Raw genomic sequence first — 230,686 nt, 5'->3', positions numbered from 1 at the left:
TAAAGCGAGCGGCTTAATCGAACGCATCAATGTCGCGATTCATCCGCTGATGCGACCATTCGGCTTAAGCGGCCGAGACGTCGTCCGGGTCATGATGGGTCTGGGTTGCAACGTGCCGGCGGTAATCAGCACCCGTTCGTGCTCCAGTTGTTCGCGTGGCTCCGCGGTTTCGGCGATCGCATTCGGATCGGCGTGCAGTTACCAATTGCCGGCAACCTTGGCCGTTTTGTCGGGTGCTGCGGTCGCGACGGGGACCTCAGCCACGCTGCTGACTGGTGTGCTTCTGACCTACCTTTTGCTGACAACGCTTGTTTATCTGCGTCTGACATCGAGCCCACAATCACGAAATTCTTTGAATGTTTTGATGACGCCTAGCCGACCGTTCATGCAATGGCCGACGCTACCCGCGTTGTGGCGTGAAGCATCCGGAACGGTTCGACAGTTTTTGTATCAAGCGATGCCGGTCTTCGCTGTGATTTGCATCATCGCATCGCTGCTGGCTCATGTCGGTGCATTGGATTTGGCGTCTCGGATCCTGAGCCCGGTAATGAGATTGTTTGACCTTCCATCCCAGGCGGCATTGCCCGTGGTTTTGGCGTCGGTTCGCAAAGACGGCATTTTCTTGCTAGCCGCGGATGACGGATTGTCGTTCCCGATGACGGCTGCTCAAGCATTGACCGCGGTATACCTGGCCGGCGTTTTGCTGCCCTGCTTGGTCACTGCTATGACGATCGGACGTGAAACCGGTTGGAAGCCCACGGTCAAATTGCTCGCTCGTCAGGCCGCCTTTGCAACCCTGTTTGCACTCATTTTGGCTTGGGGCGGACGGTTGCTGCTGTGATCTTCCACCATCAGAATCGGACGCTGTTTTCATGGAGCCATGTTGGCCCGAAGAACGCCCACAGGCTGATCCGCAGGATCAAGATTGGTCGTCAAAAAACGTCCGATCGCAGGCATCAGAGGTCGCAACCGCTGGAACGGGCGGTGGACTTGCTGAGCCAACAGATTTGGTGCTGGGGACAGGACGTCTTGCGTCGTGAAGGCAATTGGTTGTTGGAGCTGGGTTTCAACCGAGCCAAGCCGCCCGCCAGCCGCAAAGACTGCTCGAGCGTCTACACGCTGGAACTGCCAAACCATCGCCGTGTCGTGCTGCGCGGCTTCGGCGTGTTTTTCGGTGACGATCGATGGGGCGGCGTGTTCTTGCCGCGCTACGAGTTTCGGCCCAAGTACACAGATCAGGCGACGCTCCGCTGCCCGCCTTGGTCAGATGATGATTTACCGACACTGCGCCGCCCAAACGCATCTCAACGCCACAGTTGCGTCATGCTGACCTTGCAGCTGATCGATTGGATTCGCGGCTATGAAGTGGACATCGCGGATCGCTTAGGAATCGAATACCGGCGGCGGACGCTTGCGGCATGGGACAACGGCAAACGACGCGTCATTGCCGCCGAAACCATGGCTTCGGCATGGCGTGCGCTTTCCATCCAAGTCGCCGGAAACTTCGACGCCTTTGCGGCCTAGGGTAGATCGCCCCGAAATATTGCCCCCGCAACCATCAGAGAACGCATGAGCCATACGCGTAAATTGCCCGTCACCGTGCTGTCCGGTTTTCTGGGCGCCGGAAAGACAACTTGCTTGAACCACATGCCGAACAGAAGTGCTTCTGGTTCTCGTTGTGTTGATCGAAACAACGGGGCCAATGACCTAGTCCACCAAGCTCTCTTGAATCAATCAATGGTTCACACAAGATTTGTATCAAAGAAACTTGTCTTGCTGATTGCATGCGGTTGCCTGCTGATGGCCGGATGCAATCGCCCGCACCCAACGGCGGCAACAGAAAACTCCGGCGATCTTGACCTGCCGGTCGTCAGTGGAAGTCGCTTGGAACAATACGTGCGTGACAGCATGCAACCCGTTCTGGTTGAATTCGGTGTCGATTACAATTGCCCACGGTGTGCACAAACCAAAGGTGATGTGGTGCGTCTGCGAGAATCGTTGGAAGGACGCGTCGATGTGGTCCGCGTTGATTTCAATGCCAACGTTCAAACCGTGGCAGCGCTGGGCGGAACGATTTGCCCAACTTATGTGCTGTTCGATCGCGGCGAACCCGTGCTTACAGAAAGCTTTCCGGTGGCAATCGACCTGTTGGAGGGACAGATCCTGCGGCAAACCGATGGCCCCACCCATTCGCCAGACAATTGATCGAGAGACGGTCTGCCGTGCCGGCAAAACAATTCAACCGAATCCCCACCAATGTGATCATCGGGTTTCTTGGTTCCGGGAAAACAACGGCCATTGCGAAGCTGGTCGACAAGCGGCCGGCGGGCCAGCGCTGGTCGATCCTGATCAACGAATTTGGAAAGGTTTCGATCGATCACGCGCTGGTCAATTCCAGCCTGGACGGCGTCGCAGTGGAAGAATTGGGCGGCGGTTGTGCCTGTTGCACCCTGGCGTTGGTCTTCAAGCCATTGCTTGCACAATTCATCCGCCGGACCAAGCCCGATCGTTTGATCTTGGAACCATCCGGCGTCAGCCATCCGGCCAATGTGATCGACATCTTACGCAGCCCCAACTTCGCCACCGCGATCGATCTTCGAAACATCATCTGTTTGATCGATCCCAAAGACTTCGATGATGTTCGATGGCGGGAAACCGCAGTTTTTCAGGATCAAGTGCAACTGGCGGACATTGTCATCTTGAACTGGACCGACAGCCGAGACCGCGAATTGATCGATCGCTGTCGCACGTGGATCGAAAGCTTTCGTCCGCCAAAGCAGTTGATCTTGGAAACCAGTTTCGGCGAAATCGATTCAGAACTGCTGGACCGACAATTCGACACCCTGTATTTCCCGATGTTTGCCGACGCCCATCGGTCACCCGAGGATGACAGCACGTCGGCCACCGAGCTTCATCCGGTTTCCGATCCCCATCATCACAACCACGACCACACCGACAAGGAAGCAGCCCCACCCCAACCGGCACCGGGACGCCCCGTCCGGTTTCAAAATAGTGATGCCGACTACGACGCGTGCGGATGGATCTTTCACGTCGATGACATCTTCGATCGTGACGAGCTGCTGGACTTGCTCGGATACGTTCATCCCATCGTGCGACTGAAAGGCGTCTTCCGGTGTGACGACGACTGGTGGACCATCAACCGTGCAAAAGACGGCACCAGTTATGCGACGTCGGCCTATCGCCGTGACAGTCGGCTGGAAATCATCCTGGATCGAAAGACTCCCGGCTGGGATGACTTCGAAGCCAAGCTTTTGGGTTGCCTGCGTCCGGCCGGCGACTGACGCCGACCGTTGTACCGCAAACCTTCCGGTGGGCTGGATGCACCGACCGAAACATCACTGGTCCGATTCTTCGTCCGGTTGATAAGTAACCTCGCTCACATCAACCCGCAATTCTTCCAAGCGGCTGGCCACATCTTCCGGCATCGTTTCTTGATAGCGACCGCCGATCTGGTCGGCCAAAAAGGCTTCAACCTCGGCATACATGGCCATCCGGTTGACGGGCTTGGCAAAACCGTGTCCCTCATCATCGGCCAACAGATAGCTGACCGCGTGACCATGGTCCCGCAAGGCGATCACGATTTGATCCGCTTCGGCCTGTTTGACTCGCGGGTCATTGGCACCTTGAACGATCAACAAAGGTCGTGAGATCTTGTCGGCACTAAACAGCGGGCTTGCTTCGCGGATTCGCTCCTTGCCTTCTTCGGTGGCCGGATCCCCGACCATGCCATACAAAAAGGCTCGCCCAGCTTCCCAGTACGGCGGGATCGAATCCAACAGCGTGAAGATGTTGCTGGGGCCGACGATATCGACACCACACGCATACAGATCGGGCGTAAAGGCCAGGCCGGCCAGCGTCGCGTATCCGCCGTAACTGCCGCCCATGATGGCAACGCGGCTTTTATCGGCAATCCCTTGTTCGATCAAATACTTCACGCCCCACGTGATGTCGTCCTGCATCAGTTTGCCCCACTGTAAATCGCCCGCATTCAAAAACTTCTTGCCATAGCCGCCGCTGGCGCGAAAGTTCGGCTGCAAGACCGCATAGCCTCGGTTGGCCAGAAACTGAACTTGCGCGTTGTATCCCCAACGGTCACGTGGCCCCTTCGGTCCACCATGGACCAGAACAACGACCGGCAAGTTTTTTGGCTCCGCCCCCACGGGCACGGTCAGATAGCCAGGAATCTCCAATCCATCGCTGCTTGGGTAGCGAATCGACGTCATGGGTGCCAGAAACTCCTCGACCTCCTTCAACTCGGGACGAGGCGTGTATTGATGAATCAATTCACGACTTTCAGCATCGAAATACCATGCTTCTGCCGCATAACGGTCACCATGAACGGCGATCAGAAACTTGCGATAGTCATTGGTTGAACTTTGGAATGCGATCTCGCGTCCGGGAAACCGCTGCTGCAAAAACTGATAATTGGCTTCCCAAGTCTTATCACGCCAGTAGTACCGCGTCTTGTCCTCGGTGTAGGACGTCGAGATGATTTCGCGAGTGTTGCGGTCCATTTGCAAACCACCGAAATCGACTCGATTCTGGGGATCACTTTCCAACAACTCCAATTCTTGCGTTTCGGGATTCATCCGAAACAATGTCATTAAATCCAATTCACCTTTGTTGGTGACCAGATAAAAGTTTTCGTTCTTCGCATCCCATCCGGTCACTCCCGCGTTTTCGGTAACGGTGGTTTCATAGATCGGCACCAGGTCTTCGCCGTCTTTTCGTAACAACGTGGTGTTGCCCGCCGGATCGGTCCGGCTGAGCAAACGAAGGTTGTCATCCCAATCGAACTCATAACCCGTGATACGGTCGGTATTCTGATAGACCGGCGTTAGGTTTCCGCTGGAAATCTCCAACCGATAAAGGTCGTGCCACGCCTTGTCACGGTCGTTCAACCCCACCCACAAAAGATCCGGGTTGTTCTGGCTGGCATGCACGATCCGCGCCGTGACCTCTTCCATCGGAGTCAGATTGCGCGCCGCCGGGGTTTCTTTCCCGCTTTCTGGCTCGGCATTCGGGTCCACGGCAAAAAGATTCATGTTTTCGTCGCCGCCGGAATCTTTCACAAACAGGATGTACTTCCCATCCTCGGTCCACGTGTAACCGTACAGCGGTCGTTTGCTATCGGTCAGCGGCCGAGCCTTGTCAAAAGGTTCGGCAAACGGCTTGACCCAAACATTCATGATGCCTTGATAGGGCTTCATGAACGAAATGAACTTTCCGTCCGGACTCAGTTTCCCGCCGGCGATCTGCGGATTGCCAAAAAACAGCTCGCGATCCAACAACGGCGTCACCTTCTTGGTTTCCAATTCATTGACTTGTGAAAATGCCCCGTTCGGATTGAGGCCAACGGACAACAGAACCATCGCCGCAAAAGCGATTAACACGTTTTTCATCAGACAGTCTCGATGGATTCACGGGGTCAAGGTTAAAGTTCCAATGGCAGTCGAAATCGACAAACCATTGTGGCACCATCGCAAATCCCAGGCGACTCGGACACAACAAATGCCGGACGCTGGAGTTCACACGCAACCTTTTTGCATCTAGATTTTAGATCGACCATCGGCTCGTACGCTACGGGTGACCACCGCCGCGCCGACCCGATGTCATTGATTCGGCATCATGGCATCGTGTCACCGCCGAACGATCGCATGTGACCATCCATGTGGCTGGTTTGCAAACGCTGACTAGTTGCCCCGTATCCGCCCCGAAAAACCAAGCGTGGACGCCAGGTGGTCGATCACTTGAAGTCTTCGCCGCTAATCCAAGGAACCGTCGTGAAATCTCGTCGCGAATTTCTCAGTGAATCGTTTTCATCCGTGACCGGATTCGGGGTGGCTTCGGCTCTGGCCGCATTGGGCGGGCGCATCGCACTGGGCGATCACGCCCGGGCCGGACACGCATTGCTGCCGACCAAAGATGAAACCACCGGCTTGGAACTGATTCGATTACCCGAGGGATTCCGGTACGTCAGCCACGGCTGGACCAACGATCCGATGTCCGACGGAACCCCGACACCGGCAGCCCACGACGGGATGGGGGTTGTCGCCGAAAACAATGGCGTCGTCACGCTGGTCCGGAATCATGAAATCAGCGACGACACTGACGCTTTACCCATCACCAACGGGACTCCGTTCGACCGCCGCGCCGGGGGCGGCTGCACCACACTGACGTTTGATACACGTCACGGTCGCTGGCTGGACAGTCGCGTGGCGATCGCCGGGACCAGCCGCAACTGTGCCGGCGGCGTCACCCCGTGGGGCACCTGGCTGACCGCGGAAGAAACTGTCCTGGGTATCGATTCGGTGGATCCCTATCAAAACGATGCCGCACGTTCTTTCAAACGCGATCACGGCTGGGTCTTTGAAGTCGATCCCACCGGCGTGCGTCATCCCGTACCCATCAAAGCGATGGGGCGATTCGTCCATGAAGCTGTGGCGATCGATCGCGAAACCGGCATCGTTTACGAAACCGAAGACCGTGGCACCGCAGGATTCTATCGATTCATTCCCAACCAGAACCGAAAACTGGCTGACGGTGGCAAGCTGCAAATCGCACAAGTGGTCGGTCACGATGACTTACGCGGCCACGTCGAACAGGGCCGTCAGTTCGATGTCCGCTGGCATACGATTCCTGAACCGACGCTGGCCAACACGCCCGGGCTGGATCAACCCGATGAACTGGGCGTGTTTAAACAAGGCAAGCGACTCGGGTGCACCACGTTCGCACGATTGGAAGGCTGTTGGAGCGGAAATGGAATGATTTACTTCGACGCCACCAGTGGCGGCGCCGCCAAAGCAGGTCAGATTTGGCAATACGATCCGGAAGCGGAAAAGTTGACGATGCTTTTCGAAAGTCCCGGCAAACAGATTTTGAACATGCCCGACAACCTTTGTGTCAATCCGCATGGCGGCTTGGCTTTGTGTGAAGACGGCGACTATGGGGACGATGAATACCCGCAACGAATCCATTTGCTTTCGCAAGACGGACATCTGATCCCGTTGGCAGTCAACGACGTTCAGCTGAACGGGCAAAAAGGTTTTCATGGCGACTTTCGAGGGCGGGAATGGGCCGGCGCCACCTTCAGCCCCGACGGGCAATGGCTGTTCGCCAACATCCAAACGCCCGGCATCACCCTTGCGATCACCGGCCCCTGGCAAAACCTGACCGACGACGCCTAAGCGGTCAAAACAAAGGGCGAACGCTTGGGGGACCCATCGTGGCATTGGTGACTTGATTCGCGGGCGATGACCGGTAGTGTCGCCGCGCGCGTCACCTTGGCCTCCCCTGACGCTTCCCGCCCGCTCAACGCTCCCGCGAGCCGAAAAAGACGGCTGCCCCCTAACGCGTCCAAGGTCGACAGCAGGAACGCCACGATGCAGGCCGCGCATGGCATGGGCGAAGCGTGATTGGCTGAGCAGACCGCTTTGCCCCAACTGGGTTCGTATCGACCTGGGGGACTGAGTTACGCCTGGACGGGGCCGGCGTCAGATGAATCCGTTCCGCCCCAGAGAGAGCGGACACTCGCGATGAAGTTGTCTGGCTGACTCGTTGGCAAAGCCTCCTACTTCATCACTTCATCCTTTCGCAACAAGAACTTTCTATTTATCCTGAACCACCCACCCTAACGGACTATCCCGCCCTAGCGATTCAATCCGCAGATTCGAAACGAGCGTTTGATGAAGATTCCTGGTGTATTCCTGTCGCGACTGAGCCGTCGAATCAAAACCAGTGGCCGCGTTTCAAAGTCCAGTCGTCGTCCGGAACCATGGAAGGTCCACTGCCTGGAGGAACGAGTCATGCTAGCGGCGGATTGCGGCGCCGCGGTCGCCGGCCTCTCCGCCAAAGCAGTCACCACGGACGTTTCACCGGCAGGCGACCCGGACGATGCACGTGTTGCGTCCGACCGAGTTTCCAACGGCATCGTTTTCATCGACGCCGCTGTCACCGACTTGGAGATGTTGACCGACGGGATCGAATCGGGGCACGAAGTCGTCTTGCTGCAGCCTGATCAGTCGGGCGTCGATCAAATCAGCCAGATTTTGTCCACGCGTAAGGGCATCACCAGCGTGCACATTGTCGCTCATGGCCAGGCGGGACGATTGCAGCTTGGCAATCAGATGTTGGACTTCGAAACAGTCGAACGTGTTCAGAATCAGGTTTGTTCTTGGTCGAATTCGTTGACCAGCGATGCGGATCTTCTGATCTACGGCTGCGAAACGGGGGCGGGACAGGCCGGTTTGCAACTGATTCAGCGTTTGGCCGAATTGACTGGGGCGGACGTTGCCGCATCGATCGACAAAACGGGGGCCGAATCACAAGATTCCGACTGGGACCTGGAACGTCATGTGGGTGTGATCGAAGCCGGTTTGGCCTTCAACGAATCGACCCGAAAGGTTTATCAAGCACAGTTGCCGATCACCATTCGTGCGGCGGGCAGCACGGGTGAAGAACAAATGCTGTTGCAGATCGACGAGACGACCGTTGCGACGTTCGACTCCGTTTCGACGGAGTTTCAAGACTACACGTTTGATGCCACCGGAATCGACGCCGATCAAGTTCGCGTGGTCTTTACCAATGACCTTTACGAGCCTGAAAACGGTATCGACCGCAACCTGATCGTCGATCGAATCACGATCGATTCGACGGTTTACGAAACCGAGTCGCCGGAGGTCTTTTCGACCGGCACTTGGTTGCCGGCCGACGGAATCGTTCCCGGGTATCGACAATCCGAAACGCTGCATTCCGATGGTTATTTCCAATACGCCGGGACGACGCCACCAGTCCCGACGGGTGATCCCAGCGGATTGGTGATTAACGAAATCCATTACAACCCGGGCCCGGACGCCGTGGTCGACGGCGATGCCGAGTTCATTGAACTGTACAACTCCGGCGACGAAGCGGTCGACTTGGGTGGTTTGTCGTTTACCGGATTCGATTTGACGTTCACCAACGGCACGATCATCGGTGCAGGGCAATACGCGATCGTGTCGCCATCGATCGAATTGGCTGAATCGACTTGGGGCGTCACTCCCATCGCCGAATTCGCGTCGGGTGGCATCTCCGGTGGCGGCGAATTGATCCAGTTGATCGCGGCCGATGGTGTGACAGTCATTGATGAAGTCGAATACCTGGACGAATCGCCTTGGACACCGTTGCCCGATGGTAACGGACCGTCACTGGAACTCCGTGACTGGGCACTGGACAACTCCGTTGCGCAAAACTGGGGGGCATCCGAAGGCGATCCGACCCCAGCGGCTGAAAACTCGATCTTCGGCACCGATGCCCCCGCGCCGATCACCGACATTGTGGTCGCGCCGGGCGAAGTTCTGCCCAACGAAGCGTTTACGATCAGCGGGAATATCGAAGGCGCGACCAGTGCGAATCTGGTCTACAAGGTAATGTTTGGCGAAGAACAAACCGTCGCCATGACCAATGTCGAAGGCAATACATGGCAGGCGACGCTTCCCGGGGCTGATGCGGGAACGCTGATCCGCTATCGCATCGAATCGGATGTTGCGGTGGCGCCGTTCAATGACACGATCAATTACTTCGGTCTGGTCGTGTCGCCGACCGACATCGAAGGCAACGAATTGCCGCTGTTTCAGTTCTTTGTCGACGAAGCCGAGTTCACCGAACTGACGACGACCGAGTTGGCGTTGACCAATGACAAAATCGAAGCGGTCGTCTACTTCGATGGCCAGGTGATCGACAACGCGACCGTTCGAGTCCGCGGTGGTGATTATTCTCGGACCTTCTTTGACAAGAAAAGCCTGAAGTTTGAGTTACCCGATGGCCAGACCATCGATGTGGGCGCCGAAGGTTCGTATCCGATCGATGAATTTGGCATCAATGCGGACTTTGGGGATTGGTCAGTCGCGACCCCCGACATTACGTGGGACGTTTTCAACGCCGAAACGGAATCGTTTGTCAGTTCCTTCTTTGTCCGAGCGGAGATCAACGGCGACTTCCATGGCGTTTTCCGATTCCAAGAACTGTACGACGGTGCGTGGCGTGACGCCAATGACATCAGCGACGACGATGAATTCTATAAGGCCGGTGAAGGTGGATTCGGCACGACTGCTAAGTTCGACAAAAAGTCCCCCGACGACGGTGACTACACCGAAATCGATCAATTGAACGATGTCTTGACGGCACCACCATCGGACGCCAAGACATCATATCTGTATGACCATGTGGACGTCGCAAATGTGGTCAACCATATGGCACTCAGTACCCTGACGCGTCACGACGACCAAGAGGTGCAAAACTTCTATATGTTCCTGGACGCTGACACCGAACGTTGGTCGATCGTCGAATGGGACTTGGACCGTTTGTGGATTGAATCGGGCGATGAAACCGAGGGCCCATTCACGACTCCGGAGCCGATTGATCAAGAATTGCTGAACTCCGTTTGGGAGGTCCCGGAGTTCCAAGAGATGTATTGGCGGCGGATTCAAACGTTGGTGGATACCTACCTGACCGATGATGCTCGCACCCAATTCATGGCCCGGTATGACGAACTGATCGAACAGATCGGTGAAACGAATTCGACACTGGAATTCGAAAAGTGGCAGCGAAACGACATTTATGCCAACCCTTATTGGCGGAACGAGTTGGCCGCTGGATTGGATCAGCGTGCCGCGGCGTTTGAATCGGAAACTCGCATGCCGGGAAGCTTCAGCGGCGTCGCCGATATCGTGATCAACGAATTGCACTACAACCCGCTGGACGGTGACGCGGAATTTATTGAACTGTTCAACCGATCGGAAACGGAATCAATTGATTTGTCCGGCTGGACCGTGGACGGCATCGATTTGACGATTGGCTATGGCACCGTCATTCTTCCGGGGCAAAGCATCGTGTTCACCGATGACTTGACACGTTTTCGCGTCCAGGCACCCGGCGACATCTTCATCGGCGGTCAGTATTCCGGCGGTCTGAAAGGCAGTGGTGAACTGATCACACTGGCCGATGCCGAGGGCAACGTGATCGACCAAGTCGATTATTTGGACGACGATCCATGGCCCAGTGAACCCGACGGTGATGGGTACACGCTGGCATTGATCGATCCCAGTTTGGATAACAGCTTGGCGTCCAGTTGGGTCGCCAGCGATCAAATCAACGGAACGCCGGGATTGCCGAACGATGCGGTGGTGACAGGTTCGACCCTGAAGGTCTACGCGGCCGGATCGACCGGCGATGAAATCATCACGCTGGACGTTGCCGGCGAACAGGTTGCCATTTTCAATTTGGCATCCTACGGCGGTCAGGCCGACGATTTGGCCAATCGTAATTTTGTGGAAATGACTTGGGGATCTAACACGCCGTTCACCGCCGACGACGTGCGAATCAACTTCATCAACGATTTCTATGACCCGGAAGCCGGAATCGATTCCAACGTGGCCATTGACCGTATCGAAATCGACGGCGTGGTCTATGAAACGGAGGCCAGTAACGTGTTCTCCACGGGCACCTATCTGTCCGTCGATGGAATCGTTCCCGGGTACCGTGAAAGCGAAGTCCTGCATACCAACGGCTATTTCCAATATGCCAGTGAATCTTCCAATGAATCACCGGTTGCCGTGGACGACAGCTTTGTCACCACATCGGATCAACCGGTCACCGACAATGTCTTGGCCAACGATTCCGATCCGGAACTGGACCCGCTATCGGTGGCCGAGTACACCGATGCGCAATTCGGTTCGGTGACGATTCAACCCGATGGTGACTTCGTCTACACGCCGGCCGCCGGATTCATTGGCGACGATTCGTTCACCTACACCGTCTCCGATGCAAATGGTGGTTCGGCGATCGGAACGGTCAGCATCCAAGTCGATGCTCCAGTCCTGTTTGCCGATGGCAACCAGATTCAGTTGCTGAACAACTACTACGGATCGTATTTGGTTTCGATCGGTCGTGATGCTGAAACCGCGCCCGAAAGCGATGCAGCCAGCCGGTGGGAATTGATCGCTTCGGCCAACGGCAGCTACTTGTTGCGAAACGCGTCCACCGGTCGATATTTGGATGGTGATCTGTTCGGAATTGACACCAATTCAAATCCATCAGCGCGTGGGACGACCTGGCAGTTCATCGAAGACGTCGACGGACTGTACTATCTGTTCAACCCGACGTATGACACCTATGTCGATGCGAATGGTGTGCGATCCGACGTGGCTTGGGATCCCGGTTCGCTAGATCCCGATGACCTATGGCGGGTGACTCTCGTTTAGCGGTCCCGTGTGGGTTGCAAACGGATTCGATGAACAGACCAGAGAAGACTTGATGATTGCGGTGACGCCATCATCAGACGCCGTTGGACCGGCAGACTATCTAACGGAGGCGAATGTTTTCTCGTGAAGCGCAGGCATCCCGATCCCGAGATTGATTTTAGTCACAGGGAACCATTCCCAATCGACCGAAGTTCGTTCACGGCGAAATCGTTTGATTTTTGATCGGCCGTCATCACGTGGGTGACGCTTCATCATAGGCGGGCGAGCGGCGACAGCCGGTTCGAATTGATCGCCCATTCGGCCCCCAGTGTCCCGACCAATACAGACAAAAAAACCCTCTGAAACACTTGGCTTCAGAGGGTTTTGAATGAGTCGGGGCGACTAGATTCGAACTAGCGACCTCTACGTCCCGAACGTACACGTTTGGCACTTTTCTTTATAAAGGAAACGCAATTCTCTAGGCCCGTTTCTCCGATTTAAGGCCCGAATCGGGCCTACCTGCGCGGGCCTAGGCCGGATATCCTTAGGGGACGCACCTTTAGGCCCTGAGGTAAGACGATGGCGACGAAACGGATATTGAACTGGCGTCCGCACGACCAAGGCGGACGATGGCGAAAGCTCTACAAAGGCAAGTATTTCCAGCGCAACAAGCGACCGGACGAGTCTAGAGAGGAAAGCTACCAGCGGGTGCTGGCCGAGTTTGAAGAATGGAAAGCAAAGGTCGATGAAGCGGAGGCCGCTAACGACCCCAGCCAAAGGGCGTGGAACCTCTTGATCGAGAACGCCGACCGAATCTTGGCTGACCTCGAAAAGCAGGACTCCTTCGATAACCGGCGTGATTGGAAGTACGTCCGGGCCAACCAGATCGCCGCAAAACTTCTCCGCGACCGTGGCGTTAAGTGCCCGTTGAGCCTTCAGGAAATCGAAGCTGATCCGCGTGGTTTGCTAGAGTGCTACTTTCCAGAAAAAGCGGTCCTCGATCGAAGCGACCCGCCATGGGCCACCAAGCCCCAACCTACGGCCTCTGGTACGCTCGGGGCGATTGCCCGGACGTTTTTGAAAGAGAAGAAAGCCGAGGCAGATGCGGGCCAGTTGTCATTCGGCCGCTACAAGCAACTAAAGATCAAGGTTGATCAGTTCGTCTCGTTCGTCGGTGCCAACAAGAAGCCGTCCGAGTTGACGAATGGAGCATTGACCAACTATCGCATCGAACTGCTTGACCAAGTTGCCAGCGACACGTTGAGTGCCAAGACGGCAAAGGACAAGTTGGCCGTTGCGGTTCAATTCGTCCGATGGGCCGTTTCGGAAAGCTTGATAGAACGGCCTGCCATCCTTGATTCCCCCAATAGGCTGTCGATTACGGCATCAGCCGGAAGGATCCAAGTATTCGACGAACTCGAACTACAGACGCTGTACAAAGGAGCAAACGATCGGACCAGGTTGTTTATGTTGCTCTGTTTGAATTGCGGTATGACGCAAGTTGATATCGGCAAGCTTCGCCACGATGAGGTGGACTGGAAAAAGGGACGCATCGCTCGCAAACGATCTAAAACGGCAAAGCACGGCGATGCTATACCGACCGTGAACTACCCGCTGTGGAAAGAAACGTTTCGGCTTTTGAAGAAGTTTCGCTCAGGCCACGATTCGCTGGCCTTGACGAATGAGAATGGCAACCCCTTGTGGGACGATCGATCCGACGTAAACAGCATTGACTCGGTATGGAAACGCCTTCGGACTAAGTTGGCCGAAGACGGAACGCCGATTGACAAACCGATGAAGTTGTTGCGTAAAACGTCTTCAACTCGGCTGGAAACGAAGTATCCGCAATTCGGTGATCTCTTCCTGGGACACGCCGCTGCCTCGATGAAGTCGAAGCACTACGCCAACTATCCTCAAGACCAATTCGATGCCGCCGTTGAGTGGTTGGGTCTTGAGTTGGCGGCGGCGATCGACGGATAGTCTATAGACTCTCTAAACGCTATTTACTGGGCGGAGATCGGTAGTCCACGCACCCTTCGGGTAAAATTGGGATAGCTACGGCGAGGGCTAGGGTCGCTCCCAAACGCCGGATATCCAGGCCGGTTGCCCTCCGCCGCTTTTACCCTGGAACGTTTACTGGAGAACGAAGGATGTTGATCCTTTGTAAGGTCTGCAAGCGGAAATTAAGAAAGATCGTAGACGAGCATGGCCATACCGTCCGGATCGGAAGCCTTGGTATAGGTTACCGGGTTGGCGAGTACTACCACGTTGACGAGGACACGTTGAGTTATCTCCGAAAAATCTTCGTGGTACAAGTCTTCGACATACCAGAAGGGCCTGAAGCTCTCTTCGTGTGGGTCCGCGATTGGAGCGATTGTATCCCATGGAAGGTCATGAAGGATGCCATCGGGCCGAGAATCGAGCTGATGGTTGGTGCTATCCGCCGTGACTTGCGCAGCACTATGCCCGAGGGTGCCGACAGCAAGATTGAATCGGTCGACGATGCTCTTGACGTTTTGCGGGCCTTGGCGAAATCGAAAGCCGAGACGGTCGCTCGAAGGCAAGGCAAGTCGTCGACACGGGGAAAGGGCAAAACCAACCAACGACTAGCGGAAGCCATCCAAAAACATCCCGATCGGATCCACTGGACCGCGAAGATGTGGGGTGAGAAGTTTGGCGTAACGGATGCCGCCGTGAAGCAGACCCCGTGTTGGACGGAAACCATCATGGCCGCTCGGAAACTCTACCAAGCCGACCGCCGGTAACTTACCGCCGGTTCCGATCCACTTACCGCCGAAACACGCCCGTAGGCCGCGAGACACGCCGTTTCGCGGCTTTTTTCGTGCGTGGACGCTTACTTACCGCCGGATTTACGAAGGCTTTGTACTCGCCAATTCGGAGGTGTATTTCATGAAAGCCAAATTACCCGTTGATGCGTCAAGGCTTGTCGCTTTGGCCCGAGTCGCCCATTTGAACGGTGACAAAAAACTTGAACGATCCTGCAATCGTCGATTAGCCGAGCGGTTCGGCATTCGGATTGTCTTTATCTGTCGCGATGCGACCGAACGTGAACTTCGACGCACGGAGGACCGCCGCGATGGTTAAACGGAAAACCAAGAAGCAGCCGGAGGTAAACCCCGCCCCGCCTGGTCCTGAAAGGAAAACTCGGAAACGAAAGCCCAAGCGAACCGCCAAAGGCCGGGTAGGCCGGGTCGGCCGGGTTGCCCGAGGGGGGACGGCCTCGATTGTCCGGACGGTGGCTGATTTCATCGGCACCTATATCGTCATGCCGGATGACGCTCGGATCGTGATGGCGAGCTGGATACTAGCTTCGCACATCATTGATTCGTTTGATCGTTTTCCCCATCTGGCGATCACGAGTCCGGAAAAGCGATGCGGAAAGACTCGGTGCTTGCAACTCATCGAGTTGCTGAGTCGGGAAGCGGTGATGACATCGAACATGTCGCCCGCCGTAGTCTATCGGCTGATCGAAGAGAAAAAGCCGACACTGATCATGGACGAAGCGCAATCGTTAAGTCGTCAGGGTTCCGAAAACTCTATCGCGATTCAAGAGATCTTTTGCGCCGCGATCGACCGGAACGCTGCCGTCCATCGGGTCGGTGGCGACCGGAATGATGAGATCGTCCAGTTCCGCGTGTACTCGCCCAAAGTCGTCGCCCTCATCGGCAACTTGGACGGCGTTCTTGCCGACCGATGCGTGGAGGTTCGCTTGGCCCGTAAGACGGCCGACGATTCGGTCACGAGGTTTCGGTCACGAGTGGTCGAACCGGACGCGGAAAAGGTGCGAGAGAGCATCGTAGCGTGGTGTACGGATCACGCCGGGCGGGTCGCGGAAGCCTATGACACCACCGATGAGTTCGATATCGCGAACGACCGAATGGCCGAGTTGATGTTGCCACTCCAATCCGTGGTGATGGTCGACGACGAAGAATCGTTGCCAGCACTTCGGCGATTTGTGTTCGAGTTGGAAGAGCAGGACCGGCAAGCCGAACTCTCTACACCGGGCGTCAAGTTGCTGATTGCGGCACGCGAAATCTTCGACCGCGTCAAGCCTGATGAGAACGGCGGGAAGTTTTTGCTTACCAAAAACCTAATTCGAAAACTCGTCGCTCGGGAAGAAGAAGAGTGGCAGCGTTTTTCAAGCGGACGGCCAATTTCGGCAGACGCGATCGCACGATTGCTCCGACCCTACGGAATTCGATCCAGCCGGGATCGGACTCGCAGAAAACGGGGCTACTGGGCTCACGATTTTGATTCGACATGGGAACGGTACGCCCCCCGTACCCCTTCTCCGTAACCCGGCCGGGCCGGCCCGGCCGGCCTAGCCGACCTCTTTAGATAACACATCCTATATGGATCAATTAAATGATATTTCTCGAATACGTAGCAACCAAGCTGATAGGAAGACCGACAGCCCGAAAACAATGGGTTTGTCCCTGGTGCAACGAGGCGCAACTCAAAGTGCGTCCACCAAAACGCGATTACGCAATCAAGTTTAAGTGCTGGAACTGCGACAAGTGGGGTGACGCGATGGATCTCGCTACGAAACTCCGACCGGACTTGAACCCGGACGAACGAAAGCAGTTGATCGCCGAATTTCGCAAGGACTTTGACGCAACCACCTCTGGATCTCTTCCTTCAGGACAAAGCGGGGCGGGGTCATACCCGGACCTCTCACCGAACGAGGTCTGGAAGCGATGGTGGCGGGACGTGGGCGACCACGCATCAACGGATGCCCAAGTTCGGAAAGTTACGGATGCAATGGAGCTTTTCGAAAACCTTGCAGTGGTCGGTCTAGTGCCGCCGGAAATCGGTGCCCACTTCCGCCGCCAGTGTCAACGCGAAGCCGCCTTCAAAATGGGGCTGCTCGAAGAACTAGGTATCGCTGACACGTTTGTGGAGACGGATCATGACACCGGAGAATAGTATTCGCCGGGCCTGGTTGCAGATGTGGCTTGACTTCACTCGTGACGCCATCGGCAAGTGCCAAATCTACGTGACGGACGAGATGGACCGTATGGACGCGGGGGGGCCATTGAAGGACATCGAGGAAGTCCGAGTGTATCTGTTCAAACTGCGGGAGGTTGAGGGGGCGATCCTTGAACGACTCGCGGAATTGAACGACTGACCGGCGAAGCGGGAAGAAACCGGGCAATAGTAAAGATCCCCGGTGCCCTTCCGTTTTGGATTGGGCACAAAGGCCTGTCGATCCCACTAAGCGTCGAACGAGGCTAGCAACCACCTAAGATCGAGTGAAATGTAGCCCAAAGAAAAACCGACCGCTCGAAAGCGGTCGGCAACGCAGGTCGATACCAGAAGATACCAGCTAGACGACGGATACCTTGCCGCCGGAATCCACTTCGACCGTCTTGCCAATCAGGCCCTTCAGGCCCTCAAGCGTCTTTTCCGTGACCTCTACCTCGGCTGGGCCACCAAGCGGCGCACCAGCGTCAGGTTCTTTACGCTGAAATCCGAGGTCTTCGAGGGCGGTCACTAGTGTGACCTGAATTGGGGATGCCATGAAAAATTCCTTTACAGGCACTTCTTAAACGAGCCCGCCTAACGTCCTGGCAGGCGACATGCAATAACTGTACGGAAAAATGCTTTCATGTCAACGAAACGGCGCACTCAACACCCCCTAACGACACTCTGGACTCCACGCAGCCATTAACCGCTTTTACGGTTACTATGACCGCCGCTAAAAAACTGACTACAGGTGGGGATCGCATCCGCCTACGGGACACTTGGTTAAGCCTCCACGCTAAAGCGTCTAAAAATCCAACTTGGGTGCGACCAAGGGCGCCTCAACGGCTCGGTGGTTGATCGTGGGACGACCCTCGACACGACAGTCGGAAAAGTCCAACACGGGTGCTACGAGCGGCCCCGATGAGTCGTTGCTGGTCAACTGGGGGTCGCGGTCCGATGCGCTGAAATTCAACGTCGGGGCGACTAGCGGTTGTTCGCTGGGGACGAACGAATTCACGGAAACACCACATCCATCTTTCACGGAACAAGCTCCTTTGGCTTGGGGGAGAATTGCAAAGTGGTCTGCGTCGTAGTCGACAAGTCGGTGGGAAAACGGACGGCCTTTGAACTTGCCAGGACGGTTAACGGCCCTTGTGAATAGGCCGGTAGATAATTCGACGGGCTGGCCGGAGGCGACTCGCTGGTAGACATCGGGGGCTAGACGCTGGGTGCGACGAACATCAAACCACGCCTCGGCCTTGATCGCATTGCCAACGAAACGGGCATTGAAGACGTGCCCTAGGCTGTGTTCTTCGAGAACGTCGGGAGAGCGGGCGGAGACGTAGCCGTGACTGGCTTTGGGGTGGTTGAGTACGAGGGGCACGCCATTCCAACGTTCAACTCGGCTCTGAAGCACTGACGAGGGATAAAACATGGGGCCAGTCGAGCCATGAAGGACTTGTTCGCGGACCATCGTGACAGGCGCAACTAGGTACTCGCGGCCATCTAGGTCTGCCAACGTGACGGAGGCGGCAAGATTGGCGGCGATTTGCGTGGGTCGGGAGTTCGCGACTAGGCTTTCGGCAGCGTCGGTGAATCGGTCGAATTGGTGGTCGAAGGATGATTGAAACGGGAACATGTCTGTCTCTCGCGACGAAGAGGTGGAACGCACTCAAAGAGGGTAAGCGGGACCCTACATTTTCCTTATAACTGCAAGCCCCATACCTGCGCTACTCTTTCGGCCAGTAAATAAACTGAGGGCTATAAGACTGAGACCGGGCTTCCTAGGCCGTAGTTATCAACCCTCGATTCGAGCCGAACCCATAAGGGTGCGATATACGCTATACGGCATTGCCTCAGGCGGAGAGTGCGCCGTAGAGAGATTCCGAGACGGCCTTGATCCGTAAAGCCCGACCTATAAACCGTAGTTTACGGCGCATAGGTTTTACGCTATAAGGAAACGGTTCGTGTTATGAGGTTTCGACTCTTACTATGATAACTGAGATGAGCAAGTTTACTGCGGTCTACTGTCGTGTTTCTTCTAATAACCAGGACACTGCTTCCCAAAAGCCGGACCTAGAGTCCTATATCAAGAGCCTGGATGGTGATGTGAAATGGTTTGAGGATAAGGCGTCTGGGAAGTCAATGAGCCGACCGGAATGGGAACGTTTAGAACGTGATGCCAGGGCAGGGAAAGTCTCACGGATTGTCGTATGGCGATTAGATCGACTAGGGCGAACGGCCTCGGGATTAACGGCACTTTTTGAAGATTTGAATGCCAGAAAGATCAATCTTGTCTCGGTAAGGGACGGCCTTGACCTATCAACACCAGCAGGTCGGCTCATGGCGAACGTGTTAGCATCCGTCGCCCAGTACGAGACCGAAGTTAGGGGCGAGCGTGTCAAAGCTGGGCAGGCAGTAGCTAGGGCAAATGGTAAGCGGTGGGGCGGCTCCAAAAAGGGCGTCCGCCGCACAGTCAACGCCGACACACACAAGGCCATTGTTGAGTTTTACAAATCGGGCCAAACCATAACCGCCGTCGCTCGGGCCGTCCGGGTGAGTCGCCCGACCGTGTATTCGGTGCTCCGGGAGGCCGGGATTCTTGAACCCGCCGGGAATCCATGAGATAAGGCACCTATCGCACCGTCTCGCACGACTTTCCGGGCGTAAAGCACGAGGCGTTGGGGGATCGCCCGAAAGCCTTACCGCACGGCCTAGGGCCTCTAGCAAAGTACCCCCGAAATACCCATAAGATAGCCAGTAAATGCGAGTAGCGCATGAGGCCGATCGGTCTTAGATTCCCTAGGTGTATTCCCAACGCCTATCGAGGAGGCCCGACCGACGATGCCCCGAGTATCTAAAGGCACGCGAAAGAACAAGAGCCATAAGCCAAACAAGCTACCAGCTAAATTCACAACCGGCTTTCTTGAGACTCTTGACGCTCGTTACGCCGTCGCCAAACAGTTGCGATCTAACTATGAGTCGATTGTTCGAGACCTGGGGGGCGAGGGAGCGATTTCCCATGTTCGCAACGCAGTCATCGAGCGATTTGTTTTTCTTGAGGCCCTTCTGCAAGACCTAGAACAAAAGGTCATCTCCGGCGAACTTGAAACAGATGAAGTGATTGGCCGTTGGGTCCAGGCTATGAATTCCCTCTCAGGACTAGCCAAGACCATCGGTCTTGACCGTGCCCCCGCAGACCTCAATTGGTATGCGAAGCTTCCCGCTGACGTCGAGTATGAACCCGCTGATACGCCGGAGGACCGAAGCGATGAACGTTGACAAGCTGAGGCTATATGCCTCGAATCCCGCTGCGTTTCGTGATGAACTTGTTGTTGACGTTGACGGTACGCCTCGACGCCTCGGAGATGTCGCCGACCCGTGGCAGCGTGACGACTACAAGTTGCTTGATCCTCTCGTGATGGCGTGCCTAGGTCGCGGCAAGCGTCCTGAAACAATGCGGGCGTTCTTCGAAAGACCCCGCGGCCACAGCAAAACAACCGACATCGCCGTAGTGGTGACGTACATGCTGGCGTTCGCGACTCGGCCATTGAGGCTTTATGCCTATGCCGCCGACAAAGATCAAGCGATGTTGCTCCGGGATGCGATACTGACGTTGACCCGGTTGAATCCTTGGTTGGGAGCGTGGTTGCAAGTTGATCGCGCCCGAGTAACGAACGTTTCGGATTCGCCTGGCTACGATTCTTACCTGGCCATTGAGACTTCGGACGTTGGGTCTTCTTACGGGATTCTGCCCGATGCGATCGTGTTCGACGAGATAACGCACTGGGGAGATTCATCCGAAGCGTTGTGGGCGTCGCTCATTTCCTCGGCTGCGAAGCGTCGGAATTGCCTGATGTTCGGGATCGCAAATGCCGGGTGGCAAGAAACGTGGCAATGGAAGTTGAGGGAATCAATTCGCTCCGATTCTTCTTGGATCTTCCGCCGTCTTAACGGCCCGGAAGCCTCTTGGATGACGGAGGATCGACTTGACGAACAGCGACGACTGTTGCCGGGTGTGTCTTTCGCTCGGCTGTGGTTGAACGAATGGTCGACCGGCGGCGGCGATGCCCTGACGAGCGAGGATATCGAGGCCGCGTTTGACGGCGCAGCCTTCCCGATCGGGAATCGGCTGAGGGGCTATACGTGCGTTGCCGGTGTTGACCTTGGGGTGAAGCGTGACGCGAGTGCTGTCGCTGTGCTGGGCATCGGTGAAAACGATACGCCGAATGCGAAACGGTTCCGGTTGCTTCACACCAAGCGATGGAAACCGCGACCGGGAAAGACCGTCGATCTGATGGACGTAGAGCAAGAGTTAAGGCGGTGTTGCCAAGTCTATGGTCTCGACACCATCGCCTACGATCCTTGGCAGGCCGAACTACTCGCCCAGCGTCTTTCCTACGATCTCCGGCGAGTTGACTTGTTACCAGTCGTGCCCAGCGGTGCGAATCTCCGTGACATGGCTTCGCGGTTAATCGAAGCCTTTACCGATCGTCGCGTGACGCTCTACGAAGACCGGGTGCTAAGGCATGAGCTGGTTCATCTTCGAATCGAGGAACGTTCGTTTGGATTTCGCCTCGTGAGTCCCCGCGACGAAACGGGGCACGGTGACTTGGCGTCTGCGTTCGTTAATGCGCTGTACGTCGGATTTGATATCGCGGGTCGAAAGGCTCGCCCCACTGTTTCTATGTTTTAGGAGAATGCTGTTATGCCACGAGTAGTCGAAACACAAGAAGAGTTCTTTGCCCGCAACGGCGCGAGACTGTACGACGACACCACCTCCCGAACGCTGTTCGCCAACGGGGCTGTCTTCCACCATGAACATGGCCTAATGCAAGAGGCCCCGAATGATCCCCACGAGCGAAGTCGGGCATTCATTGAGTACGCTTTGCGTAAGATCGAAGAGTACAAGCTGTATTCGCGCAAGGTCCGGCGGGGGCTGCAAGGTCTTGAGGCTATCTATGCGGATTCGCCTGCGTACTACCGGACGCCTGACGAGGCTTATGAGAAGCTCAAGGCTTGGTCCAAGAATATTGAACGACTGGACCGGATGATCATAATCAAGCAGGAGCGATTGCCCGAGTGGCAACAAGCCCGCCACCGGGAGCGCCTTCAACTTGAAGCCCAACAACGTGCCGCCGAAGAACGGGTTGAGATCAACCGCCGGTTGCCCGAGATCCCGGAGTGGAAGTGATGATCCGGGCGAAACCCGTCACCTCTGGGCGGCGGTTTCCCCGTCGCTCGGCACGGCCCATGGCTCCGCCGTTGTGTCCACCCCGAAACGATGCGAGGCACGCTGCTGGGGGGCCTACGCAAGCCGAAATTGACTCGGTGACCTATTGCCCGCCCCCCGAGGAGATTGCGAGGGCGGCGGCGGAGATCCGGGCCGGTTGGTCGGAGGAGACGGAAGCGGCACGACGATTCGGCTTGGATACCGAGGAGTGGCACGTGCCGGAGGTGCCCAGCCCTAAACAAATTTAGGCCCGCCGTACCGAAGGCCCGCGAGGGCCTAGAGAAAGGCCTGGACCAAACCGGCCAATTCGGGCCTGTCTCGGAAGGCCCGTAAGTCGTTGAAGCTAAACGACTTAGAAAGTCGGGGCGACTAGATTCGAACTAGCGACCTCTACGTCCCGAACGGACCATCTTTTCCCTTAGCAAACCCCGGTTTTTCTGCTGAAAACCCGCTGTTCACGCAGCCGAACCTACCAAATTCGCTTGGCATCTGCTGCACCTAATGTCGTTTTTTTGATCTTTCGCCACCCCAATTTTGCCAGTTTTCGACACACCGAGATCTCGCACGTACACAACGCAACGACTGCGACTCGCTAGCGCAAATGCCAGCAAGTCGGCCTGAAGTTCGACATCAATCCCGGCCTCTCTGCCGACTCCTTCTTGGCCATTGCCTCTCCGGGTGCCCCGAGGCGTCTGCGGACGCTAAGATACGGAGGCACTTAGTACGAACTTACTTTCATTGCCGACATTCTTGCCAAACGGCTAATCTCCATGGCCCTGAATGATGATCTGTACCTCGGCGAACTTATCGGCAAGTCGCGAGAGTACAAGTACGTCCACGCAACCCAACATCTTTCCAAGTGGATACGGCTTTACGAGGCAGGCACGCTTGCCGATGTTTACCAGATCGCTTGCGAAGCAGCTGCGCTACTGGCGGCAACTGGCCATGATCCAGCGGTCCGCTTGGCGGTTAACAATACAATTGCAATGGCCGTGACGAAGAAGCGATCGTGGGAAATCCCGTCTGATTCGGGCGACCTGTTTCGGGCATACAACGCGGGAATACGTCGACTTGCCGTCTTTGATCAGTTTGAAATAGACATGGCGTGTGACAGCAAACGCTCGATCGGCTGGCAGATTATGGCGACACTCGCCAAGATTTCCGCACGAAAGGAGCGGCTGGAACTGTTACGTCGAATCGTCGCTGGAAAACTATCGCACGCCAAGTTGCTGGACCTGGTTAAATCCCGCAAACCGAAATTGAAGCGGCCACCGATCCCAGGGAACGTAATTAAAGTCGCTCATCGTGCTTTGGCGGAAAGCAAAGAGCAGCTTGAAATCATTGCCGATCCAAAGTTTATGGAGCGACTTCAACATGTCGTCAATATGGACGAATTCGCTGCCTCTTTGGAATCCGTTGAGAACGACTTACGGGTACTGCGCCCGCTGATCGACGACGCTTACGACCGAATTAAGAAGATGCAACGCATCGTGTCTGGCGAACGCCCATCCTAAGATTGGAAACGTGCCCTAGGGCCAATGGATTTGTTTGCCTAGGACAACACACGGCTCTTGACGAGCTTTTGTCTCGTTCCCCAATTGGAACGAAACACGTGTCGGATATTCGTGCAGCGCTGCCTTTTCATTTCCCCACCTTGAATGATCTGCAAGGTGTCCGAAGCTCTGTGACGACAAGCCTTAATTTTCGCCCCAAAAGCGCTACATAGAGGAGACGGGAGCGATGTAGCTCCTGCGTGGTGGCTCATCTTGCCACACTTTCTTTTATTAATTGGGGAGACTCACGCATGTCACACGTGGTGACAATTGAGACTCAAGTCCGCGACGTCGTCGCGGCAAAGGCCGGCTGCCGCCGTTTGCGTTTACCACAGCCGTTCGTCGGTGATGTCAAGTTGTTTAGCGAAACAGTGCACGGCCTGGCCGTGCGTTTGCAAGACTGGCGGTACCCCGCCGTGTTCGACCTGAAGACCGGCCAAGGCCGCTTCGACAACTACAACGGCAAATGGGGGGCGCCTCAGCGGTTGGACGAATTCCTGCAAGCCTATGCCGTCGAAAAAGCCACATTGGAAGCCAGACGCAGCGGACACGCCGTGCAGGAACAAACGCTGGCAGACGGTTCCATCCGGCTGACGATCGGCGTCGGTACCGCGTCTGAAGGCGGTTCCACATGAAGACGATCGAGATCACGGTCGCGCCGGACGGTTCGGTTCGACTGCAGGCCCACGGCTTTGTCGGCCGGGATTGCCAAGAAGCGAGTCGGTTCCTTCGGCAGACTCTCGGCAAAGCCGTCGACGAAACCAAGACTGCCGAGTTTTTCCAAACGAACGCGACCCAGTCACAGCAAGCCCGGCAACATTGATTTGCTTGCCGGGCTTTTCTTTTGAATTTATCCACCTTGCTACAAAAGGAATCACGATAGATGACACTTACCGACCCCGTTCGTGAAAGGGTCCAGGCGTGCTTTTCCGGCATCTGGATCCGAAGTCACGAACACGACGACGCCATTGCCGAGATGTCCACGCTGTGCCGCGACCAGCAATGGACGTTGGCGATTTGGGACATCGACCGAGGCCTACGCTCGGCTTCGGACTCACCGCTGCAAGCCGAGGCGGCTGACCCACTTTCAGCCGTCCACGTTCTTTCAGCGTTGGCCGATGAGCATTCCGCTTCGCTGCTGATCTTGAAGAACTTTCATCGTTTTCTTCAGTCGCCCGAGATCATCCAAGCGGTCGCCCGCGCGGTCGCCGAAGGTAGGACGCGACGGACGATCCTGGTGATCCTTGCCCCATTGGTTCAATTGCCGATCGAACTGCAGCGATTGTTCGTTGTCATCGATCACGAATTGCCCGATCGGGAACAGTTGCAAGCGATCGCCGCCGGAACGGCCACCGAGTCGGGTGAAATGCCCGCTGGCAATGACTTGCAACGCGTCATCGATGCAGCCGCCGGATTGACCCGATTGGAAGCGGAGAACGCGTTCGCACTCTCGCTGGTCCGTCACGGTCGACTGCAGCCCGATACGTTGTGGGAGCTGAAGACCCAAACACTGCGGGACGGCGGACTTCTGTCGCTGCACCGTGGACAAGAACGCTTCGACCAACTCGGTGGCCTGGATGCATTGAAGTCGTTCACCCGTCGAGCGATCGGCAATGGGGGACCGAGGCAAGTGCCGGCCAAGGGCGTCTTGCTGCTTTCGCCACCGGGATGTGGCAAGTCCGCTTTTTGTAAAACACTGGGTGCCGAGACCGGTCGCCCCGTGTTGATCTTGGACGTCGGCAGTCTGTTGGGGTCCCTTGTCGGACAATCCGAAGAACGTACCCGACAGGCCCTGGCGACCATCGACGCGATGGCACCTTGTGTGGTGATGATCGATGAGGTCGAGAAAGCCTTCGCCGGCATCCAAGGCGGTGTCAACGATGGTGGCGTGGCTTCACGGATGTTCGGCACCTTTCTGACTTGGCTGAACGACCACACATCCGATGCATTCGTCGTGTGCACGGCCAACGATGTTCGCCGCTTGCCGCCGGAATTCAGCCGTGCCGAGCGGTTCGACGGCGTGTTCTTTCTTGACCTTCCCGGCCGGGAGCAGAAGGACGCCATCTGGACACTGTATCGACAGCGATTTGCCATCGACGACGCACAGCCCTGTCCCGAAGACCGGGATTGGACCGGTGCGGAGATCTTGGCTTGTTGTCGCTTGGCGGCGTTGTTGCAACTGACGTTGGTCGAAGCCGCCCGGCACATCGTTCCGATTGCCGCCACCTCAGGCGAAGCGATCGAGTCGCTACGTCAATGGGCCAGCGGACGTTGTTTATCCGCCGATGTCGGTGGCGTCTATCGCCACCCGGCGTCGGCCCAGCCGAAACGCCGTCGGGGTGTTTCTTCCAAGCCTTCGCTGAATTAACGGTCTGCGGATTGGTTCCGTTCGACCTCGATGATAAGCCCTTTTGAAGGAGTCCAAACCTTGCAACTTTCCCTGATCCTGGTGCTGCTGCTGGCCTTCGCGTTAGCAGTCGCCCTGTGGGTCGCGATGACCGAACGTCGGAGACGATTGACGTTGATGAATCTACTTCATCGTGTGATCTCGACCGACTCCCAGCCCCCTTTTCAAGTTGAGGACGATGATGCGAGCGACGATCCTGCTCACGCTTAGTCTGTTAGCGATGGGTTCAATCGGGTGCCTGGACGAACCGTCTGGGCTGACCCAGTCCCAAGTCGACTCTGTGTTGGACGTCCAGGCGTCCGTGGTCGACGAACGACAAACCCTGCTTCGACAGACCGACGACCTGAACGCACGGCGTGACGAACTGGAGGCCGACCGGCGGCGATGGGATGAACGCGAACGCAGCGATCCGATCATCGCTCAGGCGATCGGCGGATCCGTCGCGTTGTTGGCCTGCTGCCTTCCGCTGATTTTGATCGGTGTTCTGCTCTGGCCTAAACCACGCGAACCGGCCGAGGGTGCGATCTGTGACGCACTGATTGATGACCTGTCCAACGATTCGCCCCAACTCTTGGTCGATCCGAAACGGACCCGACGACTGGAATGACTCCGCGTGTGCGGAGTGTTCTTTCTCCCACCTTGTTGCGACGCCCGGTTTGCCTTGTTTTCCAAAGCGAGCCGGGCGTTTCTTATTGCCTTGATGCTTCCACTGGAAATCGAAACATGACCACCACGACCACTTTGACACCGGTCACCCCGACGGAGTCCCCGCAATCGACTCGGACGCCCGCCGATCGATTGCAGGCGGAGACCACCGCGGTACGACTTCGTATCCGCTGGCCGGGAACCCGCAAGACCCTCAGCCGGCACCACCGCCAGCGTGCGGCCGACACCTTCGCCGCCCAAGGTGACTCGGTCAGTGTGTCCAAAAAGCTGATCGACACGGGGCATCCGACGTTCCGAGCGACCACGGCCATTCGGACGCAAGTCGTCGAGTATTGGAAACGCACGACGCTGCCCTACGTCGAACCCGGAACCCGCCTGCTACGCCGCCGTGACCTGACCGACTTCGACACCCGCATGTCGGCCTATCGTGATGAGCTGGCCGCGGCGGTGGGCGAGCTGAATCGACACTACAGCGATCTGATCGAAGGTGCGCGACAAATGCTTGGCGATCTTTTTGACCGATCCGACTACGTGGACGATTTGCGTGAGTCCTTCGCCATCGACTGGGATTTTCCCTCCACCGCTGCTCCCGACTATCTACTGCAGATCAGCCCGGGGCTCTATCAGGCCGAATGCGATCGGATCAAAGACCGTTTCGACGAAGCGGTCCGTTTGACCGAGCAAGCTTTCGCCGAGGAATTGGGACAACTGGTCGGTCATCTGGCCGAACGACTTTCGGGGCAAGGCGATGGTTCCCCCAAAGTCTTTCGCGATTCGGCGGTAACCAACCTACGCGAGTTCTTTGACCGCTTCGAACGGCTCAACATCCGATCAGATGACCAGCTGGACCGATTGGTCGAAGACGCTCGGCGTGTGCTCTCGGGCGTCGGCCCTCAAGAACTACGAGACCAGGCGGGGCTGCGTCAGAATCTATCGCGAGAACTGGCGCGTGTCGAAGCGTCGTTAGACGGTTACCTGACCGACCGTCCGCGGCGTCGGATCCTTCGGCCGGCACGGTGACACGCAATGGGGCCATCCGTCATGCACCTCCGCATCGACTCGCGTGGGACAGCCCACGCGATCTATGACGAAACGATCGATCTCCGTGCGATCGGACGCTTGGCCATCCGCCGGGCGTCCCACGTCGAACCCGAGGACGGTGGAACTTGGCGGGTCGATCTATCGCCCGTTAAAGGCCCCATACTTGGGCCCTTTCAGCGACGCAGCGAAGCCTTGGCTGCGGAAACCGAATGGCTAAGCCGTCATTGGCTGCTGCCGAAACCATTTCACTCACCATCAAACCCAGGAGACCATAATGCCCCGTAAGATCACCGTAGGACTGCAACAGAAGGTCAGCCGTCCCAATTACGGAAGCATCGGAGCCATTTGCCAAATCGAATGGTCGATCGATCACGATCATCCGACCGATGCTCAAACGCTTAAACGTCAGATCAGCCAAGCCTTTGACGATTGCCGTCATCACATCGAATCCCAGATTGGGAAAACCGATGCAGCGGAGACGGACGCGACTACGACAGCGTCGACCAGCACGGATGCTGGCCGCATGCGGCCAGCATCTGATGCCCAAATCCGCGCCCTGCACGCGATCGCCGCCAGTCGCGGCCTTCGCTTGGCAGAGGAAGTGAATGCGAGGTTCGGATTGGACTCGGCCGGACAACTGACCCTGCGTCAGGCCAGTCAGCTAATCGACGCGCTGAAAACAACGGCGGCCTAGCCGCCGACCGTACGATCATCCGCAACGGGTGATCGTTTTTTTAGCTGCCAGAATTCACCAGAATCAATGAAGCAAATTGATCCGTTGCACCTGGGAATATCTCTCACTGATGCAAAATATTCATTTCTGAAATTCATCCGTCACATCACAAAACCAGTTTCAACAACTAGGCACTGTTTACTAAATCAGCTTAAGGGCTCGTCGCAGGGCGGCGAGTTGCACGAATGCAAGGTACGAGCAAGCAAGCTTATCGTATCGCGTTCCAACCCGTCGTGATTCTTTTAACCATCCAATCAAGCGTTCGACGATTTTGCGACGACGATAGGCTTCGCGATCAAATTCCTCTTCACGCGATTCGTTGGACTTTGATCCGATCACTGGCTCGATCCCTAACTCACGAAGTCGATCTCGAATCGCGTGGCTGCTGTATCCTTTGTCGCCAGCGATTGCGTCGGGGCGGGAATCATAGCGATGCAGGCTCAGTTCGCAGTGGTCGATTAGATTCTCCAGTTCGGTGGATTCATGACGTTGCCCACCGGTCGCAGTGATTCCCAGCAGCGTTCCTTGGCCGTCGCAGAGGATATGGATTTTGGTCGAGTAGCCTCCGCGAGAATGTCCCAAAGCGACCAGTTCGTCGTTTTCTTCGCTTTGAGGAATCATTCCTGCGGCACACCGATGTGCGCGGATGACGCTTCCATCGACACACCAGAGCGTTCGATCAATTTTGTCGAGCTTGTCCAGTCGCTTGAGCATTGCGTTGTAGACCCGGTCCCAAAGGCCCTCCAGGTTCCAGCGTCGAAATCTCGCGTAAACGGTTTGCCACTTTCCAAACACCTCGGGCAGATCCCTCCACGGACTGCCGGTTTTTAGAATCCAAAAGATGCCGTCGATCACCGAACCGTGATCGACCCAAGGCCGACCTTTTTTGCCCGTTCGCTGTCTTGGCAGCAAGTAACGGATTGCATTGAACTCTCGATCCGTGAGACGATGTCGGGGCATTGGGCTTCCTCCTTGGAGCACTTTGGTAGGTACTCCGGGAGGCTGTCCGATGCGTTCAAGTTTCGCCAGAGCAGTTTGTTAAACAGTGCCTAGTGTGCCGCGCGGCACAGTTTTCGACCGGGATTCGTCGGTACAAATCGGATGCTAAATCCATAGTCACACTCCAAAGTACCCCCACCGTTAATTTATCTCGTTAAAGAATGTGCGATGCTGAGAGAAGACCGCTGGCTGCCCATCACATTGAAAGGTCCGCAACAGCCCTCATACCAATTATGCCCATACAAGTCGCTTGAAACGAGTATGTATGACCGAGAAAGCGACGCTAACGGAAACACGCCGGTCTCTGAGGACCGAAACGCTGACACCGCGAATATTCCATTAATGAAATTCATTGGAATCCGATGACAGCTCCAAGTTGATTGCACCGTATGGACTGGCGAATCAAACCGGGACCATTCGCCTACACCGTCACCGGGCCGGGACGGTTGATTTTCCATTTGTGAAATCGTACAAGCCCGGCTCCGTTGCATCGCATGGTTCCCCGTGCCCTAGTATCCAACGACCAGCCGATCGCGTGACAGACCATCTCTCCACAAAGGTTTCGTCACGTTTATGCTCTTCACCTCGTACGAGTCCCAAGTAATTGTAGCTGTTTTCGGATCATCACCGTCAAGATCGTATGACCATTCGGAATAGTCGATGAAGTCTGGTGAGCCGAGAATCTTCAGCACATCTTCCGCGGACATCCCATTCTTGACTGAAACGATTTGTTTCGCGCGATCGTTTTGACGTTCGGGGCGAAGATTGCCAGACGCTCTATGTTTCGGAAACTCGAAAACAGGCAGTGTTTTGGGCGATTCACCAAGACGACGAAGTGAAAGCTGTGAAACCTGACGAAGAGTGAATTGTTGGATGAAAAACGGATTGATAGCCCCCGGTTCAATGTCCGTAGCCATTGAACCGCCGTAAAGGCCAACGAATTCTGATTTTTCTAGCTCTCGCAGGTGAGGTATCGCATCGCGAATGTCAAGCTGTCCAGCTAGCAGAGCAGGCGTCAACAGATTGTCGGCCGAATCGTCGTTGATGCCATCAGCTACGGCGTTGGCCAGTACTTTGCGGCAGTGATCAACCTGCAAATCGCGAATTGGCTTTGCGTAGCTCGGAGTCATTTTAAGGCGGTGGCCGTTTTCGGGATCGAAGATCAATTGGTGCCCCCACCAAAGCCGAATTACGAAGATGCGCTTCCCGTCAATAATTGCGAAATGCCAAAGCGAATAAGGCGTCCAGATTACGCCTGCGGTAGACCAGGTGGTAAATTCGCTTCGGTCCTTCTTTGACAGAAGCTCTTTGAGATCATCGATGCGACCACAGTTGCGTCCATTGGCGTCAACGAAAACAAGTTGATCCCAACCGGTATGTATTGCAGTCCAACCATCGTCGGCAACAACGATCCTAGTCGGTGAATACTCCTCGGGCTCTTGTTTGTTCTGTTCGCGTGACCAGACTCGCCTGCCACCCTTGTGCATTGTGTACACGAAATCATCTTGCCACGGGTGGTATCCATCGATGCGGTTGTCGGGCGATTTGGCATCCAGTCGCCATACACCATTTGGTGATTGTGCACTGATGTCATCGAAAGAACGATCGGTGGCATTGCCGTACGAAGCGAGGATACTTGTCGCAATGAGCAGAATCGCGAATCGCATTTTCACTATCTCTTACGGGGAACGACCGGCATCACCGGGCGGGGAGAGTAAAGTTGTCCATCTCAAATTCGGTCGCAAGCCCCGCTCCGTGTGAATGCCATGGTTATCCCACCATCATTCGGTTGATTCAGGGTCGTAGCTCAGCCATGTCTTAATCACATCAAACAGATCGCCAGCAACCGGTTGACCAATCGCGTTGGACATCCCGTCGTTCTCGCTGCTGTAGCGATAGCGGTGCGGATTGTCGCCGACAACGTCAATTGCACCTGTTTGCAATACGTCGCCGATGCGGCCTTCACGCCAAGTGTATGAAAGACCGTCGGTGCTGAATTTCCACGTTCCGTGCTGCTGATCGAACTGGCTGCCGTAAGGCAGAACAATAGATCGACCATCTGCGATCAGAATATGTAACGCCCATTTGCGGTCAGCGTTTGGGCGTTGTTGGGCTATTACAACCGCGGGCTGCGTTGAGTGGAAGCCGTTTGCAGGTCGGCGTATGCCCTTAGGCCTGAACTCGTGTTTGACGACACGTGCGGAATCGGATGAACCTTCGGCTGGCAAGGGGGCAGTTCTCCTGGATTGCAATTCTGCGATGTCAGCCTTGAACTTTGTCAGCAACTTGTTGAGTTCGTTCTTGTATTCAGCGTCAGACAGGGAATCAGTCACGGTGACTTCGGGCGACTCGGCGAGCGTGGTGCGAACGACTAAGGGCAGGGTTAGCACAAAGAGCAATCGCGAGATCGTACAAGTCATCGGCTTGGCCAGTGTGTAGAAGTAATTGGGATAACGACCGCGATCAGCGGGCCGGGAGAGTAGACTTTCCATTTGTGAAACCTTGCAAGCCCGGCTCCGTTGCATCGCATGGTTCGCCGCATTACCAGTAGCCCGCACTGAGGTAAGTGTCACCAGTGGATGGTACATGCCACACAGTGTATCCGCCACCACGCGCCGAGCGGGTCACATGGACCTGAACCATGGTTGGATCGTACACCCAACCGGTATCGGGAAAACGATGGCCGAACACCTGCTGATTGAGCTCAATCATATCCTGCCGTTGTTTGTTGCCGGTCTTTGTCAGCCATTCATCATCGTCGTGATGTTGATTCAAGTCTGGGCGCAATGAGCGCCGGTCGCCGATCCAAGATCGCAAAGATGGTGTGTCGATAGTGAATTTGGCCCAGTGACCCGCGCCATTTCGGTAAAGGGTAATGTCCGTGGCGTCCGCGGGTAGTTCGATGTAACCATCATCGGGGACATCCGACGCCTCGGCGTAGTCGAAGCGACCGTAGCGTTGTGAATCGACGATTGCCATGATGCCAGTGCAAGACGGAATGAAGAGAATCATGGCGGCGAGAGAAAGCCACGTAATGCGCCTTGGTGACCGAAGTGTCATCGCACCCAAGCACCACAGAACCGCGAACACGGCTACCGTAATCTGGAATGGAAGGACAAGTGGTGCAAGCATTCAGTCAGTCGGCGAACGGTAGGGTTCAGCGGGGCCGCGCGAGCGACTCTCCACTTCAAAAACGTCGACTCGCGGCCTCCGTTGCAACCCATGGTTCGTCGCTTCGGTCAACTATTCCGACCGAAATCGTTGAATTGCGTCTTCGAGTTGCATTCGCACGTCGTCGTATCGCGCACAGAAATCCGCCTTTACGGCATCAGCCTCATGGTCACGCCCTTCCGCTCTCAGTGCCGCAAGCAATTCTCCACGAAATGAGATCCAATCACCTGGAGTGCGAAATCCGATGTCATCGAGTCTCCCAATAATTGTAGACAAATCGCGGGGGCCGAAGCCGTTTTCGATCCCGTAGTAATACGCAGCGGTTAAGACCAACCGGTCTCGCCACACAAGATACGCGACATCGTTTCGCTTGGGTGAACGCCGAATCACGTCACCATTGATCTTGTTGAAGAGCTCATTGAAGTCAGAAATGCCCGAATTCTCATCGTTTCGGATGAACCGCAAGAGTGCGTCCTGCAAACGCTGCAAATCGGGATCTTTCTCAATAAGCATTCGCGACACACAAAAACTTTGAGGGTGTATGGCGTCGTCTATAGCCGACGAACGACCGGCATCACCGGGCGGGGAGAGTAAAGTTGTCCATTTCAAATTCGGCCGCAAGCCCCGCTCCGTGTGAATGCCATGGTTACCCGCCGATCTGAATGCCAACTTGCTCATCATTCACTGAACAGTTGTTGATACGGAAATTTGCCAAAAAGTATTCGACCAAGCGAGTCGGCCGCATCCCTGTTCGATAGTCTGCTTTCGCCGTGATCGCCTTTTGGCCAACCACAAACATGTATTGATCGAAAATGATTGACCCTGTGTCAATGAGTTGACGCCTTCCCTCATATCCATCGACAAAGGCGGGAACGCTTCGGATGACATGGCCATCGTATTCGGCTGCTAATTCGACAGCCGAATTCTCGATCAGATCCAATTGTTGCTGCTTGGGCCGCGATTCGACAGGAATGATGGCGATCGAGTAGCTACTCTCTTCTAACCACCCGCTCCATTCGCGGACGGGAGGGCGCGAATCCCCGCTTGGGATTTCCCTGTATTCGATCCTCCGTGGAAGCAATGCCGAGCAAAAACCGTCGTCGACCGCGACAGCATGCCACGTTTCCCCGCCTGGACCAGTTTCAATGCCAAACCATGCGAAGCAGACGGCAATCAGCATTCCAGCAGCCGATGCGGAGAGCACCAGAGCAATTTTCAGCCGGCGTGAACGCAAATGTTTGACTCCAATGACACGCTCTCATTCTGTCGGGTAACGGTAGGGTTCAGCGGGGCCGCGCGAGCGACTCACCACTTCAAAAACGTCAGGTCGCGGCCTCCGTTGCAACCCATGGTTCGTCGCTACTCTGCTCGAAGCCATTTGAGGTCGTCGTGCAACTTCGGATCTTCGGAGCCAGCGGCAAGCCAATGGTCGATTGCGGCAAGATACTCACGAGCCGCCGGCGTGTCAGTGTACCGTGTTGCAAGTGAACGATCGAGTGTCGCCAGAATGCGAAACGCAGTCCCGCGACACGTGATTACTGGCAGGTCGTCTTTGCGTTTCGGACCAACGATCAAATCTTCGAGTCTCTGTTGTACGGCGTGCGGTGGAATGCCCAAGTCGCCGAGGGCGTGAATTGCAAACCCAGCGATTTGCAAATGACGGTTGCTGGTCAGACGGATCAGCCAATCCGCAGTACGCTTGTGGAGGTCGTCTGCGGAATCAAAACCGAAGGCATGGACAATTGTGCCGAGCGAACGCGCCCCGTAAGCAACGAGTCGTTCCTGGGTGGTGGTCAACGATTGATCATCGATCGAAACCTTTTGGCAGCAGTCCAGTAACCCTCGCATGTGGATAGCACCGCGAGGACCTTCTGATCGCAGGAACAGTGCGGCAGCACATTGTGCCTTTGGTGATTCGGAAGCGAGAGCACGCTCAAAGTCCAGGATCAACTCCTTATCGACGAACGTCACGCGTCACCGGGTACGCGCGAAAGATTCTCAATTTCAAAACCGACCGACTCGCGTACTCCGGTGCACGCGATGGTTACCCGCATTTTGGATCTATGGGCGAAGCGATTCTGGAGCCAAGCAATTCGACCAGGGAAGAATACGAATCGCTTGGATCAATGGTAGCACGCGGAACGTAGATTAACACTCCTGTGTCCGGAATAAGGAAGAACCCCTTCGAGGCTTTTGTGAAACCTGTGAATCCCGACAGACGCATTGTTGCGGTACCGTTGGCCGACATCGAAGTGAGCGAATCCGTGTCGAATTGAATATCGACTGATTTGTCATCACGGACGGTCGCAACTCGTGCGTCCACCCATCGTCGCTTGTGAGTGGCAGCCATCACAAACTCGTAAACGCCCGCCGCTGCAAAAAGGGCACCGACAAGCCATTGGTTCTGGAATGCGACTGCCAATGTCACGCCGAATAATGTCAGCGCAATGGCGAACCAGATCTCGTACCGTTTAAACTTCGAACGGTGGCGTAACCATTCGTCGTATTGAAGCTCAAAATAGCTGCGATCAAAAATGACATTAGCAGTGGCGATCATATCCCAAAGTCTGTCGGGTAACGGCACGCGTCACCCGGTACGCGAGAAAGATTTTCCATTTCAAAACCGGCCGGTTCGCGTACTCGGGTGCACGCGATTGTTACCCGCTGTCGGACACATCAAGATCGATTACGTCCTTGGCCCAGAACGTAATTGCGCCGTGTGAGGCCTCGATGTCGATCACGCGAACACCCAATCCGTCAAGCCCGTCACCCGAAGCGTCGATGATCATCATACCATGTGTAGGTTCCGGAAACCCTTCTTCGATCACCAACTGCTGTGGACGCAAGAATCGAAGTCGTCGCACTTCACTGCCACGTGACAAATGCAGATCCAGGTGGGCTTCCTGTTCCGAACTTGCGCACTTGTAGTGCAGCTCGACGATGCGGTAGTCGCCTGCGTGGGCCAGTATGGAGTGTGGAATTCCAAACTCGGTCTGGCAATCATCGATATCCAACTCGTCGTCGGTCACAGGAAATCATCTGTCGGGTAACGCCAGCGATAACCGGGGCACGGGCCAACAGGAAAGGGATTGAATGGCAAACGGCGTTGACAACACGAACCCAGTCGAAACCAACGGGGCTGTAGTGGCTCCGTGTTCATCGCATTGTTAGGCGGCATTGTATGGAAGCGAATGGGAAAACACCGGACTACCTTTGGTCGGTTCAGGGGATGCTGTTTGGCCAGCCAACGGTTGAGGGTTTTGGCGAACCGTCGTTTTATGTCAAGGAAATGAACCGCGATGACGCGAACCGAATCATTGTCGACAACCATTACAGCGGAAAGTTTTATTCAGCGTCATATATTCACCTTGGGCTTTACGTCGATGACTACATTTACGGGGTTCTGCAGTTCGGGTACGCGATGAACCCGCAAAGCATGGCGGGCGTGGTCGAAGGCACGAAAATCGACGAATACCTAGAGTTGAACCGGATGTGGGTTGATGATGCGATGCCGCGAAACAGTGAATCGAAAGCGATCAGTTATGCGACAAAGTTCATTCGCCGCAAGTATCCTAAGGTCGGGTGGATTCAGTCGTTCGCGGATGAACGGTGCGGACGACTGGGCGTCGTGTACCAGGCGTCGTCGTTTCTTTATTGCGGGGAGCATTTGTCGACGTTCTGGTAGCTTGATGGTGTTTGGTATCACAACAGCCTGATGACGCGAAGCCCTGAACTGAGCCGATCAGCCGCGTTGATTCAGGGCCGCCGCGAAGAGTGCACACGTCATGAGTTCCGGCAGTTTCGCTACGTCAAGCCAATGAAGAAATGGGCGAAGCGTCGGCTGCTGCTGCCAGTGTTGCCGTACCCCAAACCCGATGCGGCCAAGTCCGCCTAACGGCCGCGATAACCGAGTCGCGGGAGTTGATTTTCCATTGTCAAAAACGACGACTCCGCGACTTCGGTTCATCGCCTGGTTCGTCGGCTTTTTGGTGCGGGTTCGAGCTTCCGAATACGATCGAGGATCTTCAGCGGGTCGTCGTGTCCGAACTCCCGAGGGGCGTTGAACGCGGCGAATTTGCAGAAACGAACGAACGCAGCACGTTGTTTTGTATTGTATAGCGTCGTGAACGGAATGTCTTCAGGTTTCTTTGCGTGAACGAAGCCAGCCAAGTCGAAGATGAACGCATCGTACATCAAGCCATCACGCATCCCTTCGGTCAGTACCGCGCGCATGATCGCGGGGGAGTAAAATCTCTTGCCGCATGAATTCATGAAGAATATGGCGTCGTTCCGAGAGTATAGATCGTCAAACGGAATCCGTCGCCAATCGATTCTTTCCGCGTTTTCGGAGAGTGCAAGTTCGCGTTGGTCGAAGCCGTAGTCAGCTTGGAACGCTGCCTCATACAGCGTTGTGCCATCACCCAGCGTGACACCAGCGAATGCATGTTCGATGTAACGAATCAGCCAGTCTCGCAAGTGATTGTCTCAGTCCGACGAACGTCACGCGTCACCGGGTACGCGCGAAAGTTTTTCCATTGCAGAACCGGCCGGCTCGCGTACTCCGGTGCACGCGATTGTTACCCGCCGTTTCGATGTTCGGGTTCGTCGTCAACGCGTGCGTACGTACTAGCAAGACCGGCGAGAAACCGTTCATCGATGGGTTCGTTGATGGGGGTGAACGCGTAGTCATCGATGTCGATCGGCGTCTTTGTCCCGTGATAGTATACCGTTCCGCCGTGAACAACAAATGCGCGAAGAGCTTTGCGAACCAATTCGATCGCGAGGCAAATCGCGTGAAAAGAGTCAGTCCCGCGAAAACCACGTTCCGGGAACAGCGGATCAAGCGAGATCAGCAGCTTGGATTCGGCAACACCATCACGAACGACACACGGTTCAAGGTCGCCGATCATAAGATGCGCAGTGAAGTCGTTGCCATCGCGATCACGGCAGTCGAATCGTGTTTCGGCAACGATGTGCTTCATGTCGGTTTCAGTCGGGTAACGGCACGCGTAACCGGGCACGCGCGGAAGATTCTCAACTTCAAACAACGACAAGTCGCGTGCTCCGGTTCACGCGATTGTTCCCCGCCAATGTCCGGTTTCATCCCGCGAGCAATTCCCCGACAGCGTTACCAACGCCTCCGAATCCGATCAGCGACGCGACCAAAGTATAGACTAGCAGAAACGATTCAATGAAACGCCCACCTTTTTGCTTAGTTGGGTATGCCAGCACCGCAACGATCAGAATCACGGCAAGGATCAGTCCAAAGATCCATGCTAAGGCTAGCCAAACCGCGACCATCTGTTCAGTTCCGCTTGCGTGAACGTAATACCCCAGAGATGGTATCGATGCGACGATCGAAGCCAATGGCGACAATGTGATGCGACCAATCGGTGCGCTGGAGCGAGGCTCTTTTAGCCGAATGGTTTCGGAGGGTGGCTCGAATGGATTTGGATTGACCATCTTTCAGTCGGGGAACGTCGGGGATCAGCGGGCGGCGGGAGTCGACTTTGATCTCACGAGAAACCGGGCCACCGCCGCTCCGTTGCATCCCATGGTTCTGTCCGTTTTTGTTATCGCCTGCGATCGCCATTGTGCGATTCGGATCAGTCGATCAAGAGGAAATGATACCACATTGTCACGACGGCTCCAGCGGAAGCGAGTCCGCCAAACACTCGATGTGCAGGAGTCCGAATGAGTACGAGCGTTGCGATCCCCGATGCCAATGTCATTAGCGCGGCAAAGAAGACAAAGTCAACGTATGACAGCATCGTCCGATTGTGATCCCATGGTCCGTTTCCGGTTTCTTCGTAGTGTTTCCACGCTTCAGCAGTGGGGAGCGCGCTAGATCGCCAGGCTTCGATCCATGTTGCAGCCAGGATGATAAATAACGCCGATGACGCCGCGACGAGCGTCACGAAAGCAATGCGTGCCGCAATTCCGTGAGCTGTCTGTTCATTTGGATTGTCGGCCAATCGGTGTGTCATCATTGCCGGACAGAACGGCAATGATCACCGAGCGGCGACAAGTGATCATCCATTTCGAAAACACACTGCTTCGCCGCTTCGTGTGCATCATATTGTTATCCTGCGAGTTCTAATCGCCACGTCGAAAATCGTTCATTATTGTTGAAAATATTCAGATGGAAGGGGTTCTGGTTCTCCTGCCCACAATTTCATATAGCCCTGGAACGCAGGCCGGCAAATTGAAGATCCCGCGATAGGAAAAAGGGGAGAATATGTCCGTTCGACCATCGCAGCTCCAGAATCCGAATTGGCAAAAAGCCAGCTAACTGGCCCTATGCTCGCGATAGCTAGCAACAAGACCGAAAATATCAAAATTGGAACTGCTAAGAGCCTTGTTGCAAATCGCGACTTCCGGTTAAACAGCAAGAACAAACCGACGAAAACAGGCGCAGCGCATAAAACAAAAACAGACCAGCCCGGAAAATTCAAAAAAGCGAATAACGCGACAGCGGTCGCAAACACAAGTCCGAATATCGAGCGAACAGAGAATTGTTTATTGGTTGGTGTCATTTGAAGCAGGATAACGGACATGTTAACGGAGTCGACCGTTTCAGCTCGCAAGTAGTCGAAGCGGATTTACAATTGGCCGGCAGGCCAAATCCGCGAAGACGAAATCATACACCCCAATGCGGCTTCCGTTCAACATATTGTTATCCAGCCGATTCCGCCTCAAAAGCGACAACGTTCTCACCGGAGAAGTATCCAAATCCGTCGATTGTTGCGGCGATCGGTGTGACCAAAGCATTAGTGACCGTTTGATATCGTATTGGAAAAATCTGATCAAGATTTGAATCGGTGATTTTACGCAATTCATGGATGTCGGCATCAAGGAATTCCCGGCCAAATTGATACACTGCGCCGTGCCAGAATGAGATTGTTCCACCAGAAGTAAAAATTGTTGGCTGATGGTTAACGATCGGGTTTCGTGTTTCGTCATCCTGTCCGTCGATATTTGACACATAACCGAAAAGCGAAATGCCATTCTGGGTCGTGAAATCTGCGGCAACCAACCCCGAAAACTCACGACGCGCTGGATAACTCGAATCCCACGGTCGAAATGCCTCGTCATCGACGTCAGCGTATTGTTCGTTCCCGAAATCGTTGAGATGGATGTCAAGCCAGATTTTGTGGTCGTTAAAGTGCCCCTCTGTCAAATCGTCAAACAGAATGAAACCAGAAGGCTGTGAAAACCAGCGGGCTAGGAATTTTCGCATAAGGCATACCCATATCGCTTAGGCTGGATAACGACCGGCATCACCGGGTCGGGAAAGTTGACTGTCCATTGCCAAAACGCGCGCAAGCCCGACTCCGGTGCATGCCATTGTTATCCGCCGGCACTTGTCCAGCGGACGGATGGAGATCGGGCAGTGCCCAGCCACCACAGAATTAAGGGTCCCCAGATCGGAAGTCCGGTGGCAATCACGACAAACCATCCAAAACTTGTAGCTGTGAATGTTGATCGAATCACTGTTGTAAGGACAGGCAGTTTGGAAAGTATGGCGAAGGTGCCAGTGTAGATCCAGATCGCGTTCAGCGTGAAGAACAGCGGGCGATCGTCGCGAACCCAACCTCGAAGGGTAGCGAGGGACGAGTACGCAAGCGAACAAAGCAAGGAAATCGATATCGCGACGGATACAGCAAGTGCGCACCAATAGCTTACCGTTCCCAGCCCGAGTTTTTCAGGTGCGTCAAGAAACGTTTTGCGTGCATTTGGTTGCATCATGAGAAACAACCATGCAGTTTGTGGCACCAGCGCCAGAACGGACGCGATTGCGATGCACCGGGAAGCACGCTTAGGAGGCTGGTGGGTAAACACGAGTCAGATAGTCGGATAACGCCAGCGTTCACCGGGCAGTGGGGCAGAGTGGAGCCACACTGCTCCGGTGCAACGCATTGTTATCCGTCCCGCCCGTGCGTTGCCGTGGTCAGTATCGATCGGACACAACGGGAAGCTTCGACGAAGTCCCCATTTGTTACTTCTTCAAGAGCGATCTTCTCGACGAAGCCCCGCAGCCTGTCATGAGCAGCAGCACGGTGTCGATCTTGGCGACCAGCGTACAACGACGACACGCAAACCTGGTCGTTTGCTTTCAAATGACGCATGACCTCGGCCACCTTGTCGCGGAGCTCGTCTTCGGTGTCCCGATCACGCAGCCGAATCTCCCGGATGCGTTGTACAGATCGGTGTCCAGGAATAGTAGTGAGTTCCCCAGACACACCTTCGGTGGGCCAAGCCAATGCGTTGCAGCGAGGGCAGCAAGTGTCGCCTGCCATTGAGATGCTCAGGCGGAAGTGGTGTCCGCAGACGTTGCACTGGTGATGCTCGCCCTCTGGAGTTCGGGAGGACGTTTCGTTCATAGGCATTCCATGTGTCGATTGAAGTAAAGTTTCAGGAGCGGATAACGTTACGCATCACCGGGTGGCGGCGAGCGATTCTCTATTGTCAAAACCGCCACCACCGCCACTCCGGTGCATGCGATGGTTATCCGCTAGCATCAGTCGGTGTTGGTCCACGTCAAGATCGCACCGAAGTTGCGATTTAACCCTTCGATGATACCACAGGAATCGCTGTCGTAGCTGATTGTGACATGAACCCACGCCTCGAAACAATCAACCAATCGAGATCGGTCTACCTGCAATGTGTTCCAGAGCGGCACATCGCGAAACGCCAGTTCGATGACATCAGCATCCCTTTCGGTAAGCCCATCCATAGCCGAGTGTTCGGCAAAGTGTTTGAATAGAAAATTTTCGGGGCTGCAGAATTCGTGTTTCGGTGGTGCCCCGGCGGCGTTTGCAATGGGAACGAAAAAACCTTCGATTGATACTTGGTGGCAATCGTGACCGCCGACTTGATTGCAGTACCTAACGCCGGTTGGTCGCGGAACGATCAATCCAGTGCCAGCATGCTCCCATAGGCGTACGGTAATCATCAGATGGCCGTTGTAGGCTCAAGTTAAGGTCAGATGCGATTAATTCGGATAACGGTACGCGTCACCCGGCACGCGCGAGAGATTCTCAATTTCAAAACTGCTCGGCTCGCGTGCTCGGGTGCACGCGATGGTTCCCCGCCGGTTTCCGCTCCCAAGTATAACGAGGGCTAACGTCCATAGTCTGACGTATCAACATGTGTCGGCGGTCCCGATGCGTCAGCATTGCGGGCACGAATGAACTGATTCTGAATTACGGCCAATGTCCAGCCAACCACCCCGCCCCACACGGTAGGTGCAATGTCTGGTGGTGATGTCCCTGCGGCAAGAAATGCACAAAGGGCAGCGTAGACATAGCATCGAACAACGCCACGAAGTTGATCATTGCGGACGAGTAGGACGATAAAGAACGACGGGACACCAACCAGAAACCCAATTGTCATTCCGGCAAATGGAAGGTTTTGGTAGTAAGCAAACGCTATCGCAAGAACACCGAATGCTACGGCGGTTCGTCGAAGCGTTAGTTGGGTTTGCTTATTTGGCAAACGCGGCGTTTCTCAGTCGGGGAACGTTACCGATCACCCGGTCGCCGCGAGAGATCTCCCATTGTCAAAAACGCCCGACTCGGCGACTCGGGTGCATCGGATGGTTCGCCGCGCTGACCGTTAAATGTGGACGTGGCATGGGCGACAAATACCCACGCCCCAATTTACATCGGTGTCGAGCGCATCACCACACACCGGACATTCTACAGGTTCGGGATCATCAGCATCGTGGAAATACCAGAGGCGAGTTGGATGGTGAATCGACAGGAAGATGGCAATTTCGCGTCCGCGTTGGTTCACTTGGCCTTGGGGATCGGTAAGCCATCGTTTGGCATCGTCTTCGTACTCTCCGGAATCTAGCCATAGGCGGAAAAGAGAGCTTACAACGCCATGCCAATCGGCAACGGCTTCGGCTTCCCGTTCCGTCAGTCCGATGCGTTCCGGATCAACTTCGCGGCGGCATGATGCACAATGGATCGGGTTGTCGGTAAGCAGATCGACCAGTACGAGTTCCGAAAGGCGATCGCAGTTGCAGGACTCGATAGCGGTTGTCGGTCGCAAACGATCATAGGCGTTCATTGCTTTAGTCGGCCATTGCTTTAGTCGGCGAACGTTGGCGATCACGCGGCCGCCGCGAGTGATCATCCACTTCAAATACCACGACTCGGCGGCTCGTCGTGCATCGAATTGTTCGTCGATTTACGGTTGCCGCCAGCGAGGTGTTGGACGGTCGTGCTTCATTGTAGCGATCGTTGAATGCCGTGGGGCAATCCATCAGTCTGAGGCGGGAACAGCATGGTGTGTGCGAACCGAAGTACCGAAGTCGGCGGTTGACCGATCGTCAGACCGTTATCGAGTGTTGAGGCCAATCGAAGACTCCACCGCAACGACGCAATGGGCGTATAGGATCACGAACCATTGTTGGCGATTGTTGGTTGTTGGAAACGTTTACCAAACCGCGACTTCAAGAGCGATCACCAGGAAACAGAGGTCGCGTCATCATGAGGTGGGCCGACTGCAGTCACCATATCCGGCTTGTGCGTTGAGTCGAATTTAAAGATCGAAGAGCCAACGAACGTGAACAAGCACGACGAACGTTGGTGGTCACCGGGGACGAACGGAAAGGTCACCATCAGGAAAGACGTTTTTGAGTCCTCCGGTGCACCACATGGTTCGCCGCAATTGTATCGGATTATTGCTAACCACCACGGTTGACGTTCAGGACATCATACCAAGCGCAGCAATGAGCGGCAAAGCGAAGCGAGGACTTTGTAATCGCGTCTACGCTTCATTGTTTTCGACAAGTTGAACACGATCATCGTCGGTGAAGACGCGAACATGAGGAAAATCAATGTCGTGTTCTTGCAGAACGGATTGATAGTGAAGTATTCGATCGATCAGCGAGTTGGTTAGGTCCTCAACGTCGCCAAGAAAGTCGTCGGACGACGTATCACCATCGTCTATGCGAGCAACAATGCGAAGAGCATTGCGACAAAGAATGCCTAGCGAATCGCCCTGAATCACCGCTCCTGGATACTGCCGTCCGGGTGGCTTGATAACGGCGTAGTTGCTATCGCGAGAGAAGACCTCAAGTGGTTCGGTATCCATTTGCGGATTGGATTAGTGATGAGTTTGTGATTCACTTCGTCGGCGAACGGTGCGGATCACCCGGTCGGCGCAAGTGATTCTCCATTGTCAAAACGCCCGACTCGCCGACTCGGGTGCATCCGATGGTTCCCCGCTCACATCGCCATCGTGGGGAGTGACAGCGTCGTCCGGATCTCTGGTCCCACGATCCCGCCACGGTCTGTAGACGTTGATGAAAAATCCGGCAACCATCGCCGACCATAGTAGCAGGTTCGCGATGATAAACAGGGAAAATGCCAACCAGTGACCGATCCTTCCGAAAGGCGAAACAGTGATTCCGAGGAACACGATGGGAATTGCGAGCATCACCATCCATTGAAGTCGATTCGGCGGTGGAGCTAATGGTGCAATCACAAACGAGTATTTCGTATAGGTGTGGTGTTTGGCGAGCGAACTAGTCGTCACAGCCCTCGTATGGAATAACTCGGACAAGCCGACGTTTGGCCTCGGCGGCGGAGATGCCTGACACGATCATGTACGGACGAAAAAGGAGAAGGATGCCCAAGCGTTCGTCATTGTGCAATCGCTTGATTGCGGAATCGATGTCCTCACCAGCGTCGACCCGTGAACGCAACTTCGCGATGATTTGCGTCTCGGTCAAAGGTAGAGACATTGTCTGACATATCTGCTTCGTCGGGGAACGACCGGCATCACCGGGCGGGGAGAGTAAAGTTGTCCATTTCAAATTTGGCCGCAAGCCCCGCTCCGTGTGAATGCCATGGTTATCCGCTTACGACGGTTGGGTTGCTAAACGAGCATTTGATGAAGACGCGAAGGGTATCGTAAACGTCAGCGTAAGCCCAGCAGCCAAAATAGCCATCGCAGCATACACAGCACTCGAATTCGACTCCGCCAAGAACAGGAATATGACCGTGGGCACTACGCAAATCAGCCAGAAACCATGACGCAAAAGCAACTGCCTTAACGCGGCTATGGTTTGGCCCCAGACAATCAAGCTGCTAATGAGCATGCCGAGAAAGCAGAAATCCGCCAAGATCCAGTAAAACATCCAGTGTGAAGGCGTCAGGAACTGCCAGTCACCGCTATACCGGAAAACGAACGCAGTAACTATTGCGATGGCATGAAAGACGGCGAAACGCAGCGAATGGCACAGTGACTTATAAACCAGAAGACTCCACACCAAGGATGCTACGGCGGCGTCAGACAGCTCGCTGTTAATTCGCACAAACGCAAACGCGAGCGACACGAGTCCGGTGAAAACAATCAGGTCTCGAATCGCAATCTTCGGCATCGACTTTGTGTTGCTGCACACCCGGTGTCAGGAATGCGGTATTTCAAACGGATAACGGTGCCCGTCACCGGGCCGGGAAAGTTGATTGTCCATTTTTAACCAAAGCCGCAAGCCCGGCTCCGGTGCACGGGATGGTTACCCCGATTCTCCGCTACTCGCTGAGAGCAGGTCGGCCAAGCCACCAAACAGTGTAAAAGCAGCAACTACGCCAGCCCCAATGTAGCAGGTGGTCAGCAATGGAAGGCGGAACCAAAATACGATCTGCGACGCGATCATCATCACGACTGCTGTGGGTATGCCGCTCAATGCAGCCCCAACCAGCACTAAGGACCAGTGTGACGAATCTGAGGCATCACTGTAGTCGGGGCCTGCCAATTCGTGCGTTGGGTGGGCACGCGGTGTTTGGTGCAACGGGATAGGCTTAGACGCGCACGCAGTGCAGAAAGCATCAGCGTTGTCGACTGGAGTTCCGCACTGGTTACATGGTCGCATCGCGATTAACTAATAATGATGCCAAGTGGGGTAACGGCAGTGATCACCGAGCCGGGACGAGTGATCATCCATTTCAAAAGACGCGCAAGACCGGCTTCGCGTGCATCACATTGTTATCCCGCGCCGTTTATGTTCGCCGATCCAATCCCACGTAAGTTTCCAAGCAGCACGATGTATGGTATCGAGTAATTCATGAATTGGCAATTCAGCACAGAAGGCCGTTCCAAGTTCATCGGCATCATGATGTGTTTCTCGCCAAAACGAAAACGGAAGGTATGCGATACCGTTCACGCGAAAAAGATGCATCGAGACATTATCTGCAGTCGGTCCCCAGTCCATGAACCGATGGAACAAGTGAAGTTCGTTGTCATCATTCGCTAATTCAAGCAGCTCTTTGTGATTTTCTAATGGTGTAAGCGCACTGAACGGCAATTTGTCGCGTTTTTGTGCTGCTGGAGTGACGAGCCAGTTGAGGTCGTCATTCAGTGAACCGATGAACTGAGAAAGGAATACGACATTGTCGTCACAGGTCAGCCACCGGCCACCAGCATATACGTCAACAACCCTGAGGTCTGCCGATGCTTCATCTGCTGCACCTAGTTCTAGTGCAAATGTGTTTCGTTCGCCAAAACGTTGTATCAACTATTCCTCACGTAAAGCGGGATAACGTCCGCCGTCACCGGGCGGCGAGAGTAGAACTAACCATCAAGAAACACGCTGCCGCCGCTCCGGTGCACGGCATGGTTCCCCGCATCATCTAGGCGTCTCCGAGACAGGCTGGGCAACGAGTTGGTGGTCATCCTCGTAGATGACATAGCCGGGTTTGTCAGTGCGAATCTCGCGGACCGGAATCCCACATTCCGAAACAAGGTGCACAAGGTATCGCACGTTCCGGATGCAGTCCTCAGATCCAGCTTTGAACCAGCATAACCCGGTATCCGCTCGGTGTGGACGCCGGCCGCGGACGAAACGATCAGGAATGGGGAGCTCCGAGACGAACCAGTCAAGTGTTTTGCGGATTTCGTCTTGGATGTATTTGGGAGCTTGGTCTCGGTGAAGAATATCGTACGCTGCCGCGAAAACGCCTTCAGGACGATCAACCTCGCGATCTGGGTCAGAGGCGACGAAGCGTAGGACGATGTCATGCACGATTCAGTCGGGGAACGGTTGCCATCACCGGGCACGGAGAGACGACTTCCCATTTGTGAAAACGCGCAAGCCGTGCTCCGCGTGAATGGCTTGGTTATCCGTCGTTTGGGTTGGCAATGTCCGTCAAGTCTATCGTTACCGTGCGGCTTGGCGAGCCATCCGAAAACGGGATAGAAATACTGTAAAGATGCGATTCGATGGGATGCAAGATGAGGGTCTTACGGATGGATGAATCTCTCCAACGCACGTCAACGGTGAAAGCACCGTTGGGGCCATCCGGGTTGATGCGAGTGATTGTAACGACACCCGTGTCGTCTCCGAGAGCTTTCGCGATCGTTTCGGCTAACGATTGGTAAAACGAGGACATACGCTCTTCGATAAGTCCTTCGATGTCTGCGTGATAAAGCGGTGCCCTGTGGATCTGCGAAACGTGGCCTCGCGCGATACGGAAGCGTCTGAGCAATCACGGGCGGATCGGAGAGTTCGGTGTGCATTGATTCGAGAACACTCGAAGCCACGAACGCAACGCCAGCGGTCAGCACCAGCAGAGTCGCAATCGCAAATCGGAAGGTAGTCGCAGGCTTCGATTGCATGGCTGCAAAATGCTACTTCGATCGGATAACGGCGGTGGTCACCGGGGACGAACGGAAAAGCCACCATCAAAAAGGACGTTTTTGAGTCCTCCGGTGCACCACATGGTTCGCCGCATAGCAGCGGGTAAAATGATGCCTCCGGTGGAAAACAACCCCATTGTATCATGTCCGGTAAGTCGACATTCATGTTCAAAACAGGGAGGTCGGTGAGACGTGTTGGGATCGTTCAGCGACGCGTTCGGCAATTTCACGCTCGATTCGTCGCAGCATGAACCAACGTTTGACAAGTCCCGACGCGTTCCATTCGTCGGCGTACTTGCTCTCGACTTCGGGACGAACTTCAGCTTCAATCCCTTCGAGTGCGCGTTCGTAGCCATCCGCAACGAAGTCGTTGCTATCGGGTTGGGCATTGCGGTTCATGTGCAATGAGTCAGCGTGCGCCTATTCGATGTTGTAAACGTTGACATTTGGGATCACGACAGCCCAAAACGAGTCGGGAAGCAGGTAAGCGATCGCTCCAAGGGTAACAACATTGAGCGCATACACCACGGTCCGCTTGCGGCGAGTTCGTGACGGATGCGATTCAGGAGTTGGGTCGTACGGCTGCATGGGTCAGATTGAGCAAAGAACGCTCGCCAATGACGAGTGGTCAGTCTCGATCTATGGTCGGCGAACGGGAGCCGTCACCGGGCCGGGAAGGTTGATTGTCCATTGGGGAGGGGCCGCAAGCCCGGCTCCGGTGCACGGCATGGTTCTGGCGTCTCTTCGGCTCCCATCTCGTGCTCGTGCTCAGCGAAGCGGTGCTCGTAATCGTAATCGACTCCAGCCTGGTACCCCGCACTGGTTTCCGCGACACCATCGAACTTCATGGCCATTCGAGTCAACATCGCGACGATCCGATGCAGCATCGCTTTCATCGCAGCATCGTCTTGGACTTTGATCCCTTTGGTTGCGAGAAGCACGTCTTGGATCGCAGCACACTCGAGCGCCGAACCACGTGCGATGTCGAGAAACCGTGCCCGGTCTTTGCGGCTTCGTTTACCGTTGCCTTCGGCGATGTTCAGTGGAATGGACTGGGCCGCACGAAGCCATTGGTCGCGGGCGTGGCGATGCCGACCGGTGAGAGACTCCGAAGCGTCGAATGATGTGGCAACGTATTCGATAGACAACCGGTAGACGTCGAGGCGTTGGTGGTCGAAGGATTGCGTGGTCATCAGGATTGCTTTCGATTACGAGCACGAGCACCGTCGCTGCGCGACTGAGCACGAGCACGAGGCTGGCTCATCGCCAGAACGTCACGCATCAGCGGGCGGCGGGAGTTCGGCTACCATTCGTAAAACCTCTCCACCGCCGCTCCGTTGCATGCGATGGTTATCCGTCTTTGTCCTTGGTTTCCGTGTCGTTCTTTTCAGCTGTGTCGAACGCGTCATAGGCGTCGTCGAAGCTAGAGAGTATCAAACGCCAGTACAGACCATCCGCAACGGGAACGAAAGTATCGGGTTTTGTTGAGTATTTTTCATCCTCGATATATGTCATGTTCGAATCGTCAAGTTCGTATTTCAGCTTGAGTTGGAATGCGTTAGGGCTAAGTTTGGTAACTAGCCCATCGAGCATGACGTAAGGGTCGCGGTTCGAGGGCACGCGCAGATAAAACGCACGGTTATCGTACACCCGGATTGTAGTGACGCACGTCCAGATTGGTGCCCATTTGTCCTTGGATTCCGGTCGGGAGTCCCACGGGTCATGATGTATGGCGCGATTTGTAGCGAACAAGTGCAGGTAGAGCGGCTTAGCGTTCGGTTTTACCGGCAATGGTGTATCGTCTGCGATCGCGACGCCATGGCATGCGATCAAACAGGCCACACCGATGACGGTGATAAAGTGCTGGCGTTTCATTTGCTTGCGCCTAATCGGATAACGGTAGCGATATGCGGGCGGCGGCGAGTGATCAACCACTTCAAAAACCCCGACTCCGCCGCTCCGTATCATCGCATGGTTCCCCGCGTTTGTCTTTGTGTCATTCAAATTGTCGCGGTGGTTCAGGTGGATCACAAGGGCAGTCCGCCGAATCCGCGAGATCGTCCCAGCACCATCGAAAGTCGCAGAACCCAGCATCAGCCAATACGCGTTTCGATTGAGTGGCGACTTCGTGTAGACCATAAGGAGAGCTGGAACTTGTGCGTCCGAGCATACGCCCGAGAACACCGGGTACGTATGAAGGAGCAATCTGCAGTATCCAACGATCGTCAGTGCCATGATACGGCGCGGCAGTGATCTGCACGTTCGTCGAATCACGGCGAATCGTCAGCATATAGCCAGCGTCTCGCCAGCAGTCTGAAGCGCCGATGGTCCAGCCTTCGGTTTCCAGTCCAGTCGCGAGAAATCGGACAATAGATCCGCCGCGAATATGCTCGCCAACGGTATCAGATTCCGCTCCGTAAAATGTGGCGTTTTGAGACCGCGTCATCACGCGCAACCATTAGTCGGGGAACGGCAGGGTTCAGCGGGGCCGCGCGAACGACACTCCACTTCAAAAACGTCAACTCGCGGCCTCCGTTGCAACCCATGGTTCTGTCACTGCAACTCATTTGCATCAAAGTCACGATTCTAACGGTCGTGCCGACGAAAACGTCCTGCAGCAACGAGAAGAAATCCAACCGCAAGTAACGCTGTCGTGGAGGGTTCGGGAATAGCAACAACTCCAAATTGTAGTCCATAGTTCGCGGTGCCTTGCCCGGTCCATGACACAACGAGTTCGTCAACCCCAGCGATTGAAGGCTGCAGTAGCAAACCACCATTATTGCTTCCGTCGCCAGAATCAACTGTGCCGACGATGGTCGCGTTGATGCCATTCCCGTCGTCGTTGAACAAGAGTGACTCGCCAACGGACTCGATGATATTCCAGTTGGCATCAACGTCCGTGTCAGAAATTTGCGATCGAAGCAGTACGTCACGCTCGCCGCCGACGTTCGTTATGAAAAGATAGTCTTGAGGTCCAAAAGTTGCGCTGTCAAACGTGAACGCGACAGCCGCACCGGTCTGACCGATATCGATGATGCTGATGCGGTTTTGGGCTTGAAATGGAAATAGCTCGCTGTTGGGCTGCGGAGCGTTTGCGTTTTCCGAGCCGATGATATTTGCTCCTGTTGCAGTGACTGTGATCTGACCGCCACGAAACGCACCGACAAATGGGCCGGTGCCATCACCTGTGAAGGTAACAATTTCGGCAGACGATGCTGATGTGATTAGCATCGGAAAAAGGACTGCGGCAAGAAAAGCACGAAATAGTTTCATCATGGTGTTTCTCCTGTTGTGCCAGAACGGTTGCCGTCACCTGGGACGGACGATTGATTCTCCATATGTAAAACCGCGCAGGCCGTCCTCAGGTGCACGGCTTGGTTCGCCCCTACGCTGTCTTTCTGGTGTGAAGTAGCTCACCCGCCTTGATGGGCCGAATGTCGTCAGCACTGACGGTTACAAGCGCAACCGTTTGACCACCGCCATCAACAAATTCGACCTCGTATCCCTTGCCGCCTTTGTAGACGTGCACGACGGTACCCACGTCTCCACGAGTGAGACTCGCGTGAGGCGGATCAGCATCAAGAACAACGAGAGAGTGTTCGGCAATCATGTCAGTCACCCGGGATATGCAGTTACTAATCGCGGCGGATCATCGTCCTCGACGATCCATACCGTCACGACGACGCCTGGTCGGGATTCTGGGCGTCCAACAATACCCAAAGCCTTGTATTTTACACCAAACGCAGTGGTTTCAGTATCGAAGGTTGTGCAGTTTCGAGCAATTGCGAGTAGATCGGCGGCCAGATTGTGCCATTCGTCGCGGTCGTAGCCAAGCGAGTGAAACCAGATCGCCTTGGAGCCACCGTCGGGATGTGCGAGATTGAGCAGATAGTCGCGAACCTTCGCATCCTCCACTACGGCTCGTTTGGCATCAGGTATTGGCATAAAGTTCAGTGGGCGAACGGCACACATCACCGAGGACGCGCGAACGACTCACCATCGCCAAACCGCTCGGCTCGCGTCCTTCGGTGCATGTGATGGTTCCCCGCTTCAAGGTGTGTGATTCAGGAACGCAAGAATCGTTGTGCGTCAAAGCCCTCTACGATAGCAGCCAAAGCATTCGCCCAGTCGTTCAGCGAGTCTTTAGTGTAGCCAACCGGGGCAGTGTTGTACGACCAAATGCCACCCCAAAAACCGGTTTGCAGCGGTGGAAAATCGATCAGTATCAGGTCGTGGTTACCAAATGGGAGGAACGGTCGAGCCGAGCGGGCATTGCGTTTCATTTTCCACGGTCGCCCGACCCGGAAGTTGCAATCGGCCGCATCAGCGACGATCAAGGGTGAACCCCAAATAAGGGTCAATTTTCGTCCAGTCAGTTCGACGACAGGAAGGTTGTCTCTGCTCACGAACCGTAGCGGCCCCATGCGCCAGAGTTCGTACAGATCGTCAGGGATGCACTCGGTAAGGCGGTCGATTTGCGCTGTTGGATCGTCCATCGGAAAACAGCAAACAATTCAGTCGGGGAACGTCAGTGGTCACCGCGTCGGCGCGATAGACCTGAACTCAAAAACAAATTGAATTCGCCGACTGCGGTGCACCACATGGTTCACGCGTCCGGCCACGACGACAGCACGAGCCATCGTTTCTTGTGGCCAATGTACCGCATTGGAATCGCCGTGGGAAATCGAGTGCCCTAATCTGCGGTCGGCGTTTCAGGCGTCGGATTGTTTTTGTTCGTGCTCGTGCTCAGCATCGCAGTACTCGTGCTCGTAATCGATCGACCGGCGTCGGCTTCTCTTCGTCAGCCGAGTCGACCGCGCACCAATCAAACCGTGACATCAGAAGCGAATCAAAGGAAACAGAGGCTTGATGAATTCAAGAGGGCACCCTTCAGACGCACCGATCGCTGCTTGACTTTTTGGCAGTGGCGTTGTTCTCGGCAAATCGATTACGAGCACGAGCACCGTTTCACTGAGCACGAGCATGATTCAGCAGCGTGAACGGTAACGATCACGTGGTCGCCGCGAACGACTCACCACTTCAGAAAACTCAGCTCGGCGACTCACGTGCATCGTCTGGTTACCCGAGTTTTGGATCTTGGGATCCGCGTCGGATAGCGTTTGGGCTAACGGGCTGCCTCGTCATGCGAGCTTTCTTTGGAGGCGCTGGATTTCCATCGGGCGAATAGTCCAGCAAGTATACCATTAGGAACCGTGAAGTACGCGATAGCAAACCAAGGGTCTACGGTGACCCAAAAAAAATGCTGGTAAACGACAGGATCTCCTGTCTGAGTTGCGGTTTCCCAAGCAGTCGATAGACGAATGGAAATGTAGATTACGGCGAGGCCGACCAGGGGAACGCTCAGCAGTGTGGCGTTGAGGATGATCGCGCGACGCAGCCATCGGGGATGTCGTTTGGTCGCTAGTGATTGTGCAGTTTCTGGTGAAGCGTATGGATTAGTCACGGCACGTGGAACAATGGCGAAGAGAGCTGTCTAGTCGAGTCTCATCGGGTAACGTACGGCATCACCGGGTCGGGAAGGTGAATTCTCCATTGCCAAAACGCTCGCAAGCCCGACTCCGGTGCATGCCATGGTTATCCAACCGCACTGGATGAAGCAGGGGAAAGGACTGCGACCGAGACCATCCCGGAGCCACGATCATACCCAACCATCGAGGACCGAGGAACGATTGTCCACGCACCCACCAACATCAATCACGAGAATCGGTATTGACATCGAGCAACCAGCTTTGGCACGAAGCCAAAAGGAGACGCAAACATGAAGTATTCAACGATCGTTGTGATCATACTCATTCTTGGAGTCGGCGGATGTGCCGCAGTGCAAAAGACGGGTGAAGTTGCGGTAGGCGCGACAGCGTTTATCGCCGAGGGGATCATTAATGGGATTTTCGACAACGACGAATCGATCCTAGAGCGAGATCATCGCGAACGAAATGAGCGAAGATGGAAGCAGGTTTGGCGTGACAACCCCGACGTGAACCCGGCGATGACTGCGGCTTACAAGGATGACTACGAGTAAGTCGGATAACGTCGGTGGTCACCGGGGACGAACGGAAAGGCCACCATCAGGAAACGTGTTTTTGAGTCCTCCGGTGCACCACATGGTTACCCCATTATTCGTCGGGCAAGCGAAGATGCCAACAGCATCACGCCAACCGGAATCATGGTTTCAACCCAGAATATACCAGACGCGATCAGAAGCATGATTGGCTCTGCGTTGGCCAGCAATGGAAACATGGAATGATTTGCAAGGGTGAACGCGATCAAGAACGGCGTTATACACAGCACGATCGGAGTAAAAACACGGCGTGTCCCAATGATCCCATCGACGAACACGCCGACCGACGCACCAAGAACAAGCCAGCCTAGAAATTCGCCATCATGGAACGTTCGCAACCAGAATTGCCAGACACCGACTACGAGAAGAATTCCCAACAAGTTGGATGCAAAGTTGCGATCACCGCGGGCTTTATCGCCGTCGTGGACTCTGGTTGGGCGATACGGATTGGTGTCCATGGATAGACGCTGGGAAACGTATCAAAATGGAAAAGCGGACGCCGTGCCGTTTTGCGGGGTAACGTCCGGCATCACCGGGCGGGGAGAGAAAAGTTGTCCATTTCAAATTTGGCCGCAAGCCCCGCTCCGTGTGAATGCCGTGGTTATCCGCCGTTTATGAGGTCGTGCGCCCAGTCCCCAATGTACCACTCAAGCCGGTCGCCCGGCAGTTCAAGCAACCATTGCGCTACGGCGTGAATGGGAGTCAGATTGTAAGGGCATGAAATATGCGTCCCATCGCGAGCGTGAACGCGAATGTCGTGAGCACCGCCGTTTACGATCGCAATATCATCACACGCGATACAACGCTGTGGACCAATGAGCGAACCAGTGCAGATTGCAGCCTCGGACAGTGTCACAGTCCGAAACATGGCATCCACCAGGAGGGCACCGTAGAAAACTGAAAGCAGTGTGGCGATCGTGATGTTTCCGAATTCGATCCAGTGGCTATCTGTGAAGCCAGTAATCGCGAACCAAACCCAGAGCAATGCCCACCCCGTTGCGATCGAGAACGCCATGCCGTGTTTGGCACACGCGGAGATCGGAAAGCGAAGCACAGCAGGTTGTTGCATAAATTCAGGAGCAGAGTCCGAAGCGGTTCAGTCGGATAACGACCGGCGTCACCGGGCGGGGAGAGTAACGTTGTCCATTCTAAATCGGGCCGCAAGCCCCGCTCCGTGTGCACGCCATGGTTACCCGAAATCACCACTTGATTCGCACATACAGAGGCGCGGCAAGCAAATTGAGGTGACGTCACCCATGCTTAGATTGGTTTCTAACGGCACGTCCAGTGAAGATCGAAACCGCGGCACCAGACGACGAGAACAAAAGGCCAGCAAGCAGCAATACACTCGAAGCATTTTGAAGCCAAACAATTGGGGCGGCACTACCGGACCGCATCTCCGCAATCGTGGCACCTCGCAAGGGGAAGTCAGCGACGAAGAAACCGACAAAGCCGAGGCAAACCATGACGGCGCCAGTGAGTAACAGCAAGTGATGCAGCAGATTCGACCGACGGTATGCGACGAAAGACGAAGCGAATAGCAGGAATACCGTTATTGGAATCATCCACTCAATCATTAGGTCCGGGAAGTGCCAAGGATCGGGCAAGGCCGCCATATTCCCATCCGGGTCAGCAATAAAAGTGTCCGCAAGCAGCATGAAACAAATGCGAATAGTGGAATTCCAATAATCGAAATCGAATCGGGTAACGACCGCCGTCACCGGGCGGCGAAAGTAAAACTAACCATCAGGAAACGCGCGGACGCCGCTCCGGTGCACGGCATGGTTCCCCGCATTTGTCAGGTGCGTGGCAGGGCAAACGGACAACGGTCGCAGTTTTGAAATCGCGGTCAAACCCGACCAATCTACACCTAACAATACCACAGAAGATAGAACATCGGTACGTGAAGAAGGCCAAGGAGAAGCCAACGGGGATTCGAGATCGCAGCGGGTATCGCCAACAACATCGATAGATACAGTCCCGCGTGAAGAATCAAGGTTACGATCGCCGCGATTCCCAGAGCGGCAAATCCCTTTTGGTTCGTTGACGTCAGCAATGCGAATCCAACGCCAATAGATGATGCGAGAGCGGCAGCGGATAGTATCCCGCATATCCTGCCAACGCGTCGGCGTCGACGTTCGGTCGAGCAGCTGGTTTGCAAATCCTGTACGGCGACGGATGACGTCCGATACGGATCCGATGTACTCAATGTCAATGAATGTGTGTCGGGGAACGGTCGCGTTAACCGAGCGGGGGCGTGGAAACGTGGTCAGCGAAGCGTCCAAGACGGCTCAACCCCGCTTCGGTTGAACGCATTGTTACACATCGAATCAAGCCGGCAACGTCGCACGGCCTGAAGCATCGAGTTTCTTCACTGTGATGTCGGCCAAAGCGTGGCGGGATCGGGGTTGCCGGAGCCGACGGCCAGACACGAAAAGAAGACATCCAGCGGCCGCCGGCGTAGGGAGCCCCGAGACCGCGGTGGAATTCAGGTCGAGTCAGGCAACGTAGCACATTCACCAAATTGACCGCGCGAACAACGCCGGATCCGGCTTGAAGATCGCGACGTTCCGACGCAAACAGACTCACAGCTTGAAGCATCAATCGATTCAAGGCGTCGGTACGTGGTGATCGTCTCCGCATTCAGTCAACATTGCGAAGCGGCTATTGTCCGAGCACGACCAATGTGTTCAGCGACACGGTCAAACATGACACCGCAATCGATCTCGATTCACCATCAAAGCCGGCCGACCGCGCACACGAAAACCAGAGCCTGATGCCGATCAGAGCCGACCCCGTGTAACGTCAGAATTCACCGAGCACGGGCGATAGATCCTGCTACTTCAATCAAACCCGACTCCCGTGCTTCGGTGCAATTCATGGTTCGTCGATGTCTTCCACGACGCTCCCGCTGGACACTGCCGGTGAAGCAGTCCCATCCAGAACAGCCTGAAAGTAGTCAGTCATGTTTGTGTCAGGATCTCTAGCGAGCGCGACCAATCGTATCGGAGAATTAACCTGGCGCCATGCTTGCTCTCGCAGCAAAATCGTTTCGGTAATTGAGAATGCAGCGCTGCTGGGAACGTCCATCCAATCACCAGCACGATGCTCCCGAGCGTGCAGTGGAAAGTTGAAAGTGTCATCATAGACGACGTAGAGCAAACCGAGGCGATTCTCGGATCCAGAGACTCGCTGTGTGGTCTCGCCCGCATTTGATATGGTCGCTGTTATCGCTAGCCTAACGTATCCGTTGGAAAGCACAGTGCAATCCGCCTTTGCTGTCGTGAACGTTAGAGATGTTTGAAATGCGGGCGTACTATCGAAGCTTGGCAATGCAATCCAGAAGGTCAGAGCGCAAAGAACAAGCAGCGTCAGAAGATTTCTAATTTTGAACGCACGCACCTTACTGGTTGTTGCTTTCCGACGAACGTCAGCGTTCACCGGGTCGCGGCGATGGAGCTAAAACTAAAACCCAAACCAGCCCAACTCCGCGACTCCGAGTGCAACGCATGGTTCGTCGGTCTTACGTGCAACGACAGGTTGAAGCCCATCGACCGGTCACCATCGTACTCTGTTTGATGCACCGCGGGAAACGTGCACTGAAAGTCGACAGGCGTCGGTTAATCATAGCCGAGTCGACCACGCACCAGTCAAACGAGTACACCAAGGGCGATTCATAGGAAACGGAGGTCAGATGAGATCAGGTGGGCCGACATGCCGAGTCACTCGCGTTGCATTCAGGCATTGCGTGTGAAGAAAATCTGTGCGAATGCAAAACAACACTCGTCAGGTATTAAAGTCGCAGTTCAGTCCCGAACACTCGACCGCGCACGAATCAAATCGTGACATCAAATGCGAATCACAGGAAACGGAAGTCCGATGAAATTAAATGGGCCAGCCGGTTTTCAAAATGGCAGCTCAATGAATCGTCGCCCAATCGAGTCTCTATGTACGACGAACGACAAAGATCACCGAGCCGGAAGTGTGATCCTTTGATGTACAAATCGCACGCGCAAGTCCGGCTTCGCGTGCATCGTATTGTTATGCGTCGATTTCGGTGTTTGTGTTCGGTTTCAATTTGTTGAATGCAATGAGCGTGTCAGCCCAGAGTTCAGATTTCAATTCTAACGATTTGATTTCGGCAATTCTAGAAATCACTCGATCCGGAGTTTCGGACATGTGATGTGCCAACGCGAATGCAGCAATCGTAGGTGAACGTGACATTCCGGCAGAGCAGGCAACAATTGTTCGAGTTCCGGAAGCGAGAAAATCCGTAATCGTCCGCAAAGTTTGCAGCAGTATTTTGGGGTCGTTCCCACCGCCATCATTGATTGGAAATCGACAGTAAGTTAATTGACGAGGGATTTGGGCAGGCGGTTCTTCGTAGGCGACGTCAATCACAGTCGTGATTCCGGCATCGAATAAGCCCTGTGGTTCTCGAACGTCCAATGCGTGTCCGATCCAGAGTAGCTTGGGATGAATTTCATGCATTCATTTTCGCGTTCGTGTAAGACGCATAACAATTAAATTATCCGGCCTTGGTTCCGGGCATAACACCTGTAGTTATCCCCGGAAAGATCGCCGGCTTCGGGTCATTCCCTTGGGTGTTACCCACGCTAGCGAACTCGCAGGCGGATCTCAACCCCATCATTTGACAACCCCGGTAATAACGACCAGAATCCCGCCAGAGGCTTGAGCACTGGACCATTGTCCATGCTGTCCAAACGTCTCTAAATGGGGTCCGAGTCGCCAGCGCGGAGTCATTTCAGTGAGTTTCGATCAATTCCATTTATACGTCCATAAGCTCCAACCCAACTGGCCAGACTCGCAGTGGTCCTGCATCTGGATGCGGCGTATGTACGAGTTCTGGAAACATCCTGTCGATGAAACCTTGGCGATTGATCGTGAACGCTTGGTGTCATTTCTTCGACACTTGAAGTCCAAGGGCGTACCGCCGTGGCAAAGGCAACAGGCTGCTGTCACCGCCGGTCGATATCAAACCATGATCAGTGGTGAAATCGATCCCGCGATTCAGGAGGTCGTGCGGACGCTTGCTGATCTGGCCGCCGCCCAAAGAAACGGTGACCAAGCGGCAGCAGAGAAAGAAAACCACTTTCCTGACAATGAGCCGGAGGTTGTATCTGAAATGAGGAAAACGCTGCGCCGGCGGCGTTACAAATACGACACTGAAAAGGCTTACGTTGGCTGGGTGATCCGCTTGCTTCATTTCTGTCCAAACACAACGCCCGCAGCGATCACCGAATCCGAGATCCGCAACTTCTTGTCGTCGCTAGTGACCAACGAGTCAGGAGGCGTTTCCGCAAGCACACTAAGACAAGCCAAGTCGGCTTTGTTGTTTTTGTTCCAGCAGGTCCTGGGACGTGAACTTGGTTTCCTCGAACACAGCGAAGCGACCAAGCCCAAGAAGCTCCCCGTCGTGCTGACACGCGGCGAAATCGCCTCTATCCGACAAGGTTTGCCAAAGAATAAGCGTCTGATGCTGGACCTTATGTATGGCGGGGGCCTGCGTCACAAGGAATGCCGGCGGTTGCGGATCAAGGATCTGCAAATCGAAGAAGGCACGATTCTGGTCCGAGACGGGAAGGGTGAAAAAGACCGAATCACCGTGTTACCGCAATCGGCCGTCGCGGACGTGATTAAAAAGATCGAAGAATGCCGCACGCGGCACCAGCGAGACTTGGAAAGAGGAGAGGGCGAAGTTCACATGCCCGATGCATTGGCCAGGAAGTACCCATCGGAATCTCGACGATTCGGTTGGCAGTGGCTATTTGCCTCGCCCAAGACACGCACCGACCCGCGGTCCGGTCGGCATTGGCGGCATCATGTCAGTGAAGACTACTTGGCCAAGCCGTTCACTCGTGCGTTGCAGGAAAGCGGTTGCGTCAAAAACGCGGTTCCCCATTCATTGCGTCATTCATTCGCCACCCACTTGCTTGAAGACGGCGCGGATATCAGAACGGTCCAAGAATTGATGGGGCACGCCGATGTGAAGACGACCATGATCTATTTGCACGTCATGAATCGTCCAGGGCTGAGTGTTCGCAGCCCCCTGGACCGGTTGAACCGCGACAACGAAGAAGCCGAGTGAACCGCCCGCCATGGGATCGGCCATCATCGGTTGCTGCCCCATGATGGTCGCCAAACGCGGGGCGTGCGACGGTGAAAAAGGGGGGTTGGCCTGGCCTTCGGCCCCTTGGGTAGCACGCTTGGTTTTCGCTTGCCCCCTTACGTCGTTGACCTGATCGATGAATCGCCAACGGTTCACGCCAGCCCCTTCGCGCGCGACGTGCGCCAGTTCGAATGCGACGTCCCCGAGAATCGGGAACGTGCCATCAACGCCCCCCAATGTAGCAGACCGGGGGGGGGGCGTAGGTTATGTCTTTCGGAACTTTTACACGGTCGTCACGCCACTGCGTCAATCTCGCCGAATTGGCCGATTCACCGAGAAGGCATCCGGTGGAAGATTCACCACCATGGATTGGTCGACAGCAAGTCGGCTCCGCCGCGATCCGGCCCCACCCGGATTTGAAATTGTGCCGCGCGGCACAAATGCTATCGGCGGAAACAGGGGCTGGTAATGGGCAAATCTGCTCGAACCCCCTGCCGATGCCCCCAGACACAACTCGGTTCGACGAGCACTGGCCGTTCCTTCGTTGTGGGATGACAATGATTCGATGCTACTCAGCCAAGCCCCGAATCGATGTCCACGCATGTTCCGGCATGGCTTGACAGGGCCCAGCCTGAAACAACAGCTTTAGACAACCTGCCGGGCGAGCCAATCGGAACGCGTCTTTCTAGTAGTCAGCGATGACATAGAACTCAAGGTCACGATACGTATCGACATCGGGATAGCCCTCGCATGTCGGGCGAATCGCAAACCTTGCTTCACCTCGCGGAAACGACGACTGCGATGTCAGCAGACCCAATAACACGTGGTCCTTTGGAGGCTTGGCCCCTGAAATCTTGCGGGGCGGCGTCACCCCATTCCCTTCGCGTCGAAGTCCCCAACCGCCGGGATAGTTGTCGGCGTCACCTGCAATGGTCGGGGGATTCGGCAGCGACGCAAGATTGCGATTGGCCAGAGTGAAATTCCGCTCCGGGCCGGGGGCGGTGAATCCGACCATGAACGCGTATTGTTTACCGCGTTTCATGTCCAGCTTTGCGGGTTGACTGAAACTCCATTTCAAGTAGGCCAGTTTGCCATCACCCGAGTCCAACAAGTCGGGCATTGAACCGCCCGCGACGACCTGGATCGGCTGGTACTCGACTCCGTCCACCGTGTCGTCACAACGATGGTTGGTCGAAAATCCGTGCGTCGCATCCGTGCTAGATGGCGTACCGTTATCGTTAATGACCGGCTCGCCAACCACTTCGAACAGCTGAATGAACACGCGGGCTCTGGCGGCCCCCGGTAGAAACGCCAGATGCCCATTGCCGGTACGCAGCACGATCGCATCAAGGGTAAAATCGCGCGGCGCGGTGAAGACCTGACCCAAGTCGCGGGAGCGACGAAAGTAGCCTTTGTCTTTCCAGGTCAGAGGCGAAGAGTTACGCACCGAGGTGTTGCCGCCCAAATTGCATCCGACCTGCTTGACGACGACATGATCGGCCGAGCGCCCCAGCAGTGACCGAACCATTTGCCACTTTGCTTCCGTTCCCGATTCTTCATCCTGCTCAGTCAAGCCGGACGGTAACCGTCCCAACGATGCGACCGTCAGCGGTTCAGCCGCACGCACCGTTACGTTCACCAGTACGGTTGCCACCAAAGCGAACACCAAGCGGCATCCAGTCGCATTGTTCATGACGATCTCCAACAAGTCTTCAGTAATCACGGGGTCGGCGGCGACTTACTATCCGGGAAGACTGGCTAATCTACCAGTTTTTCGTTCGCCAGAGTGAACGGGGAAGCCTGCAGACAGACGGGGATCCGGATCGATGAAGCATCGGGACGTCCGATGACATGCTGATCTGAAATTTAATCCGTTGGGTACGTGAAAAACTATCACGCATCCCCAGTCGTAGTTACCGTCGGTTAACCTGGGCGGCAGTAATTAAGAGGGGAGCTTGACCACGAATGACTTAGAGCCCTACGACGCATGCCTAGCCACTCATTGGCACACTCGTTTTTCCCCGTTTGACGTTTCACTAAAGATGCCAATGCCGCCTGTCTGGTAAGCAGGACGGCTCGCCCCAGGGTTTGCCGTCAGTCCAATCGCGTCCGGACAGAATTGCCCCATTGGCGCAAAGCAGTCCAACCGCCGGCCATGGCCCCAAACGTGGATGCTGCACTCCCTATGAGAACATCGGCCAAACTGTCTTGCAGGGCCAGTCATCTCGCTTGTGAACTACCGGTGTCACCGGACGGCTGCAACTTCCCAGAACCCGGACTTCGGCCTATGGCGACAACGCCAGGCGCGCCTCTGCCTTCTCTGGTCTATCAATGGCCTTTTGGGCGGACCTTGCGAAAGGCCTCGCTGACTTGACGCCAACGCTTATGCGCCCTCTCGGCCGCACGGTCCCAGTACGTCGAGGTCAGGCGGTCGGAGCAAAGCTTGCCCGACTTCGGTGCCAATCGCCCGACACCTGTTCCATGTACTTTGCAACGGTGGGAACGGGACCTTCGGCGAGCGAAACCAAATGGCGATGCACATGTTGCGTCAAAAGCTCCGTGACGGTTTCGACATGGACGGTTCCCTTGAAGCCAAGACCTCCAAATTGCAAAGGCGTTTGGAACCATTTCGTTTCGGACTCGCCGTCCAGAGTCTCGCACAGGATCAACTTACGCAACTGCTCGACCTCCCTCCCTTCATCTGTCGAAAGGTCCATGGGTCCCTGCAGTAGCCCCCAGTAGCGAAACCAATGTTCTTAAACGTGTCGCCCGCCGAAATAGCTAAATCGATACAAGGCCTTCTGTTGCGGTGGTGCGTTTCCCGATCCCCCATCATTTGCGTGAGTGACGCCCCATCGGGGTGCATCAATTAAGGCAGAAACACTAAAGTAGACGTCGTGGTAGTCGCGGATACGATCCGCCGGCACATCCAATTTGGCCGAGAGTTCAATTGCTGTTTGACGGGAAAGCAATCGGGCTTCGATCGACCACCGTAGAAAGTCGTTTTGATGGATCGCCTGCAGCTTGGGCATGTCCGACCGACGTTTTCTGGATCCGCGCCCGTTGCAGTCATGCCCCTGCAGGCAGCCCACGACTTCTGGAATAACAACATCTTCGAGTGGGTGCACCGAAGCGGATCCAGATACAATTTCACAGGCGATTCCCAATCGCTAAGCAGGTCAGCATTTGCGTCTCGTCGTGCCAACGAGCCACGGCATCATTTCGGTGCTGGGCATCGGTTTCACCATGCATCGCGTCGACAAAAAAACTGTGCCGCAAGGCACAATTAAAAAAGCAGTTCCGTCGTGTCTGAGCGGCAACCGTATTTCGAAACCAGTGTGGGGACACTAATCAACTTTAGAAGCTACTGGCTATCAGGATCAAAACCGGGTTCGTCGACCAAGCGTTTCAGCATCGAATTGGCTTGGGCGATCGCATCGTCCCGATTGTTGGCTGAGTAGACTTGGTCCGAAGCCCCGCCGTGGACCGACGCTTCCCACGCACCCTCGAATTGCATGACCACCACGAAGACGTCGCGATACCTCACCACAACCGGCCCACCGTCGAAGACGATCTGAGGCCGACGGTCCGCTGCCACATCTGATTTGCCAGAACTGGGTTCTGCGCGGGTCGCCGCAGGCGATGGACAGTCGGTTGAAGCGGCCACTCCGACCAATTCAGACGCCTTGGTGCCTGAGCGTCGCTCTCCCGAGGACCGCTTAGACGAAACTGGCTGGTACGCTCGCTCGTCGCCATCGTCCGCCGCTATTTCGCTCACTTCCGGCGTGACAGTAGCTCTCACGTGCGATTTCAGCTCAGCCCCGGCTTCAGTGTCAGCGTCCGCTCTGGCCCTGCGGGCAGAATCGGGCTTCCTTTCTACAAGAGACTCGACCAGAGCATCGATCTTTTTGTCGTCGCCATCGACCTTTGAAACAACCCTTGCTGCTTTCGTAAGATCGATCTTACCTTCATGGACAGCCGCGACCAATTTCGCGCTTGATGCGACTTTTCGGTAACGATCGAACGACCGTTTTGAAATCCCAAACATAGCAGCAATCTTCGCCACCGACATCTTTTGTGACCGCGCCTGCTTTTTTTCAAAATTCAATGCTGCGCGACAAAGATCGATGAGACTAGCCTTTCGGCCGATCAATCGGCGCGCCACCACAGCATAGGCGTCAGCTTCCGCTACCGTGGTGAAGTTGACATCGTCCTGACGGCCTGACGCAATCGCAGCAAGGCATCGATGCCGACCATCGACCAAGAGACCAGATTCCGTGATCGTCGCTGGATCAATTGCAGCACCGCTAGCTATCGAAACACACAAGCGATTCCATTCTTCATCACTCAATTCCCGCACGCTCTCGCATGCCGGATGAACCCCCTTGATCTCTTCATAGTGATCCGGAAGCTGTTTGGACTTCGGACGTCGAACTTCGACATCGACTGTCTTCCTATTGCTAGCGCTACAAACGCCCTTCTTTGGGTTGCTCTTATCCAGCGAGCCCTTTGAACGCTTTTTCTTTGCCAGTGGCTTTCCTTCGCTGCTTCTGGGCTTGCGACTACTACTGAGGGGCGAATCCGACTCTTGTTTGACAGAGCCAGAGGGTGTATCAGGCATTGAACGTCGTCCATAGAAGTAGAAACTGCAGTGGCCCGGTGCCGCCGACCGCGTCAACGATGAAGCCAAAATCGGACCACCACAGCGAAAAAGATCAATCACACAAATGGCAACAAGAAGATCATCGCAAAAAACTTGGAATCGAACAAAAGATGCGGGTGAAGCCAAAGGCTATGCTCAATCTTTCTGACAGACGGCAGGACCTGCACTTCAGCGCCAGCACGAACGTTCGCCACCAGGGAGTCAATCGGTGAGTCGCCTCTTGCATGGCATGAAATCTAGCAGTCCACCGTCATCGATCAACACAAGTTTTCGAACCGAATTGCCAAAACGGCGAACCCTTTCGGGGTGTGCCCCGGCAACACATAAAGGCAAACCATTTGAATTCAAACGCGATGCTCTCTTAAGACGCCACCCCCAATGGAAATCACCATCTTTGAACTGAACCCCAGGTCTGCAAACCACAGGACATCTAGGTCGAATTAACGTTCCACTGATAGACTTTTGCATCCGTGAAAAGCTTGCACGGATGCGAACCCAAATTTTTAAATTGGACCGTGACAAGCAGCCCCATACCATCAGAATGCAAAACGGGTCATACAAGAATTTCGGCCTTGCCTTGAAGAATGGCTAAACACACATCAGATGGCCCCCACTCAGTCAAAACGTCCGGAATCTTACGGGCAACCGAAATCGCGCTTAATCGCCGATCGTTGCCCGAGACAGGGGCTTTAGTCGCGTCGTCATAAACGACCGCCGGGCTAATTCCTGCAATAGCATCAAAGCAGTCAATCAGATCCTGTGACGGATTCTTAGCGATGTTGTCCAAAAACTTTGAAAACGTACTGCGTTCAATGCCACACAGTGACGCAAAGTCGGAAATATTCAATACGCCCAGTCGACGGCGTTCAGTGTCGCTAAGCCCGGAAGCCACTTTAGTCACCCCTGCGAACTCTTCTCGCCGAACCCTGTTTTCTTGATCCGGACTGTCAACAATTAACAAGGCTTCTCGTATCTCCCCTTGAACCTTCTTGCGAGTCGACGCATTTTTGTCGAAGTCACGCAATCCCACCCTTCTCCGAAGAGCACTCTTCTGAACACGGGATAGACTGGCATACGAGACGCCACGAATAGCTTCGGGGATCAGCGGATCATCTTCCGGCAACACAAAGTCGTCGCGGAGATGATGCGTTCTTGTGATCATTTCAACCTCACTTTAGCCATAGACCATTAACAAGAAAAATACATTCTGGTTATGTGACAATCGTGCACGGATGCTAGATTATAAGTTTTAATCGGCAAAAATTCGATCAACTACAGAAATCATTGCTCGACATGCCCCAGTTAGCCCACGTTCTTTTTAACGACCGAAAGCTTACTGCTTGCCCCATAAAGACGAAGGCTGCTGCCAAACCTTGCATATTCTTATTGGTGAATGCCAACCGAGTGAGCGACCTTTCATTCCAATCGTTCGCTAAGCTTGCATCCCGATGCTTCCCTGTATTCCCACAAGCTATTTTCGGGTGAAAATTCGCTTGGCGGAACCCCGTATCAACAAACTTCGAAAAAACGCGCCAGAGCGTCACTGCAAAATGCAAGCACACCGGCTGGTCGAGATCATCATCGCAATTTAGCAAACAGCGCCGGGATTGCTCACCGGCCGGTGATTCAATCTTTTCTGGTGTTGTATTTCCCTTACTTTTCTCCTGGCGTCCGGAAACCGGGTTATCGCTGGCGGTTCAATGGATTGGTGTTTACTTAAGTCGGTACCGAAGTAGTCATTTTGGTCGGGATCGATTTGGGAATCGACAATGAGGCTTGCGTCGGCTTCCAGGAACTCGATTGCTTGTTCGAGTTTTTGGGGATCGATTTCGACGGGCGTTCCGCGAAAGGGGAAAAGTAGAAGTTTGCCTGGTTTTGGTTGGAAGCGATTGGTTCTTGTTGGTCGTTTAACGCCGCATCGTGCTGCTGCGGTGGTGACAGTGATTTTGGCATCGCAGAAGGACTGGTGTCGTCGCGGCGGGTCGCCGGGCTTGTCGTGCTTTTCGCTGGTTCGCAGCACGTAGGCGGCGAAGTTCAGGTAGTGTGCTTGGGTGATGCATCGGTAGCCACGTCGTGTTTGGGTGGCCTGGCTACGCGCAGAGTTCACGACGAGTCCTTTGTGCGAGATTTTAATCGCGGCAGGTGTCGGGAGTCCTTTACGGGTCAAATCTCGGGTTAGGGCGTTTTCCCATGCTTCGAGCACTTGGTGGCAGTAGGGGACGTTTTCGTCTTTAAGGACATTAACGGCGAGGTGTACGTGTGGGTTGGCGTAGTTTTGTCGGTTGTTGTAGCTGACGTGGATTCCTGCGAGGTAGTCGACGATTGCGGGTTGTGGTGGTTTAAACTGCCGGCATTTCCAATGGCGTTTAATTCGGGACATTGATCCGGTAACGACTTTAGCGGCCCGCAAATATTTAACTTCTGTTTTTAAGTCGTCGTAGTGGTCGAAGTGCACGACGATTTCGAAACACCGGGTTCCGACGTAGTTGATTGTTTTACATCGGGTTTCGATTTTGTTACGTGCATCGAGTGCCTGGCACACGACGCACTGGTGGATGTCTCTGCAGTACTGGATGGGTTTGTAGGCGGGTTCGCTTGCGGGCATTTGGTGGAGCGAGAACAGGCGACAGCAGGTCATGGCGCGTTTGGCTGAGCGGATGACCTTTGGGTCGTAGTCTGTGGTTGCTCTGAGGCTGTACAGGTCGGCTCTGGAGGCCAGGGCTTGGATGTAGGCGTCGATTGTCGTGTGATAGTAGCCGCAGGCTATACGGGCGTCAGAGAAGCTCTGGTGGCCTTTGATGGTTCCTGGTCGGCGCTTGGTCATTTTGGTCATGACGTGGCTCCCGTGCCGGGAGTGGTGTCATGGTTGGTTGGGGCAGCGCCGGTGTTGGTCTGTGTTTGGGGTGCAGTGGTTGTTTTGAAAACAGAAACTGCTGTCGAAAGGGAAGGTTTGGTAGAGGGAAAGGTGGGCCACAGCCACAAACTAGACAGCAGACTAAGCAGACTAAGGAACCGACTAAGTAGTAGTGGTATAAGTGTATGCGGGTTAGTAGAAGTGGTAGACCACTGTTGATCGGCGTCTGCTTTTGGCCGCAGAAAGTTCTGGGGACGGCTGCCCTTGCCTAACCCGAAGAAATAGTTGATCATTTGAGTGCGCTGGTTGCCCTTTTTGTTGAGTGTCCGCAGCACGTACTTTCGCCCAGACGTGTGCTCCAATGAAGGTCAGTTAGCATCACGCCAGGCCGCAGCGTGCCCTCTGCGGAAGCTCGTTCCAAGGCACACATACCAGTCGTTGCCCTGCCAGTTCGTCATGGGCTGGCCGTTTACGCCCAGATTTGTTTCTTGTGATTCGCCATGCATTGTTTCTAGGCGGCAGTCAGATGGAGCAGTGTCCACCGTAAACGGGTGAGTTAAAAACATGGCATTTCGTTGCGGCTATTGATTTGCTTCCGCTCTTTTCCAGGCGTCAATCGAACGAGATTGATTGGGGCCTATATGCGCATCCCCGGTGTGACCAACTGACTCTATTAACGTCATCCCCCAACGTTGGGTTGTGCTTAGTCACAGGGTGTTTGAACTCGGTTATGGTTCGGTGGGGCGTGCGCATCAGTCTCCCGGGTCGTTATGACCCGATTCGTCTTGCGGCGGTTCATCGTTTCAATATCGACTCAGACCTAAGCCGCGTGGTTTCCCTATCCTGCATGAACTAGATCGCCCAAAAGCAGGACTAACTTCGAGCTTACAACGGGCTCGATCGTTGGGTTTTCTTTATGAACCTTGTGATGGCCTGGCGGCTTGTGCGTCGGCCGTACCCCAACCGAATTGATTCCAGTTTGACACCGACAACGCCTCGATCCGCCCATCGGTAGATCTGACTAACAGACGGCCGAGAGGGGATTTCTTGGGCTGCCTGAGCGAAGGTCAATAGGTCTTCGGTCAGCAGATCCATCGGATTGGGGTTCTCGCTGGTGTTCATGTGGCACTCCCATATGACGTAGCAACTTCGCACGTAAGTGTGCACTTACCCTTATCGCAACCTTCGCTTTCTGCGCAAAGGGGGGGATAGAAGTTTTTTCTTGGCTTCGGGTTCCCGGTGCAACGAGCGGTCACACTTCGCTGGGAAGTCGCGGCGCCTTCTTCGCCGCCTCGATCGCGACCTGTTCGCTTTCGCGGGCGTAATGCTCAGTCATTGCCGCGTTCGTATGCCCCAACAGTGCCTGTGCTGCTTCCAGTCCGATAGCGTTTCGAACCTCAGTCGCCGTGTTGTGGCGTAGCTGGCTCGGAAGCCACTTCGGTACAGCCGCGCGCTCGGCCGCACGTTGGATCGCTCGGCGGTAGCTGTCCTTGGTGTAGCAGTCACCGCGTCGCTGTGCCTTTGCCTTCTTCTGCCTGCTTGATTTCCCGGGACGATTCCCTTGGTTTAGCGGGGTCTTTCGATTGGCACGTCGTTCTGCAAGTCGCCAGGCTTCAGCTTCTGTAGGTGAAAAGCAAAAAGCCTGCGGGTCGCGGTTCATGTAGTTTTCGATCGCTCTTCGTGCTTCGGCGACGATAGGTACCGCCTTGCGGATCTGTCGGTGGGCCGTCTTATGCTTATCGGGTCGATAGATCCACTCCGATCCACTTCGATCGATGTCACACGGGCGGATCCGGCAAACTTCGCTTGGACGCATTCCAGTTGCAAGTTGCACTCGCACCATGTCTGCTACGATCGGCGTCAGTTCCCTTACAGTCGCGGCCACATGATGCAGGTTTGCAGGCTGGCGTCGCTGCTGTTCAGGTGCGTCAGTCCGCCCGTATTTCAAGGGTTCGACGGTCGTCAGCCTGTCGTAGACCTGGTATTCCACCAACTCCTCAGACGCAGCGTGCCTAAAGATTCGACAAACGGTACGGATCTGTTCATTGACGGTTTGACGCGTCATCCGGCCGACAATCAGCAGTTCACGAAATTCCTTTAGCCGCTTGGGGCCGAATTCGTCCGCAGCGAACGCGCCGTACTCGATCTCAAGGAGCGACACCATTGAGTCGTACCGGGCAAGCTGCGGCTGTTCAGCAACGTTTTCTTTCCACGCTTCCAGCACCTGCTTCACTGTGATCGGTGACTGCTTCTGATGGGTCGGAACGTGATCGGGCATGGTTTGCCCGTTGTCGTTGTAGATCTGGACCAACTCCAGGTATCTGGCACGACTTTCGGGTGAATCAAATTCGCCCAAGAAGTACCGCTTGTAGTCCATCCAAACAGTGGCCTGCCCTGACACATGATAGCTGTACGTGGGCAGATTATTGCGAGGGCGTCCCATCGGTGCGTCTCCTGTCTGTCTTGCGGGGTTTTCGACCTAAATTGTCAAAAACCCCTGAACAGCGAGTCGCACGGCGGGATGCCGGTAACGCCCAGCGTGGGCGTTTCGACCGCGATTTGCGGGTAAAAAGAAGATCTTTGCAAGTCGGGGCGACTAGATTCGAACTAGCGACCTCTACGTCCCGAACGTAGCGCTCTACCAGGCTGAGCCACGCCCCGAGGGAAGTCGCCAATGTTGGCGACTGGAGGGCGTCGCGTCAATGCCGGTTTGCGATGGCGGCATAGAAATTGCCCGCAGGTGGCGGCAACGTCCCGGCGTCCACCGCCCACGCGGACGCCTCCGACACCGCTCGCATTGGTCTTTCGCCGACGCGATCACTTTCACGACAATCCGCGCCGGGGATTCGTCCATTTTGGGGCATCCCTCATGTATGCCCGTCGAATGCTCGCTTGGCTCCTTCCCTGAAATTTTGTCGCTAGCGTTGATGCCCAAATTCCGACCGAATCCGCGATCGTTCGCCCTTCGTCGGCGGGTCGTCTTGGCCTTGGCCGCATCGTTGATGGCGGTTCTGTGTGCGTCGGTCCCGGCACAGGTGACCGCACAGAATTTTGTGATCCCCACCGGCCCACAGCCCCGACACACCGCGACCGCCACGCCCGGGTCGCTGGCACAGGGCGCCGTCCGGCAAGCCTCATCCGGAGTGGTGCGTCAGCCCGGGGCGGGTGCTGCGACATCGCCGACCGCGTCAGCCCCCCAGGTCCGACTGGCCGCCGCCCGAATGCAGGCCACCGAGACGGCGACATCCGATCCGGCGGAAGATGCGGCACCGCTGCTGGACGCCGAAGAATTGACCAACGAAGAGGCGATCACAACCGCGATTGCCAACGTCAAAGAATCCGACATCGATGACGACTTGCGTGAACGGATACTGAAAATCCTGGCGACGGCTCAATCGGCATACAAAGACCGTCGATCCGATAGCGAAAAGCAATCCTCCTATGAAAAAACGCTATCGACGATCGGCTTTGACACCGCCGATGCGAGACGCCAGGTCGAAGCCAAGGAACCATCGCCGGTCGAACGTCCTGATAGCCGCTTTTTGAGCCTGGAACAACTGCGGCAAGAACTGGCCAACCAAGACGCCGTTGTCGAGGCGGCCCGACAAAAGTTGCAAGCGATCAATCAAGAGATCAGCCAACGTCAACCACGCCGCGCCGCCCTGCCGCAACTGATCGCCGAAGCGAAACAACAACTGGCGGACTTGCAATCCAAAGGTGATGCCAAACCGGTGGACGATGAAAACGGCGACGTGGCCGAAGCCTTGCAAGCCCAACGGGAAGCCCAAATTGCGGCAACCGAACAGCGGATCAAAACGCTGGAAAACGAACTGAAGGCGATCGAGGCCGAAGCCGATTTATTGCCGCTGAATCGGACGTTGGCCGAGCGTGAGCTGGCACGTGCGACCCAATTGCAACAGTACTGGGCTGAAGCGGTCCGGCAAAGCAAGGAAGCGCGAACCCGGTCCGATCTCAGGCAATACCGCGATTCGTTGAGTGAAACAGAGGCGGAAGAATCGGCGATCCTGAAGTCCGAAGATTCTTGGATCGAGATCTTGTCGGAGACCGAACGCGTCCGCCGACGATTGACCGAAGAGGAGGCGAAGGCCGAAGAGATCACTCGGCTGTTGAACGAAAAAATCGAAACGATCGAACGGGATTTGGAATCCGAAGGCCGCATTCGCCCCAGCTTGGGTGTCGAACTGCAACTGTTGCAGGGCAGATTGCCTGATCCTGGATCGCTGGCATCGGAAATACGCCGTGTGCGCACACGCATCGATCAACTGCGTGCCGAAAAAGCGGAACTGCAGATTCAAACCCAGTGGAACAGTTCCTCCGGTTCCAGCCTTTGGTCGGGATCCATTCCGAAAAGCCAGATCAGCGAAACCGAACAACGTTTGCTTGATCGCTTTATCGCGGACATCGACACCGACATCGACCTTCATCTTCGCACGCAGCGTCAATTGGAAACGCAGCAAAACAACCTGGATGAACTGCGTCACCTGATCAATCGTCACGTGCTGTGGATCCGCAACCGCAGCCCGCTGTCAATGCGAGACTTTCCGACGGCATGGAACAGCCTGATTCGGATCATGCATCCGTACACGCTGGGCCAAGTCTTGACGGCATTCTGGGTGGGCATGAAAAAGCAACCGCATTTGCCCGCCCTACTGATTTTGGCGTTGCTTTCAATGATCTTTGCCGGCACGCGATTGCGGCGGCGGATGACGGCACTGGCAAAGAAAGCAAGGGCTTGGAACACGACGTCGCTGGTTCCCACGTTGTCGGCCATTTTGATCACGGTCGCGTTGGCGCTGCCCGTCTTTATCTTGCTGTATTTCATCGGCGAGGCGATTGAGAAATCCGAATCGTCTGACCGATTGATCCAAGCGTATGCGCAAGGTTTCAAGGTCGCGGCGTACTTCATCCTGCCATTGGAATTGATGCGTCAGGTCTTGCGTCCGCAAGGCTTGGCGATCGCGCACTTCAACAGCGACGAACCGTCCGTTGAACAACTGCGCAAGGGATTAAGGATTTTGATCGACGTCGGCTTGCCGATCCTGTTGCTGTGGACCGTGTGCCAGCAAATCGGAAACCCTCAAGTCGAAGGATCCTTGGGGCGTGGCCTGTTCATCGCCGGCATGTTTTTGGCGTCGGTGTTCTTCTGGGATTGTTTTCATCCCAAGCACGGCATCTTCACGACGCGGATGCAACATTATCCGGACAGCTGGCTGAGTCGTTTGCGGATGTTCTGGTTTCCATTGATCGTGGCCACACCGTTCATTCTGTGCACGATTTCGTTGCTGGGGTACCAGTACGCGGCTTTATCGCTGGCCGAATGCGGGTACGGGACGATTTGGTTGATCGTCATCGCGTTTGTCGTCAGCGGTTTCCTGTGGCGTTGGTTGCTTCTGCAGCGTCGGCGGGTCGCGTACGCGTTGTACAAGGAAAAGCGTGACGAGACGGACCGCGTCAATGTCGAGGGCTTTGACATTGAACAAGAAGACAATTTGCCGGCCGCAGAAATCAGTGCACAGACGACGCGGATGATGCAAGCGATCATCTGGTTGTCCGTGATCGTCGGCTTGGTCCTGGTCTGGGCACCGGTGTTGCCCGCGGTCGAGTTTCTGAATCGGTTTGAGTTGTGGAGCGTCTCGGTCAACAACCCCGATGGCACGGTGGAAGTCCGCTGGATCACCCTGGCCAATGTGGTGTTGGCCATTCCCGTGGTCGTGCTGACGTGGGTGATCGTTCGCAACCTGCCCGGTCTGGTCGAAGGATTATTGCTGGAGCGTTTGCCGATCGATAAAGCGGCGCGTTACGCGATCACATCGGTCGGCACTTATGCATTGGCCGCTTTTGGGATTTTCATGTCCTGCCAAACGCTGGGTTTGCGATGGGACAGCATCCAGTGGCTGGTTGCCGCGTTGGGCGTGGGCTTGGGATTCGGGCTGCAAGAGATCTTTGCGAACTTTATCAGCGGGATCATCCTATTGTTCGAACAACCCATCCGTGTCGGCGACATCGTGACGCTGGGTGATACGACGGGCGTGGTGTCACGGATTCGGATTCGGGCCACGACGATCACCAACTGGGATCGTCAGGAATTGGTCGTTCCGAACAAGGACTTGGTGACCGGACGCCTGATCAACTGGACGTTGACCGACAGCACCAACCGTGTCGTAATGAACATCGGCATTGCGTACGGCAGCGACACGCGGCGAGCGTGCGAGTTGTTGAAAGAGATTTGCGATCAGCACGAAAACATCAGCGAAGATCCGGGACCGATCGTGACGTTCGAAGGCTTCGGCGATTCGACGCTGAACCTGGTGTTGCGGTGTTATTTGTCGACGCTGGATGTGCGATTGACGACGATCCATGAGTTGCACACCGCCATCAACGACCGCTTCAACGCCGAAGGCATCGAGATCGCTTTTCCGCAGCGGGATTTGCACATCCGATCGTTTCCGCCTGGGATGACTTTGCCCGCAATGCCGCCGACCGCGGGCGGGTCGGAAACAGCGGCCAGCTGAGCCGGCCGGATTGACCAACGCCATGGTGTCACGCGTCAGCATGCCGCAGACCGAGCATCGGGCGAACAATAGCCACAAAAACACGGGTCAAATCGGCCCCCGACGGCGGCCGCCAACCGCACCATTCGCGACAAGGCGTCACACTTGGACCGATGGTGGTTGAAAGAATTGGTCCGCGGCGACACGATGCACCGGTCACTTCGCGTGCGTCCCTCCCCTCCTTCATTTGTTTGGACAAGAAAGCCATGTCGTCCAACTTAGACGAATTGCCGCAGACCCAGCAAAACGACAACGAAGACTTGGAAGTCAAAGACGCCCAGGTCATCTTCACCAACGTGTGGACGGAGCTGGAAGAAGAACTGGGCCACGAAAACCTGCGTTTCGGCAAGGAGCTGATCCTGCTGGGCGGGGCGCCTGGTGCGGGCAAGGGAACCAACACCGCGTTCATTGCCAAAGCCCGTGGATTGACCTGCCCGCCGATCGTGGTCAGCGATTTGCTGGACAGTCCGGAGGCCAGAGCGATCAAGGAATCCGGCGGCATGGTCGGTGATACCGACGTGATCAACTTGCTATTTCGCAAGATGCTGCACGAGGAATTCCGTGACGGTTGCATCATCGACGGCTTTCCGCGGACGCGTGTCCAGGTGGAGTGTTTGAAGCTGTTGGTCCAGAAGATGAACTTGCTGTATCGCGAGTACCACCAAACACCGCTGGCCATCAATTTTCGTAAGCCGACCATTCACGCCGTCGTGCTGTTCGTCGACGAACGAACCAGTATCGATCGCCAATTGGAACGTGGTCGCAAGATTGCCGCGGAGAATGAAAAGATTCTGTCCGAGGGTGGCACCGAAGACATGCTGTTGGAACAGCGTCCGACGGACATCGATCCCGCGGCCGCCAAACACCGTTACCGTGTGTTCAAGGAACAGACGTGGGACGCGCTGCAGTCGCTGAAGGAAATCTATCACTATCACTTCATCGATGCCCAAGGTGACATCGCCGAAGTCGAACGCAACATCCTAAAGGAACTGAAGTACCAGTCGTCACTGGAACTGGATCCGGAAACCTATGATGCGGTTCGTCACCTGCCGTTGGCGCAAGACCTGTCGATCCACGCACGCCAAGAATTGGTTCGCCGGATGGACGGGTATCAACTGGAACACGCGGGCATGTTTCATTCGGTGATTCGCTTGATCAACGATCGGTTCATGCCAATCATCATGCGTCACGCGATTCCCGGCATGGCCCAGATCAATTCGGAAGACCCGATTTTCGAAGACCCGTTGGCACTGGCCATGGTGATCGACATCTTTGCCGAACGTGGTTACCGCGCGGTCGCCAACGTGAATCGCACCGAAGTCCCCAGGACGGTGAACTTGCAGACCGGTGAGATTGTTTGTGAGACGAAACGGATTTACCGATTCACGGTTCAGTTCCAAGCCAGCGAAATTCGTCGCGGCACGAGCTGAACGGGCAAAGGTTGGCTTGGCAAAGGTTGGCCTGGCAAAAACTGATCAGAGACTGGCTAACGCCACGGCGCGCGACCATCACGCCGCCGCGGGAATGGCATCGGCCGGGGAAACGGCATCCGCATGACGTTTCCCACCCAGCAAACGCGTCTGCACCCGTGCGTGGCTGGACCGACGGCGGGTCGTCCGGACGGGCCGCCGAACGAATTACTGATCGTGGAAGGTCAGAGCGCGTCCAAGTCAGTCCTGGCCCTTCGCGATGCCACCTTCCAAGCGGTGTTGCCGATGCAGGGCAAGCCGCTGAACGCCGCCAAGGCATCGGCCAAGGCGGTGCGTTCCAATCCACTGTATTGCAGTTTGGCTGAGGCGATTGGTGCCGGCTGGGGAAACGATTTTCAAGTCGAACGGGTCCGTTTCCAGCGAATCGTGTTGCTGTTCGATCCCGATGCCGATGGCATTCACTGTGGCGTCCTGGTGACGCTGTTCTTTGACCGCTGGATGCCCGGCTTGGTCGAATCCGGACGGGTCGTTGTGGCCCGCGTGCCGCTGTTTGAAATCACTGCCGGGGACACGAACGACGTCCGCTATGCCCTGGATGAAATGGATTTGGCCGATCAACTGGAAAGCCTGCGACAATCGGGGCACCATCCACGCCACCGACGCTTTCGTGGCCTGGCAGGGTTGCCCACCAATGTTCTGCGGCGGACCGGTGTGGTCCCGGAAACTCGGATCTGCCAACGGATCGGCCCGCGCGATGTCGTCGCAATGAAGTCAATCTTTCTGGCGGGGCAATCCCGCTGAAGTCCCGTCGGGCAGGACACATCGGCTCGGCCGAGGCGTGAAAGGACTGCTCATTTTTCCTTCTGCGGCGGTCAATGGTTGATTTTTGCGGTGCGGGTCAGTCATGATAGGGCCACGTTCTTTTCCCCAAGTGTCCATCTTTGGGCCCGGTTTTTAGGCTGGTTTCCTCATGTCTGACCCCAACGCTGATCACCCCACCGACGACGTCCAACAAGATCCCGCCGCCGCCCCCGCCGGTGATGTCGAATTCACCGATGTGCAGGCCGGCGAACCCGTTGCCACCACCGAAGCGGCGACGCCGGAACCGGCCGCCGAAAAGCCGAAATCCAACGTTCGCCAGTACGTTCTTCTGGGCGTGTTGGCTCTGTTGTTGGCCGCACTGGGGTACGACTACAAAGTCGCTCGCCCGCAAGTGGACGAGGCCTTTGCAAAGGTGGAATCCAAGGCAATCGAATTCGGCCGCAAACCGGATCAGTTCCTGAGCAATGACATTGTCCAGAGCACGGTGGGTTTTGCGCCCATGGACACGTTCATGGAAGGCAGCCGCAAAGTCGAAGTCTACGGTTTTCAGTCCGGACTGCCGCTTCGCAAACACAAGATGTACGTGACCTACAAACCGTTTGAAGGTCGCGACATGTACCTGAGTCACCAAAAGTACGTTTACGAAGAACAAGACATCCAAGGCAACATGGTCGCCGGCGATGATGGAACGTTGACGGTCATTGACGAGTATTCCGGCGAAGTCATTTCCAGCACTCCCGGCGGCGCCGTCCCCGGTGCCCCGGAGGAGATGGACGGCGGCAGTGGCGGTGGCGGACAGCCGCCCGCAGCAGGCGGTGACGATAGCGATTACCAAGACATGGAACCGGCCGCCGACCAAGGCGATCAACCCGCCGACGAATCAACTGCCGATGAAGAACCGGCCGTCGCCGAAGCCCGCCCGGAACCCGCCGCATCAGGCGATGAAGAGGAAGAAGGGGCCATCATTCCCGGATCCGCAGAATGGGTCCGCTTCGAAGCATTAATTGCCAAATACGACACCGACGGCGACGGCCTGCTTGCCGGCGACGAGTTGACCGAAGACATGAAGTCACAGCTGGACAAGGTCGACATCGATAACAACGATGCCTTGGACATCGAAGAAATCATCATCTTCGCTCGTGCGAAAGCCGCAGCCAAAGCGACGGCTGACGAAGGCAACTGATTGGCCACGATCCGAATGGAACAACGTTTTGGGCGGCGTGATTTTTCACGCCGCCCTTTTTTGGGTCATCGGTTGGTTCGGCACAACACTGGTCGATCCGCACCGATGCGTGTTTTCGTCGATGCGTTTAAAATCTGCGCATGAGTGACGCTTCTTCCCTGACACCGACGACCAAGATTCAGTTTCTGGCCGGCGTCGGGCCACAACGTGCCGAGCGTCTGGCGAAGTTGGGCATCAACACGCTGCGTGATTTGCTGTTCTTCTTTCCACGCGACTACGAGCACCCCGCCGCCGAAGTCGCAATTGATCGCCTGAAAGACGGCCAGGCCGCATCGGTCACCGGCGTGATCACCGACGCGGAACTATCCGCGCGCAGTCCGGGCAAATCCATCTTCGGCGCGGTCGTGACCAACGAAACCGGTTCGGTTCGGATCGTTTTCTTTAACCAGCCGTTTCGCGCCGATACGTTGACTTTCGAGCGGCGAGTGATGATCAGTGGCGTGCCGACGCAAAAAGGTCTGCGGATGGAATTCGTCCATCCCAAAGTCAAAGTTTTGCGTGAAGACGAATCCGCCGGGGCCGGTGAAATCTTGCCCGTCTATCCGTTGACCGACGGGTTCAAGCAATACGACATGCGTCGATACACACGCGAAGTCTTGGAACAATTGGCACGCGAAACCACGGAAGTCATGCCAGAAGATCTGCGCCGCGAAGTGGTGCGTCGATTGCGTGAGGCGAACATTGACCCCGGCGGGGTTGACCATGACGGCCCCCTGCCGCCGATCGACCGAGCGTTGTGGCAAATCCACTTTCCGACGGATGATCGGTCACTGATCGCCGCGCGAACGCGATTCGTTTCCCAAGAATTGCTGGTCATGCAATTGGCCCTGGCCATCCGCCGACGCAGTCTGACCACGGACCTGAACGCACCGGTCATCGATGCCAGCCCGGAAACACATGCGGCGATTTTGGATCGGTTCGGATTCACCCTGACCGACGACCAACGCCGGGTCGTTCAAGAAATCCGTCACGATTTGCGACGTCAGTTCCCAATGAACCGTCTGCTGCAGGGAGACGTCGGCAGCGGCAAAACCGCCGTTGCGTTTTACGCCATGATGCTGGCACACGCATCGTCGCACCAAAGCGTCTTGATGGCACCGACGGAAGTCTTAGCACGCCAGCACTATGAAAATCTGCGGCACATCCATGCGGACAACAGCGACCACATCGGTCTTTTGTCGGGATCTCTGGGCACCGCACAGCGACGCGACATTTTACAACGAGTCGCCGACGGGCGTGTCACGATGTTGGTGGGCACGCAAGCGTTGTTGTACGACGTAAAGTTTCAATCGCTTGGGGTTTGCATCATCGATGAACAACACAAGTTCGGTGTCCGACAACGAACCGCGCTGCGGGGCGACGACATGGACCCTCATTGCTTGGTGATGTCAGCCACACCGATCCCTCGTTCGATCGGGATGACATTGTTCGGCGACGTCGACATGAGCACGATTCGTCAAAAGCCGCCGGGTCGTACGGAAGTTCACACCTATTTGGCACAAGACGAATGGACCCAGCGTTGGTGGCAATTTGTTCGGCAACGCTTGGACGAAGGACGCCAAGTCTACGTGGTCGCACCACGTGTTGGTCCCGCAACGGCGTCCGTCCCCGGAAACGAATCCGATGACGATGCGGATGGGTCCGAGGACATTGCGTCGGTCGAAACCATCTATGCCCAGTTGCGTGACGACGTGTTGGCGGATTATCGCGTCGGGCTGTTGCACGGACGGATGAAACCGGACGAGAAGAACGCGACGATGGAAGCGTTCGCCGATGGGGCGATTCAGGTTTTGGTCAGCACCACAGTCATCGAAGTCGGTGTCGATGTGCCCAATGCCACCGTGATGACCATTTTAGGTGCCAACCGATTCGGCCTGGCACAACTGCATCAACTGCGCGGCCGCATCAACCGTGGCGTCCACCCGGGACACGTGGCCGTTTTCACCGACGGGGACGTCCCACCAGACGAAGTCGAACGCTTGAAAATTTTCGAATCCACCGACGACGGATTTGAATTGGCCGAAGCGGATTTCCGAATGCGTGGCCCCGGCGATGTCTTGGGGAAACAGCAAAGCGGGTTGCCACCGCTGCGTGTCGCCGATCTAGCCCGCGACCGCGAAATCTTGGCAGTGGTTCGGGAACTGGCGCAGGACATGATCGACGGGGATCCAGAAATGAAGGACGAAGCATTGTCGGATTTGCGACGCCAGGTGCTGCGACGCTACGGCGACCGAATGGAATTGGCCGACGGAGCCTGATGGCATCACTGAAACGAACGAACACACGCTTGCGAACAACAAATTGCACCGGGGCCGTTCCCCGCGTCGCATGACATCGCCGGTCAATCGGACTGGGGCAGAGCCGACGTCCCCATCGGCGCATCGATAAACCGGGCGTCAGCGTGCTCCTTGCCAGCGACGCAACGTCCATTCGCCGCACAAACATGCCATGGCGATGCACAGCACCCAAGGTTGGTGCCACAACGGATACTGCCAAATCTCAGTCACGGGTACCTTTCGATTGGGCAATGATTTGGAAAAGGAGCTCAAATCGCCTGCGGAGATCACCTCGCCGCCCGTTTGTCGGGCGATTTCCGCCAACCCATCACGATCCCAAGCCAAGCGTTCGAATTCGCTGGCATCACTTCGGCTGACCCAACCGGTCTCCGCACGTCCCACCGGACTGCCGTCTTCCGCCTGTACATCCGCGGTGAATCGATACGCACCTTCGGCCCGCGGCCAGAAACGACCGACGTACTTGCCAGGCTCTGTCTCACTAGGCTGAAGCTGAACGTCCAGACTATCGGGGGCCTGCTTGGCGGGCTTATCCGTGGTGCCGAATCGCTGTTGTTGGACTTTCAAATCGATGGATGCGTTGTCCAACGGCAAATATTCTGCATCACGACAATCGACGGTGATTTGAACCGGGCTGCCGAGCGACCGTCCGCCTTCCAACTGAAGTTGCACCCGACGCGGAACTTCACCGACCAACCAGTGCGTGGTTTGACGCCATGCCTGGCCGGGATCGTCGTTGGCCGAACGGTCGCGCCGCATCGACCACCGCCATGCGTCTGCGATCGTCCATGCAGCGGTGCGTCCGTTTCCAAAACGCTGGACGACCAAGCCCGGGACCCGATTGCCATCTTCATCCCGCAACATCAACATCGTCTGGGCCCCCGGCTTGATGTCGCCGACCGGATTGACGGTTCGAAAGGCGGGCATCCGATCCAATCGTTGCCTTTCGGCTGATTCGTTGTCACGCAACCGGACCCAGGGGCTGAGCATGCCTTCGCGGGTCAGTTCCAACTTGCGATCGCGTTTCGGGACGGATCGTTCATCGCTGAACATCGCACGTCGGGGTGCATAGACCGGCGACATTTCGCCCAAAGGCGTGTTCGCAAAATCCGACGCGCCGAACGATTCGGCGCCCCCCATCAACATCAGCGCGCCGCCGCGTGCAGCCACAAAGCGACGCAGCAACAACAGTTGGTCTGCGGTGAAGAACGTCGGTTCGATGTCGTCCAAAATCACGGCGTGATAGGCGAACAGTTCCTCCGCGGTGTCGGGAAACCCATCGCTAAGTTCATCGGAATCCTTGATACCCAGTCGGATCACGACCGGTTCGTCGTACTGTTCGGCGGTCTCTTCTTCGTCCTGTCCCAGCCCCGCAAACAGCGGATTGGTCTCATTGATTGTGGAATCGCGAAACGTGAATTTCGGTTCCTTGTTGGCGATTCGCAACAACCCCACCAAATCAATCTCGGCATCCTCCTGAAGGGCGCGCCGCATGAATTTGAAATCCCAGTTCGGACGCCCGGCCATGTACAAAACACGATAGGGTCCGCCCCGTCGGTCGACCGCGACCAGACGACGGTTGTTCAACAACGTGGCTTCCCAGCGGCTGGCGGTTTCCGCTTCATCCGAATCCGGTTTGCCGACCGTCGCGGGAAAACGATCACGATCGCGTTGGTCGAACACCGACACTTCGTAAAAGTTGACACCGGATTGCTGGGGACGAAATTGGAAACGCGACTGGAACGTACGACCGTCGGCACCGGCGGCAACCGATTGTTCTGCCACGACGGTGCCTGAAACGCAATCGATCAACCGCATCTGAATCTCTGACAAATCATCGTCAGATGCCTGGGCGGAGACTGTCACCGTCACGGGCGACGTTTCAAAATCGGTCTGCCGGACGGCGACGCTGTTGATCCGCAAATCATCCGGCGTGCGAACCGAATCGGGGACGACCGGATAGACAGGAAATCCCAATTCGTCCCACTGAAAACCGTCCACCGCATCGTCGGTTGCGTTGCCGTCGGTCATCAAGACGACTCCGGCCATCGGACGCCGGGCGAAGCGTTGCTGAAGCTGAACCAGACTGGTGCGTAGCGTCGACGCACCGCCATCGAACGTCAGATCGGCGGGATCCGCCATTTGGTCCAGTCGTGCGGCGAAACGATAGGGACGCACATCAAAGTCCTGTGCGACGCGTACCATCCAACCGCTTTCGCGATCCAACCACCGTTGAACCGATTCGCCACGTGTCCGGTCACCCCGATCCGCTTTCAACTGCATGCTGCGACTGTCGTCGACCAAGATGGGCAACAGATTCGCCTGTGGTCTCGGACGCCGTGCCTGGACCATCGGTTGAACGATGCAGGCGGCAAGCAACACCAGCGCCGTCAGCTTTAACAAGACACCGAGACACTTGACCCACCAAGCGGCCCGCATCCGCCAGTAGTTGATAACGACCAGCAACGCGATGATGCCCAACAGCAAAAACGCGACGGGCGCCCAATCGGGCGACTGCAGGATGATGTTTTTCGGCAACAAATCGAACGTCAAGGCTGGCGGTCCCCCGAACTGACTTGGCCGCTGCCCAAGTTTTCATAGTACCGCTGGACCGCATCGGCAAACCGGCCGGGAACCGGATCCCGGTCGATGGGGACCTTGGAATTCTTTTCCGCCGTACGCCGCATCAATTCTTCACGAACGGCGCGACGCAGTTCGCGCAGCGGCGTTGCGATCATCTCGTCGACGACTTCCCACTGCGGCGGTTGTGAATGGCGGATTTGTTCGCGACGCAATTCGCGGGCACGATCGCGGATCTGTGTGGCCCGTGATCGCAACTCGGGCGTTTCTAGCATTTCTTCGACGTCACGAAGTTCATCGGTCCATTCGCTGTAAGCATTTCCGTTGAACGGTCCCGCCATCGGTCGGCCTTCGTCCGGGCTTTCACCGCCATGCATGATTTGGCCACCGCCACCCTCGGCGCCACGACGATCGTTCGGTGCCGGACCGCCACGCAACGACGGACGCTGGCGTGGCGTGCCTTGCTGCGGCGATTGCGAAGTCCCGCCCCGCTGGCCATCGGATGACGCTTGTGGCGGACGTTGCCCCGCTTGTCCTGGTTGCCTCTCACGCGGCTGACTTTGTTCCGACTGGCCGTCTGAGGCCTGTCCTTGGCCCGATCGGCCCTGTTGTTGCTGCTGCTGTTGTTGTTGCTGACCCTGAGAGCGCTGGCTTTGAGAGCGCTGGCCTTGTTGCTGATCCGATTGCTGCTGTGCTTGCGGGCGTTGCCCTGGCGACGTCCCTGAATCTTCGCCGGATGGCGTATCGGGACCATCAGGATTTTGCCGTGATCCTTCATCATCTGTCCGACGCCCATCGGACGATGCCTGTTCTTCGCTTGATGCTTCGCCGGATGCCGTGTCTTCCGCCGACGCTTGGCGGTCGCCGCGTTCGGTCTTCAGGCTTTCGTCCAATCGCTCCAGCTTGTCAGCGGCGCGACGCAACCCTTCGGTCGGATCACCCAGCACGGACTCGGCCGCCTGATCCACGTCTTGCCGAAGCGTTTCGATGGCTTGCAGGGCTTGTTCGCCCAGCGGTCGAGACTCGTCTTCGAATCCGCGTTGTACCAACTGGTCCATGTTGGACAGTGCCTGATCGATTCGCGATTGCTTGCCGCGGCGGTACCCGTCGTACAACTTCTGCGCCAACAAGGGTTCGGCTGTTTCCGCCTGTTGGACGGTGTCTTGGATCTGGTCCATCAAATCGTCCAGGTCTTCGCGTTGGCGGCGAATCTGTTGCAGCAGCGAATCATCACCTTGCTCGCGTCGCAGTCCGGGTTGTCGCTGTGATGATTCTTCGCGTTGGCCTTCATTGATTTCGCGTTGCTGTTGTTCCAGATCACGAGCCTGTTGTTGCAGTTGCCGCATTTGATCGTCGAATTGGCCGGCCGCCTGTTGCCGTACTTCGTCACGAAGCTGTTCGAATTCGCGTTCAGCCCGCTTCCCTGCTGACAGCGCGCCGCCGACATCGCTTTGCTGCAACGCCTCGCTGGCTTGACGAACATTTTCGCGGGTCTGTTCCAGTTGCTGCGATTGCTGTGACATCTGTGACTGATTGACGGGCGATTGCATACGTTGATTCAATTCGTCAGTTTCTCGCAGCAATTCTTCTTGCTGCTGCCGCAATCGTTCCAGTTGTCGCTGCAACTGCTGGCGTTCTTCATCGTCTTCCGCATTTTGCAAAGCCGACTGCAGCGTCGCCAATTGTTGATTCAAGTCTTGCTGGCGACGTGCCAGTTCACGCAATCGATTCAACACTTGTCGCGTTTCGCGTTGCTCGGCTGGTTCACTGGGCGATTCCGCTTGCTGTTGACTCTCGTACCGGCTGGGGTCGCTTTCCAATTGCAATTGTTGCAGACGACGCTGTCGGTTTTGGCTTTGCGAGCCGCTGCTGCTGCTTTGAGATCGGTTTTGTTGTGAACGCGAAACCTGAAATTCGCGGCCACGCAATTGCAGCAGTTTTTGGTAAGCGCTTTGCTGGGCGTCCAAAGCATCGCGTAGCGTCTGGACGCGTTCTTCGCCCTGCATGTCGATCGATTCGGCAACGTTGGACAATGTCTTTGCCGATCGTTCCATCAACGACAGGCCTTCGGCGGCGAATTGCTGTGACCGATTGTCTTGCAATTGCTTCGCCATTTCGTCCAGTTGCGTCATCGCTTCGGTTTGCGATTCGGCAACGACCGCCGCGTCGACGGACACCGTCGGGTCGGATTTGGAACGACGAATCAGCCCCCATGTCGCATTGATAACTTGTTTTTGCAAGTCCGCGATTTGCTCGGCTTGCTGGCCGTTTTGTTGGTTCTGGTTGTTTTGGCTGGGCTGACCACCGGGCGGCGATTGGCCTTCGCGAAAGATTTCTTCGAACGGTCGAACTTCGGCCAAGAACAGGTCACTGGTGGTTCGCCGCGTCTGGCCATCGGGTCCAATGTCTTCGGCCCAAAAGTGATAAGTGATCAGATCGTCCGGCTGTGCCGACAGATCTTCGAGCGTCAATAAATATTCAATGGGCTTCGTCTGGTTGCCGTCGATGTCTTCGGCCAAGACGACTTCGGTTTCGTCGCCGTTGTGACGAAAAGAAAGGCCCGCCCGAGTGATACGAAAACTGTCGCGAACCTTGGCCGACAGATTGACTTCTTCCAAAGCGGACACGATCAAATCACGAGGCTTGTCCAGTTTGATTTCCGGAGGCTTGTTGGGCAGCACTCGGATCACAAGATCGTCGGGCGTTTTGTTTTCGCGATCTTTGTCGTCGATCAGCCGCAACTTATAGCGTCCACTTTTGACCAAAGTGGTGTCGAAACGCAGCACCGGAACATCGGATGCCAATGCGGTCAGCGAAATCGACTGGCCCTGTTCATCGATCAGCATGGCTTGCCGAACGACCTTGTTGATCGTCAAATCCCAGGTCAACTTGGTTCCTTCGACGGCTGCCACACGCCGCGTGTCTTGGATCTTCTTTTCCGGCAAGTTTGTGTACCCGGGATAGGCCAACGTCGCGTCGCTGCGGACCAACGCCGGATAGTCGAAAACCTGAACGTCATAGATCGGACTGGAACGTTGCGGACGTGTCGCATCGCCGCGAATGACGACTTGGTACTTCATCGGCTGGTCGACGCCTGATATCAGCGTCCCCAAAACGTCGTCGTTCAAGTTGCGCCGCATTGGCAATTCTTCGCGCGATTCATCTTCGTTTTGCCGCAACAGGATCGCATCGTCCGGCAGTGATTCGGTTGCACCTTTGCGACGGGCGGTGACCACCAAACCGGTTCCACGTTCGATCTCCACGTCACCGGGCTGAACATCCCAAGTCGTGTCAGACAGATTGGACGATGACGAAGCGGTGGCCGACGAAGGCATCGGCAGGTTCCCCAATTGGAACAACAACAGCGACAACACCCCCACCGCACCAAGTCCCGCGAGACGGCTGAACCAAAGGTCTTTGCCGCTAACCACATTGTTCCAGCGGTAGACGCTGCCGTGATGGTTGACTTCATCCAACAAACGTTGCTGGAGATAGCCGTATCGATCCGGCGGAATCTCCAACACCTTGACGGCGGTCATCAGTCGCTGGCCCAACGACGGATAACGTGATTCCAATCGTTCCGCCATCGAGTGCAAATCACGATAACCGCGACGGGTCATCCACCACATCACGATCAAAGCCACTAGCGTGGCCACTCCCATCGCGACCGCCCAATCCTGGGGCGTCGCTTCGGCACCGGCACCTTGGGTCAGGCCATACCAAACCGCCATGGCAAACAACGCCACGCCGATCCCGATGCCGGCGACGAAACGCCAGCGCAACCGTGATCGATAACGCGCCGACACCGTATCCAAACGGCGACGCAGACTGCCGGCGCTCTTTCGGCCCGACTGATGTTGGCTCAGGTTGGCCGCATTTTTGGACATTGCGTCCGACGTTGAACGCTGCATCACACCATCTCCGTCGATTCGACCTGACGTCGGATGGCGCTATAAACCGTCTCACAGGCAATCAGCCCGAGTGCGACCAGCAATGCCATCCGCCACAACCCTTGTTCCGATTCCAATTCCACATCCCGCAATTGCCGGTCTTTCATGGCGACCGTCGTTGCAGATTCCACTTTGCCCAGCGGGATGCCGAGATTTTCCAATGAAGCCAAGTCCAACGGTTCGGTCCGTGATTCCGACGCCGGCAAATTCACGGCGACCGTGGCGTCGCCGTCGTCCGACTTTTGAATTCCAGGCGCTTCCCAGACAATCCCCGCGGCGTCGGGAATCCCGACGACCCGAGCGTTTCCTTGATCGGCGGCCACCGTGTCGCTGGCTTCAAACCAAGCGAACACCAGCGGTATGAATTTGGTGGACAACGCCAATTGACTGTCCTCGGTGTCCCAGCCAGAGGTCAGGATGGTCAATCGCCCCTTGCCCAACGTGCGTCTGGCGATCGCGATCTGTCCATCATCAAAACGACACGGCACTTTCCACACAGAATTCTCGGCGGGCGGATCCACGATCAATTCGCGATGTGCCCAAAACCGAATTTTGGAAAAATCATTGAACTTGGGATCCGCCATCGGCTTGAACAAAGGGTCTCGAAAATCAATTTGGCTCCACATCGCATAATCGTCGACGGTCGCCTCGCTGATCCGGACACCGGACAAATCGCCGATGGATTCCAGCGTCTGTTGCCACTGGGCGTCGTCGTCCGATGGACCAATGGCGGCAACCACATGGCCGCCGTTTTCAACATAGGACTGCAAGTCTTCAGCGACATCCGATTGCACCGGAGCCGTCAGAACGACCAAGGGCAGCGTCACTTCTTCCGCTGAAGCTTCGGTTCGCAAGACCTCTCGGATCGCTGCCGAATCGGCGGCAGACAGATCACGAAAGTCGACTTCGCGATCGGCGTTGGCCAAGGGCACCTGTGATAGGTAGAAGCCCGGACGCTGTTGCGGCGGTCCCTGAGCATCGCCCACGTGCAACAGTGTCAAACGCTGCACCTCGGGCGTGACGAAATAGAACGTGTTATCAAAATCGTCGTCGTCACCCGACAAGATCAGCGTGGCGTCACCTGGCTTGGGCGGCGTCATCGACACGACACGTGTCTGTCCCGGTGGCACCTGGATGTCCAATTCGGATTCGGAACGCTGGAATGCGTTAGAATCGCCCCACGCCAAACGAAAGTTTCCGTGGTCGGCGTTTTCCGAATTCGTGATGCGTATCCGCCACGCATCGTCGGCCGCGGCCACAAGATCCGACGTCGCGTCGGTTCGGTTCAAAAGTCGCGGGGATGCGTTGGTGGATCCAGACGGCTTGACCAAACGAACATCCAACCGAACGTTGTCCGGCCAAGCGAACGCCTGCAATGCTTCCAAGTCCGCCCCGGCCTGCAGATCGCTGATCAACACCACTTGCGTGGGAACGGCGATGCCGTCGTCCAGCTCATCCAGCGTTTGCGTTTGATCGGGACGGTCGTCGTCGCCCAAACCAACGGTGACCAAATCGGCGGCTTCCATCAACGCGGCGGCCATATCGGTGTGGCGCCACGATGGTGGGGACTGGTCCACGGCATCCAAAATCAATTGACGACGTGCCGCCAATTCGATCGCCGTGGCCTGTTGGAAATCGACCACGGTCCGTGGCTGTGAATCAAAGGCGATGATGCTGATCCTATCGTCGGCCCCCAGCTGATCCGCCAACGTTTGGGCATGTCGCCGGACCGCATCGGGGATTCCCGCTCGACGCATGCTTGCACTGGTATCGATCATCAAAACGACGTTTCGGCCGACATCCCGCAACCCGGTGGTCTGGGATGATCGCAAGAAGGGCCTGGCGAATGCGATCGCGATCAACAGCAACGCCAACGCCCGAATCAACAGCAACGGCCAGTCGTCCAGTCGGCTGCGTTTGGTCAGCTTGGGCGGCGACGGCCGCAAGAACATCAGCGAACTGAAAGTCATCTGCGACTTGGGTTTACGTCGAATCAAATGCAAGATGATGGGCAACGCGATCGCGGTCGCGCCGATCAAATACAGCGGTGCCAACAGACTCATCAAGCATTCCCTCCGCCCAATCCAACCCCGCGGGCGGCCGATCGAATCGCATTATTTCGGGAAGCCGGCGAACGACGCCGCTGTTGATCCGTGATGACACTGAACAAGGCTTCATCGGGTGGCGTGTCGGTGGACCATTGGTGCAGTGGGACGCCCAGTGAATCGCACACCGCCTGAAGCTGCGTCCGATGCTGGTCGAAGTGTTGCTGATAATGCTGGCGGACTTCTTCGGGGTCCAAGTAGATCGCTTGGTCGGTTTCCGGATCCCGGACCATGCCCGCTTGATCCAAATCGAAACGCAATTCGCGTGGGTCCAGGATTCGCAACACGATCACTTCGTGTCCGCGGCTGCGCAGGTACGCCAAATTCGTCCGCATCGTTTCCGGCGGCGTCAACAAATCGCTTAACAGAACGATCAGTCCCCGTTTGCGGATCAGCGTCGCCATCTGTTCCAGCGGGGCGGCGATGTCCGTTCCCTTGCCGGTCACGTCGCGCGACAGACACTGCATCAACTGATGCAGGTGGCCGGGGCGGTGACGAGCACTGAGGAATTCGCCGATGGTTTCATCGAAGGTTAGCAGCCCGACGCTGTCACGTTGCAGCGTCAAAAAGTACGCCAGGGACGCCGCGATCGTCCGCGCGTACTCCATCTTGCTGTATTCCAGCGATCCGTATCCCATCGATCGGCTTTGATCGACCACCAGATAGCATCGCCGGTTCGTTTCGTCTTCGAACTTTTTGATGAAATAGCGATCGGTCCGGGCGAATAGTTTCCAGTCCAACCCGCGGGTATCGTCGCCGACGGTGTACGGCCGGTATTCGCTGAATTCAACGGAGAACCCATGGTAGGGGCTCCGGTGCAGACCGTTGTAAAATCCTTCGACCACTGCTTTGGCACGAAGCTGCAGATTCTTGATCCGCATCACGGCGGCGGGGTCCACCGCAGCGGTGGGCGATAGCGAACGATTCTGGTGGGCGTCGGACATCAACAGACAGACGATTCCGTAACGAGCCGGAGTGAACCCAATGGTGGACGCCCCCGCGTCGACGCGGCGGTGGATAGCCGGCACCGTGGTCGACCGGCGGTTTTCCCGGTCGCGGCGTCCCCATGACGATGGTTCATGATAGGGCAACGAACAACGCCGCGTGCAAATCCATTGCACGCGGCGTTGTCGGAATTCAGTCGTGTCACGCACGGGCAGTCCGGCCCGGTGAATCAGCCCAGCAGCCGTGCCCCCCGCTGTATCCTGTGCGGGGCCGGCCGATTAGGGCCAGACCGATCAGGGGCGGGCGGCGGTGTGCGTGGGGGAATCCAGCAGATTTTCGGTCATCCGAGCCCGGTATTCCATCGCGCTGGTCGGCCCTTGGAACCCGACCACGTTTTCATCCCAATCCAGCTGCTTTTGAAGCATTCGGCCATTGTCGACGTCGAAACGCAGGCTGCCGTTGCTGAGTTGTTGGACGACTTGGGCGCGAACCGATTCTTCGCGAATCGGCGTCAGCGGCTGACTGGTCACTTTCAGCGTCGCGACGCCGGTTTGAACTTTGTCCAACGTGTATTTTTCCCGGATTTTGATCGTCTTGACCAATCCGTCCTTGGTTCGCGCTTTGAACTCGCGAGGCACCGACCAAGATTCCCCGACCGCGATCGGTTGTTCGGGCATGGTCAGGGTCAGCGATCCCATGCCCAGGGATGCCTCGGTCCCGCCGTGATTTTCGCGGCTGATTTCTTCGCCACGCTCGTTCACGGTGATCGTGGCCAACGTTTGGCCGATACGGCTGGCGACCAACTGGAACGCCGGCGGTGCTTCTTCGCCGCTTTCGCTGTCCCAACGCAATTCTTCGGCATCGCCGTTTTGCTGCGTCATGCTGACCGAATCGATGACGTGGTCGAACACCATCGTGCCGTCTTCGTTCCGGCGAACGACTTTCCAGTGTCGACGGCTGGTCGTGTGAACTTGGCTGGTCTGCGACTTGCCGCGAACCGACGTCTTGGTCTTGGCCACGTGCGTCACCTCATAGGGCAACACGTCGCCTTCGTTCAGGTCATACCGCAGCAGATAGGTGGTGGAATCGTCGTCGGCAACCGCCATTCCGGTGGTTCCCAAAGCGGCCGTTCCCAGCCCAGCAGCCACGGCGGCGACCAATAGATTTCGACCCAAAGCAGCAATGATCGTCTTCACGAGAAGCGTCTCCGTACGCATGGAAAGACTGTCTTGATTTCGGCGGCATGATCGCAGAATCCGTGCCGCCACAGCAAGGGCGATGCCCAGTCCGATCGGACATCACCCCCAGAAGCATGGCGATCCGACGCGGATCACTTGGTCAGTTTGTCTTGCTTGACCACTTTGGTGCCCAGAATGGTCACCGGTTCGACCGGCACGTCTTCCATCGGGAATCCTTCGGGGGTCCGCGCCACTTGGGTGGGAACTGACTTGATCTTGTCGACGGTTTCAAACCCGTCGATGACTTTGCCAAACACCGCGTACCCCCAACCGTCGGCCGCATTGGCACGGTCCAGGAAACTAGGGTTACGGTCTGACACGTTGATAAAGAACTGCGCGGTCGCGCTGTGGGGATCGCCGGTTCGCGCCATCGCGACGGTGTAGGTCTTGTTGGACAGACCGTTGCTGGCTTCATTGCGGATCGGGCTGCGAGTCAGCTTCTTCTTCAAATCGGGGCCCAATCCACCACCTTGGATCATGAAGTTCTTGATCACGCGGTGAAAAACGGTGCCTTTGTAAAAGTCGTCTTCGACGTACTTCAGGAAGTTGTCGACCGTCTTGGGGGCTTTGGTCTTGTTCAGTTCCAACAGGATGTCGCCTTCGGAAGTCTGCAACAGCACGTTGACGGTTTCGTCTTGGGCCGACGCATTGGGGGCCAATGCACATCCGACCAGAGACGCAAACGCCAAACCTAGGCAAACGAATCGTTGATACATCGTGGGTCCAAATCGTTGGAAATTGGGGGCAGGATTTTGGAAGGAACGGGGCTTCATACCGTCACACGAAAATTGTCTGGCCATCGTTGACGGCGGGTTCAATTTTCGCGTCGCCCCAAGTCTACGCAATCGACCGGCAGGAAGAAAACCGGAATCATCCGCCCAGATCAGTCCTTTGGCGGCAACCAGATTTCTCCCATCCCGCCGTCAGCCAAATCACCACGCAGACAGTCCAGAGATTCGGATAAGCGGGCAAAGCGTTCGGCCACCCTCGGACAATGCGGCTTCCAAGACTCGACCGATCGCAGCATCGGGCCGATCACGGCGGTCCACATCGGAACCGGCGGGGTGAATCGCTGGCGATCGGTGGCCGACAATTCGCCGCAAACGATTGTCCCGCGTCGCATGCCATAACCGACCCGGCCGCCGTCATCGCCGGAGGCAACGATTCGACCACCGATGACGATCGTGCCCGCGATCATCCAGGCCCCGACGCCCGGCATCACATCACCGTTGATCCACAGATCTCCACGACGCATGCGAATTCCGGCGCGACGTCCGGCATCGCCGGCGATCACGACTTTGCCGCCCGACATGCCGACACGCCCGTGGTCGACCGGGCCACCGACACGATCACCCGCATCACCGTGCACGATGACTTCGCCGCCCGACATGCCGGACGCCAAGTCATGCCCGACATTGCCTTGGATTTCAAACCGCCCGCCATGATGCCCGGATGCCAAGTGATCAAACTGGCTCAAATCACCTTCGACAATGATGCATGGTCGTTCCGACGTCCGATCTTCGACCTTGAAATACTCCGCCAATTCGACCGATTCGTGCCCGACCGACAGGCGAGTGCGACGGACTTGGTCGATGGTCATCGTGGCGAAAGCCTGCAAACCGATCACGCGAGCGTCGATGCGTTGACGTGGTTTCTGCCGCAGCGAAAGCTTCCATGACTTCATGACGATGCGTCCTCGGCCGATGAGTCGGAACTTACGGCGGGTTCGGACAACAAAGCATGCAAATGAAAGTGGTGTTTACCCAGCTTTCCGCCATAGTTTCCCGCGGTGATCCGGTGCAACCCCTGGGAACCGCACTTCTTTGCGGCTGCCAAGATGCCGACCCGGGTGGCGTTGGCGATGCTGGCGTGATTGACACCATCGATCACCACTTCCAACACGGCGTGCGTCTGGGCATCGATCTGGGATTGGGGCAAATGCCGCAGCGTTGGACAGAACGCTTCGTTGGTCGATGCGAACAAGGCATCGTACTTTGAACCCACCTTGGAACCACTGCGAGTCGCCCCGCCGGGAAATGGCGTGATCACGCCGGGCAGCGATGCGATCGCCTCGGTTGCCGCACGACAGGCATCGGCCACCACCGCAACCGAATCACCGCACAACAGAAAGTTGCCGCCGCCAATGCCCGAAAACCACCCAAGGTCGTGCTGGCAAACAAATTCACCATCCATCACGGGGATTCGCCAGTACCGAACGGCATCGATCGATTTACTGATCTGATGACCGTCGCCAAAGAATCGCAACGATTTGCCCAGCGGAACCGGATCATCGCGGTGCACGGGAACGCTCAGGTCGCCAGTTCCGTCAAACACCGCAGTGGTCGGGCAGGTCAGGACGCACTGGCCGCAACGGGTCGGGATTTGTTTCCGCAATTCCGTCCCCGACGCGGCGAACGCCAACACCATCGCACCGGGACGACCATCAGGTGTTTGATCCGGTGCAAGCGTTTGTTCGACGTCGATTTCAACACCACAAGCGATCACACTGGTGCCGAAACCGGTCAATGCGTCACAGGCACGCGACACCCACCAGGGATCTTGTCCTGTCACCACAAGCCGTGTCGCTTTCATATCGAAAGCTTCGGCAAACGTGTCGTCGATGGTGACGCCGTTGATCTGCATCGCCGTGTTCGATCCCTTCGGTGTGTTACAAACAGTCTATGACGTCAGCGTTGCCGTGGCCGGGGCGCATGGTTCACCAATGCCGACCCCAATTGAGTCCGCATTTCATCATCGCTGATGGCAAGTCGATCAAAGGCCGCTGCACCGGCCTGGGGATACCGGCGAACGATCGATTTCCACGCAGCCGTATCCAAAGACAGATCCACACGGTGCGTGCGGTGCAGCGATTCCGCCGCGGTGGAAACCTGCGGTCGCCCATTCGCCGTTGATGACGCATCGGTGCCGGCGATACATCGCCCCGACTTCAGCACATATTTTGCGTGGGCAAACGTCAGGTCCCAAGTCGACCGCTGGGGATACACGACGACGTCGGCCGGTGCCCCTGGCCGCAGGGTCCCGGTATCGCCCAGGCCCAAAATCTTCGACGGTCCGACACGCGTCATCGCCACCAGTTCGTTGATCGTGTACTGACGATCCAAACCGGACAGGTCGCTGGCGGCCGCGGCATCGGTGTGAATTTCGGCCAATGCGGTTTCGCGAAAGCTGTGGTCGGCCAACAACCGAATCAGGTGCGGATAACTGGTGAACGGTGCACCGTTGGGATGATCGGTCGTCAAGAACACGCGTTCCGGATCGTCGATCATCAAGAACAGTTCCAGCCCAATGGCCCACTGCAAACTGTGCACAAACTGCCGGCGTCGATACCGAAACGGCACCACACCACAACCGGCTTCGCATTCGATGTCCACCAAGGCGGATTTCCGGGGCTTGGCATGACGGTGATTGGCACACTGATGGGCCGTGTCCCCACTGATCGTAACGGTTTGGCCGAACATGATTTGGCCGACATCAACGGTGACGTTGGGATGCTTTTGCATCGCCCGGACCAACTGTTGGGCGGCCGACGACATGCCGTAGGGGCCATCGTCGCCGTAGCAATGAAATTGAACGTGCGTCAGATGGATCGGCAAACCATCGGCGGCTTCGATCGTTTTGATGGTCGAAGCGATGTTGCCGGGCACACCCAGGTTGCTGCAATGAACATGCAGCGGATGCGGCAATCCGATTTCGTAAACGGCACGACAAAGGGTGCGAATGATCTTTGACGGGGTGACGCCATAACGTGGATGCGGTGTATCCACATCCAAATCGCGAACGTTGTACTTGAACGCATTGATGCCGCCCGGATTGACCACTTTGACCGCAATGCACTGCGTGGCAGCCACCATCGCGGCGACATAATCGTTGACCATCGCTTGGGGGACATCATCGCCGATCATCTGCAGCAACAGATCATCATTGCCCAACAAGCAATATCCGCCGGTGTCCAAACCATGGGCCAATGCCATTTCCGCATGCGCGGCTCGCGCGTTGCACGGCAACACGGCCGGTTCAAAGCAAGACGTGTATCCCATCTGCAGGTAACGCTGTGCGGCCACCGTGGGCGATGGCAGGAATTCACTTTCCGGTCCATCGGTCAGGTCTTGCAACAGCAAACGCGCCAAAGCCACTTTACCGCCGCCGATGTGCGTGTGCACATCGATGCCACCGGCCATGACCAGACAATCCCTAGCATCGATCGCATGGTCCGACGAAACATCCACTGCCGCCGCGCCGGTTGCATCGGGCGATTGGACCGCATCGATTCGCCCATCGACGATCACCAGGTCGGCAACGCGATCCAGACCTTGGCTGGGATCGATCAAGCGTCCGCCGCGAATGAAGGTGCGCATCGATGGGGCCTAAACGAAAAACGATGTCAACGAAACGGCCGAGCGTTCAACGACGCTTGGGCAGCGAATCGGACGGTTCGCTCGCAGGCGGCCGATGCAGCTTCAACCTTGGTAACTCATCACGGTCAATGATGGCAACGGTTTGGTCCTGGGCGGTGACCTCCATCGCGTCATCAGCCTTGGATGGTTGCCCGGGCTGTGCCGTCGGCGTGTCGCTGTCGCTGCCGGACGAATCGTCGTCGGTGCCATCATAGGTGGGCATCGGATCGGGGGTGGCCGGTTTCGGGTCGCGGGGACGGAAACAGCGTCCCAACGGACCGACCAACAAAGCGGGCAAGAACACCAAATCACCGATCAACGCCGCCCCCAACAGGATCAGCATCAGCGAACCAAACCGCTGTGTGGGCGTGAACGTCGACAACGCGAACACGAACAGCCCCAAGCCACCGACGATCGTCGTCTGCGTCATCGCGGGGCCCACGCGTCGATAGGTCTCGATCACCGCATCGCGACGTGACATGCCTTCGTCCAAATACGAGCGGAACCACGACAGAAAGTGAATCGTGTCGTCCACCGCGACGCCCATCGCCACCGATGCGGTCATCATCGTTCCGATGTCCACCAAGAACTGGCCCGGCATCCATTGGTTCAAATGCCCCATCGCGCCGAAAACCAACAACACGGGGAACATGTTGGGGATCATCGATACGCACCCGGCGGCCGCACCCGAGAACAGTCGACTGGGATGCCAACGCTGGGCGATGCCTCGGCCCGGATTCAACAACACCATCATCACTGCGGCGATCAAGACGAACGCCAATCCGATGGATTCGGCAAGGCTGCCAAGCAACGTCCGCTGTGCCTTGTAAACGACCGGCACGACGCCGGTGTAGACGACTTGTACGGCACCGTCACCTGAAACATCCGGATAGCCATCGGTCAAAATCGGTTGGGGCTGGCTGAGCCGGATCCGTTGGGCATCGACCAGCACTTTGGCATCGGCCAGCTTGTCCAATCCGACCGATTCGGCGCCCAAGTAGACCACCGCATCGGCTTTTTCGACCGTTCGTTGCCACTGCTGCGAATCAACGTCTTCAAAGCGATCGTCTTGATCAGGATCGAACCATCCCGCACGGACGTTTTCGTAAGCCAACAGTTCGCCCAGCACTGACAAGAAAATCGCCTCGGTATCGACCCGAACCTGACCGGGCAGCTGTTCGTCGTCGGTCGATCGAACGGTCAACACGCTGTCGTCGATGGTCGCGGGATGTTCGTTGCCGACCATCCATACCAGCGGACGATCTTTGGCCGTTGTCTTGATTCCCGCATCGGCCAAACCACGCAGTAACGCATCGCGCGTGTCATAGGCTCGCAACACCGGTTCGGTCGCCAATCGCAACGACGAGATGAATTGACCGTAATCGACGTCGGTCAACGCACCGACACGTAAACTGATTCGCCACAGTTCGCTGCCGGCAAATGGACCGTCTTCTTCGACACGGAAATAATCGCTGTCGGCAAGCTGTTGGTACTGTTCGGCCAACTCATTCTGCATCCGACGCCGAGTCATCCCCGTGGCCGACAGATTGCTGGACGCCGGACCGGGTAACGGCGGCAAGAACGTATCCACGCTCATCGCCTGGCCGACGACGTCCGCGCCGGCTTCACCCAACGTCTTGTGCACCACGCGACGAATCCGCGACACCGCTTCGATTCGTTCCAACAGCGGCAGTGTGGTCACGTCGACGATTTCGTTCGACGCCAACGCGTCGTCGTTGGTATCCAACGATTCGGATACATCGCCATCGCCGGTGATCGACAACGCCAACGAAGATTCCTTTTGAATCGACGGCGGCATGCGGACCACCAATTCCATCGGCACCAGTTTGCCGAATTCCTTTTCGATCCATGCATAGTCGCGGATGATCCGAGCGTCTTGGTCGAACAGTTTCAGCAATTGGACGGACGTATTGATCTTGAAAACGCCGACCGAGACGACCGCCATGACCAGTGCACAAACGATGGCGACCGGCGCGTGGTATCGCGTGATCCAGCGTCCCACGCCTGCCCACCAAGCCGCCATGGGATTGGTTCCCACCGTGACCTCGGTGCCCCCGTCCTTCGGGCCGGATTGGTTTGAACTGCTCTCGTTCGGGCCGGATTGATTCGGTTCGGTGGCTCCGATCACCGGGGTGAATACGTTCAGAGCGGCGGGCAAGTAGGTGAACAGAATCGCCAACGTCGCGACCACACCGATCGCCGAATACAAACCAAAGTTGCTGATCGGGACCAAGTTGCTGGTCGACAGAGATGCCAAGCCGATGGCGGTCGTCGCAGCCGCCAACGAACACGGACCGATCGCGTGACGCAGCGCACGTCCGGCCGCACCGGTACGCCCACCGCTGCGCACTTCATCGCGATAGTAATTGATGACGTGAATCGCCCCGGACAATCCCAGGACGTACACCAATGACGGCATGCTCATCAAAATCGCGTCGACACGTCCGTTGGTCCAGCCGACAAACGCCATGCTAAGCATCGCCGCGGTTCCGCCCACGACGAACACCATCAGTGTGACTTTGACGCTGGCAAAGCAAAGATAGGACAACACGACGCCGACCAAGACGCTGTAGCCGACCAAGCGGACCAGGGTCACGCTGCCTTCTTCGTCGATCGCCACGTTGTCCACCGGCGGGCCACCCATCCGCAGCGGCGGCAGACCGCCGACCGATTCGGGCCGCGGCCGGTTGAACGGCGGTGGTGCCATCGACGGTGGCGGGGCGGCGGACAATCCACATTCCTCGGCCAGTTGCAATAACCGGCCGCGTGGACCGCCCAGCACGCCGCGGCCCAGGGCAAACGCCAAGTGGTCTTTGGCCAGATCGGTCAACGTCACGACGATCGCCGTCATACGCTCCGGTGCATCGACCTGCAATGCATCGAAGACCGCATACCAGGCATCGGCTTGAACCTCGGTCGGGGCCTCCGCGATCTGGGCGACGTCGCCGTCGGTATTCTCGTCGGCAAAACGCTGCATGGCGTCGCCGATGGTTTGGGCAAAGTCTTCCGGCAGCGGATCCTCAGGACCGATCCCGTTTTCGGGATCCTCGCGAACGACGCGAGCGAACGCTTCGACTGTCCAGTCAAATCCGTGCGGCACCGCCGGCGCGAACAACGATCCACTCAAGCGTTCCATCGCACGTCGACGGGCCACCGTTTCGCGACGGTCGGCGGCGGTCAGGTCGATCGGCCACAGCGAACCACCTTCGCTGGCCAAATCGTCGACGATCGTCGCACCGGTTTGGACGCCGGCAAACAACGGTGCGCACAACAACGTCGGATCGTTATGAAACGGATTGATCGTGTCCTGGTCACCGGGCGGACCAAGCGCGGTGATGAACTGACCTTTCAGTTCGAACCTTCCGATGGCTCGCTGGACCGCGCGGACCAATCCGGCCGGCCCGGTCATCGATCCTTCCCAACGATAAAGCTTGCCGTCGGGTGTCAGGTAATACCAACCGCCGTCGGCCGACTGCAGCCATTTTTCGTCCAGCCCGCCCCAATCGTTCAGCCCTTCGCCGGGATACAGCAACCCCATTTCCTGGCCCAATTGGCGGGCCCGAATTCGGTCCTGAGTTTCTTCGTCCGACCATTCCGGATGCCCGGCTTCCTGGGCGGCCCAGTCGACCTGCAAGGATTCGTGGCGGATTTTCTGTTCCAGCAGCTTCAGCCGCTGGTCGTCGGCGGTACACCCCGGCCAAGTCGCCAAGACAAAACTCTCACCCGCAAAATGACTCGCAAACCATTCCAGTTCGGTCGTTTCGGAAAAGTCGCTGGGCAACCAATCCTTCACATCGTTTTCTCGTTTCTGCAGGCTCAGCCGAGCCGCCTGGAACCCGAAGGGCAACAGAAAGAAGAAAATCATCAACACCCAGAGCGCGTACGATCCGTTCAAGGGGCCGCGACGGTCGAGCAACGATGGACGCATGGGGTGAGCAAAAACGAGGGCGAAATAGGGGGATCTTTCCCTGAATCCCGTGCGCTTAGGCTATCGACCAAGCGGCAAACGGTCTACTTCACTGTCCGGCCCGGCCTTGGCCGCCACCAATTCGGGTGTCGGGTCCTGCGGGTGGGCGAATCTTTGCGGGGGCAGCCACCAGCCCCCGAATTGGGGAACCGACGACGCCGCATGCCCGTGTTTCGAGCCCCACATTCGGTATCATGAACGCGGCGGCGCGGTTCGGAACGTCTTCGGCGGCCCGAAACGATCGTCGGGCGAACACGGGCAAAGGCTGGTCGCAGGGGCTTTTGGCATCTCAGCTGCACGCCAAACCGACGGCATGCGACGGATGCGAAAACAACCATGCCGACGACGTGCACGCACCACAGGTGCTTGCAAACGCGTGCGATTCCCACCGCAGGGCGTTGCGGCCGCGGCGGCGGGACTGGCCGTTTCGGTCCCACCGCGTTTGGGTTGCCGGCAAGGGCCTTTCGTGTGGACGTCGGGCCAACACTGGACGCCCGGCTAACCTCCAACGCGTTGCCATCGCAAGTCACTTTCAATCTTCACCGCCAGACGGATTCCGACATGGCTGCACCACTGAAATCACTGATCGACACGGGCACCAAGCTCTATTTGGATTCAGTCGACCCCTCCGAAGTCGACATCAATCTGCGATACGGCGCTGTCGGGGCGACCAGCAACCCGGCCATCATCTCGTCGATCGTGGCCAGCGGGAACTTGGATGACCAAATCGAACAGATGCTGGCCGACGGCAAAGACGATTCCGATATCGCCTGGGCGTTGACCGACCGTTTGGTCACCGACGCGGAAACCAAGTTTGCCGACATCCATGCGTCGACCAATGGCAACGCGGGCTGGGTCAGTTTTGAACTGGACCCGCTGATCGAAGATCCGTCGCTGAATATGGACATCGATCAACGCGTCCAAACCTACATCGACCTGGGCAAACGCTGGTCCGATGGCCACGTCAATCGGATGATCAAAGTCCCCGCGACCGAGGCCGGATTGCGGGCGTTGGAACCGCTGGCCGCCGCCGGCGTGACGTTGAACGTGACTCTGATCTTCACCGACCAGCAATACCGCAGTGCTCGCGAAGCAATCTGGCGTGGCGTCGATGGCAAAGTCGATCCCGCCAAAATCAAATCGGTGTACAGCATCTTCATTTCCCGGATCGATGTTTACACCCAAAAACACCTGCAGCTTTCCGACCGAGCCCAAGGCATGGTGGGAATCGTCAACGCGAATCGCATCTGGCAGGAAAACCAACAATTCTGGGCTGACAAGAATTTGCCGCTGCAACAAGAATTGATCTTCGCCAGCACCGGCACCAAAGATCCCAACGATCCGCCTTGGAAGTACGTCCAAGCTCTCGCCGGCAGCGACATCCAAACCAATCCGCCGGAAACCAACGCCGCGGTGGCCGAAAGCGATCTGACGTTCCACCGGACCGTCGATGACATGCCCGATGCCGACGTCCTGTCGGAGATCGATTCGGCAGTGGACATGAACGCCATGCACGACGTGCTGATGGCCGAGGGGATCGAAAAGTTCGTCAAACCTCAACGTGCCCTGCTGGATCTGATCGCCAAGAAACGCAGCGAATTGGCATCGGCCAGCTGACAGTCGAACCGGCACCGGCCGAATCGCGTCGCAGGTTTCTACGACGCGACTACCTAGGACGCGATCGCACTCAGGCTGCGACGAAAGTACTTGCGGCCACTTTGCTCCGGTGCAAACGTTCGTTTCAATTCACCGCGATTCTTTTTGAACCACGACGCGACCACGGACAGTGTTTCGCTGAAGCGGCCGTGCCCGCGATCCGAACCGCTGGCCAGTGCTGCTTGCCAAACCTTCAGCTTCGGTTTCAGTTCCGCATATTCGACCGGGTTGCGTGGCGCGGGCAGCACATCGGCGACTTCACCGCCGCGGATTAGGTACCACGTGCTGCAGCCGTCAAAACTGGATGCCGCGTAAACGAATGAGTAATCACGGCGTGCCTTGGCCAGGTAGTTCAATTTTCGATTGACGTATTCCAAGGACTTCAACGTGTCTCGGCTGCGTGACGCCAGTTCGTATTGCCGGTTTTCGGCGGCTCGTTCCATCTGGTCGCGGATCTTCACCAGCGGTTCGTCATTGAAGCCGTCCAGAAAACTTTGGGCCGCGTTGACTTGAACGTCGTAGGCCTCTCGCGTGCATGCCGCGGCACAAGGCCCCATGCAGGTATCCAGTTCCAAACGCAGACATCCGGCGCGATGATCCAGGTCGAACAGCTGCATTTGTTCGGCGAAATGGAACACTTGTTGTTGGCTACAGTCGCGCAAACGAAAGACTTTGTTCAGCGCGTCGACTGCTATGTTCATTCGCTTGGTACCGTGGAACGGCCCCTCGACGGCCACACAGTCTTTCGGCGGGACGGCGGTCAAAAAAAACGTCGCCGCCGGTTGGCGCCCCAAACACAGATAGACCGGACGCTGACGTTGGGGGACACCCTGGACGTTCCAACGCGGACTGTAGCGTCGGATCAATTGCTGTTCACGCAACAGAGCGGCAAAATCACTGGGCTGGGTTTCCCACTGGATCGCACGCGTGGATTCAATGATCCGGCCGCCTTTGCTCTCTGAATTGCTGTCGGCGAAGTAGCTAAGCAGACGCGAACGAAGGGACTTACTTTTGCCGACGTAAATCAATTCGCCGCGTCGGCAAAGCATGCCGTACACGCCGGGAACGCGGGGGCAGTTCCGCAGAATCTGGCTCCGCAATTCGTCGGCCCGCTGACCGCCGACGATCTCGATTCGACGTCGCGGGTGCGGGTTCAGCGGATCGATGCCGAAATCAGTGACCGGCGAATGCCCCAGCAATACGTCCTTGTCCACTCGGTTCCCTCCCTGATCGATCCGTCATCGACACGTTCCACCCGCAGAACGTGTCGAGCCAAAGATTATGCGCCAGATCCATCAGCGTCGGCAAATCCGAATTTTCCGATGCGGATCATCCCGCCTGCATCTGGCAGATTTCGATCGCGTCGGCGGCGATGCTAGCATCCAAGACCGGATGGATTTTGCCGGTGCGAACCGATTCGGCGGCGGCATTGATTTCCGCGGCGAATGCCGTGATCGGATCACCATCGCCCAGCGTCGGCATTTCCACCGTACCGTCGGCGTGCATGATGGTCAGTGGGACAACCGACGTTTGGCCGTCGGCGTAGGCGGCGAATTCGAATCGCACGGTCGCCTTTTCAAAACTGACTTCGAAACCGTGGGTGAACGGACGCGCCGGGCTGTCGATGACTCCCCCGCCGCACGAAACGACGACAGGCGAATCGTTGAAGTGGAACACGGTTTCGTACAGCTTGGGCACGCCCTGGTGTTTCCGCGATGCGGTGTCGACGCGGTCGGGCATTCCGAACAGCAACCGGATCAGGTGCGCGTCATGGACGTGCAAGTCCAACAAAGGCCCGCCGACGCTGGTGGCGTCATAAAAATCGGGGATCCAATCCGGCGGTCCGATCGTCCGTTTGAACCGCCCGGCAATCGGTTTGCCCCAACGTTGATCCCCGGCGGCATCGACCAACAATTGAAATTCCGGATGGAACGGCAAGATGTGGGCCACCATCAATCGACCGTCGCCACGATCGGCCAATCGCCGTGCGGTGTCCGCTTGAAGGGCCAATGGTTTTTCACACAGAACATGCTTCCCGGCATCCAGCGCCGCCACAACGACTTCTTCGTGCATGCTTGGCGGCAAACAGACGTCGATCACATCAACGCCCGGATCCTCCAGCAACGCTTGCCAGTGCTCGGCGACCGTCAATCCGCTGACATCGATCTGGCGTCCGGGCGGGCCAAAGTTTCCCTGGATCGACGTCCAGTCCCCGGACCGCTTGGCTTCGCTGCGTGAACAAAACCCGACCAGTTCGGCGTGGGGACTGCGTTGATAGGCCAGGTAGTGGATCCATCCCATGAATCCAACGCCGACGATGGCGGTACGCATGGTTTCCCTTTCTGCAGGTGCGGGGTCAGTTCGGTGAATCAAAGTTCGGCGGATCAGTGTATCCGTTGACGGCGTCGTTGTTGCCCCGCATCCCCCACGTCAGCGCGTGTCAATTTGTGTCGATTCGTTGAACGCTTTCGACTGCGTCAACTTTTGCGATCTATGTTTCGATGGGTCGTTGCAATGCGCGGCGATCGATCATCAGCGATTGACCGCTGTGACCGGTGCCACCGTTACGACCCGCACGAATTCGTTTGCAAAGGCTTTGCAAATCCACGACGCACGGGAAGAACATCAGCATGGCAACCCTCAATCAGGCTGCACGACCGGAACCGAACCGCCAAGAACAGTTCGAAGAAATCAAACGCCGGATTCACGGCAAATTGGTCGACAAGTTGGACTTGTCACGTGTCGGTGACCTCCAAGGCGACACGCTGAAACGTGAAATCCGCATGGTCGTCGAACACTTGTGCGACGCCGAAGACACGTTGCTGAACCGCCAAGAACGCGAGCGGATCGTCGACGAGGTCTTGGATGAAACCTTTGGCCTGGGACCATTGGAACTGATCCTGAAGGACCCGAAGGTCAGCGACATCATGATCAACGGTCCGAAAAGCATCTACGTCGAAAAGGGCGGACAGATGCAGAAGACCGAAGTGGAATTTCGCGACAACAAACACCTGCTGCAGATCGTCGACCGAATCGTCAGTAAAGTCGGCCGGCGGGTCGACGAAACCTGTCCGATGGTTGACGCCCGGATGGAAGACGGCAGTCGTTTCAACGCGATCATCCCGCCTTTGGCACTGGACGGTGCCGCCGTTTCGATTCGCCGTTTCGGCAGCAACCCGCTGAAACTGGAAGACTTGCTGAACTATCGCGCGTTCACGCCTGAAATGGTCATGCTGCTGGAAGGCTGCATCAAGTCACGGCTGAACATGATCATCGCCGGTGGTACCGGTTCGGGTAAAACGACGCTGCTGAACACGCTGTCCTCTTTCATCGGCAGTGCCGACCGGATCGTGACGATCGAGGACGCGGCCGAATTGCAACTGCAACAAGACCACGTCGTTCGCCTGGAAACACGCCCGCCCAACATCGAAGGCAACGGTGCGGTCACGGCGACGGACCTGGTGAAAAACGCCCTGCGGATGCGTCCCGAACGGATCATCATCGGGGAATGTCGTGGTGGTGAAACGTTGGACATGTTGCAGGCCATGAACACCGGTCACGACGGATCACTGACGACGATTCACGCCAACACGCCGCGTGATGCGATCGCACGTTTGGAAACACTGGTGATGATGTCGGGATTTGAATTGCCCGTCAAAGCCATCCGCCAACAAATCTCCGGTGCGGTCGATGTGCTGATCCAAGCCAACCGCTTGCAGGGCGGTCCACGTCGCGTCACCGCGATCACCGAAGTGGTCGGGATGGAAGGCGACACGATCATCCTGCAAGACATCTATCGATACGTGCAAAAGGGCGTCGACGAAGACGGCAAAGCGTTCGGTCACTTCGAATGCACCGGCGTCCGGCCCAGCTTCATGGACCGTCTGGAATCCAGCGGCGTTCGCTTGCCCGCCAGCGCATTCCGCGAACGGGTCATCATGCCCGCCTGATTCGTGGGTTCATCACCACGCCGCTTGTTTGTCACTTTCACGTCACCTTTCCCAACCCGATACAAAGCAATGCCTGGAACGTTCGTCATCATTGCCGCGGGCATGTTCGTCGCCGCGTTGGTCGCCCTGGTCGCTTCGGCGGTCATGCCCAACGAAGAAAGCTCGGCTACCGAAGACCGATTGGCCACCCTGGCGTCGCGTCGTCCCGGCGGCCCGGATTCCAAGGACCAGCCGTCGTTATTGGTGGCCGGATCGCTGGACGACCAAAAGGTCGGCTTCAAAGCGATCTTCGACAGCATGCCGCAATTGCGACAGTACCTGGAACAGGCCGACATCGAAATGTCGCCGGCCCTGTTTGCTGGAATCTGCGGTGGCTGTTTTGCCGGTGGCGTGTTCGTCACGGTCGTTTCACCCTTACCCGTCTTATTGGCACCGGTGGCGGGTCTGTTGATCGCCGCGATCCCGATCGGATGGCTGTTGATGAAACGCAAACGACGCTTGGCAAAGTTCGGCAAGCAGATGCCCGAGGCTTTGGAACTGCTCAGCCGTTCGCTTCGCGCCGGACACTCGCTGAACGCGGGATTCGGTTTGGTCGGTCAGGAAATGGAAGCCCCGTTGTCGGTGGAATTTGCACGTTGCTTTGAAGAACAAAAGTTCGGCATCCCGTTGGATGAAGCGATCGAAGACATGGCCGCTCGGGTCCCCAACATGGACCTGCGATTCTTTGCAACGGCGATCATCCTGCAGCGTCAAACCGGGGGCGACCTGAGCGAGATCTTGGACAAGATCGGACGCTTGGTGCGTGAACGTTTGCAGATCCAAGGTCAAATCCAAGCGTTGACCGGGGAAGGCCGCATGAGCGGTGCGGTACTGCTGGCACTGCCTCCGGTGCTTTTCCTTGTCATGCTGAAGCTGAACTACGACTACGTGATGATGCTGTTCACCGACCCCGCCGGTCGCTACATGCTGGGGGCCGCGTTGTTCTCGCAGCTGCTGGGTGCTTTGGCCATCAAGAAGATCATCACGATCAAAGTCTAAGCCCTGCACGGTCGCCCACGTGGGTGACATTTGTTTTGTCCGTCTGTTGCCGTCTTGACGTCTCGCTTTTGTGTTTTTGATTGGAATGTCTGTCATGTTGACGCCCATGATGCTCGCCAGTTCAACGATGCCCATCATCCTGACCTGCGTTGCCGCGTTTGTCGGTGTGACCGCGGTGGCTTGGCTGGTTCTCGGTCGTGTCAGCGGTGATGATCGCCCGACCGCCGAAAGCCGTTTGGACATCCTGAAGGATCCGCGCAAAACACGTTCGCAATCCGAAGGCGACGACAAACGCAAAAAGAAGAACGAAGCGTTGACCGCGGCGTTGGAAAAAGCGTCGTCGCCGATCGGCGACAAGATCGCCGGCAACGAAGCGGAAATGGGCAAGCTTCGCGAAAAGATGGTCAACGCGGGTTTCCGCCACGAATCGGCCCCGCTGATCTTCAAGTTCATCCAATTGGTCTTTTCCGCGTCCGGCTTGTTGGTCGGCGGTGTGACCGGGCTGGTCATGAACGGCGTGAATTCAGACATGATCATGAAGCTGGCGATCGGTGTGATCATCGGCTTCGGATTGCCCAACTTCATCCTGAATTTCTTGGCCAATCGACGCAAGCAATCGATCTTCCTGGGCCTTCCCGACGCATTGGACTTGATGGTCGTCTGTGTGGAAGCCGGCTTGGGGATGGACCAGACACTGCGAAAAGTGGCCGAAGAGATGAAGAAGTCGCACAAGAACATCGGCGAAGAATTCGCGATTGCCAACCAGCAACTGCAATTCGGTCGCCCACGAAATGAAGTGCTGGCGGCGTTGGGTTACCGCAGTGGTGTGGACGACCTAAAACAGTTGGCCAACATCCTGATCCAAGCCGACAAATTTGGATCCAGCGTCTCGCAAGCCCTGCGGGTGCAGAGTGATTCGATGCGGACCAAACGGCGGCAGATCGCCGAAGAAAAGGCGGCCAAGACGGCGGTGAAGATGATTTTCCCGCTGGTGCTATTCATCTTCCCCGGCATCTTCGTGATCCTGGTCGGTCCCGCAGCGATCAACATGTCGCGGCAAATGCTGGGCAACTGATCCGGCAAAACGCATCGGCAGCTAGGCATCGTCGATGGCGGATCGGATCACGCGACCGATCGCTTTGTCCAGTTCCGCCACGGTATGACGTGCCTGCAAACGTTCGACTTGCCGCCGCAAAGCCGTTTGTTTGCTTTGGCGAAACCCGACGTTGGTCAAGCGACTGATCAAGTCCGCCGCCTGATCCACGGTCGAATACAGACAAGCGTCCGGAAAAAGTTCCGGATAGCTCAAACGATCGGGCAGCACGGGTACGGCACCGGACCAAACCGCTTCGCAAATCGCGATGCCGAAAAACTCATGGTCCGCCGTCGACACTACGACGTCCATCTTTGCGAGCATCGACCAATACGCCTGCGATGATTCGGCAAAGCCGTCGTGTTCGATGCAATGGCCATACGACACACGGATGCACCGGAGCGACTCCGGTTCCCTGGCCGGCCGACTGCCCAACAAGACCAAGCGAAACGGAATCCCACGCGACTGCAGCTCCTGGCACAGCGACAACAACCGATCCGGACGTTTGTCGTGTTCCCATCGTGACACCCACCCGATGCTTATCGGACCATCATCGGATGTTCGGCGGGGCGGCAAGTCATCACCATTGGGAGGCTCAAATCCCGGATAGATGACTTGGCACTTTGACGCCACCGCCTGCAAATCATAGTCGCCGCGACCGTCGGGCATTTGAGCCAACAACCGGCCTGATTCTCGCAGGAATGTGTCGCGGTGAAAGGCGGAATTGAACCAGCACTGATCCGCTGCCAGCGCGGTCAACAAGTTGCGATAGGCGTAGTGCAGGTCCACCCTAGCATCGGGCGACGTCGGATACGTGAACTGACTTTCATGAAAGTAGGCGACGATCGGAACGACGGCGGATAACGAATGCCGCATCAGTCCGGCCCACGCGGCCAAATCCAACATGTCGGTGCAAAACACCAGGTCGGGTTGGCCATGTTGATCGATCCATGCTCGTGCCGAATTCGACATAGAAACCGGTGAATGACTGGTTCGCCATTTCCAGTGCACGGGCTTGTCGGTCATCACATGCCAGTCGAAGCGGCTATGCTTGCGTACCTGCTGTATGAAAACGCGATGACTGCCGCCATGAAACGGGTCGATCGCCAAAATGGTCGGTGCGGAACTTGGCACGGCCACGTCGCTTCTTTCAGTCTTTGTCAATCACGATGAATTACCAACCGCAACGATCGTGGCGTGGCGACCGCTGGTCAAGCCTAGACCTATCGGTGGTGTCCGACTTGCCGACGCCGGCATTGTTGTGGGATGTCGAGGCGATTGCTGCGAACCTGGAACGCATGATCGACGTTGCGGGCGGACCGGACCAGGTGGATCGCCTGTGCCCTCACGTGAAAACCCATAAGTCGCGTGATGTCACGGCAATGCAAGTGGACCGAGGCATCCGGTCTTTCAAAGCGTCCACCGTTGCCGAAGCCGCCATGGCCGCCGAGGCTCGTGCGGCCGATGTGTTGTTGGCGCATCCACTGGTTGGCCCCAAGGCCGAGGCGGTGGTTCGACTGGCCCGACAGTATCCCGCAACGCGTTTTGCGGGGATCATCGACAACTTGGAAAGCATCGATCGGTTGGTACCAACGATTCAGTCGAACGAGATGGTTCTGGATGTCCACATCGATGTCGACGTTGGCATGCACCGAACCGGAGTGCCCCTTGGAGACGAATTGGACCAATTACGGTCGCGCATCATCGCATCGAAATCACTGCATTACGCCGGACTGCACGTCTATGACGGCCATTTGCACCAAGCCAGTCGCCGACAGCGAAATGATTCCGCTCGCGTGATCCTGGATCAAATCCGGTCCGACCTGGATCGACATCCCACCGAAACAATCATCGTCGGCGGTTCACCCAACTTTGAATTCTGGGCGGCTCAAACCAGTTCAACCTGCGGTGCAGACACCGGAACCAACACGCGCTGGCGATTGAGTCCTGGAACGACAGTGCTGTGGGACATCGGCTATGCCGAACAGTACAGCGAAGCGGACTTCCAAATCGCCGCGGCATTGCTGACGCGAGTGGTCAGTCGTCCAGGATCGGATCTGCTTTGTTTGGACATCGGCACCAAAGCCGTCGCATCGGAAATGGCGATCGCCGACCGCTTCGTCTTGCCCGCAATTGCCGACGCAACCATCGTCGCACACAACGAAGAACACGCGGTGATTCGGACCGACCGCCGATCCGATTTTGCAATCGGCCAACCCTTGGTTGCTTTGCCCAGGCACATTTGTCCCAGCGTTTGTCGCTATCCCAACGCTCATCTGATTCGCGACGGTCGCATCACCCATGACCGATGGACGATCACCGCACGTGATCGCTGGCCGTCAGATTGGTGACCAAGACGTCACGTGGGCTTTGACCGTTGGCAACAGCGGATTCGCATTGATGTTCCAGCCATGCCGGCACATGAATCGGATCTTCACCGGACCACTGCGTTCGCAGGATGTCCCACCCCAATGAATCGCAGTGCCGCGTGAATGACTGGCGGTCGGATCCGTTGACGGTGGGCATGTCGACGACGGGTTTCGCGTCATCATCAAGACTCATTCGATAGCCCAGCCCGCCCCACATGGCATCGTCAACCACATTGACGTCCTTGATAACGCCGTCACGAATCAGACACGCGGCTTCGGCCCAAAGCGTGGCTGCCAACCGGTGATGAATCTGATCGACCGTCCAATCCCGACCCTGGCGAGTGTACCGGGTGACCAACCCGCCGACCTCCGGTGCAAGCAGATGTTGATCCGCATCATTTTGGTTGTCGAAAAAACCACCGCCGTCATGGCGGCCGCGACGCTTGCGTTTCACCAATGCCGGTAACAGCGGCGCCGAGACGAACCGATCGGGGAATGCCCGCCAGTAACTGCGTCCGCCATCGAATGCGGTACGGGTTCCGATCACGTCCACCAACGCCAGCGGGCTGATCGGCATCCCGAATTGCATGGCAGCATCCGCGATTTGCGATGCCGTTGCACCGCGACACAACATCGTGATTGATTCGTTGATGTAAGGGGCCAGCATGCGGTTGACGACAAACCCGACGTGGTCGCCAACCCGCAAAGGAACTTTGCCCAATCGTCGAACATGATCCGCACAAACATCGACGATCGCCGGATCGGTTTTTGGCGAAGCGATGATCTCCACCGCAGGCCGTTGAGCGACCGGCATAAAAAAGTGCATGCCGACCACACGTTCAACCTGGTCCAGCGAACTGGAGATATTACGAATTGGCAGCGTGGACGTATTCGAGCAATAGATCGAACCGCCGGGCAGATCGGCTTGTGCCTGTCGAAACAACGCCTGCTTGACTTCCAAGTTCTCAGCGACGGATTCAATCAAAAGCGTCGGACGACCGTCGCCTGCCCAATCATCTGCACCGCCGGCGTCACGAGGATCGCTTGGTTCGATACGGATTGACGTTAAGCTACCGATGACCGATGGAATCGACCGAATGTTCCAGGCGTTGCCGGATGGATCATCGCCTGGAAACGTGTGTTGCAGCCACTCGGATGCCGACTGCAGGGCCGACGCGTCTTGATCGACCACATCAACGGCGATGCCCCGGCGCAAGTGTTCGGCACACACGGCGCGACCGACGACACCGAACCCGACCAATACGGTTCGCATCATGGCGTGGAGGTCGCCGACGAATCGCTGCTGGTCGCTGGCTTGGCCGGAGGCAGCAAGATACGTTCGGTCGGCTTTCTCAACAGCGGCGGGACCGCCGACGATTCGCCGTCATCACGACCAGTGGGTTTGGCATCTTCATCGGGATCGTTGTCACTGGAACCGTCGTCAACGGGATCGTCGTCGGTCGGGAACGGGATCGGCACCATCACCACGCGAACCGGCGTATCGCGCGGCGGCAAGTTTTCGGTGAACGGTTCAAACAACAAGTCGGCCGACTGGGCACTGCTTTCGAAGGGAACGTCCAGCATCGCGGTGCCGAAATTGGACACACAGATCATGTCGCCGCCATCCGCCTGGTAATACCGTTTGCCGTCGATCGGGTCGGTCCAAAACTCGCTGCCCGCAAACACCCAATTCTCGCTCAGTGGTTTCTTTGTCTTGATGTTGCGAACCAGTTTCCGTCCATCGACCACTTGGAACTGCTGGTTCTTGTCGCGAAAGCACACCCAAATGCGAATCGCTTGACCGGTGGGCGGAACGAAACGCGGTTCGTACCGCACCACCGTCCCCGATTTGGCTCCCACGGCCAACAACGCCGTATGGACTTCGCGACTCTTGGCCAGCAGGGCGACAACCGATTCGTGTTCTTTGGTACCCGACGGACAGGCGAACATTTCCAACATGCCGCGATCCAGTGTCACGTAACCGTCGACATAAACGCGTTTGCGTTGACGGTCGATCCAAAGGTTGGAACTCTTTGAAAGTCGTTTCGCTTCGGGCGGCGGTGCGAAAGCCTTGGCGGCGACCTGGTCGACGTACTGCGGCGTGTCGTCCTGGCCGGGCATTGGCGAATCATCCGCTTGGGCTTGGATTTCATCCAGCGGCGGCAACCCCTGCCCGGTGACCGTCCCACCGGTCAAAATGATTGCCGCAGCGGCGACGTTTGCGACGAAGCCCCGCCATCGTTGGCGGCGGGTGGGCATCGGTTTTCGCAGCGAAAATTCCATCTTGGTTTGATTCCTAACGCGATTTCCAAACGGATGCTGGCGGACCGGCGACCTCGGCATTTCGCGGGTCATGTACGTTTTCGTTCATCACGATTACCGTACGGCGTTGCCCGATGACCGTACGGTGGGCCGCGGCATGCAAGGCGGTGCCGGGTATGCTGGGAACCGCGGTCGCACCGTTCGGCAGGACGCCAGGTTTGCCTCTTGTGATTATCAGTTTCAACCACAGCCACGTCCATGTCGACCCTTACGATTGACGAAGCCTTTGAGCACGACCGACTGTCCGATGCCGAAAAGGACCAGTGGGCCAAGTTGCAGAAAAAGGTCCGCAAGCATGCCGAAAAGCTGTCCGCCCAACGAATCTTTGGTGATGCGGCCGACAGCGGCGTGGTTTACCGATGGGGCGTCGCCGCGGCCCTGCGATCGGCCTGCCCCGCGAATTGGCAACTGCTGAGTCGGCTGGCGGCGACCGGCAAGCTGTCGCCGCGATACAGCAAATCGATCGACTTGGTCCGGCTGGCCGAAGACTTTTGCGATGACGTCCCGGGGCCACGTGCCGACGCGTTGGAATCGACGCAAGCGGTGTTATGGGCCGCGGCCATGCCGTGGCTGACCGACCGATTGCCCACGCGATTGTGGTGGGACCTGCTTGGAAAGCTACAGCATTCGGCCGAACAACAGCGGGAATGTGACCAGGCTGATGCGACGGCGCGATTGATCCTGGGCGGCGAACTGGGGCTGACGATGGCATGGCGATTGAAAGACTTGCCATCATGCCACCGCATGCGGGAAGCATCGGTGAAGGTCGTCAAGGAATGGTTGAATGCGGAAGGTGACGCGATCGCCGACGCCATGCGGGGTGGCCGAAACGCCCGACTAGTTGCTGCGTCCCTGCTCCGGTGCGAAGACCTGTTCGCCGCGACGACAAAATCCAGTTTTACCAAACGACAACGTGCCATCGCATCGGACGTCGCCACTTGGGTGGCCGGGCTGACCAGTCCTGGTGGTCAACCTTCGCTGTTGATCGATGACGCCCGCGTCGACGAAGCGGTACCGGACAAGTATTTTCGCGATGACGTCGGCGGCGCCGTGTCGGCACAGCCGAAACGTCCTATCAAGCAAACCACGGGGCTGTTGGAAAGGATGTGCCGCTGGGACCCGGAGACGCTTCGTCCGGCCGTCGAAGCCGCCCTCGGAGTCTCGCAAAGTGGCGGGCGTTTGGCTTGGTCCGTTTCGTTACCCGAATCCTTGATCCACTGTGACGACGCCAAGTTGGGCGTGATGCTTCCCGAGTGGGACGTCCGTCGCGGCCGGACCGTGATCGACTATTCCCAGCCGGATTGTCGTATCGAAATGTGCTGTGGCCGGAAACAGCTTCTTGCCGGCCAGTGGCAAACGATGATTCGCTTCGGCGGTATCGAACAAAACAGCGAAGGCGAGTGGGAATCGACGTGTGAATACAGTGACGACGACGTCCACTATCTGGAATTCGAACAACCTTGGTCCGGCGGGCTGATGCTGCAGCGTCACGTCATGCTTCTTCGTGATGATCGCTGTGCGATGTTGGCCGACAGCGTCTTGCCGTCCCCCGAAGCGGACCCGGATGACGATCGGTTGATCCAGTATGTCAGCCGTCTGCCGCTGGCCCGATCCGTACAAGCACGCGACGAATTGGAAACCCGCGAAGTTTACTTGCATGCAAAGCCGGCAAATTCCTCCGGTGCAAAGACACGCAAAAAGAAAGCAAGCTCTTTGGCCGACGCTTTGGCGATCCCGTTGTCGGCGGGTGAATGGCGCGTCGGCCCCAGTGCGGCCCAGCTTGACGCAACCGACGACGGCGTGCTGGTCTTGACCGCCGAAGCCCGAACGGCGTTGTTCGCCCCGCTGTGGTTGGACTTGATGCCCAAGCGTTTCAAACGCAAACGCACATGGCGGACGCTGACGATCGCCGATGAACTGAAACGGGTGCCAAGCGATCAGGCGGTCGGCTACCGCGTCCAAATGGGCAGCGACCAATGGATCGTCTATCGCTCGCTGCGTGGGCAACGCGTCCGCAGTGTGATGGGAAAACACCTGATCGCCGACTTCTTTGCGGCGCGATTCCACATGGACGAAGGCGATTTCGAAGAACTGGTCACGGTGGAAGGCAGCCAGGATGACTGAGACTTTGCAACGACTGGATGATGCGTCCTTTCAACGTCTGCGTGACAACTGGCAATCGGTCGTCGACGACGTTGCCGAAGCAACCCTGCAGGCCGGCAGGGAACCAAACACAGTTCAAATCATTGGCGTGACCAAGTACGTCGATGCCAGCCTGACCGCGGCGTTGTGCGAAATTGGTTGCCGAGACTTGGGTGAAAACCGCCCCCAAGTGTTGTGGAAAAAGGCCGAGCAGATGGATCCCGAGGCTTTGGCCGCGGCGGGGTACGCCAATGCTGCACCGCGATGGCATCAAATCGGTCACCTGCAAACCAACAAAGTCCGTCGGTTGCTGCGGCACCGCCCGATGATCCATTCGATCGACAGTCAAAAATTGCTGGACGTTGTCGCCCAACAATCGGTCGACGCCGGGATCACGACCTCCTGCCTTTTGGAAGTCAACATCAGCGGCGAACAGGCCAAAACGGGAATGGCAATCGACGATACCCGGCGATGCTTCGACGCGGGTATTCCCGCCGGCGTCCAGGTCGACGGTCTAATGGCGATGGCATCCTTGCATGGCGGCCAAGACGACGCCGCGACACAGTTCGATCGGCTGCGAAAGCTGCGTGACGAATTCCAAGACGAATATTCGCGACCGCTGCCAACCCTTTCGATGGGCATGAGCGGTGATTTCCCCGCGGCCATCGCCGCCGGTGCGACCATGGTCCGGATCGGTTCACGGATCTTTGCCGGGCTGATGTAACGGGCACTCGCGGTCGCGAACGCCCGACGGCGAGGATCACTACGCCGCCCGACGACGAGGATCACTACGCCGCGTCACCGCGGGACGATCAAAACAACCGTGCAGCAGGAAGTGTTGGACTTGTCGAACCGCTTCCTCATGCCGCGGTAATCGCTGGTGTGTTGCAGAGACGACCAGATGTTCATGAGAGCATCGTAGCCGGGTCGCTTCCAATTCCACGACCCGGTCCCAACGTGCCGCGACCACCCCGACATCCAGCCCCGTTGGTGAGGGCAGACGATTGACCAAGCTGTCACGGTGTTCAGCCAATTCGGCAAACGGTGGAAACCAACGGGCAAGCGGACCAGAGGGCAAGCGTGTCAAACGCGAACCACCGTTGGGCGGTGCCAGCATCACAAATCGGGCACCGGACAAGCGAAATCGCAGCAGCGTTTGACGCAGAATGATGCACCCCATGCTGTGACCGACAAAGTGCAACGTTTCGACGTCACGATCGGCCAAATGACGCAAGACAACACGTGCCAAACGATCGGCGTGATCACGGATCGAATGAATCAGCGTGGAATACCGCCAACTGGTCACGTGCATGCCGAGGTCCGACAGCGAATCGGCGATCGGTCGCATGCTGCGATGACTGGCCAACATGCCATGGACCAAGATGACCGATGTCCGTTGGACGTCGGCTTGGCATTGCGGAGCGATGCGGGGCAGATCCGGCCGAACGTTCACCGCAGATTCCCCTGGTTTTGTGCCGCCTGGTTGCCGCCACTGGGACCATAGTGAAACCCCGTCACGTTCATCTGAACCTTCATGTTGGGTGACATGGGATCTTGGATGCTCATGTTTTCCCCGGTCAAGAACATCGGCTCGGCGCCTGGACGGCTCTGTCGCATCTGCAACGCATTGCCGGGGGCGCCTTGCAGGGTGAACAGACTTTTGCCGGATTGATAGGCCGCACGACTTGCGGCAATCTCGCGAGTCACTTTGTCCTGCAGACTGCGGAACAACACACCACCGTCGGCCAACAGTTCAAAGGAACGCGCGGTCGGACCGGCAAGCGACGGTGACAGGCTGGCCGGATCGACCCCCAACTGCAAACGCTGGCATCGGATCGTCGCATCACCGCTGGCCAAGTGCTGCATTCGAGTCACGTCGACGGGCGTTTCCCAATCCGGAACCGCTCGACTTCCGATTTGCACGTCACGATGAAACGTCAGACTTTGGTTCTGTAAACTGCCCACCATGCGGTCATAGTAAGTCAGGTGCACGCCTTGCAGGGTCGGCGTGTCCACGTCCGCGATCGGGCTGGAACGGGCCGCTTCGTTTTGTTGGCGACTTGCCAATTGAGCGGCTTCCAGAGTGGTTCGCGGCCGGGGTTGCGAATCATCACCGCCGCTTGCACCGGAGATCGAGTTCGCCTTTTCTTGCAACAGCCAAGCCCAGTAGGCACCGGGACCTTCGGCCAATAGTTGGCCACCGCTGTCGGGCAGATAGACCAACGACGGTGCACGCAACAGGTGGCGTGACTGTGTTTGCCCGTTCACATTATTGGAAACCGCTTCGATCGACACCGGCAAATCGCCTTCACGCAACAGTGAGACGCGTGCCAGCGTTGCCTGCCGCAAGGTTTTCATGTCGCGGAGCTGGACACCATCGGTCAGATCGGCGACCAATGAATCGCCCCGCAACTGGAATTGCCAGGGTTGATCCCGATGCGTCATTGCCGCGTCGATGGTCACGCCACCACGCAATCGGATTTGGCGTCCGTCAAAGATCATGCCACCGGCAAAGTGACACCTGGGTGCGGTGGTCCACTTCAGCGACGGAGGTTGTCCATCATCACTTGCATCTGCCGTTTCACCGGCCAGTCCGCTGGGCAGAATCGCCGTCGGCATTTGGAACTGACCAGCCTCGTTGATCTCCACCACGTTGTCCATCGGACGAATGTGCAGCGCGGGGCCGGCAAAAAAGCCGTCGCCCAAGTCCAATCGGGCCGGACGATTCGGGCTGCTGAACAGGCTGATCCGTTCCGATCCGCCGCCACCGGTCAGTCGCAGTTGATCCCCTTGCAGCACGGCGTTCAATGCTTGCTGTCCGACATTGACCACATGAGTCAGACGGACATCGCCGCGTACGGACAAGTCTTCGGCAGTCAGATCACGATCGGCAATCCGCAGTTTGGCGGCAATTTGGCGTCCGGCGATCTCCGGACGCGGACGGGCCACCGGTTCGGCCGGTCCGTCAGCGGGCCCCGGCTGGACGACCCAGCGCCGCACCCCATTGGCACCACCATCTGTTGCACCGGAGCCGTCGGCATCACGTCCGGTGGTCGAAAGCATCGAATCCGTTTTCGCAGCGGAGGGATCCACTTCCTGGAACACCAGCGTCAAGCTATCCGTCATCGCGCGAATGGTGGGCGTGTCCAACAACACGGCTTCCTTCGCGACAAAACCAGACGGCACCAGCGATGTCTTCTCATCCGAAAACCGTGACGGTTGCAGGTCGCAGCGGACGTGCGCGGCCGAAAAAGCACCGCCGGCTGACAGAATCGCTTGGACGTTACCGTCGACGTTGACTTGCGTGGCGGCAAGCGTGATCGGCGGGCCCGATTCTTCATCGATCGATGCCCCGCCGACGGATCCCCTTGTGATCGACGTCGCAGCGGGTGCGTCCAGCGGTGTCGCGGCGTGGTGCCGAGTCTCGGTCGGCTTGATCTCCAAGCCCTCCGACCACGCCAGATGCCGCACGGGCGAATCTTCCATCTCGATTCGAATGCGGCCCGCACCGGCGGCCAACAACCGTCCCAGCACGCGTGGTTGTCGCGGGTCAAATTCATAGACCATCTGCTGTAAGCCCGCGACGATCCCGTTGTACCGCATCGTGACCAGTTTGGTCTGTTGTGAGTTCGCCGAAGCGTCGCTGGAAGTTTCGCCGGGATTGGAAACTCGCAGCACGCCCCGCTGTGCATCGAAAAAGATGTCGTCGGCGACCAGCCCGAAACCACGGCTTGGCATGTACAACGATGCCGGCGCATCCGACGCACCTACCGCTTGCACCTGAGAAATCCAGTCCAGGGGGCCTTCGCGGCGAAGTTTGCGGTTCAGCGGATCACGCAGGGTCAGGGTCAGTTCCGCGCAATCAAATCGGTCATCGTCTTGGCCGGGGGTTTGCAAGACAAAGGCGACGGAATCATGCAGGGTCAATTCGTTGACGCCAAAGTCGAATTCAATCCCGCCACCGGATTCCATGCTCAGCACCGATCCCGGCATGTCTCGCATCGGAACGGTCAACTGGTCCAGATAGATCAGTTCCATTCGATCGACGATGGATTGCAAGTTGTCGGCGGCCGGGCCGGCGGCTTCCATCAGGTGCAACGTCAGGTCACGCCCGACCAATTTGACGTCGCCGAACGACATGTCGATTTGCTGAGTCGTCCAGATCTTCTGCCGATCCACGCTGATGTAGCTGGTACGAATGTCGATGGCGGATGCATCGGTCGCCGGTCCAGCCGTTGCTCTCGATAACGAAGGGGCTCCACCGTGCACGTGGACGTTCCCGATCAGGTTGGCGGTCTTGATCGGTGGAGCGTCGTCGCCCATCGAATCCAGGTTCAACGAACCGTCGAATTCAATTTCCGCCGTCTCCGCTTCCAAGATCAACGGTCGCTTAGCGCGATCAATCGCCAAATCGCGTCCGTACACCACGGTGACCGGCTTGGCCGTCATCCGATTGCCTTCGTCGCGAATCAGTTCGCCGAACAACAGCACGGCGTCCCGCATCTGTAGTTGCTGGCAGGTGCCGCGCTGCCAAGCGTCTTCGGGAAACAAGTAGGCCAGGGATTCGCGGGGGCGCAGCGACGCCTGTTCGGCCATCGGGACCGATTCAATCTGGGGCGGCCGCAATAACCAATCGGTCGCGGTCTGGTAGGTCAGCGCGGCGGCAATCAGCACACCCAGCGCCAAGAAGTAGTCTTTGCTGTGTTGCATCATGGGTTGCGGCCCCGTTGCCGATGCGATCCCGGGGCGTGGCCCGGTTTGGCATTTCGGCAGACATCGGCCCGACCGTCATCGGGCGATCACGTCGGCACGTGCTCCTCCCATCGACCTTTGGCTTTCAACAAACACTCCACCAGTTCACGCAGTGCACCTTGGCCGCCGCCGGTGCGCAGCACCCAATCGGCGATGTCGCGGGCGTCGGCTGATGCATCCGCCGGGGCGACGCTTAGCCCCACACGCCGCATCACCGCAATGTCGGGCAGATCGTCGCCGATGTAACAGGTTTGCTCCGGCGTGCATCCGATGTGGCGCATGATTTGTTCGGCGGCCGGCCACTTGTCTTCGAAGCCTTGGACACACTGATCGATGCCCAGTTCGCTGGCGCGATGGGGCACGATCGTGCTTTTGCGGGCGGTCAGAATGCCAAAGCCGAAACCGCTGCGCATCCACAACTTGATCGCCAAGCCGTCACGAGCGTGGAAGCTTTTGGATTCCACCAGTTGGTCGTCATAGGTGATTCGTCCATCGGTCATCACGCCATCGACATCGCTGATCAAACAGCGGATCTGGTCGGCGATTTCATTCGGACGCGGCTGAAAGTCGGTTACATCAGACATGGGCGGTCAACTTCACCGAAGACGGACCATCAGTTGCACCGGAGCCTTCCAACGACACCACATCCGTGATGTCGATCAATCCGATGGGGCGTCCTGTGGTGTCAACGACGGGCAATTCACTGATCCGGCGTTGGGACAAGATCGCGATCGCGTCGCGCAGTTGGGATCCGGACCGGATCGTCGTCGGACAGCGCGTCATCAATTCCGAAACGGGACGATCCAGTTCGCTTTCGCGTCGTGATTCCAACAACCGTGCCAGATCGCTGTCGGTAAAAATCCCGGACAACGTTTGATCGGCGGGATCGACCAGCATCACCGCGCCGCTGCGTCGCCCGTGCAGCCCCGCGACGACCATTGCCTGACGCACCGGCACGTTGTGCGGCGCGATGCGACAATGGGCGACGTCCCGCATGATGTCGTCGACGACGGTCAGTTTCCGGCCGAGCGCGCCACCGGGATGGAAACGAGCGAAATCCTGGGGTGTGAACCGGCGGATGCGGCTGGACAGCAACGCGATCGCATCGCCGACGGCCAACATGGCGGTGGTGCTACAGGTCGGTGCCAAGCCGTTGTGACAGGCTTCGCGGTGTTTGCCGATGGTCACGACCAAATCGGCAGCGGCGGCCAGAGGGTTGTCCGCGTCGGCGGTGATGGCGACCAGCCCGTGGCTGTACTGTCGCAAATGTGCGGCGATCGCAAGGACTTCTTCGCTGCGACCGGAATTGGAAAACGCCCAAACCAGGTCGTCTTTTCGGACGCGGCCCAGGTCGCCGTGGACGGCTTCGCTCGGATGCAGAAAGTGGGCGGGGGTGCCGACGCTGGCCAGGGTGGCGGCGATCTTTTGACCGATCCAGCCGGCTTTGCCGATGCCCGTGACGATCACGCTGCCCCGGCAATCGGCGGTCAGTTCGGCCGCGCGGACGGCGTCGGCCGACAACGTTTGGGCGGTCTGCCGCAGTGCCTCAGATTCGGCCAGAACCGTATCGCGAAGACAACGCAAACGTTCCAACGGGGTTTCCGGTGGGACATCGATCGTGTCGCCCAAACGCGGGTCAATCGAACGTGGATCCGCCGCGGGCGCGACGGGGGCGCTGGCGGACGTGTCGTCCAGACCTGACGGGCGAGGCTTGGGGGCCGGCATGGCGTTCACGTGGCGCTTCCTTGCGTCAACGGTGGGGGGCCGGTCGACCGGGTCGGGCCGGATCGGCCGTGACGGATCGACAGGATTTTCAGGCCGACATTAGCGAAACACTCCGCGCGGCGGCAACGGCCATTTCCCCGCTCGTTGGCAATCCGGAATGTGGTGTCTAGGATTCACGGGCCACAACGGTCCATTTTCATGATTTTCCCCACGCCGCGGGACCCTTTTGATGCCGGAATCGCTGGATCCGATCGCTCGACTGATGGCCACTTTGGCCGAGCGGGCTGAAACCATGCCCGAAGGTTCGTACACCACCAAGCTGATGCGGGGTGGGACCGAAAAGATCGGCAAGAAGATTCTGGAGGAAGCCGGTGAATTGGTCGAAGCCGCAGACGAACCCGGCGACGAAGGACGCAATCACTTCATCTACGAAGCCGGCGATTTGATCTACCACACCCTGGTTTTGCTGGCCCACAAACGCGTCGACATCGCCGAAGTCGCGGCTGAATTGGCCCGTCGCGAAGGCACATCGGGGCTGGTCGAAAAGGCCAGTCGCCCGCCCAAAGAATGACCGTCGCCGACGGGCTGACGGTCCAACCACGATACCCAAAACACGCATTTCACCTCGGCGAACGCAACTCACCCGACCCATCACGGAGAACCCCGCATCGTGTCCGCGTCCCTGTCCACCGACACCCTTCGCATCGGCATTCCCAGTAAAGGCCGCTTGAGTGAACTGGCCGAAGACCTGCTGACCCAAGCCGGGCTGCGATTCCGCCGTCAAAACCGCGGGCTGTTCGCACGCGTGGCGGGGTTGCCGATCGATCTGATCTTCTTGCGGACCGATGACATCCCCACGCTGTGTGCCGAAGGCGCAATCGACATGGGCGTGACCGGCAGCGATTTGGTGGAAGAAGCCGACGCCGACGTGACGACGCGAATGAACTTTGGTGTCGGGCGTTGCCGCCTGGCATTCTGTGTGCCCGATGATTCGCCGATCCGATCGGCGGCCGAACTGGACGGCAAACGGATCGCCACCAGCTTTCCGGCGGTGACCGCACGTTATCTGGCCAAACACGACGCCAAAGCGCATCTGGTTTCGCTGGCCGGCAGCGTGGAAGTGATGATCCAACTGGGCGTCGCCGATGCGATCGTCGACCTGGTGGAAACCGGCAGCACGCTGGCGGCCAACCGGCTGAGGATCTTGGAAGAAATCGGTGCCTACGAAACGGTGCTGATCCAAGGCCCGCGTTGCCGCGACACCGACACTGCCGACCGGCTGGTCGCGCGACTGGAAGGCGTCGTGCTGGCTCGCGACTATTCGATGGTCGAATACAACATCCCGCGGTCCAAGTTGCCCGAAGCCGAAAAGATTACCCCCGGCTATAACTCGCCGACTGTCAATTCATTGGAAGATTCCGACTGGTGCAGCGTCCAGGTCATGGTGCGTCGCGGCGAAGTCGCCGAAGTCATGGACCGGCTGAAGTCCATCGGTGCGTCCGCCATCTTTGAGATGCTGATCCACAATTGCCGCCTGTAGTCCACAGCGACCATGATCCACAACGGTCCTGGTTAAGCCCTGGGCGATTCACCTAGGCCGATGGCGGCTGCAGGCCCTCGGGCATCGTCCCGGCGGCCACCTCGTCGTGCCACTGGTCCATCAACGGCCATGATTCGGCCAGCGTGCCGAAGTCGGCCATCTGCAGATAACCCCGCACCCGCTGGATCGTCCGGTCCAACAAATCGGGATCGTTGCGAAAGATCGGTCCATGGCTGGGGGCCAGCCATTTGACGTCACTGTTGCGGATGCGTTCCAGCGACCGGACGAATGCGCCGATGTCGCTGCCGTGGTGTGCGTCGATCGCGCCGATGCATCCGTCGCGATAGATGTTGTCGCCGCTTAGCAGGACGTCGCCGACGCGAAACGACAACTGGCTGTCGGTGTGTCCGGGCGTATGCCAGACCTCGATCTCCAAATCCCCAACGGTGATGATGTCACCATCATTGACCTGATGTTCGATGGTGACCTTGGGCATGTCCAAGTGCAATTCTTGGGCTTCGATTTCCGCCATCGTCTTCAACCGATCGCCGGCTTCCAACGTTGCCACGGCCGCCGGGTGCGCGGTCACGCTGGTCCGCAACATCTGCTTGGCTTTGGCCAATCCCTGAACGTGATCCACATCGGCGTGGGTGGCCACCAGCGTTTTGCACTGGCTGAATGGAAAATCCAACTGACGAATCAGCTCGACATAATCGTCGACCGTTTCTTCGTATCCAATATCGACCAACAGCCACTGGTCGGCGTCATAGACCAAGAACACGTTGCACCCGAGAACTTCGCCGGCTTGAAAGTTCAGTTCAATGATGCCTGGGAAAAGGGGCTTTCGGGGCAGCATGTTTCGGCCTGGCGAATAGGTGCAAACGTAATGGGAAAAGGATAAGCGTCGATGGACCGGCAACGCCCGATCCGCCGACGTGGATTAACGAGCGGCTTTGCCACACGATCGACCGTCGGCAGAGTCTAAGGATTCGCGCCGCGATGGGAACCGCCACGACGATCACGATCCAGCACATCGTCCAGCCCCTGGCGATAGGTCGGGAAAGCCAGTCGAGGTAAAAGACATCGTTTCATTCTTCGGTTCCACACGCGTTTGTTGCTGTTGCTGCGGACCGACATTTTGGATTGACCGTCGGCAAACCGCGGCGTCGGCGCGGCCAAACGATCGGCGATGTACTGATAAAACTCGCGGCGGACCACGGGCCGATCATCGGCAACGGCGAACAACCGATGTGAGTGGACGCGGGACGATTCTGGGTCATTCGTATCCATCGCCTGCCAAGCCGCCATCACCGCTGCGGCCGCATCGGCAACATGGATCAAATTCAGATACCCGCCGCCCGGCGATGCCAAGACCCGACCGTCGCGGACATCGGCGATCCGTGGCACACGTTCGGGACCATAGATCCCACCCAGCCGCAGCGTTGTCGCCCGGCGATGCATTGCCCAGCGGCGAACCCGTTCTTCGGCCATCAAGTGTGCCTGGCCGCCGGGGCGTGTCGGCCGCGTCGGTGACGTTTCGTCGACCCAGCGACCGTCACGCTGGTGATAGACGCCGGTCGTGCTGATGTAGACGACTCGCGTGGTCGGCGCGATCGCGTCCAACAGACGCTGCAGCCCCAAAACCTGCGATTCGTAACGTCCGACCCGGGATGCCGAATCGTGGCTGACCGCGACCAACAACCGGTCCACCGGCGGCAGATCACGTAGCGTCGGTGACCGATTCCAATCGGCAATCAGTGGTCGCCAGCCGGCTTCTTTGATCGCTTCGGCTTTCCGCCGATCCCGCGTCGTGGCCCAAACTTGGTCGCCACGTGCCTGGGCCAGTCGGGCAACCCGCCGTCCGACATAGCCGCAACCGAATATCAATGTCCGTTGATTTAGCGTCCGCTGGTTTTCAGGGCTTCCCTGGGCACCAGGCGGCCGGTTCCGGCAAGAATCGAGGTCACTGGGTGGCATCAAAGTCGTCAAACAGTGGTCACAAAAGTCGTGAAATCGGCCAAAAAATGCCCCCAAACCGGACGGGCGGCCCGAAGTCGCGTTTTCCGCCCCAACCGGGTCGCTGCAGGCCCCGTGGGTTCCAAACCGTCGCCGCGGCTGATGAAAAACCGTGCGGTTTGACGGGCTGAAAAGGCATGATTCGCTCAGGCCGCGACACCCCGAGCCGTTTTTCGGGGTTTCACCGGTGTCGGCCCGGCTACAATAGGCCGCAGCCGAAGGCGGATCAAACTGGGGCCGTTTGGCACGGCAGTTTGGCTTTCGAGCTTCCTACTTCGATCCACCCTGTTTTCGATCCACCCTGTTTTCGATTTACACGTTTCGATTCACTCAGGCGAATGGTTTGGCGTGGTCCCGCAGTGGACCTTCGATGGCATTATGGAATCGTATCCACCAATGAATTGGACTTCGCGATCAGTCGAACGCCCATCGGGGCAGCGAACCGCCGGGCTGGCACTGGTGCTGACACTGGGCATCACTTGGCTGTCGTCATCCGCGGCGTCCGGACAGACGATCGTGGCGAATCCGCTGGCCACGTCGACCACGGCGGTCAGCGCCCGCATCGAAAACGACTATGACGGTGACACCAAAGTCACCATCCCGGATCCGCTTCGCGACGAATTGCGTTACGGTGGCGTTCCCGATTCGATCGACGAATTCCGCCAACTGGAAGACCAGGTCCAACAGGTCGCCCGACGTGGTGCCCGCTGCACCGTCGGTGTGAAAATCGGACCGGCACAAGGCTGTGGCGTGATCATCACGCAAAGCGGTCTGGTCCTGACCGCCGCTCACGTCGCAATGCGGCCGGGTAAGACGGCGGAAATCATGTTGGACGACGGCCGCACGGTGTTGGCCACGACCCTGGGAATGAATCGGCACGTCGACGCCGGATTGCTGCGGATTCATGGCGGCCAGAACAACGGCCGGCCGTGGCCCTGTGCGTCACCGGGTACCAGCGATCGTCTGCGTCCGGGAATGTGGTGCGTGGCGACCGGGCATCCCGGCGGCTACGACACGTCGCGCGGCACGGTGACCCGCGTCGGCCGAATCTTGGCCATCCAGTCGGGATCCCTGTTGACCGATTGCGCTCTGATCGGCGGCGACAGTGGCGGTCCATTGTTCGACATCGAAGGCCGCTTGATCGCCATCCACAGCCGGATCGGCAACGACGTGGCGGACAACTTGCACGTTCCGGTCGACTACTACAAAGACAGCTGGGACCGTTTGATGGCCGGCGAAGCGTGGGGCAGTCTGCCCGGCTTTCGCCCCGTCATCGGTGTGACCGGCAACAATTCTTATCCCGACGCCCGAATCCTGGACGTGCATGACGGTTCGCCTGCCCAAGACGCAGGAATCGAACCAGGCGATGTGATCACACAATTTGGCGAAGTCAGCGTTTCGAATTTTGAATCGCTGACCCGCGCGGTCTCCAACACGATGCCCGGTGAACGCGTCGTGGTTTGGCTGACCCGCGGCGGCACCCAGTTCAAAGTCCTGTTGGAAATCGGACGAGGTGAAGACGACGACTGATGGAAACAGGGGCCAGCGACGCCATGTGTTTCTTTGCAGTTAAAACGCTACCGGCCATTTCGATTTGTTCTTTTCACGACCCTGCCAGTCCCCGACACCGGAAACCGCATCCCTTCGTCATGAATAAGAATTGGTGGATCCTTTGCCTTGCCGCGTTGTCGATCATGACGATCGATGTCGATGTCGCACGGGCTCAAGACTACGACGACACCGAAGCTTGGTTGCGGCACCAGTTGGGTCTGCGGACATCCCAGCGACGCGACAACGCGGAAATGAAGCGTTTGGTTTCGCCGCTGTCACAGTCGACCATCGACAGCGTCGTGAAGGTCTACAGCGGTGATCGTCCGGTGGCCTTGGGCACGATCGTGGCCGCCGAAGGATATGTCCTGACCAAACGCAGTGAATTGACGGGCGATCCGATCCGCGTCCGCATGTCGGATAACCGTCTGTTGCCCGGACGCATCGCCGCGGTCCGCCGATCGTCCGATTTGGGTCTGATCAAAATCGAATCTGATGAAACGTTCACTCCGGTGACTTGGGTGGACCAGACGCCGACGGCCGGCAGTTTTCTGATCAGCCCCGGACGCACCGGACGCACGATCGGGATCGGGGCGATCGGTTCACGACGAGTCCGTGTCGAACACAAAGGCCGCCTTGGCGTTCAACTGGTCAGCGCCGAACGCTCCGGTGCAACCGTTCGTGGTGTCCAACCCGGCAGCGGCGCCGATCAAGCGGGCATCGAACAGGGGGATCGCATCGTGGCGATCAATGGCCGCCAGCAACCCGATCGCTTTGCCGTGGTCAACACGCTGAGCAAAATGTACCCGGGCGAAGTCGTGGCATTGACCATCGTCCGCGGTGAAGACCGATTGGAGATGGACGCGCGACTTCGTGATCTTAGCGTGCTGCAGGAAACGGAAAACGACGCACGCGTCAACGGCCCCCGCAGCGCACGCCTGTCCGGCTTCGATGACGTATTTCAACACGACACCGTGCTGAATCCCGATGAATGTGGCGGTCCGATTTTGGACAGCGACGGTCGCGTGATCGGGATGAACATCGCTCGCGCCGGCCGCGTCGTCAGCTACGCGTTGCCGGCCAGTGTGATTATGGAAGACTTGGCCGGCATGCTGAACGAGGCACGCGGAAGCGTCCTGGATCAAAACACGGTGGCCGGACAACGTTAGGCTGGGCGTCGTACACTGAATGCCGGACGTCCAGTCGACGGGTGGAACTAGTCGGCGGCCAAGTCGATCGCCATTTCGATCGCGGCCTGCATGCTGTGATGGCTGGCTCGGCCGGTCCAAGCCAAGTCCAACGCCGTGCCGTGATCCACGCTGGTTCTTACGATCGGCAATCCCAGAGTGACGTTGACGGCTTCGTCAAACGCGAGCGCCTTCAAGGGGATCAAACCCTGATCGTGGTACATGCAAACATACACGTCGGTCTGGTCACGCTGCCGCGGTGTGAAAGCCGTGTCCGGCGGCAACGGGCCGGTCACAGGAATGCCTTCGCGTGAAAGCTGGGCAACGGCGGGCTGAATCAAACGTTCCTCTTCACCGTGGCTGAACAAGCCGCCTTCGCCCGCGTGTGGATTCAATCCCAGAACGGTCACGCGAGCGGGACGCCCCAGACGGCGTGACACCGCGGCATGCCCCAACCGGGCCGCTTCAATGATCGACGATGTGCGGATCAGCTTCGGTACATCCGCGATGGCTTCGTGAATCGTCACCAGCACGCAAGAAATTTGGGGGCTGGTCAACATCATTCGAAAGTCGGTCACACCGGTCCGATCGGCCAGCAGTTCGGTGTGACCGGGAAACGGACAACCAGCTTGATGCCACGCTTCCTTTTGAATGGGGCCGGTCACGACACCGGCAACCCTGTGATCGATCGCGGCATCAATCGCCCACTGGACCGATGCCAACGACGCCGCGCCCGTCGCCGCGTCAGGGCGTCCCGGCACAACGGCGACGGCGTCCAGATCACCGACGGGCCAAATCATCGGACGATCGGATGCTTCGACGTCCGCCCAATCATGGGCGACTTCGGGGACAGGCAAATCCAAAAGACCACCGATCCGCCGAATCACGTCGGCCGGACCGACAAGAATCGGTTGACACCGATCCGTGATTTCGCTCAGCATCGTACAGCGAAGCGCCAGTTCGGGACCGGCACCCGCGACGTCGCCGACGGTCACCGCCAAACGTGGGATTCGCTTTAGGGATGCGGGACTGGCGGTACTCATGGAAGCCTTTTGGATACGAATGTCCGTGCAGAACGCAGTGTTTTGAAACCCGGCCGAACGAAAAAACGGTGTCCGATTCGCCGGCCATGGCCCCGTGCCATGCGAACGCGTTTGGCCGCCCTTCCGTAAAACGTCAGTTAGCCAACCCCCCTGTCCGCCACCCAGCAACGTCACGCTATTCAAAGCCTAGTGCATGAGGCCCCGATGACGGAATCAGTCAAACCGACCAAATCCACCACCGACCGGCGTGGGGCGACCATGGTGCAGCCAGGATCATCGCCGCAGTCAGGCCGCCCGGCGAACGTGAAATCACCATGGCGATGGCACGCGTCCTGGCTGGGCTTTTTGCTGATATCAGTCGCTGGCACCGCGTCGGCGGGCGATGTCGTTTTGGTGTGTCCCGATGCCTTTCAAACCGCCGCACGCAAATGGATCGAACACCGCACGGCCGAATCGCTGCAGATCACGGTGATCCCGTCACAACGGACGGCCGAATCATTGTCCCAGACAATCAACCAAGCCAGCGACACTAACACGCGATACGTTGTGTTGCTGGGTGACGCACCGGTGATCGGTACCGCTTGTGACCCGGCACGACAAATCCCCACGCATTACCGCGAAACCACGGTGACCCGGAACTGGGGTTCGACACCGACGATCGCCACGGACTTGCCCTATGGACTGGCCGGACCGGACCAAACTCCAAGGCGGGCAGTGGGGCGCATCCCTGTCACCAGCCCGGCTCAGGTGCAATCCTTTGTCAATCGATTGAAAGCCTACGAACGCAGTCGCGATTTCGGGCCTTGGCGACAACGCATCGAATTGACCGCCGGCATTGGCGGATTCGGGATGATCGCCGACGCCGCGATCGAACAAGTCACGCGAGCGATCGTTACCGGCGTGCTGCCGGGGGACACGCGGACGTCGATCGCTTATGGCAGCCCCGGGCATCGCTTTTATCCGCCAGGCGCCAGCTTTCGCGACGCGGTGATCCGGCGGTACCAACGTGGTTCTCGGTTTTGGGTCTATGCCGGCCACGGTTGGATCGACCAACTGGACCGCGTTCCGGCCACCGAGGACGGCATCGCGGTGCTGGACAACGTTTCGGTGTCGCGTCTGGCCGGATCCCAAGAACGCAGCAGCATCGGTCTGATGCTGGCGTGTTACACCGGGGCCTTTGATGCATCCCAGCCGTGTTTGGCTGAGTCGATGATGATGCAACCGTTCGGTCCGATCGCGATGATCGCCGGCAGCCGGGTCACAATGCCCTATGGCAACTGCACCGCCGCGGTCGGGTTGATCGATGGGATCTATGATCGCCGGGTGCCACGTCTGGGCGACGCCTGGTTGGGCACGCTTAACGCAATGCATGCCGACGATGAACAGGACGATCGCACGACCACGCGGAAACTGATCGATACCTTGGCCGCGGTGGTCAGCCCCAGCGGGACGAAGTTGATCGACGAACGACATGAGCACATGCGTTTGTACAACTTGCTGGGGGACCCGACCCTGAAATTGAATCCGCCCAAGACGGTGCCGATTCGTGTCGTCAGCGGACACTTGGACGGCCAACCCTTGCAGATCGAATGGTCCAGCCCCATCGACGGACAATCACAAATCGATGTCGGTTTTCCCGTGGGCTATCAACCCGACGATCAGTGGATCGATGCCGGCTGGGTCCGCGAAGTCGAACCGGGACACTGGTCGATCGCATCGGCCGATGCGGATGCCGATGCCGGCGCCGTGAATCGGCACACGTTCGAATTGCCGGATTCCATCGACGGGATGTTGATCTGCCGCGTCCGAGTCGACGGCACCGACGATTGGGCCAGCGGATCGGCGGACTTGGTCGCTCAACCGCGACAACGCTGACCAAGACCTCTGCCCGGCACGCTGCTTGCTTTGCCGATCCGGTGTACAGCCGCCCACAAAGGCTCGGAAACGCGCGGGACGATCACACGAGCGTCTGGTCGGAACCGCGTGCGAACACTCGCCGTCCGTGTTTCTGTGCGGCGTTCCGTTACCGCATCGCAGGAAAGCATCGCCGCCATGGATTCACCGTCAGTCGCCACGTCGCCATCCACCTTTCGGGGCCGGCGGAATTTTCGCCACCACCGGCGGTTCTTTGTCACCTTGGGACTGGTCGCGATGACAGCGGTCCCGGCTTTCGCCGATTCGCCCTCCAAAGTAGGCAACGGTTCGGTCGAATGGCGATCCGTTTCCGCACAGCGGGACAAGATCACTCAAGCGGGGCTGAGTTTCCTGGAGGAAAAAGGGCAATCGGACACCGGCACATTTTCCGATCGCGTCGGTCCTGGGATCACCGCGCTGGCGATCACGTCGGCGCTTCGTAACGGACGTCCGATCGATGATCCAATGGTCGCGTCGGGCTTAAAAGCCTTGGAATCATTTGTTCAAAAGGATGGCGGGATCTACGGCAGCGGTCGGCTGAAGAACTATGAAACCTGCGTCGCCATGGTTTGCTTCGCGCAAGCCAACGCCGACGGACGCTATGACCAGATCTTGCAGGACGCCAAACGCTTTGTCACCGATTTGCATTACGGTAATGAGCGCAAGGACCCGTCCGACCCTTCCTTCGGCGGCGCCAGCTACAGCGGTGATGAACGGCCCGATCTGTCCAACACGGGTTACCTGATCGAGGCGCTTCGCAGCGTCGAAACGCCCACCGGTGACCCCGCCATCCAAGCCGCATTGAAATTCATATCCCGCTGCCAAAACCTAGATTCACCACACAACGACACCGCATACGCGGACAAGGTGGACGACGGCGGTTTCTACTATGTCATTCCGGACGCCACGCCCGAATCAGGCACACCTCAGGGTCGCAGCGGCCGATCCGACGAACGCACCACGGCCAATGGTGGTTTACGAAGCTATGGATCGATGACCTACACGGGTTTGAAAAGCATGATCTATGCGGGCTTGCAGAAAAACGACCCGCGTGTCAAAGCCGCCGTGCGTTGGATCGAAATGAACTATGGCGTCGATCGGAATCCCGGCATGGGATCGGCCGGCCTGTTTTATTACTACCACACGTTCGCGGCCGCCTTGAACGCAACGGGCCTGCAAGTCGTCACCGATGCCGATGGTCACACGCATCACTGGAAAGCCGATCTGATTGCCGAGTTGGCCGAACGCCAAAACGACGACGGATCTTGGAGCAACGAAAACGGCCAGTGGTTTGAAAATGACAAAAACCTGGCGACGGCTTTTGCACTGATGGCCTTGTCCTACTGCGATGTTCCGGGCGAAGACTGATGTCAGGTCGGGTGTTCGGACAGAAACGGCGTTTCCGTCTCGGCATCGGCCGCTTGATGTTGACGACGATGATGGCGGCCGGCCTTTGTTCGCTGGCAACCGGCCACGATCCGATCGCTTGGCAAAGCAAGCGGTTTCGGATGATCAGTCTTCTTGATCGCCTGGAAACCCTCGCACAACCGCTTCGGCAAGCTTGGCCCCTGATGGACGGCGAACTGCACCAGACCGGTCCGTTCATGGCCTACCCCATCGGACGTCCCCGCACCTTAGTTTTGCTGACGCCCGTCAAGTTTGAATCACCCGCCGTAACGATCAACACGATCGAACGGGACCGTCACGGCGGTCTGCGGTTGCGGCTTGCCGGCCCGGACGAAGGCGACTGGATCGAATGGCATCCGCACAAGCGCCATCCCACCAGCTTCACCGGTGGCCTGGGCGATTCCCATTTGCTGCAGCGTTTTTTGCCGATGACACGCGGATGGTATCTGGTCCGTTACGAGAACTAACAATCGCGTCGCATTCAAAAACGCCAATCACCGGCGATTGGCTGCGACATGACGCCACCTCGGGATCCGTCCGGATTGTCAGGGTGGGGTGCGGTCGCCGACGATGCCCCCGGCCATGCGGGCTAGAATGACGTTGGGCTAGCACACGATTCCTGAAGGCTTATGGCGTTTGATGGCATAGGGTGCAGCCGGACCAGACTGATTCCCGCCACTTCCCCACAGATCCTTTCATGCGTTGCATCGCGACCACAATGCTGGCGTTGACCGTCAGTACCGTTTTTGCCGATCAGACGATCGATGTCGCCGACCACGGAATCCGACCGGGCACTGATTGCACATTTGCCGTCAACCGGTTGATCGAAAGTTTGGCGGACCGGGATGCCGTGACGCTGCGCTTCGCGGCGGGACAGTATGACTTTTATCCGGAAAATGCGGTCGAACGACATCGCGCGGTGTCCAATCATGACAACAGTTTGAAACGCATCGCATTTCCGTTGTTCGGTCACCAAAACGTGACCATCGATGGGGGCGGGTCCGTGTTCATGTTCCACGGTCGAATCAGCCCGTTTGTGTTGGCCCAGTGCACCGACATCACGCTGAAGAATTTTACGATCGATTGGCAGCGATCGTTTCATGACGAATTGCCCGTCATCGCCAGCAACCCAGACGACGGCAGCTTCGTCGTCGAAGTTGATCCGAAACGTTATCCGCACACCATCAAGAACGGTAATCTGCTGTCGGAAAAGTATGACTGGCAAGACCGGATGGGATCCAACATCGTCTTCGATCCCAAAACCAACGCACCGATCTTCAACACACGCGACTATTCGATCAACTTTTCCGCCCCTTACACGGCATCACACGCCGGCGAAAACGCGGTGAAGATTTCCGGTCGCGTTCGCAAATCGCCTCCGCCGGTCGGCAGCGTTCTGATCAGCTACGGCACCCATCCGACCAGTCGTCTCTGCCCGGCCATCCATCTGGACCAAGCCAACCAAACACGTATTCAGAACGTGACCATTCATGCGGCCGGTGGCATGGGCGTCATCGCCGAACGATGTGACGACGTGGAACTGGACGGGTTGGTCGTGACATCCAATCAAGAGCGGATCGTGTCCACCCGCGCCGACGCAACGCACTTCATCGGATGTCGCGGAACGATCCGCTTACAAAACTGTTTGTTCGAACACATGTTGGACGACGGAATCAACGTTCACGGTGCCTATGTCAAAGTGGTCGAATACTTGGGTGATCGCCAATTCCTGTGTGAAATCAGCCACTTCCAGCAATGGGGACTGGTCTTTTCGAAGCCGGGGGACCGAATCGCGTTGTTGTCGCGAACCACCGTCCTGCCGTTCTTTGAAACCGAAGTCACCAAGACGCGGATTCTGAACGAGCGGCGTTTGTTGGTCACCCTTGCCGAGGTTCCCGACCGGATGCCCGAAGGACCGTTGTCGATGGAAAACCTGACTTGGTATCCCGATCTGGTGATGAAGAACAACACCATCCGCGAAAACCGCGCACGCGGTGCTTTGATCACCACGAAAGGCAAAGTGTTGCTTCAAGACAACGTCATTGCCAGCCAGATGCATGGCATCTTGATCGAAGGCGACAACAACAAGTGGTATGAATCCGGTGGCGTGCAAAACATCACGATCACCGGAAACACCTTTGACAATGTCGGCTTTGAAGGCGGAGCGGTTTATCCGTTGCTGGCATCACCGCTGTTGAATGAAACCCAGCATATGGGCGAAGGCCATTTCCACCGAAACATTCGTTTCACTGACAACACAATCCGGTCCTTCAGCGGGCACCTGGTCCGAGCACAATCGGTCACCGGCCTGACCATCTCGGGCAACCGATTGGAAATCAGCAAAGACTATCCGGCCGTCACCGATTTCCCGGCGGTCGATTTAGAATACTGCGACGATGTCACGATCCGAGACAACGACGCCGTTGGATTTGATTGTACGCTGGTGGTGCAGACATCCGACGATTGCTCGTCCGTATCAGTCGGCCCCAACTCGGGCCTGGATCGACCGTAACACGTTGCAACGGCAAACCTTCATCGACCAAGTCATGATGAACCCGTTTGGCAGATTCCCCGCCTCGTCTTTCCCCACAACGATACCCACCTTAGCGAAAATGACCCGAAACCCTGCACTGTCCCTAATCGGCTGGATCACTTGCTGTTTGATCGCTGGACCGGCGATCGCCGACAATGAGGCCACGGCCTCCACACAGTCCAATCCCACAAGGCCCAGCCCCACTCGGCCTAACATCGTGTGGATCATTCCCGATGACATGTCAGCCAACTTTTCGTGCTATGGCGAAACGGCGATCGAAACTCCCAACGTGGACGCCTTGGCCGCTGGCGGTGTTCAGTTCAATCGCGCCTTCGTGACGGCCCCGGTCTGCAGCACTTGCCGATCGGCGTTCATCACGGGGATGTACCAAACCAGCATCGGCGCCCACCACCATCGCAGCGGACGCGGCGAACGCAAAATTGAATTGCCCGCCTCGATCCAATTGGTGCCGAAGATGTTCCAGGATGCCGGCTATTACACGACGATCAGCGGTTGGCCCAATCGCGGCAAACGTCTGGGCAAAACGGACTACAACTTCCAGTGGGACGCATCGGTCTATGACGGCACGGATTGGTCCGAACGAAAACCGGGCCAACCCTTCTTTGCCCAGATCCAAACGAAGGGCGGAAAGATGCGTGGCAAAGACGCCAGCGGATGGAGCCGGATTCATGAGCAAGCGGAAAAGACACTGGGCAGCCGTACCAGCGAAGATGTCGTTCAACTGCCACCTTATTACCCGCAACATCCTGACCTGGTCACTGACTGGGCCGCCTATTTGGACTCGGTCCGCATGACCGATCACATGGTGGGCGAAGTGCTACAGCGATTGGAAGACGAGGGCATCCGCGAAAACACTCTGGTCTTGTTCATGACCGATCACGGCATCAGCCATGCACGTGGAAAACAATTCCTGTACGACGAAGGGATTCATGTTCCCCTGGTGATCAGCGGCCCGGGTATCCAACCGGGAACCGTGCGTAATGACGTCGTCGAACACATCGACATTGCGGCGTTGTCCTTGGGTGCCGCGGGGATCGAAGTCCCGACTTGGATGCAAGCCCAGGACATCTTGGCCGACGATTATCAACCGCGTGACGCGGTCTTTGCGGCGCGTGATCGCTGCGACGAAACGGTCGATCACATCCGGTCGGTACGCACCGCAGACTTCAAGTACATCCGCAACTTCCTCCCTCAGCGGCCGCACCTACAGCCTTGTGCCTACAAAGACGCCAAGGCGATTCTGATTGCACTGCGGCAATGGCACGACGCAGGAAAGCTTGACGCGATCCAAGAACTGATTTTTCGCCCGACCCGACCGGCGGAGGAGTTGTACGATTTGGCGGCCGACCCGTACGAAATCAACAACTTGGCCGATGTGCCGGGCTATCAGGACAAGCTGGCCGAAATGCGGTCGCGTCTGGATCGTTGGATGGAAGACACCGGCGACCAGGGACGCCAGATGGAATCGGCCGCGATGTACGACAGTGATATGGAGGAATACTTGCGAAAGTTTCGCAAGCCTGACGGCGACAAAGCTCACATGCGGGTCATCGAATCCAACATCGCATTGATGAAAAAATGGGCGGCCGAGGGCAAGTGAATCGGACGGCCCCCCCTAGCTGCTGACAACGCCGCGGCGACTCGATCATTCGGGTCGCCGCTTTTTTGTTGTCTATTATGATCAAAATGGCTTGGTAATTTCCGGCGTGCCCGGAATCTCTCTGTGTCGCCCGATGATTTCTGGCTCGATCCGCATGAATTCCCGCCCTGATGCCCCACCCGATGACGTCCCACCCGACGATCCCCTGGATGACCGCTACGCCGATTTTGTCGGCTTGCTTGCGCGTCATGATCAGGCGGTCCGTCGGTTCGTCCGTGCGTTGTTGCCCACTGGTGACGGAGTGGACGACGTGATGCAGGAAACAGCGCTGGAATGCTGGCGAAAATACGACCGGTTTTGTGACACGGCGACCGAAGTCGACGGCGAATTTACACGCTGGGCTTGTGTGATCGCACGCTACAAAACACTCAGCTGGCAACGCGACCGTGCCCGGGACCGACTGGTGTTTCGCGAAAGCGTCATTGAACAATTGGCGGCATCGGCCGAGTTGCGTTTGGATCGCGGCGATCAAGAACGCGAAGCGATCGAACGCTGCCTGGATCAGTTGCCCGCCGATCAGCGGCGACTGCTGTTAAGCGTGCATTCCCCCGGTGAATCGGTCGCCCGAATCGCCAGCGAAACCGGCCAGCGAGCACGCAAGCTGTACAGCGTCGTGCAGTCCCTGCGCAAACTGCTACTGCGTTGCGTCGAAAGCCGTTTGGCATCGGAGTCGTCGCATGGCTGATCGCTTGAAGAACGTGATCTTTCAAACGCTGCAGCGGACCGTTTCTCGCGCTGATTTCGACTGGTTGCAAGACCGTTTGGAAACAGACGACGCGGCGCGGCAGACCTACCTGACCGCGGTACACATCAGCGAACACTTGGATCAACAGGCGGTCGATGCCCCGGGAAAGCCCAGGCCATCCGATGCACCGGGCGCCGATGTAATGTCAACGCCACTGGCGATCGGTCGCCACGCGGGCGGATCGACGCTGGTGTCGCGTTGGGTCCTGGTCGGCGTGGTTGCCAACATCATCGCATTGGCCGGGATCACCTGGTACGCGCGAACACATGACGCACCATCACGCACCGAACGCGGCAGTGTTTCGCTCGACGATGCTGTGGCCACGTCGCCGGCACCGGATGCGTCATCATCCTTTGCCGCCGGCGACACCGACACGACCACCGAACGGCTGATCGCCGGACATGCAACGCTTCGTCGCGCGATCGACATCCGCTGGCCAAAAGGCAACAGTGGCTTGCACGAAGGCGACGTGCTAACCAACGGAACACTGCGATTTGATTCCGGCGTCGCCGAGATTGATTTTTTCTGCGGCGCAACACTGATCGTCGAAGGCCCGGCTGAGCTGAACTTGGAATCGGACTGGTCAGCCGAGGTGTTTCTTGGTCGCCTGCGTGCGAATGTCCCACCGGTTGCCCGCGGATTCACGGTCAAAGCCGCCGATGCGCAGATCGTCGACCAGGGGACCGAGTTTGCATTGCAAGTGACCCCCGACGCCGCCTGTGTGGAAGTCCTTCGTGGGCAAGTCGAGATTCGCAGCACCGACACGCCGGCACGACAGTTACGTACCGGCCAGCGGCATTGGTTGAAGGGGTCCGCATCGTCGGCGTCTGACTTTCACGACCTGGCGACCAATGACGATGTCCAGCGACGCCGTCACAACGCACAAAGCGATCGCTTGGCCGATTGGCAAAATCATATTCGCCAGCTTCGTCGTGATGAACGATTGATCGCGTTGTACACAGCCGACGCCATCGACCGCTTCGCCGAATCGTCGGACGATTCGCTGCGGCTGATGTTCAATCAGGTCGGCGCCCCCGATGAACGTGATGGCGTGTTGGTCGGACCGGTCGAACGAGTGTCGGGACGATTCGGCAACGAATCGGAAGGCTTGGATTTTTCGCGGACCGGCGCCCGTGTCCGCACACGAACCGATGGCCAGTACGGTGCATTTACGTTCGCATGCTGGGCCCGCATCGACGGACTGGATCACGTTTACAACGCATTGTTCTTGGCCGACGGCTATGAAAACGGCGAACCCCACTGGCAAATCGACCAAGACGGCCGGTTGTTGTTTTCCGTGATGGTCGACGACACGCCCGGAACGGGACTGGGCGGTCACCCGCAAGCCCGGTTTCACCACCTGTACAAGACGCGTCCGTTTTGGAACGACAGCAACCGTAATCAATGGTTCCACTTGGTCGCGGTCTATGACCCACCGAATCGACGCGTCACCCAGTACGTAAACGGCGACATTGTCGGCGATGAAGTCATCCAGCCTAAATTTCATGTCCAGGACCTGCGGATCGGCCCCGCCGAGATCGGCAACTGGGGGCAACCGCTTCGCAATTCGCCATGGTTTGCCGTTCGTAATCTGAACGGCCAGATCGATGAATTGGCCATCTACGACGCGGCTTTGGATGCCAACGAAATCCAGTCGCTTTACCAACAGGGAAAACCACTTGGTTACTGATATGCTCCTACGAACATTCATTCCATCCATCGCGTTTGCGATCGTTGGCGTTGGGGCGATGTTCGCCACCGATGAAATCAACGCGAATGATGCGATCGCCGGTGATGATACGTCACGACCAAACATCCTGGTCATCATGTGCGACGACTTGGGTTATGCCGACGTCGGGTTCAACGGATCAACCGATATCCAAACCCCCAACTTGGACGCATTGGCCAAAGCGGGAACGGTGTGCACGTCGGGCTATGTGGCCCATCCGTTTTGTGGCCCCAGCCGCATGGGCATGATGTCGGGACGTTACCCGCATCAATTCGGCGCTCCGTTCAACTTGCCCAACAGCGGCCAAGGGGCGGATGCCTATGCGGAACACGGCATCGATCCCGACGAAGTCTTGATCAGCACGGTGCTGCAGCGTAGCGGCTACTTCACCGCCGCGGTGGGCAAATGGCACATGGGGATCCAATCGTCGTTTCACCCCAATCACCGTGGTTTCGAAGAATACTACGGCTTCTTGGGCGGCGGACACAAGTATTTCCCCCAACAGTTCCAGGGCGTCTATGAACGCCAAAAGGCGCGCGGCATTCAGCACATCAACGAATATGTTCGCCCACTGGAACACAACGGCCGACCGGTGAAGGAAACCGAATACGTCACCGATGGGTTGTCGCGCGAAGCCGTCCGAATCATCCATGATGCAGCCGCTGACGATCGACCATTCTTCATGTTCCTGGCCTACAACGCGCCGCACACGCCGCTGGAAGCCAAGCCGGAAGACATGGCCCCCTTCGCACACATTGATGACGAAAATCGACGCACCTACGCCGGCATGGTCTTCGCCGTCGACCGCGGCGTCGGTCAGATCGCCAATGCGTTGGCCGAAACATCGCAACTGAACGACACGCTGATCGTTTTCCTTAGCGACAACGGCGGCAAAACCAGTGCCGGGGCCGACAACGGCCCGCTGCGTGAAGGCAAGGGCAGCACGTACGAGGGCGGCTATCGTGTCCCGATGTTCTTTCACTGGCCCGGCGTTGTGAAAGCCGGCCAAACGTATCCACACCCGATCACTGCATTGGACTTCTATCCGACCTTTGCCGCCCTGGCCGACGCATCGATCCCCGAAGGCAAAGTCTTGGACGGCAAAGATGTGTGGTCCTCGCTGATCGATGGCGACAATCCACGACCGGATGAAATGATCTATGCCATGCGGCACCGACAAGGTTTTAGTGACGTCGGAGCACGCCGTGGCCCATGGAAAATCACACGCACCTTCCGCAGCCCTTGGAAGCTGTTCAACCTGGAACAGGACATCAGTGAATCGCGCGATCTGATTCAACAGTACCCCGACGTGGCTGCCGCGATGATTGAACAAACGAAACAGTGGAGCAGCACACACCCCAGGCCCCTGTGGTTCGACAACCGAAAGGCGGAAGCCGAATGGACCAGGCTGGAAATGCCGCGGCACGATGAAACGTTCGCCTTTGAACGTTCCGGCCAACCGGCCGGCCAACCCTGACACACCTTCGTCACTCGGCGTGCGTTTCCGCGTGCCCCATCGCCCCCAAAACTTCTTACGTGAAAGACCTACCCGCCATGAACACGCACCCTCTGATTCGCAATCGCATCCCACTTCTCAGTTGGTTTTGTCTTTTCATTGGCGCTGCCGTCACGGGTTCGGCGGCGGATCGTCCGAACGTTCTGTTTGTGGCGATTGATGACCTGCGTCCAGAACTCGGTTGTTATGGTTCGGAGATTGCCGTCACCCCAAACCTGGACGCTTTGGCAGCCGACGGATTGTTGTTCAACCGCGCGTATTGCCAGCAAGCGATCTGCCGTCCTTCGCGTGCCAGCTTGATGACCGGTGCTCGACCAGAAACCACCGGTCTTTTCCACAACTATGTCTCGCTGCGTGAACTCCAGCCCAACATCCTGACGTTGTCCCAGCACTTCATTGCCAACGGCTATGACGCGGCCTATGCCGGCAAAATTTTTCACAACGGGGACAATGACGACGACACTTCGTGGAATCGAAAACCCGTCCAGTGGCTTGACGGTTTGGACAAGCCACAGAAGTACCATTTGGCCGAAAACCGGCGATCGCAATCCGAAACCGCCAAAGAGATGTTGGCCAAGTACGGCGATGCAGCACGACGCGGATTGATTTCTGGCCCGACTTACGAAGGCGCCGATGTTCCCGACCATGCGTACCTGGACGGTTACAACACGCTGCGTGCGATCGACATGCTGGACAAAATGGTCCAGGACGACAAACCGTTTTTCCTGGCACTGGGCTTTCACAAGCCGCACCTGAATTGGATCGCACCCAAAAAGTACTGGGACATGTACGATCCCGAACAAATCCAGCTTGCAAGTCAAACAGATGCACCGGAGGGTGGTGCGGCAATGGGGCTGCACGCATCGTTCGAACTACGCACCCGCACGGGCATCCCCAAGTCGGGACCGATCGACGATGCCATGGCGCGAAAGCTGATGCACGCGTACTTGGCTTGCGTCAGCTACGTGGACGCCCAATTTGGAAAGATGGTTCAAGCCTTGGATGACGCCGGCGTTCGCGAAAACACGATCATCGTCGTGTGGGGCGATCACGGATGGCACCTGGGCGATATGGGCGTCTGGGGCAAAGCGACCAACTACGAAATCGCGACGCGTGTGCCGTTGATGATCTGGTCACCGTCGATGAAGGCACGCGGCGTGAAAACCGATGCCCTGGTCGAACTGGTCGACATCTACCCGACACTGTGCGATTTGGCCGGCCTGGAGAAACCCGATCACCTGGAAGGCCACAGTTTTGCCCCGTTGATGGATTCGCCGAACCAGCCTTGGAAAAAGGCCGCGTTCAGCCAGTACCCCAATCCGGCGCTTCGCGAATGGGCCGCCAACCCGCTGTCGCCTGAGATGCGTGAGACGTTTTTCGGACCGCTGATCGAAGAAGTCGAACAACGGATTCAAAAACAACAGGGGGATCGTTGGGATCGCGACCTGTTTGAAAACAACCTGATGGGATACGCGATGCGAACCGACCGGTACCGCTTGGTAGCTTGGAAAGACCGAAGGGATGCGGAAGCAACACCGATTTTCGTCGAGCTTTATGACCACCAAGACGATCCCAGCGAAACCGTCAACATCGCACCGCAGAACCCCCAGTTGGTCGATCAGTTGCTGAAGCAACTGGACGGCGGTTGGAAAGCCGCGCTGTAGCGTTTCGGCCCATCTAAGATTGCATCCCGTTGCCAATTCCCCCACGCTTGATCGATCGACGTATGATTTTCCGATTCCCGACGACACGGCTCCTATTGGTCATTGCAGGTTTTGCGATTGCCACAGGGGTCGGCGGTCCGTCGGCCCACAGCGACGACCGTGTCGACTTTGAACGCGACATCCTGCCAATCCTCGAAGACCATTGCCAGTATTGTCACGGCGAAGACGAACAGGAATCCGGACTGCGTCTGGATCGTCGGGCGATGATGTTGCGTGGCGGCGACTATGGGCAACCCGCGGTCGTTCCCGGTGATCCGGACGGCAGTTATCTGATGACGGTGGTCACGCACGCGGAACCTGGCATGGAAATGCCGCCGGACGATGACAAACTGTCGGACGAAAAGATCGACTTGCTGCGGCGTTGGATCCAACAGGGTGCGCAGTGGCCCGGCCAGATGGACGACGTGGTCGATGAAACGATCGATCACTGGGCATTCATGCCCTTGAAAACAGAGTTCGACCACGATTCGATCGACGGATTTCTGAAGGCCAAATTGGATGAAGCTGGCCTGGCATTCAGCCCCGAAGCTCCGCCGCGACAATTGATTCGTCGCGTCAGCATCGCGTTGACGGGGTTGCCGCCGACACCCCAGCAATCACAAGCCTTCGTCGATGCATACGCCAAGGATGCCGACGCGGCCTATGAACACTTGGTCGAACAATTGTTGGATTCGCCGCACTTCGGCGAACGGTGGGCACAACACTGGCTGGACGTGATTCGCTGGGCGGAAACCAACGGCAGCGAAAGCAATCTGTATCGCAAGAACGCGTGGATGTACCGCGACTATGTCGTCGACGCGTTCAACCAAGACAAACCCTATGACCAATTCATCACCGAACAAATTGCCGGTGATGTTTTGGGACACGGTGACGCGACCGGCTATCTGGTCGCCGGCCCCCACGTTCCGGCGGCAACCGTTGGCCAGGAACCCACGGCGATTCGTCAAGCTCGTGCCGACCGCATGGACGAAATCCTGCAAACCGTTGGCGCTTCGGTGATGGGTGTGACCATCGGATGTGCACGGTGCCACAATCACAAGTTCGATCCGATTTCGATCCAGGACTACTATCGCTTGTCGGCCGTCTTTCAAGACATCGAATTCGGCAGCCGGTTTCCCGAACTTTCCCCCGAACACCCCCGAGTCATTCGCCACGAAGAATTGACCGCTGACATCGATGCGATTCGATCACAAATGCGGCGTCAAGGTTGGGCGTGGGTGGAAGATTGGTCCGGATTCGAAGAAGTTCATTTCCCACCACAGACCGTGCGTGAAATGCGGATCCAATTCGAAAAGGGTTGGGTCCAAGCCGACGAACTGGAAATTTTCGAAGCGGGTGATTCGTCCCGAAACGTCGCCAAAGCAGACCATGGCACCGTCGTCACGGACAATCCGGCCACCCATATCGAAGGTAAAAACCCCGAATCCTTGGCCGATGGTGTTTTTGGCACGCAAGTCTGGCGTGCGAAGAACCCCAGCGGACAAAAGGAACGCCCGTGGCTGCACTACACCTTCGCCCAAGACACGACCATCGATCAGATTCGAATCAGTACCAACCGCGAAGACTTCTTTGAAACGGATTACCTGGACAAGCTGAACAAGAACATGCACGGCGACTTTGCGATTCAGTTTCGCGACGCCAACGGGAATTGGAAAACGTTTGCCAAGACGTCGATGATGCGCAAACGCACCCAAGACGATTCCAATCGCAGTGCACTGGTCGACACCATCCAGCAGGCCATCGAACAGTTGTCCACCCAGGGGCCCCAGATGGCGTTTTTGGGCAAGCTGATCGAACCGGTCGACACCTTTGTGTTTTCGCGTGGCAGCCCTGAGAATCCTCGTAAAAAAGTCAACCCAGCGGCACCCGAAAAGCTGAACGGTCAATTGGATGTCGCGGCCGACGCATCGGGCCCCGAGCGTCGCCTTGCATTTGCACACTGGCTGACAAAACCGGAAAACCCGTTGACCGCGCGAGTGATGGTGAACCGTTTGTGGCATCACTTGTACGGCAACGGGATCGTTCCCACGCCCAGCGATTTTGGCAAAGCCGGCGCACCGCCGACGCATCCGGAAATGCTGGACTGGATGGCGGAACAGTTCATCGAATCGGGTTGGTCCATGAAATCAACGATCCGCTCGATCGTGATGTCGGATGCCTTTCGTCAATCATCGTTGCCCAACGACGACGGAATGCGTGTCGATGCATCGGCACAACTGCTGTGGCGTTTTCCGCCCCGTCGCGTGGAGGCGGAAGTGATTCGTGATTCGATCTTGTTGGCTGCCGGTAACCTGGATGACACCGTCGGCGGCCCCAGCTATCGCATTCATAACGTCAAAGCACGCTACGCCCAGTGGGAGGTCATCGACAATTACAGCGATCCGACTTGGCGGCGAATGCTGTATCAAGAACGTATGCGTCGTGTCGACGATCGCATCTTTACGGCGTTTGACTTTCCTGATTGCGGTCAGATTCGGGCCAAGCGTCCGGTCAGCACCACGCCGCTGCAAGCGTTGAATTTGATGAACAGCCCGTTCGTGGTCACGCAATCCGAAGCGATGGCCGAACGGGTGCGACGCGAAGCGGGCAACGATACCGAATCGCAAGTCCAACGCTGCTATCAACTGCTGTTTTGCCGGGACGCCGATGAAAGCGAATTGCAATCATCGATCGAACTGGTCCGGCAACATGATTTGGCACTGCTTTGCCGCGTCTTGTTCAACACCAATGAATTCGCGTTCCTGCCTTGACCGCCCGCGAATCACGCGACGGTGGCCGTCGGCCCGGCGGGAGATCGACCGGGGTGGCCGTGATGACCTTGAATTTTCAACCAAAGATTGCAATCGATGAACTTGCCTGAACGTATCAGTCCGATCGGACGTTCGCTTTTGAACCGTCGTTCGTTTTTGGGCCAGACCGGCATGTCCCTTGGCGGTTTGGCTCTTTCACAATTGCTGGCCCGTGACAATTTGTTGGCCAGCGATGCCGCCGATGGCTTGGGCCCGATCCGGCCCCAGATCGACGAAAAGAATCCCTACGCGTCGCGGCCACCGCACTTTGAAATGCCGGCCAAACAAGTCCTGGTGATTTATTTGCCCGGAGCGGTCAGCCACGTCGACACCTTCGATTACAAGCCAGCCTTGTACGATCTGGACGGTCAAAAACCACCGGGGATCCCCGCGGTCACTTTCGAAGGCCCGACGGGAAACATCGCCAAACCTTTCTGGGATTTTCGTCCCCGCGGTGAAACCGGAAAGATGGTTTCGGATCTATTGCCAAACTTGGCCGAAATGGTCGACGACTTTTGTTTCGTTCATTCGCTGACGACCCAAACCAGCGCGCACCCGCAAGGCGAAAACTTTTTCAACACCGGTTTTACGATGGAGGGTTTTCCGTCGTTCGGCGCTTGGGTGACTTACGCGTTAGGCTGTGAAACGGAAGAACTGCCGGCGTTCGTGGCCATCAACGACCCGCGTGGGCTTGCGAGAAGTGGTAAGAATAATTTCGGCAGTGGATTTCTGCCGGCGGCTTTCCAAGGCACCGATTTTACCGCATCCAACCCGCCGGCCAACTTGCACCGTCCCGACCGGTTTACCCCCGGGGCCGATCAGGCGGGCGTGGATCTGCTACGCAAACTGAATGCCGATCACCTGGAAAGCTTTCCGGGCGATGCGGACTTGGCCGCGCGAATTGCCAGCTATGAATTGGCCGGCCGCATGCAGACATCCGTTCCCGAAGTGATGGATATTGCCGGCGAACCAAAGCACGTTCACGATGCCTATGGAACCGAAACCGGCACCGAACTGAAACGTGCCTATGCCAACAACTGCATCCTGGCACGCCGTCTGTTGGAACGTGGCGTTCGTGTGGTCCAGTTGTTCAACGGCAGCGACCCGGCCGGCGGCAACGGCATCACCAACTGGGATTCGCATTCGGACATCTTGAAAACGCATGCGATGCAGGCGGAGATCATGGACCAGCCGACCGCTGCGTTGATTGCCGACTTGAAACAGCGGGGCATGTTGGAACACACGCTGGTGGTCTGGTGCACGGAATTCGGACGGATGCCTTTCTTGCAAGCCAATGGGACCGGGCGTGACCATAACCCCGACGCCTTCACATGCTTCTTGGCCGGGGCCGGGGTGAAGAAGGGATTCAGCTATGGCGAAAGTGATGAATTCGGATTCAAGACCGCCAGCAACGAAACAACCGTGTACGATTTCAACGCCACACTGCTTCACTTGATGGGCCTGAATCACGAGCGTTTGACGTATTACCACAACGGGCTGGAACGACGCCTGACCAACGTCCACGGCCACGTGGTGAAAGACATTCTGGCCTGATTCGCCACGGATCATCGCCCATCGTTTGGCGATGACAGGTATAACGTCCAGGGACGACGGTCGCACGTCGTGCTTCCCGGAATACCCGTTCATCGCAATCCGACAATGCCATGATCCATCGCCGACATTTGCTTCACTCCACCGCGGCTTTGGCCGCGGCGTCCACCATTGCTGGGCAGACCGGGCCAGCGGTCGCCGCTGATCCCGGCAGCATCAAACGTGGAAACCCGATTGCGGTATCCACCTATTCTTATTGGCGGTACCGCGATGACACCAAGTTGCCCATCACGCGGTGTATCGAACTGGCGGCCGATGCCGGTTTTGATGCCGTGGAAATCTTGCACGTGCAGATGGAAGATCAATCCAATGCGATGTTGCAAAAGATCAAACAACGTGCATTTCGCCTAGGACTGGATTTGTGCGGGTTGTCCACGCACCAGTCTTTTGTGACTCCCGATGCCGACAAACGGAAGCAACAAATCGATCACACGATCGAGTGCATCGAATTGGCCTATGCGATGGGCATTCCCACCATCCGCGTGAACACCGGTCGCTGGGGAACATCTGGCAGCTTTGACGAATTGATGGCCAACCGTGGAATCGAACCCACGCTGGATGGCTACACCGATGACCAAGGATTCGCTTGGGTTCGCGACGCCTTTGAAAAATGTTTGCCGACCGCAGAGAAATGTGGCGTCGTGATGGGACTGGAAAATCACTGGGGGCTTGGCCGAACCGCCGACGGTGTTCTGCGTGTCATCGGCGAAGTCGATTCGCCGTGGTTAAAAGCCACGTTGGACACGGGAAACTTTTTGGAAGATCAGTACCGCCAGTACGAGCAATTGGCCCCCGAAGCCGTCTTTGTACAAGCCAAAACGTACTTTGGCGGTGGGACGTGGTACACATTGGACATTGATTACGAACGTGTCGCATCGATTCTGCGGCAAGTGGACTACCGTGGTTACATCAGCCTGGAATTCGAAGGCAGTGAAGACCATGCGACGGCCATTCCGAAAAGTCTGGCCATGCTTCGGCAACACTTTTCATGACCCGAGCATCGTGTCAGCGTTCGGCGTGCACCTCACCGCGTAGCACCAACGCCCAATTTCCGCCGCTCGGTGGTCGCAGACGCATCAGTTCCTTGTTCCCCATGCGGGTTTGAATCCGCTGATCGGTGTCGATGGAGATCCAGTCCGCTGTTCGCTAGCCCGTGTCGCGCACCGCGACTTCGGCGGTGGTGGCATTGGCGGGAAAGAAAATCACCAGCGTTTGGCCGTCCATCCCCGCGGCGGCATAGGCTTCGTTGGCTTGACGCCCGATCAACAGATCGTTCATAGGATTCACATCCCATAACGGCACCAATCGCTCCACGTCACGAGCCGCCCGCAAGCATGTCACCGCTTTGTCGTTGATTCCGATTCCCGAATCGGGACGATGGAATCGAATCGAGGCGGCCCCTGCCAACAGATGACGCCAAAACCGTTCGATCGCGTCTTGGTCACGATGGCCAAACTTGTTCCCATCGGCCCCATAGGTTTTGGTGGTGTTCATCGGGCGCGGCTGACTTTTCAGATAGTCACGCACGAACAAAAAGTTCTGCCAGTGTTTTTCACCGCTGTTGTGATTGTTCTGCGACACGTCGACGTAGTCATAGATTTCCGGATGGTCGAAGGTTTCCCGGTGTGACGTGGCCGACAAATTCCAGTCGTCCCACATTTCGGTCACCATGACCGTACGTCCGGCATCTTTGGCGTGTTGCTTGATGAACTCCGCCCAGTACTGTCCCCACTGTGGTTGTGCTCTCGTTTCGTTATCGATGCAGTACAGCACGTGGTCGTATTGCAAGGAATGCTGCAACAACTTGGCGACTTGTCGCTGCTGATATTTCAGCACGACTTGGTTGTCACGTTGCCGCGGCGTCGTGAAGAAAAAGGGCTGTTTGTTTTGACCGGGATGGTCGGGATAGGTTTTGGCGAATCCGGATTCGTCAAACGTGTAGTTCACGTTGTTTGCCGGGTTGTACGGGTGGTCGATCCAGCGTCGTGGTCCGCGACCGGCCAAGTCCGCATAGTCGAACCGATCCCAGATTTCAATTTGCACAAAGATGTCACGCTGGGCGGTCCAACGTAGGAATCTTTCAAAGCGTTCCCAGTACTCCGGGTTCCACCGCGACAGGTCGTACTTGCCATTGTCCAACCGCAAGAACGGATAGACCTCGGTACCACGATCGGGCCGATCAGACATCGTGTTTCGAACAACGTTGCCGCCGGCGGCTTGAATGCGGTCCAGCTGGGCTTTCAATTCATCGGCGGGCCACTGGAACAGGTTGTCATCATCGCTTCCGCCCAGCAGCAACACGGGCTCGCCACGGTATGACCAGTACCAACGGTTGTCGTCCCAAGGTTCGATGCCCCGTTGATCGGTTCGAGATTCTTGCGCCCCAGTCGCCGGGCAAACCGCCGCAGCAAACGCCAAGCTGAGGCCCCCGGCGCATACCAGTCGCCTTGAAACCAGTGCCGTTGCGGTTGCCCAGTGATACCAATTCGTTGTCATCGTGCGTCTCCACCTGCGATTCGTGGGAAACGAATGCTCTTGCGACGTTTTTCAAAGATTTTCTAAAGTCCCATGCTATCAGCCCCGTCGACAGACCGCATTGACGGTCGAACGGACCCTTTACGATGCCAACGCCCATTGCCATGAACGCCCGACGCCGCCCCCAGGATTCGCCTGGTCGCGTGCGTGCTGCGCTGCTGTTGTCCGTCTGGCTGATTGCGGCGGTCGTGTCCGGCTGTACACAAAATCCATACTTGGCCACCCCCGGCGGTGCCGCATGGCAGGGGCAACCCGTCGCGGTGGCCAACAATCCCACGCAGGCCCAGATCGCCGAACTCAGCCGACGCGTTCAGTTGCTGGACGATAACAATCGCCAGCTGACCACGCAGTTGGCCCAAAGCGAACAGCAGGCTCAGGTCTATAAAGACGAATTGCGACTGGTACGCACGCAGCTTGCCGAGGTCACCAACCAGTTTGAATCCGCACGAATGGCTGCGAACCAGGCGGAAAATCAGGTCCGCAGTTTTCAAGCGTCTACTCAAATGCGTGGCGGCGCGACCATTCGGCCGAATACCAATTTGTCCGCGCAAGCATCGCGGCTGAACCTTCCCAACTTGGCCGTCCAGCCGGACGGCGACGTGGTTCGCATCATCTTGCCCGCGGATCAGTTGTTCCGGGCGGGGACCAGCCAGATGATCCCGCAAGCGGCCGGAATCTTGGATCCCGTTGCCGCTCAACTGCGCACCGTGTTCCCACGACAACGCATCGCCGTGGAAGGTTACACCGACAATTCGCCAGTTTATGGCGGCGATGTCGCGACCAGCCATCAGTTAAGCGCCGCACAGTCGGGTGCCGTACTGGACTTCATGGTCCGCCGTGCGGGAATGCCGATCCACCAATTGTTCACCGTCGCACAAGGTGCCAACAATCCACGGCAATCCAATGACACCCCCGCCGGTCGCGCGGCCAATCGTCGGATTGAATTGGTCGTCTATCCGGAAACCTTCTAAGCATCTCAGACCCGCTCGCGCTCGCGCAACCACGAACGCCGATCTGAAATCGACTAAGCTAGTCCCAGCGACCTAGGTAAGGCACCGGATCAATGGGACACTTTGATGGGCATGTTTTTGGGGCAAACATTCAAGGCGGCAATCGCTGCTGTGATGCTGTTCATCTTCATCGGCAATACCCTTATCGCACACAGTGCTGCCGACCAGCCTGAGAAAAACGCGTCGGTCCCGCGTCCACAGAGGATGCCCACGCGTTATGTTCCCAACTTAGTACAGTTGCACGACCGGGTGTTTTCCGGTGGGTTGCCCGAAAACGACGAAGCGTTCGCGGAATTGGCCGCCTTGGGCATCCGCACAGTCATCAGCGTGGATGCTGCGTTGCCCGACGTCGATGCCGCCGAACGACAAGGACTGCGTTACGTCCATTTGCCTCACGGCTATGACGGCATCCCTACGGAACGTTCGCTGGAATTGGCCCAAGCGGTCAACCAATTGCCGGCCCCCATCTATATTCATTGTCATCACGGCAAACATCGCAGCCCCGCCGCCGCCGCAGTGGCCTGCTTGGGCGCCGGTCTGATCAACAAAAACCAGGCCGACCAGACACTTCGCATCGCCGGAACGGGCCCACAATATCGCGGACTGTTTGCATCCGTTGCCGACGCACATCCCTTGTCCGACGCAGTGTTGAATCAGAGCGGCGTCGCCTTTCCCAGCATTGCTGATGTGCCCGCGATGGCCCAACTGATGGTCGACCTGGAAACACGCTTGTCGCACCTGCGTCGGATCGCCGCGAATGATTGGGAACCGCCCGCCAACCATCCTGACCTCGACAAAGATCACCAAGCATTGCTGTTGATGGAAGCCTTTGTCGAAGCCGACCGCATTGCCCGGCAAGAATCGCTCGGCGATGACTTTGTCGAACAATTACAGCGATCCATCGCGAATGCGAAAGCGCTCCGGCAAGCGGTAACGCGGGCGTCACTGGACCGGTCCGCCGCCGCGACGAGTCTCCGCAGAATCGAAGAGATCGCACACGATTGCCGTGTCTGCCACCAGCAATTCCGTGACGTTCCGTCGGATCACTAAGACTTCGTCCGGGGACCTGCGACAGTCTGTTCCGACGCTTTCAAATTGTTAACACTTCGACGATGATACGGACTTGGCCCCCGCCGCCGTCGTTGTCGAACGTCTGGAAGATTCGCATCGCTCGGCCTTGCCCCAATCTTTTCCCCACCCGAAGGATTTGCCGACGATGCGACAATCGAGCGGATTTCAGTTTCGTGTTTACCGACGATGGCGACTGCCACTGCTGGTGAGCGCATGTATGGTGTTGATGGCGTCGATCGTTTCGGCCGAGAACCTTCAACGCATGGGACGCGAGAGTTTCAACAACGATTGGCGTTTCCATCGTGGCGCCGCCGAAAACGCACAGAACGCCCAATACGATGATGCATCATGGCGTCAGTTAAGCCTTCCACATGATTGGGCGATCGAAGGCCCGTTTGACATTCAATACAACGCCCGCTGTGGCGGACTGCCGTTCCACGGCATCGGGTGGTATCGCAAGTCGTTCACGTTGCCGGAATCCGACCGCGGTAAACACATCAGCGTCGAATTCGACGGCGCGATATACAACGCGGAAGTCTGGTTGAACGGCCACAAAGTCGGTCAACGACCGTTCGGCTACATGGGCTTTGTCTGTGACTTGACCGGACATGTGAATTTCGGTGACGAAGCCAACGTCATCGCCGTTCGCCTTGCCCCGGAAGACCTGTCGTCACGCTGGTACCCCGGTGCGGGCATCTATCGGAACGTTTGGTTGGATCGCAAGTCATCGATGCACGTCGATCACTGGGGCACATCAATCACGACTCCAACGGTCACCGCGGAACAGGCGGTTGTCGCGGAACAGGCGGTTGTCGCGATCGAAACCAGCATACGATGCACCGACGCAGGCAATTGCACCGGAGCTTTGGAAACAACCATCTTGGATGCGACCGGCCAATCCATCGCCCAGTCCACACAGTCGATCGAAGGGAAACCAGAGAAGGCGGTCACCGTTTCGACCGAATTGAACGTGGATCAGCCAAAGCTGTGGGACATCAATCAACCGAACCTTTATCACGCGGTCAGCAAAATCGTTTCGGCCGACGGGGAAGTCCTGGACCGCTATGTAACGCGATTCGGGATCCGCACCATCGATTTCAGCGCGGAAAACGGATTCGTCCTGAACGGCAAATCGGTCAAATTCAAAGGCGTCTGTCTGCACCACGACCTTGGTCCACTCGGTGCAGCCGTCAACCGACGCGCCACGATGCGTCAGTTGGAAATCATGCAATCGATGGGGGTCAACGCGATCCGAACCAGCCACAACCCGCCTTCGCCCGAGCAACTGGAATGTTGTGACGAATTGGGGTTGGTCGTGATGGACGAATCGTTTGACGTGTGGCAAATCGCCAAAGTCGAGAACGGTTACAACAAATTCTTCGACGAGTGGTCCGAGCGTGACTTGCGAGACATGATCCTTCGTGACCGCAACCATCCCAGCGTGATCATGTGGAGCATTGGTAACGAGATCCTAGAGCAAGGGCGAAAAGACGGCTGGAAACAGGCCCGACGCCTGACTGAGATTTGCCATGACCAGGACGCGACACGACCGGTCGCAGCCGGCTTCAACTATTATCCCGGCGCCGAAGTGAATGGATTAGCCGCCGAAGTCGATGTCGTGGGCTGGAATTACAAGCCCATGCGATACCAGGAAGTCACCGAGAACCATCCCGATTGGATCATGTGTGGATCGGAGACCAGCAGCTGTGTCAGCACACGCGGCGAATACCATTTTCCGCTGGTGAAATACGACACCCACCCGTCCAAACAAGTCACCAGTTATGACTTCATCGGCCCGGTGTGGGCGTACCCGCCAGACTTTGAGTTTCAGTCGCTGGAAGAGAATCCGAACATTCTGGGTGAATTCGTTTGGACCGGCTTTGATTACTTGGGTGAACCGACCCCGTACGGCGGTCGTGACAATTCAACCAACGGCTATTGGAATGGCGATTGGCCGGTACGCAGCTCGTTTTTCGGAATCGTTGACCTTTGTGGATTTCCCAAGGACCGATTCTATCTGTATCAAAGCCAATGGACCGACACCCCGATGGTTCACATCCTGCCGCACTGGACCTGGCCCGAACGGATCGGCAAAGACACACCCGTGGTCTGCTATACCAATTGCGACGAAGTCGAGTTGATCGTCAACGGCGAATCACAGGGACGCAAAGCTCGCTTCAGTGACCCTGTCACGCTGCCGATGTCGGCAAAGGTGGTCCCCGAGCAGACTTATGATTCGAAATATCGGCTGCAGTGGGTCGTTCCCTATCAGCCGGGATCCATTGAGGTCGTCGGATATGTCGACGGAAAATCGGTCAGTCATAAAAAGTTCGTCACCGCATCCGACCCGAAACAGATCCGGCTTTCGGCCGACCGATCCGAAATCGCCGCCGATGGAATGGACCTGTCTTTTGTCACGGTTCAGATCCAAGACGGCGAAGGCAATTTCTGTCCGCGGGCCAACAACTTGGTGAAGTTCAGCATCGAAGGACCTGCTGAAATCGCAGCGGTCGGCAACGGAAATCCCGCATCAACCGAACCGTTCCAAGCGGATCAGCGGTACGCATTTAACGGTTTGTGCATGCTGATCGTGCGATCCAAAGCGGACACCGCCGGCGACATCAAGATCACTGCCACCTCCGAAGGGCTTGATCCGTCGACGTTGACCTTGCATTCGACCCGCAACGATTGATCGAACGTTTTCAAGCGACTGCGTTTTTGCTTCGCTTGACGGGCGGGCATGCATCGCCTTTGCAGGCATCCATACCCGCTTTCCTGCGGAAACCAACATAGGTTTCCGTCGAAACCTGACGCCGTTTGATTCAACGCGTCAACCTTTCCCGCCTTTCCCATTCCCACCCAGGTCTTCCATGACACTGCTCACCGTTCCAAATCGATTCCTGTTTTCCGCCCTGGCGTTTCTTTTTGCTTTCCAATCCATCGCTGTTGCGGAACCACCAACACCACCGGAAGGCTATCGGTGGGTTCCCGATCCAAGGTTCACCGACGAATTCGACGGGGACCAATTGGACGCTGACAAGTGGTACGACCACCATCCGACGTGGAAAGGACGATCCCCGGCAAAGTTCATGGCTTCGGCGGTATCGATCGTCGACGGCAAACTGCGGATTCGAAACAGCGTTCTGGACCACCCCGATGGGCCATACACCATCGCAGGCGGCGCGGTTTGCTCCAAAAGCAATCAAGCACACTTCGGGTACTACGAAGTACGCATGAAAGCATCGCAGGTGTCGATGTCATCCACATTTTGGTTTTCCAATCGTGGACGCAAAGTAGGAGATCGCTGGATCGCGCAAGAATTGGATGTCCAAGAAACCATCGGTGGTCCTAAGAAGCATCCGAATCGACCGTTCGGCATGTTTTCAAACACGCACGTTTGGATTCGCGAGAACGGCAAAAAATATTCGAAGTCTCAACCCGGCCAAAGCGAATTCAAGGTATCAGCCGCCGACGAATTCCATATTTACGGCGTCTGGTGGGTCGATGCCAACACGGCGCACTTTTATCACAACGATGAATTTCAGTTCACACTTCACCCGGACACGTCGATCGTCAGCGAACCGTTCACCGACCCGATGCAGTTGAACATGGTCACCGAGACGTACAACTGGGAAACACCACCGACACCGAAAGAACTAAGCGACGACACAAAGAACGCGACCTATTACGACTGGGTTCATGGATTCCGACTGGAACCCGTCCAACATGATCAAACAGCGTGGTGATTCCATCGTTTGACTTGGTGTCACCGCGGAAACGTTATTGGTTTTCCAATCCTCACCTTCCATCCAGCAACACGATCCATGAGACACATTGCATTTGCTTTGATGACGTTTGCCGCTGCGGTAAGCGTTTCCAACCGACTGTCAGCCCAAGACTTCAAGCCCGATTGGCAATCATTGGCCGCACACGATGAGGCCCCGGAGTGGTTCAAGGATTCCAAGCTGGGGATCTATTTCCACTGGGGCGTCTACGCGGTTCCGGCCTATGGCAGCGAGTGGTATCCGCGCAACATGTTTTTGAAAGGCCATCAGGTCAACAAGCATCATGTGGATGTTTACGGCGATCCGGGAAAATACGGCTATCACCGCTTTGTCGACCAGTGGCAAACGCCCGAATTTGATGCGACCGAATGGGCCAAGCTGTTCAAAGCTACGGGGGCCCGTTTTGCCGGACCAGTGGCCGAACACCACGATGGTTTCTCGCTGTGGGACAGCCAGGCGACACCCTGGAACTCCGTGGACAAAGGCCCCAAACGCGATCTGCTGGGTGAATTGACCGAAGCGATCCGTGCCGAAGGTATGAAAACCATCGCCACGTTCCATCATGCTCGGAATTTTTACGGCCACTTTGAGGGAATGGTCAAAGATTATCCATCGGCCAATGAGAACGATGAAACCGCGATCTTGTACGCCCAAATGCCGGCGGAGCAGTTCCATCAAATGTGGTTGGACAAATTGGCCGAAGTGATCGACCAATATCAACCCGACATCATTTGGTTTGACAGTTGGCTGGACCGGATCCCCGAGACCTATCGCCAGGAGTTCGCCGCCTATTATCTGAACGCGGCAAAGACCTGGGATCGCGACGTGGTGATCGTTCGCAAGCAGGAGGATTTGCCGTTGGACATGAGCGTGCTGGACCACGAAAAGTCTCGTGAACCACGCGCGGCGGAAAAGGTTTGGATGACCGACGACACGATCAGCACGGGCAGTTGGTGCTATACCGATTCACTGAAAATCAAACCCACGCGCAAGGTGGTTCATGCTTTGGTCGACACGGTGGCCAAAAACGGCATCGTCCTGTTGAACATTTCACCGATGGCCAACGGCCGGATCCCCGACGACCAACGCCAAGTGTTGGCCGAACTGGGCGAATGGATGGACGTCAACGGCGAAGCCATCTATGCGACACGCCCCTGGAAGGCGTACGGCGAAGGACCCACGGTCGAACCCGAAGGCGGATTCAAGAAGCACGGCGAATTTTTGAAGCTGGAATACTCCGCCGCTGATGTTCGGTACACACAAAGTAAAGACGGCACCACCGTTTATGCGATCACGCTGGGGCGGCCCGAATCCGCGATCCAGCTGCAATCGGTCCGTGTGAAATCAGCGGGCGACCAAGCCGCGGTACAACTGCTGGGCCATGACGGCACACTGGCTTACGCAGTGGACGACCAAGGTCAGCTGACCATCCAGATGCCGGCAATCACCGCTGACGATCTGCCCTGTGATTGCGCGTACAGTTTCAAGCTGACCGGCTTTGAATTGGACGCCGCGGAATAGGCCCCATTTTGCTTGCGTCGTACTGCGGTGGCGGCGGTGGATCATCCGCTCGCCGCCGCACCGACATGATGGATCACGGCGTCGGCGAATTCACTGGTCGCACGAATCGACGCCTCCTCACTAGCTTGCAACAGGCAAACGCTGCGTCGGATCATCGGACTTTCGATTCGAATTCCCGACAGGTCGGTTCCGGTCATCGCCAGTTCAGGCAAGATCGTCGGTGGTCCTCCGGCGTTGGTCACTGCCAGACACCCGGCTACCGATGTCATTTCCACGGCCACTTGTAATTCGACATCATTCTGTGCAAAGGCCGCGTCGATCATGCGACGCGTGCAGAAGTCTTTGGTCATCAAGCACAGCGGTTCTCCCGCCATCTGGTCCAAACGGATTCGTCGGCGATTGGCCCACATGTGATCGGCCGGAACGATCAGGACGAACCGTTCGCCGAACAACCATCGGCAGTGCAATTGCCGTCGCGTCGGTTCGAAGGAGATCCCGAGATCGAGGCTGCCATCAACCAGTCCATTTTCCACGTCGTCCGCCGACAATTCGTGGACGACCAACTGGACACCGGGGTTTTGGCTTTTGAACTCCGCAACGACTGGCGGAATCAAATACGCACCCACGGTTTGAACCACTCCCACTCGAATCCGCCCACGCAACAGTTGATCGAACTCATCGATCGCAGCCTGGCCTTCGTCCAACACGTTGATCGCACGCTGGGCGTATTCACCGAACAGCACGCCGGCTTGAGTCAGCCGAATACCCCGTCCGGCGCGTTCGAACAGCGAACACCCCAGTTCTTTTTCCAGATCCTTCATCTGCTGTGACAGTGTCGGCTGGGACACCAGCAGTTCTTCGGCAGCGATGCGAAAACTGGTGTGGTTGGAAATCGCCAGAAAATAACGCAGGTGTCGCAGTTCCATTTACACTTTGCCACAGACCGATAGGATAGAGCGATCAGACCGACGGCAATCATAACCGAAGCCGACCGACGTCACGATCCGCATTGCGTCCACAGCCATGATCCCGATCGAACAACGCGACGATGAACTGCGATTCGACGTTCGCGTCACGCCCAAAGCCAAGCGTGCAAAAATCGGGGGCCGCCACGCCGACGCACTTCGGGTGGCCGTCACATCGCCGCCGGAAGACGGAAAAGCCAACGCGGCGGTCATTCAGGGATTGGCCAAGTTTTTGAAAATCGCAAAATCGAACATTGCCATCTGCGGCGGCCAGACGAGTCGATGCAAACGAATTGCCGTGCGATCGATGACCGAAACAGAACTTCGGGACCGTCTGCGAGACGTCATTGACGCCTGATCCGCTTATTTGAGCCCCTCAGATTCAGACGCTTTCACCGTGAATCATTGCGATCCGGCCGCCTTGCGTTGACCCTTTCGCGGTTCACACTGACAATGACCACGACGTTCAACCGCCGACCGCCCCACATTCGAACGACCGTCCATGTCGACCACCACTGAAATTGATCTTGCCGGATACTGTGCTGAAACCGCCCAGAAAGCCAAAGCAGCGTCATACGAACTTGCCAACATCGATACGGAATTGAAAAACCGTTGGCTCTTCGATTCGGCCGATCGGCTGGTCGCGAACTTGGACACGATACTGCAGGCCAACGCGAAAGATGTGGCCGCGGCCCCCGATTACAACTTGACCGATGCTGCGGTGGATCGGCTGCGTCTGGACAAGAATCGCGTCGATGGCATTGCACAAGCCCTTCGCGAAATCGCCGCGTTGGCGGACCCGATCGGCGAAGTCATCGACGGGTTCACGCGTCCCGGCGGATTGCGGATCGTCAAGCGACGGGTGCCGCTGGGCGTGGTCTTTTTCATCTACGAAAGCCGACCGAACGTGACCGCCGATGCCGCAGCGATTTGTGTCAAAAGCGGAAACGCCGTGATCCTTCGCGGCGGCAAAGAAGCCATCCACAGCAGCCGCGCCATCGTCGAATTGCTGCAACAGTCGGCACGGGAAATCGGATTGCCCGGGGATGCTGTCCAACTGGTCCAAACGACGGATCGGCAAGCCGTGGGCCAGTTTCTTTCGATGTCCGATTGCATCGATGTGGCGATTCCCCGCGGCGGCGAAGGCTTGATCCGCCGTGTCACCAGCGAAGCGACGATGCCGGTGATCAAACACTTTGACGGCAATTGCCACGTTTATGTCGATCGCAATGCCGACGTCCCGATGGCGGTGAACATCATCGAAAACGCCAAGTGCCAGCGAATGGGTGTTTGCAACGCCTGCGAATCCTTGTTGATCCACGCGGACATTGCGAAAACGGTTCTGCCGGCGATCGCCGAACGATTGTCGTCGTACCCGATTGAAATGCGATGCGACGACCGTGCGGCGAAATTGGTTCCGGGTTCGGTGGAAGCTCAAGAATCCGACTGGTCGGCAGAGTACCTGGGACCGATCATCAGTGTCCGCGTTGTCGATTCGTTGGACGAAGCGGTCAGCCTGATCAATCGATATGGGTCCCATCACACCGACGCCATCGTGACCGACAATGTGCGGGCCGCCGAACAATTCACCAGCGGCGTCGACAGTTCAGCGGTCATGGTGAACGCCAGCACGCGATTCAACGACGGTGGAATGTTCGGACTGGGTGCCGAAATCGGTATCTCGACCGACAAGTTTCACGCTCGTGGACCGTGCGGGCTGCGTGAATTGACGACGTACAAGTACATCGTCCAGGGCGACGGTAATATCCGCACCTGATTGGTACCGACGGGCCGCATCGACGATCTCAACCTGAAGGGATTCTCTGCACGCCGGACGGTGCTAGATGGCGTGTTTCACGGCGTTCCCGAGCTTGCCGACGGCTCGTTTGCCGATCGCGATGACGGGCAATTCTGGACTCGCATCGCCGGACCGACATCGCGTATTCTTTGCGGGTGCTGTGGACACGCCTGTCGAATCCGCGGTCCCGCAAACCAGGACGGTATTTCGCTGCCATGTCGGACGAATCACTTAGCCAGAATCAGGTCGAAAGTCTGCTCCGGGCCATGGAGGGCATGGGGGAAGACGACGGTCCACCCGAAGCCCCCAAGTTCACCGACGAAGGTCCGCCCGAACCGGTATCCGCAGGGGCTCGCACCGCATCGTCCCGGCAACCCAGCGGCGCGCCGTATCACCACGGTGTCGGTGATGCCAGAGTCATGGCGTATGACTTCAAACGTCCCGAACGGGTCGGCAAAGAACAGATGCGGGCGATGCAATCGCTGCATGAAGTCATCGCACGAAACTTCGGTGCGTCGGTCAGCGGCATGCTGCGGACGATGATCGAAGTCAAACTGCTTAGCGTCGACCAACTGACCTACAGCGAGTTCGTTTTCAGTCTGGACAACCCCAGTTGCTTCAACGTCATCAGCACCGAACCGCTGGACGGCCACTGGATCCTGGACGTCAATCCGGCACTGTCATACACGATCATCGACCGCATGCTGGGTGGCGATCCGGTCCCCGGCGAAGTCATTCGGCGACCGTTGACCGAGATCGAAACACGCTTGATGGGTCGCGTCGTCAAGTTGTTCTTGAGTCATTTGAAAGATGCCTGGCAGAACATCATCGAACTGGACCTGTCGGTCGACAGCACCGAAAGCAACCCACAACTGGTCCAGATCGTACCGCCCAATGAAGTCGTGATCCTGGTCAGCTTTGAGGTCGTGATCGGCAAGAATCGCGGGATGTTAAATCTGTGTATTCCGTTCAACACGGTCGAAAAATACAACTCGCAACTGTCACGCAATGGTTGGGTGGGTTACGGACGCGAAGCACCGACCGAAGAATCGCGACGCCAAATCGAATACAACCTGGATGAAGCGCCCGTCAACGTGGTCGTCACCCTGGCACGATCCAAGATCAACACCAGCGATTTGCTGGCGTTGAACGTGGGTGATGTGATCGCGACCGAAAAGGAAGTCACTGATTCCTTGGAACTGTCCATCCAGGACGTGCACAAGTTCAACGTGCGTGCCGGGGCTTTCAAAGGCAAAAAAGCGGTCCGCATCGACACGGTGGCGGAAAAACCGCAGCGCAATGCTGGCGGTCCTCCACCACGCTAGGCGACGCATGATTCGTTTCAACTCCGACGTCCGCGTCGGGTGCGACGCACCGATCGACGCATCTACTTGGCGTCGTTTACCGAGGACTCGTCGCGGGGCACCGACAACAAGGCAAAGTCGACCAAGTTGCCTTCGTCTTCTTTGAACCGGGACACCTTCAGTGCGATGACGTTCGTCCCATCAACCAGTGCATCGACCGCGTTCGGCGGCAACAACACCGTGCTGTAGGGGACATAACCGGCGCGGTCGCTGTTGGTGATGTTCATCATCGTTTTGCCGTTGATCGAAAGCTCCCAACGACCGGTCCCCACGGTGTGCATGGCCAGCCGTTCGGGCTGCGTTGACAAATCAAACTCTCCGCGAATGCGGACCGGGCCTTTATCGGCGGTACGCTGTGGCCGGAGGCTATCGTCAGGGCGAACTGAAAACGCTTCGCCCTGCGACACGTCGACATCGGCCGTCCGCCAACGCGGTGTCGGCTTGCCCGACCAATCGGTCCACGTCTTCGATGACAGGTCGATCAAAGGATCACTGTGGATCGGATGGTACAGTTGCCGATGCATCCGTCGCAAATCATCGGCCGCGATCTTGCTGATTTCCCGGTCATAGGTCAGCCACCCATTGCACTCATGTTCGACGTCGGAGATCTGGGTGTACACCGCCGCGTTCAATCCGTGCGGCTTCATCAAACGTAAATTGGTCAACCAAGTCTGATAGCGTTGCTTCCAAGATTCAGGATTGGCGTAACCTTCGCGTCCTTTTTCGCCTGCCGGATTAACGACGGGCCGAAGCGTTTGATCGGCATGCCAGCGATGGCCATCGATCAACACGTTGAACCCGCCACATTCACCACACAAAGTCGCGCGGTCATCGAAGTTCCATCCATGGGCCGGCGAGATGTTGAAGGAATAGTCGTGGTTGTCATAAAGATCACCGACCGGATGATCGGTCCAGCCACTGGCACAGGTCACCAAACGACTGGGATCCAGGCCCTCGGTCCATCGCGTCAGTCGTTCGGTGTCATATTGGCCCCAGCCCTCGTTGAACACCACCCACTGAATGATCGACGGGTGGTTGTACAGATGGCGGACCATTTCCACCTGTTCTTGTTCCCACTGTTGTCCGCTTTCGGCTGTGATCTTGGAATCAAACTTGCGTGTGCAAACGAAGTCTTGCCAGACCAGCAGGCCTTTGCGATCGGCTTCGTAGTACCAAGCACGCGGATGCACCTTGATGTGCACTCGGACCATGTTGCATCCGATGTCTTTCAGATATTGCAGGTCATAGCGCACCGCGTCCTCTGATGGTGGCGTCATCGCGCTTTCGGGCCAGTACCCTTGGTCCAGCGGGCCGAATTGAAAGATCGGCTGGCCATTGAGATGAATACGTTGGATCCCATCGTCGTCGACTTGGGTATCGATGGTTCGCAATGCAAAATAGCTTTCGACGCTATCGATCACCCGATCGTCGCGTCGCAATTGGATCGACAGATCATGCAGATTCGGATCATCCGGTGACCACAGCTGGAACTGGTCATCCAAGTCGATTCGAATCGCCTGTCCCGGTCGTCCGTCGACCACATGCGCTGCATCACCGGCAATCAGGCGAACCGTCATATCGTTGGCGGGGTGATCCGTATCCACGCGGACCTCAATGGCGTTCTGATGTGCGACGGGCGTGATCTTTAGTTGAGCAATCGAAGCCGACTTGGGCACCGGTTCCATCCAAACGCTTTGCCAGATACCGCTGTTTGGGTTGTACCGGAATCCTTTTCTGGATTCCGGCAAAGCTTGCTTTCCGATCGTCTGGTCACCCATGTTGGTCGGGTCCCACGCGATGACGACGATCTGCTGTTGGTCACTGACATTCAATGCATCGGTGATGTCACAGGAAAACGGAACGTAGCCGCCACGGTGATCGGCAACTTTGGTCCCGTTGCACAGCACGATTGCGTGCCAGTCGACCGCTTCGAAGTGGACCAGGATTCGATCGTTTCGCCAATCGTCGGGAATGCGAATGGACCGACGATAGAACATGACCTGTTGCGGACGCACGCTGCGATTGATTCCCGACAGCTGAGTTTCAGGGCTGAAGGGGACCAAGATCTTTTTATCAAACGCACTGGGCAGATCGGGAATTCCATCAGCCAGCGGATCTTGCGTGGCGTTTTCAATTCGGCCCCCGGTCCAACGCTGCGAATCGCCGCCAAGGTGAAAATCCCACAAACCGTTCAGCGATTCCCAACGGTCCCGCTTCATCCCCGGCCGCGGGTATTCACGCCATGCGTTGTCCGCGGTGACATTCCGCCCCCACCGTGTCATCAGGTCAAACTGGTCCGGTTCGGCCGCTCGGTCCACGGGATTGGAAACACGCGTCGGCTGCGCCGCGGACCAAGGATGGTGCACCAAGAAAAACAGGCCGACACAAAAGACTGCGACGACGGGTCGCACCTGTGATGTGGCACAAAACAGGCCATTGATTCGAAGAAAACTCACGACGAAAAATCCGTATACCAAGGCGGGAATTTGGGGGTGGGGCGGTGCGATGGACGAGCCATCCGGCCGATCAACAACAGATCGCTTCACCACGCAGCACATACGAACCGTGGGACCACAACTCGACACTGCGTCGATAAGACGCGTTGCCCCAGGGTCGGTTTCGGTGATGGAAGCACCACTACTTTGTCGTATGTTAAATGGATCATGAACGGTGTAGCGATTCAGGCCGATTCGATTCGTCAGGAAATCTTTGATCGATTTGGGACGATTCCGAGTTTCTTTGAGTTGTCATTCCCCACGCCCGAGTTGGCTTGGGACCTATGGCGTCAGGCTCAAGTCGCTTACTTGGATAACCCGCTGCCGTTTCGATTCAAGGAACGGCTGTTCGTCTATCTTTCGCGGTTTTGCAACAACCCGTACTGCCTGGGCAGGCACGTCGCAATGTTGCTGACGCCGAATCCGGCGACCATCGGCGCCAACGAAGGCCCCGGTGCCCACAGCGCGACCGATATCGCTGCACTGCTGGACGCGCCGGCCCCGAGTCGTCAGGAACTTCTCAGCCAAATGGACCGGCTAAACGACGTCGATCCGCCACTGGAACAATGGCCCAGCGATCAGCCCGCACTGGAACAATCGCTGTTCGTCTGCAGTGTGGCGACGTTTCTGCGTATCGGTGAAGCCGATCTTTGCTCGGCGGCGATCCGCAGTGCATTGGCGCCAGTTTGGTCCCAGCGTTTGGAACTGTTCCTGGCATTTGTTCGGCGAGCCCACGATTGGACCGAATCGCATCGTGAATTGAAACTGGAACCCGAGATCACCGCGTTGCTTTCCGCCCAACCCGCTTTGGCAAAATGGATGGACCGGTGGCGTCCCGGCGATGCGGTTCGGCTAAAGAACGAGTGGCACCAAGGCGTCACGGCCCCCGGCGATGCCATGGGGGGTTTCTTCGGCGAAATGGAACACGAACTGACGCGGTGGCGAACGTTTCGCAATGGCAAGCAAGATGCCGCCAGCGGCACCAACGACGACATCGCCTTGCTGATGCGAATTCAGAACTTGGCCATGCAGGCGACCCAGGTGGGCGTGCTGATCGCCGATGCCAGAGCCCCGGATTTTCCCGTCGTCTATTGCAATTCCAGTTTCGAGAAGATGACGGGATATCGCAGCGAAGAAATCGTCGGCCGCAATTGCCGATTCCTTCAAGCCGATGATCGCGATCAGTTTGAAATCCACGTCATGCGTCAAGCCTTGCGCCAAGGCAGCGCGTGCACCGTGACGTTGCGCAACTATCGCAAAGACGGTTCGATGTTTTGGAACGAAATTTCACTTTCACCGATCCACAATGATCGCGGTGAACTGACCCATTACGTCAGCATCGAACGCGATGTGACCGAACGGCAACAATCGCTGACGGATCTAAAGCGAGAACGTCTGCTGTTGGACGCCTTAAGCGATGGCACCCCGTTCGACGAACTGCTGCGTTTGATCGTGACGCAAGCGGAATCGTCGTGTGCGCGAATGAGTGCGGCGATCTTCTTGATCGACGACGACGGTCAATCGCTACGGTGCGCTTGCGCGCCACGCTTGTCGCCGGAACTGCGTTGCCGCATGGAACGGGTACCGATCGAACCGGGGGTCTGCTGCTGTACGTTTGCCGCATCGCAACGTCAGCGGCAAATCATCCCCGACATCCATCTGCATGAACGCAGCGAATTGATTCACCCGCTGGCCAAAGCGGCTGGAATTCGATCCTGTTGGGCCGAACCCATTCTGTCGACCCAGCGTGACGTGTTGGGTGTGCTGTCGATGTTTTCCACCCACGCGGCTCGTCCGAGCGAAACCGAGCTTTCATTGCTTTCGCACTTTGCCCAACTGGCGGGCGTGGTGATCCAACGATCCCAGGCGGCCAGACGTCTGGCCAAAAGCGAAGAGCGTTTGCGGTTGGCGTTGCGAGCCACGAATGATGCGATCTGGGACATCGATCTGCTACGACAACGCATGTGGTGGAACGAAGTCTTTGACGAACAGTTTGGCGGCCCATCCGGCGATACCGATGTGGATACGTGGTGGCACCAACACATTCATCCGGATGATCTACGGCGTGTGATTTCGTCACCGTCACGTACCGTCGAAGGACGCGCGGACGATTCGAAGGGGCTGATCGAATACCGCTTGATGCGTCGTGACGGCACCTATGCCGTGGTCAAAGAGCGCACCCTGCTGAGCCGTGATGCCGAGGGCCAGCCGGCTCGGCTGCTGGGTGCACTGACGGACCTGACCCAGCGGCGGGCGTTGGAAAAAGAAGTCTTGGAAATCGCAGCCGCACAAAGTTGGCGGATCGGAAACGACCTGCACGACGGCGTGGGACAAGAACTGACCGGCATGGGCATGCTGGCCGACGCACTGGGTGCATCGATCGACCGGGACGTGACGTCGGTTGACTTGGCGTCACTGCGGCGGATCGCCGGAAAGTTGCGGGAATCGGTCCATCGCACATTGCGGCAAGTCCGTACTCTGGCGCGAGGCATGAATCCGGTGGACGTTGACCGTCACGGATTGACGTCGGCGTTGACCGAAATGTGCGATCGCATCCGTGAACTTCACGGTGTGAATTGCCGGTTCGAATGCGATCGTCCCGTTCCGTTTCGCGAGAATCAAACGGCCACCCAACTGTACCGCATCGCTCAGGAAGCGGTGACCAATGCCGTCCGCCACGGCGAAGCGGCCAACATACGCGTTCGACTGGGCTTCCGTGACGACCAATGGTCCCTGCGAATCCAAGACGATGGCGTCGGAATTTCGAAGAAACCCAACGCGGATCGCGGCATGGGGCTGCGGACCATGGACTACCGCGCCGGACAAATCGGCGGCCAAATCCAGATCGGACCACGCCCCGACGGCGGCACGGAAGTCGCCTGTATCTTCCCCGGCGACGCCGTCGCACAGGACGACGAGGAATTCATCGCACTTCTTTCCGATTTACCAACCGAGTGATCTTATGTTGCACCGCATCGTTATCGTTGATGACCACCCCAGCACACGTGACGGATTGATCACCCGTGTCGACGTGGAACCCGACTTGGCCGTCTGTGGCGAAGCCGCCGACCAAGATGAGGCATTGGAAGTGATCGACCGAACGCATCCGGATTTGGCCGTGGTCGATATCTCGCTGAAATCAGGCAGCGGCATCGACCTGATCAAGATCCTAAAAACCAAGACGCCGGAACTGAAAACGCTGGTTTGGTCGATGTTCGACGAATCGCTGTACGCCGAACGCGCCCTACGCGCCGGTGCCAAGGGCTATATCAACAAGCAACAGGTCACCGACAAGATTATCGAAGCAATTCGAACCGTGATCAGCGGTGAACTGTACATCAGTCGTGAACTGTCGGCCAAAATGTTGCAGCGTGCCGTGATGGGCAAAGACGCCGTGGCACAGTCGCCGGTGGAAAACCTTTCGGATCGCGAATTGGAAACATTCCGATTGATCGGCCAAGGTTTGACGACCAAGGACATCGCCAAGACGATGAACTTGAGTCCCAAGACGGTGGAAACCTATCGGGCACGCATCAAAGAAAAAGTCGACCTGCGAGACATGGCATCATTGACTCGCGAAGCAACCCAGTGGGTGTTGGAAAACGGCTGATTCCGGCATCCAAGCCTCGTCGCCCGAAACAATCCAACGCGAAGTTGCCACGCCGGTCCACATCGGCGTCATGTTGCCGCTGAACGACCCGAGCCAGTATCGTTGACGCATCCAAGTCATCGCCCCAGTGGGCGTTGGCGACGTTCCGTTCGATGCGGGGTTAGTGCCGATGATATTGGCCGATGGCGGCGGTCTATTTCCGAACAACTGGATCACAACCGAAGGGCCGCAGTGGTGGTTGGTTGCCGCACCGGTTCTGTTGCTGGTGATCGAAGCGGTGGGGATCGCAACAGCCTGCCATGCGCTGCGGTACGTTCGAACGTCGCAAGCCACGGTGGCCTGGGTTGTCGGCCTGTTGACTGTGCCGGTGCTGACGATCCCGCTGTACTGGGTATTCGCTCGCAATCGATTTTCAGGTTATCGAGAAGCCATTCGTCGCGTCGGCCAACGTCATCGTGAATCCGTCGATGCCGTTCGACGTGAACTGGCGACCGAATCAAACACACGAAGCACGGCGCTGCAAACACCGCTGGACCATGTCGCCGATGTGCTGGACACGCCGATCAGTGCCGACAATCGCTTCGAACTATTGATCGACGGTGATGCTTTCTTCGACGCGGTCGAACAGCAGATTGATTCCGCCACCGATTACGTCTATTGCTGCTTCTATATCATCCGCGACGACGAATGCGGGGGACGCTTTGCCGAAGCCTTGATTCGGCAAGCCAAAGCGGGACGCAAGGTTCGGTTGCTGTACGACGAAGTCGGGTGTGCGGGATTGCGTCGACGCTACCTGAATCGATTGAAAGACGGCGGGGTTGACGTTCGATCGTTCAACACACGTCAGGGGCCGGCGAACCGATTTCAAATCAACTTTCGCAATCATCGAAAACTGGTCGTCGTGGACGGAACATCGGCGATTATCGGCGGCCTGAACATCGGCGATGAATACCGTGGGGTGGCCAATTGGATCGATGGCTGGCGGGACACCGCCGTCGCCGTTGTCGGACCACTGGCCAGGAAAGTCCAGGCCGTGTTTGCGGGCGACTACTACTGGGCGGCAGGACTTGATTTGGCGGAAGCCAACTGGGGGCCCACATCCAACGACGATGCCCCACCGAATCGCAGGGACAATGGCCAGCAGGGCAAACGTGGTCTGGCCGCGGTATGTGCAACCGGCCCCGCTGATCACCTACCGCGTGCGTCGATGATGTTCGCTGCGGCCGCGTCAATCGCCAAGTCACGATTATGGATCAGCACACCGTACCTGGTTCCCGATGAAGCCGTGATGGTTGCCCTTGCGTCCGCCAAGGCTCGCGGCGTCGACGTCAAGATTCTGATTCCCGCGGTTGCCGATCACTGGGCGGTGTATCTGGCCGGTTTCTATTACGAACACGAATTGGCCGAGATGAAGATTCCGGTCTATCGATACAAGGACGGATTGCTGCATCAAAAATGCGTCTTGATCGACGACGACTTGGTTTTGATCGGATCGACCAACCTGGACAATCGATCGCTGCACCTGAACTTCGAACTGATGGTTGCGATTGAACAAGCCGACTTTGTCCGAGACGTGCACCGGATGTTGGTCAACGATCTGAAACAATGCCACGGTCCGGAAGATCGCGCGCAAATCACGCGCCCTTGGACGTCGCGTCTGGGTACCGCCATCGCCCGTTTATTCAGCCCCATCTTGTGATTCGGATCAGGTGCCGACCGGTGATCCCGCGGGCAAACGGTCGACCGCCGATCAGTCTGTCGGTTTGGCGGCTTTCAGCAGCAACAACAGCATCTTGGTCGGTTTCGTTGCCGTGATGCTGTGCGGCACGTTTGCATCCATTCGGTAGAAACTGTTCGCCGACGCCACCGATCGTTCATTGCCGACGGTAACTTCCGCTTCCCCATCGATGAAATGCATGATGGCGGGAACCGATGCGGTGTGTTCCGACAATTCCTGTCCTGTATCGAAGCCGAACAGGACAACCTTCAGATGCGAATCCTGGCACAACGTCTTGCTGATCGTGCCATCGTCTTGGATTTGGATCTCATTCGTTAAATTAGAAAATGCTGTGTGCAAATCACTCATCGCCTACTTTATCCCTCCAATCACATTTACCACTGAATCACCCCACGGTCACGGATCGTCCTTGCTCGATGCCGGACTTTGACTTTCTCACGCGACGGGGCCCGGAAGACCAAGAACGACGGCACTGATGATTCCAAGTGCCGTCAACATTGTGGCCGCCACCAACGTCCAACCCACGGGGCGCAGATGCTTGGCCGGCGGCGGCCAAAACATCAACCCCCATCCGCCGGCGATCATGGGAACCGCAGCCAAAGGCAACCAAACTTGGTTGACCACCAGTCCGATCGTCGCTGCCGTCGTGAATCCCAGACCAATCCAAGAAGCAACAGTGGTTTGACGCTTTTGTATCGCGATCACAGCACGAACTGCCAACGTGGTGGATGCAAAACCCAACAGCCAAACCAACCACACCAACAGACTGTTGGATCGATCAAGGCCACCATCCAACAAAATCGGCATGCATGGTAATGACAGCCCCGCGACGCCCAACAATTGACCGCCCAAGGTTCGGTGCAGTCGAACGATCGCAATCGCAAAGCAAAGCGTCGAAAGTGCAAGACACGCTAGCAGCGCGATCCGCGTCGGCGGATCCGCGGACCACAACGCGAACGCACCGGCCGCAACAGCCAGCCCCAACAGTCCCAACGCCAGCGCTCTTGCCCCGGGAGCGCCGCGTTGGGCACGTCCGCCACGATGCCCCATCGCGACCAGTATCGGTTCGTGTGCAAAGAATCCAGCCAACGATGCAACCACGATCGCAACGCCGACCCAACTGGGACCGACCGACAACAGCGCCGAAAACAATGGAATCATCACGATCGCATAAGCACCGTGTTCCTTGGGTTTCAAACTGACAACCGCCACAGCCAAAGTCGGCAGTGGTGGTGCACCCACGACCATCGCATCCTTCATGTTGCCTGGCTCAGTTCCTGTTTAGGGCCAAAAAACTCATATCGCATGCACGATGGATCGACCCCCAACTGTTCCAGGGCGCTTTCAACGGATGCCATGAACGGCTTGGGACCACAGAAATAGAAATCCGCGTCCGCGTAGGGCGTCCACTGACCAATGAGGTCCGCGGAAAGGAATCCCACGTGATCACACTTTCGATCCCGGTCGGCATCTGGCGGCATGTCGTACAAGACCTTGTAGGTGAAGTCGTCGTGCCGGCCCGCTAATTCTTCAATCTCATTCGCAAACGCATGCACGTCACTGTTGCGTGCCGCTTGGACAAAGTAGACCGGTGTATCAATGGCTTGCTTGACCAGCATTTTCGCCATCGATAACAAAGGCGTCACGCCGATCCCACCGGCCAACAAAACCACCGGACGTTCGGCCGATCGAACAAGATCCAATGTGAATTCACCACACGGCGGCCCCAAATCCACGGTTTGACCGGCGTCGATTGAATCGTGCAAATGATTCGATATCAGGCCACCGGGAAAACTTTCCTGTTGCCCTTTTTCGCGTTTGACGCTGATGCGGTAATGCGGCTGGTCAGGGCAATCCGAAAGACTGTAATTCCTTGGCGACGTCGGTGTTTTGGGATGATCAATGTGGACCGTGATGTACTGACCAGCCAGAAACGTGGGCAGCGGTTCGTCATCAGCTGGCCGCAGATAGAACGATGTGACTTCCGAACTTTCGCGGACTCTTCTTTGGACGACAAAGGGTCGCTTTCCTGTCCAACCACCGGGTTGGGATTGCTGGTGCTGGTAAATGTCCGCTTCGCGTGAAATCAGGATACCGGCCAAAAACTGATATGCCTCGCCCACCGCATCGATGATGTCCGGCGTGGCGGCATCGCCCATGACATCCTTAATCGCGGCCAACAAGTTTTCGCCAACGATCGGATAGTGTTCCGCTTTGATGTTCAACGAGCAGTGCTTTTGCGCGATCAGTTCGACCGCCGGCATCAGCACGCCCGGATTATCGATGTGCGTGAAATAGGCACATATCGCGCCGGCCAGCGCCTTTTGCTGGCCCCCGGTGTGTTGGTGAGCTTGGTTGAAGAATGCCCGGACTTCCGGATTCGCTTCGAACATCCGCTCGTAAAAACGACGCGTGATCGTTTCCGCGTTGGCGGCGACCAGCGGGGTGATTTCCTTGACAATCGCGACAGTTTGTTCGCTTAGCATTACGGCGTGCGTTGGGTTGGATTTCAAAGGCGGGATAGGTGGGACCACGACGCGACGATTGGAAACCGGGGCTTCCGATCGCCATCACCGGGCTTCACCCAAAAACTACCCCGCCAAATCTTTACGTCAAGGTATACTTTATTCACCGACCTCAACAAGCCCGTTCGAACAGTGTTTAGTCGGCGGTGCTGCAACAACCGACCCCGGACCGCCGTTCCATGAAGCATCCCATTTGTGGATACCACCGCGACGAAGAAGGCCACTGGGTGGCTCAATTGGCGTGTGGACACAATTAACACGTCCGCCACGATCCGCCATGGATGATCCGGGCGTGGGTCACATCACGTCGTGGCCGCGACGCGATGTTGGGCTATCTGCTGGATTGCAAGAAGTGCGACGAACACGCGCCGCCGGATGAAAGGCCCTAGCAGAGGAATCGATATCGAGACGTTGACGGCGTGCTATTTCAACTCAATGCAAACAAAGCCATCGCTTTGCAGATTGACGAGGCTGGTCAGCGCAGAAACCGCGGTTTGCGCGAAGACGACCAAATCGTCGGGGCGTGCGTTGCCATGCAACAGTGATTGACCACACACATAGAACTCCACGCCGGCTTGATGCAACTGTCGCAATCGTAATGCATTCGGGTTGCCCTTGGTGCCAAAACGAGACGCGTACGCATCATCGTTCAGTGCGATGAAGGTGGCACCGCCGTGCAGCACGACCGCCATTTCGGGGCTCTGCTGATCTTTGCCACCGGCATGGTACAAGTTGACGTACTTGGCAATCGTCTCCAATGCATCGTGTGTCTGGTCAGCCGGGCTACTTTGCGTCACGTCGATCAATAGCTTGCTATCGCTGCGAGGTTGCTGGGCCGCATCAGGCAAGTGGAACACTGGCTTTCCGGCCGGAATCAGCGGCGTGCCCAGCGGCGTGCCGACAGGTGAATCGGACATCGGCTGCTGCGTCGAATTCGGCTCTTTCACGTCGGCGGGGACCGCATGGTTCCTCATCGCTTCGGCAAACCCGTTCGCAACAAATCCCGAAACCACGTCGGCGTGCGCTTTGATCAAAGACGCGACGGCCGGATCGTCCGAAGTTTCGATCACACGAACACCTTTCTCGGTATCCTCGTGCTGCATTTTGATTTTGTCGGCGTTCCGAAACAGTTCCGCAAACAAAGGATCCCGCATCCGAATGGGCTGAATCTCGTCGACGCGAATCTTCATCCAATGGACGTGTTCCTGAATCTTTGCCGCGATCTCGGGATCATCCGATTCGGTGACCGTGATCACGCCGTCATCGGTTTCGGTCACCGTGCGACGAATTTTGTCGTGGTGACTCAGCAAGAACTGAAACACTTCGTGATCGGCATCGTGACGATCGTCATGGGCGTGTGGGCCGGCGGCTTGTTCACCACCGCCCGCGCCACCGCGAAATCCACGCCCCATCCCGAATCCCGGTCCACGACCACCGCCGCGTCCGAATCCTGGGCCGCGACCGTTTTGCGCGGCCACATCCACACAGAACAATGCCGTAACCAACAGTCCCAAAGCCAGTCGAACGGCGGTGGTCGGGAAATTCATCGGACGCATCGTGATGATTCCTAATGGGTCAGGGGACGGGTTTCATGCGGTCGCAACCGTCATGGATCGGTGCCGGGGCCAATCATCCCCGTTGTGTCACGCCGAACACTTGCCGCTGCTGCAACTGTCGCCGACTTGATTCCAGGGCATTCGGGCCAAGACCATTCCCATGCCACAGGTGTCCGTGATACCGGCGAACATCAATCCGGCCCCGATGAAACCTGACAAGCCAATGAACGCGGGATGGACAAAGCACCCCAGCACGGCACCAAGTAGTGCCAGGAACCCGGCGACAATTCGGACCTGGCGTTCCAACGAAATCGCTTTCTTTCCACGCACCACCGGCAAGCCTGCGGCGTCCCACGCCGACGTGCCGCCTTCGACGTTGACGACGTCTTCAAAGCCGGCATCGACAAACTTCTTACACGCCTGGGCGGCACGATTTCCGCTGCGACAGATGACATACAACGGTTGCCCGGCCGATCCGTTGCGTGACTGCAAGAATGAGGCAGCATCCAGTGATTCCAGCGGCACGTTCTTGGCACCCTGGGCGTGAACTTCACGAAACTCCACGGGCGTACGAACGTCGATCAGTTCGACATCGGATTCGTTCGACAACTGGGCCATCCGGTCCACGGAAATCGTTTGCATCAGGGATTCTCCTTCACACGTCCAATCGTTATCTCGATAGCCGACGATATTTTTGACCATCGTCGTGAATGACATCATCGGCAGGTTCGACGCGGCAGAACACCTCGCCACCTTACGATATTTCAATGCTTCAATCGGCCGGGCATCCGCCGCGACGCCGACAACTTTTTCTCAGCATTCGTTTTAAACGTCCGTCGCGAGCAAAGTCACGCGGATTCCGTCGTCCCCGGCTGCGGCGGATCGTCGCCGGATGAACCGCGGCGGCCGCCCCATTCGGCGATCGTCTGCATGACAAAGAAGAACGTCGGCACCAACAGCAACGAGAAAAACGTGGCGGCAATCATTCCGCCGACCACGGCGTTGCCGACCGCACGGCGGCTGGCGGCCCCCGCACCACTGGAAACGATCAACGGCAAAAAGCCCAAGATGGACGAAAACGCGGTCATCAAGATCGCGCGAAAACGCAGCGACGCTGCACTGACGGCGGCCTGTCCGATGTCCATGCCTTCGCGTCGCTGCTGGCTGGCGAATTCGACAATCAGAATCGCATTCTTGCTGGCCAAAGCGACCAACAGCACGATTCCGATCTGGGTGTAAACGTTGTTGTCGGCCCCACGGACGACCAGCGCCAAAATCACCCCCAATACGGCCAAAGGCACCACCAAAATCACCGCCGCGGGACTGGTCCAGCTTTCGTACTGTGCGGCCAAAACCAGGAACACGGCCAGGATGGCCAACCCGAAGATCGCCAATTGCCCGCCGCCGGCCAATTTTTCTTGGTACGACATCCCCGTCCAAGCAAACCCGAATCCAGGTGCCAAACGTGATTGCGCGATCTGCTCCATCAAATTCAGAGCCTCCCCTGAACTGGTCCCCGGTGCAGGTGACCCGTTGATCGACGCACTGGGATACAAGTTGTATCGCTTCACAACCGACGGACCGAATTCATCGCGAACATTGACGATCGATGACATCGGGATCATCTCGCCATGAATGTTCCGAACGTCCAAGCGTAAGATATCGCTGGCGTTGGCCCGCTCCGGTGCATCGGCTTGCAACCGCACTTGATAAGTCCGGTTGTTGTAGGTGAAGTCGTTGACATAGGCCGAACCCAGGTAGGCTTGCAGCGTTCCAAAGACGGTCCCCAGCGGGACGTCTTGCGTTTTGGCCTTCAAGCGGTCGACATCGGCAAACAACTGGGGCACATTGGCACGAAACGAACTGTTCAGTGCGGCCAAGCGAGATTGCCCCGATGCCGTATTGACCACGTCGGTGGCCGCGTTCTGCAGCTGTTCGTACCCGCTGGCCCCTTGGTCCAACAGTTCCATTTGGAAACCGCCGGCATTGCCCAACCCGTCGATCGGTGGTGGGGTGAACGGAAACACGACAGCATCCTGCAATTGGGCAAACTGCTCTCTTAAGTGTTTCAGAATACCGGGCAATTGTTCCTCGGGCGTTTCGCGTTCCTCCCAGGGCTTCAACACGACGACGCTGAACGCCACGTTGCTGTCGGCATAGCCGCTAAGCAACGAATACCCGGAAACCGAAAGCGTGTTCGCGACACCCGGCGTGTTGTTGTAAATCTTGTCCAACTGGTCAATCACACGATCGGTTCGTTGCCGCGACGCGGCATCGGGCAGTTGAACGTTGACCATCAGATAGCCCTGATCTTCCTCCGGAACGAATCCGGTCGGCAACGATCCGAACCCCCAACCGATCAGCAACAACAGACCCGCGTAAACCAGTCCCACGCCGAAGACGAACCGAACAATCCGGCGGACGATGGCGGTGTATCCATTGGTGGCCGAATCAAAGCCACGATTGAACCATCGGAACCCGACAAACGTGCTTTCCTTCGGTGGTCGCAACAAGATCCCACACAGGGCGGGGCTTAGCGTCAAAGCGTTCAGCGTACTGATCAACACCGCCGCAGAAATCGTCAACGCAAACTGGCGAAACAGTTCTCCGGTGATTCCCGGCATGAAGGCACAGGGAACAAAGACGGCCAACAGCACCAGCGTGGTCGCGATCACCGGACCAGTGATTTCGTCCATCGCTTTGACGGCGGCATCCTTGGACGACAAACCGTCCTCCAAGTGTCGGGTGGTGTTTTCGACCACCACGATCGCGTCATCGACCACGATCCCGATCGCCAGCACGATCCCAAACAGCGACAGCATGTTGATCGAAAAACCGGCGACATTCATGATCATGAACGTCCCGATCAAGGAAACCGGGATGGCCACCACCGGAACGATTGTGGCTCGCCAATCTTGCAAAAAGATAAAGATCACCAGGACGACAAGCACGACGGCCGACACCAGCGTCTTGTAGACCTCCACGACGGAGGCTTCGACAAACAGAGTCGAATCAAAGGGGATGTCGAACTGCACGCCATCGGGCCAGTTATTGCTGGCGGCCAGTTCGTCCATCCGATCGCGGATCAGACCAGCGGTTTCGATCGCATTGGCCCCGGGCAATTGATAGATCCCGATCGACGCCGACGGCACACCGTTGTACTTGGAGTTGTAGACATAGTTTTGCCCGCCCAATTCAACGCGGGCGATGTCGCCGACCCGAAGAACGCGTCCGCCCTGTTCGGCGCGAATGATGATGTTGGCGAACTCTTCCGGTTGGACCAATCGCCCACGTGCGTTGACCGTCAACTGATAGGCGGTCCCCGGTGGCGCCGGTTCGGCCCCGACCTGTCCCGCCGCCACCTGAATGTTTTGCTCGCTGATCGCATCGACCACATCTTGGGTCGTCAGTCCCCGTTGTCGAAGTTTTTCCGGCTCCAGCCAGACACGCATGCTGTAATCGCCGACGCCGAACACTTGGACGTCCCCGACGCCCTTGATCCGACTAAGTTCGTCGCGCACCGACAGCGCATAATTGCTTAGGAACAATGCGTTGTACGATTCGTCCGGGCTGGTCAGCGACAAGAACTGCAGGATCTGTGTCGAACGCTTTCGCGTGGTGATCCCCTGCTGGCGGACTTCGAACGGCAAACGCGGTTCCGCAATGGCGACACGGTTTTGCACCAGCACCGACGCGATGTCCATGTCGGTGCCCAGTTCGAACGTCACCGTCAAGCTGTAGCTGCCGTCATTCGCGCTGGCCGATGACATGTACAGCATGCCTTCGACACCGTTGACTTGTTGTTCGATGGGCGTGGCCACCGTTTCAGCGATCGTTTTGGCATCGGCACCGGGATACATCGCGGTGACCGAAACCGTGGGCGGCGAAATCGGTGGGAACTTTGCCACGGGCAGGGCAAAGAACGAAACGACACCGGCGATCACGATCACGATGGAAATGACCGCGGCGAAGATCGGACGGAAAATAAAGAACTTGGACATGAATCAGTCGCTGCGTGATGAAAGGCCCAAAACTATTCCTGTCCGTCCGCGGCGCCGTCGTCGTTTGACTCGGCTGCTTCAGACATCTCTTTTGCCAGCTGCTCTTCAGCCTCATCGGTCGGATTTTCGTTCATTCCTCGGGTCAGCGCGTCGGCATCCAAGTCCAACGTGACTTCGACGGGTGTAACGGGGCGTCCGACTTGGGCCTTCTGCAAACCACTGACGACGATCTTTTGCTGCGGCGACAGCGATTCAGTCAACCGCGCCCAGCCGTTCATTCGCTTGATGACGTTGACACTTTCCCGCTGCACGATGTTTTGATCGTCGACCAACAACAAGTATTCACCACGCTGGTCACGCTGGACCGACAACTCGGGAACAAACGTTGCTTCCACCGCCTGGGATTCGGGGATTCGAACGGTGACAAACAGCCCCGGCAAAAGCCGCTCATCTTCATTGTCGAAAACGGCTCGCACCGCCAGTGTCCCGGTGGCGACATCGATCCCCTTGGCATCGGCGTATTCCAATTTGCCTTTGAAGGCGAAGCCTTCGTCGCCTTCACGTTTCAAGTAAGCGTCACGTGCTTGAAACTTCACCAGATCAAATTCGGCATCACCGCGGCTACGGTCCGACCGCATGAATCGCAACAATTCGCGATCGCTGATGGTGAAGTTGGCAAACATTTTGCTTTCGTCAACGATCGTGGCCAACAAAGATCCGACTTCGACCAGATTGCCTTCCTTCACGGACGTCTTCGAAATCCGTCCGTTGATCGGTGCCTTCACTTTGGTGTACTGGACGTTCAGATCGGCGATCCCCAACGCGGCTTGGGCGGTTTGCAGTTGGGCACGGGCGGCGGCGACTTGAGATTCCGCTGACTTTAGGTTGGCTTGCGCGGCATCGTTGGCAGCTTTGGCGGCGTCAAATTCGGCTTTGGACGCGGCATCACGTTGCAACAATCGTTGCTGACGATCGAAATCCAGCTTGGCTCGTTCGGCTTCGGCCTTGGCAACTCCAACCGCCGCCTCGGCGACCGAGATTGCGGCATTGGCATTTTCAACGTCGGCCTGGGCGGCCTTCTGTTCCGCTTCGTACTGATCCGGTTCGATCAGATACAGATCGGTGCCTTTGGTGATGTCTTGCAATGCAGTGAATTTTTGCGATTGCAGAACGCCGCTGACCTGGGCGCGAACATCCGCTGCATTGACCGGCTCGGTCGTGCCCTCTTTTTCCAAGAAGGGCGTGTAACTTGTAATCACCGCGGTCGACACACCGACCGGTTGCGGCGGCGGTGCTTCGTACTTGTTGGCTTCCTTGCGGTTGCAACCGCAAGGTGAAAGGAACAGCAGCACCGCGGCCACCAGTCCCCAGTCTCGAAGGCGTGTCATCTTCATCGGCCCAACATCCACATTACCCCGGCATGACGGTGTGATCATTCCTGCGGGAGCCAAGCATACTGGAAATCTGGCGGCCCGAAGACCAGTCAAGAATACGAATCTGTTCGTTTCCGATCGTTCGCATTTCATCGATGCCATACCGGCGTTTCTGGACCGAACGAACGCAATCCTGGTGGCACAAAAACATGCACCGGAGAATCCATTGGGGGGATCGGCTGACGACGAAGCCCGCCCCGTCCTATCGCCGCCGATTCCATGGTCAGTCGCCAGCCCCCCGGCCCGGCGTCTGCCCGACCGATGTGTAAGTTCATGGCATCAAATCGATCTCATGTCGGCGGCAGGCGCGGCCATTTCCCAACCCGTCTGGTGCCGACCCCATGTCCGCTTCTACAGGTGAACGAAACACCCGTATTCCCAGACACCCACCGGATCGGGCTATGCTAGACAGACTCGCGGCGACGCCAACGGTTTGCCGCAATGCCCACTTTTGTCCCGGCAATCCGCTTCAAATCCATCCATCGTCCCATGCGATCCACTGTCCTAATGATCAGCGGCTGGTCCTACGGCGCTGGCGCCCTGGCCCCACTGGCCCAGCGGTTGCCTGGGAACATGGATTCGATTTCGCTGTCGGCCGAAGAAGTGCTGACGTCGGACCGAATGGATCGTTCCCTGCGTGACGACCGCCGATACATCTTGGTCGGATGGTCGATGGGCGGCATGTTGGCGCTGCACTGGCTGGCCCGCCAGCCGAACCTGTTCAAAGCGATGGTGTTGGTCGGCAGTACCGCAAAGTTCAGCAGCGGCGACGGTCATCACGATGGCGTACCGAAATCGCGGTTGCGAGCAATGTCGTTGGGGCTGCAGCGGGACCCGACCGACGTCCTTGCACGTTTCGACCGTCTGGCGGCCGAACCGCATCCGGTGCACCCGACGGTGACCGAATGTCGACAAGCGAACGAGCCATCGACGGACCTGGACGCAAAACAACGTGACGAATCACTGGCGGCCGGGTTGAGATTCCTGTCATCCAGCGACTTTCGTCCGCTTTTGGCAACCGTCACCGTGCCCACGTTGATTCTGCACGGCGAAGACGATGAAGTGATCCCCGCGCGGGCTGCGACGGAAATGGCACACCGAATCAAAGATTCGCACCTGGAATTTCGAGCCCAAATCGGCCACGATCTACCTGTACGCGATCCCACTTGGGTCGCCGAGCGGATCGAGCAGTTTTGGACCAGTGATGAGGCTGACGGCAATACAGACTGACGACGTCGGACAGCGTTTCTCGTCAGCGGCGACGACCTACGATCGTCACGCTGACGTGCAAGAACGCGTGGCGGCCGATTTGATGCGCTGGGTCGGCCGGACACCGCTGGGCCAAAAATCTTCACCCGACCGCATCCTGGAAATCGGCTGTGGGACCGGACGCTTGACCGTTCGTTTGGCCGGTCGCTTTGCCACATCCCAATTGACGGCCATCGATCTGAGCGCGGCAATGGTCAACGTGGCGCGTCAAAAATTGCCACCCGATCACTCTGCCGCGCTGATCCCCAGCGACTTGCGTGATTTCGACGCACCGCCGTTCGATTTGGTCACCAGTGCATCGGCGATCCACTGGATTTTGCCGATTGACAACGCCTTTGCCGCTGCCGACCGATTGACCATTCCGGGCGGGCGCGTCGTCATGGCCTGGATGATCGAGGGCACGCTAGGCGAACTTCACAACGCGCGTCTTCGCATGGTTCCCGACAAACCGCCCCAGTCCGCCCTTCCGGCGTGGCCGCAATGCTTGGACGCGATCGAACGAACCGGTTGGACCATTCATCGCGCTGACCAGCGGACTTACCCCACACGTCACCGATCGGCGATGCATTTGTTGCGGGCCATTCATGACCAAGGGTTGACCGGCGGCCCATTTTCACGGGCTCAAACACCGCTTAGCCGTGGTGAATTGGCCGCCGTCATGCGTGATTATCAACAGCGTCATGGCCACGACGACGATACCGTGTCGGCCAGTTACGTCGTGGGATTCGTCGACGCGACCAAGCCCGCTTGAGCGTGCTTGTGGATCGACCGGCGGGTGTACTATGGCTTGGGTGTGCCCTTGGCTTTGAACTTTTCTTTTAGCTGTCGGCTGAAGTCGTCATTCCACTGGTCCGGTTCGGTCACCGACGTCCAAGCATCGATGTAGGCCGATGGGGCATAGTTGTGTCCATAGCCGATCGGAACACTGGTCGCCATCGGCATGTCAAACGCCACCTGCAAGAACGTCACAACCGGGAACCAACGCAAATAGGGCGACACGTCCGGGCCACGCGGTTCGGTCAACCAATCCGGTCGGTGCCAGGCAAGGGTCGGTGAAAACCAGATCATCGGATCACTGGCGTGTTGAATGTAGACGTTTCGCATCGCCCCCCAAGGCCGTGAAGGGTTCAACGCATTTTTTGCTGCGGTGAAGCGGACCAAACGGCTGTCCCGATACACGGGCAACCAAGCGGGCGAATCCGGCTGGCGGTCGCGAACGATTTCGTTCCATCGCTGGCTGGGAAACGGAGGCCCGCTCCAAACCGCCCCCTGAATCGGATCTTCGAAAATCGTGTACATGTCGGCGCACACTTCCGACCCGAGCGCCCCCAGACTTAGCCCTTGCAAGTACAGCCGCGGTCGGTCGTCCACCGGCAGGTCGGTCCAATAACGATAAATCACATCGAACAGCGCGTCCGCCGAAACGATCGAACGCTTGGGATCCACCAGAATCGTGATCCAACTGGGCAAATAGGAATATTGCGTGCTGACAATCGCGCAATCGCCACCGTGAATGAACTCCAGGGTGTCGACCGCTGACGGGTCCAACCAACCGGTACCCGTGGGCGTCGCAACGACCAGCACGCTACGGTCGAAACCGCCGACCCGGATCAATTCCTTCAGGGCCAATTCTGCCCGCTGCTGCGGCGTTTCCGCCGAACGCATGCCCACATAGACGCGAATCGGTTGCGGAACATCACGGTCAAGAAACTCACCGATTTCGTCGGCACTGGGACCTTGCCCCAGAAAAGCCTTGCCCTGACGCCCGATCGAATCCCAATCCACCAGAGATTCATCACTGCCGCATGCCATCGGGTCACTGGGATGATCGATGTCTTCTTCGATCAACGCATCCGCTTTCAAAAACACGCCGTCGGCAAAGTTCACCAACCCGCGAATGACAACACCATTGGCGATCACCCAAACGATCACAGTCACCAAGATTGTTCCCAACGTCACCGCAATCCGACGCGGCAAGAATCGATTCAATTGATTCGCAGCGAACACCGACGAATCGATGAACATGCGTGTCAGAGCGACCAGCACGGCGGCGAAAACGATCGCAATCGCGCTGGTGCGATAGGGATCCGCCGTTTGCAGACTTGGCATCTCCATCAATTCGCGAATCGAATTCTGCCAGAAAGTCATCTGGCGAATGCCACCTACGAAACACAACGCCACCACGATCACGGTCGCAATCTTGGCGATCCGCTGAAGCTTCTGCGGCGCGTGGGGAAGTTCAAAAAAGCGATAAATCCAAACCAGCAAAACGCCCAATGCGTATCCGGCGGCGATCGAAAACCCCGACAGCAAACCCTGGGTGACGTAATGCCGGGGTAACAACGATGGCGTCACCGAAGCAGCGAAAAACAGCGTGGCAAAAACCAAACCGACAAACGAAAACGATCGCCAGTATTCCACCAACCATCGCCGTACTCGCCGCGAAAACGCGATCGATCGTTTCGCTTTTGACATGAGCCTGATTCAACTATTGAAGATGTCGAAGCCAACCATCGACGACGACCAGAGTCCAAGACCCGGCGTCTATTGATGTGTGTGACCATCGTGGGTTCGTCAACCTTTGACGCGGTAACCGATCTGTTTCAGCTGACGCCGAACCGTGTCCAGATGGTCACCCTGTAATTCGATCAAATCCTGTTTCGCTTTGACCGTTCCGCCGGATCCACAGACCGCCTGTAACTGCTTCAGCAAATGCGGCAAATCATTCGCGGTCGCGGTCAAGCCTTCGACGACCGTCGCGACACGCCCGCCTTTACGCTTTTGACGCTGGATCTTGGCCGTTTGTTGTTCGGGCGGCAAACGTTGACGCTCGACTTCTCGTTTCCGCTCGTGTTCGGCTTTCTGCGCAGCGGTGCACTGACAATCGGCTTCCACTTTGCCACACAAATCACAGGTGGGCGGAATGTCGAACTGGGTTCCGGCAAACAATCGTGTCATCAATCAGTCAACCAAAGTCAATTGTCAACATATCTCTTTATCCCTTCGGATGGTCGACGACCATCGTATCGTTGTTTTCCCTGTTCGTCTCCGGGAATGTCGCAGCATCAACGGCTCCCGGCGCGACTTATCGGCCCTAAAATGTGACCTTTGGCCTCGACGTCTTGCCCCCCTTCATGACCACCGTCGACAGGACGACCATCCCAATGCCGTTTTTTCGTATTTATCCACAACCCTGCCGTTTGCCGGCGTTGATCGTTGCGATCGGCGTTTTGATGACCAACATCGGTTGCGCGGTGGATACCGCCCCGGCGCCGGATGCACCGGACTGGGAAAATCAACATGTCATCGGCATCAACAAGCTGCCGCCGCGTGCCCACAGTTGGCCGCTGGCCGGCACCGTGGCCGCCGCCAATGGCCAGACAACCGATTCACCTTGGGTCCGTTCGCTTAACGGCCAATGGAAGTTCCACTGGGCCAAAGATCCGTCGTCACGACCGGTGGACTTTTATCAGCCTGACTTTGATGCCACCGGTTGGGACAGCATTCAAGTGCCCGGGAATTGGCAAACCCAGGGCTTTGGATTGCCCGTGTATTCCAACATCCCTTATCCGTTCAAGAAAGATCCGCCGAATGTGATGGGAGATCCGCCGGCCGATTTCACCAACCACGAAATGCGGAACCCGGTCGGTTCGTACCGTCACACGTTCGATGTGCCTGCGGATTGGTCGGGACGGAAAATCGTCTTGCATTTTGCCGGCGTTGATTCGGCCTGCTACGTGTGGGTCAACGGACAAAAGATCGGCTACAGCCAGGGCAGCCGAACGCCCGCCGAATTTGACGTCACGGACTTTGTCCAGACAGGCAAGAACCAATTGGCGGTCGAGGTCTATCGATACTGCGACGGAAGTTATCTGGAAGACCAGGATTTTTGGCGTCTAAGCGGTATCTTCCGCGACGTCTATTTGGTGAGCTCCGACGAACGTCGCATCCGCGACTTCTTTGTCACGACGGACCTGGATGACGCCTACCGAGATGCCGAATTGTCGGTGCAAATCGAACTGGAAAACCGTTCCGATGCGGACGCAACTCTGTCCGTCGACGTCCAGCTATTGGATGACTTTAACGAAGCCGTTTTCCGTGACACCGTGACCACGGAATCAATTCCGGCCGGCTCCAAAGGCAATGTTGCGCTGACCGAAACGATCCAACAGCCGAAACTGTGGTCCGCCGAAACGCCCAATCTGTATCGCTTGGTGCTGACCCTGTCCGACGCCGAAGGAACGGTCATCGAGGCCCGACAATGCGAAGTCGGATTCCGCGAAGTCGAAATCATGGATGGCCTGCTGCACGTCAACGGACGTCCGGTTTATTTGAAAGGCGTGAATCGTCACGAACACGACCCGCAAACCGGCCACACCGTCAGCCGTGAATCAATGATCCGCGACATCGTGTTGATGAAGCAGTTCAACATCAACGCGGTACGCACCAGCCATTACCCCGATGATCCCACGTTCTATTCGCTGTGCGATCAGTACGGTTTGTACGTGATCGATGAAACCAACATCGAATCGCATGGCATGGGATACAAACGCGAATCGCTGGCCAAGGATCCGTTGTGGGAAAAGGCTCATTTGGACCGAGCGATACGGATGGTCGAACGTGACAAGAACCACCCCAGCATCATCATTTGGTCACTGGGCAATGAAGCGGGCAACGGAGTGAACTTCATGACCAATTACGACTGGATCAAACAGCGCGACCCGTCGCGTCCGGTTCAGTACGAACAAGCCCATTACGACCAACGCAATACCGACATTCGATGCCCGATGTACGCGACGATTGACAAGATTGTCGACTACGCCCGCAATGATCCGGACCGACCGTTGATCTTGTGTGAGTACGCGCACGCGATGGGCAACAGCGTCGGTAACTTGCAAGACTATTGGACCGCCATCGAATCTTATGACCACCTACAAGGCGGATTCATCTGGGACTGGGTGGACCAGGGCCTGGTCAAATCAGTTCCCGAGGGTGACCATTTACCGACCGGCTTGAAGCCCGCGTTCGGTGACTCTGACACTTTCTTTGCCTATGGCGGTGACTTCGGCGACAAGCCCAACGACGGCAACTTTTGCATGAACGGTTTGGTCCAGCCTGATCGTCGGCCCAACCCGCATCTTTGGGAAGTCAAGAAGGTCTATCAAAATGTGAAGGCAAGTTCCGAAGCGCCTTCCCAAGGCAGCTTCACGTTGCAAAACAAATTTGTCTTCACGAACTTGGACCAGCTGGAGACGCGTTGGACGTTACGCATCGATGGTGAAGTGGCCGACACCGGTTCGCTTGGACGTCTGGACGTCCCGCCGCTTAGCACCGCCGACGTCAAAGTTCCCTTCGACTTGAAAGAATCGGGTCCCGGCGAAGCGTTGCTGACGCTTGAATTTGTCCAGCCACAGAAAACGCTTTGGTGCGATGCCGGACACCGTGTTGCTTGGGACCAATTCGAACTGCGTCCGGCGGCCGCCGAAGCGACCAAGATGCAAGCGAATGATGGTCAACCACTGCGTGTGACCAATAACGAGGCGACGCTGGTCATCCAAAACGCGGGCAACACGTTGGAATTCGACAAGTCGACGGGTGCGATGTCGTCCTGGATCGCCGGCGGCAAGGAATTGTTGACCGGACCGCTGCAATTGAATTTCTGGAAGGTCCCCAACGACAACCAGTATCGCAACCGTTATTTACAGCGATTGGGTGTCTGGCAAGACGCGGTCGACCAAATCAAAGTCACCGAGATGGATGTCCGGAACGACGGCGAAAAGGTCGTGGTGCAATTCGATTCGAAGCTGCCCAGTGTCGATGCGACGTGCAGCGTTCGATACACCATCACCGACGGACAATCGGTGGACATCAAAGCCGCCTATCAGCCCGGAAAACCGCCGGCCGATCTAATGCCGCGGTTCGGCATGCAAATGCAAATGCCCGAAGCATTCGGGCAAGTCCGATGGTACGGTCGCGGACCGCACGAGACGTACTGGGACCGCAAGACCGGTGGAGAAATCGGGACCTACGAAGCCCAAGTCGCCGACATGGTGTTTCCGTACTGTCGATCACAGGACACGGGCAACCGCACCGATGTGCGGTGGATCGAACTGAACGATGGCGATGGAACCACCGTGCGCGTGACCGGTGATGCGCCGGTCAGCGCCAGTGTTTGGCCGTTCACGATGGACGATTTGCAACAATCCACCCATCCGTACAACCTGCCGCGTCGTCCGATAAGCGTCGTCAGCATTGACGAAAAACTACACGGCGTCGGCGGCGATAACAGTTGGGGTGCCAGGACGCACAGCGAGTACACCCTGGCCAGTGATCAGCCGCATCAAATCGGATTCCGGATGCGGGTCCGCTCAGGTCAGTCGGACTAGAACTGCACTTGATACTTGTCCGTCATCTTGCGGCGCGTGTCTGCGGTCATTTTGTCGATCGTTGAAAGCGTCGACGTCCAATTCGCATAGGCGTTGCCGCGAGCCTGGGCATTGTTCACGTTTGCCGCGTTTAGGCTGTTGTAGTAATAGCCTTCGCGGTAACCGTAGCCACCGTTCCAACCATACGAGTATCCGGCGCTGCCGTAGTAGCCGCCATTCAGGCTATCGCGTGCGTTTTGTTTTCCGACAGCGATATTCCCTTGGCGAACCGTCAACGCATTGCCACGCAGCAACTGCGCGACGTCGGTCCCGTACTGGACCATTTCGGGGTCGACGTTCAGCGTTCCCAATTCTTCGATCTGACGAGCGCGTTGGTCATGCCATTTGGCCAAGTGCCCGGTTGATTGCGATTTATGGTTGCGCGTCTGTTCGATGATTTCATTGACTTGGTCGAAGTAATACTTGGTGCGATAGACCGCCTGTTCCTCCTTCGAACGCGACTTGGCCGCCGGATCAGTGGCGGCGGCAGCGCGACGTGCCTGACGTTCCAAGCTGAACATGCTAAGCACACCGCTAAGGGTGCTTTCAGTGATCGGACCTTGGAACTGCAGAACGTTTCCTTCGACCTTAACGTCCCACGTCAAGATTTCAGCGGCTGAGGTGCCGGCGTTATCCAAGATCTCGGCCAACATTTCCTTGGCGATCAATTTCAGCCCCGCGGGCGATTTGCTGAACTCGAATTTCACGATGCATTCGTTCAGACTTTTTCGTCCGACGATGATGCTGAAACCTTCCATCGATGCCAGGGTCTTGGCGACGTTTTCCGGCGGGTTGGATTTCAGCGACTTCAAGCCTTCCAAGTGCTTGCTGAGCGGGACCGGCGAAAACGCATTCTTGGTTTCGATCGCCAACATCGCCGACAGATACGATTCGGGTTGCCCCGCCATTCGCGTCAGGAAATCGCTGTAGTTCACGCTGACACTGGGTGTCAACCAACCGGACAGCAACGTCCGATCGGCCGGTCGCAACATGCCCAACCGATTTTCCTTGCCGGCCAGAAAATAGGTCTGGTTCGGTGACCAAACGACCTTCTCGCCTTCCACTTCGTCGACATAGCCGCCCAACGAATCGGCCAACTGGTCGGGCTGGACGGTTTGCTTCAGCGTGGCATAGCCGGCTTCCCAGCGTGGGGACATCTTGGACAGATCCAAGTCGGCGATCAGCCAGTAGTCTTCGATTCCCTGGGCGGCCCGTTTGGCAACGCCGGCGGCCGATAGCAATTGATTCAGGGCAGGGACGTTGACGTACCCAACCGTATTGGCCGGCGCGGGGGACTTCTTCAACAAAAGCGCGATTTTTTCGTCATCATCAGCCGCCGCGACCGTAGTAAAAGTAACGGCCGCCAGTAGCGACAAGCCATGCGACAGTAGGCGATTCATGTTTGCTAGCTCGGATGCAGAGGGATAAAGGGCTGCGGAAAAGACGGTGTATCGACAGCATAGCCGCCGGTCAGCACGTCCGCCGGTCTGCCTGGCAAAGGGACAAGTGTGCCCGGAACAGGCGTGCCCAGAACAGGACACAAAATACACGGGATATTTTGTGCCTGTTAAACTCCCAAGCCCATCCCCCGAAATCCCGCCACCTTTCCAGCGTCTCGCCAGAGACGGCCGCCCACCTTTGCCGAACTCTCACCCCGACTTCACCATTGCCTCACCAATGAGTTTCAAAACCTTCCACCTACTGGCCATCTTGAGCCTGTGCGTTTGTTCCCATTTGCAGGCCCAAGATCGCCCCAACGTGATTGTCGTGCTGGTCGACGACATGGGCTATTCGGACCTCGGCTGCTACGGCGGCGAAATCGACACGCCCAACATCGACGCACTGGCCGGGCAAGGTCTGCGATTCACCCAGTTCTATAACCAGGGGCGGTGTTGCCCGACGCGGGCCAGCCTGATGACCGGGCTGCAGCCACACCAGACGGGCATCGGGCACATGACGGCGCCCCCCGGCAAACCGTTGGGCATCACCGGACCGTACCAGGGATATCTGAACGATCAATGCACGACCCTGGCATCGGTGTTGCGTAATGCGGGCTATCACACGTTGATGACGGGCAAGTGGCACCTTTCGGGCGACCAAGAACAGTGCCAGCCGACACGCCGTGGCTTTGATCAGTTTTTCGGATGCCTCAGCGGAGCGATCAACTACTTTGAACCGGCGGGCGATCGCGGACTGACACGCGGCGACCAACCAATCGATGCACCGGAGGATTTCTATGCCACCGATGCGTTCACCGACGAAGCGATGCAGATGATTCGCGATGTCACCACCAAAGACGACCGTCCGTTCTTTTTGTACTTGGCCTACAACGCACCCCACTGGCCGCTGAACGCCAAGTGGGAAGACTATCAAAAGTATCGCGGGAAGTATCGTGACGGCTGGAACGATCTGATCCGTCGTCGCAATGAACGTCAGCGAGAACTTGGCATCCTGGACTCGGACACAAAACCGGCTCCCTACCCCGGCCCTGACTGGGATTCGTTGAAGCCGAAACAACGCGATCGCCTGGACGCGGTCATGGCGGCCTACGCGGCGTGTGTGGATTCGGTCGACCAAAATATCGGCAAGCTGGTCGGGTTCCTGGACGAACAAAAGCTGACCGACAACACCATCATCTTTTTCTTGTCCGACAACGGTGCCTGCCAGGAAGGCGGCAATTTCGGCAAGGGCGATGAAGCGATGGTCAAGAACCCGCCGCTTCGCACGACCAACGGCGTTCGATTGGGTTTGCACTGGGCCGGTGCCTGTAACACGCCTTATCGCAAGTACAAACACTTCGTTCACGAAGGTGGCGCTTGCACGCCCATGATCGCCCATTGGCCCGCGGGAATCCCCAACAAGCTGAACGGTTCATTGGTCGATGAAGTGGCTTACCTACAAGACTTCATGCCCACGCTGATGGAATTGGCCGGCGGATCCTATCCGTCCGATGTCACGCCGATCGAAGGGCGTTCGATGCTGCCGCTGTTGAAGGGTTCAAAAGATCCGATCCACACCGAAACGATCTTTTGGGAACACGAGGGCAACGCCGCGGCCCGCGACGGTGACTGGAAACTGGTTCGTGAATACGGCAAGCCGTGGGAACTGTACGACATGGCGAACGACCGAACGGAACTGAACGATCTGGCCGACACCCGCCCCGAGGTTCGTGACCGATTGATCGCGGCTTGGGAATCATGGGCCGATCGAACCGGCGTCGCTTATCCCGAGCGTTTCAACATGTACGAATACTTGAACAAGTTGAACAAGACCCCGGGGCATTCGTCGAAGTGAGACAAGCGTGCGGCCGACTGCCCGTTTCGCTTGATCAACGGCGTTTGCAACGTGGCGACAGCCACGCTGCATCGATGATCCCAACCGATAGCGATGCGTCAGCTTTCCGGCTGTGCACGGATGATCGAATCGATTGAGGAATCCTGTGACACCGCCACGGATCTTCCGGTGATGTGGCGGACGATCTTGTCGACGTGTTCGTGACAGTTTTCCAAAAAGACCTTGTAGCGACTGGATTGCGTGCCGGCGACCGCCGTCCCGGCCACATACACGCCCGGGACCGAGGTCATCATCGTTTCGGCATCGTAGGCCGGATGGTCGCCCGGATGGACCAATTCGATGCCGATTTCGCGGAACAGCGTTTTGTCTTGTTCGTAGCCGATCAGCGTCAAAACATCATCCACCGGGACGATTGTCGGCGAAGCCCGATCGATATCGCCGCTTTCGGGGTCGACCGCGGCCAGTTCCACTTGGCTTGAGGTGATCCGGAGTGGGACCGTCGAGAAATGGGCGGTGATGCGGCCGGCACGGATCAGGCCTTCGATTTCTGGACGAAGCCAATACTTGATGCTGGTGCTGGGCAAAGAAGGAGCACGATACGAAAGCGTCACATCGGCACCGACGTGGTACAGCCGCAACGCTGCCTCGATGGCGCTGTTTCGTCCGCCAACGATCAAGACACGACGACCGAAATACTGGTGGACCTCGCGTAGGTAGCCATCAACATGCGGCAGGTCTTCGCCGTCGATTCCCATGCGTCTCGGATGGTCGGTACCGCCGACCGCCAACACGACTTGACCGCAATGAATTTGACGCGGTCCCGCCGGTGTCTGAACCAGTACCGTCAGCCCGTCGCCGTCGCGTTGGACCGATGCGACGCGTTGGCGGCAACGCACATCCAGTTCGAATTGCTGAACCACGGAGCGCAAATAGGTCAGATACTGTTCCCGAGTCGCCTTGGTTTGATCCGGGGTCAGCAGTGGAACGCCCGCGATCGCGATCCGTTCATTGCTGCTGAACCAACGGGTGCCCGGTGCCCACCAGGACATCGTTTGCCCGATCACCCCTGCTTCGATCACTTGGGCGTCCAGACCCGCGTTACGGCACGCCACCGCGGTTTCAATTCCAATCGGTCCCCCGCCGACGACCACGACTTGGCAAGACGACGTTGGGCATGGCGGCAAGGCATTCAATGCGGGGGTCCTTTTTCGTTGGCCTTCTGGAGTCGTTCATTGGCCGTTTGGTGAATCGTTGGACTTTGCCAGATTCACAGGCGTTCCGGGGCTTTGCCGATATCGGCCGGTGCCCCAAGGTTCGATTGCCGGGTGTTCAATCTGGCACAACCCAGCGAATCGTCAATCGGCGACCGTCACCGCACGCCGGAATTGCCTGAAAGTGGCATCCCCCACGATTTAGCGGCTATCGCAATCGGCGGCGGTCCGATACGGTCTGCGTCGATTCAATTTTACGCACCCGGCCAGACTGGTACGGGTGGTCGCCGCAACACGCGGCGAAGCGACACGACTTCTGATCGTCCGGCGTATTCCAACCGCCGGTCCTGTGCACTCGCCGAACGACGCCGAAACCGGTTTCGCATTCAATATCGGCAGAAAAACCACGAAGTGACGTCGCCGCGAAGGTTGTCGGCGCTGTGCGAATGCCCACAAAAAGGCACCAGCACCGCGAAAAACGTCGGGGATTTCCCACGTGACAACCCGGATCGCAATCACCTGAAGTGACGTCCAATAGGCACCGCCGATTGTATCGGCCGAGCCAAGATGTGATGGCATGCCGACGAATCCCGATCGGCCAAGCGTGCTCCCACTGCGTTGCTGTCCATTTTTTCGATCAGAGTATCCATCTCGTTATGACATTCGTTTCCGAAATTTCTCCCACGTCCGACGCCGACACCTCGGAAGTTCAGCCCGCCCCAGCAGCGGACAAGCTTGAGACCGAAGCCACGACCGTCGGTGAATCCGCCGTCGTGGAGGGTGTCCCCGCTGATGGCGCTGCGGCGGAACAGGCTGTCAGTCCCACCGGGGAACAGGATTCCAGCGACCAGGAAGCCAGTGATCAGCATCCCGCCAATCAGACTTCCGACGACCAGGCCATCGGCGACCCGACTTCCGGCGACCGAGATCAGCAGGATCAGGTCGTGAACTCGGGCGAAGCGGCCATGAGCGAAGCGGCAACAACTGCTGATGCCGAATCCGAAACCGAGTCGCAGCCAAGCGAAACGGCCGAAGCGGTCACGCCGGCGTCGCAAGAGGATCCATCGGTTGCACCGGAGTCGGATCAACCGTCCTTTGCCAATCTGGGACTGGCCGAAGAGGTTTTGCGTGCGGTCGAAGCTTCGGGTTACCAAAGCCCGACAGAAATCCAAGCAAGGGTCATTCCGGAACTGGCCAGCGGTCGCGACGTGCTGGCTCAATCGCAAACCGGGACCGGCAAGACAGCCGCCTTCGCATTGCCCATCCTCAGCCACGTCGACTTGCACGGTGACACGCCGCAAGCGTTGGTGCTGACGCCGACCCGCGAATTGGCCATCCAAGTGGCTCGCGCGTTTTCGACGTACGCGGGCAAGACCAAGAAGTTTCGCGTGGCGGCGATCTACGGCGGCCAAGATTACGAACCACAGTTGAAACAACTGCGACGGGGTGCTCACGTCGTGGTGGGTACGCCTGGTCGGGTGATCGATCACGTCAAGCGTGGTTCGCTGGACTTGTCGTCGGTCCGTTGCCTGGTGCTGGATGAAGCGGACGAAATGCTGAACATGGGCTTCTTGGAGGACGTGGAATTCGTTCTGCAGCATTCCCCGGAAGACCAACAGATCGCTTTGTTCTCCGCGACGGTTCCGCCGGCGATTCGAAACATCAGCAAGCACTATCTGTCGGATCCGGTCCACATCACCGTTCGTCGTAAACAGGTGACCGCAGAACAGATCGACCAAAAAGCCATCATCGTTCCGCCGCGTTTGAAACAGGAAGTCTTGCGACGATACCTGGAAGTCGAACCGACCGACGGCGTGATCGTGTTCACCAAGACCAAGGACGCGACGATTGCCTTGGCCGAACGTCTTGGCCACGGCGGCTTTCGTGCGATGGCACTGAACGGCGACATGCCGCAAAAGGTCCGCGAACGTACGGTCGCACAGTTGAAGGACGGCCAGATCGACATCTTGGTGGCAACCGACGTCGCCGCCCGCGGCTTGGACGTAAAACGCATCAGCCACGTGGTCAATTTCGATCTGCCGCATGACAACGAAGCCTACGTCCACCGGATCGGACGCACCGGACGTGCGGGCCGCGATGGGCACGCGATCTTGCTGGTCACGCCGGCACAGCGTGGCAAATTGCGCAGCATTGAAAAAACCACACGCCAGAAAATCGAGATCGCTCAGCCCCCGTCGGCCGAACAACTGAATCAGAAACGGATCGACGAATTCAAGGCGTCGGTGAAGGAAACGGTGGAATCCAAAGATCTGGAATTCTTTACCGGTTTGATCGAATCACTGGCAAATGATTCGGACCTGACGCCACAAACCATTGCCGCCGCACTGGCATTCCAGTCACAGCGTGGACGATCGTTCTTGGCGAAAGACTTGCCGACCGCCCCCGAAAAGAATCGCCAAGCGTCGCGAGAACGAAATGACCGTAACGACTCGTTCGGCGATGATTCGTCACGACGTTCGGGGCCCCCGCGTCGCCTGGGCCCCGTCCGAAAGGGCATGTCGCGATACCGAATCGAAGTCGGGCGACGCGACCGAGTGAAGCCGGGAAACATCGTCGGTGCGATCGCCAACGAAGGCGGCATTGATGGCCAATTCATTGGCCCGATGTTGATTCACGATACGTTCACCATCCTGGACCTTCCCGAGTCGATGCCGCATGACGTGATGGAAACGCTTCAAAGAACCTGGGTGGCCGGCAAGCAGTTGGGTCTGAAAGTCGACACCGGCGGTCCCAACCGCGTCGGTGGCGGCGATCGGTCAGGCGAAGATTCGCCCGGACGACCACGTTTCAAACGTGGAAAGTTCCAACGAGGACGCGATGACGACCGCGGACCCGCCGGCAAACGAGGCCCGCATTCCAAGCGTGGCGCTGGCAAACGCGGACCAGCCGGCAAGGGCGGTTATTCCAAAAAGCGTCGCTAGACGGATCAGCCGGTCCGACGGCGACGAACGCGTCGCAGCAACGGCGGCAACACCGCCACACCCAACACGCCAAAACCGGCCAACGCCGCCGGTCGGTCACCGAGCATTAGGTAAGCACTGCTGCGGCGATCAACCTTCGGCTGGGCGATGATGTGCCCGGCCCGGCCATGCGGCACGCGGTCGACGATGCATCCGAAGCTGTCGATCCATGCAGTCGGCCCGCCGTTGCCGGCCGACAAGACCGGCGTGCGGCATCCAAGCGCCACAAACTGGTCACACCGTAGGTGATGTTGGACGACCGCCGTGTGGTCGAACCAGGCGTCGTTGGTCACCGTCACAATCGCGTCGGGTTTGATGCTTTGGCGCTCGACGATTTCGCGGACGTGATTGACTGCCACCCGTTCGACCGCGGTTTCGATACAGATGTTCGCCAACAGACGACTCTGCCCGACCGTGAAGGTTTTGGGACCATCGCCAAACGCCAACCCCAAACCGGGCGGCACCCATTCTTTCAGCACCGGCCAGGTGGACAAAATGGGGATGTATTCACCGAACATCACCAAGTGATTCTTGCCATACCAATCCACGTCCAAGGCCGGCGTCAGGTGAACCAGACCGCTGTAGGCACGGGGCACCCCGTCTTGGATGACCACACCGCAACCACCGATCAGATGCGTCCGCGACTTGTCCGCACTGGCACCAGTGATCGGACCGCCTGAAAACTCCGGTGCAACCGATGGAAACTCCCCATCGGTTGCCGTCGGCATCCAAGCGCGCTGCATATCGGCCGCCCGCAAGGCAAAAGCCTGCTGCCACTCGTCGGCCCAGCGACGATACTCGTCTTCCGATGCGCTGTCGTCTTCAGGTGGGGTAAACGGGGTGGCGACTTCCATCCACGGCAGGCCTCCGGAATACATCGATTCCGGCCAAACGACAACGGGCGTGCGTCGGGCAGAATCTGTTTCCAACTGTTTCGCCACTTCGATGCATTTTCGCGCGTACGTGTAAAAGATCTCCTTGGGGCGTTCTTCGTCCTGGTCGTATTCGGTCTGTTCGTCCAGCCCCAACAACGCGACCGACAAATCGCCTTCGCTGGGTTGGTACCGCAAACGCATTTCACCGTAGGCAAAGCACGCCAGGGCCGTGACACCGGCCGCAACAACACCGGCGGCCGTGTGTGCGAATTCGCGACGATGTACGAACGCTTGGCACAATTGAAAAATGGCCGCCCCCAACATCGCGACCAGGAAACTGACGCCATAGCTTCCGAACGTATCGGCAATCTGAATCAGCCGGGAATAAGGGGCGAAGCTGTGCCCCAACATACAAGCGGAAATACCGGTCAATAGATAGTTGCGGATCCATTCACAGCCGACCCAGGTCACCGGGACGGCGATGATCCAGGGCACCGACCAATCTCGCATCCGACGGACCACCACGGCAAACAGCACGACATAAACGCCTAGATATCCGGCCAATGCGATCCAGGCGAAATACAACAGCGGATGCGCGTGCCGCAAGCCTTGCAAAGAAACGGCCCAAAATGCGAAAGAAGCCAACCACAGCCAAGCAAGACGATGGGTTCCCCGGCGATTCGCATCGCGGTAACGAATCCACCAGAGCAGCGGCACTAGCGCCAGCGGCGCACACCATCCCCAGGCGACCGGCGGCTGCCCGAGCCAACGGATCAGTGCGTATCCCCAAGGCAAGACCGCGAACCACCACGCCATCGAGCGGATGGTTTCCTGGCCATCGCGGTGACCGTCGTGTTGATCGTCTGGTTTCGGCCGGTCATTCATGGACCGCATGATAGGAATTCGGCTTTCCCGTTCCAATCGCGGATTCGCCGGTTTCACGCGGGTCTTCCCCAGACTTTCATTTCCCCTGAATCGATCACCAGGCCGGGGACAAAGCGCACGGAGATGCCGCCAAATTCACGCGTTGTCTACAATGACGCGTCTTCTTTCACGATGCCTAAGCGGAGCGACATGAGCTCATTGGAATTTTTAGGGCCTTATCGAGTCGGCGAACTGATCGGCCGCGGCGGCATGGGATCCGTCTATGAGGCGACGCACGAACAGACCAAGGAAAAAGTGGCGGTCAAGCTGATCGCCAGTCACGTCGCCGATGAAATGCGATTCCGCCGCCGCTTTGCCGCCGAAGTCGAAGCGTTGAAACAGTTGCGGCACGAAAACATTGTTCGTCTGATCGGATACGGCGAAGAACAGGGACAGCTGTTTTACGCCATGGAATTGGTCGACGGCGAATCCCTGCGGACGATCATTCGGCGTCAACAGCGTCTGCCTTGGATCCGTGCGGTCGACTTTGCCATCCAGATTTGTGGCGCACTGAAGCACGCCCACGACGTCGGCGTGATCCATCGAGATTTGAAGCCGGCCAACTTGCTGGTGGATCGAAACGACAAAATCAAGATGGTGGATTTTGGGATCGCTAAGCTGTTCGGTTTTGGCGAACAAACCATGGCGGGTTCCGTCTTGGGGACCGCCGACTACATGGCCCCCGAACAAGCCGACAGCGGCAGCATCACGATCCGAACCGACCTGTACGCGTTGGGCAGTGTGATTTACGCGATGCTGGTGGGACGCCCGCCCTTTTCCGACAAGAGTTCGACGAAGGTGCTGGAATCGTTGCGGCACGAAACGCCGGTATCGCTGCAAACGCTCGATCCCAACCTGCCCGATGACTTGGTGGACTTGGTGGATGAATTGCTGGCCAAAGATCCAGACGACCGCCCGCCGACGGCGCTGAAGGTGGGCAACCGGTTGAAGGCGCTTCGTGCGGGGATGCTACGGGATTCCACTTGGAATGAACGCGGCGCGGCGACGCAGTTGCTAACCGAATCGGAAGCCAAAGACTTCGTGGCGGCACATCAAGCCAAAGCCGATGTCGATACCAGCCCCGAAGGCACGGCAACCGGCAGCATCGAACCTCCGGGTGAAGCGGGGTCGATCAGCGGTGACGACACGGGCGAACGCCACAAAGACCGCACCGGCGAAAGCCGTTCACGAAATGACATCGGCACCAAGGCCAACGACCAAGGTTCTCCACCGGCAAAGGATTCGTCCAATCCAGGCCGGTCGGCCAATGTGACCGTCAACGTTCCGCCGAATCAGGCCACCGAGGTTTCGCAGCAACACGGCGTGATCTCGGACGATCCCGCCCACAACGATGCATCACGCACCCACTTCCAAACCGTCGATGCATCCAAGCGATCCGATGACGGCCAAGTGCATCCGGATTCCAACAAACCAACGTGGATTCACGGGTTATCCCTGGCCGGCATGATCGCCATCTTGATCGGCATCGGCGTCTATCTGTTCGGCACGATGCGAACGCCATCGGCCGATGAATTGTTCGATGAAATCAGTCGTGCCGAATCAGGAAATCGGCTGACGTCCGTCGAACCCCGCATCCGCTATTTCTTGAACACTTTCGGTGACGACCCCAGACGCGAACAAGTCGCCACTTGGCAACTGGAAATGGAACTGCAACAGGTGATGAACCGGCTGCAATTCAAAGTCAATCATCGCGGTCTGGACCAGTTGGCTCCTCACGAACAGACATTCTTTCGCGCGATGCAGTTGCGGTCCGATTCACCGGAACAAGCGGGCGAACAAATGTCGCTGTGGCTGACCCTGTTCGCCGGTGCGGATACCGTGCAATCGGATCAGGTCCAACAGATGACGCGGCTGGTTCGCCATGAACTGGCGCGTCTGGACGCCGGTGAATCGGTGGAATCATCCGATCCGCGGATCCACGAATTGATGCAACGCATTTATGCCAGCCGACACAAGCGGTCCGAACAGGAACGCAAAGACATGCTGAACGCGTTGATCCGTTTGCACGAAAACGACCCTTGGGCCGCCCCCGTGGTCCAGCGTGCACGAGAAGAACTACAGTCAATCGAAACGACCGATGCGGTTACCGCTGCCGCGGACACTCAAATCGACGCCGACACCGAGGTCCAAGACACGCAAATTCCCGGCATCGACGATTCCGTTGCAGACGAATCGAACGAGTAGCTCCACCGACCAACCGGCCGGATCACTTGCCGGATTTGCGTTTGCCCGTCAGCTTTTCCATCTTCTTGACTTCGGTTTCCCCGACGACCCAGCCCCGACAATTGGGTGCACCACAATTGCAACGTGGAATCCAATCGGCGGCTTCCCACTGATAGTCAAACGTGATTTCCGTGCCCGCTTCAATGTTGCAAAATGCCACGAATCCCATCGTGTATTTCGTGATCTTCATCAGCTCGGTGTTCGGGCTGCAAGAATGGTTCACATAGCAGGCCGGGACGCCGGGTTCCAAATACCACTTGTCGTCAAATTCCATGACGTAGGTGGAACCTTCATAGTCCTTCTGACTCAGCAGTTGCCCGCGGACTTCCAAAATCAGTTCGCCGGGCAAAAATTGACGGGCGGCAAAAACACCGCACCCTTTTGAACCGCCACGATCAATCACTTCAATGTCACGATCGTGATACCGACGATACCCGAAGTCATCTTCGATCTTCTTTTGAAGCATCTCACGACGCTTCTTGGTTAATCCCATTACGATCAACTTGCCGGTCTCGTTTGTCGAATATTGCTGACCAAGTCCATGTGAATCTGGGCAGCATAGAAAACCACGGCAGCAAATCAATAGACGGCGCGCAGAATCGTCGAAGCACGCTTCCGGGATTGATCGGGTCCGGTTGAATTGGCTGTTGGTTGGGGGGACCAGCTTCAGCGAGACCGGTTAGGCCTGGGATCCGTAGGGCCGTGTGCTGATGACGCCTTCGGTCGGACTGCTGGCGGTCCCGTACAACTTGCGCGGGATTCGCCCGGCCAGAAACGCTTGGCGTCCTGCGATCGCGGCGTGCTTCATCGCCGAGGCCATTAAAATCGGGTCGCGGGCGTGGGCGATCGCCGTGTTCAACAACACCCCGTCGGCACCCAATTCAAATGCATCACTGACATCGCTGGCGGTCCCCACACCGGCGTCGATGATCACCGGGTAATCGGGATCGTCGTCTTTCAGGTATTCCAAGATGATCCGCAAGTTGTTGATGTTCAGCAGACCTTGGCCGCTTCCGATCGGGCTGCCGGCGGGCATCACACTGGCGGCACCGGCCTGCTTCAGTTTCAACGCGGTCACCGGACAATCGCTGGTGTAGCACAACACGCTGAAACCATCGTCGACCAGCTCGCGGCACGCAGCCACGGTTTCGATCGGATCGGGCAACAGTGTCTTGCTGTCGCCCAAGACTTCCAGCTTGACCCAGTCCGCGCCCGGGTTGCCCAGGGTGCGGAGGATTTCACGTCCCAGCTTGGCGGCACGGATCGCATCGGCGGCGTTGAAACATCCCGCCGTGTTGGGTAACAGCGTGTAGCGATCCCCGTCGATGAAGTCCAAGATATTGCGACCTTCGCGGTCGTACAGTCGTTCACGCCGCACAGCGACGGTCACACAATCGGCACCGGAGGCGGCCAACGAATCCCGCATCTGGTCCATGGTGTCATAACGACCGGTGCCGACAATCAAGCGACTGGCCAGCGTGTGTTTGCCGACCACCAAGGGCCGGCCGCCGTCGGGATCCGGATCATTGCGGACGTCATCGGGTGTTGTCACAGTTGCCATCATCCACCTCCCACCAGCGTGACGACTTCGACGCGGTCGCCGTCGTTCACGACGTGGTTGTCATAGTCTTCGCGAGGGACGACTTCTTCGTTGACTTCCACCGCCAGATAGTTCGGCGGGACGTCGACGGTGTTCAACAGCTGGCGAACCGACATCGCTTTTTCGACGGTCGTGGGTTCGCCGTTGACGGTCAAATGAATCATGGTCCGCTGCTTTGTCGCCCGATCGTTTGGGTCATACACAAACGTGATCAGCGGTGCGTGGCGGTCCGCCATCGCACCGGCGATCGTTACCCGTTCAATCGTAGCGAGGCCGGTGAAAAGGGAACATTCCCCGCACAGGTCCACCCGCCTGAGATAAATCGTCGCGGATCAGGCGGTGGCTTCGTCGAAAGCCGAATCGAAGGCACGATTGCTCGGCGAAAAGTCCAGCTTCTTGGTGAATTCGCAGGCTTCGCGGGCGCCGAAGGTCCGTTCCATGCCGCTGTCTTCCCATTCGATCGACAGCGGGCCTTGGTAATTGATGTCGTTCAAAGCGCGAATGATTTCTTCGAAATTCACACCGCCTCGGCCCGGGCTGCGGAAATCCCATCCACGACGTGAATCACCGAAGTTCAGGTGGCTGGTCAGAATTCCGCTGCGTCCGTCCAAGGTGACCAACGCATCCTTGATGTGCACGTGATAGATGCGATCGGGGAACGTGCGGATGAATTGCACGGGATCAACGCCTTGCCAGATCAGGTGGCTGGGGTCGAAGTTGAATCCGAATTCCGGCCGATGATCCAGTGCTTCCAACGCCCGCTGCGCGGTGTAGATATCAAACGCGATTTCGGTCGGGTGGACTTCCAAAGCGAAGCGAACACCGCATTCACCGAACACGTCCAAGATCGGATTGAACCGCTCAGCCAACAGATCAAACCCGGCGTCAATCATCGACGGCGGGACCGGCGGAAAGCTGTACAGCAAGTGCCAAATGCTGCTGCCGGTGAATCCGTTGACGACTTCGACACCGAACTTTTGTGCCGCCCGCGCGGTGTTGGCCAATTCTTCCGCCGCACGCGCGTTGACGGCCGCCGGATCGCCATCGCCCCAAACGTAGTCGGGCAAAATCGCCTGGTGTCGCTCGTCGATGTTGTCCAAAACGGCTTGGCCGACCAAGTGGGCGCTGATCGCATGACACTGCAATCCTGCATCATCCAACAGCGATCGCTTTTTGTCGCAATAGTCGTCTTCGGCCAACGCCTTGTCGACCTCGAAGTGGTCTCCCCAGCACGCCAGTTCGATTCCGTCGTATCCGAAATCGGCGGTCATGCGGGCCATTTCACTGATGGGCAAATCGGCCCACTGTCCGGTGAATAAAGTGACGGGGCGAGGCATGGTTGCGAATAACTCCGAAAGAGGCGGTCGACGTTTCAGAAACGATGAATGCAAAAAGATCACCTCGCACCGATACGTGCGTGGCGGCCCAAGGCGTGCCGACGCGATCATCGGCCAAAGCAGACCGATGCGATGGCGGCACGGGGCGGCTAAGATTGTCGCGGCTGGGTGAGACGGTGGCAACGGGTGCGATGTTTTGCCTTACCGCACCTGCCCGGGCGTCCTAGCGGACGTTGCCCCCGAATGGGATCCCGATTGCCCCTGCTACCCCTGCGGATGGCGGCGGTCCAAACCGTCGCCGGTCAACGCGACCGGCCAAAGTGCCCCAGGGCGAACGCCACCCGACGTGCGGCGGCGGCGTCAGCAGGGGTGGAATCGCCCGCTGTCGGATCCGTCGGCAATGCTGGCGAATCGATCGTCGATTGCGGTGACGTCGCAGCAGCAGCCATCGCGGCCTGGCGGGTCATCGAATCGACACGCCGTTCGCGACGATCCAGTTCCGCCTGGCGTACGTTCAGGTCGGCTTCGCGGGCGTCCAGTCGGTCGGCCCATGCCTGCAATCGCGTCACCAAGTCGGTCGCGTGCAACCGCAGGGCGTCCTCGGCGGTCAAGCGTGGCCCATCGCCCTCAACGGACGCATCGGCTTCAATCCAAACGTCTTCATCGATCGACCGTTGCGTCGACTCGATCCGTTCCGGGCCGGCGTCCCCAAGGCCCCAATCCGACAGCGCGATATCCGAAAAATCGCCTGGTCGCGATTGATCGCTTCCGCCAGACTTTCCGGCCGGCCCGTCTGGCAATGCATCGACCGCATGCGGACCATCGATTCGCCAGTGCGTCCCCGGTACCGGCCCCGGGCGTTGCCCATCGTTCGCGTTCACCGGTTCCGCCTCGTCTGGCCCAGCGTTCGCCTGGGAAGCCCGATGTGGGCCCCGACGATCACTGGTGCGATTGGACGATGAAGACGGTGACATGAATGCATCCCGACCGAATCGAGGAACACAGAAGCTGGGAAATGGCGGCAGAGCCCGAATCGTTGGGCTGCACCGACACCGGACAACGCCTGTTCATGTGGTCGATCGGCCAAAGGCACGTGGGTTGCTAAACAGTGGACTGATGAACCGCTAAAATGCGTGACTTTGCCCAGCGGTCTTGACGTTTGAAACAGTCGTGAACTTCAACGCCTGTGACGTTTTCAACTATCCACTGTCGAAAGACGGGAGCCTTCGTTCATGCCCCACGCCGATTCCGTTTCCGCAACGCTCTCGATCGCCCAGCCGCCACGTCGCCAGACGCCGTCGATTTGGTGCAACCGTCTGGGTCGGGTCGCCGCAATTTTCGCCATGGTGACGGTTTTTCCGCCGGCGACGACGCTGCGTGCAGATTCTCCGGACCGATCGGCCGATTTGCAGCAGCGAATTGACCAGATGGCCAACCGTGGCATCGAGTTTTTGCGCGCACGCGGCCAGGCCGACGACGGTTCGTTCAGCGGTGAAACGGGGGCCGCAGTCACGGCATTGGCTGTCCGAGCAATTCTGGAACACCGCGGCACCGCCGGCACCAACGATCCGGTCGTTCGCAAAGCGCTGAAGTACTTAGAAGAGATGGTCCAGCCCGATGGCGGCATCTATCGCAAAGGTTCGCTGCACCGAAACTACGAAACGTCCACAGCGGTGATGGCGTTGGTCAAGGCGTCCGAAGATCCCAACATCGGCGATCGATACAACAGCCAACTGCAACGCGCCGAAGCTTTCTTGAAAGACATCCAGTGGGACCAGGGCGAAGGCACCGAATCGGACGACACGGCGTACGGCGGTGCAGGTTACGGCAGCCATTCGCGTCCCGATTTGTCCAACACGGCATTCCTGATCGAAGCTTTGCGGGAACTGGACAACGGCCCCGATGACGAGAGCATTCGCAAAGCGTTGACCTTTGTTTTACGGACGCAAAACCTGGACGGCCAAGGCAACACCACCGAATTTGCCGACAAGATCGGTGACGGCGGTTTCTATTACACACCGGCCGCCGGCGGACAAAGCAAGGCGGGCGAAACCGACGGCGGCGGGCTGCGCAGTTACGGGTCGATGACCTACGCAGGCTTAAAAAGCATGATCTACGCCGGGCTGACGCGCGACGACCCGCGTGTGATCGCTGCGATGAATTTCATTCGTGACAACTACACGTTGGATCACAACCCTGGCATGGGGGCCCAGGGTCTGTACTACTACTACCACACCTTTGCCAAAGCCTTGGCGGCGGCCGGCGTGGAAGTGTTGGACGACGCCGATGGGAAACCTCATGACTGGCGTGCCGAATTGGTCGACCAACTGGAATCCAGCCAGCAGGCCGACGGATCCTGGGTCAACGACCAAAGCGAACGCTGGATGGAGGGCGACCGACAACTGGTCACCGCCTATGTTTTACTGGCATTGGCCGAAGCCAAGCGTTAAAACGCAACGCCCCGACGCGCTGGCCGCCTCAGCAAAACGGCCCACCGATGCCGTTTTGCCGCTGACTCGCCGCGACGGCCGACTCGCCCGCTGTGCCCCACACTACCCGCGCATGCCCACATCCCCGCCGCCATCGCCCCCCAACGATCCACCAACCGGTGAATCGTCCGCGCCGCTGGAATACGTCGTGCGATACGGCACGATGCGGACGCTGGGGGTGATGACCGCCAAGACCACGTTCGGATATGGCGACGATGTGATCGTGCGAACCGATCGGGGGACCGAATCGGGAACCGTGCTGTGCCAGGCGACGCCGGTCGCAATCGCGGCAATGCAGGAATCAACGCAGGGGCGAATTTTGCGGCTGCAAGACATCGACGACCGTAAACAGCTGGCCTATTTGAAAACGTTGACCGATGCCGCGATGGCCACGTGTCAACGTTGCGTCGACGCACTGGACCTGCAGATGGAATTGGTCGACGTCGAACAAATATTGGGCGGCGAACGTGTCGTGGTCTACTTCATCGCACCCCAGCGCGTCGACTTTCGACAACTGGTCCGCGACCTGGCCAAAGAGTTTCAAACGCGGATCGAGATGCGGCAAATCGGTGTGCGAGACGAAGCGAAAATCTTGGCCGACTATGGCGATTGCGGCCGTCCGATCTGTTGTGCCAACCATCTGACGAAGATGCCGCCGGTGTCGATGAAGATGGCCAAGCTGCAAAAAGCAACGCTGGACCCGAACAAGATTTCCGGCCGCTGTGGGCGTCTAAAATGCTGTCTGCGTTACGAATTTGAAACCTATCAATCCCTGGCCGACGCGTTGCCGCCGGTCGGCAGCCAGGTGGTCACCCGCGACGGTACCATGGTGGTATTGAACCAGGAAATCCTGAGCGGGCAGTTGTTGGTCAGCACCGAAGACCGTCGACGTATCCTGATCAACGCCAGCGACGTGTTGACGGTTCAGCAAAAATAGGGAATTCCCCCCTCCGCCCGCGGTGCCAGAAACGCTAACGTGGGTCGCCACCGACGGTAAATCGCCGTCGCCCATCAATCACCCGCCGGATCCCGCACGATCATGACTTCGCCACTGCAAGCGATGCGCAAGCTGTTAAAGGACGATCCACGTTTTAAACTGGAAGCCTATCAGTTCATTCGCGAATCCTTGCAGTACGCCCATGAACACGCCGACCAGATCCGGATCGGCGACATGCCCACCGACGCCGACGACGTCCGCCATCTGACCGGCCAACAGCTTTGCGAGGCTTGCCGGCTGTACTCGCTGGAACAATATGGCTACTTGGCCAAAATCGTTTTGAACAGCTGGGGCGTGCACACCACCAGTGATCTTGGCGAAGTCGTCTACAATCTGATCCGCATCGAACAGATGCGGAAAAGCGATACCGACCGGCGGGAAGATTTTGATGACGTGTATGACTTCGACGAAGCGTTCCAGCCGGTCTTCGAATTGGCATCTTCGGAAGAATAGCCGGCCGCGCATTCTTTGGGTCGCCGCGTGGCTGTTCACCGCATTCCTGATGCCGGCGTCCACCCATTTGTGCGTCGCACAAGACGCACTGTTGTCAGAATCACCAACCGCATCCGATACGGCCGATGCCCCGCCCAAAGAATCCGCCCGCCGGGTTTATTTGGATCGCATCGTCGCCCAGCCGATGTCACATCGTGGTGCGTCTTGGCTGATCCGTCCCGAACGTGAAGAAGAAGAAAGCGTCCGCGAAGGATTCGACCAACTTCAATTGCGACCCGGCATGGTGGTGTGCGACCTGGGTTGCGGCAACGGTTTTTGGACCTTGCCGATGGCCCGCGATGTTGCTCCCGACGGACGTGTGCTGGCCGTCGACATCCAACCGCAGATGCTGCAAAAGTTGGCCGCTCGTTCACGACGCGCCGACGTCGATAACGTCCAACCCATCTTGGGCCGCATCAACGATCCCAAACTTCCGGCCGGGCAAGTCGACTTGCTATTGATGGTCGACGTCTATCATGAATTCTCACATCCCGAATCAATGCTGTGGTCGATTCGGCGAAGCCTGAAGCCCAAAGGCGTCGTTGCGTTGTTCGAATATCGTGCGGAAGACCCGTCGGTTCCAATCAAACCGCTTCACAAGATGTCCAAACGGCAAATCATCCGTGAATACAACGCCAACGGGCTGAAGCTGGTCCGTGAATACAACCAACTTCCTTGGCAACACTTGATGTTCTTCGCGCGGGACGACAGCCCACTACCGGAAATCGATCCGGTCGCGACCAAAGATGTCTTGGAACAGATAAAAGCATCACGCTGATCCATCGCCGGGGGCCCGCACCACGACGTCATACAGATCGGTGCGACGATCATTCCAGTTGCGAACCGTCCCGCCGATTCGATGGCGACGCAACAGTTCTAAATCCACATCGTGGATGATCACCGTTTCAATGTTCTCGTTCGCTTGGGCACCGATCCCATCGCGTGCGAAGGTGACGTCACACGGGGTCAGAATCGCCGATTGCGCATAGTGGATGTCGGCATTTTCGACAAACGGCAGGTTGCCCGTACAACCGGCGATGGCGACGAAGACTTCGTTCTCAATACAGCGTGCCGCCGCGCACTGCCGGACTCGCAGGTATCCGCTGCGGGTGTCGGTATTGAACGGAACAAAGATCAAGTTGGCGCCTTGATCGGCCGCGATACGTCCCAATTCCGGAAACTCACAGTCGTAACAAATCTGGATCGACACTTTGCCGCAATCGGTATCAAAGACGCCAAGTTCATTCCCCGCTTCGACGCCCCACCAACGCTGTTCGGACGGCGTGATGTGCAACTTGTATTGCTTGTCAATCTTGCCGTCGCGATGTTGTTCACCAGACAGTATTCCTTACGTGCGTCATACCAACGCCGCGACCACCGCATGGCACGGTATTCCGGTTCGACCATGATCTCGATCCCGCGTAACACATCACCACGCCGTCATCGTCAGATTGGCGAAGCGATCTTTCGCGGCTGATCGCGACCCGTTTGGCGGCCGGTTCGTTTTCGATCAGCAGTGACATTCACGACGAAGTTGATCGGGTGTTGATCGATCAAGTGCTGAAAGCGACGCAAGGAAACTTGAGCGAAGCCAGTACACGCCTGGGTATCAGTCGCCCGACCCTGCGCAGCCGTCTCAAGCAACTGGGTTTGACGCGACACTAAATGACCAGCGTGATGATGCCAGCGGGGCCCGGTGTCGCCCCGGTGCGCCGCCGCCGGGGGATCCAAGAAACGTCAAAGGAGTCAAAACACCTTTGGCGTCAGGATGTCGCGACTTGGGTGGGGACACCAGGATCGGGATGCCGATTACAATTCGCTTTCGCGAATGCCAGAATCATCGGCTGTTCGCATCACCGAAGTCGTTCCGTTTTCCGATTTGCCCAACGAATCCGCTGCCATGTCCAAGCCGATCCGACTAAGCATCATGATGTTCCTGCAATTTTTTGTATGGGGCGTTTTCTTTGTCACGATGGGCGGTTATCTGACCAACCTGTTCGCCGCGTACGAAGAAAAGGGCACGTTGAATTCGATCGTCGCCAACATCTATGCGACGCAGACTTGGGCGGCCCTGTGTGCCCCGCTGATTGTCGGATTCGTCGCCGACCGATTGCTGAACAAGGAACACGTGCTGGCGATTTTGCACTTGGCCGGTGCGGGTTTGCTGTATTGGGTCAGCACGATCGAAGATTCGCCGACGATGTTCTTCGTCGCCATGTTGGCGTTTTTCATCTGCTACATGCCCACGCTGGCGGTGGTCAACACGCTGACCTTCCAGAACGTGGCATCGCCGGATCGTGATTTCCCCAAGATTCGATTGTGGGGAACGATCGGCTGGATCGTCGGCGGCCTGGTGGTGTCCCAATCCTTCTTTGGGATCTTTCCGCTGAAGGTGCTTCCCGGTGTCGACGACGCGGGCGGATCGGCGGTCCAGTTTCAATTGGCCGCTGCGGCCAGTTTGATCTACGGGATCTATGCGTTCACATTGCCTTCGTCGCCGCCGGAAGGCAAAGGCAAACCGGTCAACATTATCAAACTGTTGGGATTCGATGCGATCAGTTTGCTGAAGAATCCGTCCTACGCGGTTTTCGCTTTGTGCTCGTTCCTGATCTGTATCCCGCTTGCGTTCTATTACGCACGAACCGGCGACTTCGTGAAGCTGATGGCGTTTGGCGACGATACCGGCGGCGTGATGGCGCTGGGTCAGGTCAGCGAAATCGTGTTCATGGCGTTGGTGCCCGTGTTCTTGGCTCGACTGGGCGTCAAGAAGATGCTGCTGGTTGGCATGATCGCTTGGGCGTTGCGATACGTCTTGTTTGGCCTGATGCCATCGAATTCGGCGATGCTGATCTTGGGCATCATGCTGCACGGCATCTGCTATGACTTCTTCTTTGTGACCGGCCAACTGTACACCGACCGCGTTGCACCGCCGGAAACACGGACCAGCGCCCAGGCGTTGGTCGGCTTGCTGACCTATGGTGCCGGCATGTTGGTCGGCAACTACGTGTCGGGGTTCTGGGGCGACAGCGTCGTGAAGTTGGATGCCACGACCGCCGAGGGCTGGGAAGCCGGTGCCGCGATGTTCTGGCTGATGCCAGCGGTATTTGCCGGCGTGGTGGCCGTGATCTTTGCCCTAAGCTTCTGGGACAAGACCGAGGTCACCGAAGAAATGGCCGAAGAGAAGCCCATCGACCTGGGCCCGGCCACGACCTGATTCACGGGTCGCGAGGGAAACGCGATCAGGTTTTGGGACGGACCACGTCTTTGGCCAAGCCCATCATTTCCCAGGTGCGAATGACCCACCACGACATGTCAAATTCGTACCACTTGTGCCCGTGCCGTGCGGCACGCGGGGAGGCGTGGTGGTTGTTATGCCAGCCTTCGCCGTGGGTAAAGATGGCCACCATCCAGTTGTTGCGACTGTCGTCGCGGGTTTCATAGTTACGGTAGCCAAAGAAGTGGGCGAACGAGTTGACCGCCCAGGTTCCGTGCAACACGAACACGGTTCGCACCGCAACGGTCCACACGAACCAACTGGCCATGTAACGCCCGGCTTCGGCCCAAGATCCACCGCTGGCGATCCATCCCCAAACGCCACCCATCAGAGTCAACAAAAGGGCGTGACCGACATAAACCAAAAACCAAACGTCGCCGCGTTCCAAACGCAAGTAGAACGGATCTTTCAGCAAATCACGGACATAGCGTTCGTAATGCCGCGTGGTGTCCAAGTCTTTGTGGCGACAGACGACCCAACCGACATGGCCCCACAAGAAACTGGCCAGTGGGCTGTGTGGATCCGGTTGGTGATCGCTGTGCTGATGATGCATCCGGTGGATGGCCACCCAACGCGCCGGGCTGTCTTGCAAGTTACAGATGCCCAGCAGCGCCAATCCGTGTTCCAGCCACTTCGGACAGGTGAATCCACGGTGGGTCAGCAACCGATGGTAACCGATCGTGATCCCAAGCATGCCGAAAACAAAGTGTCCGGCGATGGCAAAGACCAGTCCGGACCAAGTGAACAGCCAGGGGATCACCGCCAGCATCGCGATCAGATGGACCACGGAAAGAACGACGACATAGCGCCACATCACCTGCAGCGGCTGGGTGGCTTCGGGCAAAGGCAGCCGCTGGGGATCACGAACGCCCGACGCGGAATCGGGGTCGGCCGAACCATCAGGCGTTTTTGACGGTGCCTCGGTCACCTGAGCAACCTGGCCGCCACCGGATGGCACATCAGCGGCGGACGCAGAATCCGCCGCCGCAGCATCACTGGCGTTCGATGAAGTTGGCAGCCCCGGAATTTGGTCGTCGGCGACGGGCATGGGTCCGGCCTTGAGAAGTGGTCAGAAGTCGAATCGAACAGCCTAGGGTACACAAGGGCGTACCGCGATTGGGCCGATCGACGCAACCCCAGCCTACTTGTCGTCGTCGGCCTTCTTGACCTTCTTCTTCTTCTTCAGCGAGATCTTTTGGACGCGAACCTTGGGCATGCCCACGATCGCTTCGTTCTCGTCAAACTTGTCCAGTTGTTTCAGCCGTGCGACACGCTCGGCACGGGTCAGAACGTTCCGGGACTTGATGGCCCCGGCTTTCACCTTCAGGCTTTGGTCGATCGACATTTGGCGGTCTCGATAGGGACAGTGATTCGGAATGACGTTGGGTCGGCATCCGAGGCCCTGACGAACCCGGCTGCCTTAAATTTTGCCGTAAAACCGGCTGTTTTAGCGGTCATTTCCACAGCTTTCGCAGATCGTCCGTCCTCCGCGATCGACAAACCCAAAGGCCGGATCGGAAAAGGCCGGCGTCGTCCGTTGCGACGCGGACCGACGAACACAACCACGCGTTCGAAGGGGGGCTGCCTGACGGTGCGGGGCAAGCCGACGTTGCAGTCGGAATCAGGCCGTGGAACCCAGTGGCCCCGCAGGATAGGAACTGGACGCCGATTTGGCAAGATTGACCTGGGGGACACCTCGGCAGATTCCCGTGACCCAACTATTCTTCGACGGATGAACGCCTTGGACCCCATCGAACCGACCGCCCGGGACAATCCGGACGCACAGGCCAGCTCCGAATCCCGGGCCGACGCCCCCACCCCACGACCGCCCGGGGATCCCGCCGACGAAGACACGCCGGGCGAGGAACATGGCCCCGCGGCCGGTCGATCGTTGATCACCGCGGGTCTGATGACGGGGGCAAAGTTCCTGATTCCCGCAGCGATCATCGCCTATTTGTTGATCTATCGCGTGAAGCCCGAAGACTGGGCCGAAATCCGCGACCAGCCGAAAAACTTCCTGCTGTTGGCCGCTGCACTGGCGGTCGCACTCGGGGCGATGTCGCTGTCGTTCGCCCGCTGGTGCCTGTTGGTCCGTGCGCAAGGCATCCACCTGACGATGCTGGAAGCTTTCCGGTTGGGGGCGATTTGCTTCCTGCTTAGCTTCGTTTCCGCCGGCAGCGTCGGCGGCGATCTGTTCAAAGCGATCTTTCTGGCGCGGCGTCGTCCCGGCAAACGCGTCGAAGCGGTCGCGTCGGTTTTGGTCGATCGCGGCGTCGGGCTGTACGGGCTGTTGCTGTTGGTTGCCGCCGCGTTGCTGACCACCAACCCGAGCGGTGACGCCGATCTGACGAACATCAAAATCGTCACCGCGGCGTTGATCGCAACCGGCACCGCAGTCTTGATGGTGTTGATCCTGGGCGGTCGCGGCGTCGATTCGCTGGTGCGGTGGGCCAGCGATTGGCCGATCGTCGGTCCAATCATCGCCCGCGTCGGACCACCGTTGCGGATGTTTCATCACCATCGGCTTGCGTTTGGGGCCTCGGTGGTGATGAGTCTGGGTGTGCAATCGATGTTGGCGATCAGCGTCTACCTGATCGCTCGCGGTCTGTACGCATCACCGCCCAGTTTTACCGAACACTTTGTGATCGTTCCCATCGGGATGTTGGCTTCGGCATTGCCGTTGACGCCGGCAGGATTGGGCGTGTTCGAAGCGGCTTTGGAATGGCTTTACACGATCGTCCCGGCCACACCCACCGAAGCCAAAGGGACCTTGGTCGCGCTGGTGTTTGAGTTGGTCAAAGTGATCATGGCGGCGATCGGGACTGTTTTCTACTGGACGGCCAACGCCGAAGTCCGCCAATCGCTGGAAGCCGAACCCGACGCGGGGATCTAAACCGGCAGTATCCGCCGGTTGCTGCTTCCGCCGATCGTTTGTTCCGCGGATCAGCTTGCCGCTCGGGCGCCGTCCCACCACGATCCGTCGTCTCCCGGTGCATCACCGGGGTGTGCCGTTTGACCGACGTCACGACGGGCGTGTCGATTGGTGTTCATCGCGGCCAATGATTCGTCGCCCACCCATTCGCTGCGTGCGATTTCCGCCACGGCTTCGTCATCGTCGATCCGACCGTCGGCGGGTTCACGTTGGAACCATGCCCAATCCAGGGATCTGGGCTCTGGTTCATCGTCCAGGTACTCCACTTCCTCGATGTACTCGTATACCGGCTCAGGCTGAGGCGCGGGTTTCGGCTGGGGCAACGGTCGCGGCTTCACCGGTTCTGGTTTGGGCTCGGGCTTCGGCGGTGCCGGTTGGACAATCACCTTCGGCTCGGCGTGAACCGGCACAGGCTTTTCGACAACCACCGTTTTGGTTTGAGGCTTCTTCAGTGACTTTTGAATGAACTGAATTCGCGGCGTGACCACCTCCGGCTGCTCTTCTTCCAATTCCACCACCGGCTCGGCAACGGTGATCTCTTCTTCCTCGTATTCCACCGGTTCTTCGTCAAAGACCGGCGGCGGCAAAACTTCCGCCCGACCGGGTTCGCCTTGCGTGGGCAATTGCCGGACCTGCACGTCGATGTCGTGGAAGATTTCGACGATATGGTCGTGGCAGGTAAACATCATCACTTGGTGGCCCAGTTCCGCGAACGTCTTCAACGTGCGGGCGGCACTGACGGCGCGTTCCCGGTCAAAGTTCACCAGGACGTCGTCCAAGACCAACGGCAACATCACACCGCGCCGCGAATAGGCGGCCGCCAATGACAGTCGCAATGCGATGAAGACGGCTTCCCCCGTCCCGCGGCTTAGCACTTCCAGTGGCAACGAGTTGCCTTCGGCATCGTCAATCTTCAGCTTGCTGGTGCCCAGCGGCGTCCAGATACGCGTGTACTTTCCGTCGGTCAATTGGCTCAAGAAAGATGATGCTTCGCGCAAGGTTTCCGGTTGTCGTTCACGTTCGACCGTGCTGCAAACGTCTTCCAACAAACTGCTGGCCATCGCCAGGGTTTGCCACCGCCGTGTCGCTGCTGCGATTTGACGATCCAGGCACTCCAGTTCCAACTGTGCCACGGTCAAACGGCCGTCTTCGCCCAACTGCTTCATTTCTTGTGCCAGCTGGCCCTGTTGGGTCCGCAGCAAAGCGACGCGTTCTTCCGTCTCGGTCATCCGAGTCGTCAACGATTCCCAACGCTTGTCCAAGTCTTGGGCGGTCGCGCCGTCGATCGCCGTAGCGACTTCGTCATAGTCCACATGGGTGCCAATGATTTTGCGGACTTGTTGATCCAGTTCTTTGATCTGGATTCGCATTTCACGCAAACGCGCCTTGGCGTCGACCAGTTCGTAAAACTGCTCGGCAGTCGCCACACCACATTTGGCCCACAACGCACGTCGCTGTTGTTCGCCTCGTTCGATTGCCCGAGCGTGTCCGGCCTGTTGTTTCTTGTAATGGTCGTCTTGGTCCTTCAACGTTCGACGACGTTTGATCCAGTGCCGCTGACGCGACAGTTCTTCTTGCAAGTGGTTCAACTGGTCCAGCGGGCCGGTGCGAGGCCGGGCAACGATGCGTTGCTGTTGGGCCTTGTCGTCTTCGTCATCCTCGTACATCAACGCATCTTCATCGACCGATTCACGCTGGACTTCCAATGCTTCCAGGTACAGGTCTTCGATGCGTTTTGCCAACGTTTGCAATTCACGTTGACGTTGGTCACGTTCGGCCTTCAGCTCATCCACGCGGCGGATGCTGGCCTGCAGTGTTTCGTAGCCGTCGCCAAGCTTTCGAACGCTTTGCGGCGACATTGATTCGCTTAAGCCCAGGCGTTCCAACGTGGACGCCCATGCGCGACGGGACGCCTTCACGTCATCGGCGGCCTTGGATGCACGCGAACGCGCCGATTTGTAGGCTTGGTCGGCCGCGGCTTGGCTGTGGTAGGTCGGCAGGGCCGCGTCCAGATCGGCGGCCAAAGATTCGGCATCACGCAATCGTTGTTGCAGGTTTTCTGCGTTGGTCGGCAGCGATGCATCGACATCGTTGGCTTCCGATTCCAAGTCGCGGATCTGGCGACGAATCGATTCGATCTGACGCTCGCAATCCTCCAGGTCCAACGAATTGGCACGGCGGCCATTTTCGCGTCCCATGTAGAAGATTAGCATCGCGATCATCCCCAACGTCAGATACAGCATTCCGTAGGTCGGGTCCGGCTGTGCCACAAACGTTTGGATGTTCAACAGATGGAACAAGCCGTACATCAAGAGCGCGCCGCCGGCAAAGAACGGCACGCCCAGCAATAGCATCCGATCGACCGGCAATGCTTCGTCGGTGGCCAAGTCGACGGACTCGCGTTCCAGATCGCGATAGTGCCGTTTCAGCTTGTCCAGGTGTTCGCCCAATTGGATGCGTTGGCGAAGCACGTTGATGCGATCGTTCTGTTGACGAATCGCTTGTTGCAAGTTGTTCGCGTTCGCCCGGCGCAAGACCTCGTCCAAGTCTTCGCGCAGTTGGTCGGCCTTTTTCTTATGGGCCAGTCCCTCGTTGCGTGCCTGCTTCAGGGCATACATCGCTTCCTTGACGTTCCGGGCCGGTTCAGCCAGAGCCGTCAACGTTTGCTTGGACAAGTCGGGCAAACAGTTCAAATCGCCACGACAGATCGCTGCGCGGTCTTCTTCGTCGATCCCCAACCGATCGGCATCGGATTCCAGTTGTTTCCGCGCCTTGTCGACCTGGGCATCCAGGCGTTCGATTTGTTCTTCGAGTGCTTCGACCCACGTCGCCTGTTCGGTGGCCGCTTCGATGCGCCCTTGCAGTTCCAACATCCGCCGGCTGACGGGCAACTGTTCGGCTTTCTCGCGCACCTCGCGTCGTTTGGCTTTGATCTCCTCCAGCTTCGCGCGACGTTCGTCCATCATCGCATCGATCTGGACCAGTTGCCCGGGTGCTTCGTCGGGCAATTCGGTTTGCAGTTCGGTTTGGTGGATCTCTTCCTGCAACGCTTCACGCTGCTGCCACGTGTCCAGAACGCTGGTGGCGGTTTCAACGCACTTGGCTTCCTTTTCCCAACTGCCCATGCGTTCGGACAGCTGTTCAATTTCCTGCTGTTGGGCGCGGCGTTGGCTGGCCAGTTCGGTCCAGCGGCGACTGTGCCGCGTCAATTGTTCGACTTCGCGGCGCAGGTTTTCGCGGCGTTTCAGCATGCCGAACAGCCGGTTTTGTTGCTGCTCTTGTTCGCCACCTGATTGCCCGACCAAATCTTGGCGACCGGCACGAAGTCCGCGCAGCACATCAACCAACGACACACGATCCAAACCACTGGACAGCTTGTACAGTTCGTCGGCCGCGGCCGTTCCGTCCAGCGTGCTCAATTCCTGTAATTCGCGAATGCCGATGGCAAACACGTTGGTGAAGATGGGCTCGTCGATCTGTCCCAACAGACTGCCCAAACGATGCTGGCCCTGTGACAAGCCGTCTTGTCCGGTCACCGTCAGACGACCGGTCGCACTGTTGTCGGTCAACTGTGACGTGCGGCGAATCTCATAACCACCGCCGGGGCCGGTCACACGCAGCGCACCGCCGGGGGTGCCACCATGAATCGGTGGCAAATACTTTTCGCGACGTTCTTGAGTGAAGCCATACAGCATCGCGCGGATGAACTGCATCAGCGTCGTTTTGCCGGCTTCGTTGGGCCCGTAAAACAGCGTCATGCCTTCGGGCATCGAATCGACCGAAAGGCCGGTCCAAACGCCGAAACCATCGATCTGGATGTCTTTGATCTTCATGATTTTTGCACCAACTGGGGCTTCCCGCCTCTGAGCAAATCGACACCAAGCAGCGTCGCCTGGTCCAGCAACCGTCCGCGATCCGATGCGGCGATTTCCGCCAGCAGACTGGACGTCGTCGTCGGCAACCCGCCGGGCTGGCCGATGTCATGTTCTTCGGTGAACGGCAACAGATTCAATTCACGACTATCGTTTTCACGATGCTTTGCCGCGGCACGCAGAAAGTCGCCCAGAATCGTGTCTTCGTCGTTCCAAGACTTGGGGAACTGTCGAGGCGGATTGACGGTCAATGCAATCGACCAAGCCGCCGGCGTTCCGTGGCCGTATTCGCGACGCAGCCATCGCAACGTTTCGTCCGGATCACCGATCGCCGACAAATGCTCTGCGGTGGCAACGTTGATTTCCCAGCCGACCAGCAACTGACGCCCGCCGTTTTCGTGGGCCAGACGGGCAATGCGTTCGCCCAACAGATTCTTCAGCGTGCCGACCTGAATCACCTCCGCTGCATCGATTTGTTCGTGACAGTATCGAAACGTATCGCATTCCACTTGGTGGACCCGCGTCGTTTGATCCGAATCCACATCGACAACGCAATAACCGTGCGGTCCGGTTTCCTGCAAGCAACGTCCCTGTGGTGTTCCACACTGAACGGCTGCCGCGTTGGCCCCTTGTTCGATTTCTTGTCGATTGTGTCGCCCACCCAACGCCCAATAATCAAAATGGCCTTCGGCCAGGGCCGCGGCCTCCGCGGATCCGTGCCCGATGGCAACCGTGTATTCGTCGACAGGATCGATGCGATAACCCGGGACATGCAGCGTGCTGCGTCCGTCGCTGCTGCGTCCGATGACGTGGCAGATCGTTCGGCCGCTGCGCTGGACGGGGACCGCGATGGCGCGATCCTTGGGAAACAACGTCACATTGGGCGGCAACGGTGCGGCATCGGGCCAACGCTGTGGGTCGTCGGCCACCCCGGCGCTCCAAAAGACCGGTGTCTTCTTGGCGTGCAGCTTTTCAAAACCATCCAGCAGCAACGCCATTGCGTGCGGGCCGGCGGTGGAAGGATTCACCAGATCGCCACACAACACCAAAAAGTCGATGTTGTCGGCAGTCGCCGCATCAAACACCGCGGCAGCGGCCGATCGTGGCGAGTCGGCCAGCGCGTCGCGCAAATGAGGCGGCAACTGGTCCAAATCGCCCAGAGGACGTTCGAGGTGAAAGTCGCTGGCGTGAATGAAGCGAAATGATTCGCCCGGCATTGGTATCCCTCCCAATTTTTCGACCATCGGCCGCCGATGACCCGCCGTACACCAGCCACATCATGCGGCTTGTTCGTTGCGCAGGGGGCCAGGCTGGTCGGCAAGTCTGCGGCGAAAGTTTAGTCGAATCCGTGAAACCGAGCCAAGAGCGATCGCGGGGGCGAATGCCCAAGACCGGACGGCGAGCGGAAAGCCCGCAAAAAACGACGTTTGACGGCTAAACCGGGCCGCCGGATGGACCAAAAAACTTTTGACATTGGGCGTGAAAAACGGCCGCCGACAAAGGATTTCAGGGAAATACCCAGGAAGCCCTAGCGACCATCGAAGTCGGTTTGGTAGCTAGCCTCCGCGGCAGCGACGCCAACGGGTGTCGCCGCTTTATTGTCGCCCCGGGCACGTCCCGACCGGCGGCAACGACCGATTGCCGCAAGGGGATCGCCGCAGCCGTGCCATGACGGCATCAATCGCCGGCGACCCCGGATGCATCAGTTTTGAACGACCGGGAAACCAGTTCCGATAAACGCCATGACGAATCCCGATTTGCGTCTGTACCAAGGCGACGACGAAGCTTTGCCGCCAAAGCCCGATTCGCTCGCCGGCCACGACGCCAGCCCTACCGAACGCCCCGACCATCCGACCGCGCTCCATGACGATTGCGAAATCGCGGTCGGTCAGACCGACATCGCACCAATCGACATCTCCGACGACGATCCGCCGCGTTTGTTGTCCGATGCCGACGTGCGGCGTCTGGAAAAGGAACTGGACCGCGTCAGCGGAACCGCGGAAGCCAAGACCGTTTCGGTGTCGGTCAAAACCCTGATGCCGCTATTGATGGACGCCGCGGAAAACGGTCGATCTTGGTTGCACGATTTCGCGGACGACCCGGTTCGTATCGACGCGGACCTGTACGACGTGCTATTAGCCTATCAACAGCTGTCCCGGCGGCGGGCTTCTTGAACTTTCAAGTGGGCAGCGTACCGCTCGCAATTTCAAACTGCAGGGAGACCAACATGCGATCGATCGCCGTGATCAATCAAAAGGGTGGCGTCGGCAAAACGACGACCTCGGTGAACCTGGCCGCCGCTTTGGCCGAAGCCGGACGCCGCGTCTGTGTTCTGGACCTGGATCCCCAGGCGCACGCATCGTTGCACCTGGGAATCACCACACTGGACGGCGAACCCAGCATGTACGAAGTGCTGTGCGGTGACATTTCCATCGACCAGGCGCGTCGCAACCTTTCGGACAAGCTTTCGATCGTGCCGGCCAACTTGGACTTGGCCGCATCGGAATTGGAATTAGCCAGCGAAGTCGGCCGGGAAATGATCCTGCGTGACAAGATGGACGCGGACGAAGAACCGTACGACTATTTCATCCTGGATTGCCCGCCCAGCCTTGGCGTGTTGACCGTCAACGCGTTGGTCGCCGTGGGGGAAGTCTTCTTGCCGCTGCAGCCACACTTTCTGGCGCTGCACGGGCTGAGCAAGTTGTTGCGGACGATCGAGGTGGTTTCGCGTCGGCTGAATTCACAACTGCGTCTGACCGGCGTGATGCTGTGCATGTACGATTCCAATACCCGCTTGGCCGCGGAAGTCAGCACCGACATCGACGAATTCTTTGCCGCCAACACCGGCTCGCGGCGTTTCTTCCAAGACGCCCAGTTCTTTGACACCCGCATCCGCCGCAATATCCGTCTTGCCGAAGCCCCCAGTTTCGGCCAGTCGATTTTTCAGTACAGCGGCGAAAGCAACGGTGCGGCGGACTATCGTGCCTTGGCCGAAGAAGTGCTGGCCCAAGAAGTCGCCGCGGAACAACCGCAACGCATGGCGGCCTGAGCGTTCCATTCATTGGTTTGCCGATGAAAGAACGGCTGGATTGGGCACCGCAAACTTCAGCGCGCGAAGATTCAAGCGGTGACCGCGGACACTCAGCGGTTCGCCGCCAATTCCAACAGACTCTCGCGGGGTGGACGCCTGTGGTCCCCCGCCTTGCCGCTAACGAATCGATTTCCGTCGACGACAAAACGCAGTTTCCGATCGGCCGATCGTCGAATGCCGATGCGTCGTGTGGTGATCACCCGCGATTCGATGATTCCTTGAATCCGATCGTCGCTCCAGACTCTCCAACTTGGGTCACTGACCACATCGACGCCGTCATCGCGCCGGTCCAGCGTCATGGCCTGACACAGCATGGCCGGCCCGCGGGTCAGTCGTCGCGGGTCATCGGTTCGACGCAACGTCTGCATCCTATCGCAGCCCCATACCGGTTCGATCGCACGAATCAAAACGGCGGCCCCAATCCCTTCGGGTTCGGTCACCAGATTCGAACAATGCTTGGCGTGGATCGGATAAACATAAAGCGAACCGGGCGGCCCAAACATGGCCGCGTTGGATGGCGTTCGACCACGCGCACTGTGGCTGGCGGCATCCCGGTGGCTCAAATACGCTTCGGTTTCGACGATCAGCCCGCCGATCCATTGACCGTCGCGGAACACCGCGTAACCACACCCCAACAACCCGCGGGCAACGTCCGCGGTGGCACGCGCATAGAATCGTCTTGGCAAAGACTGCTTTGTGTCGGGACTGGACATCCACGAATTCATTTGATGGCGACTCTTCCCTTGAACATGGCTCCACCGACCGACGATCGAACGTATCAGGCACGCTGGATTCTGCCGATCAGTCGGCCGCCTTTTCAAGACGGTTGGGTACGCGTTGCTGACGGATCGGTGATCGAAATCGGGTCGGGACGCCCATCACAGTCTGCGATCGATCTGGGTGATGCCGCCTTGATGCCCGGATTGGTCAACGCCCACACGCATCTGGAGTTTTCAGATCTGTCCGAACCCATTGGCATCGGCCCCGACGGGCGTTCCACCGTGCCCTTGTCCGCCTGGATCGCCTTAGTCACCCGTCGGCGTTTCGACGCGGATCTCAGCCAAAGATCCCGGGTCATGCAAACGGGTTTGCGTGAATCGATTGACGCCGGCGTCCGATTGATCGGCGACATCGTGACGCCGGACCCTGCAGGCACACCTGCCGAGACGACCAATCCGACATCCGGCCCGCCGTCGTCGATCGACACATCACCGGCGACAGTCATTCGATTTGCCGAAGTCATCGGGCTGTCATTGCCACGAATGGAAGAACGCTGGGCCGCAGCGAGCAACCTCATCGAAAACGACGCGAACGCGGGGCTCAGCCCCCATGCTCCGTACTCCATGCGTCGCGATGGCATCCGCCAAGTGATCGATCAAGCAAGGTCACTTTCGCGTCCGGTGGCCATGCACGTCGCGGAATCACCGGACGAAAGAGAACTGATCCGAAACGGTGGTGGGGCTTTCGCCGACGCCCTTCGCAGCATGGGGGTTTGGCAGGACGACGTCTTTCCCTGGTCCGACACGACCGTCGACGGTGACTATCGATCGCTCATTGAAAGGCTGACCCAAGCGCCGCGCGCGTTGTTGGTCCACGGAAACGACCTGACCGATCAAGAACTGGACACCGTCGCCGGTCATCCCGATTTATCGATCGTGTATTGCCCACGAACGCACGACTATTTTGGGTACGCCCCGCACCCCATGGATCGCTGTATCGCCAAAGGAATTCGTGTCGCGTTGGGAACCGATTCACGTGCCAGCAACCCGGACCTGGACCTTTGGTCCGAAGTCCGATTCTTGCTGAACCACCGACAAGACATTGCACCGGAGTGCGTTCTTCGCGCGGCAACCCTGTCCGGTGCGGATGCGTTGGGCAAGCCGATGTTTGGTCGCATCGAAGCCGGTTGTCACCCGGGCCTGGGCATGGTCGCGACGACCGCCAATGACCTCGACACACTGTTCCGGGACTTGGCCGTCGGCACGTATCAACCGGTGTTGTAGCCGGTCTGCAGCCCGTCGTTGGCGAACACCGTCTTGCCACCGTCAACCGGCAGACAAACGCCGGTGATGAAAGTGTTTTGACACAACATCATCGCCGCGTGGGCGACATCGTCCGGCGTTCCCACTCGTCCGACCAGCGTGCTGTCGACCAGAGATTGACGAACCTGATCGGACACATCGTCGGCCAGCAAAACCGGACCGGGAAGAATTGCGTTGACTCGAACGCGAGCATTACGTCGCCCAAGCTCGACCGCTAAAGATCGGGTCATCGTCTCGATCGCCCCTTTGCTGGGAAAATAGGCCGCATGGTCCAAGTACGGCCGACACGTCGCCCAGTCGCCGATGTTGATGATCGCACCGCCAGCGGTCTGTGCCGCCATCTGCAGCCCCGCCACTCGGGCGGATTCGAAGGTGCCGACACTGTTGATCTGGAAGTACCGCCGAACCTCGGCGGGCGTCACATTTTCCAACTTCGTGGGTGACCAAATCGCCGCGCTATTGATCAAGACATCGATGCGTCCCCAACGCGAAACCACGGCGTCAACCATTCGGCGCGGTACCGCGTCGTCTTCCAGTGATCCTTGGACGACGGCCGTTTCGACCCCGTGTTTGTCACTTAACTGATCAGCAGCTTCGGCTGCCTGATCGACACTTTGATTCGCGTGGATGGCGACGTGACAACCGCAGGACGCAAACCACGACGCGATCCCACGCCCGACACGGGGCGAACCGCTACCGGTCACCAGAACGACGGGGCTGTCCGTTTCGAAAACTGATTGCAATGAAATCATGAACCAGTGTGCTGTGCCGACAAGTCCGCGGCCCCCTGATCGTTCAACGCCAAATCACGGAACACGTCATCCAGCTTTCGTCGAATCAGTTTGCTCCACAAATCATACCCCTCATCGCTCAGGTGCAAGCGATCGTCATCAAAGAAACGCATCACCGGCTGGTTGTGGCGATCCAAGTAATGTTCGGCGGTTTCAATAAAATACGTGTCCGGTCGCGTCAAACAGATTTCGCGCAAGCGATCATTGACTTGCCGGATCTTCGCGTAAGCCGACCATCGTTTGGGCGTCGGCGTGATTTCGACAATGAATAACGGCTTGCCCGGCGAATGCTGTTGTGCAACATCCAAAATGGAATCGACCCAACCTTCGATTTCATCCACCGTCGCATCGTTGTCTCCGCCGGACACGTCGTTGGCGACAAACATCACGATGGCGCGGTAATCATGCGGGCGGATCAATCGTGTGGCGAAATGAGCCAAGTCCCGGAATCTGGCCCCCCCATAGCCACGACGAATCGGCAGGTACGGCGCCATGTCTTCGTCAATCGTGGCCCAGCGTCGGATGCTGCTGCTGCCGATAAACAAGATGGCACCGGGCGGATCGGATGACTGGGCATCCAAGTTTTCCAGCTTCGCAATGTCGTCTTCCCACTTGGCGATTTCCTTTGGAATTTCAACACGTTGCTTCGCGATTGCTGGATTGTCGGGGTCCACGTCATCGATCAACAGTCCTGGATCAGCGGACTCGACCGCTCGCTGGAGAACCGGTTGGTCCTGGGCCCAAAGGGACGGCGAATCAAATCCGAAAAAGCAGGCAAGAGCCGCAATAGCAACGGCGATTGTGGAACGCGTCATGTTGATTTCAGTCGTGAGGTGGGATGCATGGTGGGGCGCGCGGACGTGACGCGAATCGCCCCGACACTGCGGGTGCGATCCGCCATTGCACCGTCAAATTTAGTCGACCCCACGGTTCGCGTCATTGTGCCGCCGTACGTTTATTCCAACGACTGGCAGTGTGGACAAAAGTAAATCTTTCGCGACGCGATTGATTCCGTGGCAATCGCTCCGCCGCAGACGCCGCAGTGATCGCAGGCATAAACTCGGAAACGCTGGCGATCGTTCAACTTTGACAAGGGGCGATCCACTTCCGATCGTGTCACGCTGATGATCCGCCCATGCTTCAAGCCGACTTTCATCATCCGCAGCAACGCTTTCCAAATTCGCGTGAACTGCGTTGGGTCCAACTGGTTGCCGGGAACCGCGGGGTGCACCTTTGCTTCGAACAGTGCTTCGGCGCGAAAGATGTTACCAACGCCTGCCATGATGGATTGATCCAACAATAGCGTCGCGATCGGCTTGCCGCTTTCCCGGATCGTCGCCCATACGTCTTGGCGTCTTCCACCGGCCAGCGGATCGGGCCCCAGCCCACGAATGATCGTCCGGACTTCCTCCGGTCCGATCACGCGGCATTGGCTGGGACCGTTCAGATCGATGGTGCCTTGATCAAACACCATCCTCATGCGGACCTGCCCGCGGGGCGGCGGCGGTGGCAACGTGTCCAAACGAAAGGTGCCGTAGCGTCCCAAATGAACGTGTACGGTTTCTTCGCTTTCGAAATCGTAAAACAGATGCTTGCCGGCGGCGCGGACGTCGACCAACGTTTTCCCGTCCACACGTTTTGCGTCGTCGGCAAATCGTCCTTGCGGGCTGGACACCGCGATTGCTTTTCCGATCAACAGGTCGGCGTGCTGTCGTGCCAAATAGTGCGTCTTGTGACCCTCGGGCATTAAAACTGCTTCGACCTTCGATCCACAGAAACGAAATTGCAGGTCGCCCAAAACCAGCCATTGGGCTTGGCATGGGCGCATGAAAAAACCTCCGCCGAACGGATGGATCATCCGAAACGGCGGAGGCATTATTGCAACACCGGCTACCCTGAGATCACCCAGGTTTTAGACGTATGTCGGATCAAGCATCATCGATGGAAACGGATTCACGCATGTTCCGAGTTCCAAGTGCCCCCCAGACGCCGTACGGGCTGGGGTCACCGGGAAGTGACCGATTCGGATCACCTGAGTTCGCCGACACGGGGCCCTTGGTCTGATCCCCCGCATCAATGGTGTCGCTGATGAAGTGGACGGATCCATCGGCCATGACCACGTGACAACCACCGGGGTGGCGGCTGCCTGCGGTGTAAATTCCGAACGTGCCGGTTCCGTTGCCAAGGCAACTGGGTCCGTTGGGTGCCATCACGGTATTGAAGCCGCTGAAGTGCGGCAGCCCATCATTCCACTGCAAACCACGGGCGGTCCCCTGGTTCACACCACTACGTTGGACCGACGGCAGGTAAAACTGTGGACGTTGCGGGTCCACCACCTCATCACGACAGGTTTGCGGAATCGTCCGCGATGCCAAACCAGAGACACGAATGGCGGCCCCGGCGTTGACTTCGCGGATGCCGGCGTCGGTTGCAAATTCGGCGATCGCGATCACATTGCTGGTACCATCCAGCATGTCACGGAACTTGTGCCAGTAACGACAACGGAAAAAGCCGCGGTTCCGCTCATCGCCCCAACCACCGTGGGTCCCGCGAACCGCGTCGCCGACACAGCCGGCGTAATTCAAGCGGGCACGTTCGTTACCACGCTGTGCACCGGAGTCGGTGGGACAGCGATAGGTGCTGACCTGCGTCCGCCATGGTTCATAGTGACCAACCCAGGATCGCGGCCCCATCGCGGGCCAAATGTTGTTCGGCGGCGGGTTTCCACCAGGATTCGCATCTTGATACGGCTGTGAGATTTGATCCCACAGCGGTTGCTGTTCCATGAATGGCAACAACGTGACCGTCCACGACAATCGCAAAGCGTTGTGGGTCCAGTTTGCACCACCGGTGTGCCCGTTGCCAAACGTCGTGTTTTTCTTTCCGGATGTCCCGTGGGACATGCTGGGAAAACCTTTGAACGCAGAATGATAGTTGTGCAACGCAAGCCCGATTTGCTTGCAGTTATTGCTACAACTCATTCGACGAGCCGCCTCGCGTGCGGACTGCACCGCAGGCAACAGCAACCCGACCAAAACACCAATGATGGCGATGACCACCAAAAGTTCGACCAGCGTGAATCCGCCGGCTGACGCGTTTTTGGAACGCATAAGAAAACCTTTTGGATAAGGAAAAAAGGAGGCCGAATCGGCCGAAAACAAAAAACTCGCAGCACGCCGGCGACTCCGATGGAAAAGCGAAACAAGTTGCAAGACGCTGATGCACCCGTTGGGGAAACGCGAGCAGGTTCGCCGATCCACTTGGACGCTCGTCGCGACGTGGCGTCGATCAGTCCACAAAAAAACGGTCCCCGTTTGGGGACCGTTGTGGTGACTTAGCGTTCGCTGGGATCTTCCATCAGTGCTTCGTTTTCCATCTCTTCCTGATTGATCCTGGCCTCCTCCTCGGCCGTGGGTTCAGGCATCACTTGTGCCTCCGGTTCGCTGCAACCGACGGCAAACGCGGTCAGACAAGCTGCCGCACACAGACAGAAAAACTTCCGCATCAATCTAAACTCCGCTGAATAATTACGTTGCGGCCGGCACGATTCCGGGACCGCCAATGACCCACCGATGGACAGCGGTACCGACCACCGATCGGGCGGCTTAACCAAACCGCTAATCATCGAACCTAACGGCTACCGCAACCGCAAACAACGAAATCAGGGCAAGGACTCAAGATTTTTTGATGAAAACAGAATCAGCGACACAAAAACGACTTGCCAAACAGCCCGTCATTAATTCATACCGCCACCGCTAACGCTCAAAAATCACCCGCCTTGGATTCGTCGTTGGGCGAAGCGACGTCACAGCGTTGCCGGACAATCTTGAAATGGTGATCCATGTGGGCGGCGCAAACCCAGGCCAACCCGCGCACCGTCATCGGGCTACCCCCGACATTGCCCCGCTGGTCCCATGCCTTGGGCGCCAACCGTCGCAGTAGCAGTAGATTTGCTTGCCGCAAGTGGCCGAGTTCGGTGACCAGTTGCCCAAAATTTCCCAGGCCGAATCGAGCGTTGGCGTAGGCATCCTGGTCCCAGGACGGCAAGTCCGTGCGATCGCCCGCCGCGACCCGCAGCATCCGATCGCCAAAGATACGTTCGGCATCGACCAAGTGAGCAAACACTTGGCGGACCGTCCATCGATAAGGCGGATCGACGCTGTCCAAGCGATCGGTCGACAACACGCTGGCTAGTTCACACATCTCGTGCAGTTGTCCGGACATCAATTCCGTCACGCACTGGCCAGAAAACCCTTCGACCAAGTCGCGATGGGCTTGAAGATCCAGATCGCCGTCGATCGGACGCCCCGAAATCACCGGTCGTTGACGATGCATCGTGTTCATTTCTTTGGCCCGAAAATTCATCGATCAGCCATGGTGCTGGTAATAGAAACTGGCCCGTCACGGATCGGCCCGGATGATGGGCGCGTTCCCCGCGACCACGCCATTGCTGGCGTCTGATCCAATGCTTAGCGGCCGACCAAGTCCGCCAAGGCGACGGCCGACTGAGCCACGGCATCGATGTCGATCGTGTGGGGCCCATCAAAGGAATGCAATGTCGCCGTGACATCAGCACCGGCCAACATTTCATGCAATGCCTGGGCACCTTGGAAAGGCAGAATTGGATCCATGCGACCGTGCGACTGCAATACGCGACTTGCGTTCAGGCGGTCCAGGTGCTGGGTCCACTGCGGACGACAAATCAATGCCCCACTGAACTGTAGCAACAGTGGCGGTGGGCCGATGTCCGATCGCAGGGCGGTATCCATGGTCAGCATGGCTCCCTGGGAAAACCCGCCCAGCGCCCAAGGCCGACCCGCGTCGCTTTGGATCGATTCAAAAACCTCCGACAGCGTTTGGACCAGCGCGTCGCGTGCGTGATCGATTCCCGGCGGGATTTCGTCGTACAGTCCGTCCAGACTGGTCGCCCCGGCCAGTTGTTGCAGACGGGCCATGTTCAGTGGCCACCAAGCACGTCCGTCGGGCATCCCCATTTCGGCCAGCGTCAACGGGGCGGCCGGAAAGACAAACCGAAAATGCCCGCCGCGATCCCCCAACAAATTCAACCATTCCACGGAAAGCGAAGCCAAATCGTGCCCGGGGGCGCCATACCCATGACATAGCACGACCGGGATTGAAGGTTTCGGGCCACCATCCACAACGATGCAGTCCAGCGGCCCCAGCCGTTGCCGCGTCGGCTGGGGTGATGGAAACGTGGGGGCGATGGGTTCAGACGCGGAATCGTCAGCCGGTGAAGACACAGATCGATGCAGTTAAATCGTGTAGGGCGTGTGATGAAAGCCCCGCGATTTTAGCCACCCGAGGTCGACATGCCGAGTTGGCGCATCTTTCGGTACAGATTGGATCGGTGCAGCCCCAGCTTTTCCGCCGCAGCGGTCATGTTGCCTCCCACCGATTCGATGACCCCGTTGATGTGACGAATTTGGAAATCCCGCGTCGCTTCGGTCAGCCGATCCAGTTCGCCATTTCCGGCGTCCAACAGGCGGTTCATGCTGCTGCCGCCGCGGGAATTGATTTGACCGCCCCGTAACCCCAAATCGGGCAGTGAAATTTCGTCGCCGGTCGACAGATAGCACGCACGTTCCATCGCATTGCGAAGTTCACGAACGTTGCCAGGCCAACTGTATCGCAACATGCCGACCTTGGCGTCGTCGGCCAGCTTGAGGTCAACGCGGCCTGCTTCGTAGCGGAACTGTTTCAAAAAATGTTCCGCCAAGATCAGTACATCTTCGCCGCGGTCGACCAGTCGCGGCAGATTCATCGGAACCACGTTCAAGCGAAAGAACAAGTCCTCGCGGAAACGTTGATTGCGGATCAAATCCTCCAGCGGCTGATTGGTGGCCGCGATGACACGGACGTCAACGTGAATGGTTTGGGTGCCGCCGACGCGGACGATGACCTTTTCTTCCAACACCCGCAGCAACTTGGCCTGTCCGGCCAGCGACATGTCGCCGATTTCGTCCAGGAACAGGGTGCCGCCGCTGGCCGCTTCGAATTGACCGACTCGAGTCCGCCGGGCATCGGTGAACGCGCCTTCCTCGTGGCCGAACAATTCGCTTTCCAGCAACGATTCGACCAAAGCCGCACAATTGACCGCGATGAAGGGGCCTTCGCGACGTTCGCTTTGGAAGTGGATGTTTCGCGCCACCACTTCTTTACCGGTGCCGTTGTCGCCGCGGATCAGCACGGCCAAATCGCTTTGGGCGACTTTCGACGCATTTTCGCGGACCGCCCGAATCGTGGCATGCTGGCCGATCATCACCGAGGACGACGCGGCGTCTTTCAGCAACCGATCACGGCTTTTGGCCAACTTGGTTTTCACTCGCAGCGATGTGATGGCGACCGCGGCGTGAACCGCCAAATCGGTCAACAACGCCGCATCGGCGTCGGCAAAGGAATCGTGTTGGTGATTGATGACTTCGAAAACCCCCAGCACTTGGTCACGTTCACCGACCATTGGGACGGCCAACAACGAACGCGTTTGGAAGTTCAACGAAGCATCGATGTTGCGATTGACCCGGTTTTCCTTGTCCGACTTGTCGGTCCAGAAACACGGCTTTCGCGTCCGCAAGACTTCGCCCACGATGCCCGCGTTGTCGGGGACTTCCAAGGTTTGCCCGTCGATGCCCAAGGCGGGACGCCCGACCAATACGCCCCGTCGCCGATCCCACAGGAAAATGCTGGCCCGTTCGCAGTGCAGCAATTGACAGGCGGTGTCGGCGATGGCCTTCAGCAAGGCTTCGTCCGATTCGGACTGTTGCCAGCGGGCGGACGCCTCGAGGACCAGATTCTGTTGCTCGATTCGTCGCCGGTAATTCTGTGATGCCTCGACGTGAACCAGCACGCGATTCATCCAAACCGCGGCGTCACCGATCATGTCCTGTCGCGTCCGATCGATCGCGCCATGAATGACCAGGGCGGCGGACTGGCGGGCGGAATCGGGCCCTTCGGACAGCGGGACCACGCAAACATCATCGTCGACCGAGATCCGACCGGAATCCACGGCTTCGGAGACCTGGGTCAGGGGCAGGGTGTTGGCCAACGATCGCATCGAATCGGCGGAATCGCCGGTCGTTCCCGCGGTCGCGTCGACTTCCCAGCGTCCGTCGCGCCCGAGGACCAACGTGACGCTTTGGACCGCGAAAAAATCGCGAAATCCCGCCAGCACGTTCGAAACGTACCGCGACCGCGCGTCTTGCGTGTCGGGAATATCCAGCAGGGTACCCAAAAGGTCTGCTGCGCCTTCAGCATTCACAAGTGACATAGATCGGCCTGCACGATGGGGTTGGCCACCTTGGGGATGTCCGCCAGCGCCGTCGGTCCGCAACAATCGCGAGCGGTGAGCGGCAAAATCGCTGGCCGCCATGGGGGCAGAAGCCGGTGTGGCGATTCGATCACGCATAGCAATGAGGAGCCAAGAAAAGGGAGCCTGAGACGACCGAGGATGGCCTAGTCGCGACAAGGATTGATTCGATTGCAACAATCTGGACCGGTTTTCCGATTCGCTCGGATGGTCGAGACCGACATCGGATCGGTATGTTGTTGAACCACCGCGAGGCCCGATGAGGCCGAGATCCATCGAATTTTCAGTTTGCCGGGACGTTTAATTAATGCAATTTCAAGGGAAAAAAGGACTGATTCTGGGGGTAGCCAACGACCATTCGATCGCTTGGGCTATCGCAAAACGGATCATGCAGCAGGGCGGCGTTTGTGGATTTACCCACCTGCCCGATCGCCCCGATGACGACCGTCAGCGAAACCGACGTCGGGTCGCCCAGTTGACCGACCCGGAGGAGAACGCGGCTTTCCTGCTGCCGATGGACGCGACAAAGGACGAGGACATCCGCACAGTTTTCGACGAAACGAAGGAGCGGTTCGGCAAAATCGATTTCATGCTGCATTCGATCGCTTTCGCCGACCGCGACGACTTGGCACGTGACACGATCGACTCCAGTCGCGACGGCTTCAAACTGGCGATGGACGCCAGTGTATATACGTTGATTGCATGTGCCCGGGCGGCACGACCCTTGATGACCGAGGGCGGCGCCATTGCGACGATGACATACTACGGGGGTGAAAAATGCGTCCCCGGATACAACGTCATGGGTGTGTGCAAAGCCGCCTTGGACGCAACGGTCCGTTACCTGTGTTATGAACTAGGCCCCGACGGGATCCGCGTCAACGCATTGTCGGCCGGTCCGGTACGCACCTTGGCCGGTCGCGCCGCGGGTGTCGACGGAATGCTGCAGATGTACGAACAGATCGCGCCGATGGGCCGCAACATCACGCACGAAGAAGTCGGCCGTACCGGCGCTTTCCTGCTTAGCGATGACAGCGACGGCATCAGTGGTGACATCTTGCACCTGGACGGTGGATTCCATGCGATGGGAACGCCCGGACGATTGTTGTACCGCGTCAAGGAAATGCAGGATCAACTGGGCAATCAGCAATAGTGCCCATGCACCGGGTGACGCGGTGTTGCTCCGGTGCGACGACTTGTTTCATTGATTCGTATCGCCCGTTCGTTACCTTCTGACCCTCAAGAGTTTCACGACGATGGTTCGCACCGCAAGCACGATGTTGCCGCTGGGAACAGCGGCCCCCGACTTTACGTTGCCCGAATGTGACGGCGGCACGGTCAGCCTGTCTGATTTTGCCGACAGCAAGGCGTTGTTGGTTGTGTTCATGTGTAATCACTGCCCCTATGTCAAACACGTCGCCGATGGCTTGAAACAACTGGCCGACGACTACTTGGCCAAGGGCGTGGGCGTCGTCGCGATCAGCAGCAACGACGTGGAAGCACATCCGGACGATTCCCCCGAGGCGATGAAGGTGGAAAAAGCCAATCGTGGCTACGCATTCCCGTATGCTTACGACGCCGACCAGTCGGTCGCCAAGGCTTATGCGGCCGCCTGCACGCCTGACTTTTTCGTCTTCGATGCCGATCACAAGTTGGTCTATCGCGGACAGATGGATGACAGCCGGCCGGGATCCGACGTGCCGGTGACCGGACGTGACTTGCGAGCCGCCCTTGATGCGGTGCTTGCCGGCCAGCAACCCGATGCCAATCAAAAGGCTTCGCTGGGCTGTAACATCAAGTGGAAGTCCGGAGCCGCTCCGGACTATTTCAACCCACAGGGTTCGGCCTAGGGCCGCGGCATTCCACAGGATCGGTCCCCCATCGTTAGCCACGGCGGCCGAACGTCGACGCACCTTTGACGACGACTCGGTCGTCCGGCCCGATCTGATCCAATTTTCCTCTGCTGATCGACCGCGTTTTGTCCAGCCCCACGTCGACCTATCTGCACGAACTGACGCTGCGACTTGCCTTGGGTGCCGCAAACCTGGACGCGTCGCTGCGAAATCGTCATGGCGACTGGCTGGTTAGGCAACAGCAAAGCGATGGCGGGTTCGGCGGTCGCGAAGGTGAAAGCGATCCCTACTACACCGCATTCGCGGTTCGTTCCCTATGGATCCTGGGTCGTCTGGACGAAGCGATCGGATCACGTTGCGGGCAGTTTCTGCGCGGACGCTTGGCCGGTCGCGAAGGGATCGTGGATCTAATCTCGCTGATCTTCGCCGCGGCGGTGTTGGAACTAGGTTCCGGCGTGGTCGTCATCGACGACGATGATGACACATGGCGAAACAACGTCGATCAGTTGCTGTGTCAATTGCGGACCAGTGACGGCGGCTTCGCCAAGAGCCCCGAAGGCCGCGCCGGAAGCACGTATCAAACGTTCCTGTCCGTGCTCTGTTACCAACTGTTGCAGCGCCCGGTCCCCGAATCCGACCGGGTGATCGACTTCATCCATTCACAGCATCACCCCGACGGTGGCTTTCTGGAGATTCGCGCGGCGAAACGGGCCGGCGTGAACCCGACCGCTGCCGCGATCGGAACATTGAAGGCGTTGGACGCGCTGGAAGTCGCCGATCATGGGGACACGTTTGAATTCCTGTCCCAGCAACAATCCGACGAAGGTGGCCTGGCGGCCAATACCCGCATCCCGTTTGCAGATCTGCTGAGCACCTGCACGGGGTTGATCACGCTGATCGATTTGGGGCTGGATCCCGTCCGCGATCGGAACCTGATATCACTATCAAGAATCAACGCCTACGCATTGTCGATGCAGGCCGAAGGCGGTTTCCACGGTTTCGCTTTGGATCAAACCGCCGACGTTGAATACACGTTCTATGGTCTGGCCACGTTGTCGTTGGTCGCGATGACAGGGCTGGATTCCCAATCCGCCGAGGACCGGAATGTCCAGTGATCCCACAACGACGCGAACGACCTCCGAACTTGTCGTCCGCGATCTGTGCAAGAGCTATCCGACCCCCAGCGGTCCGCTGCATGTCTTGAAAGATCTGTCGATGCGGCTGGATGCTGGCCAGTCGGTTGCCGTCGTCGGGCCCAGTGGAAGCGGCAAAAGCACGCTGCTGCAAATCCTGGGCACGCTGGATCGTCCGGATTCAGGCGAATTCTTGATCGCCGGCCGCGCCCCCTTGGAATTGTCGCCGCGTCCTTTGGCGGCATTCCGAAATCAAAACATCGGGTTTGTCTTCCAAGACCACCACTTGTTGCCGCACCTGAACGTGATCGAAAACGTCTTGGTGCCGACGCTGGCGGCAGGGCGCGTCGACGATACGCGGCAAACCAAGGCGATCGAGTTGCTGGATGCGGTCGGGCTGGCCGATCGACGCGGACATTTGCCCGGGCAGCTGAGCGGTGGCGAACGCGAGCGAGTGGCGATCGCCCGCGCGTTGCTGATGGAACCGTCGTTGATTCTGGCCGATGAGCCCACCGGGAACCTGGATCGGCGGACTGCGGAAACCATCACCCGGCTTTTACTGGATCTTCAAAAAGCCAGTGGAGCCATTCTGGTGACCGTGACTCACAGCGAAAAACTGGCCGAATCGATGGACAGCCAGATGGAATTGGTCGACGGACGGCTGGTCAGCCTTTGAGCCGGCGTCACAATCGTCACAGGCCGAAAGTTCGCACGAACGAACGCGCGAGGCCCCCATCAATCCCCGACTACCCCGGTTGAGGTAAGTCGCGATGAATTAAGCTGCCGGACGATCCGCAGCCAGAGCGACACGGGGCGCGGCCGCTGCAGCCAAGAAAATGGGGTTTGAATAAATAGCGATGAGTAGTCGACGCAGACGTCGCCGCAGAAGCCGAAGTTCCGGTCTATTTCGTTGGCGCCGCTGGAAGAACCCGATCCGGTTCGACCCATCGGCTAGCGACTATCAGAAGGCCGCTTTCGAGATCGCTTTGGCCATCACGCTGGCACTGTTGGTGATTTTGAATCTGCCGTTCCAGCACGTCGCCGTGTTGACCGAAGGCCAGTACGACGCATCGACCATCGAGTTTCCGATCAATGTCAGCACGCTGGAACCACCATCCAAAGCGGGCTGGCCGTTCTCGTTCTATTCGGGTCACTCGTTCGGCGCCCAGTCGATCGGCAAATGGAACCTGTTGAAACTGGCCGCTGATTTCTTGGTGGGCGTCGCACTGATGGTCGCCGTGGGTTTGTATTTTTGGCCGCGACGTCAACACTTGCGACGCGCCAAACGATGGAAACGCAAAGCCGCCTATTCCGTGGCCACCGCAGCCGCGGCGATCGCCGTCTTTGCCTATTTCGCAGTGCTGCACGCCCACTATCTGTCCGATCAATCGGCCGCCAAGAAGTTGCGAGAGCGTGGGCAAGTGGTCCAGATGGCATTCTTGCCAAAGATCATCGCACCGATCACTCCCGACTTTCTGGCACGTTCCCGAATGCGGATCGTCCTGGCCAGTTTGGCCAAGCCGGATGACGACCTGCTGGACTTGGCTCTGCAGCAAAGTGAATTGCGTTCGCTGCGATTGTTCAGTGGCACCTATGACGAGGCCAAGCTTCGAAGGCTGCCGACGCTGCGTTACCTGCAGGACCTTTCGGTTCGCAAACACGGCATTGCACCGGAGACGCTGGAAACTTGGGCGAATTGTCGAATTCTTTCGCAGATCAATCTGGCCGACTGTCCAGTTAGCGACGATTCGCTGCGTCCGTTAAGCCAGATCGAACGCATCAGCCGCCTGTGCTTGCTGGGGACCGACACCACC

Annotated in this window: 183 protein-coding genes, 1 tRNA gene and 4 pseudogenes (2 of these 188 cut by a window edge); 90 read left to right on the top strand and 98 right to left on the bottom strand. The window is 57.6% G+C overall.

Translation table 11 applies throughout. The annotated features are described in order from the left end of the window. The 5 genes and pseudogenes from HFP54_RS09860 to HFP54_RS09840 all read left to right on the top strand — a co-directional run. A protein-coding gene (locus HFP54_RS09860; protein WP_206036125.1) for a nucleoside recognition domain-containing protein crosses the window boundary here: on the top strand, positions 1-841 show its final stretch. The gene continues 878 nt to the left of window position 1, outside the view; only the last 841 of its 1,719 coding nucleotides appear in the window; its start codon lies beyond the left edge, outside the window; its stop codon occupies positions 839-841. 143 nt (positions 842-984) lie between these two features. After that, the gene (locus HFP54_RS09855; protein ID WP_168565004.1) at positions 985-1,524 is read left to right on the top strand and encodes a hypothetical protein; all 540 of its coding nucleotides are present in this window, start codon (positions 985-987) and stop codon (positions 1,522-1,524) included. A gap of 45 nt (positions 1,525-1,569) precedes the next feature. Then, a pseudogene (locus HFP54_RS26380) lies at positions 1,570-1,657 on the top strand (GTP-binding protein); the annotation flags it as partial. A gap of 116 nt (positions 1,658-1,773) precedes the next feature. Then, positions 1,774-2,205 (top strand): thioredoxin family protein, encoded by a 432-nt coding sequence (locus HFP54_RS09845; protein ID WP_168564764.1) that lies wholly within the window; start codon positions 1,774-1,776, stop codon positions 2,203-2,205. 17 nt (positions 2,206-2,222) lie between these two features. Continuing rightward, the gene (locus tag HFP54_RS09840) at positions 2,223-3,302 is read left to right on the top strand and encodes a CobW family GTP-binding protein (protein WP_315853869.1); all 1,080 of its coding nucleotides are present in this window, start codon (positions 2,223-2,225) and stop codon (positions 3,300-3,302) included. 54 nt (positions 3,303-3,356) lie between these two features. Here HFP54_RS09840 and HFP54_RS09835 read toward each other — a convergent pair whose 3' ends face one another. Continuing rightward, positions 3,357-5,423 (bottom strand): S9 family peptidase, encoded by a 2,067-nt coding sequence (locus HFP54_RS09835; protein ID WP_168565003.1) that lies wholly within the window; start codon positions 5,421-5,423, stop codon positions 3,357-3,359. A 381-nt stretch (positions 5,424-5,804) separates the two neighbouring features. Here HFP54_RS09835 and HFP54_RS09830 point away from each other — a divergent pair, with 381 nt between their 5' ends. The 8 genes from HFP54_RS09830 to HFP54_RS09795 all read left to right on the top strand — a co-directional run bounded on the left by HFP54_RS09830 (position 5,805) and on the right by HFP54_RS09795 (position 17,388). Beyond that, positions 5,805-7,208: an alkaline phosphatase PhoX gene (locus tag HFP54_RS09830; protein ID WP_315853868.1), complete on the top strand. Its 1,404-nt coding sequence runs from the start codon at positions 5,805-5,807 to the stop codon at positions 7,206-7,208. A gap of 498 nt (positions 7,209-7,706) precedes the next feature. Beyond that, positions 7,707-12,260: a DUF4347 domain-containing protein gene (locus HFP54_RS09825; RefSeq protein WP_168565002.1), complete on the top strand. Its 4,554-nt coding sequence runs from the start codon at positions 7,707-7,709 to the stop codon at positions 12,258-12,260. A gap of 558 nt (positions 12,261-12,818) precedes the next feature. Further along, positions 12,819-14,219, top strand: a complete 1,401-nt coding sequence (locus HFP54_RS09820) for a site-specific integrase (RefSeq protein WP_168565001.1) — start codon at positions 12,819-12,821, stop codon at positions 14,217-14,219. Between the two features lie 170 nt (positions 14,220-14,389). Next, a complete protein-coding gene (locus HFP54_RS09815) occupies positions 14,390-15,004 on the top strand; it encodes a hypothetical protein (protein ID WP_168565000.1) in 615 nt (204 codons plus the stop codon). A gap of 145 nt (positions 15,005-15,149) precedes the next feature. Further along, the gene (locus HFP54_RS09810; RefSeq protein ID WP_168564999.1) at positions 15,150-15,344 is read left to right on the top strand and encodes a hypothetical protein; all 195 of its coding nucleotides are present in this window, start codon (positions 15,150-15,152) and stop codon (positions 15,342-15,344) included. Between the two features lie 151 nt (positions 15,345-15,495). Further along, the gene (locus HFP54_RS09805) at positions 15,496-16,557 is read left to right on the top strand and encodes a DUF3631 domain-containing protein (protein WP_168564998.1); all 1,062 of its coding nucleotides are present in this window, start codon (positions 15,496-15,498) and stop codon (positions 16,555-16,557) included. A 68-nt stretch (positions 16,558-16,625) separates the two neighbouring features. Then, positions 16,626-17,186: a hypothetical protein gene (locus tag HFP54_RS09800; protein WP_168564997.1), complete on the top strand. Its 561-nt coding sequence runs from the start codon at positions 16,626-16,628 to the stop codon at positions 17,184-17,186. Then, positions 17,170-17,388: a hypothetical protein gene (locus tag HFP54_RS09795; RefSeq protein WP_168564996.1), complete on the top strand. Its 219-nt coding sequence runs from the start codon at positions 17,170-17,172 to the stop codon at positions 17,386-17,388. The genes HFP54_RS09800 and HFP54_RS09795 overlap by 17 nt, the downstream gene beginning before the upstream one ends. Before the next feature lie 198 nt (positions 17,389-17,586). Here the strand turns inward: HFP54_RS09795 and HFP54_RS09790 are convergent, their stop codons facing one another. Then, positions 17,587-17,781 (bottom strand): hypothetical protein, encoded by a 195-nt coding sequence (locus HFP54_RS09790; protein ID WP_168564995.1) that lies wholly within the window; start codon positions 17,779-17,781, stop codon positions 17,587-17,589. A 249-nt stretch (positions 17,782-18,030) separates the two neighbouring features. Then, entirely contained in the window at positions 18,031-18,864 is an 834-nt protein-coding gene (locus HFP54_RS09785) for a DUF2213 domain-containing protein (protein WP_168564994.1), read from the bottom strand. Between the two features lie 365 nt (positions 18,865-19,229). Between HFP54_RS09785 and HFP54_RS09780 the strand changes: the two genes are divergently transcribed. From HFP54_RS09780 to HFP54_RS09715, 13 genes are all read left to right on the top strand, one after another. Then, positions 19,230-19,850 (top strand): recombinase family protein, encoded by a 621-nt coding sequence (locus HFP54_RS09780; RefSeq protein ID WP_168564993.1) that lies wholly within the window; start codon positions 19,230-19,232, stop codon positions 19,848-19,850. A gap of 219 nt (positions 19,851-20,069) precedes the next feature. Beyond that, positions 20,070-20,507 (top strand): hypothetical protein, encoded by a 438-nt coding sequence (locus tag HFP54_RS09775; protein WP_168564992.1) that lies wholly within the window; start codon positions 20,070-20,072, stop codon positions 20,505-20,507. Next, complete coding sequence (locus HFP54_RS09770; protein ID WP_168564991.1) at positions 20,497-21,921, top strand: terminase large subunit domain-containing protein; 1,425 nt, start codon at positions 20,497-20,499, stop codon at positions 21,919-21,921. Before HFP54_RS09775 ends, HFP54_RS09770 begins: the two co-directional genes overlap by 11 nt. Positions 21,922-21,933: 12 nt before the next feature. Next, positions 21,934-22,419: a hypothetical protein gene (locus tag HFP54_RS09765; RefSeq protein ID WP_168564990.1), complete on the top strand. Its 486-nt coding sequence runs from the start codon at positions 21,934-21,936 to the stop codon at positions 22,417-22,419. An 809-nt stretch (positions 22,420-23,228) separates the two neighbouring features. Then, positions 23,229-23,972: a hypothetical protein gene (locus tag HFP54_RS09755; RefSeq protein WP_168564988.1), complete on the top strand. Its 744-nt coding sequence runs from the start codon at positions 23,229-23,231 to the stop codon at positions 23,970-23,972. A 290-nt stretch (positions 23,973-24,262) separates the two neighbouring features. Continuing rightward, the gene (locus HFP54_RS09750; RefSeq protein ID WP_168564987.1) at positions 24,263-24,646 is read left to right on the top strand and encodes a hypothetical protein; all 384 of its coding nucleotides are present in this window, start codon (positions 24,263-24,265) and stop codon (positions 24,644-24,646) included. Beyond that, positions 24,643-24,834, top strand: a complete 192-nt coding sequence (locus HFP54_RS09745) for a DUF2997 domain-containing protein (RefSeq protein ID WP_168564986.1) — start codon at positions 24,643-24,645, stop codon at positions 24,832-24,834. The genes HFP54_RS09750 and HFP54_RS09745 overlap by 4 nt, the downstream gene beginning before the upstream one ends. 60 nt (positions 24,835-24,894) lie before the next feature. After that, entirely contained in the window at positions 24,895-26,379 is a 1,485-nt protein-coding gene (locus HFP54_RS09740; RefSeq protein ID WP_168564985.1) for a Ycf46 family AAA ATPase, read from the top strand. A 60-nt stretch (positions 26,380-26,439) separates the two neighbouring features. Continuing rightward, positions 26,440-26,628: a hypothetical protein gene (locus HFP54_RS09735; RefSeq protein WP_168564984.1), complete on the top strand. Its 189-nt coding sequence runs from the start codon at positions 26,440-26,442 to the stop codon at positions 26,626-26,628. Beyond that, the gene (locus tag HFP54_RS09730) at positions 26,600-27,025 is read left to right on the top strand and encodes a membrane or secreted protein (RefSeq protein WP_206036123.1); all 426 of its coding nucleotides are present in this window, start codon (positions 26,600-26,602) and stop codon (positions 27,023-27,025) included. The genes HFP54_RS09735 and HFP54_RS09730 overlap by 29 nt, the downstream gene beginning before the upstream one ends. Before the next feature lie 116 nt (positions 27,026-27,141). Further along, entirely contained in the window at positions 27,142-28,104 is a 963-nt protein-coding gene (locus tag HFP54_RS09725; protein ID WP_168564982.1) for a hypothetical protein, read from the top strand. Between the two features lie 21 nt (positions 28,105-28,125). Then, a complete protein-coding gene (locus HFP54_RS09720; protein WP_168564981.1) occupies positions 28,126-28,410 on the top strand; it encodes a hypothetical protein in 285 nt (94 codons plus the stop codon). Further along, positions 28,400-28,819, top strand: coding sequence for a hypothetical protein (locus HFP54_RS09715; RefSeq protein ID WP_168564980.1), 420 nt, complete (start codon positions 28,400-28,402; stop codon positions 28,817-28,819). The genes HFP54_RS09720 and HFP54_RS09715 overlap by 11 nt, the downstream gene beginning before the upstream one ends. A gap of 180 nt (positions 28,820-28,999) precedes the next feature. On the opposite strand, the gene HFP54_RS09710 is transcribed toward HFP54_RS09715, so the two are convergent. From HFP54_RS09710 to HFP54_RS09670, 9 genes are all read right to left on the bottom strand, one after another. Next, positions 29,000-29,818, bottom strand: coding sequence for an IS5 family transposase (locus HFP54_RS09710; RefSeq protein ID WP_168564979.1), 819 nt, complete (start codon positions 29,816-29,818; stop codon positions 29,000-29,002). A 548-nt stretch (positions 29,819-30,366) separates the two neighbouring features. After that, positions 30,367-31,524 carry an outer membrane protein assembly factor BamE gene (locus HFP54_RS09705; protein WP_168564978.1) on the bottom strand — a complete coding sequence of 386 codons (1,158 nt, stop codon included), beginning with the start codon at positions 31,522-31,524 and terminating at the stop codon, positions 30,367-30,369. A 114-nt stretch (positions 31,525-31,638) separates the two neighbouring features. Next, positions 31,639-32,349: a hypothetical protein gene (locus HFP54_RS09700; protein ID WP_168564977.1), complete on the bottom strand. Its 711-nt coding sequence runs from the start codon at positions 32,347-32,349 to the stop codon at positions 31,639-31,641. Between the two features lie 49 nt (positions 32,350-32,398). Next, entirely contained in the window at positions 32,399-32,989 is a 591-nt protein-coding gene (locus tag HFP54_RS09695) for a hypothetical protein (RefSeq protein ID WP_168564976.1), read from the bottom strand. A gap of 111 nt (positions 32,990-33,100) precedes the next feature. Further along, positions 33,101-33,706 (bottom strand): periphilin-like transcriptional regulatory Lge1 domain-containing protein, encoded by a 606-nt coding sequence (locus HFP54_RS09690; RefSeq protein WP_168564975.1) that lies wholly within the window; start codon positions 33,704-33,706, stop codon positions 33,101-33,103. Next, a complete protein-coding gene (locus tag HFP54_RS09685) occupies positions 33,675-34,262 on the bottom strand; it encodes a hypothetical protein (RefSeq protein WP_168564974.1) in 588 nt (195 codons plus the stop codon). The genes HFP54_RS09690 and HFP54_RS09685 overlap by 32 nt, the downstream gene beginning before the upstream one ends. 125 nt (positions 34,263-34,387) lie before the next feature. Next, positions 34,388-34,825, bottom strand: a complete 438-nt coding sequence (locus HFP54_RS09680) for a hypothetical protein (RefSeq protein ID WP_168564973.1) — start codon at positions 34,823-34,825, stop codon at positions 34,388-34,390. Between the two features lie 247 nt (positions 34,826-35,072). After that, positions 35,073-35,585, bottom strand: coding sequence for a hypothetical protein (locus HFP54_RS09675; RefSeq protein WP_168564972.1), 513 nt, complete (start codon positions 35,583-35,585; stop codon positions 35,073-35,075). A 100-nt stretch (positions 35,586-35,685) separates the two neighbouring features. Further along, positions 35,686-36,057 (bottom strand): hypothetical protein, encoded by a 372-nt coding sequence (locus HFP54_RS09670; RefSeq protein WP_168564971.1) that lies wholly within the window; start codon positions 36,055-36,057, stop codon positions 35,686-35,688. A 152-nt stretch (positions 36,058-36,209) separates the two neighbouring features. Between HFP54_RS09670 and HFP54_RS09665 the strand changes: the two are divergent. Then, positions 36,210-36,923 (top strand): annotated as a pseudogene (locus tag HFP54_RS09665) (Mom family adenine methylcarbamoylation protein). Between the two features lie 68 nt (positions 36,924-36,991). Here the strand turns inward: HFP54_RS09665 and HFP54_RS09660 are convergent. The 18 genes from HFP54_RS09660 to HFP54_RS09580 all read right to left on the bottom strand — a co-directional run bounded on the left by HFP54_RS09660 (position 36,992) and on the right by HFP54_RS09580 (position 52,176). Then, entirely contained in the window at positions 36,992-37,504 is a 513-nt protein-coding gene (locus tag HFP54_RS09660) for a DUF6714 family protein (protein ID WP_168564970.1), read from the bottom strand. A gap of 101 nt (positions 37,505-37,605) precedes the next feature. Then, the gene (locus tag HFP54_RS09655) at positions 37,606-38,010 is read right to left on the bottom strand and encodes a hypothetical protein (RefSeq protein ID WP_168564969.1); all 405 of its coding nucleotides are present in this window, start codon (positions 38,008-38,010) and stop codon (positions 37,606-37,608) included. Positions 38,011-38,634: 624 nt separating this feature from the next. Beyond that, positions 38,635-39,003 carry a hypothetical protein gene (locus HFP54_RS09650; RefSeq protein ID WP_206036120.1) on the bottom strand — a complete coding sequence of 123 codons (369 nt, stop codon included), beginning with the start codon at positions 39,001-39,003 and terminating at the stop codon, positions 38,635-38,637. A gap of 147 nt (positions 39,004-39,150) precedes the next feature. Next, positions 39,151-39,585 (bottom strand): hypothetical protein, encoded by a 435-nt coding sequence (locus HFP54_RS09645; RefSeq protein WP_168564967.1) that lies wholly within the window; start codon positions 39,583-39,585, stop codon positions 39,151-39,153. Between the two features lie 119 nt (positions 39,586-39,704). Continuing rightward, positions 39,705-40,268: a hypothetical protein gene (locus HFP54_RS09640; protein ID WP_168564966.1), complete on the bottom strand. Its 564-nt coding sequence runs from the start codon at positions 40,266-40,268 to the stop codon at positions 39,705-39,707. Between the two features lie 1,281 nt (positions 40,269-41,549). Then, the gene (locus HFP54_RS26375) at positions 41,550-41,984 is read right to left on the bottom strand and encodes a DUF6210 family protein (protein WP_390657021.1); all 435 of its coding nucleotides are present in this window, start codon (positions 41,982-41,984) and stop codon (positions 41,550-41,552) included. 662 nt (positions 41,985-42,646) lie between these two features. Continuing rightward, positions 42,647-43,180, bottom strand: coding sequence for a hypothetical protein (locus HFP54_RS09635; RefSeq protein ID WP_168564965.1), 534 nt, complete (start codon positions 43,178-43,180; stop codon positions 42,647-42,649). Between the two features lie 627 nt (positions 43,181-43,807). Next, positions 43,808-44,134, bottom strand: coding sequence for a DUF6959 family protein (locus HFP54_RS09630; protein ID WP_168564964.1), 327 nt, complete (start codon positions 44,132-44,134; stop codon positions 43,808-43,810). Positions 44,135-44,567: 433 nt separating this feature from the next. Further along, positions 44,568-44,786, bottom strand: a complete 219-nt coding sequence (locus HFP54_RS09625) for a hypothetical protein (protein ID WP_168564963.1) — start codon at positions 44,784-44,786, stop codon at positions 44,568-44,570. 117 nt (positions 44,787-44,903) lie between these two features. Continuing rightward, positions 44,904-45,425 carry a hypothetical protein gene (locus tag HFP54_RS09620; RefSeq protein ID WP_168564962.1) on the bottom strand — a complete coding sequence of 174 codons (522 nt, stop codon included), beginning with the start codon at positions 45,423-45,425 and terminating at the stop codon, positions 44,904-44,906. A 597-nt stretch (positions 45,426-46,022) separates the two neighbouring features. Continuing rightward, positions 46,023-46,559 carry a hypothetical protein gene (locus HFP54_RS09615; protein ID WP_168564961.1) on the bottom strand — a complete coding sequence of 179 codons (537 nt, stop codon included), beginning with the start codon at positions 46,557-46,559 and terminating at the stop codon, positions 46,023-46,025. 1,289 nt (positions 46,560-47,848) lie between these two features. After that, the gene (locus HFP54_RS09610; RefSeq protein WP_168564960.1) at positions 47,849-48,079 is read right to left on the bottom strand and encodes a hypothetical protein; all 231 of its coding nucleotides are present in this window, start codon (positions 48,077-48,079) and stop codon (positions 47,849-47,851) included. A gap of 263 nt (positions 48,080-48,342) precedes the next feature. After that, entirely contained in the window at positions 48,343-48,873 is a 531-nt protein-coding gene (locus HFP54_RS09605) for a four helix bundle protein (protein ID WP_168564959.1), read from the bottom strand. A 157-nt stretch (positions 48,874-49,030) separates the two neighbouring features. Further along, positions 49,031-49,819 carry a hypothetical protein gene (locus HFP54_RS09600; RefSeq protein WP_168564958.1) on the bottom strand — a complete coding sequence of 263 codons (789 nt, stop codon included), beginning with the start codon at positions 49,817-49,819 and terminating at the stop codon, positions 49,031-49,033. 447 nt (positions 49,820-50,266) lie between these two features. Beyond that, positions 50,267-50,956, bottom strand: coding sequence for a PEP-CTERM sorting domain-containing protein (locus HFP54_RS09595; protein WP_168564957.1), 690 nt, complete (start codon positions 50,954-50,956; stop codon positions 50,267-50,269). Between the two features lie 109 nt (positions 50,957-51,065). Continuing rightward, entirely contained in the window at positions 51,066-51,290 is a 225-nt protein-coding gene (locus HFP54_RS09590) for a DUF4926 domain-containing protein (RefSeq protein WP_168564956.1), read from the bottom strand. Between the two features lie 5 nt (positions 51,291-51,295). Continuing rightward, positions 51,296-51,625 (bottom strand): DUF6883 domain-containing protein, encoded by a 330-nt coding sequence (locus tag HFP54_RS09585; protein WP_168564955.1) that lies wholly within the window; start codon positions 51,623-51,625, stop codon positions 51,296-51,298. Positions 51,626-51,744: 119 nt separating this feature from the next. After that, positions 51,745-52,176 (bottom strand): hypothetical protein, encoded by a 432-nt coding sequence (locus HFP54_RS09580; protein WP_168564954.1) that lies wholly within the window; start codon positions 52,174-52,176, stop codon positions 51,745-51,747. A gap of 1,283 nt (positions 52,177-53,459) precedes the next feature. On the opposite strand from HFP54_RS09580, the gene HFP54_RS09575 reads away from it, so the two are divergent. Beyond that, positions 53,460-53,720: a hypothetical protein gene (locus tag HFP54_RS09575; RefSeq protein ID WP_168564953.1), complete on the top strand. Its 261-nt coding sequence runs from the start codon at positions 53,460-53,462 to the stop codon at positions 53,718-53,720. Positions 53,721-53,806: 86 nt separating this feature from the next. Here the strand turns inward: HFP54_RS09575 and HFP54_RS09570 are convergent, their stop codons facing one another. The 4 genes from HFP54_RS09570 to HFP54_RS09555 form a co-directional block, all read right to left on the bottom strand. Next, a complete protein-coding gene (locus HFP54_RS09570) occupies positions 53,807-54,217 on the bottom strand; it encodes a hypothetical protein (RefSeq protein WP_168564952.1) in 411 nt (136 codons plus the stop codon). A gap of 143 nt (positions 54,218-54,360) precedes the next feature. Next, positions 54,361-54,828, bottom strand: coding sequence for a hypothetical protein (locus HFP54_RS09565; RefSeq protein WP_168564951.1), 468 nt, complete (start codon positions 54,826-54,828; stop codon positions 54,361-54,363). A gap of 181 nt (positions 54,829-55,009) precedes the next feature. Beyond that, complete coding sequence (locus HFP54_RS09560; RefSeq protein ID WP_168564950.1) at positions 55,010-55,417, bottom strand: hypothetical protein; 408 nt, start codon at positions 55,415-55,417, stop codon at positions 55,010-55,012. Between the two features lie 2,383 nt (positions 55,418-57,800). Next, positions 57,801-58,250 carry a protein-tyrosine phosphatase family protein gene (locus HFP54_RS09555; protein ID WP_168564949.1) on the bottom strand — a complete coding sequence of 150 codons (450 nt, stop codon included), beginning with the start codon at positions 58,248-58,250 and terminating at the stop codon, positions 57,801-57,803. A 277-nt stretch (positions 58,251-58,527) separates the two neighbouring features. Here HFP54_RS09555 and HFP54_RS09550 point away from each other — a divergent pair, with 277 nt between their 5' ends. Next, entirely contained in the window at positions 58,528-59,868 is a 1,341-nt protein-coding gene (locus HFP54_RS09550) for an integron integrase (protein WP_168564948.1), read from the top strand. 706 nt (positions 59,869-60,574) lie between these two features. Here the strand turns inward: HFP54_RS09550 and HFP54_RS09545 are convergent. From HFP54_RS09545 to HFP54_RS09505, 8 genes are all read right to left on the bottom strand, one after another. Next, positions 60,575-61,612, bottom strand: a complete 1,038-nt coding sequence (locus HFP54_RS09545; protein WP_168564947.1) for a hypothetical protein — start codon at positions 61,610-61,612, stop codon at positions 60,575-60,577. 700 nt (positions 61,613-62,312) lie between these two features. Next, entirely contained in the window at positions 62,313-62,567 is a 255-nt protein-coding gene (locus HFP54_RS09540) for a hypothetical protein (protein ID WP_168564946.1), read from the bottom strand. Positions 62,568-63,253: 686 nt separating this feature from the next. Next, positions 63,254-64,678 carry a ParB/RepB/Spo0J family partition protein gene (locus tag HFP54_RS09530; protein WP_168564944.1) on the bottom strand — a complete coding sequence of 475 codons (1,425 nt, stop codon included), beginning with the start codon at positions 64,676-64,678 and terminating at the stop codon, positions 63,254-63,256. Positions 64,679-65,105: 427 nt separating this feature from the next. Further along, positions 65,106-65,714 carry a hypothetical protein gene (locus HFP54_RS09525; protein WP_168564943.1) on the bottom strand — a complete coding sequence of 203 codons (609 nt, stop codon included), beginning with the start codon at positions 65,712-65,714 and terminating at the stop codon, positions 65,106-65,108. A gap of 426 nt (positions 65,715-66,140) precedes the next feature. After that, positions 66,141-67,385 (bottom strand): hypothetical protein, encoded by a 1,245-nt coding sequence (locus HFP54_RS09520; protein WP_168564942.1) that lies wholly within the window; start codon positions 67,383-67,385, stop codon positions 66,141-66,143. A gap of 906 nt (positions 67,386-68,291) precedes the next feature. After that, the gene (locus tag HFP54_RS26370) at positions 68,292-68,501 is read right to left on the bottom strand and encodes a DUF1580 domain-containing protein (RefSeq protein ID WP_390657144.1); all 210 of its coding nucleotides are present in this window, start codon (positions 68,499-68,501) and stop codon (positions 68,292-68,294) included. Between the two features lie 157 nt (positions 68,502-68,658). Beyond that, entirely contained in the window at positions 68,659-69,717 is a 1,059-nt protein-coding gene (locus HFP54_RS09510; protein WP_168564940.1) for a tyrosine-type recombinase/integrase, read from the bottom strand. A gap of 276 nt (positions 69,718-69,993) precedes the next feature. Next, positions 69,994-70,067 (bottom strand) — tRNA-Pro (locus HFP54_RS09505). Between the two features lie 266 nt (positions 70,068-70,333). On the opposite strand from HFP54_RS09505, the gene HFP54_RS09500 reads away from it, so the two are divergent. The 5 genes from HFP54_RS09500 (at position 70,334) to recG (ending at position 79,731) form a co-directional block, all read left to right on the top strand. Then, the gene (locus tag HFP54_RS09500) at positions 70,334-73,939 is read left to right on the top strand and encodes a mechanosensitive ion channel domain-containing protein (RefSeq protein ID WP_168564939.1); all 3,606 of its coding nucleotides are present in this window, start codon (positions 70,334-70,336) and stop codon (positions 73,937-73,939) included. A gap of 245 nt (positions 73,940-74,184) precedes the next feature. After that, positions 74,185-75,408 carry a nucleoside monophosphate kinase gene (locus HFP54_RS09495; protein ID WP_146415431.1) on the top strand — a complete coding sequence of 408 codons (1,224 nt, stop codon included), beginning with the start codon at positions 74,185-74,187 and terminating at the stop codon, positions 75,406-75,408. 123 nt (positions 75,409-75,531) lie between these two features. Then, a complete protein-coding gene (locus HFP54_RS09490) occupies positions 75,532-76,209 on the top strand; it encodes a toprim domain-containing protein (protein ID WP_168564938.1) in 678 nt (225 codons plus the stop codon). Between the two features lie 169 nt (positions 76,210-76,378). Next, complete coding sequence (locus HFP54_RS09485; RefSeq protein ID WP_168564937.1) at positions 76,379-77,413, top strand: EF-hand domain-containing protein; 1,035 nt, start codon at positions 76,379-76,381, stop codon at positions 77,411-77,413. 140 nt (positions 77,414-77,553) lie between these two features. Then, on the top strand, positions 77,554-79,731 hold the full coding sequence (gene recG / locus HFP54_RS09480) for an ATP-dependent DNA helicase RecG (RefSeq protein ID WP_168564936.1): 2,178 nt from the start codon (positions 77,554-77,556) through the stop codon (positions 79,729-79,731). 138 nt (positions 79,732-79,869) lie between these two features. Here the strand turns inward: recG and HFP54_RS09475 are convergent, their stop codons facing one another. The 10 genes from HFP54_RS09475 to HFP54_RS09430 all read right to left on the bottom strand — a co-directional run bounded on the left by HFP54_RS09475 (position 79,870) and on the right by HFP54_RS09430 (position 98,949). Beyond that, positions 79,870-82,320, bottom strand: a complete 2,451-nt coding sequence (locus HFP54_RS09475; RefSeq protein WP_168564935.1) for a glutamine amidotransferase — start codon at positions 82,318-82,320, stop codon at positions 79,870-79,872. Further along, positions 82,317-86,258: a DUF4175 family protein gene (locus tag HFP54_RS09470; RefSeq protein ID WP_168564934.1), complete on the bottom strand. Its 3,942-nt coding sequence runs from the start codon at positions 86,256-86,258 to the stop codon at positions 82,317-82,319. The genes HFP54_RS09475 and HFP54_RS09470 overlap by 4 nt, the downstream gene beginning before the upstream one ends. Continuing rightward, the gene (locus tag HFP54_RS09465; protein WP_168564933.1) at positions 86,258-88,360 is read right to left on the bottom strand and encodes an N-terminal double-transmembrane domain-containing protein; all 2,103 of its coding nucleotides are present in this window, start codon (positions 88,358-88,360) and stop codon (positions 86,258-86,260) included. The genes HFP54_RS09470 and HFP54_RS09465 overlap by 1 nt, the downstream gene beginning before the upstream one ends. Continuing rightward, positions 88,360-89,556 (bottom strand): DUF58 domain-containing protein, encoded by a 1,197-nt coding sequence (locus HFP54_RS09460; protein WP_231604796.1) that lies wholly within the window; start codon positions 89,554-89,556, stop codon positions 88,360-88,362. The genes HFP54_RS09465 and HFP54_RS09460 overlap by 1 nt, the downstream gene beginning before the upstream one ends. A gap of 84 nt (positions 89,557-89,640) precedes the next feature. Beyond that, positions 89,641-90,543, bottom strand: coding sequence for a hypothetical protein (locus HFP54_RS09455; RefSeq protein WP_168564932.1), 903 nt, complete (start codon positions 90,541-90,543; stop codon positions 89,641-89,643). A gap of 134 nt (positions 90,544-90,677) precedes the next feature. Further along, on the bottom strand, positions 90,678-91,301 hold the full coding sequence (locus tag HFP54_RS09450) for a peptidylprolyl isomerase (protein WP_168564931.1): 624 nt from the start codon (positions 91,299-91,301) through the stop codon (positions 90,678-90,680). 167 nt (positions 91,302-91,468) lie between these two features. Next, positions 91,469-92,269 carry a formylmethanofuran dehydrogenase subunit C gene (locus HFP54_RS09445; RefSeq protein ID WP_168564930.1) on the bottom strand — a complete coding sequence of 267 codons (801 nt, stop codon included), beginning with the start codon at positions 92,267-92,269 and terminating at the stop codon, positions 91,469-91,471. Continuing rightward, a complete protein-coding gene (fhcD, locus tag HFP54_RS09440) occupies positions 92,266-93,228 on the bottom strand; it encodes a formylmethanofuran--tetrahydromethanopterin N-formyltransferase (protein ID WP_168564929.1) in 963 nt (320 codons plus the stop codon). Before fhcD ends, HFP54_RS09445 begins: the two co-directional genes overlap by 4 nt. A 44-nt stretch (positions 93,229-93,272) precedes the next feature. Further along, the gene (locus HFP54_RS09435; protein WP_168564928.1) at positions 93,273-94,961 is read right to left on the bottom strand and encodes a formylmethanofuran dehydrogenase subunit A; all 1,689 of its coding nucleotides are present in this window, start codon (positions 94,959-94,961) and stop codon (positions 93,273-93,275) included. Positions 94,962-95,007: 46 nt separating this feature from the next. Beyond that, complete coding sequence (locus HFP54_RS09430; RefSeq protein ID WP_168564927.1) at positions 95,008-98,949, bottom strand: efflux RND transporter permease subunit; 3,942 nt, start codon at positions 98,947-98,949, stop codon at positions 95,008-95,010. A gap of 600 nt (positions 98,950-99,549) precedes the next feature. Here HFP54_RS09430 and HFP54_RS09425 point away from each other — a divergent pair. After that, positions 99,550-100,605, top strand: coding sequence for a transaldolase family protein (locus tag HFP54_RS09425; RefSeq protein WP_168564926.1), 1,056 nt, complete (start codon positions 99,550-99,552; stop codon positions 100,603-100,605). A gap of 53 nt (positions 100,606-100,658) precedes the next feature. Here the strand turns inward: HFP54_RS09425 and HFP54_RS09420 are convergent, their stop codons facing one another. Both HFP54_RS09420 and HFP54_RS09415 read right to left on the bottom strand, forming a co-directional pair. After that, positions 100,659-101,858, bottom strand: a complete 1,200-nt coding sequence (locus HFP54_RS09420) for a GIY-YIG nuclease family protein (protein WP_315853867.1) — start codon at positions 101,856-101,858, stop codon at positions 100,659-100,661. 115 nt (positions 101,859-101,973) lie between these two features. After that, positions 101,974-102,975, bottom strand: a complete 1,002-nt coding sequence (locus tag HFP54_RS09415; protein WP_168564925.1) for a Gfo/Idh/MocA family protein — start codon at positions 102,973-102,975, stop codon at positions 101,974-101,976. Positions 102,976-103,274: 299 nt separating this feature from the next. Between HFP54_RS09415 and HFP54_RS09410 the strand changes: the two genes are divergently transcribed. The 3 genes from HFP54_RS09410 (at position 103,275) to HFP54_RS09400 (ending at position 106,707) form a co-directional block, all read left to right on the top strand. After that, complete coding sequence (locus tag HFP54_RS09410) at positions 103,275-104,594, top strand: TadA family conjugal transfer-associated ATPase (protein ID WP_146415446.1); 1,320 nt, start codon at positions 103,275-103,277, stop codon at positions 104,592-104,594. A gap of 69 nt (positions 104,595-104,663) precedes the next feature. Next, on the top strand, positions 104,664-105,632 hold the full coding sequence (locus HFP54_RS09405) for a type II secretion system F family protein (protein ID WP_145294374.1): 969 nt from the start codon (positions 104,664-104,666) through the stop codon (positions 105,630-105,632). Positions 105,633-105,726: 94 nt separating this feature from the next. Then, positions 105,727-106,707 (top strand): type II secretion system F family protein, encoded by a 981-nt coding sequence (locus HFP54_RS09400; protein ID WP_145294372.1) that lies wholly within the window; start codon positions 105,727-105,729, stop codon positions 106,705-106,707. 21 nt (positions 106,708-106,728) lie between these two features. Here the strand turns inward: HFP54_RS09400 and HFP54_RS09395 are convergent, their stop codons facing one another. Then, positions 106,729-107,859, bottom strand: coding sequence for a tRNA-queuosine alpha-mannosyltransferase domain-containing protein (locus HFP54_RS09395; RefSeq protein ID WP_168564924.1), 1,131 nt, complete (start codon positions 107,857-107,859; stop codon positions 106,729-106,731). Between the two features lie 35 nt (positions 107,860-107,894). On the opposite strand from HFP54_RS09395, the gene HFP54_RS09390 reads away from it, so the two are divergent. Beyond that, on the top strand, positions 107,895-109,076 hold the full coding sequence (locus tag HFP54_RS09390; protein WP_168564923.1) for an alanine racemase: 1,182 nt from the start codon (positions 107,895-107,897) through the stop codon (positions 109,074-109,076). Here HFP54_RS09390 and HFP54_RS09385 read toward each other — a convergent pair. Beyond that, positions 109,042-110,370, bottom strand: a complete 1,329-nt coding sequence (locus HFP54_RS09385; RefSeq protein ID WP_168564922.1) for a 3-hydroxyacyl-CoA dehydrogenase family protein — start codon at positions 110,368-110,370, stop codon at positions 109,042-109,044. The genes HFP54_RS09390 and HFP54_RS09385 overlap by 35 nt on opposite strands. Beyond that, complete coding sequence (locus HFP54_RS09380) at positions 110,367-111,377, bottom strand: YdjY domain-containing protein (protein ID WP_168564921.1); 1,011 nt, start codon at positions 111,375-111,377, stop codon at positions 110,367-110,369. Before HFP54_RS09380 ends, HFP54_RS09385 begins: the two co-directional genes overlap by 4 nt. Positions 111,378-111,614: 237 nt before the next feature. Between HFP54_RS09380 and HFP54_RS09375 the strand changes: the two genes are divergently transcribed. Together HFP54_RS09375 and HFP54_RS09370 are read left to right on the top strand one after the other, a co-directional pair. Next, on the top strand, positions 111,615-113,540 hold the full coding sequence (locus HFP54_RS09375) for a hypothetical protein (RefSeq protein ID WP_168564920.1): 1,926 nt from the start codon (positions 111,615-111,617) through the stop codon (positions 113,538-113,540). After that, positions 113,533-114,282, top strand: a complete 750-nt coding sequence (locus tag HFP54_RS09370; RefSeq protein ID WP_168564919.1) for a YggS family pyridoxal phosphate-dependent enzyme — start codon at positions 113,533-113,535, stop codon at positions 114,280-114,282. The genes HFP54_RS09375 and HFP54_RS09370 overlap by 8 nt, the downstream gene beginning before the upstream one ends. A gap of 39 nt (positions 114,283-114,321) precedes the next feature. On the opposite strand, the gene HFP54_RS09365 is transcribed toward HFP54_RS09370, so the two are convergent. From HFP54_RS09365 to HFP54_RS09350, 4 genes are all read right to left on the bottom strand, one after another. Then, positions 114,322-115,011 carry an esterase/lipase family protein gene (locus HFP54_RS09365; protein WP_168564918.1) on the bottom strand — a complete coding sequence of 230 codons (690 nt, stop codon included), beginning with the start codon at positions 115,009-115,011 and terminating at the stop codon, positions 114,322-114,324. Further along, positions 115,008-118,271 (bottom strand): hypothetical protein, encoded by a 3,264-nt coding sequence (locus HFP54_RS09360; protein WP_168564917.1) that lies wholly within the window; start codon positions 118,269-118,271, stop codon positions 115,008-115,010. The genes HFP54_RS09365 and HFP54_RS09360 overlap by 4 nt, the downstream gene beginning before the upstream one ends. An 86-nt stretch (positions 118,272-118,357) precedes the next feature. Next, positions 118,358-118,894 (bottom strand): KdsC family phosphatase, encoded by a 537-nt coding sequence (locus tag HFP54_RS09355; RefSeq protein WP_146415455.1) that lies wholly within the window; start codon positions 118,892-118,894, stop codon positions 118,358-118,360. Continuing rightward, a complete protein-coding gene (locus HFP54_RS09350) occupies positions 118,887-120,035 on the bottom strand; it encodes a KpsF/GutQ family sugar-phosphate isomerase (protein ID WP_168565214.1) in 1,149 nt (382 codons plus the stop codon). The genes HFP54_RS09355 and HFP54_RS09350 overlap by 8 nt, the downstream gene beginning before the upstream one ends. 229 nt (positions 120,036-120,264) lie before the next feature. Between HFP54_RS09350 and HFP54_RS09345 the strand changes: the two genes are divergently transcribed. Beyond that, complete coding sequence (locus HFP54_RS09345) at positions 120,265-120,606, top strand: phosphoribosyl-ATP diphosphatase (RefSeq protein ID WP_146415456.1); 342 nt, start codon at positions 120,265-120,267, stop codon at positions 120,604-120,606. A gap of 99 nt (positions 120,607-120,705) precedes the next feature. Next, positions 120,706-121,575, top strand: a complete 870-nt coding sequence (gene hisG / locus HFP54_RS09340) for an ATP phosphoribosyltransferase (RefSeq protein WP_197138119.1) — start codon at positions 120,706-120,708, stop codon at positions 121,573-121,575. Positions 121,576-121,627: 52 nt separating this feature from the next. Here hisG and HFP54_RS09335 read toward each other — a convergent pair whose 3' ends face one another. Next, entirely contained in the window at positions 121,628-122,431 is an 804-nt protein-coding gene (locus tag HFP54_RS09335) for an MBL fold metallo-hydrolase (RefSeq protein ID WP_146415457.1), read from the bottom strand. 125 nt (positions 122,432-122,556) lie between these two features. Next, entirely contained in the window at positions 122,557-123,552 is a 996-nt protein-coding gene (locus HFP54_RS09330; protein ID WP_168564916.1) for an NAD-dependent epimerase/dehydratase family protein, read from the bottom strand. Between the two features lie 435 nt (positions 123,553-123,987). Between HFP54_RS09330 and HFP54_RS09325 the strand changes: the two genes are divergently transcribed. Next, positions 123,988-125,121, top strand: a complete 1,134-nt coding sequence (locus tag HFP54_RS09325; RefSeq protein WP_197138120.1) for a S1C family serine protease — start codon at positions 123,988-123,990, stop codon at positions 125,119-125,121. A gap of 119 nt (positions 125,122-125,240) precedes the next feature. Further along, positions 125,241-126,308 (top strand): PDZ domain-containing protein, encoded by a 1,068-nt coding sequence (locus tag HFP54_RS09320; RefSeq protein ID WP_168564915.1) that lies wholly within the window; start codon positions 125,241-125,243, stop codon positions 126,306-126,308. A gap of 47 nt (positions 126,309-126,355) precedes the next feature. Here HFP54_RS09320 and pdxA read toward each other — a convergent pair whose 3' ends face one another. Continuing rightward, positions 126,356-127,369, bottom strand: coding sequence for a 4-hydroxythreonine-4-phosphate dehydrogenase PdxA (gene pdxA, locus HFP54_RS09315; RefSeq protein ID WP_168564914.1), 1,014 nt, complete (start codon positions 127,367-127,369; stop codon positions 126,356-126,358). A 303-nt stretch (positions 127,370-127,672) separates the two neighbouring features. On the opposite strand from pdxA, the gene HFP54_RS09310 reads away from it, so the two are divergent. The 12 genes from HFP54_RS09310 (at position 127,673) to HFP54_RS09255 (ending at position 146,010) form a co-directional block, all read left to right on the top strand. Next, positions 127,673-129,244, top strand: coding sequence for a C25 family cysteine peptidase (locus tag HFP54_RS09310; protein ID WP_168564913.1), 1,572 nt, complete (start codon positions 127,673-127,675; stop codon positions 129,242-129,244). Positions 129,245-129,421: 177 nt separating this feature from the next. Further along, on the top strand, positions 129,422-130,651 hold the full coding sequence (locus HFP54_RS09305; RefSeq protein WP_168564912.1) for a prenyltransferase/squalene oxidase repeat-containing protein: 1,230 nt from the start codon (positions 129,422-129,424) through the stop codon (positions 130,649-130,651). A 56-nt stretch (positions 130,652-130,707) separates the two neighbouring features. Beyond that, the gene (locus HFP54_RS09300; RefSeq protein ID WP_146415463.1) at positions 130,708-131,157 is read left to right on the top strand and encodes a hypothetical protein; all 450 of its coding nucleotides are present in this window, start codon (positions 130,708-130,710) and stop codon (positions 131,155-131,157) included. A 230-nt stretch (positions 131,158-131,387) separates the two neighbouring features. Beyond that, positions 131,388-133,202 (top strand): right-handed parallel beta-helix repeat-containing protein, encoded by a 1,815-nt coding sequence (locus tag HFP54_RS09295; RefSeq protein WP_168564911.1) that lies wholly within the window; start codon positions 131,388-131,390, stop codon positions 133,200-133,202. A 100-nt stretch (positions 133,203-133,302) separates the two neighbouring features. Further along, entirely contained in the window at positions 133,303-134,844 is a 1,542-nt protein-coding gene (locus HFP54_RS09290; RefSeq protein WP_168564910.1) for a sulfatase family protein, read from the top strand. A gap of 154 nt (positions 134,845-134,998) precedes the next feature. Further along, positions 134,999-135,589, top strand: coding sequence for a sigma-70 family RNA polymerase sigma factor (locus tag HFP54_RS09285; RefSeq protein WP_146415466.1), 591 nt, complete (start codon positions 134,999-135,001; stop codon positions 135,587-135,589). Further along, on the top strand, positions 135,582-137,339 hold the full coding sequence (locus HFP54_RS09280) for a LamG-like jellyroll fold domain-containing protein (protein WP_168564909.1): 1,758 nt from the start codon (positions 135,582-135,584) through the stop codon (positions 137,337-137,339). The genes HFP54_RS09285 and HFP54_RS09280 overlap by 8 nt, the downstream gene beginning before the upstream one ends. Before the next feature lies 1 nt (position 137,340). After that, a complete protein-coding gene (locus HFP54_RS09275) occupies positions 137,341-138,855 on the top strand; it encodes a sulfatase family protein (protein WP_168564908.1) in 1,515 nt (504 codons plus the stop codon). Positions 138,856-138,932: 77 nt separating this feature from the next. Then, the gene (locus tag HFP54_RS09270) at positions 138,933-140,558 is read left to right on the top strand and encodes a sulfatase (RefSeq protein WP_146415469.1); all 1,626 of its coding nucleotides are present in this window, start codon (positions 138,933-138,935) and stop codon (positions 140,556-140,558) included. 62 nt (positions 140,559-140,620) lie between these two features. Beyond that, complete coding sequence (locus HFP54_RS09265) at positions 140,621-143,368, top strand: PSD1 and planctomycete cytochrome C domain-containing protein (protein ID WP_168564907.1); 2,748 nt, start codon at positions 140,621-140,623, stop codon at positions 143,366-143,368. A gap of 96 nt (positions 143,369-143,464) precedes the next feature. Beyond that, positions 143,465-144,961 carry a DUF1501 domain-containing protein gene (locus HFP54_RS09260; protein ID WP_168564906.1) on the top strand — a complete coding sequence of 499 codons (1,497 nt, stop codon included), beginning with the start codon at positions 143,465-143,467 and terminating at the stop codon, positions 144,959-144,961. A 110-nt stretch (positions 144,962-145,071) separates the two neighbouring features. Beyond that, the gene (locus tag HFP54_RS09255; protein ID WP_146415472.1) at positions 145,072-146,010 is read left to right on the top strand and encodes a sugar phosphate isomerase/epimerase family protein; all 939 of its coding nucleotides are present in this window, start codon (positions 145,072-145,074) and stop codon (positions 146,008-146,010) included. 154 nt (positions 146,011-146,164) lie between these two features. On the opposite strand, the gene HFP54_RS09250 is transcribed toward HFP54_RS09255, so the two are convergent. Further along, entirely contained in the window at positions 146,165-147,514 is a 1,350-nt protein-coding gene (locus HFP54_RS09250; RefSeq protein ID WP_168564905.1) for a DUF6298 domain-containing protein, read from the bottom strand. Between the two features lie 143 nt (positions 147,515-147,657). On the opposite strand from HFP54_RS09250, the gene HFP54_RS09245 reads away from it, so the two are divergent. The 5 genes from HFP54_RS09245 (at position 147,658) to HFP54_RS09225 (ending at position 154,940) form a co-directional block, all read left to right on the top strand. After that, positions 147,658-148,524, top strand: a complete 867-nt coding sequence (locus HFP54_RS09245; RefSeq protein ID WP_146416185.1) for an OmpA/MotB family protein — start codon at positions 147,658-147,660, stop codon at positions 148,522-148,524. Between the two features lie 105 nt (positions 148,525-148,629). Continuing rightward, positions 148,630-149,613 carry a protein-tyrosine phosphatase family protein gene (locus HFP54_RS09240; protein ID WP_168564904.1) on the top strand — a complete coding sequence of 328 codons (984 nt, stop codon included), beginning with the start codon at positions 148,630-148,632 and terminating at the stop codon, positions 149,611-149,613. A 166-nt stretch (positions 149,614-149,779) separates the two neighbouring features. Further along, positions 149,780-152,326: a beta-galactosidase GalB gene (gene galB / locus HFP54_RS09235; RefSeq protein WP_206036118.1), complete on the top strand. Its 2,547-nt coding sequence runs from the start codon at positions 149,780-149,782 to the stop codon at positions 152,324-152,326. A gap of 178 nt (positions 152,327-152,504) precedes the next feature. Further along, positions 152,505-153,380, top strand: a complete 876-nt coding sequence (locus tag HFP54_RS09230) for a family 16 glycosylhydrolase (protein ID WP_168564903.1) — start codon at positions 152,505-152,507, stop codon at positions 153,378-153,380. A 78-nt stretch (positions 153,381-153,458) separates the two neighbouring features. Further along, positions 153,459-154,940 carry an alpha-L-fucosidase gene (locus HFP54_RS09225; protein ID WP_168564902.1) on the top strand — a complete coding sequence of 494 codons (1,482 nt, stop codon included), beginning with the start codon at positions 153,459-153,461 and terminating at the stop codon, positions 154,938-154,940. 41 nt (positions 154,941-154,981) lie between these two features. Here HFP54_RS09225 and HFP54_RS09220 read toward each other — a convergent pair whose 3' ends face one another. Then, on the bottom strand, positions 154,982-155,866 hold the full coding sequence (locus HFP54_RS09220) for a LysR substrate-binding domain-containing protein (protein ID WP_168564901.1): 885 nt from the start codon (positions 155,864-155,866) through the stop codon (positions 154,982-154,984). A 97-nt stretch (positions 155,867-155,963) separates the two neighbouring features. Here HFP54_RS09220 and HFP54_RS09215 point away from each other — a divergent pair, with 97 nt between their 5' ends. The 3 genes from HFP54_RS09215 (at position 155,964) to fliM (ending at position 159,028) form a co-directional block, all read left to right on the top strand. Further along, the gene (locus tag HFP54_RS09215) at positions 155,964-156,263 is read left to right on the top strand and encodes a DUF167 domain-containing protein (protein WP_146415478.1); all 300 of its coding nucleotides are present in this window, start codon (positions 155,964-155,966) and stop codon (positions 156,261-156,263) included. A 144-nt stretch (positions 156,264-156,407) separates the two neighbouring features. Next, positions 156,408-157,682, top strand: a complete 1,275-nt coding sequence (locus HFP54_RS09210) for a glutamate-5-semialdehyde dehydrogenase (protein WP_168564900.1) — start codon at positions 156,408-156,410, stop codon at positions 157,680-157,682. Between the two features lie 236 nt (positions 157,683-157,918). Then, positions 157,919-159,028 carry a flagellar motor switch protein FliM gene (fliM, locus tag HFP54_RS09205; RefSeq protein ID WP_146415480.1) on the top strand — a complete coding sequence of 370 codons (1,110 nt, stop codon included), beginning with the start codon at positions 157,919-157,921 and terminating at the stop codon, positions 159,026-159,028. 62 nt (positions 159,029-159,090) lie between these two features. Here the strand turns inward: fliM and HFP54_RS09200 are convergent, their stop codons facing one another. Continuing rightward, entirely contained in the window at positions 159,091-161,523 is a 2,433-nt protein-coding gene (locus HFP54_RS09200; protein ID WP_168564899.1) for a glycoside hydrolase family 2 protein, read from the bottom strand. A gap of 207 nt (positions 161,524-161,730) precedes the next feature. On the opposite strand from HFP54_RS09200, the gene HFP54_RS09195 reads away from it, so the two are divergent. From HFP54_RS09195 to cls, 3 genes are all read left to right on the top strand, one after another. Further along, a complete protein-coding gene (locus tag HFP54_RS09195; protein ID WP_146415482.1) occupies positions 161,731-164,520 on the top strand; it encodes a PAS domain S-box protein in 2,790 nt (929 codons plus the stop codon). 4 nt (positions 164,521-164,524) lie between these two features. Further along, positions 164,525-165,172, top strand: a complete 648-nt coding sequence (locus tag HFP54_RS09190) for a response regulator transcription factor (RefSeq protein ID WP_145294271.1) — start codon at positions 164,525-164,527, stop codon at positions 165,170-165,172. 169 nt (positions 165,173-165,341) lie between these two features. Beyond that, positions 165,342-166,871: a cardiolipin synthase gene (cls, locus tag HFP54_RS09185; protein ID WP_235951523.1), complete on the top strand. Its 1,530-nt coding sequence runs from the start codon at positions 165,342-165,344 to the stop codon at positions 166,869-166,871. A 51-nt stretch (positions 166,872-166,922) separates the two neighbouring features. Here cls and HFP54_RS09180 read toward each other — a convergent pair whose 3' ends face one another. The 3 genes from HFP54_RS09180 to hmpA all read right to left on the bottom strand — a co-directional run bounded on the left by HFP54_RS09180 (position 166,923) and on the right by hmpA (position 169,396). Continuing rightward, complete coding sequence (locus HFP54_RS09180) at positions 166,923-167,258, bottom strand: cupin domain-containing protein (protein WP_168564898.1); 336 nt, start codon at positions 167,256-167,258, stop codon at positions 166,923-166,925. 87 nt (positions 167,259-167,345) lie between these two features. Then, positions 167,346-168,170, bottom strand: coding sequence for a YwiC-like family protein (locus tag HFP54_RS09175; protein WP_168564897.1), 825 nt, complete (start codon positions 168,168-168,170; stop codon positions 167,346-167,348). Next, the gene (hmpA, locus tag HFP54_RS09170) at positions 168,167-169,396 is read right to left on the bottom strand and encodes an NO-inducible flavohemoprotein (protein ID WP_168564896.1); all 1,230 of its coding nucleotides are present in this window, start codon (positions 169,394-169,396) and stop codon (positions 168,167-168,169) included. Before hmpA ends, HFP54_RS09175 begins: the two co-directional genes overlap by 4 nt. A gap of 218 nt (positions 169,397-169,614) precedes the next feature. On the opposite strand from hmpA, the pseudogene HFP54_RS26365 reads away from it, so the two are divergent. Continuing rightward, positions 169,615-169,824: pseudogene (locus tag HFP54_RS26365) on the top strand (DUF3565 domain-containing protein). Positions 169,825-169,857: 33 nt separating this feature from the next. Here HFP54_RS26365 and HFP54_RS09155 read toward each other — a convergent pair. The 4 genes from HFP54_RS09155 to HFP54_RS09140 form a co-directional block, all read right to left on the bottom strand. Further along, positions 169,858-170,991 carry a DsrE family protein gene (locus HFP54_RS09155; RefSeq protein ID WP_235951521.1) on the bottom strand — a complete coding sequence of 378 codons (1,134 nt, stop codon included), beginning with the start codon at positions 170,989-170,991 and terminating at the stop codon, positions 169,858-169,860. Positions 170,992-171,078: 87 nt separating this feature from the next. Next, entirely contained in the window at positions 171,079-171,633 is a 555-nt protein-coding gene (locus tag HFP54_RS09150) for a rhodanese-like domain-containing protein (RefSeq protein ID WP_168564894.1), read from the bottom strand. 206 nt (positions 171,634-171,839) lie between these two features. Beyond that, positions 171,840-174,992 (bottom strand): efflux RND transporter permease subunit, encoded by a 3,153-nt coding sequence (locus HFP54_RS09145; RefSeq protein ID WP_168564893.1) that lies wholly within the window; start codon positions 174,990-174,992, stop codon positions 171,840-171,842. 32 nt (positions 174,993-175,024) lie between these two features. After that, positions 175,025-176,380, bottom strand: a complete 1,356-nt coding sequence (locus HFP54_RS09140; RefSeq protein ID WP_168564892.1) for an efflux RND transporter periplasmic adaptor subunit — start codon at positions 176,378-176,380, stop codon at positions 175,025-175,027. A gap of 534 nt (positions 176,381-176,914) precedes the next feature. Between HFP54_RS09140 and HFP54_RS09135 the strand changes: the two genes are divergently transcribed. Both HFP54_RS09135 and HFP54_RS09130 read left to right on the top strand, forming a co-directional pair. Continuing rightward, entirely contained in the window at positions 176,915-177,655 is a 741-nt protein-coding gene (locus HFP54_RS09135; protein WP_168564891.1) for an alpha/beta fold hydrolase, read from the top strand. Continuing rightward, positions 177,630-178,445: a methyltransferase domain-containing protein gene (locus HFP54_RS09130; RefSeq protein ID WP_168564890.1), complete on the top strand. Its 816-nt coding sequence runs from the start codon at positions 177,630-177,632 to the stop codon at positions 178,443-178,445. The genes HFP54_RS09135 and HFP54_RS09130 overlap by 26 nt, the downstream gene beginning before the upstream one ends. Before the next feature lie 29 nt (positions 178,446-178,474). Here the strand turns inward: HFP54_RS09130 and HFP54_RS09125 are convergent, their stop codons facing one another. Together HFP54_RS09125 and HFP54_RS09120 are read right to left on the bottom strand one after the other, a co-directional pair. Continuing rightward, positions 178,475-180,169 carry an alpha/beta hydrolase gene (locus tag HFP54_RS09125; RefSeq protein ID WP_168564889.1) on the bottom strand — a complete coding sequence of 565 codons (1,695 nt, stop codon included), beginning with the start codon at positions 180,167-180,169 and terminating at the stop codon, positions 178,475-178,477. A 99-nt stretch (positions 180,170-180,268) separates the two neighbouring features. After that, entirely contained in the window at positions 180,269-180,652 is a 384-nt protein-coding gene (locus HFP54_RS09120; protein WP_146415491.1) for a translation initiation factor, read from the bottom strand. Positions 180,653-180,858: 206 nt separating this feature from the next. On the opposite strand from HFP54_RS09120, the gene lacZ reads away from it, so the two are divergent. Then, the gene (lacZ, locus tag HFP54_RS09115; RefSeq protein ID WP_168564888.1) at positions 180,859-184,080 is read left to right on the top strand and encodes a beta-galactosidase, LacZ type; all 3,222 of its coding nucleotides are present in this window, start codon (positions 180,859-180,861) and stop codon (positions 184,078-184,080) included. On the opposite strand, the gene HFP54_RS09110 is transcribed toward lacZ, so the two are convergent. Next, positions 184,077-185,519, bottom strand: a complete 1,443-nt coding sequence (locus HFP54_RS09110; protein WP_146415493.1) for a hypothetical protein — start codon at positions 185,517-185,519, stop codon at positions 184,077-184,079. The genes lacZ and HFP54_RS09110 overlap by 4 nt on opposite strands. A 277-nt stretch (positions 185,520-185,796) precedes the next feature. Here HFP54_RS09110 and HFP54_RS09105 point away from each other — a divergent pair, with 277 nt between their 5' ends. Further along, complete coding sequence (locus HFP54_RS09105) at positions 185,797-187,413, top strand: arylsulfatase (protein ID WP_168564887.1); 1,617 nt, start codon at positions 185,797-185,799, stop codon at positions 187,411-187,413. A 98-nt stretch (positions 187,414-187,511) separates the two neighbouring features. On the opposite strand, the gene HFP54_RS09100 is transcribed toward HFP54_RS09105, so the two are convergent. Further along, the gene (locus HFP54_RS09100; protein WP_168564886.1) at positions 187,512-188,606 is read right to left on the bottom strand and encodes an NAD(P)-binding domain-containing protein; all 1,095 of its coding nucleotides are present in this window, start codon (positions 188,604-188,606) and stop codon (positions 187,512-187,514) included. Between the two features lie 674 nt (positions 188,607-189,280). Here HFP54_RS09100 and HFP54_RS09095 point away from each other — a divergent pair. Next, complete coding sequence (locus HFP54_RS09095) at positions 189,281-191,566, top strand: DEAD/DEAH box helicase (RefSeq protein ID WP_235951519.1); 2,286 nt, start codon at positions 189,281-189,283, stop codon at positions 191,564-191,566. Positions 191,567-191,571: 5 nt separating this feature from the next. Here the strand turns inward: HFP54_RS09095 and HFP54_RS09090 are convergent, their stop codons facing one another. Then, positions 191,572-193,374, bottom strand: coding sequence for an apolipoprotein N-acyltransferase (locus HFP54_RS09090; protein ID WP_168564884.1), 1,803 nt, complete (start codon positions 193,372-193,374; stop codon positions 191,572-191,574). 180 nt (positions 193,375-193,554) lie between these two features. Between HFP54_RS09090 and HFP54_RS09085 the strand changes: the two genes are divergently transcribed. Then, positions 193,555-195,609 (top strand): serine/threonine-protein kinase, encoded by a 2,055-nt coding sequence (locus HFP54_RS09085; RefSeq protein WP_168564883.1) that lies wholly within the window; start codon positions 193,555-193,557, stop codon positions 195,607-195,609. Between the two features lie 22 nt (positions 195,610-195,631). Here HFP54_RS09085 and HFP54_RS09080 read toward each other — a convergent pair whose 3' ends face one another. From HFP54_RS09080 to HFP54_RS09060, 5 genes are all read right to left on the bottom strand, one after another. Continuing rightward, entirely contained in the window at positions 195,632-196,141 is a 510-nt protein-coding gene (locus tag HFP54_RS09080) for an SET domain-containing protein (protein ID WP_146415499.1), read from the bottom strand. 186 nt (positions 196,142-196,327) lie between these two features. Further along, positions 196,328-197,209: a thiazole synthase gene (locus tag HFP54_RS09075; protein WP_168564882.1), complete on the bottom strand. Its 882-nt coding sequence runs from the start codon at positions 197,207-197,209 to the stop codon at positions 196,328-196,330. Then, positions 197,209-197,484 (bottom strand): sulfur carrier protein ThiS, encoded by a 276-nt coding sequence (gene thiS / locus HFP54_RS09070; RefSeq protein WP_235951517.1) that lies wholly within the window; start codon positions 197,482-197,484, stop codon positions 197,209-197,211. The genes HFP54_RS09075 and thiS overlap by 1 nt, the downstream gene beginning before the upstream one ends. Before the next feature lie 96 nt (positions 197,485-197,580). Beyond that, positions 197,581-198,585, bottom strand: coding sequence for a sugar phosphate isomerase/epimerase family protein (locus tag HFP54_RS09065; protein WP_146415500.1), 1,005 nt, complete (start codon positions 198,583-198,585; stop codon positions 197,581-197,583). Positions 198,586-198,887: 302 nt separating this feature from the next. Continuing rightward, positions 198,888-199,466: a hypothetical protein gene (locus tag HFP54_RS09060; RefSeq protein WP_168564881.1), complete on the bottom strand. Its 579-nt coding sequence runs from the start codon at positions 199,464-199,466 to the stop codon at positions 198,888-198,890. 462 nt (positions 199,467-199,928) lie between these two features. On the opposite strand from HFP54_RS09060, the gene HFP54_RS09055 reads away from it, so the two are divergent. The 4 genes from HFP54_RS09055 (at position 199,929) to HFP54_RS09040 (ending at position 203,341) form a co-directional block, all read left to right on the top strand. Continuing rightward, positions 199,929-201,035, top strand: a complete 1,107-nt coding sequence (locus HFP54_RS09055) for a prenyltransferase/squalene oxidase repeat-containing protein (RefSeq protein WP_168565209.1) — start codon at positions 199,929-199,931, stop codon at positions 201,033-201,035. 112 nt (positions 201,036-201,147) lie between these two features. Next, positions 201,148-202,011, top strand: a complete 864-nt coding sequence (locus tag HFP54_RS09050) for a PSP1 domain-containing protein (RefSeq protein ID WP_235951513.1) — start codon at positions 201,148-201,150, stop codon at positions 202,009-202,011. Positions 202,012-202,113: 102 nt separating this feature from the next. Next, the gene (locus HFP54_RS09045) at positions 202,114-202,524 is read left to right on the top strand and encodes a Minf_1886 family protein (protein ID WP_168564880.1); all 411 of its coding nucleotides are present in this window, start codon (positions 202,114-202,116) and stop codon (positions 202,522-202,524) included. A 49-nt stretch (positions 202,525-202,573) separates the two neighbouring features. Next, positions 202,574-203,341 carry a class I SAM-dependent methyltransferase gene (locus HFP54_RS09040; protein ID WP_146415502.1) on the top strand — a complete coding sequence of 256 codons (768 nt, stop codon included), beginning with the start codon at positions 202,574-202,576 and terminating at the stop codon, positions 203,339-203,341. Here HFP54_RS09040 and HFP54_RS09035 read toward each other — a convergent pair. Further along, positions 203,333-203,890, bottom strand: a pseudogene (locus HFP54_RS09035) (nitrilase-related carbon-nitrogen hydrolase); the annotation flags it as partial. The gene HFP54_RS09040 and the pseudogene HFP54_RS09035 sit on opposite strands and share 9 nt — an antisense overlap. A gap of 215 nt (positions 203,891-204,105) precedes the next feature. Between HFP54_RS09035 and HFP54_RS26360 the strand changes: the two are divergent. Together HFP54_RS26360 and HFP54_RS09025 are read left to right on the top strand one after the other, a co-directional pair. Continuing rightward, complete coding sequence (locus tag HFP54_RS26360; protein ID WP_390656977.1) at positions 204,106-204,228, top strand: helix-turn-helix domain-containing protein; 123 nt, start codon at positions 204,106-204,108, stop codon at positions 204,226-204,228. Positions 204,229-204,391: 163 nt separating this feature from the next. Next, entirely contained in the window at positions 204,392-205,777 is a 1,386-nt protein-coding gene (locus tag HFP54_RS09025) for an MFS transporter (protein ID WP_168564879.1), read from the top strand. A 25-nt stretch (positions 205,778-205,802) separates the two neighbouring features. Here HFP54_RS09025 and HFP54_RS09020 read toward each other — a convergent pair whose 3' ends face one another. Together HFP54_RS09020 and HFP54_RS09015 are read right to left on the bottom strand one after the other, a co-directional pair. After that, positions 205,803-206,885, bottom strand: coding sequence for an acyl-CoA desaturase (locus HFP54_RS09020; RefSeq protein WP_168564878.1), 1,083 nt, complete (start codon positions 206,883-206,885; stop codon positions 205,803-205,805). 93 nt (positions 206,886-206,978) lie between these two features. Next, entirely contained in the window at positions 206,979-207,182 is a 204-nt protein-coding gene (locus HFP54_RS09015) for a small basic protein (RefSeq protein ID WP_145294154.1), read from the bottom strand. Between the two features lie 387 nt (positions 207,183-207,569). On the opposite strand from HFP54_RS09015, the gene HFP54_RS09010 reads away from it, so the two are divergent. Next, on the top strand, positions 207,570-208,730 hold the full coding sequence (locus HFP54_RS09010; protein ID WP_235951509.1) for a lysylphosphatidylglycerol synthase transmembrane domain-containing protein: 1,161 nt from the start codon (positions 207,570-207,572) through the stop codon (positions 208,728-208,730). A 50-nt stretch (positions 208,731-208,780) separates the two neighbouring features. Here HFP54_RS09010 and HFP54_RS09005 read toward each other — a convergent pair whose 3' ends face one another. Beyond that, the gene (locus tag HFP54_RS09005; protein WP_168564877.1) at positions 208,781-212,602 is read right to left on the bottom strand and encodes an AAA family ATPase; all 3,822 of its coding nucleotides are present in this window, start codon (positions 212,600-212,602) and stop codon (positions 208,781-208,783) included. Beyond that, entirely contained in the window at positions 212,599-213,858 is a 1,260-nt protein-coding gene (locus HFP54_RS09000) for a metallophosphoesterase family protein (RefSeq protein ID WP_168564876.1), read from the bottom strand. The genes HFP54_RS09005 and HFP54_RS09000 overlap by 4 nt, the downstream gene beginning before the upstream one ends. A 525-nt stretch (positions 213,859-214,383) precedes the next feature. Between HFP54_RS09000 and HFP54_RS25540 the strand changes: the two genes are divergently transcribed. Next, entirely contained in the window at positions 214,384-214,815 is a 432-nt protein-coding gene (locus HFP54_RS25540; protein WP_197138142.1) for a hypothetical protein, read from the top strand. 53 nt (positions 214,816-214,868) lie between these two features. After that, complete coding sequence (locus HFP54_RS08990) at positions 214,869-215,690, top strand: ParA family protein (RefSeq protein WP_146415517.1); 822 nt, start codon at positions 214,869-214,871, stop codon at positions 215,688-215,690. Between the two features lie 92 nt (positions 215,691-215,782). Here the strand turns inward: HFP54_RS08990 and HFP54_RS08985 are convergent, their stop codons facing one another. After that, the gene (locus tag HFP54_RS08985) at positions 215,783-216,445 is read right to left on the bottom strand and encodes a DNA-3-methyladenine glycosylase (RefSeq protein WP_235951507.1); all 663 of its coding nucleotides are present in this window, start codon (positions 216,443-216,445) and stop codon (positions 215,783-215,785) included. Between the two features lie 15 nt (positions 216,446-216,460). Between HFP54_RS08985 and HFP54_RS08980 the strand changes: the two genes are divergently transcribed. After that, complete coding sequence (locus tag HFP54_RS08980) at positions 216,461-217,735, top strand: amidohydrolase family protein (RefSeq protein ID WP_168564874.1); 1,275 nt, start codon at positions 216,461-216,463, stop codon at positions 217,733-217,735. Here HFP54_RS08980 and HFP54_RS08975 read toward each other — a convergent pair. From HFP54_RS08975 to HFP54_RS08940, 8 genes are all read right to left on the bottom strand, one after another. Then, on the bottom strand, positions 217,720-218,526 hold the full coding sequence (locus HFP54_RS08975; RefSeq protein ID WP_168564873.1) for an SDR family NAD(P)-dependent oxidoreductase: 807 nt from the start codon (positions 218,524-218,526) through the stop codon (positions 217,720-217,722). The genes HFP54_RS08980 and HFP54_RS08975 overlap by 16 nt on opposite strands. Beyond that, complete coding sequence (locus HFP54_RS08970) at positions 218,523-219,380, bottom strand: GDSL-type esterase/lipase family protein (protein ID WP_168564872.1); 858 nt, start codon at positions 219,378-219,380, stop codon at positions 218,523-218,525. The genes HFP54_RS08975 and HFP54_RS08970 overlap by 4 nt, the downstream gene beginning before the upstream one ends. Positions 219,381-219,520: 140 nt before the next feature. Next, the gene (locus tag HFP54_RS08965; RefSeq protein ID WP_235951505.1) at positions 219,521-220,393 is read right to left on the bottom strand and encodes an Fpg/Nei family DNA glycosylase; all 873 of its coding nucleotides are present in this window, start codon (positions 220,391-220,393) and stop codon (positions 219,521-219,523) included. 100 nt (positions 220,394-220,493) lie between these two features. Beyond that, entirely contained in the window at positions 220,494-221,675 is a 1,182-nt protein-coding gene (locus tag HFP54_RS08960) for a DUF1559 domain-containing protein (RefSeq protein ID WP_146415523.1), read from the bottom strand. A gap of 224 nt (positions 221,676-221,899) precedes the next feature. After that, positions 221,900-222,070: a hypothetical protein gene (locus HFP54_RS08955; RefSeq protein WP_165701066.1), complete on the bottom strand. Its 171-nt coding sequence runs from the start codon at positions 222,068-222,070 to the stop codon at positions 221,900-221,902. A 257-nt stretch (positions 222,071-222,327) separates the two neighbouring features. After that, a complete protein-coding gene (locus tag HFP54_RS08950; protein WP_235951503.1) occupies positions 222,328-222,900 on the bottom strand; it encodes a DinB family protein in 573 nt (190 codons plus the stop codon). A 134-nt stretch (positions 222,901-223,034) separates the two neighbouring features. After that, positions 223,035-223,826 carry an alpha/beta hydrolase gene (locus tag HFP54_RS08945; RefSeq protein WP_197138147.1) on the bottom strand — a complete coding sequence of 264 codons (792 nt, stop codon included), beginning with the start codon at positions 223,824-223,826 and terminating at the stop codon, positions 223,035-223,037. A 50-nt stretch (positions 223,827-223,876) separates the two neighbouring features. After that, a complete protein-coding gene (locus tag HFP54_RS08940; RefSeq protein WP_235951501.1) occupies positions 223,877-225,850 on the bottom strand; it encodes a sigma-54-dependent Fis family transcriptional regulator in 1,974 nt (657 codons plus the stop codon). Between the two features lie 346 nt (positions 225,851-226,196). Between HFP54_RS08940 and HFP54_RS08935 the strand changes: the two genes are divergently transcribed. The 5 genes from HFP54_RS08935 to HFP54_RS08915 all read left to right on the top strand — a co-directional run. Next, positions 226,197-227,039 (top strand): enoyl-ACP reductase FabI, encoded by an 843-nt coding sequence (locus tag HFP54_RS08935; RefSeq protein WP_146415525.1) that lies wholly within the window; start codon positions 226,197-226,199, stop codon positions 227,037-227,039. A gap of 103 nt (positions 227,040-227,142) precedes the next feature. Next, complete coding sequence (locus HFP54_RS08930; protein WP_168564870.1) at positions 227,143-227,736, top strand: thioredoxin family protein; 594 nt, start codon at positions 227,143-227,145, stop codon at positions 227,734-227,736. Between the two features lie 128 nt (positions 227,737-227,864). Then, positions 227,865-228,854 carry a prenyltransferase/squalene oxidase repeat-containing protein gene (locus HFP54_RS08925; protein WP_146415527.1) on the top strand — a complete coding sequence of 330 codons (990 nt, stop codon included), beginning with the start codon at positions 227,865-227,867 and terminating at the stop codon, positions 228,852-228,854. Further along, positions 228,844-229,548: an ABC transporter ATP-binding protein gene (locus HFP54_RS08920; RefSeq protein ID WP_146415528.1), complete on the top strand. Its 705-nt coding sequence runs from the start codon at positions 228,844-228,846 to the stop codon at positions 229,546-229,548. Before HFP54_RS08925 ends, HFP54_RS08920 begins: the two co-directional genes overlap by 11 nt. A 181-nt stretch (positions 229,549-229,729) precedes the next feature. Continuing rightward, a protein-coding gene (locus HFP54_RS08915) for a leucine-rich repeat domain-containing protein (RefSeq protein WP_168564869.1) crosses the window boundary here: on the top strand, positions 229,730-230,686 show its 5' portion. It continues 1,830 nt past the right edge of the window; 957 of the gene's 2,787 nt are visible here — the first part of the coding sequence; its start codon is at positions 229,730-229,732; its stop codon lies off the right edge, out of view.

Source organism: Crateriforma spongiae (genome assembly GCF_012290005.1).
Classification (GTDB): domain Bacteria; phylum Planctomycetota; class Planctomycetia; order Pirellulales; family Pirellulaceae; genus Crateriforma; species Crateriforma spongiae.
This window is presented reverse-complemented; position numbering and strand designations above follow the sequence as displayed.

Coding starts and splice junctions, on each gene's coding strand:
- HFP54_RS09835 (WP_168565003.1), bottom strand. CDS start 5,423: ATGAAAAACGTGTTAATCGCTTTTGCGGCGATGGTTCTGTTGTCCGTT.
- HFP54_RS09825 (WP_168565002.1), top strand. CDS start 7,707: ATGAAGATTCCTGGTGTATTCCTGTCGCGACTGAGCCGTCGAATCAAA.
- HFP54_RS09820 (WP_168565001.1), top strand. CDS start 12,819: ATGGCGACGAAACGGATATTGAACTGGCGTCCGCACGACCAAGGCGGA.
- HFP54_RS09815 (WP_168565000.1), top strand. CDS start 14,390: ATGTTGATCCTTTGTAAGGTCTGCAAGCGGAAATTAAGAAAGATCGTA.
- HFP54_RS09810 (WP_168564999.1), top strand. CDS start 15,150: ATGAAAGCCAAATTACCCGTTGATGCGTCAAGGCTTGTCGCTTTGGCC.
- HFP54_RS09800 (WP_168564997.1), top strand. CDS start 16,626: ATGATATTTCTCGAATACGTAGCAACCAAGCTGATAGGAAGACCGACA.
- HFP54_RS09795 (WP_168564996.1), top strand. CDS start 17,170: ATGACACCGGAGAATAGTATTCGCCGGGCCTGGTTGCAGATGTGGCTT.
- HFP54_RS09790 (WP_168564995.1), bottom strand. CDS start 17,781: ATGGCATCCCCAATTCAGGTCACACTAGTGACCGCCCTCGAAGACCTC.
- HFP54_RS09785 (WP_168564994.1), bottom strand. CDS start 18,864: ATGTTCCCGTTTCAATCATCCTTCGACCACCAATTCGACCGATTCACC.
- HFP54_RS09780 (WP_168564993.1), top strand. CDS start 19,230: ATGAGCAAGTTTACTGCGGTCTACTGTCGTGTTTCTTCTAATAACCAG.
- HFP54_RS09775 (WP_168564992.1), top strand. CDS start 20,070: ATGCCCCGAGTATCTAAAGGCACGCGAAAGAACAAGAGCCATAAGCCA.
- HFP54_RS09770 (WP_168564991.1), top strand. CDS start 20,497: ATGAACGTTGACAAGCTGAGGCTATATGCCTCGAATCCCGCTGCGTTT.
- HFP54_RS09765 (WP_168564990.1), top strand. CDS start 21,934: ATGCCACGAGTAGTCGAAACACAAGAAGAGTTCTTTGCCCGCAACGGC.
- HFP54_RS09755 (WP_168564988.1), top strand. CDS start 23,229: ATGGCCCTGAATGATGATCTGTACCTCGGCGAACTTATCGGCAAGTCG.
- HFP54_RS09750 (WP_168564987.1), top strand. CDS start 24,263: ATGTCACACGTGGTGACAATTGAGACTCAAGTCCGCGACGTCGTCGCG.
- HFP54_RS09745 (WP_168564986.1), top strand. CDS start 24,643: ATGAAGACGATCGAGATCACGGTCGCGCCGGACGGTTCGGTTCGACTG.
- HFP54_RS09740 (WP_168564985.1), top strand. CDS start 24,895: ATGACACTTACCGACCCCGTTCGTGAAAGGGTCCAGGCGTGCTTTTCC.
- HFP54_RS09730 (WP_206036123.1), top strand. CDS start 26,600: ATGCGAGCGACGATCCTGCTCACGCTTAGTCTGTTAGCGATGGGTTCA.
- HFP54_RS09725 (WP_168564982.1), top strand. CDS start 27,142: ATGACCACCACGACCACTTTGACACCGGTCACCCCGACGGAGTCCCCG.
- HFP54_RS09720 (WP_168564981.1), top strand. CDS start 28,126: ATGCACCTCCGCATCGACTCGCGTGGGACAGCCCACGCGATCTATGAC.
- HFP54_RS09715 (WP_168564980.1), top strand. CDS start 28,400: ATGCCCCGTAAGATCACCGTAGGACTGCAACAGAAGGTCAGCCGTCCC.
- HFP54_RS09710 (WP_168564979.1), bottom strand. CDS start 29,818: ATGCCCCGACATCGTCTCACGGATCGAGAGTTCAATGCAATCCGTTAC.
- HFP54_RS09705 (WP_168564978.1), bottom strand. CDS start 31,524: ATGCGATTCGCGATTCTGCTCATTGCGACAAGTATCCTCGCTTCGTAC.
- HFP54_RS09700 (WP_168564977.1), bottom strand. CDS start 32,349: ATGGAAAGTCTACTCTCCCGGCCCGCTGATCGCGGTCGTTATCCCAAT.
- HFP54_RS09695 (WP_168564976.1), bottom strand. CDS start 32,989: ATGCTTGCACCACTTGTCCTTCCATTCCAGATTACGGTAGCCGTGTTC.
- HFP54_RS09690 (WP_168564975.1), bottom strand. CDS start 33,706: ATGAGCAAGTTGGCATTCAGATCGGCGGGTAACCATGGCATTCACACG.
- HFP54_RS09675 (WP_168564972.1), bottom strand. CDS start 35,585: ATGATCGCCACTGCTAATGTCATTTTTGATCGCAGCTATTTTGAGCTT.
- HFP54_RS09655 (WP_168564969.1), bottom strand. CDS start 38,010: ATGAAGCACATCGTTGCCGAAACACGATTCGACTGCCGTGATCGCGAT.
- HFP54_RS09645 (WP_168564967.1), bottom strand. CDS start 39,585: ATGTCCGTTATCCTGCTTCAAATGACACCAACCAATAAACAATTCTCT.
- HFP54_RS09640 (WP_168564966.1), bottom strand. CDS start 40,268: ATGCGAAAATTCCTAGCCCGCTGGTTTTCACAGCCTTCTGGTTTCATT.
- HFP54_RS26375 (WP_390657021.1), bottom strand. CDS start 41,984: ATGATTACCGTACGCCTATGGGAGCATGCTGGCACTGGATTGATCGTT.
- HFP54_RS09630 (WP_168564964.1), bottom strand. CDS start 44,134: ATGGATACCGAACCACTTGAGGTCTTCTCTCGCGATAGCAACTACGCC.
- HFP54_RS09625 (WP_168564963.1), bottom strand. CDS start 44,786: ATGTCTCTACCTTTGACCGAGACGCAAATCATCGCGAAGTTGCGTTCA.
- HFP54_RS09620 (WP_168564962.1), bottom strand. CDS start 45,425: ATGCCGAAGATTGCGATTCGAGACCTGATTGTTTTCACCGGACTCGTG.
- HFP54_RS09610 (WP_168564960.1), bottom strand. CDS start 48,079: ATGAACCGCAATGCCCAACCCGATAGCAACGACTTCGTTGCGGATGGC.
- HFP54_RS09605 (WP_168564959.1), bottom strand. CDS start 48,873: ATGACCACGCAATCCTTCGACCACCAACGCCTCGACGTCTACCGGTTG.
- HFP54_RS09600 (WP_168564958.1), bottom strand. CDS start 49,819: ATGGTCTACACGAAGTCGCCACTCAATCGAAACGCGTATTGGCTGATG.
- HFP54_RS09595 (WP_168564957.1), bottom strand. CDS start 50,956: ATGATGAAACTATTTCGTGCTTTTCTTGCCGCAGTCCTTTTTCCGATG.
- HFP54_RS09590 (WP_168564956.1), bottom strand. CDS start 51,290: ATGATTGCCGAACACTCTCTCGTTGTTCTTGATGCTGATCCGCCTCAC.
- HFP54_RS09585 (WP_168564955.1), bottom strand. CDS start 51,625: ATGCCAATACCTGATGCCAAACGAGCCGTAGTGGAGGATGCGAAGGTT.
- HFP54_RS09580 (WP_168564954.1), bottom strand. CDS start 52,176: ATGGACGATCCAACAGCGCAAATCGACCGCCTTACCGAGTGCATCCCT.
- HFP54_RS09575 (WP_168564953.1), top strand. CDS start 53,460: ATGAAGTATTCAACGATCGTTGTGATCATACTCATTCTTGGAGTCGGC.
- HFP54_RS09570 (WP_168564952.1), bottom strand. CDS start 54,217: ATGGACACCAATCCGTATCGCCCAACCAGAGTCCACGACGGCGATAAA.
- HFP54_RS09565 (WP_168564951.1), bottom strand. CDS start 54,828: ATGCAACAACCTGCTGTGCTTCGCTTTCCGATCTCCGCGTGTGCCAAA.
- HFP54_RS09560 (WP_168564950.1), bottom strand. CDS start 55,417: ATGCTGCTTGCGGACACTTTTATTGCTGACCCGGATGGGAATATGGCG.
- HFP54_RS09555 (WP_168564949.1), bottom strand. CDS start 58,250: ATGCATGAAATTCATCCCAAGCTACTCTGGATCGGACACGCATTGGAC.
- HFP54_RS09525 (WP_168564943.1), bottom strand. CDS start 65,714: ATGATCACAAGAACGCATCATCTCCGCGACGACTTTGTGTTGCCGGAA.
- HFP54_RS09520 (WP_168564942.1), bottom strand. CDS start 67,385: ATGACCAAAATGACCAAGCGCCGACCAGGAACCATCAAAGGCCACCAG.
- HFP54_RS26370 (WP_390657144.1), bottom strand. CDS start 68,501: ATGGATCTGCTGACCGAAGACCTATTGACCTTCGCTCAGGCAGCCCAA.
- HFP54_RS09500 (WP_168564939.1), top strand. CDS start 70,334: ATGCCCAAATTCCGACCGAATCCGCGATCGTTCGCCCTTCGTCGGCGG.
- HFP54_RS09495 (WP_146415431.1), top strand. CDS start 74,185: ATGTCGTCCAACTTAGACGAATTGCCGCAGACCCAGCAAAACGACAAC.
- HFP54_RS09490 (WP_168564938.1), top strand. CDS start 75,532: ATGACGTTTCCCACCCAGCAAACGCGTCTGCACCCGTGCGTGGCTGGA.
- HFP54_RS09485 (WP_168564937.1), top strand. CDS start 76,379: ATGTCTGACCCCAACGCTGATCACCCCACCGACGACGTCCAACAAGAT.
- recG (WP_168564936.1), top strand. CDS start 77,554: ATGAGTGACGCTTCTTCCCTGACACCGACGACCAAGATTCAGTTTCTG.
- HFP54_RS09470 (WP_168564934.1), bottom strand. CDS start 86,258: ATGCAGCGTTCAACGTCGGACGCAATGTCCAAAAATGCGGCCAACCTG.
- HFP54_RS09465 (WP_168564933.1), bottom strand. CDS start 88,360: ATGAGTCTGTTGGCACCGCTGTATTTGATCGGCGCGACCGCGATCGCG.
- HFP54_RS09450 (WP_168564931.1), bottom strand. CDS start 91,301: ATGTATCAACGATTCGTTTGCCTAGGTTTGGCGTTTGCGTCTCTGGTC.
- HFP54_RS09445 (WP_168564930.1), bottom strand. CDS start 92,269: ATGAAGTCATGGAAGCTTTCGCTGCGGCAGAAACCACGTCAACGCATC.
- fhcD (WP_168564929.1), bottom strand. CDS start 93,228: ATGCAGATCAACGGCGTCACCATCGACGACACGTTTGCCGAAGCTTTC.
- HFP54_RS09435 (WP_168564928.1), bottom strand. CDS start 94,961: ATGCGCACCTTCATTCGCGGCGGACGCTTGATCGATCCCAGCCAAGGT.
- HFP54_RS09430 (WP_168564927.1), bottom strand. CDS start 98,949: ATGCGTCCATCGTTGCTCGACCGTCGCGGCCCCTTGAACGGATCGTAC.
- HFP54_RS09425 (WP_168564926.1), top strand. CDS start 99,550: ATGGCTGCACCACTGAAATCACTGATCGACACGGGCACCAAGCTCTAT.
- HFP54_RS09415 (WP_168564925.1), bottom strand. CDS start 102,975: ATGCGTACCGCCATCGTCGGCGTTGGATTCATGGGATGGATCCACTAC.
- HFP54_RS09410 (WP_146415446.1), top strand. CDS start 103,275: ATGGCAACCCTCAATCAGGCTGCACGACCGGAACCGAACCGCCAAGAA.
- HFP54_RS09405 (WP_145294374.1), top strand. CDS start 104,664: ATGCCTGGAACGTTCGTCATCATTGCCGCGGGCATGTTCGTCGCCGCG.
- HFP54_RS09400 (WP_145294372.1), top strand. CDS start 105,727: ATGTTGACGCCCATGATGCTCGCCAGTTCAACGATGCCCATCATCCTG.
- HFP54_RS09390 (WP_168564923.1), top strand. CDS start 107,895: ATGAATTACCAACCGCAACGATCGTGGCGTGGCGACCGCTGGTCAAGC.
- HFP54_RS09385 (WP_168564922.1), bottom strand. CDS start 110,370: ATGATGCGAACCGTATTGGTCGGGTTCGGTGTCGTCGGTCGCGCCGTG.
- HFP54_RS09380 (WP_168564921.1), bottom strand. CDS start 111,377: ATGGAATTTTCGCTGCGAAAACCGATGCCCACCCGCCGCCAACGATGG.
- HFP54_RS09375 (WP_168564920.1), top strand. CDS start 111,615: ATGTCGACCCTTACGATTGACGAAGCCTTTGAGCACGACCGACTGTCC.
- HFP54_RS09370 (WP_168564919.1), top strand. CDS start 113,533: ATGACTGAGACTTTGCAACGACTGGATGATGCGTCCTTTCAACGTCTG.
- HFP54_RS09360 (WP_168564917.1), bottom strand. CDS start 118,271: ATGATGCAACACAGCAAAGACTACTTCTTGGCGCTGGGTGTGCTGATT.
- HFP54_RS09355 (WP_146415455.1), bottom strand. CDS start 118,894: ATGTCTGATGTAACCGACTTTCAGCCGCGTCCGAATGAAATCGCCGAC.
- HFP54_RS09350 (WP_168565214.1), bottom strand. CDS start 120,035: ATGCCGGCCCCCAAGCCTCGCCCGTCAGGTCTGGACGACACGTCCGCC.
- HFP54_RS09345 (WP_146415456.1), top strand. CDS start 120,265: ATGCCGGAATCGCTGGATCCGATCGCTCGACTGATGGCCACTTTGGCC.
- HFP54_RS09335 (WP_146415457.1), bottom strand. CDS start 122,431: ATGCTGCCCCGAAAGCCCCTTTTCCCAGGCATCATTGAACTGAACTTT.
- HFP54_RS09330 (WP_168564916.1), bottom strand. CDS start 123,552: ATGCCACCCAGTGACCTCGATTCTTGCCGGAACCGGCCGCCTGGTGCC.
- HFP54_RS09325 (WP_197138120.1), top strand. CDS start 123,988: ATGAATTGGACTTCGCGATCAGTCGAACGCCCATCGGGGCAGCGAACC.
- HFP54_RS09320 (WP_168564915.1), top strand. CDS start 125,241: ATGAATAAGAATTGGTGGATCCTTTGCCTTGCCGCGTTGTCGATCATG.
- pdxA (WP_168564914.1), bottom strand. CDS start 127,369: ATGAGTACCGCCAGTCCCGCATCCCTAAAGCGAATCCCACGTTTGGCG.
- HFP54_RS09305 (WP_168564912.1), top strand. CDS start 129,422: ATGGATTCACCGTCAGTCGCCACGTCGCCATCCACCTTTCGGGGCCGG.
- HFP54_RS09300 (WP_146415463.1), top strand. CDS start 130,708: ATGTTGACGACGATGATGGCGGCCGGCCTTTGTTCGCTGGCAACCGGC.
- HFP54_RS09295 (WP_168564911.1), top strand. CDS start 131,388: ATGCGTTGCATCGCGACCACAATGCTGGCGTTGACCGTCAGTACCGTT.
- HFP54_RS09290 (WP_168564910.1), top strand. CDS start 133,303: ATGACCCGAAACCCTGCACTGTCCCTAATCGGCTGGATCACTTGCTGT.
- HFP54_RS09285 (WP_146415466.1), top strand. CDS start 134,999: ATGAATTCCCGCCCTGATGCCCCACCCGATGACGTCCCACCCGACGAT.
- HFP54_RS09280 (WP_168564909.1), top strand. CDS start 135,582: ATGGCTGATCGCTTGAAGAACGTGATCTTTCAAACGCTGCAGCGGACC.
- HFP54_RS09275 (WP_168564908.1), top strand. CDS start 137,341: ATGCTCCTACGAACATTCATTCCATCCATCGCGTTTGCGATCGTTGGC.
- HFP54_RS09270 (WP_146415469.1), top strand. CDS start 138,933: ATGAACACGCACCCTCTGATTCGCAATCGCATCCCACTTCTCAGTTGG.
- HFP54_RS09265 (WP_168564907.1), top strand. CDS start 140,621: ATGATTTTCCGATTCCCGACGACACGGCTCCTATTGGTCATTGCAGGT.
- HFP54_RS09260 (WP_168564906.1), top strand. CDS start 143,465: ATGAACTTGCCTGAACGTATCAGTCCGATCGGACGTTCGCTTTTGAAC.
- HFP54_RS09255 (WP_146415472.1), top strand. CDS start 145,072: ATGATCCATCGCCGACATTTGCTTCACTCCACCGCGGCTTTGGCCGCG.
- HFP54_RS09250 (WP_168564905.1), bottom strand. CDS start 147,514: ATGACAACGAATTGGTATCACTGGGCAACCGCAACGGCACTGGTTTCA.
- HFP54_RS09245 (WP_146416185.1), top strand. CDS start 147,658: ATGAACGCCCGACGCCGCCCCCAGGATTCGCCTGGTCGCGTGCGTGCT.
- HFP54_RS09240 (WP_168564904.1), top strand. CDS start 148,630: ATGGGCATGTTTTTGGGGCAAACATTCAAGGCGGCAATCGCTGCTGTG.
- galB (WP_206036118.1), top strand. CDS start 149,780: ATGCGACAATCGAGCGGATTTCAGTTTCGTGTTTACCGACGATGGCGA.
- HFP54_RS09230 (WP_168564903.1), top strand. CDS start 152,505: ATGACACTGCTCACCGTTCCAAATCGATTCCTGTTTTCCGCCCTGGCG.
- HFP54_RS09225 (WP_168564902.1), top strand. CDS start 153,459: ATGAGACACATTGCATTTGCTTTGATGACGTTTGCCGCTGCGGTAAGC.
- HFP54_RS09220 (WP_168564901.1), bottom strand. CDS start 155,866: ATGGAACTGCGACACCTGCGTTATTTTCTGGCGATTTCCAACCACACC.
- HFP54_RS09215 (WP_146415478.1), top strand. CDS start 155,964: ATGATCCCGATCGAACAACGCGACGATGAACTGCGATTCGACGTTCGC.
- HFP54_RS09210 (WP_168564900.1), top strand. CDS start 156,408: ATGTCGACCACCACTGAAATTGATCTTGCCGGATACTGTGCTGAAACC.
- fliM (WP_146415480.1), top strand. CDS start 157,919: ATGTCGGACGAATCACTTAGCCAGAATCAGGTCGAAAGTCTGCTCCGG.
- HFP54_RS09195 (WP_146415482.1), top strand. CDS start 161,731: ATGAACGGTGTAGCGATTCAGGCCGATTCGATTCGTCAGGAAATCTTT.
- HFP54_RS09190 (WP_145294271.1), top strand. CDS start 164,525: ATGTTGCACCGCATCGTTATCGTTGATGACCACCCCAGCACACGTGAC.
- cls (WP_235951523.1), top strand. CDS start 165,342: ATGATATTGGCCGATGGCGGCGGTCTATTTCCGAACAACTGGATCACA.
- HFP54_RS09180 (WP_168564898.1), bottom strand. CDS start 167,258: ATGAGTGATTTGCACACAGCATTTTCTAATTTAACGAATGAGATCCAA.
- HFP54_RS09175 (WP_168564897.1), bottom strand. CDS start 168,170: ATGAAGGATGCGATGGTCGTGGGTGCACCACCACTGCCGACTTTGGCT.
- hmpA (WP_168564896.1), bottom strand. CDS start 169,396: ATGCTAAGCGAACAAACTGTCGCGATTGTCAAGGAAATCACCCCGCTG.
- HFP54_RS09155 (WP_235951521.1), bottom strand. CDS start 170,991: ATGCGTCCGATGAATTTCCCGACCACCGCCGTTCGACTGGCTTTGGGA.
- HFP54_RS09150 (WP_168564894.1), bottom strand. CDS start 171,633: ATGCAAACGATTTCCGTGGACCGGATGGCCCAGTTGTCGAACGAATCC.
- HFP54_RS09145 (WP_168564893.1), bottom strand. CDS start 174,992: ATGTCCAAGTTCTTTATTTTCCGTCCGATCTTCGCCGCGGTCATTTCC.
- HFP54_RS09140 (WP_168564892.1), bottom strand. CDS start 176,380: ATGACACGCCTTCGAGACTGGGGACTGGTGGCCGCGGTGCTGCTGTTC.
- HFP54_RS09135 (WP_168564891.1), top strand. CDS start 176,915: ATGCGATCCACTGTCCTAATGATCAGCGGCTGGTCCTACGGCGCTGGC.
- HFP54_RS09130 (WP_168564890.1), top strand. CDS start 177,630: ATGAGGCTGACGGCAATACAGACTGACGACGTCGGACAGCGTTTCTCG.
- HFP54_RS09125 (WP_168564889.1), bottom strand. CDS start 180,169: ATGTCAAAAGCGAAACGATCGATCGCGTTTTCGCGGCGAGTACGGCGA.
- HFP54_RS09120 (WP_146415491.1), bottom strand. CDS start 180,652: ATGACACGATTGTTTGCCGGAACCCAGTTCGACATTCCGCCCACCTGT.
- lacZ (WP_168564888.1), top strand. CDS start 180,859: ATGCCGTTTTTTCGTATTTATCCACAACCCTGCCGTTTGCCGGCGTTG.
- HFP54_RS09110 (WP_146415493.1), bottom strand. CDS start 185,519: ATGAATCGCCTACTGTCGCATGGCTTGTCGCTACTGGCGGCCGTTACT.
- HFP54_RS09105 (WP_168564887.1), top strand. CDS start 185,797: ATGAGTTTCAAAACCTTCCACCTACTGGCCATCTTGAGCCTGTGCGTT.
- HFP54_RS09095 (WP_235951519.1), top strand. CDS start 189,281: ATGACATTCGTTTCCGAAATTTCTCCCACGTCCGACGCCGACACCTCG.
- HFP54_RS09090 (WP_168564884.1), bottom strand. CDS start 193,374: ATGCGGTCCATGAATGACCGGCCGAAACCAGACGATCAACACGACGGT.
- HFP54_RS09085 (WP_168564883.1), top strand. CDS start 193,555: ATGAGCTCATTGGAATTTTTAGGGCCTTATCGAGTCGGCGAACTGATC.
- HFP54_RS09080 (WP_146415499.1), bottom strand. CDS start 196,141: ATGGGATTAACCAAGAAGCGTCGTGAGATGCTTCAAAAGAAGATCGAA.
- HFP54_RS09075 (WP_168564882.1), bottom strand. CDS start 197,209: ATGGCAACTGTGACAACACCCGATGACGTCCGCAATGATCCGGATCCC.
- thiS (WP_235951517.1), bottom strand. CDS start 197,484: ATGGCGGACCGCCACGCACCGCTGATCACGTTTGTGTATGACCCAAAC.
- HFP54_RS09065 (WP_146415500.1), bottom strand. CDS start 198,585: ATGCCTCGCCCCGTCACTTTATTCACCGGACAGTGGGCCGATTTGCCC.
- HFP54_RS09055 (WP_168565209.1), top strand. CDS start 199,929: ATGGTGACGGTTTTTCCGCCGGCGACGACGCTGCGTGCAGATTCTCCG.
- HFP54_RS09050 (WP_235951513.1), top strand. CDS start 201,148: ATGCCCACATCCCCGCCGCCATCGCCCCCCAACGATCCACCAACCGGT.
- HFP54_RS09045 (WP_168564880.1), top strand. CDS start 202,114: ATGACTTCGCCACTGCAAGCGATGCGCAAGCTGTTAAAGGACGATCCA.
- HFP54_RS09040 (WP_146415502.1), top strand. CDS start 202,574: ATGCCGGCGTCCACCCATTTGTGCGTCGCACAAGACGCACTGTTGTCA.
- HFP54_RS09025 (WP_168564879.1), top strand. CDS start 204,392: ATGCCAGAATCATCGGCTGTTCGCATCACCGAAGTCGTTCCGTTTTCC.
- HFP54_RS09020 (WP_168564878.1), bottom strand. CDS start 206,885: ATGCCCGTCGCCGACGACCAAATTCCGGGGCTGCCAACTTCATCGAAC.
- HFP54_RS09015 (WP_145294154.1), bottom strand. CDS start 207,182: ATGTCGATCGACCAAAGCCTGAAGGTGAAAGCCGGGGCCATCAAGTCC.
- HFP54_RS09010 (WP_235951509.1), top strand. CDS start 207,570: ATGAACGCCTTGGACCCCATCGAACCGACCGCCCGGGACAATCCGGAC.
- HFP54_RS09005 (WP_168564877.1), bottom strand. CDS start 212,602: ATGAAGATCAAAGACATCCAGATCGATGGTTTCGGCGTTTGGACCGGC.
- HFP54_RS09000 (WP_168564876.1), bottom strand. CDS start 213,858: ATGCCGGGCGAATCATTTCGCTTCATTCACGCCAGCGACTTTCACCTC.
- HFP54_RS25540 (WP_197138142.1), top strand. CDS start 214,384: ATGACGAATCCCGATTTGCGTCTGTACCAAGGCGACGACGAAGCTTTG.
- HFP54_RS08990 (WP_146415517.1), top strand. CDS start 214,869: ATGCGATCGATCGCCGTGATCAATCAAAAGGGTGGCGTCGGCAAAACG.
- HFP54_RS08985 (WP_235951507.1), bottom strand. CDS start 216,445: ATGTCCAGTCCCGACACAAAGCAGTCTTTGCCAAGACGATTCTATGCG.
- HFP54_RS08980 (WP_168564874.1), top strand. CDS start 216,461: ATGGCGACTCTTCCCTTGAACATGGCTCCACCGACCGACGATCGAACG.
- HFP54_RS08975 (WP_168564873.1), bottom strand. CDS start 218,526: ATGATTTCATTGCAATCAGTTTTCGAAACGGACAGCCCCGTCGTTCTG.
- HFP54_RS08970 (WP_168564872.1), bottom strand. CDS start 219,380: ATGACGCGTTCCACAATCGCCGTTGCTATTGCGGCTCTTGCCTGCTTT.
- HFP54_RS08965 (WP_235951505.1), bottom strand. CDS start 220,393: ATGCGCCCATGCCAAGCCCAATGGCTGGTTTTGGGCGACCTGCAATTT.
- HFP54_RS08960 (WP_146415523.1), bottom strand. CDS start 221,675: ATGCGTTCCAAAAACGCGTCAGCCGGCGGATTCACGCTGGTCGAACTT.
- HFP54_RS08955 (WP_165701066.1), bottom strand. CDS start 222,070: ATGCGGAAGTTTTTCTGTCTGTGTGCGGCAGCTTGTCTGACCGCGTTT.
- HFP54_RS08950 (WP_235951503.1), bottom strand. CDS start 222,900: ATGCATCGTCAACGACCGGTGATTTCGGGGCGTCCGATCGACGGCGAT.
- HFP54_RS08940 (WP_235951501.1), bottom strand. CDS start 225,850: ATGTCACTTGTGAATGCTGAAGGCGCAGCAGACCTTTTGGGTACCCTG.
- HFP54_RS08935 (WP_146415525.1), top strand. CDS start 226,197: ATGCAATTTCAAGGGAAAAAAGGACTGATTCTGGGGGTAGCCAACGAC.
- HFP54_RS08930 (WP_168564870.1), top strand. CDS start 227,143: ATGGTTCGCACCGCAAGCACGATGTTGCCGCTGGGAACAGCGGCCCCC.
- HFP54_RS08920 (WP_146415528.1), top strand. CDS start 228,844: ATGTCCAGTGATCCCACAACGACGCGAACGACCTCCGAACTTGTCGTC.